This is a genomic window from Corynebacterium ammoniagenes DSM 20306, from assembly GCF_001941425.1.
GTDB classification, from domain to species: Bacteria; Actinomycetota; Actinomycetes; order Mycobacteriales; family Mycobacteriaceae; genus Corynebacterium; species Corynebacterium ammoniagenes.
On sequence record NZ_CP009244.1, the window covers coordinates 510,984 to 741,669 of the forward strand.

General features: G+C 55.8%; 202 protein-coding genes, 3 pseudogenes and 1 riboswitch (2 of these 206 only partly in view). Of the genes and pseudogenes, 121 read left to right on the plus strand and 84 right to left on the minus strand.

The features are described 5' to 3' along the window. From secY to erm, 5 genes are all read left to right on the plus strand, one after another. Positions 1-92 carry the final stretch of a preprotein translocase subunit SecY gene (secY, locus tag CAMM_RS02515; protein WP_075761511.1) on the plus strand. It extends 1,237 nt beyond the left edge of the window, so only the last 92 of its 1,329 coding nucleotides appear in the window; its start codon lies beyond the left edge, outside the window; the stop codon is at positions 90-92. Beyond that, positions 92-637 (plus strand): adenylate kinase, encoded by a 546-nt coding sequence (locus CAMM_RS02520; protein ID WP_003848305.1) that lies wholly within the window; start codon positions 92-94, stop codon positions 635-637. Before secY ends, CAMM_RS02520 begins: the two co-directional genes overlap by 1 nt. Then, positions 638-1,438: a type I methionyl aminopeptidase gene (gene map, locus CAMM_RS02525; RefSeq protein WP_003848304.1), complete on the plus strand. Its 801-nt coding sequence runs from the start codon at positions 638-640 to the stop codon at positions 1,436-1,438. A gap of 39 nt (positions 1,439-1,477) precedes the next feature. Continuing rightward, entirely contained in the window at positions 1,478-2,275 is a 798-nt protein-coding gene (locus CAMM_RS02530; protein WP_040355941.1) for a L,D-transpeptidase, read from the plus strand. Positions 2,276-2,590: 315 nt separating this feature from the next. After that, positions 2,591-3,385: a 23S ribosomal RNA methyltransferase Erm gene (erm, locus tag CAMM_RS02535; RefSeq protein WP_003848300.1), complete on the plus strand. Its 795-nt coding sequence runs from the start codon at positions 2,591-2,593 to the stop codon at positions 3,383-3,385. Positions 3,386-3,462: 77 nt separating this feature from the next. Here the strand turns inward: erm and CAMM_RS02540 are convergent, their stop codons facing one another. The 8 genes from CAMM_RS02540 to CAMM_RS02575 form a co-directional block, all read right to left on the minus strand. Further along, positions 3,463-4,314 carry an alpha/beta fold hydrolase gene (locus tag CAMM_RS02540; RefSeq protein ID WP_003848299.1) on the minus strand — a complete coding sequence of 284 codons (852 nt, stop codon included), beginning with the start codon at positions 4,312-4,314 and terminating at the stop codon, positions 3,463-3,465. A 23-nt stretch (positions 4,315-4,337) separates the two neighbouring features. Next, on the minus strand, positions 4,338-5,351 hold the full coding sequence (gene dmpG / locus CAMM_RS02545) for a 4-hydroxy-2-oxovalerate aldolase (protein ID WP_003848296.1): 1,014 nt from the start codon (positions 5,349-5,351) through the stop codon (positions 4,338-4,340). Between the two features lie 9 nt (positions 5,352-5,360). Next, positions 5,361-6,302: an acetaldehyde dehydrogenase (acetylating) gene (locus CAMM_RS02550; RefSeq protein ID WP_003848294.1), complete on the minus strand. Its 942-nt coding sequence runs from the start codon at positions 6,300-6,302 to the stop codon at positions 5,361-5,363. Between the two features lie 29 nt (positions 6,303-6,331). Next, complete coding sequence (locus tag CAMM_RS02555) at positions 6,332-7,114, minus strand: 2-keto-4-pentenoate hydratase (protein WP_003848292.1); 783 nt, start codon at positions 7,112-7,114, stop codon at positions 6,332-6,334. Between the two features lie 24 nt (positions 7,115-7,138). Beyond that, a complete protein-coding gene (locus CAMM_RS02560) occupies positions 7,139-8,077 on the minus strand; it encodes a 3-carboxyethylcatechol 2,3-dioxygenase (protein WP_003848290.1) in 939 nt (312 codons plus the stop codon). Between the two features lie 83 nt (positions 8,078-8,160). Next, positions 8,161-9,906, minus strand: a complete 1,746-nt coding sequence (mhpA, locus tag CAMM_RS02565; protein ID WP_003848289.1) for a bifunctional 3-(3-hydroxy-phenyl)propionate/3-hydroxycinnamic acid hydroxylase MhpA — start codon at positions 9,904-9,906, stop codon at positions 8,161-8,163. A gap of 32 nt (positions 9,907-9,938) precedes the next feature. Next, the gene (locus CAMM_RS02570) at positions 9,939-11,345 is read right to left on the minus strand and encodes an MFS transporter (RefSeq protein WP_003848288.1); all 1,407 of its coding nucleotides are present in this window, start codon (positions 11,343-11,345) and stop codon (positions 9,939-9,941) included. 144 nt (positions 11,346-11,489) lie between these two features. After that, a complete protein-coding gene (locus tag CAMM_RS02575; protein WP_003848286.1) occupies positions 11,490-12,296 on the minus strand; it encodes an IclR family transcriptional regulator in 807 nt (268 codons plus the stop codon). A gap of 290 nt (positions 12,297-12,586) precedes the next feature. Here CAMM_RS02575 and infA point away from each other — a divergent pair, with 290 nt between their 5' ends. The 8 genes from infA to eccB all read left to right on the plus strand — a co-directional run bounded on the left by infA (position 12,587) and on the right by eccB (position 18,443). Continuing rightward, positions 12,587-12,805 carry a translation initiation factor IF-1 gene (gene infA, locus CAMM_RS02580; protein ID WP_003854422.1) on the plus strand — a complete coding sequence of 73 codons (219 nt, stop codon included), beginning with the start codon at positions 12,587-12,589 and terminating at the stop codon, positions 12,803-12,805. A gap of 184 nt (positions 12,806-12,989) precedes the next feature. Continuing rightward, positions 12,990-13,358, plus strand: coding sequence for a 30S ribosomal protein S13 (gene rpsM / locus CAMM_RS02585; RefSeq protein ID WP_003848284.1), 369 nt, complete (start codon positions 12,990-12,992; stop codon positions 13,356-13,358). A gap of 3 nt (positions 13,359-13,361) precedes the next feature. Then, positions 13,362-13,766, plus strand: coding sequence for a 30S ribosomal protein S11 (gene rpsK / locus CAMM_RS02590; RefSeq protein ID WP_003848283.1), 405 nt, complete (start codon positions 13,362-13,364; stop codon positions 13,764-13,766). A 22-nt stretch (positions 13,767-13,788) separates the two neighbouring features. Next, on the plus strand, positions 13,789-14,394 hold the full coding sequence (gene rpsD, locus CAMM_RS02595) for a 30S ribosomal protein S4 (RefSeq protein ID WP_040355928.1): 606 nt from the start codon (positions 13,789-13,791) through the stop codon (positions 14,392-14,394). 123 nt (positions 14,395-14,517) lie between these two features. Beyond that, positions 14,518-15,525: a DNA-directed RNA polymerase subunit alpha gene (locus CAMM_RS02600; RefSeq protein WP_003848281.1), complete on the plus strand. Its 1,008-nt coding sequence runs from the start codon at positions 14,518-14,520 to the stop codon at positions 15,523-15,525. A gap of 71 nt (positions 15,526-15,596) precedes the next feature. Further along, positions 15,597-16,112, plus strand: coding sequence for a 50S ribosomal protein L17 (gene rplQ / locus CAMM_RS02605; RefSeq protein WP_003848280.1), 516 nt, complete (start codon positions 15,597-15,599; stop codon positions 16,110-16,112). Positions 16,113-16,206: 94 nt separating this feature from the next. Beyond that, positions 16,207-17,079 (plus strand): tRNA pseudouridine(38-40) synthase TruA, encoded by an 873-nt coding sequence (gene truA / locus CAMM_RS02610; RefSeq protein WP_040355926.1) that lies wholly within the window; start codon positions 16,207-16,209, stop codon positions 17,077-17,079. 74 nt (positions 17,080-17,153) lie between these two features. Next, positions 17,154-18,443: a type VII secretion protein EccB gene (eccB, locus tag CAMM_RS02615; protein WP_040355925.1), complete on the plus strand. Its 1,290-nt coding sequence runs from the start codon at positions 17,154-17,156 to the stop codon at positions 18,441-18,443. A gap of 193 nt (positions 18,444-18,636) precedes the next feature. On the opposite strand, the pseudogene CAMM_RS13045 reads toward eccB, so the two are convergent. Further along, positions 18,637-19,593 (minus strand): annotated as a pseudogene (locus tag CAMM_RS13045) (S8 family serine peptidase); the annotation flags it as partial. Continuing rightward, a complete protein-coding gene (gene eccD / locus CAMM_RS02625; RefSeq protein ID WP_003848272.1) occupies positions 19,593-20,978 on the minus strand; it encodes a type VII secretion integral membrane protein EccD in 1,386 nt (461 codons plus the stop codon). The pseudogene CAMM_RS13045 and the gene eccD, both read right to left, overlap by 1 nt. A gap of 76 nt (positions 20,979-21,054) precedes the next feature. On the opposite strand from eccD, the gene CAMM_RS02630 reads away from it, so the two are divergent. Further along, positions 21,055-22,359 carry a hypothetical protein gene (locus CAMM_RS02630; protein ID WP_003848271.1) on the plus strand — a complete coding sequence of 435 codons (1,305 nt, stop codon included), beginning with the start codon at positions 21,055-21,057 and terminating at the stop codon, positions 22,357-22,359. Positions 22,360-22,376: 17 nt separating this feature from the next. Beyond that, entirely contained in the window at positions 22,377-23,840 is a 1,464-nt protein-coding gene (locus CAMM_RS02635) for a recombinase family protein (RefSeq protein ID WP_003848269.1), read from the plus strand. A gap of 79 nt (positions 23,841-23,919) precedes the next feature. On the opposite strand, the gene CAMM_RS02640 is transcribed toward CAMM_RS02635, so the two are convergent. Next, on the minus strand, positions 23,920-24,591 hold the full coding sequence (locus CAMM_RS02640) for a ParA family protein (RefSeq protein ID WP_003848267.1): 672 nt from the start codon (positions 24,589-24,591) through the stop codon (positions 23,920-23,922). 275 nt (positions 24,592-24,866) lie between these two features. Between CAMM_RS02640 and CAMM_RS02645 the strand changes: the two genes are divergently transcribed. Genes CAMM_RS02645 through CAMM_RS02660 form a run of 4 tightly spaced genes read left to right on the plus strand, consistent with a single transcriptional unit; the run spans position 24,867 to position 30,299 of the window. After that, positions 24,867-26,786: a DNA methyltransferase gene (locus CAMM_RS02645; protein ID WP_003848266.1), complete on the plus strand. Its 1,920-nt coding sequence runs from the start codon at positions 24,867-24,869 to the stop codon at positions 26,784-26,786. Between the two features lie 2 nt (positions 26,787-26,788). Continuing rightward, positions 26,789-29,458 carry a DEAD/DEAH box helicase family protein gene (locus CAMM_RS02650; RefSeq protein ID WP_003848263.1) on the plus strand — a complete coding sequence of 890 codons (2,670 nt, stop codon included), beginning with the start codon at positions 26,789-26,791 and terminating at the stop codon, positions 29,456-29,458. 3 nt (positions 29,459-29,461) lie between these two features. Further along, entirely contained in the window at positions 29,462-30,034 is a 573-nt protein-coding gene (locus CAMM_RS02655; protein WP_003848262.1) for a recombinase family protein, read from the plus strand. Next, entirely contained in the window at positions 30,027-30,299 is a 273-nt protein-coding gene (locus tag CAMM_RS02660; RefSeq protein ID WP_003848260.1) for a hypothetical protein, read from the plus strand. The genes CAMM_RS02655 and CAMM_RS02660 overlap by 8 nt, the downstream gene beginning before the upstream one ends. 289 nt (positions 30,300-30,588) lie before the next feature. Here CAMM_RS02660 and CAMM_RS12910 read toward each other — a convergent pair whose 3' ends face one another. The 7 genes from CAMM_RS12910 to CAMM_RS02695 all read right to left on the minus strand — a co-directional run bounded on the left by CAMM_RS12910 (position 30,589) and on the right by CAMM_RS02695 (position 38,390). Continuing rightward, entirely contained in the window at positions 30,589-30,906 is a 318-nt protein-coding gene (locus CAMM_RS12910; RefSeq protein ID WP_075761512.1) for a hypothetical protein, read from the minus strand. Positions 30,907-31,027: 121 nt separating this feature from the next. Further along, entirely contained in the window at positions 31,028-32,395 is a 1,368-nt protein-coding gene (locus CAMM_RS02670; protein ID WP_332068158.1) for a relaxase/mobilization nuclease domain-containing protein, read from the minus strand. A 112-nt stretch (positions 32,396-32,507) separates the two neighbouring features. Next, on the minus strand, positions 32,508-32,879 hold the full coding sequence (gene mobC / locus CAMM_RS13215; RefSeq protein WP_003848257.1) for a plasmid mobilization relaxosome protein MobC: 372 nt from the start codon (positions 32,877-32,879) through the stop codon (positions 32,508-32,510). A gap of 260 nt (positions 32,880-33,139) precedes the next feature. Further along, on the minus strand, positions 33,140-33,463 hold the full coding sequence (locus tag CAMM_RS02680; protein ID WP_003848255.1) for a hypothetical protein: 324 nt from the start codon (positions 33,461-33,463) through the stop codon (positions 33,140-33,142). Between the two features lie 3 nt (positions 33,464-33,466). Then, entirely contained in the window at positions 33,467-33,805 is a 339-nt protein-coding gene (locus tag CAMM_RS02685) for a hypothetical protein (protein ID WP_003848254.1), read from the minus strand. Positions 33,806-33,918: 113 nt separating this feature from the next. After that, positions 33,919-38,085 carry a DNA polymerase gene (locus CAMM_RS02690; RefSeq protein WP_003848251.1) on the minus strand — a complete coding sequence of 1,389 codons (4,167 nt, stop codon included), beginning with the start codon at positions 38,083-38,085 and terminating at the stop codon, positions 33,919-33,921. Then, the gene (locus CAMM_RS02695) at positions 38,085-38,390 is read right to left on the minus strand and encodes a helix-turn-helix domain-containing protein (protein WP_040355920.1); all 306 of its coding nucleotides are present in this window, start codon (positions 38,388-38,390) and stop codon (positions 38,085-38,087) included. The genes CAMM_RS02690 and CAMM_RS02695 overlap by 1 nt, the downstream gene beginning before the upstream one ends. 955 nt (positions 38,391-39,345) lie before the next feature. Here CAMM_RS02695 and CAMM_RS02705 point away from each other — a divergent pair. Next, on the plus strand, positions 39,346-39,963 hold the full coding sequence (locus CAMM_RS02705; RefSeq protein ID WP_003848243.1) for a recombinase family protein: 618 nt from the start codon (positions 39,346-39,348) through the stop codon (positions 39,961-39,963). 430 nt (positions 39,964-40,393) lie between these two features. Here CAMM_RS02705 and CAMM_RS02710 read toward each other — a convergent pair whose 3' ends face one another. Beyond that, complete coding sequence (locus CAMM_RS02710) at positions 40,394-41,953, minus strand: SulP family inorganic anion transporter (protein ID WP_003848241.1); 1,560 nt, start codon at positions 41,951-41,953, stop codon at positions 40,394-40,396. 169 nt (positions 41,954-42,122) lie between these two features. Here CAMM_RS02710 and CAMM_RS02715 point away from each other — a divergent pair, with 169 nt between their 5' ends. Continuing rightward, positions 42,123-42,527 carry a MerR family transcriptional regulator gene (locus CAMM_RS02715; protein ID WP_003848239.1) on the plus strand — a complete coding sequence of 135 codons (405 nt, stop codon included), beginning with the start codon at positions 42,123-42,125 and terminating at the stop codon, positions 42,525-42,527. A gap of 293 nt (positions 42,528-42,820) precedes the next feature. On the opposite strand, the pseudogene CAMM_RS12845 reads toward CAMM_RS02715, so the two are convergent. Then, a pseudogene (locus tag CAMM_RS12845) lies at positions 42,821-42,898 on the minus strand (IS6 family transposase); the annotation flags it as partial. A gap of 220 nt (positions 42,899-43,118) precedes the next feature. Between CAMM_RS12845 and CAMM_RS13050 the strand changes: the two are divergent. Further along, positions 43,119-43,550 carry an ArsR/SmtB family transcription factor gene (locus CAMM_RS13050; protein WP_269472889.1) on the plus strand — a complete coding sequence of 144 codons (432 nt, stop codon included), beginning with the start codon at positions 43,119-43,121 and terminating at the stop codon, positions 43,548-43,550. Here the strand turns inward: CAMM_RS13050 and CAMM_RS13220 are convergent. After that, entirely contained in the window at positions 43,468-43,638 is a 171-nt protein-coding gene (locus CAMM_RS13220; protein ID WP_003848234.1) for a hypothetical protein, read from the minus strand. The genes CAMM_RS13050 and CAMM_RS13220 overlap by 83 nt on opposite strands. 370 nt (positions 43,639-44,008) lie before the next feature. Then, complete coding sequence (locus CAMM_RS02740; RefSeq protein ID WP_003848233.1) at positions 44,009-44,686, minus strand: COG1361 family protein; 678 nt, start codon at positions 44,684-44,686, stop codon at positions 44,009-44,011. A 111-nt stretch (positions 44,687-44,797) separates the two neighbouring features. On the opposite strand from CAMM_RS02740, the pseudogene eccCb reads away from it, so the two are divergent. The 10 genes and pseudogenes from eccCb to CAMM_RS02790 form a co-directional block, all read left to right on the plus strand. After that, a pseudogene (gene eccCb / locus CAMM_RS02745) lies at positions 44,798-47,146 on the plus strand (type VII secretion protein EccCb); the annotation flags it as partial. A gap of 3 nt (positions 47,147-47,149) precedes the next feature. Next, entirely contained in the window at positions 47,150-48,166 is a 1,017-nt protein-coding gene (locus tag CAMM_RS02750; protein ID WP_003848229.1) for a type VII secretion-associated protein, read from the plus strand. A 127-nt stretch (positions 48,167-48,293) separates the two neighbouring features. After that, complete coding sequence (locus CAMM_RS02755; RefSeq protein WP_003848226.1) at positions 48,294-48,608, plus strand: WXG100 family type VII secretion target; 315 nt, start codon at positions 48,294-48,296, stop codon at positions 48,606-48,608. Between the two features lie 33 nt (positions 48,609-48,641). After that, the gene (locus CAMM_RS02760) at positions 48,642-48,929 is read left to right on the plus strand and encodes a WXG100 family type VII secretion target (protein ID WP_003848225.1); all 288 of its coding nucleotides are present in this window, start codon (positions 48,642-48,644) and stop codon (positions 48,927-48,929) included. A gap of 282 nt (positions 48,930-49,211) precedes the next feature. Next, positions 49,212-49,655, plus strand: a complete 444-nt coding sequence (rplM, locus tag CAMM_RS02765; protein WP_040355917.1) for a 50S ribosomal protein L13 — start codon at positions 49,212-49,214, stop codon at positions 49,653-49,655. Further along, positions 49,655-50,197, plus strand: coding sequence for a 30S ribosomal protein S9 (gene rpsI / locus CAMM_RS02770; protein ID WP_003848220.1), 543 nt, complete (start codon positions 49,655-49,657; stop codon positions 50,195-50,197). Before rplM ends, rpsI begins: the two co-directional genes overlap by 1 nt. A gap of 134 nt (positions 50,198-50,331) precedes the next feature. Next, on the plus strand, positions 50,332-51,675 hold the full coding sequence (gene glmM, locus CAMM_RS02775; RefSeq protein WP_003848218.1) for a phosphoglucosamine mutase: 1,344 nt from the start codon (positions 50,332-50,334) through the stop codon (positions 51,673-51,675). 120 nt (positions 51,676-51,795) lie between these two features. Then, a complete protein-coding gene (locus tag CAMM_RS02780; protein WP_003848217.1) occupies positions 51,796-52,110 on the plus strand; it encodes a hypothetical protein in 315 nt (104 codons plus the stop codon). Then, on the plus strand, positions 52,107-53,606 hold the full coding sequence (locus CAMM_RS12855) for a hypothetical protein (protein WP_003848216.1): 1,500 nt from the start codon (positions 52,107-52,109) through the stop codon (positions 53,604-53,606). Before CAMM_RS02780 ends, CAMM_RS12855 begins: the two co-directional genes overlap by 4 nt. Continuing rightward, the gene (locus CAMM_RS02790) at positions 53,606-53,935 is read left to right on the plus strand and encodes a hypothetical protein (RefSeq protein ID WP_003848215.1); all 330 of its coding nucleotides are present in this window, start codon (positions 53,606-53,608) and stop codon (positions 53,933-53,935) included. Before CAMM_RS12855 ends, CAMM_RS02790 begins: the two co-directional genes overlap by 1 nt. On the opposite strand, the gene CAMM_RS02795 is transcribed toward CAMM_RS02790, so the two are convergent. Further along, entirely contained in the window at positions 53,936-54,796 is an 861-nt protein-coding gene (locus CAMM_RS02795) for a dienelactone hydrolase family protein (RefSeq protein WP_040355915.1), read from the minus strand. Positions 54,797-55,003: 207 nt separating this feature from the next. Between CAMM_RS02795 and glmS the strand changes: the two genes are divergently transcribed. The 11 genes from glmS (at position 55,004) to CAMM_RS02850 (ending at position 66,580) form a co-directional block, all read left to right on the plus strand. After that, positions 55,004-56,869, plus strand: a complete 1,866-nt coding sequence (glmS, locus tag CAMM_RS02800; protein WP_003848211.1) for a glutamine--fructose-6-phosphate transaminase (isomerizing) — start codon at positions 55,004-55,006, stop codon at positions 56,867-56,869. Between the two features lie 18 nt (positions 56,870-56,887). Then, positions 56,888-57,988 carry an alanine racemase gene (gene alr / locus CAMM_RS02805; protein ID WP_003848209.1) on the plus strand — a complete coding sequence of 367 codons (1,101 nt, stop codon included), beginning with the start codon at positions 56,888-56,890 and terminating at the stop codon, positions 57,986-57,988. Then, on the plus strand, positions 57,985-58,476 hold the full coding sequence (gene tsaE, locus CAMM_RS02810; RefSeq protein WP_003848207.1) for a tRNA (adenosine(37)-N6)-threonylcarbamoyltransferase complex ATPase subunit type 1 TsaE: 492 nt from the start codon (positions 57,985-57,987) through the stop codon (positions 58,474-58,476). The genes alr and tsaE overlap by 4 nt, the downstream gene beginning before the upstream one ends. 136 nt (positions 58,477-58,612) lie before the next feature. Continuing rightward, the gene (locus CAMM_RS02815; RefSeq protein ID WP_003848206.1) at positions 58,613-59,086 is read left to right on the plus strand and encodes a hypothetical protein; all 474 of its coding nucleotides are present in this window, start codon (positions 58,613-58,615) and stop codon (positions 59,084-59,086) included. After that, complete coding sequence (gene tsaB, locus CAMM_RS02820) at positions 59,086-59,781, plus strand: tRNA (adenosine(37)-N6)-threonylcarbamoyltransferase complex dimerization subunit type 1 TsaB (protein ID WP_003848204.1); 696 nt, start codon at positions 59,086-59,088, stop codon at positions 59,779-59,781. The genes CAMM_RS02815 and tsaB overlap by 1 nt, the downstream gene beginning before the upstream one ends. Continuing rightward, positions 59,782-60,270 carry a ribosomal protein S18-alanine N-acetyltransferase gene (rimI, locus tag CAMM_RS02825; RefSeq protein ID WP_003848203.1) on the plus strand — a complete coding sequence of 163 codons (489 nt, stop codon included), beginning with the start codon at positions 59,782-59,784 and terminating at the stop codon, positions 60,268-60,270. It abuts the gene before it with no gap. After that, positions 60,267-61,319, plus strand: coding sequence for a tRNA (adenosine(37)-N6)-threonylcarbamoyltransferase complex transferase subunit TsaD (gene tsaD, locus CAMM_RS02830; RefSeq protein ID WP_003848202.1), 1,053 nt, complete (start codon positions 60,267-60,269; stop codon positions 61,317-61,319). The genes rimI and tsaD overlap by 4 nt, the downstream gene beginning before the upstream one ends. A 128-nt stretch (positions 61,320-61,447) precedes the next feature. Further along, a complete protein-coding gene (locus CAMM_RS02835; protein ID WP_003848201.1) occupies positions 61,448-61,909 on the plus strand; it encodes a hypothetical protein in 462 nt (153 codons plus the stop codon). Positions 61,910-62,191: 282 nt separating this feature from the next. Continuing rightward, positions 62,192-62,485, plus strand: a complete 294-nt coding sequence (gene groES, locus CAMM_RS02840) for a co-chaperone GroES (RefSeq protein ID WP_003848200.1) — start codon at positions 62,192-62,194, stop codon at positions 62,483-62,485. Between the two features lie 20 nt (positions 62,486-62,505). Next, the gene (gene groL, locus CAMM_RS02845; RefSeq protein ID WP_003848199.1) at positions 62,506-64,125 is read left to right on the plus strand and encodes a chaperonin GroEL; all 1,620 of its coding nucleotides are present in this window, start codon (positions 62,506-62,508) and stop codon (positions 64,123-64,125) included. Positions 64,126-64,240: 115 nt separating this feature from the next. Then, positions 64,241-66,580 (plus strand): ATP-binding cassette domain-containing protein, encoded by a 2,340-nt coding sequence (locus tag CAMM_RS02850; RefSeq protein WP_171974901.1) that lies wholly within the window; start codon positions 64,241-64,243, stop codon positions 66,578-66,580. Here the strand turns inward: CAMM_RS02850 and vdh are convergent. Together vdh and CAMM_RS02860 are read right to left on the minus strand one after the other, a co-directional pair. Beyond that, positions 66,567-68,018 (minus strand): vanillin dehydrogenase, encoded by a 1,452-nt coding sequence (gene vdh, locus CAMM_RS02855; RefSeq protein WP_003848197.1) that lies wholly within the window; start codon positions 68,016-68,018, stop codon positions 66,567-66,569. The genes CAMM_RS02850 and vdh overlap by 14 nt on opposite strands. A 128-nt stretch (positions 68,019-68,146) precedes the next feature. After that, positions 68,147-68,443, minus strand: a complete 297-nt coding sequence (locus CAMM_RS02860; protein ID WP_040355898.1) for a WhiB family transcriptional regulator — start codon at positions 68,441-68,443, stop codon at positions 68,147-68,149. A 461-nt stretch (positions 68,444-68,904) separates the two neighbouring features. Between CAMM_RS02860 and CAMM_RS02865 the strand changes: the two genes are divergently transcribed. Both CAMM_RS02865 and CAMM_RS02870 read left to right on the plus strand, forming a co-directional pair. Then, positions 68,905-69,471, plus strand: a complete 567-nt coding sequence (locus CAMM_RS02865; RefSeq protein WP_040355946.1) for a sigma-70 family RNA polymerase sigma factor — start codon at positions 68,905-68,907, stop codon at positions 69,469-69,471. 89 nt (positions 69,472-69,560) lie between these two features. Next, positions 69,561-70,406, plus strand: a complete 846-nt coding sequence (locus tag CAMM_RS02870; RefSeq protein ID WP_003848190.1) for a hypothetical protein — start codon at positions 69,561-69,563, stop codon at positions 70,404-70,406. An 82-nt stretch (positions 70,407-70,488) separates the two neighbouring features. Here the strand turns inward: CAMM_RS02870 and CAMM_RS02875 are convergent, their stop codons facing one another. Beyond that, positions 70,489-70,878 (minus strand): DUF5319 domain-containing protein, encoded by a 390-nt coding sequence (locus CAMM_RS02875; RefSeq protein ID WP_040355894.1) that lies wholly within the window; start codon positions 70,876-70,878, stop codon positions 70,489-70,491. Positions 70,879-71,033: 155 nt separating this feature from the next. On the opposite strand from CAMM_RS02875, the gene guaB reads away from it, so the two are divergent. Both guaB and CAMM_RS02885 read left to right on the plus strand, forming a co-directional pair. Beyond that, positions 71,034-72,554, plus strand: a complete 1,521-nt coding sequence (gene guaB, locus CAMM_RS02880) for an IMP dehydrogenase (RefSeq protein WP_003848186.1) — start codon at positions 71,034-71,036, stop codon at positions 72,552-72,554. Between the two features lie 16 nt (positions 72,555-72,570). Further along, the gene (locus CAMM_RS02885) at positions 72,571-73,701 is read left to right on the plus strand and encodes a GuaB3 family IMP dehydrogenase-related protein (protein ID WP_003848184.1); all 1,131 of its coding nucleotides are present in this window, start codon (positions 72,571-72,573) and stop codon (positions 73,699-73,701) included. Here the strand turns inward: CAMM_RS02885 and CAMM_RS02890 are convergent. Further along, entirely contained in the window at positions 73,698-74,573 is an 876-nt protein-coding gene (locus CAMM_RS02890) for an EamA family transporter (RefSeq protein ID WP_003848182.1), read from the minus strand. The two genes, CAMM_RS02885 and CAMM_RS02890, sit on opposite strands and share 4 nt — an antisense overlap. 87 nt (positions 74,574-74,660) lie before the next feature. On the opposite strand from CAMM_RS02890, the gene CAMM_RS02895 reads away from it, so the two are divergent. The 3 genes from CAMM_RS02895 to guaA are packed head-to-tail and all read left to right on the plus strand — an operon-like array spanning position 74,661 to position 77,662. Then, positions 74,661-75,590: a LysR family transcriptional regulator gene (locus CAMM_RS02895; protein ID WP_003848180.1), complete on the plus strand. Its 930-nt coding sequence runs from the start codon at positions 74,661-74,663 to the stop codon at positions 75,588-75,590. Then, positions 75,580-76,077, plus strand: coding sequence for a phosphatase PAP2 family protein (locus CAMM_RS02900; RefSeq protein WP_003848179.1), 498 nt, complete (start codon positions 75,580-75,582; stop codon positions 76,075-76,077). The genes CAMM_RS02895 and CAMM_RS02900 overlap by 11 nt, the downstream gene beginning before the upstream one ends. Before the next feature lie 10 nt (positions 76,078-76,087). Beyond that, a complete protein-coding gene (gene guaA / locus CAMM_RS02905) occupies positions 76,088-77,662 on the plus strand; it encodes a glutamine-hydrolyzing GMP synthase (RefSeq protein ID WP_040355890.1) in 1,575 nt (524 codons plus the stop codon). A 105-nt stretch (positions 77,663-77,767) separates the two neighbouring features. Here guaA and CAMM_RS02910 read toward each other — a convergent pair whose 3' ends face one another. Then, positions 77,768-78,859, minus strand: a complete 1,092-nt coding sequence (locus tag CAMM_RS02910) for an HNH endonuclease signature motif containing protein (RefSeq protein WP_075761513.1) — start codon at positions 78,857-78,859, stop codon at positions 77,768-77,770. Positions 78,860-78,996: 137 nt separating this feature from the next. Then, the gene (locus CAMM_RS02915) at positions 78,997-80,373 is read right to left on the minus strand and encodes a PspC domain-containing protein (RefSeq protein WP_050759909.1); all 1,377 of its coding nucleotides are present in this window, start codon (positions 80,371-80,373) and stop codon (positions 78,997-78,999) included. A 112-nt stretch (positions 80,374-80,485) separates the two neighbouring features. Between CAMM_RS02915 and CAMM_RS02920 the strand changes: the two genes are divergently transcribed. The 4 genes from CAMM_RS02920 (at position 80,486) to CAMM_RS02935 (ending at position 84,954) form a co-directional block, all read left to right on the plus strand. Further along, positions 80,486-81,676: an ATP-binding protein gene (locus tag CAMM_RS02920; protein ID WP_050759908.1), complete on the plus strand. Its 1,191-nt coding sequence runs from the start codon at positions 80,486-80,488 to the stop codon at positions 81,674-81,676. Positions 81,677-81,732: 56 nt separating this feature from the next. Then, entirely contained in the window at positions 81,733-82,419 is a 687-nt protein-coding gene (locus tag CAMM_RS02925; protein ID WP_003849736.1) for a response regulator, read from the plus strand. A gap of 196 nt (positions 82,420-82,615) precedes the next feature. Next, the gene (locus CAMM_RS02930) at positions 82,616-83,341 is read left to right on the plus strand and encodes a hypothetical protein (protein WP_040356389.1); all 726 of its coding nucleotides are present in this window, start codon (positions 82,616-82,618) and stop codon (positions 83,339-83,341) included. Beyond that, positions 83,338-84,954: a DNA polymerase Y family protein gene (locus tag CAMM_RS02935; RefSeq protein WP_003849734.1), complete on the plus strand. Its 1,617-nt coding sequence runs from the start codon at positions 83,338-83,340 to the stop codon at positions 84,952-84,954. Before CAMM_RS02930 ends, CAMM_RS02935 begins: the two co-directional genes overlap by 4 nt. Before the next feature lie 9 nt (positions 84,955-84,963). Here CAMM_RS02935 and CAMM_RS02940 read toward each other — a convergent pair whose 3' ends face one another. Continuing rightward, entirely contained in the window at positions 84,964-85,524 is a 561-nt protein-coding gene (locus tag CAMM_RS02940; RefSeq protein ID WP_003849733.1) for an AMIN-like domain-containing (lipo)protein, read from the minus strand. A gap of 91 nt (positions 85,525-85,615) precedes the next feature. Between CAMM_RS02940 and CAMM_RS02945 the strand changes: the two genes are divergently transcribed. Then, positions 85,616-86,515, plus strand: coding sequence for a sucrase ferredoxin (locus tag CAMM_RS02945; protein WP_003849732.1), 900 nt, complete (start codon positions 85,616-85,618; stop codon positions 86,513-86,515). Between the two features lie 63 nt (positions 86,516-86,578). On the opposite strand, the gene CAMM_RS02950 is transcribed toward CAMM_RS02945, so the two are convergent. The 3 genes from CAMM_RS02950 to CAMM_RS02960 all read right to left on the minus strand — a co-directional run bounded on the left by CAMM_RS02950 (position 86,579) and on the right by CAMM_RS02960 (position 89,250). After that, positions 86,579-87,259, minus strand: a complete 681-nt coding sequence (locus tag CAMM_RS02950; RefSeq protein ID WP_003849731.1) for a methionine ABC transporter permease — start codon at positions 87,257-87,259, stop codon at positions 86,579-86,581. Beyond that, a complete protein-coding gene (locus CAMM_RS02955; RefSeq protein WP_168939066.1) occupies positions 87,256-88,284 on the minus strand; it encodes a methionine ABC transporter ATP-binding protein in 1,029 nt (342 codons plus the stop codon). Before CAMM_RS02955 ends, CAMM_RS02950 begins: the two co-directional genes overlap by 4 nt. 75 nt (positions 88,285-88,359) lie before the next feature. Continuing rightward, positions 88,360-89,250 carry a MetQ/NlpA family ABC transporter substrate-binding protein gene (locus tag CAMM_RS02960; protein WP_003849729.1) on the minus strand — a complete coding sequence of 297 codons (891 nt, stop codon included), beginning with the start codon at positions 89,248-89,250 and terminating at the stop codon, positions 88,360-88,362. A 297-nt stretch (positions 89,251-89,547) separates the two neighbouring features. On the opposite strand from CAMM_RS02960, the gene CAMM_RS02965 reads away from it, so the two are divergent. The 3 genes from CAMM_RS02965 to CAMM_RS02975 all read left to right on the plus strand — a co-directional run bounded on the left by CAMM_RS02965 (position 89,548) and on the right by CAMM_RS02975 (position 94,671). Then, positions 89,548-92,706 carry an error-prone DNA polymerase gene (locus tag CAMM_RS02965; RefSeq protein ID WP_075761514.1) on the plus strand — a complete coding sequence of 1,053 codons (3,159 nt, stop codon included), beginning with the start codon at positions 89,548-89,550 and terminating at the stop codon, positions 92,704-92,706. A gap of 41 nt (positions 92,707-92,747) precedes the next feature. Next, positions 92,748-93,197: a PH domain-containing protein gene (locus tag CAMM_RS02970; RefSeq protein ID WP_003849727.1), complete on the plus strand. Its 450-nt coding sequence runs from the start codon at positions 92,748-92,750 to the stop codon at positions 93,195-93,197. Between the two features lie 127 nt (positions 93,198-93,324). Beyond that, positions 93,325-94,671, plus strand: coding sequence for a PH domain-containing protein (locus CAMM_RS02975; protein WP_003849726.1), 1,347 nt, complete (start codon positions 93,325-93,327; stop codon positions 94,669-94,671). Here the strand turns inward: CAMM_RS02975 and CAMM_RS02980 are convergent. Beyond that, positions 94,668-95,135 carry a tRNA (cytidine(34)-2'-O)-methyltransferase gene (locus tag CAMM_RS02980; protein ID WP_003849725.1) on the minus strand — a complete coding sequence of 156 codons (468 nt, stop codon included), beginning with the start codon at positions 95,133-95,135 and terminating at the stop codon, positions 94,668-94,670. The two genes, CAMM_RS02975 and CAMM_RS02980, sit on opposite strands and share 4 nt — an antisense overlap. A 24-nt stretch (positions 95,136-95,159) precedes the next feature. Between CAMM_RS02980 and CAMM_RS02985 the strand changes: the two genes are divergently transcribed. Beyond that, entirely contained in the window at positions 95,160-96,005 is an 846-nt protein-coding gene (locus CAMM_RS02985; protein ID WP_040356386.1) for a bifunctional methylenetetrahydrofolate dehydrogenase/methenyltetrahydrofolate cyclohydrolase, read from the plus strand. Positions 96,006-96,022: 17 nt separating this feature from the next. After that, entirely contained in the window at positions 96,023-96,340 is a 318-nt protein-coding gene (locus CAMM_RS02990) for a DUF3017 domain-containing protein (protein WP_003849723.1), read from the plus strand. A gap of 18 nt (positions 96,341-96,358) precedes the next feature. Here the strand turns inward: CAMM_RS02990 and metX are convergent, their stop codons facing one another. The 4 genes from metX to CAMM_RS03010 all read right to left on the minus strand — a co-directional run bounded on the left by metX (position 96,359) and on the right by CAMM_RS03010 (position 100,762). Beyond that, positions 96,359-97,501 carry a homoserine O-acetyltransferase MetX gene (metX, locus tag CAMM_RS02995; protein ID WP_003849722.1) on the minus strand — a complete coding sequence of 381 codons (1,143 nt, stop codon included), beginning with the start codon at positions 97,499-97,501 and terminating at the stop codon, positions 96,359-96,361. Then, positions 97,501-98,814 (minus strand): O-acetylhomoserine/O-acetylserine sulfhydrylase, encoded by a 1,314-nt coding sequence (locus CAMM_RS03000; protein ID WP_003849721.1) that lies wholly within the window; start codon positions 98,812-98,814, stop codon positions 97,501-97,503. Before CAMM_RS03000 ends, metX begins: the two co-directional genes overlap by 1 nt. Before the next feature lie 110 nt (positions 98,815-98,924). Further along, on the minus strand, positions 98,925-100,133 hold the full coding sequence (locus tag CAMM_RS03005; RefSeq protein WP_232051026.1) for a saccharopine dehydrogenase family protein: 1,209 nt from the start codon (positions 100,131-100,133) through the stop codon (positions 98,925-98,927). 5 nt (positions 100,134-100,138) lie between these two features. Then, complete coding sequence (locus CAMM_RS03010) at positions 100,139-100,762, minus strand: MBL fold metallo-hydrolase (RefSeq protein WP_003849719.1); 624 nt, start codon at positions 100,760-100,762, stop codon at positions 100,139-100,141. Positions 100,763-100,898: 136 nt separating this feature from the next. Between CAMM_RS03010 and dps the strand changes: the two genes are divergently transcribed. Continuing rightward, positions 100,899-101,378, plus strand: a complete 480-nt coding sequence (dps, locus tag CAMM_RS03015) for a DNA starvation/stationary phase protection protein Dps (protein ID WP_003849718.1) — start codon at positions 100,899-100,901, stop codon at positions 101,376-101,378. A 69-nt stretch (positions 101,379-101,447) separates the two neighbouring features. Here dps and CAMM_RS03020 read toward each other — a convergent pair whose 3' ends face one another. The 7 genes from CAMM_RS03020 to CAMM_RS03050 all read right to left on the minus strand — a co-directional run bounded on the left by CAMM_RS03020 (position 101,448) and on the right by CAMM_RS03050 (position 111,181). Beyond that, the gene (locus CAMM_RS03020) at positions 101,448-103,541 is read right to left on the minus strand and encodes a M3 family metallopeptidase (protein ID WP_040356383.1); all 2,094 of its coding nucleotides are present in this window, start codon (positions 103,539-103,541) and stop codon (positions 101,448-101,450) included. 140 nt (positions 103,542-103,681) lie between these two features. After that, entirely contained in the window at positions 103,682-105,856 is a 2,175-nt protein-coding gene (locus CAMM_RS03025) for an NADP-dependent isocitrate dehydrogenase (protein WP_040356380.1), read from the minus strand. 146 nt (positions 105,857-106,002) lie between these two features. Continuing rightward, positions 106,003-106,965 carry a siderophore-interacting protein gene (locus tag CAMM_RS03030; protein WP_003849715.1) on the minus strand — a complete coding sequence of 321 codons (963 nt, stop codon included), beginning with the start codon at positions 106,963-106,965 and terminating at the stop codon, positions 106,003-106,005. An 11-nt stretch (positions 106,966-106,976) separates the two neighbouring features. Next, positions 106,977-107,798, minus strand: coding sequence for an ABC transporter ATP-binding protein (locus CAMM_RS03035; RefSeq protein ID WP_003849714.1), 822 nt, complete (start codon positions 107,796-107,798; stop codon positions 106,977-106,979). 9 nt (positions 107,799-107,807) lie between these two features. Then, complete coding sequence (locus tag CAMM_RS03040; protein WP_050759907.1) at positions 107,808-108,905, minus strand: FecCD family ABC transporter permease; 1,098 nt, start codon at positions 108,903-108,905, stop codon at positions 107,808-107,810. Further along, positions 108,905-110,029 carry a FecCD family ABC transporter permease gene (locus tag CAMM_RS03045; protein WP_269472885.1) on the minus strand — a complete coding sequence of 375 codons (1,125 nt, stop codon included), beginning with the start codon at positions 110,027-110,029 and terminating at the stop codon, positions 108,905-108,907. Before CAMM_RS03045 ends, CAMM_RS03040 begins: the two co-directional genes overlap by 1 nt. Before the next feature lie 54 nt (positions 110,030-110,083). Further along, positions 110,084-111,181: an iron-siderophore ABC transporter substrate-binding protein gene (locus CAMM_RS03050; RefSeq protein ID WP_040356378.1), complete on the minus strand. Its 1,098-nt coding sequence runs from the start codon at positions 111,179-111,181 to the stop codon at positions 110,084-110,086. Positions 111,182-111,531: 350 nt separating this feature from the next. On the opposite strand from CAMM_RS03050, the gene CAMM_RS03055 reads away from it, so the two are divergent. The 6 genes from CAMM_RS03055 to CAMM_RS03080 all read left to right on the plus strand — a co-directional run bounded on the left by CAMM_RS03055 (position 111,532) and on the right by CAMM_RS03080 (position 117,602). After that, complete coding sequence (locus tag CAMM_RS03055) at positions 111,532-112,761, plus strand: MFS transporter (protein WP_040356478.1); 1,230 nt, start codon at positions 111,532-111,534, stop codon at positions 112,759-112,761. 102 nt (positions 112,762-112,863) lie between these two features. Then, complete coding sequence (locus CAMM_RS03060) at positions 112,864-113,772, plus strand: exodeoxyribonuclease III (RefSeq protein ID WP_003849708.1); 909 nt, start codon at positions 112,864-112,866, stop codon at positions 113,770-113,772. A gap of 154 nt (positions 113,773-113,926) precedes the next feature. After that, entirely contained in the window at positions 113,927-114,118 is a 192-nt protein-coding gene (locus tag CAMM_RS03065) for a membrane protein (RefSeq protein WP_003849707.1), read from the plus strand. A 194-nt stretch (positions 114,119-114,312) separates the two neighbouring features. Further along, positions 114,313-115,365: a tryptophan--tRNA ligase gene (trpS, locus tag CAMM_RS03070; protein ID WP_003849705.1), complete on the plus strand. Its 1,053-nt coding sequence runs from the start codon at positions 114,313-114,315 to the stop codon at positions 115,363-115,365. 55 nt (positions 115,366-115,420) lie between these two features. Further along, a complete protein-coding gene (locus tag CAMM_RS03075) occupies positions 115,421-116,500 on the plus strand; it encodes a YhjD/YihY/BrkB family envelope integrity protein (protein WP_003849704.1) in 1,080 nt (359 codons plus the stop codon). A 151-nt stretch (positions 116,501-116,651) separates the two neighbouring features. Further along, positions 116,652-117,602, plus strand: a complete 951-nt coding sequence (locus CAMM_RS03080) for an RDD family protein (RefSeq protein ID WP_003849702.1) — start codon at positions 116,652-116,654, stop codon at positions 117,600-117,602. Here CAMM_RS03080 and CAMM_RS03085 read toward each other — a convergent pair. Then, positions 117,541-118,983, minus strand: coding sequence for a D-alanyl-D-alanine carboxypeptidase family protein (locus CAMM_RS03085; RefSeq protein WP_003849701.1), 1,443 nt, complete (start codon positions 118,981-118,983; stop codon positions 117,541-117,543). The two genes, CAMM_RS03080 and CAMM_RS03085, sit on opposite strands and share 62 nt — an antisense overlap. A 39-nt stretch (positions 118,984-119,022) precedes the next feature. Here CAMM_RS03085 and CAMM_RS03090 point away from each other — a divergent pair, with 39 nt between their 5' ends. Together CAMM_RS03090 and CAMM_RS03095 are read left to right on the plus strand one after the other, a co-directional pair. Beyond that, positions 119,023-119,955: an amidohydrolase family protein gene (locus CAMM_RS03090; RefSeq protein ID WP_147581029.1), complete on the plus strand. Its 933-nt coding sequence runs from the start codon at positions 119,023-119,025 to the stop codon at positions 119,953-119,955. Further along, positions 119,888-121,045 carry an alpha/beta hydrolase gene (locus CAMM_RS03095; RefSeq protein WP_232051027.1) on the plus strand — a complete coding sequence of 386 codons (1,158 nt, stop codon included), beginning with the start codon at positions 119,888-119,890 and terminating at the stop codon, positions 121,043-121,045. Before CAMM_RS03090 ends, CAMM_RS03095 begins: the two co-directional genes overlap by 68 nt. On the opposite strand, the gene CAMM_RS03100 is transcribed toward CAMM_RS03095, so the two are convergent. From CAMM_RS03100 to CAMM_RS03110, 3 genes are read right to left on the minus strand one after another with little or no spacing between them, the layout of a single operon-like run. Further along, positions 121,042-122,280, minus strand: coding sequence for a hypothetical protein (locus CAMM_RS03100; protein WP_003849695.1), 1,239 nt, complete (start codon positions 122,278-122,280; stop codon positions 121,042-121,044). The genes CAMM_RS03095 and CAMM_RS03100 overlap by 4 nt on opposite strands. A 22-nt stretch (positions 122,281-122,302) precedes the next feature. After that, the gene (locus CAMM_RS03105) at positions 122,303-123,280 is read right to left on the minus strand and encodes a C40 family peptidase (RefSeq protein WP_003849693.1); all 978 of its coding nucleotides are present in this window, start codon (positions 123,278-123,280) and stop codon (positions 122,303-122,305) included. Between the two features lie 2 nt (positions 123,281-123,282). Then, the gene (locus CAMM_RS03110) at positions 123,283-123,576 is read right to left on the minus strand and encodes a hypothetical protein (RefSeq protein ID WP_003849692.1); all 294 of its coding nucleotides are present in this window, start codon (positions 123,574-123,576) and stop codon (positions 123,283-123,285) included. Positions 123,577-123,635: 59 nt separating this feature from the next. On the opposite strand from CAMM_RS03110, the gene upp reads away from it, so the two are divergent. From upp to CAMM_RS03130, 4 genes are all read left to right on the plus strand, one after another. Further along, positions 123,636-124,271 (plus strand): uracil phosphoribosyltransferase, encoded by a 636-nt coding sequence (gene upp, locus CAMM_RS03115; protein WP_040356374.1) that lies wholly within the window; start codon positions 123,636-123,638, stop codon positions 124,269-124,271. Positions 124,272-124,464: 193 nt separating this feature from the next. Continuing rightward, complete coding sequence (locus tag CAMM_RS03120; RefSeq protein ID WP_003849686.1) at positions 124,465-125,013, plus strand: helix-turn-helix domain-containing protein; 549 nt, start codon at positions 124,465-124,467, stop codon at positions 125,011-125,013. Positions 125,014-125,188: 175 nt separating this feature from the next. After that, on the plus strand, positions 125,189-126,394 hold the full coding sequence (locus CAMM_RS03125) for a M20 family metallopeptidase (RefSeq protein ID WP_003849683.1): 1,206 nt from the start codon (positions 125,189-125,191) through the stop codon (positions 126,392-126,394). Between the two features lie 125 nt (positions 126,395-126,519). Then, positions 126,520-127,947 (plus strand): NAD(P)H-quinone dehydrogenase, encoded by a 1,428-nt coding sequence (locus tag CAMM_RS03130; protein WP_003849681.1) that lies wholly within the window; start codon positions 126,520-126,522, stop codon positions 127,945-127,947. 94 nt (positions 127,948-128,041) lie between these two features. On the opposite strand, the gene CAMM_RS03135 is transcribed toward CAMM_RS03130, so the two are convergent. From CAMM_RS03135 to CAMM_RS03145, 3 genes are all read right to left on the minus strand, one after another. Continuing rightward, positions 128,042-128,800 (minus strand): Ltp family lipoprotein, encoded by a 759-nt coding sequence (locus CAMM_RS03135; RefSeq protein ID WP_040356370.1) that lies wholly within the window; start codon positions 128,798-128,800, stop codon positions 128,042-128,044. Positions 128,801-129,034: 234 nt separating this feature from the next. After that, positions 129,035-129,823: an Ltp family lipoprotein gene (locus CAMM_RS03140; RefSeq protein WP_003849676.1), complete on the minus strand. Its 789-nt coding sequence runs from the start codon at positions 129,821-129,823 to the stop codon at positions 129,035-129,037. Between the two features lie 75 nt (positions 129,824-129,898). Then, a complete protein-coding gene (locus CAMM_RS03145; protein WP_003849674.1) occupies positions 129,899-131,221 on the minus strand; it encodes a short-chain fatty acyl-CoA regulator family protein in 1,323 nt (440 codons plus the stop codon). A 181-nt stretch (positions 131,222-131,402) separates the two neighbouring features. Here CAMM_RS03145 and prpD point away from each other — a divergent pair, with 181 nt between their 5' ends. From prpD to CAMM_RS03165, 4 genes are all read left to right on the plus strand, one after another. Beyond that, positions 131,403-132,914, plus strand: coding sequence for a 2-methylcitrate dehydratase PrpD (gene prpD / locus CAMM_RS03150; protein ID WP_040356368.1), 1,512 nt, complete (start codon positions 131,403-131,405; stop codon positions 132,912-132,914). Next, positions 132,915-133,844 (plus strand): methylisocitrate lyase, encoded by a 930-nt coding sequence (gene prpB / locus CAMM_RS03155; protein WP_003849669.1) that lies wholly within the window; start codon positions 132,915-132,917, stop codon positions 133,842-133,844. An 11-nt stretch (positions 133,845-133,855) separates the two neighbouring features. Beyond that, positions 133,856-135,004, plus strand: coding sequence for a bifunctional 2-methylcitrate synthase/citrate synthase (locus tag CAMM_RS03160; protein ID WP_003849666.1), 1,149 nt, complete (start codon positions 133,856-133,858; stop codon positions 135,002-135,004). 420 nt (positions 135,005-135,424) lie between these two features. Further along, positions 135,425-138,856: a pyruvate carboxylase gene (locus tag CAMM_RS03165; protein ID WP_003849661.1), complete on the plus strand. Its 3,432-nt coding sequence runs from the start codon at positions 135,425-135,427 to the stop codon at positions 138,854-138,856. A 126-nt stretch (positions 138,857-138,982) separates the two neighbouring features. Here the strand turns inward: CAMM_RS03165 and CAMM_RS03170 are convergent, their stop codons facing one another. The 3 genes from CAMM_RS03170 to CAMM_RS03180 form a co-directional block, all read right to left on the minus strand. Then, positions 138,983-139,552, minus strand: a complete 570-nt coding sequence (locus CAMM_RS03170; protein ID WP_040356475.1) for a GNAT family N-acetyltransferase — start codon at positions 139,550-139,552, stop codon at positions 138,983-138,985. Between the two features lie 184 nt (positions 139,553-139,736). Continuing rightward, positions 139,737-141,512: an acetyl-CoA carboxylase biotin carboxylase subunit gene (locus tag CAMM_RS03175; protein WP_003849657.1), complete on the minus strand. Its 1,776-nt coding sequence runs from the start codon at positions 141,510-141,512 to the stop codon at positions 139,737-139,739. Between the two features lie 202 nt (positions 141,513-141,714). Then, a complete protein-coding gene (locus CAMM_RS03180) occupies positions 141,715-142,593 on the minus strand; it encodes a sulfurtransferase (RefSeq protein WP_003849656.1) in 879 nt (292 codons plus the stop codon). Between the two features lie 362 nt (positions 142,594-142,955). Between CAMM_RS03180 and CAMM_RS03185 the strand changes: the two genes are divergently transcribed. Then, positions 142,956-144,041 (plus strand): Cj0069 family protein, encoded by a 1,086-nt coding sequence (locus tag CAMM_RS03185; protein ID WP_003849654.1) that lies wholly within the window; start codon positions 142,956-142,958, stop codon positions 144,039-144,041. 51 nt (positions 144,042-144,092) lie between these two features. On the opposite strand, the gene CAMM_RS03190 is transcribed toward CAMM_RS03185, so the two are convergent. From CAMM_RS03190 to CAMM_RS03205, 4 genes are all read right to left on the minus strand, one after another. Further along, positions 144,093-145,649 (minus strand): GMC family oxidoreductase, encoded by a 1,557-nt coding sequence (locus CAMM_RS03190; RefSeq protein ID WP_003849653.1) that lies wholly within the window; start codon positions 145,647-145,649, stop codon positions 144,093-144,095. Positions 145,650-145,683: 34 nt separating this feature from the next. Continuing rightward, the gene (locus CAMM_RS03195) at positions 145,684-147,171 is read right to left on the minus strand and encodes an aldehyde dehydrogenase family protein (protein ID WP_003849652.1); all 1,488 of its coding nucleotides are present in this window, start codon (positions 147,169-147,171) and stop codon (positions 145,684-145,686) included. Between the two features lie 17 nt (positions 147,172-147,188). Further along, positions 147,189-149,375, minus strand: coding sequence for a choline BCCT transporter BetT (gene betT / locus CAMM_RS03200; RefSeq protein ID WP_147581030.1), 2,187 nt, complete (start codon positions 149,373-149,375; stop codon positions 147,189-147,191). Positions 149,376-149,632: 257 nt separating this feature from the next. Continuing rightward, positions 149,633-150,595 (minus strand): GlxA family transcriptional regulator, encoded by a 963-nt coding sequence (locus tag CAMM_RS03205; protein ID WP_147581031.1) that lies wholly within the window; start codon positions 150,593-150,595, stop codon positions 149,633-149,635. A gap of 172 nt (positions 150,596-150,767) precedes the next feature. Here CAMM_RS03205 and CAMM_RS03210 point away from each other — a divergent pair, with 172 nt between their 5' ends. Continuing rightward, positions 150,768-151,406 carry an HD domain-containing protein gene (locus tag CAMM_RS03210; protein ID WP_003849647.1) on the plus strand — a complete coding sequence of 213 codons (639 nt, stop codon included), beginning with the start codon at positions 150,768-150,770 and terminating at the stop codon, positions 151,404-151,406. Between the two features lie 83 nt (positions 151,407-151,489). On the opposite strand, the gene CAMM_RS03215 is transcribed toward CAMM_RS03210, so the two are convergent. From CAMM_RS03215 to CAMM_RS03260, 10 genes are all read right to left on the minus strand, one after another. Continuing rightward, positions 151,490-152,314 (minus strand): aldo/keto reductase, encoded by an 825-nt coding sequence (locus CAMM_RS03215; protein ID WP_003849645.1) that lies wholly within the window; start codon positions 152,312-152,314, stop codon positions 151,490-151,492. 75 nt (positions 152,315-152,389) lie between these two features. Then, a complete protein-coding gene (locus CAMM_RS03220) occupies positions 152,390-152,830 on the minus strand; it encodes a DUF3151 domain-containing protein (RefSeq protein WP_003849643.1) in 441 nt (146 codons plus the stop codon). Between the two features lie 40 nt (positions 152,831-152,870). Next, positions 152,871-153,512, minus strand: coding sequence for a Maf family protein (locus CAMM_RS03225; protein ID WP_003849640.1), 642 nt, complete (start codon positions 153,510-153,512; stop codon positions 152,871-152,873). A 143-nt stretch (positions 153,513-153,655) separates the two neighbouring features. Continuing rightward, complete coding sequence (locus CAMM_RS03230; protein WP_003849639.1) at positions 153,656-153,919, minus strand: acyl-CoA carboxylase subunit epsilon; 264 nt, start codon at positions 153,917-153,919, stop codon at positions 153,656-153,658. 79 nt (positions 153,920-153,998) lie between these two features. Continuing rightward, positions 153,999-155,558 carry an acyl-CoA carboxylase subunit beta gene (locus tag CAMM_RS03235; protein ID WP_003849637.1) on the minus strand — a complete coding sequence of 520 codons (1,560 nt, stop codon included), beginning with the start codon at positions 155,556-155,558 and terminating at the stop codon, positions 153,999-154,001. Positions 155,559-155,677: 119 nt separating this feature from the next. After that, positions 155,678-157,294 (minus strand): acyl-CoA carboxylase subunit beta, encoded by a 1,617-nt coding sequence (locus tag CAMM_RS03240; protein WP_003849636.1) that lies wholly within the window; start codon positions 157,292-157,294, stop codon positions 155,678-155,680. 215 nt (positions 157,295-157,509) lie between these two features. Continuing rightward, positions 157,510-159,183, minus strand: coding sequence for an alpha-amylase family protein (locus CAMM_RS03245; protein WP_003849634.1), 1,674 nt, complete (start codon positions 159,181-159,183; stop codon positions 157,510-157,512). Next, complete coding sequence (locus CAMM_RS03250; RefSeq protein WP_003849632.1) at positions 159,180-159,416, minus strand: hypothetical protein; 237 nt, start codon at positions 159,414-159,416, stop codon at positions 159,180-159,182. Before CAMM_RS03250 ends, CAMM_RS03245 begins: the two co-directional genes overlap by 4 nt. Before the next feature lie 15 nt (positions 159,417-159,431). Next, entirely contained in the window at positions 159,432-160,268 is an 837-nt protein-coding gene (locus CAMM_RS03255; protein WP_003849630.1) for a carbohydrate ABC transporter permease, read from the minus strand. Continuing rightward, on the minus strand, positions 160,268-161,341 hold the full coding sequence (locus CAMM_RS03260; protein WP_003849628.1) for a carbohydrate ABC transporter permease: 1,074 nt from the start codon (positions 161,339-161,341) through the stop codon (positions 160,268-160,270). The genes CAMM_RS03255 and CAMM_RS03260 overlap by 1 nt, the downstream gene beginning before the upstream one ends. Positions 161,342-161,728: 387 nt before the next feature. Between CAMM_RS03260 and CAMM_RS03265 the strand changes: the two genes are divergently transcribed. Continuing rightward, complete coding sequence (locus CAMM_RS03265; RefSeq protein ID WP_040356364.1) at positions 161,729-162,985, plus strand: NAD(P)/FAD-dependent oxidoreductase; 1,257 nt, start codon at positions 161,729-161,731, stop codon at positions 162,983-162,985. A 192-nt stretch (positions 162,986-163,177) separates the two neighbouring features. On the opposite strand, the gene CAMM_RS03270 is transcribed toward CAMM_RS03265, so the two are convergent. Further along, the gene (locus CAMM_RS03270) at positions 163,178-164,488 is read right to left on the minus strand and encodes an ABC transporter substrate-binding protein (RefSeq protein WP_003849624.1); all 1,311 of its coding nucleotides are present in this window, start codon (positions 164,486-164,488) and stop codon (positions 163,178-163,180) included. A 161-nt stretch (positions 164,489-164,649) separates the two neighbouring features. Between CAMM_RS03270 and CAMM_RS03275 the strand changes: the two genes are divergently transcribed. The 10 genes from CAMM_RS03275 (at position 164,650) to CAMM_RS03320 (ending at position 175,516) form a co-directional block, all read left to right on the plus strand. After that, on the plus strand, positions 164,650-165,474 hold the full coding sequence (locus CAMM_RS03275) for a biotin--[acetyl-CoA-carboxylase] ligase (protein WP_075761515.1): 825 nt from the start codon (positions 164,650-164,652) through the stop codon (positions 165,472-165,474). 18 nt (positions 165,475-165,492) lie between these two features. After that, complete coding sequence (locus CAMM_RS03280; protein WP_003849619.1) at positions 165,493-165,975, plus strand: hypothetical protein; 483 nt, start codon at positions 165,493-165,495, stop codon at positions 165,973-165,975. A gap of 91 nt (positions 165,976-166,066) precedes the next feature. Then, the gene (locus tag CAMM_RS03285; RefSeq protein ID WP_075761516.1) at positions 166,067-167,290 is read left to right on the plus strand and encodes a 5-(carboxyamino)imidazole ribonucleotide synthase; all 1,224 of its coding nucleotides are present in this window, start codon (positions 166,067-166,069) and stop codon (positions 167,288-167,290) included. 9 nt (positions 167,291-167,299) lie between these two features. Next, a complete protein-coding gene (gene purE, locus CAMM_RS03290; RefSeq protein ID WP_003849616.1) occupies positions 167,300-167,803 on the plus strand; it encodes a 5-(carboxyamino)imidazole ribonucleotide mutase in 504 nt (167 codons plus the stop codon). Between the two features lie 12 nt (positions 167,804-167,815). Next, positions 167,816-168,283 carry a YdcF family protein gene (locus CAMM_RS03295; RefSeq protein WP_003849614.1) on the plus strand — a complete coding sequence of 156 codons (468 nt, stop codon included), beginning with the start codon at positions 167,816-167,818 and terminating at the stop codon, positions 168,281-168,283. A gap of 295 nt (positions 168,284-168,578) precedes the next feature. After that, a complete protein-coding gene (locus tag CAMM_RS03300) occupies positions 168,579-169,613 on the plus strand; it encodes a bile acid:sodium symporter family protein (RefSeq protein ID WP_147581106.1) in 1,035 nt (344 codons plus the stop codon). A gap of 379 nt (positions 169,614-169,992) precedes the next feature. Further along, positions 169,993-171,648: an ABC transporter substrate-binding protein gene (locus tag CAMM_RS03305; RefSeq protein WP_040356358.1), complete on the plus strand. Its 1,656-nt coding sequence runs from the start codon at positions 169,993-169,995 to the stop codon at positions 171,646-171,648. A gap of 52 nt (positions 171,649-171,700) precedes the next feature. Next, a complete protein-coding gene (locus CAMM_RS03310; protein WP_003849609.1) occupies positions 171,701-172,780 on the plus strand; it encodes an ABC transporter permease in 1,080 nt (359 codons plus the stop codon). 5 nt (positions 172,781-172,785) lie between these two features. Next, positions 172,786-173,790 carry an ABC transporter permease gene (locus tag CAMM_RS03315; protein WP_003849607.1) on the plus strand — a complete coding sequence of 335 codons (1,005 nt, stop codon included), beginning with the start codon at positions 172,786-172,788 and terminating at the stop codon, positions 173,788-173,790. Beyond that, a complete protein-coding gene (locus tag CAMM_RS03320) occupies positions 173,783-175,516 on the plus strand; it encodes a dipeptide ABC transporter ATP-binding protein (protein ID WP_003849605.1) in 1,734 nt (577 codons plus the stop codon). The genes CAMM_RS03315 and CAMM_RS03320 overlap by 8 nt, the downstream gene beginning before the upstream one ends. A gap of 12 nt (positions 175,517-175,528) precedes the next feature. On the opposite strand, the gene CAMM_RS03325 is transcribed toward CAMM_RS03320, so the two are convergent. Next, positions 175,529-176,656, minus strand: coding sequence for an RNase H family protein (locus CAMM_RS03325; RefSeq protein ID WP_003849603.1), 1,128 nt, complete (start codon positions 176,654-176,656; stop codon positions 175,529-175,531). Positions 176,657-177,056: 400 nt separating this feature from the next. On the opposite strand from CAMM_RS03325, the gene pcaH reads away from it, so the two are divergent. The 14 genes from pcaH to CAMM_RS03395 all read left to right on the plus strand — a co-directional run bounded on the left by pcaH (position 177,057) and on the right by CAMM_RS03395 (position 192,135). Then, the gene (gene pcaH, locus CAMM_RS03330; protein ID WP_003849601.1) at positions 177,057-177,752 is read left to right on the plus strand and encodes a protocatechuate 3,4-dioxygenase subunit beta; all 696 of its coding nucleotides are present in this window, start codon (positions 177,057-177,059) and stop codon (positions 177,750-177,752) included. Positions 177,753-177,781: 29 nt separating this feature from the next. Then, a complete protein-coding gene (gene pcaG / locus CAMM_RS03335; RefSeq protein WP_003849599.1) occupies positions 177,782-178,444 on the plus strand; it encodes a protocatechuate 3,4-dioxygenase subunit alpha in 663 nt (220 codons plus the stop codon). A gap of 20 nt (positions 178,445-178,464) precedes the next feature. After that, on the plus strand, positions 178,465-179,619 hold the full coding sequence (locus CAMM_RS03340) for a lyase family protein (protein WP_003849596.1): 1,155 nt from the start codon (positions 178,465-178,467) through the stop codon (positions 179,617-179,619). A 60-nt stretch (positions 179,620-179,679) separates the two neighbouring features. Next, positions 179,680-180,093 carry a 4-carboxymuconolactone decarboxylase gene (pcaC, locus tag CAMM_RS03345; RefSeq protein WP_003849592.1) on the plus strand — a complete coding sequence of 138 codons (414 nt, stop codon included), beginning with the start codon at positions 179,680-179,682 and terminating at the stop codon, positions 180,091-180,093. A gap of 6 nt (positions 180,094-180,099) precedes the next feature. Beyond that, positions 180,100-181,962, plus strand: a complete 1,863-nt coding sequence (locus CAMM_RS03350; RefSeq protein ID WP_003849589.1) for a sugar phosphate isomerase/epimerase and 4-hydroxyphenylpyruvate domain-containing protein — start codon at positions 180,100-180,102, stop codon at positions 181,960-181,962. Between the two features lie 63 nt (positions 181,963-182,025). Beyond that, the gene (locus CAMM_RS03355) at positions 182,026-182,895 is read left to right on the plus strand and encodes a shikimate dehydrogenase (protein ID WP_003849588.1); all 870 of its coding nucleotides are present in this window, start codon (positions 182,026-182,028) and stop codon (positions 182,893-182,895) included. 45 nt (positions 182,896-182,940) lie between these two features. Continuing rightward, positions 182,941-183,732 carry an IclR family transcriptional regulator gene (locus tag CAMM_RS03360; protein ID WP_003849586.1) on the plus strand — a complete coding sequence of 264 codons (792 nt, stop codon included), beginning with the start codon at positions 182,941-182,943 and terminating at the stop codon, positions 183,730-183,732. A 284-nt stretch (positions 183,733-184,016) separates the two neighbouring features. Further along, positions 184,017-185,360, plus strand: a complete 1,344-nt coding sequence (locus CAMM_RS03365; protein ID WP_003849585.1) for an MFS transporter — start codon at positions 184,017-184,019, stop codon at positions 185,358-185,360. Between the two features lie 25 nt (positions 185,361-185,385). Next, complete coding sequence (locus CAMM_RS03370) at positions 185,386-186,489, plus strand: Gfo/Idh/MocA family protein (RefSeq protein ID WP_003849583.1); 1,104 nt, start codon at positions 185,386-185,388, stop codon at positions 186,487-186,489. 12 nt (positions 186,490-186,501) lie between these two features. Further along, positions 186,502-187,308 carry a sugar phosphate isomerase/epimerase family protein gene (locus CAMM_RS03375; RefSeq protein ID WP_003849581.1) on the plus strand — a complete coding sequence of 269 codons (807 nt, stop codon included), beginning with the start codon at positions 186,502-186,504 and terminating at the stop codon, positions 187,306-187,308. Positions 187,309-187,361: 53 nt separating this feature from the next. Then, a complete protein-coding gene (locus tag CAMM_RS03380; protein WP_003849579.1) occupies positions 187,362-189,155 on the plus strand; it encodes an FAD-dependent oxidoreductase in 1,794 nt (597 codons plus the stop codon). 59 nt (positions 189,156-189,214) lie between these two features. Next, entirely contained in the window at positions 189,215-189,814 is a 600-nt protein-coding gene (locus CAMM_RS03385) for a TRAP transporter small permease (protein ID WP_147581033.1), read from the plus strand. Next, complete coding sequence (locus CAMM_RS03390; RefSeq protein ID WP_003849576.1) at positions 189,814-191,091, plus strand: TRAP transporter large permease; 1,278 nt, start codon at positions 189,814-189,816, stop codon at positions 191,089-191,091. The genes CAMM_RS03385 and CAMM_RS03390 overlap by 1 nt, the downstream gene beginning before the upstream one ends. A 12-nt stretch (positions 191,092-191,103) precedes the next feature. Continuing rightward, positions 191,104-192,135 carry a DctP family TRAP transporter solute-binding subunit gene (locus CAMM_RS03395; RefSeq protein ID WP_003849575.1) on the plus strand — a complete coding sequence of 344 codons (1,032 nt, stop codon included), beginning with the start codon at positions 191,104-191,106 and terminating at the stop codon, positions 192,133-192,135. Between the two features lie 2 nt (positions 192,136-192,137). On the opposite strand, the gene CAMM_RS03400 is transcribed toward CAMM_RS03395, so the two are convergent. Next, positions 192,138-193,406, minus strand: coding sequence for an aminotransferase-like domain-containing protein (locus tag CAMM_RS03400; RefSeq protein WP_003849572.1), 1,269 nt, complete (start codon positions 193,404-193,406; stop codon positions 192,138-192,140). Between the two features lie 455 nt (positions 193,407-193,861). Here CAMM_RS03400 and CAMM_RS03405 point away from each other — a divergent pair, with 455 nt between their 5' ends. Then, positions 193,862-195,721: a BCCT family transporter gene (locus CAMM_RS03405; protein WP_003849570.1), complete on the plus strand. Its 1,860-nt coding sequence runs from the start codon at positions 193,862-193,864 to the stop codon at positions 195,719-195,721. Between the two features lie 84 nt (positions 195,722-195,805). Here CAMM_RS03405 and CAMM_RS03410 read toward each other — a convergent pair whose 3' ends face one another. The 3 genes from CAMM_RS03410 to CAMM_RS03420 all read right to left on the minus strand — a co-directional run bounded on the left by CAMM_RS03410 (position 195,806) and on the right by CAMM_RS03420 (position 199,619). Next, positions 195,806-196,879, minus strand: a complete 1,074-nt coding sequence (locus tag CAMM_RS03410) for a maleylacetate reductase (RefSeq protein WP_003849569.1) — start codon at positions 196,877-196,879, stop codon at positions 195,806-195,808. 135 nt (positions 196,880-197,014) lie between these two features. Continuing rightward, entirely contained in the window at positions 197,015-197,563 is a 549-nt protein-coding gene (locus tag CAMM_RS03415) for an OsmC family protein (RefSeq protein WP_040356356.1), read from the minus strand. A gap of 58 nt (positions 197,564-197,621) precedes the next feature. Continuing rightward, entirely contained in the window at positions 197,622-199,619 is a 1,998-nt protein-coding gene (locus CAMM_RS03420; protein WP_040356470.1) for an FAD/NAD(P)-binding protein, read from the minus strand. Between the two features lie 368 nt (positions 199,620-199,987). Then, positions 199,988-200,098: riboswitch (TPP riboswitch) on the plus strand. Between CAMM_RS03420 and thiC the strand changes: the two genes are divergently transcribed. Next, positions 200,095-201,909 (plus strand): phosphomethylpyrimidine synthase ThiC, encoded by a 1,815-nt coding sequence (thiC, locus tag CAMM_RS03425; protein WP_040356353.1) that lies wholly within the window; start codon positions 200,095-200,097, stop codon positions 201,907-201,909. Its footprint overlaps the riboswitch before it by 4 nt. Before the next feature lie 165 nt (positions 201,910-202,074). Beyond that, positions 202,075-202,833: a sulfite exporter TauE/SafE family protein gene (locus tag CAMM_RS03430; protein ID WP_003849561.1), complete on the plus strand. Its 759-nt coding sequence runs from the start codon at positions 202,075-202,077 to the stop codon at positions 202,831-202,833. Here CAMM_RS03430 and CAMM_RS03435 read toward each other — a convergent pair. After that, a complete protein-coding gene (locus tag CAMM_RS03435) occupies positions 202,817-203,674 on the minus strand; it encodes an EamA family transporter (protein WP_003849560.1) in 858 nt (285 codons plus the stop codon). The two genes, CAMM_RS03430 and CAMM_RS03435, sit on opposite strands and share 17 nt — an antisense overlap. 42 nt (positions 203,675-203,716) lie before the next feature. Continuing rightward, the gene (locus tag CAMM_RS03440; RefSeq protein WP_003849558.1) at positions 203,717-204,718 is read right to left on the minus strand and encodes an Ldh family oxidoreductase; all 1,002 of its coding nucleotides are present in this window, start codon (positions 204,716-204,718) and stop codon (positions 203,717-203,719) included. A 233-nt stretch (positions 204,719-204,951) separates the two neighbouring features. Here CAMM_RS03440 and CAMM_RS03445 point away from each other — a divergent pair, with 233 nt between their 5' ends. Next, positions 204,952-206,433, plus strand: coding sequence for an aminobutyraldehyde dehydrogenase (locus CAMM_RS03445; protein ID WP_003849557.1), 1,482 nt, complete (start codon positions 204,952-204,954; stop codon positions 206,431-206,433). 86 nt (positions 206,434-206,519) lie between these two features. Here the strand turns inward: CAMM_RS03445 and CAMM_RS03450 are convergent, their stop codons facing one another. Continuing rightward, entirely contained in the window at positions 206,520-207,281 is a 762-nt protein-coding gene (locus CAMM_RS03450) for a GntR family transcriptional regulator (RefSeq protein ID WP_003849554.1), read from the minus strand. Between the two features lie 464 nt (positions 207,282-207,745). Between CAMM_RS03450 and iolC the strand changes: the two genes are divergently transcribed. The 10 genes from iolC (at position 207,746) to CAMM_RS03500 (ending at position 219,609) form a co-directional block, all read left to right on the plus strand. After that, positions 207,746-208,702: a 5-dehydro-2-deoxygluconokinase gene (gene iolC, locus CAMM_RS03455; RefSeq protein ID WP_003849551.1), complete on the plus strand. Its 957-nt coding sequence runs from the start codon at positions 207,746-207,748 to the stop codon at positions 208,700-208,702. Between the two features lie 2 nt (positions 208,703-208,704). Next, positions 208,705-209,601 carry a class I fructose-bisphosphate aldolase gene (locus CAMM_RS03460; protein WP_003849549.1) on the plus strand — a complete coding sequence of 299 codons (897 nt, stop codon included), beginning with the start codon at positions 208,705-208,707 and terminating at the stop codon, positions 209,599-209,601. A 33-nt stretch (positions 209,602-209,634) separates the two neighbouring features. Continuing rightward, on the plus strand, positions 209,635-211,146 hold the full coding sequence (locus CAMM_RS03465) for a CoA-acylating methylmalonate-semialdehyde dehydrogenase (protein WP_075761517.1): 1,512 nt from the start codon (positions 209,635-209,637) through the stop codon (positions 211,144-211,146). A 42-nt stretch (positions 211,147-211,188) separates the two neighbouring features. Further along, entirely contained in the window at positions 211,189-212,100 is a 912-nt protein-coding gene (iolB, locus tag CAMM_RS03470) for a 5-deoxy-glucuronate isomerase (protein WP_003849545.1), read from the plus strand. A gap of 4 nt (positions 212,101-212,104) precedes the next feature. Continuing rightward, positions 212,105-214,018, plus strand: a complete 1,914-nt coding sequence (gene iolD, locus CAMM_RS03475) for a 3D-(3,5/4)-trihydroxycyclohexane-1,2-dione acylhydrolase (decyclizing) (protein ID WP_040356351.1) — start codon at positions 212,105-212,107, stop codon at positions 214,016-214,018. A gap of 60 nt (positions 214,019-214,078) precedes the next feature. Continuing rightward, positions 214,079-215,035, plus strand: coding sequence for a sugar phosphate isomerase/epimerase family protein (locus CAMM_RS03480; RefSeq protein ID WP_003849540.1), 957 nt, complete (start codon positions 214,079-214,081; stop codon positions 215,033-215,035). Positions 215,036-215,087: 52 nt separating this feature from the next. Further along, positions 215,088-216,104, plus strand: a complete 1,017-nt coding sequence (locus CAMM_RS03485; RefSeq protein ID WP_003849539.1) for a Gfo/Idh/MocA family protein — start codon at positions 215,088-215,090, stop codon at positions 216,102-216,104. Between the two features lie 60 nt (positions 216,105-216,164). Continuing rightward, positions 216,165-217,037, plus strand: coding sequence for a sugar phosphate isomerase/epimerase family protein (locus CAMM_RS03490; RefSeq protein WP_003849537.1), 873 nt, complete (start codon positions 216,165-216,167; stop codon positions 217,035-217,037). Between the two features lie 126 nt (positions 217,038-217,163). Further along, a complete protein-coding gene (locus tag CAMM_RS03495) occupies positions 217,164-218,576 on the plus strand; it encodes an MFS transporter (RefSeq protein WP_050759906.1) in 1,413 nt (470 codons plus the stop codon). Positions 218,577-218,586: 10 nt separating this feature from the next. Beyond that, positions 218,587-219,609, plus strand: coding sequence for a Gfo/Idh/MocA family oxidoreductase (locus tag CAMM_RS03500; protein WP_003849533.1), 1,023 nt, complete (start codon positions 218,587-218,589; stop codon positions 219,607-219,609). Here the strand turns inward: CAMM_RS03500 and CAMM_RS03505 are convergent. Further along, entirely contained in the window at positions 219,606-220,622 is a 1,017-nt protein-coding gene (locus CAMM_RS03505) for a LacI family DNA-binding transcriptional regulator (RefSeq protein WP_003849531.1), read from the minus strand. The genes CAMM_RS03500 and CAMM_RS03505 overlap by 4 nt on opposite strands. 134 nt (positions 220,623-220,756) lie before the next feature. Here CAMM_RS03505 and CAMM_RS03510 point away from each other — a divergent pair, with 134 nt between their 5' ends. From CAMM_RS03510 to CAMM_RS03520, 3 genes are all read left to right on the plus strand, one after another. Continuing rightward, the gene (locus tag CAMM_RS03510) at positions 220,757-222,016 is read left to right on the plus strand and encodes a Gfo/Idh/MocA family protein (protein ID WP_003849529.1); all 1,260 of its coding nucleotides are present in this window, start codon (positions 220,757-220,759) and stop codon (positions 222,014-222,016) included. 18 nt (positions 222,017-222,034) lie between these two features. Next, positions 222,035-223,042, plus strand: coding sequence for a sugar phosphate isomerase/epimerase family protein (locus CAMM_RS03515; RefSeq protein ID WP_003849527.1), 1,008 nt, complete (start codon positions 222,035-222,037; stop codon positions 223,040-223,042). Between the two features lie 83 nt (positions 223,043-223,125). Further along, positions 223,126-224,319, plus strand: a complete 1,194-nt coding sequence (locus CAMM_RS03520) for a Gfo/Idh/MocA family protein (protein ID WP_003849526.1) — start codon at positions 223,126-223,128, stop codon at positions 224,317-224,319. Positions 224,320-224,501: 182 nt separating this feature from the next. Here the strand turns inward: CAMM_RS03520 and CAMM_RS03525 are convergent, their stop codons facing one another. From CAMM_RS03525 to CAMM_RS03545, 5 genes are all read right to left on the minus strand, one after another. Next, entirely contained in the window at positions 224,502-225,983 is a 1,482-nt protein-coding gene (locus tag CAMM_RS03525; RefSeq protein ID WP_003849524.1) for a sugar porter family MFS transporter, read from the minus strand. Between the two features lie 588 nt (positions 225,984-226,571). Beyond that, the gene (locus CAMM_RS03530; protein ID WP_003849522.1) at positions 226,572-227,150 is read right to left on the minus strand and encodes a cysteine hydrolase family protein; all 579 of its coding nucleotides are present in this window, start codon (positions 227,148-227,150) and stop codon (positions 226,572-226,574) included. Continuing rightward, entirely contained in the window at positions 227,150-228,694 is a 1,545-nt protein-coding gene (locus tag CAMM_RS03535; RefSeq protein WP_003849521.1) for a purine-cytosine permease family protein, read from the minus strand. The genes CAMM_RS03530 and CAMM_RS03535 overlap by 1 nt, the downstream gene beginning before the upstream one ends. Before the next feature lie 214 nt (positions 228,695-228,908). Then, complete coding sequence (locus CAMM_RS03540) at positions 228,909-229,823, minus strand: ornithine cyclodeaminase family protein (protein ID WP_040356346.1); 915 nt, start codon at positions 229,821-229,823, stop codon at positions 228,909-228,911. A gap of 67 nt (positions 229,824-229,890) precedes the next feature. Beyond that, a protein-coding gene (locus CAMM_RS03545; protein WP_003849519.1) for a GntR family transcriptional regulator crosses the window boundary here: on the minus strand, positions 229,891-230,686 show its 3' portion. Its footprint extends 8 nt past the window's final position; the window shows 796 of its 804 coding nt (coding positions 9-804); its start codon lies beyond the right edge, outside the window — the gene reads right to left on this strand; its stop codon occupies positions 229,891-229,893.

Here is a 230,686-nt window from a genome sequence, read left to right on the forward strand (position 1 = left end):
CTATTCTGATTCTTGTGTCCGTGGCACTGACCACGGTCAAGCAAATCGAATCCCAACTACTCCAATCCAACTACGAAGGACTTCTTAAGTAATGCGACTCGTTCTCCTCGGCCCTCCCGGTGCTGGCAAAGGTACTCAGGCAGCAATCCTCAGCGAAAAGCTGAACGTTCCCCACATCTCCACCGGAGACCTCTTCCGCGCGAACATTGGCGAAGGCACCCCGCTGGGAGTAGAAGCTAAAAGCTACATGGACGCCGGAAAGCTCGTGCCTACCGACGTCACCGCGCGCATGGTCGAAGATCGCCTGTCGCAGGACGATGCCGCCAACGGCTTCCTGCTCGATGGCTTCCCTCGCACGGTGGAGCAGGCCGAGATCCTCAACGACCTGTTGGCCAAGAACAACCAGAGCCTGGATGGCGTGCTCAACTTCCAGGTCTCCGATGACGTCGTCGTCGAGCGCATGCTGGCTCGTGGCCGCGCCGATGACAACGAGGAAACCATCCGCACCCGCATGTCCGTCTACCGCGACGAGACCATGCCACTGATCGACCACTACGGCGATCAGATCATCGACATCAAGGCCGAAGGCACCGTCGACGAGATCAATGACGCCGCGATGAAAGCCATCGGCAAGTAAATGGGACGACGCAGCCGCAAGAACCTAATTCCAGCGCGCACGCCAGGTGAGCTGGATGCCATGCAAGCCGCCGGTGAGATTGTCGGCCGCACCCTGCAGGCGGTGCGTGCGGCTGCCAAACCCGGGGTGTCGACGATGGAGCTTGACGCCCTAGCGGAACAAACCATCCGCGACGCCGGAGCCGTCCCCACCTTTTTAGGCTACGGCGGCTTTACCGGAAGTATCTGCACCTCCGTCAATGACGTGATTGTCCACGGCATTCCCAATGATCAGCACATCCTCAAAGATGGCGACTTGGTCTCCATTGACTGCGGCGCGACCTTAGACGGTTGGGTAGGGGACTCCGCCTGGACCTTCGGCATTGGGGAGCTCGCAGAAAACGCACAAAAGCTTAACGATGCCACCGCGTGGATCCTTGACCAAGGCATTCAAGCCATGCAGCCGGGCAACCGCTTGACCGATATCTCCCACGCGATCGAGGTTGCCACCGCGGCGGCCGAAGAGAAGTGGGATGTTGACCTCTTTATCGTCGATGGCTTTGGCGGCCACGGCATTGGCCGGACGATGCACGAAGATCCTTTCCTTCCCAACGAAGGTAAAGCCAACCGGGGCCCGCTGATCCAAGAAGGTTCCACGCTCGCTATTGAGCCGCTGATTACCTTGGGCACCGAAGACAACTTCGTTGATGCTGATGATGAGTGGACTGTCTACACCGAGGACGGCTCTTGGGCTGCGCACTGGGAACACACGGTGGCCGCAACGGCGAATGGCCCGAGAATTTTGACGCCACGCTCCTCATAAACTATGCGAAAGTTGGCAGCAAGGTCTATACTTCTTGCCATGTTGAATTCCAGCTTTGCCGGTGTCCGCCGCGGGATCGTAGCTTTGGCTGCGTCTGTCGCCACTGGGGTAGCGCTTCTCGGCGCCTCCCCAGCGGCCCAGGCTCAGCCCGCAGTGCCTGAACTGCCTGATTTCGCCCAGAGTTCTACCGATATCACCTTTGATGACGTCTTAAACCAGACCCGCGAAAATGCGTGGGATTCCCGTAACGCCTTTTTGAGCCAGGTCAGCGATTTCGACCCGAACGCTGCCCGTCAAATCAAGCCAGTGCTCGATAGCGCCATTGACGTCACCTTCCCGGGACTGCGCGCTCAGAAAGAACGTGAAGAAGTCCAGCGTCTCGCAGCTATCCGCGAATCTCGTGAGGCCGAGGTAGCAGCCGAGAGGGCACGCGCCGAAGAAGCAGCACGCCAAGCTGAGGCAGAGCGCCAGCGCCAAGAGTTCAACGTTGGTCCCTGTCCTGCTGATGCCGATGTTTGCGTCGACATCGACGGCCGCCGCACCTGGTTGCAAAACAACGGTGAAATCTCCTACGTCGCGCCGTCGATGGCTCCAGGCAAGCCTGGCGAAGACACCCCACGCGGTACTTTCTACGTCAACCGCAAGGTCAAAGACGAGATCTCTTACGAGTTCAACAACGCTCCGATGCCGTACGCGATCTACTTCACCAACAACGGCCACGCTTTCCACATGGGCAACCCAGCCTATGACTCCGCAGGCTGTGTCCGCTTGCCAGAGCAAGCAGCGCTGACCTTCTGGAATGACCTGCAAATCGGCGACAAGGTCTTCATCTACTAATTCGGACCCTATAAATTCCGCCAAAGCTGTATCGGCGCGAACTTCCTGCACATTGGGAAGTTCGCGCCATTTTTATGCCGTTCCCCGTGTGGGCACCACCCGACGAAATACAGCCGCTCGCCGACAATTGTCCGTGTGCTCATCGTGGGTGTTAAACTGCCTGCCATGTGTTGTGCAAGCATTGCAGTAGTGGAGAACAACCGTCGATAACGGCGGTACCCACTGTTAATTAATGAGTTCCGCCGTTCTACCGGTCCTGCCGGGCGGCGTCTTTTCGCATGCCCGGTTCCGTCTACGGATTCGCGGAGCTATCTCTTGCCAATTTATACACGTGGCCGTCACGAGCACGGCCAGAATTTTCTGAACGATAAAACTATTCAAAAGGCGGTCATTGACCGCGTTAAAGCGACCGCTGGTCCCATCATCGAGATTGGGCCTGGGGCTGGGGCGCTTACTAATCATCTGAGCACGCTGGACAGACCGCTGACTGCGGTCGAAATCGATGGCAGTCTGGTCCACCATTTGAAACAACACCTGCACCCGGGCGCGGAGATTGTGCACGGCGACTTCCTCCACTACCGACTACCTGAAACTCCATTTGTGATTGTAGGCAACCTGCCTTTTCACCAGATTACAGCGATGCTTCGCCATATTCTCCACGCTCCGAGGTGGACGCACGCAGTCCTCATTGTTCAGTGGGAAGTAGCCAGTCGCCGAGCAAGCATCGGGGGAGCGACAATGATGACCGCCCAATGGTGGCCTTGGTTCGACTTTGAATTGGGACAACGCGTACCCGCGCATTCCTTCACGCCAGCGCCGAGCGTTGATGGTGGGCTATTGACAATTGCCCGTCGCACAAGGCCTTTACTACCTCGGCAGGAACGCAAGGCGTTTCAATCCATGGTGCATAAGGTGTTTACGGGACGTGGTCGCGGCATTGTGCAAATTGCTTCCCGTATGAAGCTGTTCAACGACGCCCGCCAGGCGCGCAAGTGGGCGCTTGATTCGGGCCTGAAACACACCGCGTTGCCAAAAGATCTCTCAGCTCACCACTGGGTCGATCTCTACCGGGTCAGCGGCAGCGCCCCGCCCAAACGTCGGCGCAATTAGGCGTCTGCATTGCATAGAAAAGGCGCGGGCATCTCTGTGGTGAGATGCCCGCGCCTAGATTTCGATATGCGGCAAGATTAGATGCGGCGGCTGATGTAGGAGCCGACGACTTCGTTGAATTCTTCTGCGCGTTCTACTTGAGACCAGTGCCCACACTGGGAGAAGATATGCGCATCAGCATGTGGAACGGTGTTTAAGATATCCCAGGTACGTGATACAGGGATTACATGGTCTTGCATGCCATGAATGAGTAGTACTGGAATGTCGAGTTTGGCGAGCCGTTCGAAATCTAACGGGACCTCATTACGGTCTCGATCTCGGGCAGCGACAACTTCCTTCAGACGGTCGGAAGCGGTGTCGTTCAGAGCTGACTGATAACGAAGTTTTACTAGTTCGTCAGTGACGAGTTCCTTGTTGACCACAAAAAGCTCTAGGGTCTCACGGATACCTTCTTCGGAAAGGTTTGGGTTAGAGTGCCCCTTCAAAGCCTTGGTGAGCTGGGCACCTCCGGTGCCCATAGACACGATGCCCAAAAGACGTTCGGGGTAGTCAAGGGCGAACTGGAATGCCAGCCAGCCGCCCAAGGAGTTACCCACAATCCAGGTCTTTTCGATACCAAGCGCGTCGAGCACGCGTACAGCGTGGCGGACCCATTCTTTGATTCCGTATTGAACATCATCGGCCGCGATGCTTTGGCCGTAGCCAATGGAGTCAATGGCAATGCAGCGTCCATATTCACTCAGCTGTGGCAGGTTCAGCCACCAGTTAGCAGCAGCGGTTACTCCGGTGCCTGAGCCATGGAGGAACAAAATTGGAGTTCCTTCACCAAGCTCGTGGTAGTGGGTGAGTTCTCCTTCGGCAGTCTCGATCCATTTGTCCTCGAGACCGAAGAATTTGTCGGTAGTGTACTTCGGGATTTCAACAGTCATGTGTATGTTCCTTTCGTGTTTTATTAAACAGTGGCCGTGGATTTCTTGAGGTCGAGTGCGACCTCAATGATCATGTCTTCTTGGCCGCCGACATATCCGCGGCGTCCGACTTCCGCCAAAATCTCCGGGGCAGGGATGTCATAGCGCTCGGCGGCGCGTTCGGCGTGGAGCAGGAAGGAGTTGTATACGCCCATTTGACCTTGCACGATTGAACCGCGATCCATTGATGGCAGACGGTTAACCATTCCTTTTAGTAGGTCAGCCGCGTCAAGGATTTTCTTCGTATCTACTCCAGTCTCGATGCCCAAGCGCTCAAAAGCGATAGCAGCGACCTCGGTTGGGGTATTGCCGGCACCTGCGCCCAGTCCGGCAAGTGAACCGTCAATTTGAGAAGCACCAGCTTCTACTGCCAATACGGAATTCGCGACGCCAAATGACATATTTTGATGGCCATGAAAGCCCACTTGTGCGCGGTCACCGATGGCATCGTAAAGCGCGGCAACGCGGTCTTTGGCTTCATTCATGATCAATGCGCCCGCGGAGTCGACCACAGATACGCACTGGCACCCAGCATCTACCATGATGCTCGCCTGTTGCGCTAGTTCGGCCGGGCTACTTCGGTGCGAGAGCATCAAAAATCCGGCGGTTTCCATGCCAAGTTCACGGGCTGCCTGAAAGTGCTGGATAGAAACATCTGCCTCAGTACAGTGCGTTGCAATACGCACCATCTTGGCACCTCGGGCATGTGCTTCTTTAAGGTCGTGAATTGTGCCCAACCCCGGCAAGAGCAGTGCGGCAATTTTAGCGTTCTTCGCTTCATCCGCTGCGGATTCAATTAAATCTAGGTCGGATACCTGAGAGAAACCGTAATTAAAAGACGAGCCACCAAGACCGTCACCATGGGTGACTTCAATCATCTCGATGTTGGCATCGTCAAGCGCTCGCACCACCTGGCGAACTTGTTGCTCAGTATATTGATGGCGAACGGAGTGCGAACCGTCGCGCAGCGTGGTGTCATTCAAACGGATTTTAGTCATGATATTTCCTTATGCGGTGGTCGATGCTGCAACTTGCTTATTGCGAAGCAAGTCAACATAGCGGTCAGCGGTAGCAACAGCAGCCGAAGTAATGATGTCCAAGTTTCCGGCATAATCCGGCAGATGGTCGCCGGCCCCGGTGACTTCGATGAGGACGGTCAGCCGACCCCAGCCATTCCAAGCATCGGAAGCTTCGTCGAATTGAGGCGCTGCGGTGAGGCGATAGCCGTCGACGTAGCTTTGCACGGTTTCGACCATTGCCTGGATGGATGCACGAATCTCATCCTGTAATTCGCCGGGCACAGCAGCCTCTGGTGGGAGTGAACAGTACACCGTGTTGCGCATCTTCATAGGTGGTTCCACTGGGTTGAGGATGATGATGGCCTTGCCTTTTTTGGCACCACCGACGACCTCTAGGGCTTTAGCGGTAGTTTCGGTGAACTCATCAACGTTTGCGCGAGTACCCGGACCGGCAGAGCGCGAAGAAATTGATGCGACGATTTCAGCATATTCCACAGGTACGATGCGGCTGACTGCTGAAACGATTGGTGTTGTTGCTTGCCCTCCGCAGGTAATTAGGTTGACGTTATCAACGGCTTCAAGTTCATCTAGGTTTACCGATGGGCAGCAGTATGGCCCGACTGCGGCAGGGGTCAGGTCGATAGCGTGGATGCCTGCCTCGCGGTAGCGAGGGGCATTCGCTTGGTGTGCGCTTGCCGATGTCGCCTCGAAGACGATATCGGGAAGAACCTTTTGGGACAGGAGCCAATCGACGCCTTCAGCGGATGCAGTGATACCGAGTTCTTCGGCACGCTTGAGACCGGAAGAATCTGGATCCACACCGATCATGTAGATGGGCTCGATGTTTCTTGACTTGCGGAGCAGTTTTTTGAGCAAATCGGTGCCGATATTTCCGGGACCAACGACTGCTGCGGTTAATTTCTTTGTCATGATTGTCCTTAAATGAGACGAGGGGGAAACTAGCTGAAAGTAAGGGAAAGTGATCCATGGGTGCCGTAGTCGACATCCAGTTTGTCGCCGGGGGCAAAGGCAACAGCGCCACAGAAGCTTCCGGTCAAGACAATGGATCCTGCCTTGATGAGGGTGCCTTGCTCTCCGAGAGTTTGAGCTAGCCACTGCAGTGGGATGAGGGGATCACCCATGACATCGGATCCTTTTCCGGAGCCAGCTGCTTCGTTGTTGAGTGTCATTGTTGCTTCCACGCCGGCGAGTTCTCCAAGCTCCACGTCAATGGCATCACCGAGCACAATCGCGCCGCATGAGGCATTATCAGCGACGGTGTCGACCAATCGGATGTCCCAATTTGCGATACGGGAGTCGATGATCTCGACGGCGAGGTGCACGGTGTCGATGGCCTCCTGCACTTGGGCGAGGGAGGCATCGGCAGGCAAATCTGCATTGAGAGTAAAAGCCAATTCAGGCTCGACTTTTGGCGCGATAAAGCTTGCCGTCGGGATGGGCTGGCCAGCATCGAAGCGCATGCGGTCGGTGAAGAAACCGAAATCCGGACTGGCGACGCCAAGTTGCTGCTGCATCGCTAGCGAAGTCAGCCCAATTTTATGACCGATAACGGTGTGCCCTTGGTCTTCAAAAGCACGTTGTTGCCAGCGCTGAATACGGTAGGCGCCGGCAATGTCTAACTTGTCGATGGTCTCCCGCGGCGGCACAACAGTTTTATGCGAGGTATATGCGTCAAATAGTTGAGAAGCGACCTCATCATGGAGTTGAGCGATTTGTGACATGTGATGACTTTCGTTGGTAGTGGGCTACTGCGCAGTGAGAATGCCAAATCCGGCGATGAACTCTGGGATCGGGCGATAGTAATCGACACCGATCTGATAGTCAGGGTTGACGGCATGCAGCGCGGAAAATGCAGCGATCCACGTGCGAACCTCATGGCTGGAGTGACCAGCTACCGCCTCCATATCCTTGTAGTTATAGGCGTCGAAACGGCTCGGATCGCCAGATTTGCAATCTTCCATGAACTGCTTGTCCCACTCGGGAGCAATATCCATGATGTCGGCTTCGCCGCGAGCAAATTTCTTGCCGGTTTCAATGACTCGGGATTCGCGCAGCGCGCGGGACTCCGGAGTACGAGAATCACGGTTGAGCAACATTGCTCGTTGTTCAGGGGTGGCTTCGTCCCAGCGCGGCAACGGTGGATCGTGGGAAAGTCCGCCGGAAGCTACGAACAGTACCTTTTTGTCAGAGTCACGGAAGTAGCTGCCGACGGCCGCGCCCATCGCGCGAATGCGAGAGACCGGCGTGAAAGGACGGGCGACACCGTTGGTGTAGATAGGAATTAACGGTTTGACGTTGGGGTTGCCGTCGAAAACGATTTCTAGCGGCTGGACGGCTCCGTGGTCGACTTCCATCTTGCGGGAAATGGCAATATCGACGTCTTGCTCAAGCACAAACTGTGCCAGGTCTTCAGCGGTTTTGGTATCGACGTTGAGGTCTCCATCAAAGCTGTCGTAGTCACCGGTGCCGAAAGCTTCGAAACCGATGCAAAACGGAGGCATGAGCTCGTAGAAAAAGCCGTTGAAATGGTCCGGCCAGAAGACCACGATCCGATCAGGGTCGTAGTCATGAACGAACTTCTTAATCTCGTCGAACTTTTGGTCAAGCTCCGCCTGGACTTCCTCCGCTGGAGGATTGTGGTGGAGCAGTGGGCTATGGGACATAGCAAGCAATGCGGCAGGCATGTTATTCCTTTCTCTTTAAGTGCGAGCTTAAGACTCGCGTCACATGAAGTCGCGTGTCGTTCCATTGGGCAGAACGATGACGTCTAAACCGGTAGATCCGCCGTGGAGGGGGTCAGGTTTGTTGCTGTGACTAAAGAATTCCAGGCACGTTGTGCATCCCCATTGAGGCATACTGCAGCGGTAAAACGATCGGGGCGGATGAATACGGTGCCAACAGAGTGGCGGTCAAACCAGTGCTTCAAGTTGCCGTCAATATCTGAGACAACAGCAGATGCCACTGGACCAGAACCTTCGTCGCAGTGTTCGCGTGCCCATGAAACTTGCGTAGGGGAGACTGCACACACCAGCTGGATGTCGAGCCTTTCGAATTGCTGTAGCTGCTCGGTGTCAAATAGACGTGTCGGATCAATGCCCCAAGAAATAACGGAGAAACCGTGACCGAGAACATCGTCAAGCTTGGTCTCGGAACCTTCAAAGCCAACCGTTGGTTGGATAAACTGGGAGCCAACTGGTGACTGCTTCTGTAGTGCATTGCGCGTTGGAATGAGTTTTGGGATGCGGCTACGGCTGTTTCGCGTGTGCGAGTATCCCGGCTCTAAGCTTTCTTGGTCGACGACAGCGCCGCGACCATAACGCGGCATCGGCTTGAAGCGCATGTCTTCGAAGTAGGAACGAACTCGAGGAAGCGAATTAGCGATCTTGGCAGCGCGGTCTCGGAAGAAAGTAATACGGCGGTCGGTGGGCTTGATGATATTGCCCATCGCCATCGACAAGTCGATCATTGCCTTGGCATGGTCACGACGTTCAATCGAATAGGTATCCAGCAAGTCAGCACCGGCGTGGCCATTGATTACTGCCTCGAGTTTCCACGCCAAATTTGTTGCGTCGCGGTAGCCAGAGTTGAATCCTTGGCCCATCCAAACCGGCATAAGATGGGCAGCATCTCCGGCAATGAGTACGCGCTCTTTGCGGAAATCTTTAGCGATGCGGCCGTGGTGCGTAAACACACGGCGGCGAATGATATCGAGCTGGGTATTGGGAGGAAGGTGTTCGTGGAGGAGGCCTTCGACGAAAGCATCGTCTTCCACGCGCTCGCTTGGTTCGTCGTCGAAAAGCATGAATTCGAAGCGTCGAACGCCGTGCGGCAGGCCGATAGAAACGTAGGGACGGGCTGGGTCTGCTCCGAGATAGACATTCGGGAATCCAAGTGGGTCGTTATTGCAGTCGATGACCACCCAACGAGTTGACGGTGACTTGCCCTCAAATTCCACACCCATCCACTTGCGAGTGAACGAACGTCCGCCCTCACAACCGACTAGATACTGTGCGCGCAGAGTTTCAGTCTCGCCACTTGGTAGTTCACCGTCCTCACCAGAAACCCGTTCGATGGTGGCAGAAACACCGTCGGAATCTTGGTCGAGCCCGACCAATTTGGAACCAAAGCGAACGTCAACGTTCGGGAATCGGTCGAGGCCTTCGAATACTGCGCGGTCGACTAAAGGCTGGAGGAACCCAAATTTTCGTGGCCAGCCGAACGGCTCTCCTTTGGGGTTATTGGTCATGATGACATCACCCTGGCCATCTACAAGCCTCATGATGTGATGTGGAATTGTAAACGGCACTACTTCATCGATGAGATCCATAGCTTGGACGGTTCGGAAGGATTCATCGTCCATACCGACACCACGTGGATAGTCGATGAGGTTTTCTCGGGCTTCCACCAAGATGACATTGATTCCATTGATTCCGAGCAAGTTGGCTAGTGCTAGACCTGTGGGACCAGCGCCAGTAATAATTACGTCTGTGTCGAAAGTATGGGGCGAAGTCATGAAAAAGTGCCTTTCTATGTGGTGTTAATTTCTTAGTTTGAGGTTGGCGCGGGCTGTGGCTCGGCGGTCGTGACAGGGAGAACCACGTTGTTTTCTTTGCGTTCGACGAACCAGACAGAAATTGCAGCGACGATCATCAGGAAGATGAAGTAGATAGCAATGTTGGTGGAGCCCAAGTCATTGTCGAGTTCGACTAATGCAGTAGAAACCAATGGCGCGAGGCCTGCACCAAGGACAGACCCGAGCTGATACGAGACTGAGACTCCGGTATAGCGATCCTGCGGTGCGTACTTATCTGCCAAGAAAGCGCCTACTGGTCCGTACATGGAAGCTTGGATGATGGGATTACCGATGATGAAGCCGAGGGCGATGAGGAAAGCATTGCCGGAGTTGAAAGCAGCGAACATCGGGAAAATGAGGGCGATGGAGAGAAGAGCCGCGCTAATCATCGTCCGACGACGTCCGAAACGGTCTGAGAGCCATGCGAAAAACGGAATTGCAAAGATATGCAAGAACGCAGAGAAGGTGAGCAGCATTAAGGCAGGCTGTTGTTCCATGGCGCCCGTACTAACAACGTAGGGCACGATAAATACTGCCATTAGAGCTTGCATGAACAGTGGGCCAGTGATGGCCAACGAAGCCAGGATGGTTTGTTTCGGGTAATCGGTGAAGATTCGTTTGAGCGGAACGCCAGTTTTCACCTGACCAGAGTGGCGGGCAGCTTCGAATTCTGGCGATTCGGTGAGCGAGTATCGCATGTACAAGCCGATGACGACTAGCAGTGCGGACAAGAGAAATGGAACACGCCAGCCCCACGACATGAATTGCTCTTCGGGGAGTCCAGAGAAGATGGCCAAAACCAGTGTGGAAAGAACCGCACCGGCAGGTGCTCCTGAGACTGCAATCGAAGCCGCAAAACCTCGTGACTTTGCTTGCGCGTGCTCGGCTGCCATGAGCGTTGCGCCGGCCCACTCGCCGCCAACGGCGATACCTTGAATGACGCGAAGCAGTACCAAAATGACAGGGGCTGCGACACCAATAGTTGAGTACGTGGGTAGCAGGCCAATGGCGACGGAAACTAAGCCCATACCGATGAGTGTGATAAGCAGGATATTCTTGCGACCGTAACGGTCACCAAGGTGACCGAAGATTAAGCCACCGACGGGACGTGCCAAGTAGCCTGCGAACAAAATGGTGTACGACAAAATCATCCCGATAAAGGGACTCATCGATTCATCAAAGAAAAGATGTGGGAAGACTAATCCAGCAGCGGCTCCGTAGAGCAGGAAGTCGTAATATTCCACCATGGAGCCAAGGAAACTGGAAGCGAGGACTTTCCGACGCTGCTTATCAGTTGACTCACGAACAATTGGAGTGTTTGTGGCCTTGGGGGGTAGTGGATCGATCTGTCCTTGCCTACCGCTCGTCACTTCTGTCATCTCAAGCTCCTTAGCTATTTAAAGTAATGGCGATCACAATCGGTGATGTGCTCATTTCAAGCTTTGAGGCGACTAAAGGCAAAGGTTGTTCCGAAGGGTGGAACGCGGGGCGAAATTCCCGACATCGCCAGTGTGGCTTAGTGGTTACAGCATTTCCTTGGTCTTTTGGTGTTCCCTGACAGCTCGGCCCGCAGCGGCTGCGACTCGTTGAAGAGGCGGAATCAAAGCCTCCGGGGCAAAGCTTTCTGACGGAGACGAGATTGATAGTGCCGCGACCGCGCGTTGTTCAAGACCGAAAACGGGAGCCGCGACACACGACAGTCCTAGGGAAATTTCTTGCCGATCAAAGGCGATCCCGTCATTGCGAATGTTGAGCAGTTCAACGCGTAGTGCGTCGGGATCAGTGATGGTGTGTGGAGTCCACGGTGTGAGTTCACTGCTTAGAACTAACTCGGCTCGCGCAGAATCGTGCGCAAGAAGAACCTTGCCGACGCCTGTGCAGTAAGACGGTGCCCGTCCGCCGATGCGAGATGGCGAATTCAGACGCTTGGTGGAAAAGAGTTTGTTGGCATAGGCAACGTCTTTGCCCTCAAGGTAGGCGAGGTGCACAGTATGCCGAGTTTGCTCGAAGAGAGAGGCGAGAAATGGTGTGACAACTTCACTGATTAGGTTGGCGCGCACGGAGCTGCCGGTAGAGGATACGATGTCAAAAATTACCGGACCTAAACGAAAGACGTCGCCACTACGCTCAAGTGCACCGCGGGTGGTGAGAGTGTTGAGTAGTCGGTGGGAGGTGGTCTTTGGAAGGTTTGCAAGCCGGGCGACTTCGCTGACGCCGAGACCCGACGGGTGATCCTTAAAGACCGTGAGGATGTCAATGGCTTTCTCGACAGAGCCTCGCTGTCTAGAGGTTGGCGCTTCTAAAGACGGGGATTCGGGTGTGGTTGCCATAACAGCTCCTGTCGTATTTTATTAGGAAACACTAATTGCTTAAGGTTAGTCGTTTTAGTCATCGGCCAAACGGGAGCTGGGATGCCGAAATCAACTTGCGCTTCGGGCAGAAGTTATACGGGGACTGACCAGCGAGAAGCGTTGGGCACACATTTGGAAAACCAGCAGCTAACGCGTAAGCTATGACGATGGTGTATGCGCGCGCGGCAACGCGTGTTGGCTGCATCAGGTAGTAGACAGATAAAAATGCAGGTAGTCGTAATAAAATGGCTGCCAGAAAAGTAGAGGTTATGGCTAAGGAAGGCGCAATTGAGGTAGAGGGTCGCATTGTCGAGCCGCTGCCAAACGCAATGTTCCGTGTCGAGCTCGATAATGGGCACAAGGTTCTTGCTCACATTTCCGGCAAGATGCGTCAGCACTACATCCGTATTCTCCCAGAGGACCGTGTTGTAGTGGAGTTGTCTCCTTATGACCTGACCCGCGGACGCATCGTCTACCGCTACAAGTAAAAACCGAAAGCCTCCTTAATCAGGGGCGCTCGCAAGGTCGGGCGCCCTATTAATACCTCAGGCCACGGTGGCCCGAGCCTGTATCATAATGCCATCCAAAGTCCCGGTCGGACCGGGCGAAGCATGGCATGGTGCGGGGCGGTTAAGGAGAAAACCACCGTAACAACCCGAAAGGACAAGCCACATGGCACGTCTAGCTGGTGTTGATCTTCCACGCAACAAGCGCATGGAGATCGCGCTCACTTACATTTACGGAATCGGCCCAAGCCGTTCCAAGGAGCTGCTGGAAAAGACCGGCATTTCTCCTGACCTGCGCACCGATAACCTGGACGACGATCAGTTGTCGGCGCTGCGTGACGCAATTGAAGCTTCCTTCAAGGTAGAGGGTGACCTCCGCCGTCAGGTTCAGGCTGACATTCGTCGCAAGATTGAAATCGGTTGCTACCAGGGTCTGCGCCACCGTCGTGGTTTGCCAGTCCGTGGTCAGCGTACCAAGACCAATGCGCGTACGCGTAAGGGTCCGAAGAAGACGATCGCAGGAAAGAAGAAGTAATAAATGGCTCAGAAGACTCAATCCACGTCGCGCCGTTCCGGCCGTCGTGTAGTCAAGAAGAACGTGGCCCTCGGCCACGCTTACATTAAGTCAAACTTCAACAACACCATTGTTTCCATCACGGATCCATCCGGTGCTGTTATCTCTTGGTCCTCTTCCGGACAGGTTGGTTTCAAGGGTTCACGCAAGTCCACTCCATTCGCAGCGCAGATGGCAGCTGAGTCTGCAGCTCGCAAGGCGATGGAGCACGGCATGAAGAAGGTTGACGTATTCGTTAAGGGCCCAGGTTCGGGCCGCGAAACCGCAATCCGCTCACTACAGGCTGCCGGCTTGGAAGTTTCGTCTATCTCTGACGTCACTCCTCAGCCACACAATGGCTGCCGACCACCGAAGCGTCGCCACGTTTAAGGGAAGGAAGAGAAACTAAACTATGGCTCGTTATACCGGCCCCGCTACTCGTGTATCCCGCCGTCTTCGCGTCGACTTGGTCGGTGGCGATATGGCTTTCGAACGCCGCCCATACCCACCGGGACAGGCTGGCCGAAACCGCATCAAGGAATCTGAGTACCTGCTGCAGCTCCAGGAGAAGCAGAAGGCAAAGTACACCTACGGTGTTCTTGAACGTCAGTTCCGTCGCTACTACGTAGAGGCAAACCGTCAGCCAGGCAAGACCGGCGACAACTTGGTTGTCCTGCTGGAATCTCGCCTTGACAATGTTGTCTACCGCGCAGGTCTGGCACGTACTCGTCGTCAGGCACGTCAGCTTGTCTCCCACGGTCACTTCACCGTGAACGGCAAGAAGACCAACGTTCCTTCCTACCAGGTTTCGCAATACGACATCATCGATATTCGCGAGCGTTCCCAGAAGATGGAATGGTTCGAAGAGGCTCAGGACCGTCTCGGCGAAGCTGTTGTTCCAGCTTGGCTGCAGGTTGTTCCTGAAACCCTGCGCATCCTCGTGCACCAGCTGCCCGAGCGCGCTCAGATCGACGTTCCGCTGCAGGAGCAGCTCATCGTCGAGCTTTACTCGAAGTAAACTGTTTAACCGTACGGTGCCTTTGCGGCGCGGTGCGGTTATCACAGGAATCAGTCGGATTCCTTTTCATAATTTTCACCCTCTACCGGCGTCAAATAGCGGTCGTCGACAAGGAGAAGTTCCATGCTTATCTCACAGCGCCCACAGGTTACCGAGGAATACATCGATTCCTCCCGCTCCCGTTTCGTTTTCGAACCACTGGAGCCAGGTTTCGGTTACACCATCGGTAACTCCATGCGTCGCACCCTGCTGTCTTCCATTCCTGGTGCAGCAGTAACTTCCATCAAGATTGATGGTGTTCTCCACGAGTTCACCACCATCAGCGGTGTGAAGGAAGACGTTTCCGAGATCATCTTGAATGTCAAGAACTTGGTACTGTCCTCTGACTCTGATGAGCCAGTAGTGATGTACCTGAGCAAGGAAGGCCCTGGCGCAGTTACCGCTGGCGACATTCAGCCACCAGCTGGTGTGGAAATCCACAACCCAGAGCTGCACATTGCAACTTTGAATGATACTGCGAAGTTGGACATGGAACTCGTCGTTGAGCGTGGCCGTGGCTACGTTCCTGCAGCACCAACTTCTGGTGACATCGGACGCATTCCGATTGACCAGATTTACTCCCCGGTGCTGAAGGTCTCCTACAAGGTCGAAGCTACTCGTGTTGAGCAGCGCACCGACTTTGACAAGTTGATCATCGACGTGGAAACCAAGAACTCCATTTCTGCCCGCGACGCCCTGGCTTCGGCCGGTGGCACCTTGGTCGAGCTCTTCGGCCTGGCTCGCGAGCTGAATACCGCTGCTGAAGGCATCGAGATTGGACCATCCCCACAGGAGTCCGAGTACATCGCCGCTTACAGCATGCCTATTGAGGACTTGAACTTCTCCGTACGTTCGTACAACTGCCTGAAGCGTCAGGAAATCCACACCGTTGGTGAGCTCGCAGAGTGCACCGAGTCGGACCTGCTGGATATCCGCAACTTTGGACAGAAGTCCATCAACGAAGTGAAGATTAAGCTGGCTAACCTGAATCTGGCTCTCAAGGACACCCCTGAGGACTTTGATCCAACCCAGCTCGAAGGCTACGACGCAGAAACCGGTGACTTCAAGGATCCGGCTGCAGATTCCGAGTAAATAGCAATTGTGCTAGACCAAGAAATTCTTGGTCGCGCGCTTTACCTAATCCGCACACGAGGAGTACTTAAATGCCTACCCCTAAGAAGGGTGCCCGTCTCGGCGGCTCCGCTAAGCAGCAGTCACACATGCTGAGCAACTTGGCAGCTAGCCTGTTCGAGCACGGCGCAATCAAGACCACCGATGCGAAGGCCAAAATCCTTCGTCCATACGCTGAAAAGATCATCACCAAGGCTAAGGGTGGAACCCTGGCTGACCGTCGCGCAGTGTTGAAGCTCATCCCACACCAGGATGTAGTAGCTCACCTCTTCGACGATCTGGCGCCTCAGTTTGAAAGCCGTGCAGGTGGCTACACCCGCACGATCAAGCTGGACAACCGCTCCGGCGACAACGCTCCAATGTCCCAGATTTCTCTGGTTCTGGAAGAGACCGTGTCCGCTGAAGCAACCCGCGCAACCCGCGCAGCAGCTTCCAAGCAGGCTGAAGAAGAAGCCGTTGAAGAGACCGACGTAGAGGAAACCACCGCTGAGGAAACCCCAGCAGAGGAGACCCCTGCCGAGCAGGACGCTACCGAGGAAGAGAAGTAAAAATTCTCTAGCTCTGAGCAGCTTTGAAGGGCCGTGTATCCAACCCGCGTGGTTGGCGCGCGGCCCTTTTTCTATGCAGGTAGAATCCCAACCTATGACTGCTTCTGCTGACTTGGTTCGCCTGCGCTTTGACATCGCCTACGATGGCACCGATTTCCATGGGTGGGCTAGCCAAAAAGGTCAGCTTCGCACGGTGCAAGGGGTCTTGGAGCAGTGCTTGACGATGATCCTGCGCCACCCCATTGAACTGACCGTTGCGGGGCGCACCGATGCTGGCGTACATGCTGCCGGCCAAGTCGCCCATGCCGATGTACCCGTCGAAAGCCTGCAGCAGCGCAGCATTGACGGGGAGCCGGCGAAATTGGTGCGTCGTTTAGCAAAGCTTGTCGATGACGATATCCGCATCCACAGTGTCTCCTTCGCTCCAGAAGGATTTGACGCCCGTTTTTCTGCGCTGCGCCGGCATTATGTTTACCGAATTACCACCGAGGAGGCCGGCGCTTTGCCGACCCGCCTGCGTGATACCGCGACGTGGACTCGGCCCGTGGATATCGATCTGATGCAACAGGCCGCTACTACGTTGGTGGGGCTGCATGATTTCGCCGCTTTTTGTAAAGCCAAACCCCATGCCACGACGATTCGTGACTTACAAGAGTTCTACTGGGTCGATGCCTCCACACCGTCAGAGCCGAATCTTTATGAAGCGCATGTGAGCGCCGACGCTTTTTGCTGGTCGATGGTGCGCTCTTTAGTCGGCTGCTGCCTAGCGGTCGGGGAGGGCCGACGCGATATCAACTTTGTGGAAGCCATGTTGGGCGAATCTGAACGCTCGTCTTCGATTCCCGTCGCCGCTGCCAAAGGCTTGTCTTTAGTCGGCGTGGACTATCCCGCTGATGAAGACCTCGCCGCGCGCACGATGGTCACCCGCGATAAAAGAAGCGCTGCCAAGGACTTGCCCGCGGGATAGACTGACATGTGCAACGCGCGGTGTTTCGGGGGATTCGCCGCGCTGGAAACACGTCGATTCGGGGGAATGTCACGGTGTCGCAGATCGCGCCAACAACTAAAGCACAAGTATCAGGCCATAAGTTTCTCGTACGTCGCATGCAGCACGCGCTGGTGTTAGGCGATATCCGGATGATTCACGATCCGCTAGCCAGCCGGCGCCGCGCACTGATTTTTGGCCTGGTTGCCGTACTGCTTATCGCGCTGGGGTCCGGGCTTTTAGCCTGGCTGCGCCCCGACCCAGATCCGGGTGACGCCGCGCTTGTGCGCTCGGAGCAGTCCCAACTCTATGTGCGCGTCGACGAGACTCTACATCCCGTAGCCAACCTAGTGTCCGCGCGCCTTATTCTGGGCGAGGCCGCCGAGCCTGTCACTATCGGAACCACTGCTTTAGAAAACTCCGACTTAGGCACGCCCTTGGGGATTGTGGATGCACCGATTGCCTTGTCCACACCACCTGAGCTCGACCCTTTGGCCCCGCCACCGCCGAATACCTGGGCCGCATGTCTTGCCGAGCCCTCCATCCAGGAGCCACCCTTTATCACCAGCGCCACCCGCGATGCCGCAGAGACAGACCGCGAGATTGTCGTGACCGTGGGCCATGAACTACACAATCTTCCGCAACCAGCCGCAGCATATGTCACCTACCAAGACCGCGACTGGCTCATCGCGCAGCAAGGTCGCGCGCTTTTACCCGCCGCTGATAGCGACGAAGGCCGCATTATTCGCCGAGTTCTTAAACTCGAGCACGCCGTTGCTGTCCCACCGGAATTTCTCAACACCTTCGCCGAAACCCCGCCGATAAAAATCCCAGATGTCGACCTCCGACGCGCCGAGAACCAGATGTGGGCGCAGGGCGATGGCGGGATAGTTGAAATCACCGAGACCCAAGCAGAAATCCTGCGCGCGGCCGGCGCAGATATCACCAACATCAACCCAGACGAGCTCGCAGAGCTTGCCACCGTGACCAACACCGAGATTGATACGCTCCCAGCCACCGTGCCCAGCATGATCAGCGCCGAGGAGTGGCTGTGCGCCAATTCCGACGGCGAAGCAGCAACACTTGCTCCGGTGGAGGGACTAGTAGAGCTATCCGGTGATGGCCCGGCGCGCTATTTCACCGGGTTAACCGGTGGGGCAGTAGCGGTTGATACCGGGTTTGGTGTGCACGTTATCGAAGAAGCCGGCCGCCGCCACGAGTTGCCCGATGCTTCGCTTGTCGATGCCTTGGGCGTCGCCGTTCACGAAGCCGCCTGGCCGATTGTGCGCCTGTTGCCTGAGGCCTCGGCGTTGACGCCCGAGAACGCGCTAACTGCAAGTTACTAAGCACACCGGCGAGGATCATCGCTAATACCCCGCCACCGCCTGCTGCGGCGAGCACGATTTCGAGCCGTTGCGGTGCGCGAGATTGCGTGCTCGCAGCAGATTCAATCGCCACCGTGCGGGAGTCCACAGGACTAGTACCCTCCAGATATTCCACAGTGGCCAGCGGGTCGTGGACCCGGTTGGCAGACTGCGCCGAGCCATAGATAATCTCGCGGATCTGCTGAGGAGATAGTGCCGGATTGCGCTGCAATAACAATGCGACCGTGGCGCTGACCGTCGGGGTGGCATAGCTGGTGCCGCTAAAGCCACCTTCGCTGCCATTTTTAATCGCCCCGCGCATCCATCCGGCGCCCTGGGGATGAACCGCAATATTAACGGTGCCTGGCGCGCTGACCCAGTCCTCGGTGACCACGGGAAGCGAATACTCGGCTAACTCATATTCGCTGGATAACGCTGCAACGGGAATGACGGTATCTTCCACCGCCGGGTAGACCACCATGCCTGGTTGGCAGTCACCGTCGATATTGCCGGCAGACGCTACGACGACGGCGCCGTCGTGTTCGGCGCGTAGGAGGGCATCGCTAAGCTGCTGGGAATCTAAGCTCTCGGCCTGCGCACGTGTCATGCATGCCACCACCGATAAGCTGATAACGCGCGCACCGGCATCGAGGGCGGCATGAATTGATTGTGCCATCGTGGCCAAAGACCCAGCGCTTTCGGAATCCGGCGCATCGCGGTAATGCAGCGAAGATTGGCGAATCGCGACCAACGAGGCCTCCGGCGCAATACCCATCTCGCGTGCACCAATGACGCTGGCGACCACGGTGCCGTGAATATCGCAGTCATGAAACGGCGCGGGTTCATCTGGGGTGATGAAATCCGGCCCCGGCTCGAGCTGCGGAAATTGCTCGTGTTCGGCAATCCCCGTATCAATGATGGCGATTTTTACGCCTTGCCCCGTGGCCAACCCATGCAGGCGGGCGCGGTAGTCCTGCTGTTTCGGCGTAAAAGACGGACTCTGTGCAGTGCCAATTGCTACCGCGCATGCGGTATCTTGCGCCTGCGCAACTGGCTGTGCCAGCGGCAGAGCCACAGGCACAGCCACCACACCTGCTACCAAGGCGCCAAGGCCAATGAGCAGCCGGCGCATTAGCCTAGTCCTCGAATGAACTCGAAGAGTCCGGCGAGATGCGCGGCCATGGGCAGACACAACACGAGCGCGATGGCTTCGCAGCGCTCAGCCCACCGCAACGTGGTCGGCGAGGCCGAGTGAATGCGCGGCGCCCACCACGGTGATGTCACCGCAGCGAGAAGCGGAATGCTTGCCACGATCCATAAAATCACCGGCACCTGCCCGTGATAATCCGCCACGGCTACCGCCGCCGGCGCACACAGCGCAGCGGCTAAAGCCAGCACCATCAGCGACCACAACACCACCACCTGCCGGTGGCGCGCGGCATGCAAAAGCAACGACACACACAACATCAGTGCCAATAAAGTGCTGACTACCGGGGTGGTGGCACTGGTGATGGCGACGTGGGCAAGGGCGGGCAGGGTAAACATCGACAAGCCAAGGCACAGGCCTTCATAGATAAAGTGCGCGCGTTGCGAGCGCTGATCTACATTGTCAACGAGTGTATCTGAGACGGATAAATCTTGCCCAGCGGTTGGTAGCTGCGGCACCCGCAATCCCGCCACCGCAGTCGCAAGACCCGGCGCGCTAGCAAGCACAATCACCGCTGCGGCGATCACGGTCCCGGCGCTGCGTGGAACGCTAAGCCCGGCGATAACCAAGAACACAGCGCACAGTACCGCGGCACTGGTGGTGCGCACGTGTGCAATATTTAACACATGACACCCAAGTCCAACCAGCGCACACGTTAGTGCTGCTGCATACAACCCCAAGCTGAAATCGCGCACGGAGTCCATCGGCCAACCCGCCACGCCTATGCCCGCCGCGAGCGATGCAGCGATGATAATGAGCCAACCTAGCCGCAACCCGCGATGCCACACCGCAAGCACCGTCGCGGCCACCGCAATCGATGCTCCCGCCAACGCAATAGACCCGGCGAGATGCGTCGGGGTCAAAAATCCCACTACCGCACCTAGTGCTATCAGCGCGCCATTGATCCAGAGCTGCATAATCCCGCGCGCAGAGTGCTCACTGCCAGAGGCAATTAACGCCTCCGCCGAGTCACGAATAACCGGGGCTGGCAATTCTTCGGACGGGGATAAAAGCACCACGGAGCCATCGACAAGCTGTGTGGCCGATAGCGGTGCCGACGGATCCACCAACCGACCCCCAGCGGTAGATATCCGCCACGGCCGCGATACGGACGGTGCGCCGACCAAGTCCGTGACCTCAGTAATCATTTCATTAAACGACGATGACGCCGGCAACGCCAAGTCAGCTTCTTTGCGGAATTCTCCCACGTGACAACGCACAGTAACCCGCACACTTTGTGAAAAATTCACTATTTCCCCCGAAATAAGTATGTAGTTTGTGAGCTCCCCACCTTGCTCAACCGCCTCCATTGTGGCTTACTAGTGGTGGCGTGTCCACCGGTTATGTGGGCACACGTTTCTTCGGGGGAAGAAGGGGGATATAACTTTGGCGATCGTAGAACCGATCTCATTTGCGCTGCGCGATCCCGCGCCGCCAGTGCCGACCGGCAGTTTGGATGCCGAAGCCGTACCGCAAGCAACGCGCAGCCAGCCGCTGCCGCTGGTCCGCATCCTGATGCCGCTGGTGATGGTGGTGGTCATGCTGGCCATGGTCGCGATGATGGTGCTGTCGTCCAATGGCGCACCGAATCCGATGATGTTGATGTTTCCCATGATGATGCTGGCCAGCATGGCGATGATGTTTAACCCGCAAAGCGGCAATGACCCGGATGAAACCCGGCGCACCTACCTGCGACATTTAGCCTCCCTGCGCGCGGAAGCACTTGATAATGGCCAAGCTCAGCGCCGGCACGAGCTGCACCGACATCCCGCCCCGGCGGACCTGCAAGCTCTTATCGCAACGTCCCGGCTGTGGGAGCGCGCCGGGGAAGACGAGGATGCTTTTGAAATACGCATTGGCCTTGGCCCAGCGGCTTTGGCCACGCCGATTAATGTGGCCGAATCGGGCGCGGCAGAAGACCTGGACCCGGTGTGTGCGGTGAGTTTGCGGCACACCTTGGCCGCGGTAAGCACCGTTGCCGATATGCCCGTGGCGCTGCAGTTGCAGGCCTTTCGTTTCTTGGGGCTTGCCGGGGAAGCGGCGCGCGATCTCGCTCGCGCGATGGTGCTGCAGCTGGCAATATTCCACGGCCCGGAAACCGTGGGATTTCGCGTTATCGGCCCTGGTTGGGAGTGGTTGAAGTGGCTACCGCACACCCGCAACCCGGACGCCGCGCAGTTTGTCTGCTTGCTTGTCGATGACACCCCGACCACCGGGGTGGAGCCTTTTATTGATGATGCTGGCGTTGATTGCATCATCGATATTGCCTCCCGTCGCACCACGGCATTGGGCGTGCGCGCGGAAAACGAAGGTTTGCTTTTGCTTGTCGATGCCACCTTGCGCGTTGTCACCGCCGTCGGCGATGAAGAGCTAGGCGTACCCGATCTCGTCAGCGTTGAAGAAGCAACGACGTGTGCCAGGGCGATGGCGCAATTTAGCCGCCCTGAGGCATCCACGGCAGATACCCGCGTGGATCTATTGAGCTTGCTGGGGTTTGCGGATATTTCGGAGATGACCGGATCTGCGCTATGGCCGGGGCGGACCGGGGCGTCGCGGCTTGCGGTACCTATCGGGCTGTCACCGGCGCAGATACCGGTGATGCTGGATTTGAAGGAATCTGCCCAAGGCGGCATGGGCCCGCACGGGTTATGCATTGGGGCGACCGGCAGTGGTAATTCAGAACAAGGATAGTGAGTACGATATAGGCCATGACCCTTCGTGCTGCCATTTATGCCCGTATCTCGCTCGACCTTAAAGAAGAAGCCGGTGTGAAGCGACAAGTTTACTTGGCTACTAAGCAGGCTGAGGCCGACGAGGCGAGCCTAGTCGCCACCTACGTCGACAACAATATTTCGGCTTTCTCCGGTGAGTTCCGGCCGGAGTATGACAAGCTCATCAAGTCTATTGAGGCCGACGACCTGGACGTTGTCTACGTGTACGCATTGGATCGGCTCACCCGCCGAACCAAGGACACGTTGGCGCTGTTTGAGCTGTGCGAGCGATACAACGTTCGCGTGCGCGCGAACCGCGGATATGACATCGATCCCTCCGACCCTGCTTCGCGGCTTACCATCGTCATCCTGGGGCTGATCGCCGAGCAGGAGAGCATTGACCGTGCTGCCCGTATTCGTGCAGCCTACGAGGACCGAGCACGTACCGGCCGTCCCAAGACTGGTGGACGTCGGATGCTTGGCTACGGGGTGGACGGTATGACAGTCATCGACGACGAGGCCCAGGCTATCCGCGATGCTGCACAGATGGTTCTGGCTGGCAAGACACTGCGCGAAACTGTCCGTGAGATCTTCCACGCCCGCGACATCCAGTCCACTTCAGGCCGAGAGATGTCCCCGCAGACGCTGCGAGATATCTTGCTTAACCCTCGCGTACGGGGCATAAGCACCTTCAATCCCACCGACCCTGCGACTGGTTACCGCCTTATTAAGGACAGGCAGATCCTTGGGCCTGGTACGTGGCCGGCAATTATCGACGAGGCAACTGGCGAAAATCTCGATGTCGTGCTTCGTGATCCGGCGCGTCGAAGTAATCACTCCGGCAATGCACCGACGCGTTACCTTGCTTCCGTGCTGACTTGTACCTGCGGTGATCCGATGTATTCACGCAGTCGCGGGCGTAGAGATGGTTCCACGCAACGCTTCTACACGTGCAAACGCTCAAATCCTGGCGGTAAGCACGTCTCTATCGGCGCCGAAATTGACGAGTTCATCGAGCGTGTCATCTTAGCCCGCATGGCCGAGCCCGATGCCCTGAGGGTCATACAGCAAGCTCTTGCCCCGGCTGAGGACGATGCTGCCACTGACGAGCTTCAGCACTTACTTGCTGATCGGAATGCTCTCTTAGCGCGCCGCGAGAGCATCGAGGAGTCTGTGATCGCCGCTAATATTGACGTTGATACCTTTGGTCGGCTCGAGAATAAGATCGCTAGACAGGTGGCTACGATTGAGACTCGGCTCGCGGAGCTGACAGCCTTACATGATGCTGATCCGCTCGCTGCTGAACTGGCAGATGCTTCCAATTTTCCCGAGTGGTGGGAGGGAGCCTCGGTTCAGGATAAGCGGCGGTTCACCCGTCTACTCATGGAAATACATATCCTTCCTGGCAGGACGGGTGCCAAGCAGTTCGACCCGAACCGTGTCCAGGTAATCTGGAAATAATCCTGGTCAATCTGTGAATCACTGTTGACGGCCTCGGGGCAGGCTGATTCTCAAGGGTCCGACTGATTGGCGACCGTCATTAATTTGGGACCGCGGTGCTTTTAGGTTTGTACGTCGTTCCCCACGCTACGTTGATCTTACTTCGGAGCATTTCCTGAAGTTCTCCGGCGACCATTTCATAATCGTAGAGATTGTCTTTCATACGTCCTTCGAATGGTCCCCGGAGTGCCTTTATGTCCGGGATTGCCGTATCGAAAATATTGACGTTCTTTTTCTGGAGTTGGAGGAGGAACTCAGCCTCAAGGGTAACGGCGCGCCCTATGCGATTGAGTAGTACTGCACAGGGCCCTGCCACTGATTCTACGGTGGCCAGCGTTGGGTGGAAGTCCGCGCTGCTTGGGAATGCCGGTATCATCACGAAATCTGAGACAGGAGAGAGAATTCGAATGGCTGCGGGACTGTGCGACGGTGTGTCAATAATCGTCAAATCGTATTGGCTAGAAGGGTTCAGAATTCGATCGGTTAGCGGGTACGTCTCAGGATGCTTCTGGTAGATCGGAACGTGGTCAACGGGGAACGGTAGAGGACTACCCTCCTTGGTCGCGTATTTAGCGGTTGATGCGGCATGGCCTTGATAGACGGCATCTACCACCCGGACACTCGCTCCATGCTCACTGGCCACCTGCGCCAGCATCAGTGCTGTAGTAGTTCTGCCGGAACCACCTTTGAGATTGGCTACGGTTAGAATCATGATTGCCTTTTCTGGGGTGAATTTTCAGTGTGTGAGACTCGATCTTAGTGACATTAGCCCGAGTGGGGGAGGCCAGCCCCTGCTCGCGTCCTCGGCGTCGGACCGGCGTGTCCGCAATCCCTAATATCACCATTTTGGTAGGTTAGACTTAATGGACAGGGATCTCGGACACCCTGGTTGCAACTGTCAGAGTCTCACTGACCTTTGGTCGCGCTGTGTCCGATATCGACCGATTATGAACAGACACTCATTCGTCAGGCCCGTGGAGCACTAATATGAACTTCCTTGAAGAACTAGAAGAACTACTAAAGAGTGATCCGCGATTTGTGTCGCAGGATGGTCAACTCCTTAAACCTAACGTTCACGATGCCGTGCATAATCTCGACGCTGAGCTGCTGGACAAGCTCCTGACTTCGCCCAACATGAAGGATCACTTCTTCAAGAAGATCAATGGAGTTATGGTCTTTGATCAAGAAAAGTTCATGTGGGTGGTAAATTCCAAAGAGTTCTTGCCAGACAGCTACACGGGGTACCGCAATAGGATCGGACTGTCGGCAGGTGGCAATGCCTTGCTTGGTTCATCGAACGATGTCTCACTCGTTTGGCCTTATAAGGACTGTGTTCTCGAAGGTGGCCAAGATAAGGATGACGAGAAGCGCGACGAGATCTTCTACAACGAGACGTTGGCTCCTGACGAGATCGGACGGCTTCTCGCTCCCAAGGCCTTTAGGGACGTAGTTCGATATGACGCTTCCGGTTCTTCACAAGTGACTGAGTTGGCGGATGATGACAACCTCATCGTCAAAGGTAACAACCTCCTAGCGCTCAGTTCTTTGGTGGAGCGGTACGAAGGCAAGATCAAGTGTATTTATATTGACCCGCCGTACTTTTTCCAAAACCGTCGTGGTGAAGATACCTTCACCTACAACTCGGATTTCCACCTATCGACGTGGCTCACTTTCATGAAGACACGACTCGAATTTGCGAAGCGACTTCTGCATCGTGATGGAACGCTTTGGATAAGTATCGGTGAAGACGGCATGCACTACCTAAAAGTTATGGCCGATTCCGTGTTCGGTTCCGAAAACTTTATTGGAACGATTCCTCGGCGAACCCGCTCTGGCAAGACTGACGTGTCATTCAACCTCTCCCAGGATTTTGACTGGGTACTGCTCTACACAAACGCCGATAAGGGTAGCGCGCCGATTGGCCGTGAGATCCAGCGTAAATACTTCGAGTCAGATGATTATCCGGGACGTCCTTGGAGAACTGCTGATCTGACGAAGCAAACGACTGCGACCGAGCGTCCAAACTCCAATTTTACGTTGGTTGATCCAAAGAACGGTAAAGAATACCCCTCTAGGCCAAAGCGCACTTGGGCAATTACGCGTGAAACATTTCAGAAACATTATGACGAAGGCTATGTCATTTTTCCTGGGGATTATGATTTTCTAAATATAACGATGCCTGTAGCGCGGAAATTTAAGGATCAAGATGATTCTAAAGAGAAACTAGGTGCCGTTATTTCTGATTTCTTAATTTCCGATTTTTTGAAGTCTTTACTTTCGGGAAGCAAGAATGCAAAGGGCAATCAACAGATCGATGAGCTGTTCTCTCGCGATGAATTCAGCTACGCCAAACCCGAAGAACTTCTCGAAGCCATTCTTACAGTTTCCACACAGCCAGGTGATCTGGTTCTCGATTTCTTCTTGGGGTCTGGCACTACAGCTGCAGTTGCTCACAAGATGGGCCGCCGATACATCGGTGTCGAGCAAATGGATTACACCTCGACGGTGACTGTCCCCCGATTAGTCAAGGTTATCGAAGGTGAGCAGGGTGGCATTTCGAAGTCTCAAAGTTGGCAAGGTGGGGGGTCATTTGTTTATGCAGAACTCGCTGAACAGGGTGAGGCTCTGATGGGTGCACTTGAAGACGCACAATCTTTTCAAGACGTTGAGGCCGTGCTCAGTGATGCCACCAATCGCGGTCTCCTTCGTCCTTCAGTATTGCCCGACTCATTGTCGCAGTCCCGCGACGATTTCAAGGAACTCTCGATTAAAGAGCAGAAGCAGGTGGTTGCTGAGCTGATCGACAAGAACCGGTTGTACATCAATGCATCCGACGTAGAAGACTCTGAGCTCGGGCTTGCTCAGGCTGACGTCCGCTTTACAAAAAGCTTCTACGAGGTGGATTAGCAATGACTACGCCGACTACGCAGGACATGTTCCTTTTTCAGCAGCTTGATCTTTTCTATGATTTCGGTAGGCAACACCCACTGCCTTCGCATATCAAAAACAACCTGGGTGACCACATCGTGTTGCGCGAGTATCAGAAGCATGCGTTCTCAAACACGATTGAGTATTTGGGCAATCCGCAGTTTTCGAAGAACCGTCAGACACATTTGCTGTACCACATGGCCACCGGCTCCGGAAAGACCGTCATGATGGCCGGTTTGATCCTGCATTACTACAGCTTGGGTTACCGCAACTTCCTCTTCTTCGTTAACCAGACCAACATCATTGAGAAGACAAGAGCCAACTTCTTGGAAAGTGCGTCCAGCAAGTATCTGTTCGCCAGGACTATTGAAATTAATGGAGTGCGAGTTCGCATCAATGAGGTTGAAAACTTCTCAAGTGCCAATCCTGATGCGATCAATCTCTGTTTCTCGACGACTCAAAAGCTTCAATCAGATTTTTTTAATCCTAAAGAAAATTCCCTGACCATCGAAGACTTTGAAGATGTGCCAGTTATACTGATCTCCGACGAGTCTCACCATGTCAACACCCGTACGAAAAAAGCAAGCAAGGCCGAAGAGTCTGAAGACCGCTCTTGGGAGTACACGGTTAATACTGCGTTCTTGGGTAATCGGGACAACGTTCTCTTGGAATTTACTGCCACCGTTGATTTGCGTGACAAGAACATTCTCGCCAAGTACAAAGACAAGATCGTCTTTGACTACCCGCTAGCCAGATTCCGAGAATCGGGCTATACCAAGGACTTCCAGAACTTCCAATCCACGCTGGATCCTTGGGGCCGGACACTTCAGGCTCTTCTGATGTCTGAATACCGTCGCGGTCTTTTCGCCGATGCCGGAGTTGCTGTTAAACCTGTCGTTCTGCTGAAATCTCAGCGTGTCGATGATTCTCAAGCCTTTTACGACGATTTTTTCCCACGTTTACAGCGATTAACGCCGGACGATATCCTAAAACTTGGTGGCGATGGTCTCGTGCAAGAGGCAATCGAGTATTTCCAGGCTAAGGATCCGAGCTTGAGGTCACTGTGTCTGAGCATTCAGCAGGGTTTCAGCGAAGAAAACGCCATCATCATGAACCGCAAGACTGATAACTCCACCAAGAAGCAGATTGCGGTCAACTCCCTGGAAGATCCTAGCAATCCGTATCGCATCATCTTCACGGTTGACATGCTCAATGAGGGTTGGGATGTTCTCAATCTGTACGACATCGTGCGACTCTATGAGACTCGACAAGGCGGCAAGGCTGGCAAGCCAAGTGCATACACCATAAAGGAGGCACAGCTCATCGGGCGTGGTGCTCGTTACTTCCCCTTCCTTCTCGAGACCGAGGACATCGAACGAGAGCCAGAAGCAGCCTTTATTCGCAAATACGACAACGATCTCAACAGTCCTTACCGCCTGCTTGAAACGCTGCTTTACCACTCTAAGCAAGACTCCAAATACATCACTGAGCTACGTCTTGCACTCCGTGGTACGGGTCTGCTAGCAGAGGGAGCGACTAAGGTTACTTACGAGCTGAAGGACATCTTCAAGAAGACCGACTTCTTCCATAATGCCCAACTGTTCAGCAACCAACGCGTAGAAGTTTCTCGAAATACTGTCACGGAGCTCGATAACCGCATCAAGTCTGCACAATATCGAGTCGATGTCCGGCAAACACCGTCTCGGTTGCTCAGCCTCTTTGGCTCAGACGAGCCTGTTAAAGCGAGCGCAGGCGGTCGCATTAGCAGCAGCATTTGCCTTAAGATTCGAGATATTCCGAGCAACGTCGTGCTCGGAACGCTCGCAAGGTTTGATGCGTTACGCTTCAGCGTCCTGCACCACTACTTCCCTCAATTGAGTTCGATCAATGAGTTTGTCACTTCCGAAAGCTATCTTGGCAAGACAGAGATTGTTTTCCAGAGTGATCACAGTAACTTGAGCGCTACAGACCTCATTGTCGGGTTGAATAAGGTGTTCGAAGCAGTTGCAAACCATCTCCAAACCATCGAGATCGCCTATCGCGGCACGACAGAGTTCGAAGCCAAGCGAGTCAGCGAGATTCTTCGGGATAAGCGTCTCCAGATCACCCAGCCCGTCAAGGGGGGACTTGGCGACAGCCAAGCCAGCGACGCCTCCGATTCGAACTACTTGGAGCTAGCGGACGCGGACTGGTATGTCTTCAACGACAATTTCGGGACCAGCGAAGAGAAAGCGTTCGTCAAATACTTCTCCACAGTCGTCGAAGACCTCAAACGTGACTACGAGGATGTTTATCTCATTCGTAACGAACGTTTCGCGCCTCTCTCTATTTACTCTTTCGAGACGGGTGAACGGTTTGAGCCTGACTACATTCTTCTACTGCGAGAAAAGGATGAAAGCTTTTCACAACAGCAGATCTACATCGAGCCTAAGGGCAAACACCTCCTCGGTACCGACCAATGGAAGGAAGATTTCCTGCTTTCACTGGAAGCTAACGCGATTCCGCATAAGGTCTACGTCGACAACACAAACTACCGAATCGTTGGGCTGCCGTTCTTCAACGAAGAGAACCGTATGAACGAGTTCCGCGAGGCATTCGTTGATGCTGTGTCTCGTGACAACACACCTGAAGAAGACGAATTGGGTGAGTAACTCGTGCTCATTGGTTACGCCCGTGTCTCTACCGCTAGGCAGGGCCAGTCTCTCGATACCCAGCGTGAAGCGCTTGTGGCCGCCGGCTGTGACCCCGATTATCTTTACACTGACACGATCAGCGGAACCAAGTGGCAGCGCCCCGGCCTCGATGCCGCCCTGTCGTATATGCGTGCCGATGATACCCTGGTTGTTACCCGTCTGGACCGCTTGGGTCGCAACCTCGCGGAAACCGTCAACACAATCGCAAACCTTGCCGAGAGGGACATCAACGTTCGCGTTCTGGAGCCTGTTCTCGACACCTCCCGTCCAGCAGACAAAGTAGTTGTGAACGTCATGGCGAGCCTTGCCGAGTGGGAGCGTGAGCTACTGATCCAACGCACACGTGAGGGGGTGGCCCATGCACGGGCACAGGGGCGAGTGGGAGGCCCTAAGCCGAAACTGAACCTGGAGCAGAAAAAGCAGATTAACCAGCTGTTTCAGTCAGGCGAGAGCGTTTCTGCTCTTGCGAGGTCTTTCAACGTCTCACGGCAAACCGTCTATCGAGCACTGAAGGAGTTTGGCAGCGATGAATAAGGTCGAGAAAGAAATCCAAGCATGGGAGAAGTTGCAGCGCAAGCTCGTAAATGCTGAGCGAAAGCCGCGCCCACTCAAAGCCCGCGCTCGTGCAATCCGTGGATTCTGGTGCGCAATTTACGAGCTTAATGGTGTAGAAGTAGACGAGAAGGTCTCCCTGGACCAGGAGCCAGTGAATCCATACAGGGCTGACCCGCTGACTGGGGCGCTGCGCGGTATCGAGAGTCCCGAAGACGAACTGGAGAAGATTCTTTATCGAAAATAGATTGAGAAACCCTGACTTTAGCCGTGGAGAGGAGCATGTGGCTACACACCGCACCGGGTGGCGGGTACTGCTTGACACTTTCTTGGGCTGTGTCCCGACTGAGGCAACGAAGTCCGAATTCGTCCAGAGTGTCTCAGACCTGGAGGAACCGTTAGGGACATTGGATTATTGCCGATACATTGAAATTAGGAACCGCCGTATGCGATGGACCGCACGTACTGCGGTGTGAGAGGGCTGCCGGGAAGCCCGGCAGCCTACTTGATTCTCTTCCAGTTGCGCGGGGGTCTCGCTAGTCGTCGCCCGCTAGCTTCGATGCGACGTAGACCATGGGGCTGACTATCAGGCCGATAGTACCTAACGTGACCGCGAGCCAGCCGACCGTCGAGTACCAGGTCTCGGCCGCCGTGACGTGTCCCCAGAGCGTGCCCACACCGTCGGGTAGACCCAGGAACTGCATTACCCCCACGCCTAACGCCCCGATAGCTGTGAGTCCCGCTCCTACCAGCAGGGCCGCGATGATTACCCACAGCGCAAACCTCTTGGTATTCTCCATCCTTTCCGTGTCTTTCTGTATAGCTTCGGCTAGTTTCTGTCGCTCTGTGGTCACCTTTTCCAGCTCCTTCGACAGACGCGCACGCTCTCGTTCCAGCCGGTTCACGGCTGCGTTGACAGTGCTGTCTAAGCTGTCCTGGACGCTTTTGAAGGACTCGTTGACCAGTGGCCTCAGGTCAGAACTCAGGCTCGTAGTTAGCTGCCTGGTTAAGCCTCGCGAGACGCTCTTGGCGCTTTCGTCGCTGAGCTTCACCGGATGCTTCGCGACCTCCAGCGTTGCGCGGTACATCGCCGCGAGGTCGCCGAGTGTTTTCTGGATACTTTTCATCGATGGGGCCATGTCCGTCAGCATGTTTACCAGACTGCTGATGGTCTCTGCGACCGCCCGCTGCGCCTGGTCGTACTCCTTCGTCCCGACGGTGGTTTGAGCTAGACTTTTCAGCTGCTCGCCGAGCTTTTGTTGCTGCCCGGATAACCTCAGAAGTTCCTTCTCCGACGCTGCGATGGATTGGATCTTGGTTTCCAACTCGCTCACTGCTTTGAGCGCTGCTGCTGTCTTGGTTGAGTCCTTCGTACGTTGACTCTGCATCGTCTCCAAGGCTTCCAAGATGGGGTCTAGGCTTTCGTCGAGATATGTCTCTAGGGTTTGTTGCTGATGCCCGGTCATTGGTTGATTCACTGTCTTTTTCACTTTCTTTGTTGAGGTGTTTAATTCGGTCTATGCGTGTCTGTCGAGCAATGGCTGCCGCCAGCTGTGCTTGTGCTTCTGCAATACGGTCGCTCAGACCACTGGTGGTGTAGCCAGGGCCGAATTTCGAGCCCGCGTCTGCTGCTTTGCGCTTACGGCTCTTACCCTTCGGGGTGCGTGTTGTGTACGTCATGTCCTTGCCGTTGTCATCGACCAGTCCGATGCTGAGTTCGTCGTCCATCATCTTCAGCGACAGGTTGTAATCGACAGCCAGGTCGTGCGCTTTATCAAGCCCATCCGGGGCGTTGAGGACGCGGTCATCTGCGATTAGTTCATCGACGCGCTTGCGAAGATAATCAGCCCAGGTATCGCCCGTCAGGTCGTTGATTCCTAGGCCAGTCGAGTCAATGCTTTTACCGTCTCGGATCGCCATGCGTTCGGCACGCCGGAGCTTGACGAAGCCTTCTGGCTCCAATCTCCTCATACCCCAGTCGCGCATCACGTCATCGTTGACTACTTTGACTGCGTGCCAATTGCCGGCGCGTTTAGGCGCGGCCTTACCAGAACTTAGGTCGTGGTTAAGCAGAATTAGGTGGTTGTGCACACAACCGGATTTGCTGTCGGTATGGGTGGCAACGACGAAAGGTGTGTCGGGCGCCAGCCGCTGCGCTAAATCTGTACCCATCGCGTTGGCTTTCTCGACATGGGACGGATCATCTCGGTGCAGCTCGTCGCGCGACCAGGACTGAACTAGAGTAATGGCCCTATTACTGCGGTTGCTGTAATTATTTATGATGTCACGGCCAGATTCGACGAACTCGATTCCGGCCCAGCGGCCGTCGCTGTCGTTGTCCATTTCGCTGCCGCAAACGACTGTCAATGCCGTAGCGCGAACTTGACCGCTCTTTGCATTCGTACGGTTGCCATAGACCGCGTATACGACAGGCGAAGACAGACTTTTTGATCTATCAACGGTTGTAATTGACATAGCTACTCACCGTATTCTTGAGGTGATTAAAGTCTGCCTGAGCCTGGGATATGAGGGCTATCAACCCGTCGTCGCCAGAGGCGTGCGCCCGCCGTGTGAGCTGGTTGAGATTCACGCCGATACGATTGATCTCTTTCCACAATCGCCTCACGTTGTTCTGAAACTCTTGCGGTGGGTCATTGATCCGACGCTCCCACCCTCGCGGCAGTCGGTCAGCTAGGGTGTGGATAGCTCCCCGCATGACCTCTGCTGGGGACAGGTTGGCGCGCTTAGCGACTTCGCTAACGATATGCCACTGTTCGGCATTAAGTCGCAAAGTCAATCGCTTCTCGACAGGTCCGTCTAGTTTCATTTCATCGTATCTTTCTGTTCGTATATCTTTACGTTCTGTAAATCTCCCAACTCGCTTACACGAGCTGGGAGATAGCCCCTTCTTTCTCCCACGCTTCGAGCTACCTCCGTCTCACTGATTACTGCGTAATCCGTGAGCACTGGTGGTAGTCGAAGTCGGCTCCAAATAAGGGGCGGCCAGCATCACCCTGAGCACCTCCTGCGCTCACCCGACTGGCGCCGGGCAGGGGGCTGGCTGGCAAGGGGTCTTCCCCTTGACCCCTAATCTGGCCAGTCTGTTGACTGGCCAGAATCTCCAGCGGGCGGCTGCACGCCCGCTGGCTCCGACTCACCCCGAGGGGCTTCGGAGGTGGGTTTTCCAACCACCTCCAGCCCCAGTGCGGTGAGTAACTCCGCGACTGTGTGGTCGCGGTACTCCGCCCATTCGGAATCGGGCTTCGCGGCGGCATCGGAGAGCACACGGCCAAGCTCTTGGTTGAGCTTGTCTTGCTGCTCCTTCTCCCGCCGCTTGGCTTCCTCGCGAGCTCTTTTCTCAGACTCAATTCGCTCAAGCGCGATTTCGATTTTTGACTTCTTCGTAGCCATTTCTTAGAACTCCATCTCGATGTCGTTTTGGTCTTTTGACGTAGACCCCGCTGGGGTCATATTTCGGTTCACTGCAGGCTGCTGGCGGTGACGGTTCTTAGCATCACAGCGTTCACACTGCGAGATTTCGATGATGTCTTTGGCGGCGCCTCGCACGTCGTGATTGGTCGAGGTAGCGAGAGCCGTCTCTGCCACCTCGTGCATGTCTTTTTCTGCCTGTTTGGCTTGTGCAGCCAATTGCTGCCAGTCGATGCTGAGTACGCCAGCTGTTGTGGGCGCCACGGGCTCTTTATGTCGGATTCCGGTCACGCTCTCGGTCACCGTGGAAGTTATTTTGCCCATTACTTTTCTCCTTACTTTTGAGGCTTGTCTTATGGGGGAGGGCATCGGGTGGAGACTATGTCCACGCCGATCCCTTGTGGCGGGCCTCGTGGTTTCTGTAGCGTGCTCATTTGTCAATTGTCCTGGCACCCAGCCCAGGACTCCGCAGGGCCTGCTGAGTCAGATAGGACGGGCACGTCCACGCCACCCGTGTTGGGCAGCTCGACGGCCTGGAACGCACCCATTACTGTGTGCTTAATTTCTTCTGCTCGGTCGCGTGGGACTGAAAGCACGATCTCGTCGTGGACAAAGATTCTGACCATCTCAAGCACCTCTGCGGGGAGGTTCAAAACACCTTCAAGGAACACGTCGCGCGCTGTGCCTTGCCCATAGGCAGCAGGTCCTCGCGTGTAGGCTTTTGCACGGTCCACAGTCACACGGCGACCAAAGCCGGTGGGAATCCAGCCATGTGCTGCAGCGTGCTTGCGCAAGTGATCTTTGAACTTCTCGAGAGCAGGAAACTCGTAGTGCAGTCGCTCCAACTGCTTGGTTGCTTCGACCTCTGAGATGCCCGCATGCTGTGCAAAACTTTTCTGTCCCATGCCGTAGTTAGCAGCGTGTGCAAGTGCCTTGGCATCACTTCGTCGGCTGGCATCGCCAAAGACTCTGAGAGCCATCTCGGTATGTGCATCACGACCGGGTGTGAATAGTTGTGCGTAGTTCGCGTCACCGCTGCCCGCCGCCATACAGCGCGCGTCAATCTGAGATAAATCGACAGACACCAGCGCCTCATCGGTGCTGTCCGGCAGGATCATCTCACGCTGACGGATAAGCCACTCCCCACGAGAACCAAAGACCGTCATGCCGGGTTTGGTTGTGCTCAAGCGGCCCGTGGCTTGGATCGACTTAATCGAGGGATACACACGGTCTCCACGCAAATATCTATTAATCGTCGAGGCCGGGGTAGAAGCATGCAGCAGCGTTTCCATCTTCGCGGCTAACTCGACGACTTCCGGTACATCAGGGTGCTTTTCTGCAAGCTCATTTAGCGCCTTCGTGCTGGTGCTGATACTGCCCTTAGACGTGCGCGGTGCGGCTACGTTGAACTGGCTGAGATAATCAGCAATGACCTGCTTGCCAGCTGCTGAAGCCCATGGAGACTTCCCCTCGTCGGGGATGCCTACGGTGTCGATGAGCCAAGTGCGAATCTCGCCCTTCGTCTGTTCTTCTTCTGCGAGAAACTGGTCAACTTTAGAGGTGTCTACGCGGATACCACGAGCTTCGACAACGGCCAAGGCGTGCATCTTTGCGTGCTCGAGGCGTAGATAGTCTTGGTTGATCTCCTTACCGACAGAGGTGAGCAGCTTTTCGTAGACTGCAACATTGGCGCGTACATCTTGCAGGGCATATTCAACATAGTTGGGGTTATCTACTGGGATTTTATCGAAACCACCAAACTGCTTAGCAAGTGCTTTCAGTGCCGTTTCACCGTCGGCAAGCAGTTTGCCGTCCACGCCACACCGGGAAGCGACTTTATCGAGGTCGTACTTGAGGTTCTTATCTCCGCCAGCTCTAAGACGTGCCATCACTAGTGTGTCACGCACACGATCAGCCTTGATCAACGCTTTGACGTCCAGGCCGTAGAGGCGCTGTAAGGCTGGTAGATCATACTGCAGCACGTTATGGCCGACGATGGTGTCAGCCTTCTCCAACAGTGGAATCAGCTCGCCAGCAATGTCGGTCGTGGGAACCGGTTCGGCGCCGTTGACGGAGTACGTGGCGAGACGCACAAAACCAGGGACTTCTGTGACGTGAAGGTCGTCCGCGTCTCCAGTCTCAAGGTCAAATACGACGGTGGTTCCGGTGTCTTCTGTTAGTGGCGCAGGCGGCCGTGGCGGTGGCGTACCACCGCCGTTGCCACCGTCGTCACCATCATCAGGACCGACGTGCACAATATCGAAGAGGTTAGTGTGATTGAGCATCCTGACGACCTTCATGACATAACCACCGATCGTACGGTTCTGCATCTTTGTATAAAACCGGCCTAACCGCTGGGCGGTCGCTTCGGAAGGAGACTGGAGGTCAGATGGGAGAGGTACAAATTCGCCATTGATTTGAGACTCCTGAATTGCGTTCTGCGCGTCGAACGCACGGAACGGACTATCAAAGGTCCGATACAGCCAGTCGATGTGGGCGAGGTCTTCCTGATCACTCTCATTGCGCCTTTCCCGTTGCTCGCGCACTCCCTCCATAAGGTCGGCGCGTCCAGCGAACGCGAGAATCCCACCTACTGCCTCGTACCACTCGTTGAAGCTACCGGTGTCCTGCCCGGTGATAGGCCCAGGTTTACCTGCGACGATCCATGCGCGGATTAGCGTGAACGCGGCCTGCAGGAGAGCCTTTCGGTTCTCACGAACCCACGCCTTGAGGTCGGGGTGCTGGAAGTCGTCGCGTGCCTCAGGATTCGCCAAGGGCGTCTCCATCTCAACGATGATGCTGCGGCGTGCCAGGTCTTTTTTAACTGCGACATTGTTGCCAGCGGCAAAAACGCAAGCAGAATTTACCACCAGCTCGTGCTTTGACTCACCGAGGATACGTCCGCCGAAGTGCGTGCCTGTGAGCATAGAGGCCAGGGCCAGACTTTCTAGCCCTTCTCCGGCCTCGTCGAACATCAGCTGGGTGCGACCAGCCAAAAGCGCAGAGTAGAGTAGCTTCTCCATTTCCTCGTCGTGGAAGGGGAGCTTCTGTAGATGTGCGTCATGACCACTTGCGATAAGGCTCGTTATAGAGAGCAGTAGACCTTTACCCGTACCGCGATTATTTGCCGTGACGACGTGCATAGGCGCGGTAGGGCATGCAGGCCGCACGAGCAGGGTGAGCAGCATACCGAGCGCGCGTGTGCGGTCGGCTTCTTTCTTGAATGGGAAGTCGGCATAAGCCTCCTCCAGCAACTCGCGCGCAGCCTGGACGTCGCAGTGGGTGGGAGCCTCGGGCACGCTAAACCCTTCCAGGTTATCCGACAAATCCACGTAAAGACCTGTCTCAGGGTCGTACCCGGACTGGCAAACGATCGTTCCTTCCTTGGAAAGAACAGGGGTCTCGGTGATACCCCTGATGTTGGAGTATTTGGACGAGCGCGATTTGTTGAAGATGATCCCGGCCTCAGTGTTCGTGAGTGCACGAACCCGTGTCTTCTTCGTCATGGCCTGCTTTACACGGATGGCCTGAGCTGCCAGGTCGATGGCGTAAGGGATTTCCACGACATCCAACTGTTTGCGGTCATCACGTGTTTCCAAAGCGACGAGCTTGTCGCCGGACCTAAATAGCTTTGTGCCTGCATACTTGTTGTACACAGCCTGATCTACCGCGTCATGGAAGAACTCAGCGTCCAGATCAGAGTCCACAGACGGCTTCCTGCTTTCTGTCTGCATGGTAGAAGCAGTGTTCGTTTGCGTTTGCGCCGGACGCTTTTTGCAAGGTTTGTCGCCTGCTTGCTTGATCCACAACTCCAGCATGTCCTCCCGACGGTCGTCGGAGATAACGGCGAGCACGTCGTCGAGACCCTGCTTTCCGCCGCCGGGGACGTTGACGAAGCGGACGGGACTCGCGCCCCACTGACGGCAAAGGGTGCCTAGGTCTTCGGCGCCGTCGTAGACCATGCGGTTAGTCGCTGCATCGGCATCGGCGATGATGTAGGTGGGGAAGCCATCGACGAGCTGGAACGCAGGGCTTGGGCCATCCACACCGCCCCGCCAAGACGTAATACCTGTCAGCCCGTAGACGGCAGTGCCGGGGTCAGTCGCAGACAGCGCGGCCAGGGCCTGTTTCGTGCCTTCGACGAGCAACACACGGCGGGTTTTATCGTTTACTGCACGTCGCTCAACTAACGCGGGTGTGGGATAACCGGAGTTCTTGGCGGGACAGATGTATTTCGGAGTCCTGCCGTCTGCGAACTTTACGGCACTGGGCTGGGGCTTGACCTGCCAGGTTGTTCCTTTACCAGCTTCTTCGAGCGGGTAGACCAGCGCCGGAAGTGCATTCTCAAAGTTGGCGATCCACTTCAGTGGTTCTGGCAGATCGTCCTTTTCGTAGGCGGTGTACGCGCTACTACTGGCGATGACCTCATCTGAGACCGCTGAGCCACGCATCTCCGCGAGATGGTCGGCGGATAGCAAAGCACTGGAGTCTAAATCTTTACTAGAGGTTGTGCTATCGACGGTAGCTCTTGTAGTATCGGTGTCAGTTAATTGATTTTGAATGTCCTCGCTAGCGGTGGTGGGGACATTTTCTTTTGCGCTCATTAAGCAACTCCTCCTAGCACGGCTAGGAGCTGCTGACGCTGCTCTTCAGTGAAGAGCGGAGCGGAATCCACTATCTTGGCAACGACAGCATCGTCGGTGACAGGCCCATGGACGAAGCCCCCCGTGCTGGCGAGGTAAGCGTCTAGGTCGGTGCGACGGTAACGGACGGACCAGCCGTCCTTGATAAACGCTGGTGCTTGGCCGTTACTACGGCGCTTTTCCAGCGTGCGAGGGCTGCAGTGAAGATGCTGCGCCGCTTCCGCGGTAGTGAAAAATTCTTGATCGGGCGAAATTGTTGAAGGCACGACGAAATCCCTAAGTACGTAAGGATCCCGCACTTTTCGCCCGGTAGGTGCCCCTATTTCATCCGACAGCTATCCCGCTTTTCCGGGGTGGGGAATCACCCGCAGCAGCTGCACTTTTCCATCTCGTCTCTGGCGACTGCAGCTGGTCAGTCTCGGCGAGGTGTCGTGGACTATCTAAGCCTTGCCGGACACTCCACATCCGGAAGGTGGGATTGAACACTTTGTTCGCCATCTATTGTACGCGGCGTACAGCGTCAGGGCAAGTACTTTTCGATATTAGATATGGCAAGACGTTGAAGGCTTAGGGGGATTAGGGGGATACGGGGGCTACGGGGGATGTTTTCGGCCTTTAGCCAAAAAATCCAAAAAACGTATTAATTGGTAAAGACCCATTAACGTCTTTTTTGAAAAATCTAGGATTTGAGCATAAGTAGCCCCCGTATCCCCCTAATCCCCGTAGTTTTCCATCATGGTAGCCACAACCCGTGTTCGGGTAAAGCAGGGTTCTTGAGGCGGCCGCAACCGCGATGCGTCTTCTCGAGTCGTCCGACCTTATCGGACGGGGCCAGCAGGCCGCCTTGTTTCTTCCCGAACCCGATGTGGAGGTTCATCCCGGGCGCCCGCGATCAATGAGACCTTCCCCGGTAAGTGCGTGGGTGGAATTGTGGCCGGCACTTACCGACGCGATCGAGGAAGCCCAACGTGATCCGGAGATGGCCCGCCGTCTATTTAACTTCATCGTCGCTCTTCGCCGAAAAAATGAGAAGTATGTGCAAAGTGTCCGAGACAATTTTGGGGACCTAGGTATCCCAACCAAATTTTAGTCACTTTACTTATTTTTCATACCGTTCACGTAACGTAGAATAAATAACGCGTTAAGTGACAATTTTTGTGGACGTGGGCACATGCTAAAAAAGTGTCACGTAAACGTTCGTATAAGTGATGGGAAATAGCTATGGCTCTGATTGGTTACATGAGGGTTTCAAAAGCGGATGGGTCACAATCCACTGATTTACAGCGTGACGCCCTACTTGCCGCCGGCGTTGATCCCGAACACATCTATGAGGACAAGGCGTCCGGTAAAAAAGAGGACCGCCCGGAATTAGCGTCGTGTCTGAAAGCACTGCGTCCCGGCGATACCTTGCTGGTGTGGAAACTGGATCGGCTGGGCCGGAATCTACGCCACCTGGTCAACATTGTCCACGACCTCACCGCCCGCGGTGTCGGGCTGAAAGTGCTGACCGGTCAGGGCGCGGCGATCGATACGACCTCGGCTCAGGGCAAGCTTGTCTTCGGCATTTTCGCCGCACTCGCCGAGTTCGAGCGCGAACTGATCTCCGAGCGCACCAAGGCTGGCTTGGAATCGGCCCGGGCTCGCGGACGTAAGGGGGGACGTCCCCACAAGATGACCCCTGCGAAGGTGCGCCTGGCGATGGCGTCGATGGGGCAGCCCGAGACCAGCGTCGCAGCCCTCTGCAAAGAACTCGACATCACCCGCCAAACTCTCTACCGGCACGTTTCCCCCACTGGTGAACTGCGCGAGGATGGGCGGAAACTGCTCACCGGACGCTGACGTCCTACCGCAGCACAGCGACATGGCGGCATGTGCGGGACCGTCTTGAAGGGTCCCCGTATATAGAGGTATAACCGCGGAAAACTAAAAGAAGGAAACCAGGCGCTCACTGCCTGTCTTGTGACTGGTGTTCGACCCAGCTGTGGAGGAACGTACTGTCGGGTTGCGCCCGGATTCTGCCCGTGTCCTTGGCTGACTGCGACTACCTCTTCATTGCGGTGCTGTTCATCGGCGATGTACAGCATTGCAGGTCAGGTGGGGTTAAACTACGTTTTGAAGCGGCACTCGTGCCTAGACACGTGTGCCGCTTCGTTCTTACCTTCTCGTGCTGCGCAGTCTCACACTCACCCCACTAGGGGCACTTTGGTTACACATTGTCTCAATGCCCCAGAGCCGAGACACCTCATCTCTACGGTCGGTACGGGCTGGTCTAGTGGCCTTCGCCGAGGCGGCCGGAGAGCTGCTCCAGGCGCCGTTCACTCGGGCCGTCGAGGCCGATGATCTCTACGGTTTTACCCTTGGCCTGGAATTTCTGGGTGATCGAATCGAGGGTGGCCACCGTGGAGGCGTCCCAGATCTCGGCCATCATCATGTCGATGATGATGTGGTCGGCTTCATCGGTGTAGTCGAACTGGTAGACCAGGTCATTGCTTGATGCCCAGAACAGCTGTCCGGAGACCCGGTAGGTGCGAATATCGATCGTGCCGTCGCGGTCCACGTCGAGCTCGCGAACCATCTCGATCCGAACCAAGTGGGCCACCCGGCGGGCGAACATGATCATCGCGGTGACCACACCCAGGACCACACCAATCGCCAGGTTGTGGGTGGCTAGGGTGGCAATAATCGTCACGGCCATGACGATGGTTTCGCTCACCGGCATGAGTTTGAGTGTGCGTGGGTGCACGGAATGCCAGTTCACGGTGCCGACCGAGACCATGATCATGATCGCGACCAGGGCGGCCATGGGGATCATTCCGACGATATCGCCTAGTGCCAGGACGAGGATGAGCAGGAAGACACCCGAGAGCAGGGTGGATAGTCGGGTGCGTGCGCCGGATTCGCGGACGTTGATCATGGTCTGGCCGATCATCGCGCAGCCACCCATGCCGCCGAAGAAGCCGGAGGTGATGTTCGCGACACCCTGGCCCCAGCTTTCGCGGGTCTTATCGGAGTGGGTGTCGGTGATGTCGTCGACGAGCTTGGCGGTCATCAACGATTCCATGATGCCGACGATCGCCATGGCCAGGGCGTACGGGGCGATGATCTGGAGGGTTTCCAGCGTGAGGGGCACGTTCGGGATGAATAGTTCCGGCAGGGACTCAGGCATCTGGCCCATGTCCGAGACCGTCGGGACGGTGAAGCCGGCAACAATGGCCAGGCCGGTCACCACGATGATCGTGATCAGCGGGGCCGGGATCACCCCGGTGACCTTCGGCCAGAAGATCATGATCAACACGCCCAGGCCCACCAGGGGGTAGACCATCCAGGGCACGTCGATCAGGTGCTCGAGCTGGGCGGTGAAGATCATGATTCCCAGTGCGTTGACGAAGCCGAGCATCACCGACCTAGGGATAAACCGCTGGAGTTTCGCCACCCCCAGCAAAGCCATCACGATCTGGATGACGCCGGCCAGCAGGACGGTGGCGATGAAATAATCCATCCCGTAATCACGCGCCACAGGAGCAATGACTAGGGCGATCGCACCGGTAGCACCGGTGATCATCGCCGGGCGGCCACCGGTGAAGGCGATCGCGATCGACATGACCACCGAGGAGAACAAGCCGACGGCTGGGTCGACACCGGCGAGGATGGAAAAGGCGATCGCCTCAGGGATCAGCGCGAGTGCGACGGCTAGGCCGGCCAGGACCTCCTTGCGGAGGCGGGTGAGTGAGGAGAACGCGTAGCGGAAGGATGCGACGACTCCGTTGGGGGCGTCGGTGCCCTCCGGATCAGATTGGGGGCGCGGAGCCACCGTGCTAGTTTCAGTCATAGATGTCCAATCTTTGAGGGGATAGTTAACTGGGCGAACGCCCGAAAGGAATCCAACCCTCTAGTAGCTTTAGGGTTGGTGATGGTGGTTATGGTAGCGGGAGTTTTGCTCAACCGCCAACCCAGGCACAGGAACCCGTGGGCAACATCACCGTGAAGGAGAACAGGCAATGCAAAACAGTAATTTCAAGATCGGCGAGGTCGTTGACCAGACGGGGTTGTCGATTCCCACCTTGCGTCATTATGACAACGTCGGCCTGATTAGCCCATCGGGGCGTAGCCCTGGTGGGTTCAGGCTTTATAGTGAGGCTGATGTACGTCGTGTTTTGCTGGTGCGACGGATGAAACCGCTGGGGTTTACTCTGGATCAGATGCGGGAATTCCTGGAAGCTGCGGAGATTCTTCATAGTTCGGATGGCGTGCAGGACAGTGATCCCGCACAGCAGGCACGGAGTAATGCCAAGGCCACCCTTGCCGGCATTCGTGAGGAGACGCGCACCCGCTACGAAAAGCTACGCAAGCAAATTGCCTACGCTGAGGAATTCCTCGATCTGGTCAACACCCTGGCATCCTAAACTGCCCCCATCCTTCGCAGGGAGAAAAAGACCATCCTATTGGATGTGCTCTGTCGAGTCGCGTTCCAGATGAAGTGGACGAACGCCCGCGGCCTCTCCGGAGTGGATGGCGATAGTGCAGAGGACTTCTGAAATCCGTGCAGACGACTCCTCAAAACGACACAGTCATCCAAGGTCACAAAATCGAAAATTGTCACTTAACCCGTTATTTTACCTACGTGGTGCTGTTGCAAAGTTGGGCCAGGGTCGAAAAGCCCAACCTCAAGACATTAGTTGTCCTTGCTCCGGGGTGCTTAAGCTGTCTCGAATATCCGGCTGACGATCACCGCGTCTGGGTTCGGGTGCCCGTAGGTAAACATCGTGCCCTGGCCCAACTTTGCAACAGCACCTTTTCAATCCATTGTCATTGATGGTGTCCCACTTCCTTGAAAGTGAGGCGCTCGGGAAAGGCCGGAAGGGGCCTCTTTCCCGACGTTCAAACCATTGCTTGAAATGCAAGTACGCGCTTGTTGATATCGGAGTGTGCTTACAGAGATTTCCTTATCCATCCCCGCGTCGGATCTCAGTCCCGCCGAGCGGGCCCAGTTACTCGTGCCCACTCTGTCCGCACTGTCGGATGAAAACCGGTTGACGATCCTGCTCACCTTGGCGGAGACGTCGATGACCAACCGCCAGCTCCATGAGGCCACCGGGATGAGTCAGGCGTTGGTCAGCCATCATCTGGCTGGCAACCCCGAGGGGCACTCTGTCGTCAGCACAACGAGAGGAGTGGAGTTTCGATCGATGCAGGAAACACCGGCACCTCATCCTCCGGGGGCCGAAAAGTGTTCCACATCTTCCTGCCCGGCGGAGTTTGAATGTGATCTGATCCGGGAGCGGAGACACGCCGGTCTGGAGGCTGCCTGGGCTCGTGGCCGCACGGGAAGCCGGCCACCACTGCTCAGCGGGGACAAGCTGCGCACCGCGCGGGAAAATCCGCGAGCAGATCAGTTACTACCCCTGAACCCTCGCGGTGGCGTGTAAGAAGTCGGTATATCTGTCGCCGGGACATCCCCAGCTCTTCGGCGACCGCATCAGCAGTGCTTACTCCGACTTTCTCGTGCTCAGCCAACCTAGCGATTGCCCGTTCCTGTGCTCAGGCCTGTTCCCACTCAGCTTCTGACATTTTCAGCCTAGTGCATATGACTACTGACCGGATGGTGTTCAGAAGCCGTCGTCACATCCCTGGTCACCGGGGGTCATCTGTGCCAACGCCTTCTGACTCTGACAGTAATTCTAAAACTGCCCTATTGGGGTGTACTCTTTGGCCGCCTTATAGGGCGTAAACTTTGGCTTCGTCAATTACCTTGCTCCATTCAAATTTGAAAGCGGTTGTTTTAAATTTCGATGAGCAGTAATCGGCTCTGAGCGCGTTGCGGCTTAAATTTGTTCCTCCGAAAGAGGGGTGGTGGGATTTTGATGTGCGGAAACGCGGATGGTTCTCAGAGTTTCCGGGAAATCCTCCCAAGCATGCGATTGTTTTCTTGTATATCCTTGGAAAGCTGTTTCTCAAAGTTGAACTGGCCATTGGTTGAAGTGCTATTGGTCCGAAAATCCGAGCCAATTACGCTGCGAACATTCAGTTCAAAATGTTCTGAGTAGTGGTTGTTCAGCTCATCATCGTACTCCAGTAGGACGAACAGCTTTGCGGGCACGCCCTCGGCAGAATTCGAAATTAAATTGCCATCCAAGAGCTTTTCATCAGGTTGTAGCCAATATGCAACGTCTACTTGGTGGCCGGGAACCCAAGTGGAAAAGACTGTGTTGCTGAAAATCGATTTGGCGCGTCTTACTGGTGAGTAATGGAAACCTCCAACGGCGGCTCCATTCTGTTCGGTTGTGCTAGGAAGATCTGGTTCAAACGTAACCTTTACGTTCTTTGCCACAGACTTTCCTCTATTAGAAACCATTAGACGTAAAGTTTCTTTTGCATAATCTGGCATCAAGATTTGAGCCATCATCATTGGCCGATTGGCGTTAATGTTGATCTGCCTATTTAGACGTAACGAACGCCGTGCTACAAGGAGGGAAACGAGGGCGATTAGAGCGATAGATGCGTTGATTAAGACGCTAGTCCTTTCGGTTGTCCACCAGCCTGCAAAGTCTAGGAAATGTTCCATTCACCAATCGTATCTCTATTTCTCTAACACTTTCCGTGCTGTGGACACTGAGGATCTCTGCCCCCTAGGCGCAACCCCAGAGTCTACCCCTATTGTACTCACAACCCATGTTCGTTTAAATCCGAAGCCTTGCGCACGATCGTCTTAGCCCTGGCTGCCACGCATAGCCCGGAAGAACTGAATTATGTGCTCGTTGATTTCAAAGGTGGTGCGACTTTTTTGGGCTGCGACCTGCTTCCGCACACAGCAGCGGTCATTACCAACCTCGAAGACGAGTCCGCGCTGGTGGAGCGCATGTATGACGCGATTTCCGGGGAGATGAACCGCCGGCAAGAAATCTTGCGGGAGGCGGGCAACTTCGCCAATGTCACCGATTACACCACGGCGCGCTTGCACGGCCGCGAGGATTTAGACCCGCTGCCGGCTTTGGTTATCGTGGTCGATGAGTTTTCAGAATTGCTCATGCAACACCCAGATTTCGCGGAGCTTTTCGTGGCCGTCGGGCGCTTGGGCCGCTCCTTGCATGTGCACTTGCTCCTCGCCTCGCAGCGTTTAGAAGAAGGAAGACTGCGCGGGCTGGATTCGCACTTGTCTTATCGCTTGGGCCTAAAGACCTTCTCCGCTGTTGAATCACGCCAAGTGTTGGGCGTGCCGGATGCCTACCATCTGCCCAGTGAACCGGGTTCTGGGTATTTGAAAACAGATGCCGATGCGCTGGCCAGGTTCCAAGCCTTTTATGTCTCCGGCGGCATCGTCCGCGAATCCGCCAGCCTGGACCACGATGAAGACAATCGCCTCGGCATTAAGGAATTTACGGGGTGGGAGAGCGATATCCCCGCTGAGCGCACCGTCGATACGTATGTGGATAATTCCACGACCCTGCTGGATGAGGTAGTCACTGCCACCCGCACGGAAGCTTTAGCGCGCGGGCAAGCCGCGCACCAAGTGTGGCTGCCACCGTTACCGCCCGCTATTGAACTGTCCGCGGTCGCTGCGGACTTTGTCAGCGGCACTGAACACCGCATCCACGCGCCCATGGGTATTATCGACCGGCCCTATTACCAGCGCCAAGACCCGCTGCTGGTGGATTTAACCTCCGGTCACCTGGCACTGTGCGGCGGTCCGCAGTCTGGAAAGTCCATGGCATTGCGTACGATGGTCGCCGCTCTTGCCTCAGCGAATTCGCCAGATTTCCTGCGCTTTTATGTCATCGACCTTGGCGGCGGGCAACTAGGTGGCTTGGAACGCCTACCGCATGTCGCAGCCGTTGCTGGGCGCCACGAACCGGAGAAAGTCCGGCGCATCGTTGATGAAGTCACCGGAATCATCGAAACGCCAGAGACTCGGCATACCTTCTTAGTCATCGACGGCTGGCACGCAATTGGCACGGCCGGCGCTGATTTTGAAGATTTAAATGACGCCATCACCAGAATTGCCGCTGATGGCCCATCCGCGCAGGTGCATGTGCTTATCTCCACGCCGCGGTGGACCACCCTGCGCCCGGCAATCCGCGACCTGATTTCCGAACGCTTGGAGCTCAAACTCGGCGAGCCGATGGATTCGCTCCTCGATCGCAAAAAGCAACAAAAATTACCCTCCGCGCCGGGCCGGGGCATTACCCCAGAGGGTGAATTCTTCTTATTCGCCAGCACCTCGCGCCAAGATCTCGCGCACATTGAGCACATGTGGGCCGACGCCCAGCCAGTTCCCGCGCTGAAAATGCTGCCGCAACATTTGCCGGTGGAATCACTTCACCCAGGCACCGATGCGCATCTGATTCCGTGGGCTGTCGGAGGGCGCGATCTGGACACGCACTGGTGGGATACCCGCAGCAACTTCGTGGTGGTGGGCACCTCCGGTGTCGGCAAAACCACGGTGCTTGCCACTCTCTTACAGGCCATTGCGGCACAGGACCCAGCGGAGGCACGCATTGTGCTTATCGATGAACGCCGCAGCCACCTCGGCACCGTCGATGAGGCGATGATCGCCGCCTATGCTGCCACATCCGCCGCCACGGAGAAAGCACTGCGCGATTGCGCCACGACGTTAAAATCCCGCTTACCGGGGCCGGAGATTACCCCTGCGGAATTGGCAGCACGCAGCTGGTGGACAGGACCGGATATCTACGTGGTCATCGATGATCTCGACTTGATTAGCGAAATGGCCCTAGCGCCACTGGTGGAACTACTCCCGCACGCCCGAGATATCGGATTGCACCTCGTCGTCGCGCGCAAAGCCGGCGGCATGGGTCGCGCGCTTTTTGGGCAATTCTTATCGCAACTGCGTGATACCCAGCCGACGGTCTTTGTCATGGACTCGCCACGCGATGAAGGCACCATGTTCGGCATTAAACCTGCCGCCCAACCACCAGGCCGCGGGCAATTAGCCGTCGGCGGGGAAGTAGTAGGGCTGTGCCAAGCAGCGCTGCCGCGGGTGATGAGTGAAGAAGTGGAAGGATAAAAGATGTCACTGTATGAATCGACCACAGTTGATCTCACCATTACGGTCTTAGATACCGCCACCATATTTGAAGGTCCTGAAGCCATCTATCGCTACGACCTTCCCGGCACCGCCGTCGTCGAAGGCTGGGCGCTGTCCGGAGTGATGGATCAAGCCCAAAAGATGCTGCCCGCGCAGTGGCCCGAGGTCACCGTGGCCGTCGTGGCGGACTATTCCGGCGGGCCGATGTCGCACGAGGCCGTTAAAATTATTCGCCGACAACTACAAGTTCACAATGTCGTCATCGCCGAGCATGAACCCGCCGGCGCCCCGGCCCGCTATGAAGAACCCGCCGAACTGCCACGCCACTATGACACAGCCGTAGAACCGGAGCCTGACACCGCGGATATTATTCGCCCCTCCGACGAGGATGAATCCCTATTATCGCAGACTGCCCAGCGCAAAGGTCTCGTCGCGCTGCTAGCTCTGTTAGTCGTCATCATCGCAGTCATTATTTGGGCACTGTTTCGCAGCCCCTCCCAACCGGCCGAAGAAATAGCATCAGCAAGTTCTACATCCATCGCGGCAACTCCCACGGCACACGCCGCGAGCACACCATCGACCTCGACCTCGTCCGCTGCCGCACCCGTGCACCACACTATTGAAGCTGGCGGACTCCGCGTCGTACTTCCAGAAGGGTTTACCCATACCGAGGAAGACGGTTTAGTTACCGCCACCGGCCAAGATCCCAACTTGCGCATCATCATGGTCATGGATCCGCTCTACGCAGTGCCCGTCAACGCGTTATTTGCGGAGATTCGCGCGCAAATCGATACGGATGAAACCTTGTCCGACCCGCATGAAGCCAACGGGCGGCTGACCTATATCGAAAGGCCTGGCGATGATTCCGAGGTCAAGTGGACCACGTGGGTCGATGATGGACAACAAGTCTCATTAGGCTGCCACACCCGCACCGAGCCCAGCATGGCCCAGCGCGCAGCCTGCCGCATGGCGGCGGAGTCGATTGAAAAAGCGGCATAATTCGAGCCGGAACCTTCGGGGAAAAGTGCCAGTCCAATGTAGTTAAGGAAGCACGGTCACCGGATAGACGGCCGTTTCCGATGGACACTTTCATGCCGACTTAGTACCCACAGAAGGGGATAGACCCATGAGCCAAATGTTTAAAACCGAAGCAGAAGTAATGGTCGCGACCGCCGGGCGCGTCGACACCACCAATGATGAAGTCGCAGCGGAGCTAACCCGCTTGCAGGGCGTTGTTGACCAAGTGCGAGCCAGCTGGACCGGCTCGGCGCAGGTGTCCTTTGACAACCTGATGAATCGCTATGACGCATCCGCGCAGCAACTGCAAGAAGCATTGACCTCAATTAGCGAAAATATTCGCGCCAACGCCCGCAACTTCGACTCGGTGGAGGCCCAGAACCAGGATGCCTTCAACAACGTCGGCGGCGGACTCGCCCTTTAACCACCAAGACAACAACGAGAAGGAATCACCATCATGAGCGAAATCAAGTACCAATTCGGCGCTATCTCTAACGCTGCCGCAGACATCAACTCCACCTCGTCGCGCATCAACGGTCTGCTCGATGATCTCAAAGGTGTCATCGCACCCATGGCCGCAACGTGGGAGGGCGAATCCGCCGCCGCATACAATGAAGCGCAGGCAAAGTGGGATAACGCCGCAGCCGAGCTGAACACGGTCCTGGCTACCATCTCCAATACCGTGTCGCAGTCCAATGACCGCATGAGCGATGTCAACCGTCGCGCGGCAGCAAGCTGGGGATAAAGCCTCACCACATAAACCACAGTGTCCCAGGCGGGATAACACACCGGTTGCGCAGGGCACAGTGCGCTTGTCGATGCAGGGGCTTGGCATCGAAAAGCAATGCACTTCTGCGCGACTGGTGTGTTTTGGTTTTCTGGGTATCGGCGATTATGCTAGATCCCCTGTGTGCTTTGTCGGCTTGAGCCGACGCACGGTCTGCAGGTCTCCACCGGCCGCTGCGTGACTGTGTGTGAGCACGTAGCGCTGGCCGGCAGCCCCCAGAGACAACTCCAAGGAGTCATTTTGTCTACTTTCCACCCAAAGAGCGGTGACATTACCCGTAAGTGGTACGTCATCGACGCAACTGATGTGGTGCTGGGCAAGCTTGCTTCCACCGTGGCAGATATGCTGCGTGGCAAGCACAAGCCTCAGTACGCACCAAACGTTGACTGTGGTGACCACGTCATCATCATCAACGCTGAAAAGATTCACGTTTCTTCTAACAAGCGCGACCGTGAAAAGCGCTACCACCACTCCGGTTACCCGGGTGGTCTGCGCACCATGACCCTGGGCCAGTCCCTGGACGCAAACCCAGCGCGCGTAATCGAAGAAGCAATTGTTGGCATGATGCCACACAACAAGCTTTCCCGTTCCTCTGCTAAGAAGCTTCACGTCTTCAACGGTGCAGAGCACCCATACGCCGGTCAGAAGCCGGAGACCTTCGAGCTTAAGCAGGTGGCACAGTAATGGCTGAAAACGAGAACCTCGAGAACAACGTAGCTGACGCAGCGGACATCGCTGCTGCAGCTGCTGCAACCGAAGAGTTCACCAACACCATTGGTGATTCCATTGCTCCAGAGGCAACCGAAGCAGAGACCGAAGCTGACGCTCCTGTCCTGCACGAGGGCCCAATCCAGACCGTTGGTCGTCGTAAGCGCGCAATTGCTCGCGTACGCATGGTCGCTGGTTCCGGTGAAATCATCGTCAACGGCCGTAGCCTGGACGATTACTTCCCGAACAAGCTGCACCAGCAGGACGTCCTTCTGCCACTGACCTTGCTTGATCGCGAAGGCCAGTTCGACATGAAGGTTTCCGTCAACGGCGGTGGCCCAACCGGTCAGTCCGGCGCATTGCGTCTGGCTATTGCCCGTGCACTTAACGTCTACAACCCAGCTGACCGCACTGCCTTGAAGAAGGCTGGTCTGCTGACCCGTGACGCACGTGCAGTTGAGCGTAAGAAGGCTGGTCTGCACAAGGCACGTCGTGCTCCGCAGTACTCCAAGCGTTAATCTTTCGCTTTTCTTCTACATTCCCGTCGCACTTTCTTTCGAGAAAGTCGCGGCGGGTTTGTTTTTGCCCAAAACCCGCGCGTTGCCTGCGCCCCAACCGCGCCTTTGCAGCCGCGAGAGTGCATAATTGGTATATGACTCGACTTTTTGGAACCGACGGAGTTCGCGGCCTCGCAAATAAGAAACTCACGCCTATTTTGGCCTTGCGCCTGGGACAAGCAGCAGCGGAAGTGCTCACCGCTGACCGCGAATCCTATGAACTGCGTCCGACTGCGATTATCGGACGCGACCCCCGCGTATCCGGGGAGATGCTGGATGCGGCCATCGCTGCTGGCCTAGCCTCCCGCGGCGTCGACGTAGTGCGGGTCGGTGTGCTGCCGACTCCAGCCATCGCGTTTTTGACCGATGACTACGGCGCGGATTTGGGCGTGATGATTTCCGCCTCGCACAACCCCATGCCTGATAACGGCATCAAGTTCTTTGCCGCCGGTGGTCGCAAGCTGCCGGATGCCGTCGAAGACCAGATCCAAGCAACCATGGAGCGCTTGAGCGATGACGGCCCAACTGGCACCAAGCTCGGCCGCATCATCTCCGAGTCACCCGATGCCCGCGATCGCTACCGCAAGCATTTGCACCAGGCCGTACCGGTCGATCTTTCCGGGCTAAAAGTCGTGGTGGACGCAGCCAATGGCGCGGCATCGCGCGTAGCCATCGAAGCCTACCGCGAGGCGGGCGCCGAAGTCGTTCCGATTCACAACAAGCCCAATGCCTTCAACATCAATGATGATTGCGGCTCCACCCACATCGATAAGACCCAGGAAGCAGTGCTTGAGCACGGCGCTGATTTGGGCTTGGCGCACGATGGCGACGCAGACCGCTGCTTAGCTGTCGATGCCGAGGGCAACGTCGTCGATGGCGATCAGATCATGGCGATTTTGGCCGTCGGTATGAAAGAAGAAAACAGCCTGCGCTTTAACACCTTGGTTGCCACCGTGATGTCGAACCTGGGGCTCAAGCTCGCCATGAAGGAACAAGGCATTGAAGTACGCGAAACCCAGGTGGGCGATCGCTACGTCGTCGAAGAGCTGATGCGCGGGGATTATTCACTCGGCGGCGAACAATCCGGTCACATTGTGTTGCCGGAAGATTGCACCACCGGCGATGGCATTTTATCCGGTCTGTCCTTGATGGCGCGCATGGCAAAGACGGGGAAGTCATTGAAGGAATTAGCATCCGTGATGACAGTCTTGCCACAGACGCTGATTAACGTGCCTGTGTCAAATAAGGCCACCATCCTGGATTCTTCCGAGGTACTCGCCGCGATTGCGCAGGCAGAAGAAGAACTCGGTGAATCTGGCCGCGTCTTGCTGCGACCTTCTGGCACCGAGGAGCTTTTCCGCGTCATGGTCGAAGCCGCGGAAGCAGAACAAGCCCGCAAGGTCGCAGGTCGCCTAGCTGCAGTGGTAGCCGCCGCCTAGAGCCGACAGCAGCAACTTTTAGCCCTTCCCCGGAACTTTCAAGTTCAGGTTGCAGTCCAATATTGATAACGCACGAACTCGTGTGCATTTACGGACTTTACCAAGGGGGAGGGCTTTCGCATGTCAGATGTACATTTTGACCATTCCGAAGCCGTCGGGAAATTGCAAGAGCTTATCGATGACACCGTCGAGCGCCAAAACGCCTTAAACCAACAGGTACCGCGTTTCCCACAGGCAGCGGCTGGACGCGATTTCACCGGCTATGCCCGCAGCATCCAATCGACGCTTGCGCGAATTCATCAGCGCCGCAATAGCCAATTGCACAACATCGCTCGCTCTGCAGCGGTGGCCATTGCAGATTATGGCGTGGCGCGAACAACCGATGATGACTCGGCGGCAACGTTGAACCAATTTGATATTGGGGATGGCAAATGAGCGCATTATCGTCCATGGCAGCCGGAAAATTAGCGGACTACCACGCAGCAGTCGCGCAGTTTCAAGCAGCGTCGTTGGGAGCTTATTCTGGTCCGTCGACACCTTTTGAGCTGTTGCAACAAAAAATCGGCGCCGTGGATGGGCTTAACACCCAAGAATTAGTCGCAGGCACCGCCGCCGCTGTCGGCCCGACGTCTCGGGGTGTACGCGGTAAAAGACCACGTGGAGTCGGCGATTTCTTCCGCACGATGGTCACTAATGCACTGGGCTCTTTTGGCGGCGGGATGCTGGTGGACCATTTTGACAAGCTGGCCGCCGATGACGAAGAAGACGATGAGCAGTGCAGCGTACTGGTCAAAGATTCACAAAAGTGCGCGGAGACTATCGAAGACATTTGCACCACTTCAGATACCGCAATGTCAGAGATTTTAGAACCAGCCACGCATTTGATTTCTATTCTCACCCAGTTTCTTCGCCGCACCCCGATGGGTGCTTTGACCTCCACAGCCATCGGCGTTGCCGGCGGTCTCATTGAAGACACCAATGAACAAATCGTTGGTACCTGCCAAGACCGCGATGACAGCGTCGAGAAATGCTTTGAAGAATTTCTTCGTCGCTGCGATGACGTAGGCGATCGTCCACTGCCGTGTGAGCCTCCCGAGACCTCTGACTGCCCGCTGCCTGCAGCACCAGCTGGCGAACACACCTGTGAACCCCCACCCAAGCCGGTGGATCCATGCCCAGAAGAGACCAAACCGGTCGAGACTAAGCCAGTGGAGACTAAGACGGTAGAACCGAAACCGGTCGAGCCCAAACCAGCACCGACCAAGCCCGTCGAATCCGCACCTGCGCCGCCGCCAGCCCCAGCTCCAACTCCAGAGCCTGCAGCCTGCCCACCGCCAGAAAAGATCCAAGACACCCCTGACTGCGATAAACCAAAGCCGCAGCCGAAGCCAGTGCCGGTGGAAGCGTGTGAACCTGAACCCGCACCAGCAGAGGACTGCGTCGAGGAACCTAGCGAACCGGCCGAACCAGTCCAACCAGAGCAACCCTGTGAACCGGTTGCCGAATCCACGAGCTGCTGCGGAGTTTTGGGAGCGGTCGGCGTAGGCATTGCCATCTTGGGCCTCGGCGCGCTGATGATGGGTATTTCCGAATGCTTGGAGCACTTCGGTGAAACGCCGGAACCCGAACCCGAACCCGAGCCAGAACCGGAACCTGAACAGCCCAAGCCTGAAGTCACCCCGCTACCGGAGGATTTATCCAAAGTGCCCGAACCTACACCACCACCGAAAAAGCTCAGCGCAGTATCTGGAACAGGGGATGTCGTTGTAGAAGACAGTGGTGCACACCAGCCACAGAATCCGCCAGCTGCACCGGCACCTGCGGAACCTCCACCACCTAGCCCAGAACCCGGTCCCAACCCAAGCTCCGCTGATAGCGCAGCTGCACCAACAACTACTAACAGTCCGGCACGAAAGGCAGGCGCGTGGTAATGGATTTTGAAGAATTCGCGCAACAATTTCGCAAGCGCGCAGCGGCGCGGCTTACGGAGTTTGAAGCGACACTAGAAAAGGCACAACGCGATCTGGAAAAGTCGGCTGAGCGTGCAGCGGCCGAAGCGCGGCGCACCGCACCAAGCGGGGAAGTGGCGCAACCGGTAGCGCATAACCGCCCGCTCGATTACCGAACCCCGGAGATTCCACAGCCGACAGTCCAGCCGCAACCGCCGGTGAAACCGGCCGCCGCGGTGCCAGAAAAACAACAAACCCCGGCGCCGCGAAAGGCACCGGGGCAGGTGAAATCTGTCCTGCGAAGAATGTAGTTAGGACTCCTGGCGGACTGGAGCTAATTCACCAGCAGACGGTTCGCCGGCGCGGTCTGCAAGGCTATCGCCAAAGAAGCTTTCGATGCCTTTGGCGCTAGCGTCTGGTTCAGAGAAATCTGAGTACGTCTTATCGCCTTCGAGCTGGTGCTTTAAGAAACCAACCATGAGCCCGCGCGCAATTTCTGCTTGCGAGGCTTGGAACGCGCCGGAGCCGATGGCTAATTTGTAGAATAAATCTTCTGAAAAACCCTGCTGGGTGCCCTTGGTGATCTCACGGTAGGTAACGTCGCCGCCCCAGTTATAGGCAAGCTTCGCGGGGTTTCCGGAATTAAAAATATCGGAGCGGCCGGAGCCGATAATAAGGCCAGGGATTTCTAGGCTGCGCGCGGCGGCATCAGCAGACGGAGAAGACTGCGCAGGATAGTACGCGCCCACGGCCTTGACCTTCTCATTATCCACTGCAGCCAGCACAGCGGAGGCACCGCCCATGCCGTGCCCGATGAGCCCCAATTTGTGCGGGGAGACCGTAATATTGCCGTTGCCCAGCTTGACCCCGGCGGCCACCTGCAGGCTGGACTCTAAGTCCGCGGCTAAGTTGCGGTGGTTAGGGATAAGACCGGTTTCGGTATCCGGCGCAACGACCACAAAACCCCAGCTGGCCAAATGCCGCAGGGTCGCGTGGTAATCTTTGACGTTTTTGCGCCAGTCATGCCCGAACGCAACCGCGGCAAGCCCCTTGCCTTCCGCCGGGGCGTAAACCTTACCGGGCAGGCCGGCGTAATCCAGATCGCCGACGAGCACGCGGTGGCTTCCACGCTTGGACAAAGTTGCCAGGTGTTTCTTCAAATTCGCAGACACAGTACCCAGGATAGAACAAGTTAACTTTCCATGAAGCACTAACATCCCAGCGCAGGTGAATTCCGGCCAATTTGGCCAGGCAGGGGTGAAATCTTGCACACACTTCACCTCACTGCGCGCCGGTTTTTCCTGGTATCGGGAATTTGGCAAATCCAGGCCGATTCTTGTGATGAAAGGATCGGAAAACCTGTTGTAAAGTTTGTGCCTATGTGTGGAATCGTAGGATATGCCGGTCACTCTTCCGAGAACCGAAAGTACTTTGCCGAGGACGTTGTCCTCGAAGGACTTCGTCGTCTGGAATACCGCGGATATGACTCAGCAGGTCTTGCTGTGTACTCCGACGGTGAGCTCCAGTGGCGCAAAAAAGCAGGCAAGGTAGCAGCGTTGGAAGCAGAGATCGCCGCGCGCCCCTTGCCGGAATCGGTTTTGGGCATTGGGCACACACGCTGGGCAACCCACGGCGGTCCTAGCGATATCAACTCGCACCCACATGTCGTCGCCGGCGGCAAGATTGCGGTGGTACATAATGGCATCATCGAAAACTTCGCCGAGCTCAAAAAGGACATGCAAGACAATGGCTACTACTTTGTCTCCGAAACAGACACCGAAGTCGCCGCAACCGTCCTGGGGGATTTATTCCAGGAAACCGGTGACCTCACCTTAGCCATGCGCAAGGCTTGCCAGCTTTTCGATGGCGCCTTTACCCTGCTCGCCCTCCACGCCGACCAGCCGGATCGTATTGTCGCTGCACGTCGCGACTCACCACTCGTCATCGGCCTGGGCGAGGGCGAGAACTTCTTGGGCTCTGATGTCTCCGGCTTTATCGACTACACGAAAAAGGCCGTGGAGATGGACAACGATCACATCGTGACCGTCACCGCTGATGAAGTCATCATCACCGACTACGAAGGCAACCCCCAAGAAGGCAAGCGCTTCGACATCGAATGGGATGCCGCCGCAGCCGAAAAGGGCGGGTTTGCCTCCTTTATGGAAAAAGAAATCCACGATCAGCCAGCGGCAGTGCGCGATACCTTGATGGGCCGCGTCGACGAGAAGGGCAACCTTGCCATCGATGAGCTGCGCATTGATGAGTCCTTGCTGAAATCCATCGATAAGATCATCGTCATCGCCTGTGGCACCGCCGCCTATGCCGGCCATGTCGCGCGCTATGCCATTGAACATTGGTGCCGCATTCCCACCGAGGTCGAATTAGCGCACGAATTCCGCTACCGCGATCCCATCGTCAATGAAAAGACCCTGGTCGTCGCCCTGTCGCAATCAGGCGAGACCATGGATACCCTCATGGCCGTGCGCCACGCCCGCCAGCAGGGTGCGAAGGTCATCGCGATCTGCAATACCCAAGGTGCTTCCATCCCACGCGAAGCCGATGCCGCGCTGTATACCCACGCCGGCCCCGAAATCGCCGTGGCCTCCACCAAGGCCTTTTTGGCACAGATTACCGCCACCTACGTGTTGGGTCTTTACCTCGCGCAGCTGCGCGGGAATATGTTCGCCGATGAAGTCGAATCCATCTTGTCCGACCTGCGCGCAATGCCCGACAAGGTTCAAACCGTCATCGACGGCAAAGACACAGTCTCCGCGCTTGCCACCTCGCTTAACGATGCCACCTCCGTGCTCTTCCTAGGCCGCCATGTCGGCTTTCCCGTCGCACTCGAAGGCGCGCTCAAGCTCAAAGAAATTGCCTACCTGCACGCAGAGGGTTTTGCCGCCGGCGAGCTCAAGCACGGTCCAATCGCGCTGGTCGAAGAAGGCCAGCCAGTCTTTGTCATTGTGCCATCGCCACGCGGGCGAGATTCCTTGCACGCCAAGGTCGTCTCCAACATCCAAGAAGTACGCGCCCGCGGCGCGATCACCATCGTCATTGCCGAAGAAGGCGATGAAGCAGTCGAGGCCTACGCCAACCACATCATCCGCATCCCGCAGGCTCCGACGCTGATGCAGCCTTTGCTTGCTACCGTGCCTTTGCAAATCTTTGCTTGCAAAGTCGCCGAAGCCAAAGGCTATGACGTCGATCAGCCACGTAACCTGGCTAAATCGGTGACAGTGGAGTAGCCGACCTACAATAAACCCATGTCGCTACTTTCCACTCGAATCAACTTGGATGCCATCTCCCACAATGTGCACAAACTCAAGGAGTTAGTAGGCCCCGACGTTCGCCTGATGTGCGTGGTCAAGGCCGATGCCTACGGCCACGGCGTGGAGAAAGTCGCCCCGGTCATGCTCAAAGCCGGGGCAGACGTGCTGGGCTGCGCCACGGTGGATGAGGCAGTAGCGCTGCGCTCGATGGGCATCGACGCGCCGTTGGTGGCGTGGATGTGGGAGCCTGAGCAGGATTTATCGGATGCGCTCAGCTCCAATATCGTCATCGGCGTGCCGTCGCTGCAGCACGCACAGGTGCTCGTGGATATTGAAGTGCCCGTCAAAGTAGCCATCAAGGTTGAGACCGGGATGCATCGTAATGGGGTAGACCGCGCGCAGTGGGCTGAGGTTTTCGCATTGCTTAACGATGCCCCCCATATCGAAGTCACCGGCCTGATGTCCCACTTGGCGTGCGCCGATGAACCCGATAATCCGCATACGGATGTCCAGGCAGAAGAATTTCGCGCCGCTATTGCGCAGGCACGCGAGGCCGGTTTGGAATGCCCCATCAATCACTTGGCTAATTCCCCGGCGACGCTCACTCGTCCGGATCTGCACTTTGACCAGGTCCGGGTCGGGCTGGCCTGTTATGGCCTGGAGCCGGTGGCCGGACTCGACCACGAATTGCAGCCAGCGATGACCTGGGCGGCAAATATCATCAACGTCAAGCCCATTAAAAAGGGCGAATCCTCCTGCTACGGGCTGACCTGGACCGCACCCGCCGATGGATATTTAGCCGTACTTCCCGTCGGCTACGCCGATGGCTTGCCACGATCGATTCAAGGCTCTTTGCAGGTCACCATCGGCGGCAAGTCCTATCCACACGTTGGGCGCGTATCCATGGACCAGATTGTCATCGACTTAGGCGATAACCCCTTCGGGGTACGCGCGGATGATGAGGCCATCATCTTCGGCGAAGGCGGCCACAGCGCCACCGAGCTTGCCGATGCCGCCGGCACCATCAACTATGAAATCATCTGCCGTCCCACCGGGCGCACCAAACGAATCTACGAAGGCGGAATCGACCTATGAGTCTGTCCTCCCACGGTCGCGTGGAGTGCGCCACCGCGTCCGAGACTCAAGCTTTCGGCGAAGAACTCGGTCGCAGCCTCGCCTTTGGTGATGTAGTGATCCTCGATGGCCCGCTCGGGGCGGGCAAGACCACCTTGACCCAGGGCATCGCGCGCGGGATGCAGGTCAAAGGGCGCGTGACCTCGCCGACGTTTGTCATCGCGCGCGAGCATCGCTCGCTTGTCGATGGCCCCGCGCTCGTACACGTCGATGCCTACCGCCTACTCGGCGAAGGCACCGGTAACACCGCTGACCCTTTAGGCGAATTAGATGCCTTGGATTTAGATACGGACCTAGATAATGCCGTGGTCGTGGCCGAATGGGGCGGGGGATTGGTAGAGCAAATCACCGAACGTTATTTGCTGGTCACCTTAGACCGCGAGTCCGCGTTGGAAGACGACCCGGATTCTCACGCTCGGGTCATCACCTGGCGCTGGAGCTCCAGCTAAGCGGAGCTCCACTTAGGCTGGGTATCGCCTGAATTATTGCTGATTTCACTCCTCCGGTTTCAACCCCTTGCGCGAACACGCGTACTGTATAACGAGGAATATGCACCCCTATGCGTTTGTTTAAATAAGGAGTTCCATGCTGTCGGAAAAAACCAAGGCACTAGTAGGCGTTATTGTGGCCGGCTGGCTAGTCGTGCTCATGGGCCTGATCGCGTTTAACGCCACCCGTGCTGAGGCCGCTATCACCGGAGACTTAGAATCCAGCATCGAGCAAGTAGAAGAGATGGACTTGCACGGAACCTCCTTGGCGCCTTTGGATATCTGGGGTGAAAACATCAGCGCGGTCATGCCCGTGTGCCCAGGTGTTACCGAAGACAATATCGCGCAGCTCGGCGTAGACCCTGCGCTGTTTGCCTTTGAAAACGGCGCTATCCCAGAGCACTCCAACTACATGTTGGTGCTGCCTACCCAGGGTCAGCCGATTGCTGAGAAGTACTTCCGCAAGGACATTGACCTGTGCGGTCAGTTGCAGTCCGCGCAGCCGATTAACCCTGCCGCCTTGGTGACCTTTATCAAGGACCCGAATGATACCTGGCTCATGGTCGGCTAATGCGCGTTTTAGCTTTAGATACCGCTACTCCTGATTTAGTCACCGGCGTTGTCGATATAGCCTCCGGAGAGCTGACGGAAAAAGTCATCGAGGACACCCGGCTACTGAGCGAGCAGTTGATGCCGGCTGTGGAGGAAGTCATTGCTAAACAACAGCGTGGCTACGCAGCTATCGATGCCATTGCCGTCGGCGTGGGCCCCGGCCCCTTTACCGGCTTGCGCGTGGGCATGGCTACTGCATCCGCGCTGGGGCAGGCTTTGTCCATTCCCGTCCACGGTGTGTGCACCCATGACGCCATCGCCAATGAGCTGGCCCGTCGCTTTAACGGTCCTGCGACGGCGCTGGTAGCTACCGATGCACGCCGCAAAGAAATCTACTTCGCCTTCTACCACCTGGCTGATGGCCACGCTGAGCGCCTCGGTGATCCCGATGTTGTGCGCCCCGAGGAACTTCCGGCACGTGATGTTGATGTTGTCTCCATCCCGCAACACCTGCTGGAGCGGTTGCCGCAGGCTTTTCACTCCGCGCACATTGAGCATTTATCGCCGAGTGTTTACGGTCTAGCGCGCGCGGCCGAGACTTCTGGGCTGGAGAAAGAACCTGGGCCTTTGGTGCCGCTGTATCTGCGTCGTCCGGATGCCAAAGAACCGGCGGCGCGGCCGCGGTCGGCAGCGATTCCAGAAGTGGAGCTATAAATGTATTTGCGGGAGCTGGTTCGCGAAGATGCCGCACGCTGTGCGGAACTTGAGGAGCAGTTATTTTCCGGGGATACCCCGTGGTCGAAAGAAAACTTCGAGCTGGAATTCCAACAACCCTATAACTTCTACCTCGGCGTCGAAGAAGATGGTCTGCTGGTCGGATACGCCGGCATTGGCCTGCGCGGGCACGTCGATGACCCGGAATTTGAAATCTTGACCATCGGCACCGATCCGAAGTACCAACGCCGCGGCATTGGCCGGATGATGATGGACAATATTTGCTACATCGCTGACTTGAAAAAGGCGCCGCTGTTTTTGGAAGTCCGCGTGGGCAATGAGCCTGCAATTGAGATGTATAAGGCCTATGGTTTTAAACACCTCGGAATCCGCCGCAACTACTACCAACCCTCCGGCGCGGATGCGCACACCATGAAACGCGACAGCGTCACTGACACAAACTCGGATAAAACCCCGGAGCAACCATGATTGTCTTAGGCATTGAAACCTCCTGCGATGAAACCGGCGTGGGCATTATTAACTTGGCCGACAATGGCGATATGGACATCCTGGCCAACGCAGTGGCGTCCTCGATGGAACAGCATGCACGCTTTGGCGGCGTGGTCCCCGAAATCGCCTCGCGCGCGCACTTAGAGGCGATGCCGCAGGTAATGCAGGCGGCGTTGGATGAGGCGGGCATCGTTAAGCCAGATGCTGTGGCCGCGACCGTGGGGCCTGGTCTCGCTGGCGCGCTGTTGGTCGGAGCATCGGCAGCCAAGGCCTATGCCTCGGCGTGGGGCGTGCCTTTTTACGGCGTCAACCACCTGGGCGGACACGTTGCCGTGGCCAACCTAGAAGGCGAAGAACTGCCGCATGCGGTCGCGCTCTTAGTCTCCGGTGGGCACACGCAATTGCTGGAAGTCGATGCCGTGGGCAAGCCCATGAAAGAACTCGGCTCGACCTTAGATGACGCGGCCGGTGAAGCATATGACAAAGTCTCCCGGCTGTTGGGCTTGGGATATCCGGGCGGGCCGGTCATCGATAAGCTAGCTCGACGCGGCCAGCCCACCATCGACTTTCCGCGCGGGCTCAACCGCAAAGAAGACCTGCGCGGGGAACACCGCCACGACTTTTCTTTCTCCGGTGTCAAGACCGCCGTCGCGCGTTACGTAGAAAAAGCCGAGCGCGAAGACCGCGTGATTTCCGTGGAAGATGTGTGCGCGTCTTTTCAAGAAGCTGTCTGCGATGTGCTGACCGCCAAAGCGATTCGCGCGTGTGAAGACACCGGTGCGCGCGTTTTGCTGCTCGGCGGCGGGGTAGCGGCTAATTCGCGGCTTCGCGAGCTAGCTGCCCAACGCTGCGCGGCCGCAGGGGTGGAACTGCGCGTGCCACGTTTTGAACTGTGCACCGATAACGGCGTGATGATTGCGGCTTTGGCCGGCCAGGTCATTCACGAAGGCGCGGCGCCATCTGGGTTGGCTGTCGGCACCGATACCTCATTGGATGTCGAGGTCCCGTTGGTCGCTAGTGGGGCGTAGTTATAAGTTTGTTCATCGAAAGTTCGCTCAGCTAGGCAAGCGCGAGAATCGATATCAGGCTAGGTTTAGTACTGATTACTGCATTAATTTATTTACGCATCTGTGTTTAAGGAGCGTGGGCTTTTTCCATGATCACCGGATTCCTCGTCAACCCTGACCTCACTCGCCGCAAGATCGAGTTTGAATTGGAACATGCTAACCAATTTCTTGGCGGCGCTACTGAAGACCGCGTGGCCGTGGCATTCCAGGAAGACGGCTCACATTATGCGGCGTTATTTAATGCGGAAGCCAAAGCCGAAGGCGCTGAGCCCAACCCGGTGGCCTCCCTTGCTCGCAATACCGCTGACACCGGCAACCCGTCCTTTTTGCAGGACCCATTGCGCGCGATTTCTGGCGCGGTGATCTTCGTGGAATCCGAAGGCGGCGATGTTACCGATGACATTATTGAAGGCGTGGAAAACTCCGTGCGCGCCGTCGAGAACTACCGCGAAGATTATGAAGAAGAATACCGCCTGTGGCGCGCGGCCGTGATTAATTCTGGCCGCGCGGAAGCTGCCGCGAAGCGACAGGCCGAAGAAAGCGCTGACTAATCCTCGGAAATCTCTCGCGCAGCTTCTCCGCACTGCTTTCCCGTCACGGAAGGCAGTGCTTTATTTTCTTTCACTATGCTTGGCTAGCAGGCAAGAAGCGGCGTTCGCGCACAGCTAACCGCCGATGTGAAGGCTTTTGTTGAGAGCTGGCACTTGCGCGGGTAGAGTGCTAATCAAGGTTGTTTGACCCACAGTTGTTCACCCGCGACGACGGCTGTGCTGGACTAATGATGCAACCGGCACAAACGCAACTAAGAGATTTCACACGGAGGAATCATCACCATGGCAAACATTAAGCCACTTGAGGACAAGGTTCTTGTTCAGATTGTAGAAGCTGAAACCACCACCGCATCCGGTCTGGTTATCCCAGATTCTGCCAAGGAAAAGCCACAGGAAGCAACCGTTGTTGCAGTCGGCCCAGGCCGCGCAAACGACAAGGGTGAGCTGACCCCAGTCGGCGTCAACGAAGGCGACACCGTCATCTTCTCCAAGTACGGCGGAACTGAGCTCAAGTACGACGGCGAAGAGTTCTTGTTGCTGTCTGCTCGTGACCTGCTCGCTGTAATCGAGAAGTAAGTAAGGCGGTTTAGCCACACATGGCAAAGCTGATTGCATTTGATCAAGAAGCCCGCAAGGGCATCCAGCGCGGCGTAGATACTCTCGCCGACGCTGTGAAGGTCACGCTCGGCCCACGCGGCCGCAACGTGGTGCTGTCGAAGTCCTTCGGCGGCCCAACCGTGACCAATGATGGTGTGACCATCGCGCGTGATATTGACGTTGACGAACCTTTTGAAAACCTCGGCGCCCAGCTGGTGAAGTCGGTTGCAGTCAAGACCAATGACACCGCAGGCGACGGCACGACTACCGCAACGCTTCTAGCGCAGGCGCTCATCTATGAAGGTCTGCGTAACGTTGCTGCTGGTTCCAATCCGGTCGAGCTCAACCGCGGTATCGCGGCGGCAGCGGAAAAGGTCGTTGAAGAGCTCAAGGCTCGCGCGACCCAGGTCAACTCCGCGACCGAGATTGCGCAGATTGCGACCGTGTCTTCCCGCGATCCAGAGATCGGAGAGATGGTCGCCGGTGCCATGGACAAGGTAGGCAAAGACGGCGTGGTCACCGTCGAGGAATCCCAGTCGATTGAATCCAGCGTGGATATCACCGAGGGCATTTCCTTTGACAAGGGCTACCTGTCGCCATATTTCGCCACCGAGGAAGAAACCTCCCAGGCGGTTTTGGACGACGCGCAAATCCTGCTGGTACGCAACAAGATTTCCTCCCTGCCAGATTTCCTGCCACTGCTGGAAAAGATTGCCGAGTCCAATAAGCCAACCCTGATTGTCGCTGAAGACATTGAAGGCGAAGCTTTGCAGGCACTGGTTGTCAACGCTATTCGCAAGACCTTGAAGGTCGCGGCTGTGAAGTCGCCATACTTCGGTGAGCGTCGTTCGGCATTCATGGACGATCTCGCTGTGGTTACCAACGCCACCGTGATTGACCCAGAAGTCGGCGTCAACTTGAATGAGGCTGGTCTGGAAGTTCTCGGTCGCGCACGTCGCGTCACCGTGACCAAGGACGACACAGTGCTTGTCGATGGCGCTGGCACCGCCGAAGCCGTCGAAGAGCGCCGGGCGTTTATCCGTCGCGAAATCGAGCGCACCGATTCCACATGGGATAAGGAAAAGCTCGAAGAGCGTTTGGCGAAGCTTTCCGGTGGCGTCGCGGTTATCCGCGTCGGCGCTGCTACCGAAACTGAAGTCAACGAGCGCAAGCTGCGCGTCGAAGATGCCATCAACGCTGCGCGCGCAGCTGTTGAAGAAGGCGTCATCGCCGGCGGCGGTTCCGCGCTGGTACAAATTGCCAAGGGCTTGGATGAATTCGCCAACGAATTCGACAATGAGGCCAAGATTGGCGTTCAGTCAGTTGCTCGCGCGCTGACTCGTCCTGCGTACTGGATTGCTCACAACGCAGGCCTCGATGGTGCAGTTGTTGTCGCACGCATCGAAGAGCTGCCCAACGGTGAAGGCTTCAACGCCGCCACCTTGACCTACGACAATTTGATCACCAACGGTGTTATCGATCCAGTCAAGGTCACCCACTCCGCAGTTGTCAATGCCACCTCTGTGGCTCGCATGGTGTTGACCACCGAGGCATCGGTCGTGGAAAAGCCAGCTGAAGCCGCCGAGGCTGCCGCTGGTGGACACCACCATCACCACTAAAACCCACGCTGCTGGCATCGCTTCGGCACGCTAGCACGTCAACACAAACGCGCCCTGCACTCGCAGGGCGCGTTTGTGATCTGCGGGCGAAGATGAATGTAAAGTAGCTGAAGTGATTGGACAAGAATATATTCGCATTGTCGGTGCCAGCGACAATAACTTGAAAAACGTCAGCATCGATATCCCGAAGCGTCAACTGACGGTGTTTACCGGTGTGTCTGGTTCCGGCAAGTCCTCGCTGGTCTTTGACACCGTCGCCGCGGAATCCCAGCGGCTGATCAATGAAACCTACCCCGGCTTTGTGCAAGGCTTTATGCAATCGCTTGCCCGCCCCGACGTCGAGCACCTCGAAGGGCTCACCGCGGCGATCATCGTTGGCCAAGAGCCACTCGCAGCCAATACTCGTTCCACCTTCGGCACCGTTACCGATATCACCGGCATGTTGCGCGTGCTCTTTTCGCGCATCGCCGAGCCGCACGTCGGCGGACCGGGCGCGTATTCTTTCAACGTGCCATCGGTAAGCGCGCAAGGCGCGATGAGCGTCAACGACGGCAAGAAGACTGTAACCAAATTCGAGCGCACCGGCGGCATGTGCCCACATTGCGATGGCACCGGCCGCGTCTCTGACATCGATCTCTCCGCTGTGGTCGATGAAAACCTGTCCATCAATGATGGCGCTATTTTGCTGCCGGGGCTGAAAGTAGGCTCTTGGTCCTGGAAAGCCTACGCCGAATCCGGCTTTTACCCCGCGGATAAGCCCGTCAAAGACTTCACCGACGAAGAAAAGCACAAGCTGTACTACGTCGAAGATGAAAAGGTGAAAACCAACGGCATCAACGTCACCTACAACGGCCTAGTGCCGCGGATGAAGGGGTCGTTGCTGGCCAAAGACCCGGAGACTTTGCAAAAGAGCCTGCGCGAGTACGTCGAGCGCGCCGTAACTTTTATCGCCTGCCCCGAGTGCGGCGGCACGCGTTTGGCGGAGCATGCGCGCACGTCGCTGATTAATGGCCAATCCATCGCCGATATCTCCGATGTGGAATTGCCTGAGGTTCTTACGTGGTTAGACGAAGTTCACGATGAGCGCGTTGCTCCGCTTGTCGATGTTTTATCCTCCTCCCTCCACACCGCCATCGACATTGGACTGGGGTATTTGACCCTGTCGCGTCCGTCGGGCACGTTATCTGGAGGTGAAGCCCAACGCGCGCGCATGGTGCGGCATTTGGGCTCGGCGCTAACCGATGCCACCTATGTCTTCGATGAGCCCACGGCCGGGCTGCACCCGGCGGATATTGAAAGAATGAACCGCACGCTGCTCCAGCTGCGCGATAAAGGCAACACCGTGCTGGTGGTGGAACATAAACCAGAAACCATTGCGATTGCCGATCACATCATTGATCTCGGCCCGCGCGCCGGAACCCACGGTGGAGAAATTACTTTTACGGGTACTTTTGACGAGCTGAAAGCCTCCGATACCTTAACCGGCAAGCACTTGGGCGACCGCGTTCCCGTCAAAGACACCGTGCGCAAGGCCACGGGCGTGGTGGAAATTCGCGGCGCTGCGAAAAATAACCTGGATAATGTCGATGTTGATATCCCGCTGGGACAGCTCAGCGCCATTACCGGTGTGGCGGGTTCGGGCAAGTCCTCGCTGATGGCGTGCTTGCCGCAGGACTTGAGGGATTCTGGGCGCTTATTATTTGTCGATCAGACTGCCATTCGCGGCTCTCGGCGCTCTAACCCGGCAACCTATACCGGCGCGCTGGATTCCATCCGCAAGGCCTTTGCCAAAGCACACGGGGTAAAACCTGGGTTGTTCTCGGCGAATTCCGATGGCGCCTGCCCGCACTGCAATGGGGCCGGCGTTGTCTGGGTGGACTTAGGGCTGATGAGCGGTGCGGATGTGCCCTGTGAAGTCTGCGAGGGCCGTCGTTTTAACGATGAGGTCTTGGGCTACACGCTTGGTGGGAAAAATATTGCTGATGTACTCGAGCTTCCCGCGGAGCAAGCAGCCGAGTATTTCACAGCGAAAGAATCCAAAGTGGCCGCGGCCGCGAAGATTTGCGACACCCTAGTCAGCGTCGGTCTGGGATATATCACCTTGGGCCAAGCCTTGAACACCTTGTCGGGTGGTGAGCGCCAGCGTTTGAAGCTCGCGGTGCACCTAGGCTCGAAGGCGGCGGCAGATATTCTCATCCTGGATGAGCCGACCACCGGTTTGCATTTGGCCGATGTGGAAATGCTGCTGGGGTTATTAGACACCCTGGTGGAAGCCGGCAACACCGTAGTCTGCGTGGAGCACCACTTGGCTGTGGTTGCTCACGCCGACCACGTCATTGACCTTGGCCCGGGCGCCGGCTCCGAGGGCGGCACCGTCGTCTTTGCCGGTGCGCCCAAGGACCTAATGCACGCCGATGGGTCGCTGACCGGCAAATACTTGGCTAGCTACGCTTAACGCCAATCCAGCGGTCATCGGTAAACTCCTCGATGGCCCAGTCTCCATTGAAGCGGCCCAAGCCGGAGTTCTTTAATCCGCCGAACATCACGTGTGCTTCATCATTGACCGTGAGGTCATTGATGTGCACCATGCCGGATTCAATGCGCAACCCCACCTGCGATGCGTGATCGATATCGCGGGAGTACACCGCCGCGGAGAGCCCGAATTCCGGATCATTGGCCAGCTCGATGGCGTGGTCTTCATCATTGGCTTTCATCACGCCAATCAGGGGACCAAAGATTTCTTCGCGCGCGATTTCCATATCGCGGGTGACATCGGTAAATACGTGCGGGGAGACAAGCCGGCCATTGATTGGCCCTTCCAGCGCTACCGTCGCGCCCTCGTCTTTCGCCTGCGCGATTTTCTTCTTTAGCCCATCGAGCTGGCTGTCATTGATAATCGGGCCGACGACATTCTTGTCTTCTTCCGGATTGCCCACGGGAATAGCGCGGACCGCATCCAGGAATTTCTCCACGAATTCATCGTAGATAGAACCATCAACGATCACGCGGTTGACCGCCATGCAAATCTGGCCCTGGTGCAGGAAAGAGCCCATCGCGGCATCTTGTGCGGCTTTGTCGACGTCGGCATCGGCAAGCACAACCAGCGGGGCATTGCCGCCCAACTCCAGGGACACATTTTTCATTGGCCCGCCGTTGATGGCCAGCTCGCCGACGCGACGGCCCACCGGGGTAGAACCAGTAAAGGAGATGAGCTTTGGCACGGGGTGGGTGACAAAGTGGTCACCGATTTCCGAGCCCGCGCCGCTGAGGTTGCTGATAACCCCTGCCGGCACGCCGGCCTCTTCGAAAATACGCGCGGGGATCAGCCCACCGGTAATGGGCGTATCACTCGCGGCCTTGAGCACGACAGCATTGCCCAGCGCCAACGCCGGGGCGACCGAGCGAATGGATAAGTGCAGCGGGAAATTCCAGGGGCTGATGACGCCGACGACGCCCTTGGCCACGCGGTAGACGCGGTTTTCCTTGCCGGGGAAATTCGACGGTGAAATGCGCCCGTGCATGCGCGCCGGGAAGGACGCGGATTCGCGCGTGATATTGGCCGCGAGGGTGACTTCCAAATTGGCTTTGCCGCGCGTGGAGCCGGATTCGCGAATGAGCAGATCGACGATTTCCTCGCGCTTTTCTTCCAGCAGCTCCGCGGCCTTATAAATAATCGCCGAACGCTTCGCTGGAGCCATCTCCGCCCAAGCTGGTTGCGCCTTCTTCGCGGCCTCGTAGGTTTCATCGACATCGGCAGCAGAAGCCTGCTGAATTTCCGCGAGCACCGAATCATCATAAGGATTGCTGGTCTTTGCCACACGGTCCGAATTGCCGTCGCGCCAAGTGCCGGCGATGAGTTGTTGATTGAGTTCTATTCCAGAAAAGTTTGACATGTACGGTTCATCCTTGCCCGTGACGAGTAGTGTTTCTTACACCGCCCACCGTACTTGGATAAAAAGCACAAAGGGCGTGGTTTATCCACCACGCCCCGGACAGTACTGCCGTATTAGGCAGAGACCTTTTAGACAGAGACCTTCTTGCGGCGGTGTCCGCGCAGCGCGACGGAACGCTCAGACTCGCTCATGCCACCCCACACACCGTAGGGTTCTGCGGCCTGCAGCGCATGATCGCGGCACAGCTGCAGCACTGGGCACGCGGCACAAATAGCTTTCGCACGGTTTTCCCGCTGGGAGCGAGCGCGTCCCCGCTCGCCGTCGGGGTGGTAGAACACATCCGAATTTTCTCCACGGCAAGCGCCATGCAGCTGCCATTCCCAAAAATCAGCGTTGGGCCCTGGAAGCAGATGTGGCTGTGACACGGTTAAGACTCCTTATTTGCCATAAGAATGGAAAAGATAGCGAAAAATTCTGGCGCCGATGCACGACATTGGAAAAATGCCGCTCACATGGCCAAGACGTAGTGTTTCGCGAATTGATGAACAAAAAGTAGCCAATGGGTTGAATTTCCGTAGTCTGACCACAAGTCGCCGCAATTTTTAGCCGCTGACCTGCGCGCTTAACCAAGGTTAAAGGTAGGTGAACTCTTCTTTTTCCCGGGTTTTCTTTCCCGCGCGGGGGTAGCGACCTGCGGCGTCGGGGAGGGGCAACGGGGCATCGTTAAGCGAAAAATGCGTAACGATTTGGCATTCTGCAATACGGTGACTCACACTTAGTTCTCTGACAAAGTTCAGATGTCTTGTTAGGCTATTACAGTTTGTGCGGGGCGCAAGACGACTAAGATCTAAGACCTAACGGTTAAACAGTGAAGGGCATTGGAGACGTGAGCGATACCGAAAAGGAGTTAGCGGACCTGGTTCCGCTGGCTGTGGACGGCAATCGTCGTGCCGTGCAAGACATTTTGCGGATCATTTATCCGCAGGTCTTGCGCTATTGCCGTGCTCGCATCGGGGGCGGGCGACAACCCACGGCAGAAGATGTCACTCAAGAAATCTGCTTGGCCGTAGCAACCTCGATTGCTACCTACGTGGATAAAGGCCGTCCGTTTATGGCGTATGTCTACGGCATTGCCTTTAATAAAGTCACCGACGCCCACCGGGCGATGGGCCGGGACCGCACGCTGCCGACCGAAGAAGTGCCGGATTCTGTTGATAATAGCGATAATCCGGAAGAGTTTGCTTTGGTCAGCGATGGTAGTAACAGAGTGCGATCTTTGCTCGATACATTAAGTGACAAGGCCCGCAACATCGTCATTTTGAGAGTGTTTGTTGGGCTGTCTGCGGAAGAGACCGCGGAGGTTGTTGACTCCACGCCCGGCGCGGTGCGAGTTGCCCAGCACAGGGCGCTGGCACAGCTGCGAAAGGCAGTAGGCACAGCCAACGATGGCTGACGGAGACTTACAAGACTTTGGCAACGTTTCTTAATAAATCGATAGTGACACAATAAAATGACTAATCACCAGGGAAAGGGGGAGTAGGCATGGTTAAGAAAAATGATGGGCATGATTCGTCCACGCCCAATGCGGAGCAGCTGCAGCCGCTCATTGACGATGATGCTTTCCTGACCGAGCTTTCCTTAGGTAATGATCCTTCTGACGGTGCAGATGAGCTTGCCGCACTGTTTTTAGAGCTGCGCGAAGACGTGGAACGTCCTATGCCGGCTGCGCCAGTGGTTGAGGGCGCGGAATTAGAGCCGGAAATTATCTCGTTGTCCAACGCCCGCAAGCGCCGCCGGAAGGGCCGTCCACTGATGAACGGACTTATCGGTGCGGCTGCTGCCACGGTTCTGATCGCGGGATCTGGCGCGGCCATCTATAACGCGGGGCCTGGTTCGCCGCTGTATGGCATGAATCAGAGCCTGTTTAGCTCTTCTGATGACGCCTTTGTGGAACTAGCCAGCACGTTGGATGAAATGGACGCTGCTGCGGCCTCAGGCGATTTGGCAGGCACCCGCGCGCTGCTGGAAGAAGCACGGAATCTGGCCTCGCGCGCCCAGGGCGATAGGCAGGCAGCAGAAAGCGAAGCCAATAAGGCCTCGCGCGCCAACCGTGATTCTGCCGCGCGCACGACCACGGTGACCGAAACGGTGGAAGGCCCGGCACCTTCGCCGGAGACCAAGACCTTAGAGCCTAGCGAGTCTCCGGAACGCGAAACCGTGACCACTACGGTCGTGGAGCAGTATACGGACACGGTTGTGGAGACCACCACGGTCTATGACAGCTCCGTGCCGAATCCACTGCCACCGCCGACGCGTCCGACCGAGCCCACGGAAGACCCCGGCAACTCCAATGGCGACGGACTGACTCCGCCGCAGGTTAACTACTAATAGCCGCACACAACAAGAGCCTCTGAGATTTCCCCGCAACTAGCGGAGTATCTCAGAGGCTTTGTGCTTGCACTAACTGGTGCTACCCGAAGCGATGGGAATGCGTCCCATCAATAAAACCCACCGCGTATTCCCACGGGACATAACGATTGGGGTCTGGTTCGGCGCCGGGTTCGTGGACGGCCGAGAGTTCATCGTTAAGCATGCTTTTCATATTGGCTGCCATGATGTCCCACTCATAAAAGTGTGGTTCTTCGCAGTCCTCACAGAACATGAAGATGCCATCGATGCCGCGCGGGCTTAGGTGCGTGGCAAACTCTTGGACGAGCTCTAAGTCGCGGTTGAGAGCAAAACGCTCCTCAGCCGTCAGGGGCTCTACCTGCTCAGCGTGCTCATCATCCTCAATGAAAGATGCCGGATCATTGGGATCATCAGCAAAGGGATCTTTGGGCATATTGGCGAAAAAGTTCACGCCCCCGAGCCTAGGTAATCCCCGCAGATTAGGCAATTAATTATACCCCTGACAGGCGCTTGCAACTATTACCTAGCTAACAGGGATAGGAATATCCAGGGAGGAGGGATTAAGGTAGGGAAAAAGAAAAGCGTGTGCGAAGGAGAAGGCCCTTAATGTCCGTAAATCGTGTTTCTACCGGTGGAGATGACCCCAACAAAGTTGCGCTGCATGGCTTGACGTTTGATGATGTGCTGTTGCTGCCGGCTGAATCTAATGTAGTCCCGTCGGAAGTAGATACTTCGGCGCAGTTCACCCGCAATATTCGTTTGGGCATTCCGCTGGCATCCGCCGCGATGGATACCGTGACCGAAGCACGCATGGCCGTGGCGATGGCGCGCCAGGGTGGCATTGGCGTTTTGCACCGCAACCTGTCCTCGGAAGAGCAGGCCGAGCAGGTCGAAATCGTCAAACGTTCCGAGTCCGGCATGGTCACCGATCCCGTGACCGCGCACCCGGATATGTCCATCCAGGAAGTCGATGACCTGTGCGCCCGTTTCCGCATTTCGGGTTTGCCGGTCGTGGATGAAGACGGCACGCTGCTGGGCATTTGCACCAACCGCGATATGCGCTTTGAGCGCGACTACAGCCGCAAGGTTTCCGAGATCATGACCTCCATGCCGCTGGTTGTGGCCAAGGAAGGAGTGAGCAAGGACGAAGCTTTGGAGCTGTTGTCGGCGAATAAGGTAGAAAAGCTGCCGATTATCGATGACAACAACAAGCTCGTCGGGCTTATCACCGTTAAAGACTTTGTTAAGACCGAGCAGTTCCCGAATGCTTCGAAGGATGCTTCGGGTCGCTTGCTGGTTGCGGCAGGTATCGGCACCGGCGATGAATCATATGAGCGTGCAGGTTTGCTTGTCGATGCCGGCGTGGACGTCCTAGTAGTCGACTCCGCCCACGCGCACAATAATCGGGTGCTGGAAATGGTCTCCCAGGTCAAAAAGGACTTTGGCGCCCATGTGGATGTCGTCGGTGGCAACCTGGCGACCCGTTCGGCAGCGCAGGCGATGATTGATGCGGGCGCGGATGCCATCAAGGTTGGTATTGGCCCTGGTTCTATTTGCACCACGCGCGTGGTCGCTGGTGTGGGTGCGCCGCAGATTACCGCGATCATGGAAGCGGCCACCGTCGCATCCGCTGCCGGCGTGCCAATCATTGCTGATGGCGGCATGCAGTACTCCGGTGACGTGGCCAAGGCATTGGCAGCCGGTGCAGACTCGGTCATGTTGGGCTCGATGTTCGCGGGCACACTCGAGGCGCCAGGCGATATCGCCGTCGTTGGCGGCAAGCAGTACAAGCGCTACCGCGGCATGGGCTCGATGGGGGCTATGCAAGGCCGTGGCCTATCTGGCGAGAAGCGTTCTTACTCCAAGGACCGTTACTTCCAGGCAGATGTGCGCAGCGAAGACAAGCTGGTACCAGAAGGCGTGGAAGGCAAGGTTCCGTACCGCGGTGAAATCGGTCAGATTACTCACCAGATTGTGGGCGGCCTACGCGCGTCGATGGGCTACACTGGCTCCGCTACTATTGAGGAGTTAAAGACGAAGCAGTTCGTGCGCATTACCACTGCTGGGCTGGCTGAATCCCACCCGCACCACTTGCAGCAGACTGTGGAAGCTCCGAACTACCGTTAAGGATTAAGAACACTTCATGCGTGACTACGTTGAAATCGGTATTGGCCGCGAGGCGCGCCGGACCTATGACCTTGCTGATATCTCTTTGGTGTCCAACCGCCGTACTCGCTCATCTTCGGATGCGAGCACGCAGTGGCACATTGATGCCTATACCTTCGACATTCCCGTGGTCTCTCACGCAACGGATGCTCTAGCCTCCCCGGAATTTGTCATTGAAATGGGCAAACAGGGCGGGCTAGGCGTTATCAACGCGGAGGGCCTGTGGGGTCGCCATGAAGACCTCGACGCAGCTATCGCGAAGGTGTGCCAAAACGCAGGAGATCTTTCCGTGCTGCAGGAATTGCACGCAGCACCATTGCAGCCAGAGCTGTTATCGGAGCGCATCGCGCAGGTGCGTGATTCCGGCGTGACCGTGGCGGTGCGAGTATCTCCACAAAACGCGCGTGAGATTGCGCCGATTGTCATCGCCGCCGGTGCGGAGTTGCTGTTTATTCAAGGCACTCTGCTTTCTGCCGAGCACGTCTCCACCGGCGGTGAGCCGTTGAACTTGAAGGAGTTCATCGGCACGTTGGAAGTACCCGTCATTGCCGGCGGCGTGGTGGATTACACCACCGCGTTGCACTTGATGCGCACGGGCGCGGCTGGCGTCATTGTCGGCGGCGGCGTGAATACCAATGCGGAAACCGTGGGTATTGATGTGCCTTTGGCGACCGCTATCGCAGATGTCTCCGCCGCGCGCCGCGACTACCTGGATGAGACCGGTGGCCGCTACGTGCACATTCTGGCCGATGATGATCTGACCTCCTCGGCGGATATGGCCAAGGCCATTGCCTGTGGTGCCGATGCTGTCATCTTGGGCCCACTGCTGGCGCAAGCAGCCGAAGCCGGCGCGGGCGGGTTTTACTGGCCCGCCGCTGCCGGGCACCCACGCTTTCCGCGCGGCGTGGTGGAATATGTCAGCCCGTTGGACTTTGATGTCGATGGCATCGAAGAAAACAACCAGCCCAGCTTGGAAACCGTCCTGTACGGCCCGTCCAATGAGCCCTTTGGCCAGCTGAATCTCGTTGGCGGTTTGCGCCGCGCGATGGCCAAGTGCGGTTACACGGATTTGAAGTCCTTCCAAAAGGTCGGGCTGGCAGTACGTTAAGCCGCTTTGCTGCGCACTCGGCTGCGCGCAGCTGGGGCGCTGGCGGAAAGTGTTTGAAGAATAGAGGCCATCACCACGAGTACGATGGCCGAAATTTTGAGAACACTGAGGTTTTGCGCCAGCAAAATCCACCCAAAGAGCCCGGCGAAGACCGGCTCGAGGGAAATCAGGATGGAAAAGGCATTGGGCGCGAGCCGGCGCAGCGCCACCAGCTCTAAAGAGTAGGGAATCAGCGAGGCTAGGACCGCCGTGCCCACCGCGATGGCGACGAAATTCCAGGTGCTAAAAATCACCAAGGATTGAGTGCCCGATACGGGCAAGATGAGCAGCCCGCCGATAATAAGTGCTACAGCCAACCCACCCTGGCCGGGCACTAAAACGCCGACCTTTTTGGACGCGAGGATATAGCACACCCAAAACACCCCGGCGATGAGCGCAAAAGCCACGCCCAGTGGGGATAGCGCCTCGCCGGTCCAGGAATCAACGCCGAGCAGCACCATGCCGATTAAGGCGAGGGCGACGCAGGCGGCATCGCGAAGCGTGCGCGATAAGAAAGCCGCCAACGCCAAGGGGCCAAGGAACTCAATGGTCACCGCAGTTCCCAGCGGAATGTGGTTGATGGCGTTATAGAAAAAGCCATTCATCAAACCCCGCGAGGCGCCGAAAAGCGCGACGCCCAGCCATTGCTTGCGCGTCCACGTGTGAAATTTCGGGCGGGTAAGGACCAGCAAAATTAATCCGGCGAGAAGCAAACGCACCGCGGCGGTACCCCAGGCCCCGGCGACGGGGAAAAGTTGGATGGCTAACGCGGCTCCGAGCTGGAGCGAAATACACGAGCCAATGATGCACACAACTGCCAATGGGTGGGTCATGCCGCTATTGTGCGTGAGAATCTTTTGTTAGTCTATCTACATTAAATAGCGTTGATAGTTAAGAATTTCTAACAATAGCGAGAAGGCATGCTGGATTTGCATCGGTTGCGCATTGTGCGCGAGCTGCGCCGCTTGGGCACGGTCACCGCCGTAGCGGAGTTGTTAAATTACACGCACTCGGCGATTTCGCAGCAGCTTGCGCAGTGTGAAAAAGACGTGGGCGTGACATTATATGAACGCTCGGGCCGCCGGATTGTGCTCAATGAGCAAGGCGAGCTGTTGGCCGATTATGCCGATGAGCTTTTAGCGCTTGCCGATGCCGCCCAGTCCGCCGTTCTCGATTCCACCTCGCAAGTGCGCGGGCGCATTCGCGTGGCGAGTTTCCAAACGGTGCTGGCCTCCATTTTGCCGGAAGCGTTGGATAATTTAAGCCGGGACTATCCCGATTTAAAGGTCGAAATCACGCAGCTCGAGATCGAAAACGCCATTCCGGCGCTGGCCAATGGCACGGTGGACTTGGTCTTAGGCGAAGATTATCCGGGCGTGGTGCCATTGACGGATAACACAGTGCATCGGGAGCATTTATTAGATGATGAGCTGGTGCTCATTACCCCGGCGGATTCGACGTTGACATTCGGGGACATCGTCAAGCGTGGCAGCGGCCCGGAGGCGGTGGCGTTTGCCTTGGACTCCGTGGAATTTTCTTTAGGCAAGTTCTTCCACGCTTTTTGCCGCCAGCATGGCTTTGAAGCCAATGTACTTTTTGAAACCCCGGATCCTTTTTTGCAAACCTATCTCACGCGCACCGGTCATGCGTGCTCGGTGACCTCGGCATTTTTCGCGCCGCTGCAGCCCGGGGTGCGCTTTGTGCATCTGCCAGAGCGCCCGCACCGCACCTTGTACACCGCGGTGCGCGCCGGGCGTGAGCAGCATCCGGCGCTGCGCGCGTTTCGCCACGCGCTCACCCAGTCAGTACGCAGCACCGCCGCAGAAGCCGAGGCTCATCTTGGCAACTAGCGCGGCGCAGTGGGCTGCGGTCATCAGCACGGCGCTGAGCCCGCGGTATCTGGCCATCGTGGTTATCCTCGTTGCCGTTTATGCGCTATTTCGCAAGACCTCGCTGCGCATCGCAAGCTATGTGCCCGCAGCGTTTGTACTCGCGCAGGCTACAACCACGGTGTTAAAACACACCATCAACCGCGAGCGCCCACCCGTCGCCGCGCAGCTGGTAGAAACGCATGACCCGTCGTTTCCCTCTGGGCATTCTTCCGCGGCGTTTGCCATTGCCGCCGCGCTTGTCATCTTGTTGTGGACGAAGCAGTGGCAGCCCCGGCATCCAGGGATGGTGGGGGTCGGGGTGGTGGTAGTGGCATCGATAAGCGCTGCATTACGGCTTTATCTCAAAGTGCATTGGCTAAGCGATGTCCTTGCTGGATCCGCAATCGGGATAGCGGCGGCGATAATCGTGTGGATGGTTTACCGCGCAAGGCCGCGGGTGCGTTAAACTAACGGGCGTGACTCAACCTGCAACAACTCCGCGCCCAGTCCTCGTGGTGGATTTTGGCGCCCAGTACGCACAGCTGATTGCTCGTCGCGTACGTGAGGCGTCGATTTACTCCGAGGTAGTTCCACATTCTGCCAGCGTTGAAGAGATCAAGGCCAAAAACCCGGCGGCTTTGATTCTCTCCGGTGGCCCATCGTCGGTTTATGCCGACGGTGCGCCGCAGCTGAAGCCCGAGCTGCTGGAGCTGGGTGTTCCGGTCTTTGGTATTTGCTACGGCTTCCAGGCGATGAACCACGCTTTGGGCGGCCGCGTTGCGCAAACCGGCGACCGTGAATACGGCCGTACCGAAATTACCCACACCGGTGGTGTGTTGCATGAGGGCTTGGAAGAAAACCACAAGGTGTGGATGTCGCACGGTGACGCCGTGGCGGAGGCGCCTGCGGGCTTTACCGTGACTGCTTCCTCGGCCGGTGCCCCAGTTGCGGCGATGGAATGCGTGGACAAGCAGATGGCGGGCGTGCAGTATCACCCCGAGGTTATGCACTCTCCGCATGGCCAGGAAGTGCTCACGCGCTTTCTCACCGAGGTGGCAGGTTTGGAGCAAAGTTGGACATCGGCCAATATTGCCCAGCAGCTTATCGATGACGTCCGCGAGCAAATCGGCCCTGAAGGCCGCGCTATTTGTGGTCTGTCCGGCGGCGTGGACTCTGCGGTTGCTGCTGCGTTGGTGCAGCGCGCCATTGGTGACCGTTTGACCTGTGTTTTCGTCGACCATGGTCTGCTGCGTGCGGGTGAGCGCGAGCAGGTCGAAAAAGACTTTGTGGCCTCGACCGGTGCGAAGCTAATTACGGCGCATGAAGCGGATGCTTTCTTGGCCAAGCTGTCCGGCGTGATTGACCCGGAGGCTAAGCGCAAGGCGATTGGTGCGGAGTTCATCCGCTCTTTTGAGCGCGCTGTAGCGCAAGCTTTGGAAGAATCCCCTGAAGGTTCCACCGTTGATTTCTTGGTCCAGGGCACCTTGTACCCCGACGTGGTGGAATCCGGTGGCGGCGACGGCACCGCGAATATTAAATCCCACCACAATGTCGGCGGATTGCCTGATGATGTGGAATTTGAATTGGTCGAGCCACTGCGCTTGCTGTTTAAGGACGAAGTCCGCGCTGTCGGCCGCGAGCTGGGATTGCCAGAAGAAATTGTTGCTCGTCAGCCTTTCCCGGGCCCTGGTTTGGGTATTCGCATTATCGGTGAGGTCACCCAGGAACGCCTGGATACCTTGCGCGAAGCAGATTTGATTGCGCGCACGGAGCTCACCGCTGCTGGTTTAGACAACGAGATTTGGCAGTGCCCTGTTGTGCTGCTTGCCGATGTCCGCTCCGTCGGCGTCCAAGGCGACGGCCGCACCTACGGCCACCCAATCGTGCTGCGTCCGGTTTCTTCCGAAGACGCCATGACCGCCGACTGGACCCGCATTCCTTATGAGGTGCTGGAGAAAATTTCCACGCGTATTACCAACGAGGTCAACGATGTTAACCGAGTGGTTTTGGACGTGACGTCCAAGCCACCAGGAACCATCGAGTGGGAGTAGAACTCTAGAAGCTTCGCTTCTTTACGTGTTCTATTGCGCGAAAACGGCACAACGAAGCTCCAGCTCAGTTTTTAAACTGGCTGGGGCTTCTTGCGTAGGTGCAGCTTATTTGATGAGGTGCATTGCTCCCATGCTGCTGAGTTGGTGTGTGTTGCCCAGTAGTTTTCCGCCTGGGGTGATGAGGCGGACTTGGCCGCGGTGTCGTTGTATTCGTCCGCGTCTTCGTTTTGTCGGATCATCGTCGTTGACGCCATTGTGATAACGGCACAACATCGTCAGATTCGACGGTGAGGTGTGGCCGCCATTTTTGTGGGCGTCGATGTGGTGTACCTGGCACCTATCAGCAGGCACGTTGCAATCAGGCCACGGGCAGACCAGGTTTTCCGCGGTCGCCATAATCCGCTGTTTCAACGATGCAAACCGCGCCTCGTAGAGATTGACGGGGCCAGCAGTCGGGTGAAATAGTCCAGCGTAGAGGTTCTCACCCAGTGCTCCGGCAAGCGCGGCGTTGATAAGTTCTGCCCCGGTCATGGTGGTGCCATCAGAAAGTCCCACGATGACGTCGTCTCCAGAACCGCATGATACTTTCGCGAAATCATCCAGCCCAATAGCAATCACGGTGCGGTATTCGGGGCGTAGTACTCCGCCGCTGCCGTCGACTCGTTTCCAGAACGCTTCCAGCAGTGCCGTGGAGCGGGGTTGGTCAGAGGTGTCGGTGGCATCGAGGGTCTTTTCAAAATCCGTAATGCGCCGTTGGGTGTCGGTCACGCTGATGGTGCGCATGCCGCCTACCGCGCGGCCGATGCGCACCCCGGGTTCTTTTGGTGTCTCGCCGACTTCTTCTTTGACGCGTTGTGCGCCATAGGCATCGGCTTCTTCGAAGCTGCCTTGATGCGCGATGAGTTCGGCGCGCAGTTTCCACGCAGCACCACGCTTCTTCAGCTTCTTGGCGTGCTTGTTTACCATTAACAAATGCTCCACGCTTAATTCGCGCTGCTCGGCCAGGGCGACCGACTCGCGTTGCAGGCGTGGGGAGTCGGCGGGGCCGAAGAGGACATCGGCAAGCGCGGCGTACTGCTTGGCCGTCGAAAGCGCGATGCCGGAGCTGGCCACATCGTACGGCGAGCGCTCGGCGATGGCTCGCAGCAGCCCGATGCCGTGGCTGTTGAGGAGCACGAATGCTTGGAATATGTCCATGCCTTCGACGTTAAACGGCTAGGCACGACGGGCGCGAGGGAAGCATCGACAAGCTGTGGATAACCGTGCTGACACGTCACCGAATGCGGCAAGTTATCCACAGATCTGCCACCGAGAAAGAATGTTGAGCCTTGGGGTTAGTGGTCGGCGCCTGCGAGAGCTTTGTCCGCTTCTTGCTGCATGAAGCCGTAATCGATGGTGGTGGCGCCTATTCCGCTGTCGAGGTTAATGGTCAGCTTTGCGTCCTTATCGGTGATATCCACGCAGTTGCTTTGACCAATGCCGGAGTCACAGTGGAGGTTGACTGGGACATCGGTGGGCAAATCGAGATTGATTGTCCCGATACCGCCATCGATGGTGACAACGCGGTCTGTTTCAAGATTGTCTAGGCCCTGCGTGTTCGACAGGTCCAAGCTGAAGGTGCCAATGCCCCTGTCGTAGTAGTCGGGGATGTCTGCAGCATTCGCTGGAGCATTAGATACCGTGCCCCATTCGGAAGTCTCCCAGCTGGTGTTGCCTGCTACGGCTCCGAAGGCCAGCATGATGCCACCGATAATCAGCCCCCACACGGCGATAACTGAGACGATGATGCCCAGAACGCGGCCCCAGCGACGCTTTTTCTTTTCCTTTTTCGGCGGGGTGTCAGCGACAGGTTCTGGATCTGGCAGGTGCCAGGTATCGGGTGCCGCCGCCAATGGATCCCAGGAGGGTGGGGTGGTGCGGCCTTGGGGGAAGGGGTAGCCATCGACAGGCTCGAACATCGACAAGTCGATGTGCTCGTCCTCTGTGACTGGTTGCGGTGTGGCAAGCAAACCTGCGGGCGCGTTCGGACGGCGTTTGTGCAGTAGATACCACCCGCCGATGCCCACGATAATTGGCAAGAGCATGGTCAATGCGTTGGGGGAGAAGAGCATCGGGAGGAAAAACCCTACGATGAAAATGACAAAGAGCGTGATGCCTAAGCTTTTTTCTGAGGTGGACTTGCCTTCCGAATTTTTAGGCAGGTCCTTGTTCTCTCCGAAGGCGTCCTCAATGGGTGAGGTGGTTTTGGAATAGCGCGGCATGATCATCCAGGCCAAAAGGTACAGGGCGATGGAACCGCCCCAGCAAAAGGCGGTGACCACAAAGATGGTGCGAACCAAAATGGGATCAATTTGGTAGCGAACGGCGATGCCTTCGGCCACGCCGGCGATTTTGCCGCCACCACCTTGGTCGGAAGGCAAGCGTACTGGGCGGGATGCCCACATTTCTTTGAATTGCTGCTTGACATCGTCGAAGCTGGTCTTGGAACCATCGTGGTGCGACGATCCTTCGTGCTGTGGGCCGGCAGGTTTGGAAGTTTCTGAACGCATCTCCTTGAAAGCAGATGAGATGCTTTCTTTGGCTTCGGTAAAAGCGTTGGTGACTGAGTTGGAGTTATCAGAAAGACTGGATGGTTTCTTGTACGGATTGGATTGAGATGATGCTCCGTTGTTGGCATCTGGGCCGTATGGGGAAGGCTCGTGGGAAGTCATGACTTAATTATCGAAGCTCAAGCGGTAAATAACTATCGGGGACTGCCCTGATCTTTTAGTTTCAGGGTTGTCCCCGATACCCTCAGGGCTACCTGCGTGCCACAATAAGGCCATGACCACTCCCGCGCCCTATACAACCGCTGAGCGGCCTGAACCATATCCACGCATGAAACGTGCCTCGGAAGGCAGCGTGGTAGCAGGCGTTGCTTCTGGTGTCTCCGCACACCTGAATGTGGACGTGTTACTCGTCCGCGTGGTGTTTGCCGCCGCTTCGGTGGCCTCCGGAGTGGGGTTATTTGTTTATGCCAGCTTATGGATGCTGGTTAAGACGGGCGATGTTACCCCGGTTACCGGGAATTTCAGCGAGCGCTTTGCCGCCAAGCTTCCGCGCGGTACTAATGGCTTGATTATTGCTTTCGCCATTGTCGCGCCGATTTTGGTTGCGACCATGGGCGTCGGCTTATCCATTTTTGCGCTGCTGCCGTTGATTATTGTGGCCGTTGGTGCCTTTCTTGCGTGGCGCGCATATGACCGTGGTTTAAGTGGTACAACCGGAATTATCAGCGCAGTCTCCGGTGCCGTGCTGGTGTTTGCTGGCATCTTGTTTATGGCGCTGAGCTGGCAAGGCAATGACTCCTTTGGCGCAGCCCTCGTGGCGGTGCTGCTGACCTTGGTGGGAATTGGCGCGCTCGTAGTGCCCTTGGGCGTTCGCATGTGGAACCAGCTAACTGAGCAGCAAGCGGCTAAAGCGGTCTCTGATGAACGCGCGGAGATTGCCTCGCGCCTGCACGATTCGGTGTTGCAGACCCTCGCGCTGATACAAAAGCGTGCCGATGACCCCCAGGAAGTCGCACGCCTTGCCCGCGGCCAAGAACGTGAATTACGTGGCTGGCTGTTTGATTCTGAAGAAAAGACCGCGCAGACGGTCTTCGCAGCCCTTGAAAGTGCCTGCGGTGAGGTCGAAGATCTCTTTGGCATCACCATTCGTCCGGTCACGGTGGGTGAAGACATCGCTTTGACCGAAGATACGAAGTTGACGGTTATGGCTGCGCGCGAGGCGATGGTCAACGCCGGTAAACATGCAGGTGTTGACTCCGTGGATGTGTACGCAGAACATCTGGCGGGCGAGCTGTCCATCTTTGTTCGCGACCGCGGCGACGGCTTTGACTCCGACGCCATTCCCGAAGACCGCCATGGAATTAGAGACTCCATCGTGGAGCGCATGAGCCGCATCGGCGGTAGCGCCAAGATTAAATCCGCGCCCGGCGACGGCACTGAAGTTACGGTGACTATTGAGGGGTAGAAAAATGCATCGACAAGCAAGGCGTTACCTGCGTGGCGCCGTGTAACCTTGTGAACATGGTGAACGTCTTTTTGGTTGATGACCATTCCGTATTTCGTGCTGGTGTGCGCGCCGAATTAGGCAATGCCGAAGACATTTCTATCGTGGGGGATGCGGGCACCGTTGCGGAAGCAACCAGTGGAATTACAAAAACCAACCCAGACGTGGTGCTGTTGGATGTGCACATGCCGGATGGCGGGGGACTGGCGGTGCTCAAACACATTACTAATGCGAACCCCGGCGATGATGGCCCGAAGTTCTTGGCGCTGTCTGTCTCCGATGCGGCGGAAGACGTTATTGCGCTGATTCGTGCTGGTGCGCGCGGATACGTCACGAAGAATATTGCGGGTGCGGAATTAGCGGAAGCCGTTGCCCGCGTGCATAGCGGCGATGCTTATTTCTCCCCGCGCTTGGCGGGATTTGTGCTGGATGCTTTTGCCTCCGGTGAACCTGCACCGGATCCAGCGGGTGGACCGGACTCTGAACCGGAACCGATTTCAGACCCAGTGGTGGATGCGCTCACGCGTCGTGAATTGGAAGTGCTGCGGCTTTTGGCGCGTGGCTATACCTACCGTGAAATCGGCCAAGAGCTGTTTATTTCAATCAAGACGGTGGAAACGCACGCATCGAACATCTTGCGTAAGACGCAGCAGTCGAACCGTTATCAGCTCACGCGCTGGGCGGCGGATAGGGACTTGGATTAGCCTTTTAATAATTGTTAGATTTGGCATATAAAAAGTCCTGTGATCTGCCGTTATGGCAAATATGCTGAAAGTGTATGACCCAGTTTTCTTGCTGTTTTAGGGCTTTCCCCATTCCATCGAAAAGTGTTCGATAAGCCTACCAGCGTTTTCGAACATACAGTTGCAATCTGTCCGGCACGGATTGCATACTGTAACCGTGAATCAAACAAGTGTTCGTCACGGTGGGGTGGATGGATCTGCCGCCGTTGACCTAGAAGGCCTAAGCCGGAGTGGGCGCGTTGCGGCGCTGCGCTCCCGCATGGCGGCGCTTGGTTCGGAACAAACTCCGGAAGTAGCAACAACCCCAGGTGAAGACGCTGTGGAGGTGCCCTCTGAACTGTCCTCTGTGCTGCCCGGCGGCGGTCTCCCGCGCCGGCAAGTGATGTCTTTGTCTAATTCTCCCGCCTTGGCGGTGGAGATTATCTCGCATATTACCGCCGCCGGTGGCCATGTTGCAGTGGTGGGCTGGTCGGAATTACTGCTCGCACAGGTTAGCGAAAAAGGAGATCTCTCGCGCGTTGTTACCATCCCGGACCCAGGGGCGGATCCGTGGAGTATTACCGGCGTCTTGGTCGAAGGCATGGACGTGGTCTTTCACCATGGGCCACCGGTGGAACTGAGCCCCGCTCGCGCGCGGCCGATTCTGGCGCGGGTGCGCGCCGGGCAAGCAGCGCTGGTCACAGTAGATGCCCGCTTGCCGGGCACCGCGCTGAAAATGGATGCCCACGTGGTCCACTATCACGGCATCGGCCGCGGCACAGGGCGAATCCGCGGCGTTGATATCGCGGTGCGCACCGAAGCAAAAGGCTTGCGGCCGATGTCCACGACCATCACGTGCGGGCAGCGTGGGAAGAAGTCGCGTCCGAAGTTGCGGGCAGTATGAGTGGAAACGGTACTCGTATTGCCGCGCTGTGGTTTCCGGATTGGCCGATTCAAGCCGCGCACATTGAAAACCCGGAGCTGAAAGGTCCCATTATTTTAGCGCGGCACCACCGCGTAGAGGTGTGTAATCACAGCGCCCGGGCGGCGGGTGTCAAACGCGGCATGCGGCTGCGGCAAGCACAAGCTATTTGCAGCGAGGCCACAGTGGTAGAAGCTAATGAAGACCGTGATGGGGCATTGTTTGCGGCTATCGCGAGCTCTTTGGATGATGTTGTCTCCTCGGTGGAGGTGCTGCGCTCCGGCCTGGTCATCGTGGACGCTGGAGCAGCCCTGCGCTTTCACGGTGAAGGTGCGATGGAAATGCTCATTGACGCTGTCGCGCGCCGCGGCGTGGACTCCACCGTTGGGGTGGCGGATGAGATTGCCACGGCGATTATTGCAGCGCGTGACCAGGAAGCGGGTCACGTGGTCGCGCGCGGGGCGTCGCAAGATTTCTTAGCGATGCAACCTGTGTCTGTTCTTTCGGCGGAAACAGCATTGGGTATTCCGCACGAGTTGGTGCAGCAATTTCAGCAACTGGGGCTGCGGCGGTTGGGGGATCTGGCGAAGTTGCCGTTGAGACAGGTAGTCAACCGCTTTGGACCCGATGGGGCGCGCGTGCACGATATCGCTACTGCGCGGGCTGATAGAAAAGTAGCGCCAGAAGAAGCACGCAGCGATCTATCGGTGGCAGTTTTACCCACCGAACCGATTTCGCGCGTGGACTCCGCGGCCTTTGCCGCGCGTCAGTTGGCGGCGAAATTACATGACAAGCTCGCCGCGGCAGGCGTGGTGTGCTTGCGGTTGAAAATTCGTGCGGAGTTTAACCGCGGCCAAGCACTCGAGCGAGTGTGGCGCACACACGAGGCCTTGAGCGAAGACGCCACCGCAGACCGCGTGCGCTGGCAGCTGGACGGTTGGCTGACCACAGCGCGAGCCACAGACGCTGGAGGTGATGACTGGGAAGCAGAAAACGCAGGCATCATCGAGCTATCCCTGGAGCCTTTGGAGGTCAGCCAGCCGGATTTCATCGGCCAGCTCTGGGGCAGCGGCAGCTCCGATGAGCACGTGAAAAGAGCCATCTCCCGGGTGCAGTCCACACTCGGTACCGATAAGGTTCTACAGCCGTGGGCAGCGGGCGGCCGTGGCGTGTCAGAGCGCGTGGATTTTGTGCCTTATGGCGATGATATTCCGAAAGAGCCCGAAGGAGACTGGCCCGGGCGCATTCCGGCGCCGCTACCGGCACGTCGAGGGGCAGGACCGCAGCACCCAGCGGCACGCATTCGGCTTATCGATGCCGCGGCGAAAGACGTCCACGTCACCGCCGAGGCAGTGCTGTCATCGGTTCCTTATGCGGTGGGCTGGGGCAGAAACCACTACCGCGTCGTCGGTTGGGCTGGGCCTTGGCCAGTTGATACCTTGTGGTGGCAACCATCCCATAGTGAAGAACCGGAGAAACCGCGGCGCGTTGCGCGGCTGCAGTTGGTGGCTAAGGCCGACGATGAGCCTTATGAAAAAGCGTGGCTTTTGCAGTGGGTAGCAGGGCAGTGGCGCGTAGAAGCTACCTATAGCTAAAAACGGCAGTTAGCGGACGATGTCGATGACCACGCGCTTGGGGTTTTCTAGCACCTGCACCGAATAGGGGCGGGTTTCATCCAGGCCAATGAAAAATTGGGAGCGGCCTTCATAGGTACCAGCGCTGAGTACCTCTGTGACAAAGCCGCCTTGGCCGGGAACGGTTTTAATCTCGGGGTCGTCCATGTTGAGCTCGTGCGGATAGACCGTGCCATCAATATTGACGTTTAAGGCAACACGTCCGTTGTATTGAATCAAAGCGCCAGAGCCTTGCTGCATGGGTTTATCCGTGTAATCCACAAACCAGCCCGGATCGCCGTTTCCTTCCAAGTCAAAGACCACGCGCTCAAACCGGTCATGCACACCCAAACGCACATTGGTCACCAGCAGCTGCGCCGGCTTGTTAGGACGGGAGGTTTTCATGGCGGAGTTGGTTTCTCCCAGCGGAGAGATATCTGATTTGCTGGAGGCCGCCATGGTGACTTGGTTCGGATTTTGCGCACCGCAAGCACTAAGAGCCAGGGCTGTTGTGATTAGCAACGCCGGCACAGCGCAGCGGGATTTATTCATGTGAAATACGATAATAGGAATTGCAAAGGATTGCGAACTTTACGGTGGAGATTTTTCTCAAGCATTTTGCGGATCTAGGTAGAGTAAAGCCATGACGGTCTGTTCTGATATTCAAGTGGAGCCGCTGCCCGGCAGCGCCAAGCGCGGCAGCGTATTTGTTTTATTCGAATGGCCTGCAGGTTGGTCGCGGGATATCTTAGACGGAGATACTTTTTCACAGGATTTAACCTCGCGCATTAAGGCCACTCTCAAGCAGGCGGGCAAGGGCACCGAGCTGCAATTAATTCGCCGCCCCGGCCGCGAAGGCCGCGATGTCGGCCAGTTGCACCGGTGTTATTTGGTCTGGGCGGAGCAGGAAACAATGGAGCTTGTCTTATTGCGCGGCCCAGAAGATATCCCTGCGCTGGATTTATCTGGTCCAGGCAAAAACGGCGGGGAAGTGATCACGCAACCGTTGCTGTTGGTGTGTACCCACGGCAAGCGCGATGTCTGCTGCGCGCTGAAAGGCCGGCCCTTGGCGGCGGAGTTAAATGATCACTTTGGCAATTCTTTGGTGTGGGAATCCTCGCACATGAAAGGCCACCGCTTTGCGGCGGTGAGTTTGCTGATGCCCTGGGCCTATTCCTTTGGCCGGTTAAACGCCGAGGCCGGCAAGCAGTTGGTCAATGCAGCATTGACGGGGCAGTATTTCTTCCCGGGCAATCGCGGCAATGGCAAGCTGGCACCAGGGGAACAGGTCGCAGAGCTTGCGGTCGCGCAGCAGCTTATCGATGCCGGCGAGGACCTCCACTACGGCGCCCTATCAGTCGTAGATGCCGATCCGAAGGGCCAAGAACATCGCCCCGTGGCAGTTACCCATGAAGATGGCCGTACTTGGCACGTTGAGTTAAAGAAAAAGGAAGTCTCCGGTGTTATCTCCTCGTGTGGGGATAAACCAAAGACTTCCTCCGTCTGGGTAGCTTCGGAGATCAAGTCTCCTCAGCTACGGTGAAGTGGGACAGCTACGGTGAAGCAATGCAACGCCGTCTTGCCCGTCGATAACGCGCTTAACGCGTTATCGACGCATGATCTTGGCGGAGAGCCAGTTGCCGAAGAACTGCGCTGCCTGGACCAAGACGATGATAATCAGGGTTGCTACCAAAGTAACTTCCCATTCGAAGGCGCGGTAGCCGTAGACAATCGCGAAGTCACCCAGACCACCGCCGCCGACGTAGCCGGCCATCGCGGACATATCGACTACGCCGATAAACAAGAAGGTGTAGCCCAGCACCAGTGGTCCCAGGGCTTCGGGGATGATGACGGTGGTGATGATCTTCCATGGCCCTGCGCCCATCGCGCGGGCGGCTTCAATCACGCCGGGGTCAATGGCGACGAGGTTTTGCTCGACAATACGGGCAACCGCAAAGGTAGCGGCGATAGCCATGACGAACGTCGCCGGGTTGCGGCCAATGGAGGTGCCCATGACGGAAACGGTGATGGGCTGGACAAAGGCCAGCAAAATAATGAACGGAATGGGGCGAATGAAGTTCACCAGCACGTTCAAGATGGTATACACCACGCGGTTTTTCAAAATGCCTGACGGGCGCGTGGTATAGAGCAAGATGCCAATAAACAGCCCCAAGATGCCAGCCACCAGCATGGTGACGATGACCATGATGAGCGTGTCTTGGACCGCGGTAACCAGTGTGCTGCCGAGGCGATCCCAGTCTGCTTGTGCCACAAAGTTAGTGTTCATCGGGTGATCTCCTGGATATCGGTGGTGGCGTTCAGGGTGTCATAGAAATGCTGAATGGCAGCATCGGGGCCGTTGAGACGAACGGTCATCTTGCCAAAGGACTGCTTTTGCAATGTGGTCACGCCACCGTGGACGATGGAGATGCTCACGCCGGCTGCGCGGGCATCGGCAGCCGCGCCGAAAAAGCCGGAGTCTTCTGCCAATTCGACGGTAAACAGGCGGCCATCGTAAGCCAGCAGGTCATCGGCCTCGACTTGGTCGGGAGTATTGCGCAGCGCGGTGGCCACAAAGCTTTGCGCCACGGCGGTCTGCGGGTTCGAGAAGACCTCGTAGATAGAACCTTGCTCTACCACGACACCGTTTTCCATCACCGCAACTTTATCGGCGATGGTGCGAACCACTTCCATCTCGTGGGTAATGACCACAATCGTGATGCCGAATTCTTTATTCACCTCACGCAGCAGGTCGAGGACTTCCCTGGTGGTGGAGGGGTCGAGGGCGGAGGTGGCTTCATCGGCAAGCAAAAGCGTCGGGTTGGTTGCCAACGCACGCGCGATACCCACGCGCTGTTTTTGTCCACCCGAAAGCTGTTCGGGGTAGTTATTGCCGCGGTCGGCCAGACCGACGAATTCCAACAACTCCGCCACGCGCTTTTTACGCTCGGCTTTGCCCATGCCCTGGAGCTTGAGCGGGTATTCAATATTGCCCGCTGCGGTCCGGGAGGTAAAAAGATTGAACTGTTGGAAAATCATGCCGATATTTTTGCGAATCCCGCGCAGTTTCGACTCGGGCATCTTCGCAATATCGGTGCCGTCGAGCAGCACGCTGCCCGAGGTTGGCTGATCTAGTCCATTGATCATGCGCACCAGCGTGGACTTACCGGCGCCGGAGTAGCCGATAATGCCCATGATCTCACCGGGTTCGACGGTGAGGGAGACGTTGTTTAGTGCTTTAATCTCAGCTTTTTTCTGTTTGAAAATTTTTGTGAGATTGCGGAATTCTACCCGCGTTCCAACAGTGCTCATGGCCTTACTCATTTCAGTTGGAAACCCCGTCTAGCGTGATTCGCCGACGGGGTAACGATATGTACTTGGAAAATCTTAGCTGTTGCGCTCAGCTTCTTCGAGACGGTCCAAGATTTCTTGCAACTCTTCTGGCGTGCGCTCGACCTGAACGGACGTGCCCTTGGCATCTTCATCGACAGCAGCCTGTACCTCTGGGGTGTGCCACAACTCTGCCAACTGCTTGATGGTCTCATTGTCTGCGTCTTCAGAACGCACCACGAAAGCATTGATGTAGGGCTCAGCCTCAGGAGAGTTTGGGTCATCCTGGAAGACAGCCAAGTTTGGATCAATGCCCGCGCGGTCGAGGAAGGAGTTGTTGATAATTGCTGGGGTGCCCTCGCCGTATGCGGATGGGGTCTGCGCAGCATCAACTGGGGTGACCTCAACCTTGGACGCTTCAGTGTCAATATCAGCTGGGGTTGGGGTAATCAGCCCCTCTTCCTTCAAGGTAACCAAGTCAGCCTGGACCAAGACGTTGATGGCGCGGCCCTGGTTGGAAGGGTCGTTCGGGATGGCGATATTTTCGCCCTCAATGCCATCGAGGGAGTCGTGATCCTTCCAGAACAGTGCCAAAGGAATAATCTCTGTGGCCACGATTGGGGTGAGATCAGTGTCATTGCCCACGTTGTACTCGGCCAAGAACTTCAAGTGCTGGAAGTTATTGGTATCGAGCTGGCCCTGCTCCAGTGCTTGGTTCGGGGTGGAGTAGTCAGCGAAGTTCTCGATTTGGATATCCAGACCTGCTGCATCGGCCTGCTCTTCGAGCGCGGCCCACGCCTTCTTCGCGGCATCGGTGGTGCCCACGCGGATAGGGCCATCTTGTCCGGCGCCCTCGGCGTCGCCGGAAGAGTCAGAGGAGCATGCAACCAGGCCAGTGGCAGCGATAACGGCTGCCGAGGTTGCGGCTAGTACGCGACGAATCTGCATGTTTAAGACGTCTTTCTGTTAAAAAATGTGCGGGAAACAGGAATTTTTAGTTTATTGCTGGATTGAAAGTAACAACTGCCGAACCGCTTTGTCTATTCGGCCTTTTATTCAGTAGTCGATAAAAAGATGTTTGCCCTGCCCATAACCTGCTTATTTAAGAAATTTACACCTGTTGAATATTAATAGACCGCACTGTTTCTCGCGGCTTTTTGCTAATGGGTGCAGTGTATCTGCTGGAAGTGCTCGCACTTTCCAACGATTAGAACAGGAGTTCGCATTGGGTGTAGCATTTTATTTATGAGGTTCAACGGCGGAAGTCAATTGTCGTGGTCTCGGATTGAGAGGATTTTATCCGGTCGGCCGGGGCCGACGCCAGTGCCTGTCTATGATGCGCCGGAAAAGGTTTCCGAGGGTGTGCATCGACAAGCAAAGCGTCGTGCGCAAGTTCCTTTTGCGGAGCTGCATGCTACTTCTTGCTACTCTTTTCTCACCGGCGCATCGGAGCCGGAAGAAATCGTGGAAAGAGCCGTTGAGCTGGGTTTGGAAGCTGTTGCGATTGTAGACCGCGATGGTTTTTATGGCCTGATGAAATTTGCCGAAGCCGCAGCATTGCAGAACCTTCCAACGGTCTATGGCGTGGAGTTATCTTTAGGCGAAAAGCCGACGGGGCTGTTGGCTTTAGCGCGCGGTCCGGAAGGATACCGGCGCCTTTCGCGCCTGGTGGCGCAAGCGCGCATGGTGACGAAAGAAAAAGATGAAGTGCGCTATCCATCGCGTGCGGCAATAGCCGAACAATTAGGCGATGAGTGCGTTATTGTTGCCGGATATGAGTGGGCAGAGGAGATAGATGCGCTCGTAGCGGAGTTCGGTGCGCAAAATGTGGTGCTGGAATACGCAGCAACGTTATCTCCGGAAGATACGGACCATCATGAAATTTTAGATGAGATTCGTGCCCGCCACGGCCTGCGTGCGATTGCCACGGCGCTGCCAGCCGCAGCTAATCGCACCGATGCGCGCCTGGCCGCAGCTAAGCGTGCGCTGGCGCGGCGGGAATCGCTGGAAAAATCTGAACCTGCGCAACACCCCATGGGCGCGCAGTGGCTGCGCTCTGGCCAACAAATGCTCACTCTGATGCCCGACCGCGGTGAAGAAATCGCGTATACCGTCGAACTCGCCCACGAGTTGGCTTTTACCTGGGATGCCTTGGCACCAAACCTGCCGCATTGTGACGTGCCTGAAGGCTTTGATGAGATGAGCTGGTTGCGGGAATTAGTACGCCAGCGCGCCCCGGAGCGCTACCGCGCACACCCGCGGTCGTGGGAGAAGGCGCAGCAGCAGATTGAACATGAGCTCGCGGTGATTGAAAAGCTGGGGTTTCCAGGCTATTTCCTCATCGTTACCGATATCGTGGATTTTTGCGCGCGCAGCAATATCTTGTGCCAAGGGCGTGGTTCGGCAGCAAACTCCGTGGTGTGTTTTGTCTTAGGCATTACTAATGCAGAGCCCATCTCCGCGCAGTTACTCTTTGAGCGTTTCTTATCCCCAGACCGGGATGGCCCGCCGGATATTGACGTAGATATTGAATCGGGCCGGCGCGAAGAAGTCATTCAGTATGTCTATAGCTTCTATGGCCGCGACCGCGCAGCGCAGGTAGCTAACGTGATTACCTATCGCCGCAAGGGTGCGCTGCGCGATGCCGCACGTGCCTTGGGCTATCCCCAAGGTGCCGGGGATGCGTGGTCGAAAGGGATTGCCGAACCCCCAGAGGATGTCTCTGAGCTGGCAGAGAAATTTCGCGGGCAACCGCGGCATCTAGGCATTCACTCCGGCGGCATGGTTTTATGTGATCGCCCGATTGCGGATGTGGTGCCCATGGAGTGGGCACGCATGGAAGACCGCTCGGTGCTGCAGTGGGATAAAGATGATTGTGCCGCCGCTGGTTTGGTGAAGTTCGACCTTTTGGGCCTAGGCATGCTGGAAGCTATTCACCACATGGTGGATTTGGTCAAAGAAACCCGCGGCAAGACCATTAACCTGTGGGAATTAGATCTCGCGGACCCGGGAGTCTATGCCATGTTATCGCGCGCTGATGCCGTCGGCGTGTTCCAAGTCGAATCCCGCGCGCAGCTAGCCACGCTGCCTCGGCTCAAGCCGCGCCGCTTTTTCGACCTAGTGGTTGAAGTTGCCTTGATTCGCCCCGGACCTATCCAGGGCGGATCGGTGCACCCGTATTTGCGGCGGCGCAATGGGGAAGAAGAAATCACCTACGATCACCCGGTGTTGGAGAAGTCTTTGGGCAAGACTCTGGGGATTCCGCTGTTTCAGGAACAACTGATGCAAATTGCTGTCGATGCTGCGGGGTTTTCCGGGGCCGAAGCCGATGAGCTGCGCCGCGCGATGGGTTCGAAGCGCTCCCCGCAGCGCATGGAGGCACTACGCCAGCGCTTTTTTAACGGCTTGTGGGAGACCAACCAGATTGACGGGGAGGTCGCATTGACCTTGTGGAATAAGATTGTGGCTTTTGCCGCCTATGGCTTTCCGGAATCTCACGCGCAGTCTTTTGCGTCCCTGGTGTATTTCTCGGCGTGGTTTAAATGTTTCTACCCAGCGGAATTTTGCGTGGGCTTATTGCGCGCGCAGCCGATGGGCTTTTACTCCCCGCAGTCTTTAATCCAGGATGCCCGCCGGCACGGGGTGCGCATTTTGCCTGTCGATGTCAACGCCTCCGGCACCGAAGCCCGCATCGAAAAGCACTCTGGCAAAAACGGCGACGATGATTTCGCCATTAGAATCGGGCTGAACTTGGTGCAGGGACTGAGCAAAGTCACCGACCGGATTGAAGAAGATGCACCCTATAAGGATATGGCGGACTTGGCGCGCCGGGCAGATCTCACCACGGCGCACTTAGAAGCGCTGGCGAAGGCAGGGGCGTTGGATGGTTTTGGGCTGAGTCGTCGTCAAGCGTTGTGGAATGCGCGCGTGGCAGCGACGGAACGCGAAGGCATGCTGCCGGGGCTGACCATTACCGAAGCGCCAGCCTTGCCGGGCATGAGCTTGATGGAATTAGTCGCCACCGATATTTCTGCCACGGGGGTCACGCATAATCTGCAGCCGATGCAGCTGATTCGTCCCCCAGGTGTGCTGACCGCCGCGGAGTTAAAAACCGCGGAGGACGGATCACGTATCCGGGTGGCGGGCATCGTCACGCATCGACAGCGTCCCCAAACTGCCTCTGGCGTGACCTTTTTCGGCCTGGAAGATGAAACCGGACTGATCAACGTCATGGTCACCCCAGGGTTGTGGAAACGCAATAAGGTCGTCGCGCGCACGGCGAAGGCATTGATCATTCGCGGGATTGTCTCCAATGCCAATGGGGCAGCGACGGTGACGGCCGATAAATTAGAGGCACTGGATGTGGGCACTTTCATGTCACGGGGAAGCAGGGATTTCCAGTAGTGTAGGTTGCCATGAGTTCACGCGATGTTGTCCCCAAAGGAATGAACCCGGTCTCCCCGGACCTGACCAAAGCACGCTACATAGTCAGTCTTTCCTGGATGGTGGTTTTGGCTCTCGCAGCTGGCGTCGCGGGCTACTTTCTGCACTGGTCGCTGTATATTGCCGCCGGCGTCTGTGTCGCGGTGATTCTCTGGTTACTATGGCTTATCCCATCGCAGGTCAAACTCATGGGCTGGCAAGAAACCAATGATGAACTGCTGATTACCAAAGGTCGTTTGTGGCACCGGTTTACTGTGGTGCCTTATGGCCGTATCCAATTCGTGGATGTCTCATCCGGCCCGGTAACCCGCATGCTGGGGTTAAAAACCGTGAAACTGCACACGGCCTCTGCCGGCACGGATGCCACCATCAAAGGCTTAGAGGCTGATACCGCGGATGCCTTGCGCGCCCGCTTGGCCGATAAGGCACGGGAGAGGATGAGCGGGCTGTGAGCGACGAGAACCCGAAGACCACCCCGGCAGCTCAACCACCGGAAGGTGACGGCTTTCGCCGCGTGCACCGGCTGACCCCGCTGCTGCATTTTTGGTCGCTAATTTTGGCCATCCTGGCTGTTTTCTCGTGCAGGTCAATGTGGAATTGCTCGGCGATATCTACACCTTCTTTACCGATGGCCACCTGGGCCAGGCCCTGCGCGGTACGGCGATTGCGCTTGGCGGGTTCGTCGTGGTCTGCCTGGTTATTTGGCTAGCCTCTGGTATCTGGTGGCGGCGTTTGGGCTTTAAGCTTGACGATGAAGAAATCTCCCTGCGCCGCGGCGTACTATCCAAGTCTTTGCGTTCTGCGCGCTATGACCGCACCCAAGCGGTTGACGTGGTGGAAGATTTAATCGCGCGTATTTTTGGCCTCGCCTCCGTGCGCGTGGAAACCGCCGGCGGTACGTCTTCGGTCATTGAAATCGCGTACCTGAAAAAGGCTGAGGCAGAAAAGCTGCGGTTGGAAGTCCTCGCGCACGTCCACGGCGTGGTCGATGAACCAGGTGAACCCGAGGAAGCACTTGATGCAGAGCCTCATCGCATCGCTGCCGAGCACCCAGATATCATTCCGGAGATTCCCATTCGCCGCTCCCTGGCTGCGGCTGGGTTGCGGGTCATGACGATTTTGACGATTGCATTGGTTATCGTCATCATCGTCACGCCAGTGCCACTGAGTACCGTAATTCCTATTTTGGTCGGTCTCGTTCCCGGCGTGTGGGGCATCTTGGATTCCTCATGGCGGTTTAATGCGCAAGTCAATGAGGAAGAAAACACGCTCAACATTGCCTATGGCCTGGCCGATCGCCGCCGGCAGTCCATCCGCATCGAGCGCATCCACGGCGTGCGCGTGACCCAACCATTTCTGTGGCGCATGCTCGGTTGGTATGAAGTCAGCGTCTCCGTTGCCGGCTATGGCAGCGCCAGCGGTGGCTCCCAGTCAGGCTCCACGCGCATCTTGCCGGTGGGAAGCAGGGAATTGGCATTGACGCTTTTTGAGCGCGTGAGTGATTTAAGCGCTGAGCACATTGCCACCTACGCCCAACCGGAAGGTTATGAACAGGCCGAATTTACCTCGCCGGAGCGTGCGGTGTGGTCATCGCCGTTAGACCACAAACAGCAGGCAGTTACTTTGCTTGACGATGACACCATTGCCGTTACCCACGCCGGCCGCATCAACCGGCGCGTGACTGCGGTAAGCACGGCGCATATTCAGGAACTGACATTTAAAGCAGGACCCTTGCGCCAGATCTTGGGGCTGGGGACCGTCACCTTTGAAATGGTTGCGGGACCGGCAAAGCTTGCCGGCGAGGACCTGGAATATGCGCAGTGCGCTGAACTTATCAACCGGCTGCGAGCACGTGAGCTGCCCGCGATGAGCGCCAGCACTCAGCCCACCATCACCGAAGCCGAAACGGACGCTGAGAAGGATTAAACACCACCGGGGAAGCCGAGCTGGCGCCAAGCTTCATACACGGCGGTGGAAGCGGCATTGGATAGGTTCATCGAGCGGCGCGCAGGAACCATGGGGATGCGCACTTCTTGGGTGATGCGCGGATGCGCGAGGTGCTCCGCCGGCAGGCCGGTGGGTTCGGTGCCGAATAACAACACGTCACCATCGGTGTATTCCACATCGGTAAACCAGTCGGTGGCGTTGGTGGTAAACGCAAAGACGCGCGCGCCGGGCAGAGCGTCCATACAGGCGTCGAAGTCGGGGTGAATCTTTAAATCCGCCAGGTCATGGTAGTCCAGGCCGGCGCGTTTGAGGTGTTTATCATCGAAGTTAAAACCCAGCGGTTCCACCAGATGAAGCTTGGCACCAGTAACGGCGGCAGTGCGAATGGCATTGCCAGTATTGGTGGGAATGACAGGATTATCGAACACGATGTGTAACGGCATAGGGATAAGTTTAAGATGGGGTGCATGACTGCAACCACTTTGGATGGAAAACTGTACCGCGCCGAGCTCTTTGAAGACCTCAAAAAGCGGGTTGCCGCGCTGGATGAACAGCCAGGGCTCGCGACTGTTTTGGTAGGAGAAGATCCGGGATCTCACTCGTATGTGAAGATGAAACACCGCGATTGTGAAGAGTTGGGAATTGCCTCCATCCGCAAGGATCTGCCAGAAGATACCACGCAGGAAGAACTGGAAGCAGTCATCGCGGAGCTCAACGCCGATGACAAAGTCACCGGATACATCGTCCAGCTGCCGCTGCCGAAGCACCTCAATGAAAACCGCATCTTGGAACTGATTGACCCGGATAAAGATGCTGATGGCCTGCACCCGGTCAACCTGGGCAAGCTCGTGCTCAACGAAGAGGCACCGCTGCCTTGTACCCCGAATGGCTGCATTTCTTTGCTGCGCCGCTACAACGTCAATATCGATGGCGCCAAGGTGGTTGTCATCGGCCGCGGAGTAACCGTGGGCCGTCCCATTGGCTTGATGTTGACTCGTCGTAGCGAAAATGCCACCGTGACCTTGTGCCACACCGGAACGAAAGATCTTCAGGCAGAAACCCTGGCCGCAGATATCATCATCGCGGCCGCTGGCAAGCCGCACATGCTTACCGCGGATATGGTCAAAGAAGGCGCTGCCATCTTGGACGTGGGAGTATCGCGCGTAGACGGCAAGCTTGCCGGCGACGTGCACCCTGATGTGTGGGACAAGGCCGGATTTATTTCTCCGAACCCAGGCGGCGTTGGCCCGCTGACTCGTACCTTCTTGGTCTCCAACATCGTGGAGCGGGCAGAAAAGCTCGCGGCGAAGTAGGAAACACCATCGCCACCATGCTCTCTGTGTCGAATCCCCATGACGTCCACTTGCAGCCCTCGCCGCTTCCTGGCTGGCTGCAGTGGGTGTTCATCGCGCTTTTTGGCGTCGGGGTGGCAGCTTCCGGGGTGATGAGTCTAATGGAGCACTGGCGCCGCGCCACCTTCATCCTGGGCGCGGCCATGATCTGGCTAGCAGTCGTGCGCAGAACCTGTGATTCACACCGGGTCGGAGTCTTGGCCGTGCGCTCACGCCGATTTGATATGAGCTTTTCGGTCGCCATCGGCGCAGCCCTAGTGTGGCTCTCGGCCTCGGTTGATGCACTAGGAAGTTAATCCTGGCATCAGCCGAGGTTAGATGATGTATTCATCACCGATTCGAAACTCCACACCATCAATAGACTCCGCACCCTCGGGCAGGGTCTGCTTAATGAAATTGCGCAGAATGCGGTCCATCTGGCGGCCTTCGACCAAGAAAGCATCGTGGCCGACGGGGGAGGACAACTTGGCCATGGCCAGCAGGTTGCCCAAGTTGCGCGAGATATGTTCTTGCTGGTGATACGGGTACAAAATATCGGTATCTACGCCGACGACCATGGTGGGTACCTGCGACGAAGCCAAAGCTTTGTTGAGCCCGCCGCGGCCGCGGCCAATATCGTGCCGGTTAAGAGATTCGGTCAGCGTCACGTACGAGCCTGCATCGAAACGCTGCGTCAGCTTGGCTCCCTGGTAATCCAGATAGGAATTAACCGCAAAGCGCTGATCCTTTTTCCGGTACGCACCCAGGGGATTTTCCCCGGCCTGCGCAGACGTTCCAAAGCGCTCATCGATTTCCATTTCCCCGCGGTAGGTTAAATGCGCAATCCGGCGCGCGGCAGCCAAGCCCTCATCAGGGCTCTGGCCGGCGTAGTAGTCACCGCCTTGCCACAGCGGGTCGCGCTCAATCGCGGAAATCTGCGCGGACTGAATACCAATCTGCCACGCAGAAGCGCGCGCGGAGACCGCAATAACACACGCCGCCTGCATCATCTCGGGGTAGAGCAAGGTCCACTCCAACGTGCGCGCCCCACCCATAGAACCACCGATGATGGCATGGACTTCCGCAATGCCTAAGACATCGAGAAAACGCTTTTCGGCCTCGACTTGGTCGCGGATAGACACCGCAGGAAAGCGCGAGCCATACGGCGTGCCGTCAAAATCCGAGCTCGGCCCGGTTGAGCCATTGCATCCGCCGAGCACATTAGTGGCAATAACGCACCAAGTATCCGTATCTAGCGCCTTGCCCGGCCCCACCAAATCGCACCACCAGGTGGCCACATCAGAATCACCGGTTAAGGCATGTTCAATCAGCAGCACATTGGATCCGCGGTATTCGCCCCAGCGCTGATATGCAAGATCAACGGCAGGCAGTTGGGCACCGGCTTCGGTGGTAAAAGATCCGATGGCAACGGTGGCAAGGACGCCTTCATCGGCAAGCGAAACGTGCTGTGCAACCATTAGAGCGCGGCGAATCCCAGTTCAAGGTCAGCGATGATGTCGTCAATGTTTTCAATGCCGACGGACAGGCGGATGGTGGCCTGGGTAATACCAGCCACGCGCAAGCCTTCTTCATCAGACTGGGAGTGGGTCGTCGATGCAGGGTGGACTACCAGCGAGCGGGTATCGCCGATATTGGCCAGGTTGGAGTGCAGCTTGAGCGCATCAATAAAGGCCCAGGCCTCATCCTTGCTGCCATCAATTTCAAAGGACAGCACCGAACCGGTGGAGGTATAGCCCAAACGTTCCTTGACGTCCTTATAAGGGCTGGAATCTAGGCCCGCGTAGTTGACCTTGGTCACCTTGTCGTGTGCTTCGAGGTACTCGGCTACCTTTTGCGCGTTTTCGCCATGCTTATCGATGCGCAGCTGCAGCGTTTCCAGACCCGCCAGCGTTACCCAGGCGTTGAATGGGGACAGAGCAGCGCCGGTATCGCGCAGGATGCCCGCGCGTGCCTTGAGCGCGAATGCTGGCGCGCCCAAATCGGCGTACTTGAGACCGTGGTATGCGGCATCTGGGGTGACAAAGTAGGGAAACACTGGCTTGCCGTCGCGTTCGACGGTCCAGTCGAACTTGCCGCCGTCGACGATGACACCACCCATGGACGAGCCATTGCCTGAGTAGAACTTGGTGGTGGATGCGACGACGATGTCCGCGCCGAGTTCCAGCGGGCGGGCAACGGCTGCGGTAGCAATCGTGTTATCCACGATTAGGGGTACTTGATTATTGTGCGCGACCTCGGCAATAGCTGGAATATCGAGGATATCCGCAATCGGGTTGCCAAAAGTCTCAGCGTAGAGCGCACGGGTATTGGGCTGGACGGCATCAGCCCATGATTGTGGATCATCGGGGTCTTCGACCAGCGTTACCTCAATGCCTAAGCGCTGCAAGGTAATGGTGAACAAGGTTGTGGTGCCGCCGTACAGGCGTGGGGAGGAGACAATGTGATCGCCTGCCGAGGCCAGGTTAATAATGGCTGCGGTCTGCGCTGCCTGCCCGGACGCGAAAGCGACTGCGTCCACGCCGCCTTCCAAGCTCGCAATGCGTGCTTCTAAAGCGCCAGTGGTGGGGTTGGTCAGGCGGGTATAAATCGGGCCGGCATCCGAAAGGTTAAAGCGGTTTGCGGCGTGTTCTGCCGAGTCAAAGACGAAAGAAGTCGTCTGGTGGATGGGAACGTTGCGGGAGTTAGAAGATCCGTCCAAGTCTTGCCCCACGTGCAGAGCGCGGGTTTCTAGGGACCAGTTTTCGAAGTTGCTGTTGTCGTATTTTGTCATACCTGGCACGGTACCTGTGGGGCATGGCAGCTTTCACCTTTGGAATTGAACATGCAGGCAGTGCGAGAATATAAATAGACAAAGCGGTATTGTTTTGCGTAGTAAGCGGTCTAGGAAAACTTCATGCCATGCGCATGCAACGCATCCCGATATGGTGCGCCCAGCGCTGTTGCTGGGGTGAGTATCCCGCCGGAAACATCCGGTATCTCTTTCGGTGATGTCGCTAAGACCACAGCTGCTTCGGCGAGCATCATCGAGGTCACGCGATATCCCGGATCCCCGTGCGCGGTCACCGAGGAGGTATACAGCGCTCCCGTGGTGCTTAACCCGTAGTGGGTGATACGAAACCCGCCCTCATCTAGTTTCTTTGGGCCATCGCCAGGCTGCGGCAAAAAACGCGCGAGCCGCCTATTCATCACAACCGCGAACCCTAATGCGGTGATAGCAAATAGCGCTTGTGCTTTGATGCGGCCGGTTAGCCCCGTGCCGGTGGTCATGACTTCCCGGTAGCGCAGTTTGTCGCCGTAGGCATAACCCGACAGAGTATTGGAGCGGCGCACGATGCGCGTATTGAACATCGCCATGAAAAATGGCCCAGTCCACTGGCGCACAAGATCATCAAAGTAGACGTCCATGTCCTTTTGCTCGCCTACGTCCGGTTCCTGTTTATGATCCGGGGAGAGTGTATAAGGACTGTGCAAGATTGCCCCGCCCTTGTCCATCTGCTTGGCATCCGCACTGACCGCACGCATGGAATCGATGGTGCCACCAGATAGGCCGCCAGAAAGATACTCCACCGCCATGGTGACCTGGTCAAAATCGGTACCAGCGGTGTCGTGGAGGTGGAACATGCCCATATCGGAGGGCACGGAATCAAAACCACACGAGTGCACAATCTTGGCGCCGGTTGCCTGCGCTTTGTCTTGCCACCTATCGATATTGCGGCGGATAAATAAAGCCTCACCACATAGGTCGACATAATGAGTGCCGTTGTCCACGCATGCCTCGACGACCTTTTCGCCAAAGTAGGTATAAGGACCGACGGTGGAAATGAGCACGCGGGTGCGTGCCGCCAGCTGTTGTAAGGCATCGAGATCTGAAGCATCGGCGACGATGATGGGTATGGAAACGTCGAATTGTGCGACTTCGTTCCGCAACTTGGCTTCACTACGGCCTGCTAGCGCAAGCGATAGTTCCGGGTGAGTGCGTACCAGATACTCTGCAGTCAGCGAGCCAACAAAGCTGGTAGCGCCAAAGACGACGATGTCGAATTCTCGGCTGCTGTGGTGATCAGCGCCGTGGTTCATGCTCGGTGTCATCTGCCTTAGTTTTCCACATCCAGTGGTTGGGAAAGATCCAGTGGGGTTCCTTCTTCCAGGCGAGCATATCCCGGTACTTTCATCTTGGTCATGACATTGTCGTACAGCGTGCGGCCGAAGGTGCTGAGGACCCCGTCATGGATAGGGATGGTGCGCTTAGCGGAGATAGTGCGTGCATAAGCAGCCGCTTCGGAATTTTTCACCCACGGCGCAGAAATCGGAAGCAAGAGCACATCAACATTGTGAAGGCCTTTGATGTATTGATCACCTGGGTGCAAAACTCCATTGAAGTAATAGCCCAAATTCACCGGGCGAGGCATCCGCGGATGCACCTCGTGGTGAAGGCCGCCGACGGCGTGAATGGGGGTGCCGAGCAACTCAAAAGATTCGCCGGGACGTAAAACGGTGCCTTCGCCGATGAGCCCGACGGCATCTGCCGGTCCCCACACCGGAAGTCCGGAGGCTTTGACAGTCTCTGCATCGACGTGATCGGGATGCGAGTGGGTAAGTAAAACTGCATCCGCTGACGCCAGGATAGAAAGATTGGAAGCAGGCCCTGGGTCAATAACGAAGACGCCTTGGTCGGTGGAGACAGAAGCGCAGGAATGTCCGTGGAGTGTAAGTTTCATACGTCCCAGCCTAGATAATCTTTGCGCGCTTGTGGTGTGGCAGCTTTGTCTGCATTCCGTCAAACGTGAGTTATGACCTGCGCAAATGGGATAAAAACTTCATGCAGGAAAACTAGATTAGGGATATGATGGGGATATGACTCAATACACTGTTCCTGGTTTGTCCGATGTCGAATCTAAAAAGCTCTCTGAAGAATTGCAGGCGCGTTTAAATGATTACAACGACCTGCATTTGATTTTGAAGCACGCCCACTGGAACGTGGTGGGCCCGAACTTCATCGCGGTTCATGAGATGCTGGATCCGCAAATTGATCTCGTTCGCGGCTACGCCGATGAAGTTGCCGAACGTGTCTCCACCCTTGGCTTTGAGCCACTGGGTACTCCAAAAGCACAAGCAGAAGACCGTACTCCACTGAAGTACGAGCTCAACCGTGCCAATACCCAAGACCACCTCGCGGCGATCGATGAGCTGTACACCACCGTGATTGAAAAGGTTCGTGAGTCCATCAAGGTCTCCGGAGACATCGACCCGATTACTGAAGACCTGCTCATCGGCCAATCCGCGGAGCTAGAAAAGTTCCAGTGGTTCGTGCGCGCACACCTTGACAACGCATAAAACACAGTAAAAAGCGGAAGCCATCAGAAGAAGATGGCCTCCACTTAGTGCTTCCTACTAGGCGTCGAGTTAGCTTGCGCTTGGAGTATTGAGTCCGCGGCGAACTAGTAGTGGGGTGAGATCCTTGTCGCGGCCGCGAAGTTCGGAATAGACCTCGGAGAAATCACGCGATGCACCCGTGGACAAAATCAGGTCGCGGAATTTTTGGCCTGCGTGCCGGGCTGCGTCGTCGCTGACATCCGACGACGCAGAGTTGTCGGATGGGGTGGCAGCGTTTTCTTCGCGGAACCATTCGAAGCCATCAGCATCAAGGGCTTCGGCCCACAGGTATGAGTAGTAGCCTGCAGAATAACCGCCAGCGAAGATGTGCTGGAAGTATGTGGAGCGGTAGCGCGGCGCAATGCCATCGATGTCCATGCCTGCCGCGTTTAACGCAGACTGCTCGAAGTCAGCGATGGCTTCCGGGGTGGATTCCAACTGTGCTGCTTCTTCCGGAGTAAGCGAGTGCCAGGCGAGATCAATGATGGACGCGGCGACATACTCGGCTGTGGCAAAGCCTTGGCCAAACTGGGAAGCCTGGGACACGGCATCCAGCAGCTCATCGGAGATCACCTCACCGGTGTCAACGTGGCGGGCATAGTTTTTAACCAAGGCGGGATCAAGCGCCCAGTTTTCATTAATCTGCGAAGGGAATTCCACCCAGTCACGCGGCACATTGGTTCCGGAGAAGGTGGGGTAGCGGACATCGGAAAGCAGCCCGTGCAACGCGTGACCAAACTCGTGGAAGACCGTGTGCAATTCATCCAAGCTCAACAGCGGCGTGGAGCCATCCGCCGGGCAGGAGATTCCCATGACGTTGATGACCACGGGCTTGGTGCCTAATAGGTGGGACTGTTCCATAAACGCCGACATCCAGGCACCGCCGCGTTTGGTGGGACGACCGAAATAATCGGTGAGGAAAAGGCCAATGCCCGTGTTGAGCTCGTGTTCTTGACCCTCGTCGAAGACCTCCCACACGCGCACGCCCTCGGCATAGCCTTCTAAATCATCACGCGGGATAACCGTAATGCCGTAGAGGCGATGGGCGGCGGCGAAGACACCATCGACAAGCACTGCGTCCAACGGGAAGTATTTGCGCAGCTCATTTTCATCCACCGCGTAATCGCGCTGTCGAACCTTGGATTCCCAATAGGGCCAATCGGCGGGGCCGAACTTTTCCCCATTGATTTCAGCTTCTTCCGCCAAAATCTTCTGCTCACCGGCGGCGTTGGTATTAATAGCCGGCACCAGTCCGCGCAGCATGTTATTAACTGCCGATGCTTCCTTGGCGGTTTCTTCCGCAATCACGTAATCAGCGTGGGTGTCAAAGCCCAGCAAGCGTGCGCGTTCAGCACGCAATTGAGCCATTTCTACTAAGACCTCCGAGTTGGACTCGGTGCCGCGCAGACCGGCTGCTTCGTACAATGCCGCGCGGGCCTCAGGGCGTGCCAAACGCTGCTGCTCGGACTGCACCGAAGGCAGCTCTAGTGGGAAAATATAGCCTTCCTTGCCCAACTCCTGAGCGTATGATGCAGCGGCTTCAATGCGATCTTGGGGAAGACCCTGCAGCTCGTCTGCGCTACTAAACTGCACTGCGCGGGCGCGGGTATCTGCCATCAAGTTGCGGCCAAATGCTTCCGACAATGTGGATAGACGCTGGTTGATCTCGGATAAACGCTGCTTTTCATCTGCCGCAAGGTCTGCGCCCTTGCGCTTGAATGTGCGCAGCAGGTGTTCATGCAAACGCTGCGATTCCGTATCCTCCGGCGCCGTGACTGCCTGCAGGCGCTCATAGAGCTTGTCATTTTGATAGACCGTATCCGTGTGCGCGGAGAGCTGTGGGTAGACCTCCGCCGCAATCTCTTCCATCTCGTCGGTGATATCAGTGCCGGAGAGATTGCCAAACACTGCCATGACGCGTTCTAAATCCCGACCGGAGCGCTCGAGTACTTCGATCGTATTGGTCCACGTTGGAGCCTCAGGATTATCTGTAATCGCGGCAATTTCTGCGCGGTGGCGAGATAAGGCTTCAGTAAAAGCAGGTCGGTAGTGCTCAACGCGGATATCTGCGAACGGTGGAAGCTCATACGGCAGCTGGGATGGAATAAGAAGTGGGTTAGTCATAGCCTCCCAATCTACCCCGGAATGAAAACATGCCTCGTTAGCATTCATCGCAACTGGTTAAAGGCATAATGAACGCCCTTCCGATCATGAAGATCAGAAGGGCGTTGATGCTTAGGGCCGATCGGCCGACAGCGGAAGAATTACTTCTTCAGAGATTCCAGGATCTCGTTGTACTTGGAAGAAGGACGCATGACCTCGGTGGTCTTGTCCTCGTTTGGCCAGTAGTAGCCGCCCAAGTCGGTGGACTGACCCTGGATGTCAATGAGCTCCTGAGCGATAGCATCAAGGTTCTCATTGAGCTTCGCGGAGAATGCCTTGAAGCCTTCTGCCAACTCAGCGTCATCGGTCTGCTTTGCCAATTCCTCAGCCCAGAATGCTGCGAGGTACAGGTGGGAACCGCGGTTATCGATTTCCTTGACCTTGCGGGATGGGGAGTAGCCTTCGGTCAGCAAACGCTCGGTTGCATTGTCCAGTGCCGCGGCGAGAACGCCAGCGCGCTCATTGCCGTGGTTCTGCTGCTCGTGGCGGAAGGATTCAGCCAGTGCCAAGAACTCACCGAGGGAGTCCCAGCGCAGGTGGTTTTCTTCCTGTAGCTGCTCAACGTGCTTAGGGGCAGAGCCACCAGCACCGGTCTCAAACAGGCCGCCGCCTGCCATCAAAGGAACAACGGAGAGCATCTTTGCAGACGTGCCCAGCTCCAGAATTGGGAACAGGTCGGTGTTGTAGTCACGCAGAACGTTACCGGTTACGGAGATGGTGTCTTCGCCGCGACGGATGCGCTCAACGGTGACCTTGGTGGCCTCGATTGGAGAGAGGATCTCAATGTCCAAGCCCTCGGTGTCGTGGTCGCCCAGGTACTTGTTGACCAAGTCGATGAGATTGCTGTCGTGTGCACGCTCAGGATCCAGCCAGAAGATGGTCTTCATGCCGGACAGGCGTGCGCGGTTGACAGCAAGCTTGACCCAATCCTGGATTGGAGCATCCTTGGTCTGGCATGCGCGCCAGATGTCGTTTTCCTCAACGTTGTGGGAAATCAGAACATCGCCAGCGGAGTTAACAACCTGAACTTCGCCGTCAGCTGGGATCTTGAAGGTCTTGTTGTGGGAGCCGTACTCCTCAGCCTTCTGCGCCATCAGACCAACGTTCGGGGACGTACCCATGGTGGTTGGGTCATAAGCGCCGTTTTCACGGCAGTCATCAATAACTGCCTGGTAAACGCCAGCGTAAGAGGAGTCAGGGATGACTGCCAGAGCTTCTTGCTCTTCGTCATTCTTATTCCACATGTGGCCAGAGGTGCGAATCATCGCTGGCATGGATGCGTCAATGATGACATCCGATGGAACGTGCAGGTTGGTAATACCCTTGTTGGAGTTGACCATGGCCAAGTCTGGGCCGTTTTCCAAGGCTGCATCGAAAGCTGCCTTGATCTCAGCGCCATTGTCCAAGTCATCCAATGCGGAGTAGATGGCGCCAAGGCCATTTTCGCCGTTAAGACCAGCTGCGAGGAGCTGGTCACCGTACTTGTCGTAGACGTCGGAGAAGAAAGAGCGCACGACGTGGCCGAAGATAATTGGGTCGGAGACCTTCATCATGGTGGCCTTTAGGTGCGCGGAGAAGAGGATGCCCTCTTCCTTTGCGCGCGCTACCTGTGCCTTCAAGAATTCATCGAGAGCCTTGGCGGACATAAAGGTGCCGTCAATGACTTCCTTGTCCAAGACCTTAAGGCCGTCGAGCAGAACGGTTTCTGCGCCGTCAGTGCCGACCAACTTGATGGTCAAGGTGTCATCGCCATCGATGATGACGGACTTCTCATTGTGGCGGAAGTCATCAGCGTCCATGGTGGCAACGTTGGTCTTGGAATCCTTCGACCATGCGCCCATGCGGTGTGGGTTTGCCTTAGCAAAGTTCTTTACAGCCTGTGGAGCACGACGGTCGGAGTTACCTTCACGCAGAACCGGGTTAACAGCCGAGCCTTTTGCTACGTCGTATTTATCCTTCGCATCGTCATACTCTGGCAGATCAAATCCAGCAGCCTGCAGTTCTGCGATGGCCTTACGCAGCTGAACCTCAGAAGCAGAAATATTTGGAAGCTTAATAATATTTGCTTCCGGGGTCTTAGCCAGCTCACCAAGCTCAGCCAATGCGTCTGGAACCTTGGTCTCAGGGAACTGAGCCAAGATACGAGCAGCCAGTGAGATATCTGCGGTCTCTACTTCGATGCCAGCGACGGAAGCAAATGCCTCAACGATCGGCTTGAAAGAGTAGGACGCAAGCAATGGTGCTTCGTCAGTACGGGTCCAGATAATCTTTGCCATGCTTCTCCTATAAGTAATGTTTCGGAAAACGTTCAACATCCAAGAATACCGGTTTACCGTATCTTTTGGGAGTTTGAGCCCCCGATTGGCGAACAAGTGGCCAACTGAGGTTCCCAGAAGTACGGCAAAATGCTCACGCGGGGTGTTTAACCGAGTGCTGTAGCGCCCTTTTTCCAGTAGCCCATAAAGGACACGCGGTGACGGGGAATACCCGCGCCTTTGACAAGCATGCGCCGGATGGTGGTGACCATGGTTGCCTCGCCCGCAATCCAGAAATAAGTGTTGGCGAATCGTTCAGCCACGGTAGAAGACACAGGTGGGATATCTTCTTCCTCGTCGCGTACGGTGCTGTGCTGTGGGGTCTCCCAAATCAGCGGGGACGGCTCGGTATCCGACGGGGGTGTTGGTTCCGGCAGGCTAAATTCCCCGCGCGGGTTGTCGGCTTCGCACAGACGAGATGCCGATTCCACCAGCATGTCACCATAGGTGTGTTCCTGGCTGCGCGGTACCCAATTCACGGTGAGGTTGGGCGGGAGATCAAGGTGCTGTGCATCATCGATATCAACCAATTCGCAGTACATGGTGCCGCGCAAAGTCTTCGGCCATTCGTCGGCAATCCGCAGCATGGCCGGAAGCGCCGTTTCATCGCCCATGATGATGACTTCCTGTGCATCGCCCGGTTGGAATTCGATGCCAGGGCCGGACGGATCTTCTTTTTGTGGGGCAATGACATAGAGTTCATCGCCAGGTTGTGCTTCTACAGCCCAGGTAGCTGCCGGTCCACTTGCCGCGGTACCAATCCCGTGCAGAGCAAAGTCGATGTCGAGCTCCGCAGGGCCGTGTGCATGCGCATGACGTAGCTGCCGGATGGAGTAGGTGCGCATGTACCCACGCTTGTCCGGTTCGAGTGCTTTCCACTGTTCGTACCAATCACCATCTTGTGCAAACTGGGGTAGCCCGTGTTGTCCGGGGATAACTAACTTGATGCGCAAGTCCATAATCTGACCGGCAGGGCCCATATCATCCACGCCGGTGAAGGTAACGCGCTGGAAATTCGGAGAGATTCGGGTGGAGGATTTAACGGTGGCAGCAAACGGGACAAAAGCCATGGTGTATCTATTTATTCCTTTACATGGTGGCGGCCAATCGGCATGACAGCCGGGAGATTGGATACCGGATCGGTAATGATGATGGAGTCAATATCAAAGACATTGGCGATAGTTTCTTGAGTAATAACCTCATGCGGTTTGCCTTGCGCAACGACGTGGCCGCCAGAGACAGCCACCAGCTCATCGGAATAGCGTGCCGCTAGGTTGAGGTCGTGCAAAACCATCACGATGGTGGTGCCGCGGGTGTGGTTTAACTCGGTGAGCAGATCCAATACGTCGAGCTGGTGCTTGACGTCTAAGTACGTCGTTGGTTCATCTAGTAATAAGGTCTCGGTCCTTTGCGCAAGAGCCAAGGCAATCCACACACGCTGACGCTGACCGCCGGATAGTTCATCGATGGAGCGTTCTGCAAGGTCTGATATCCCGGTAGCTTCCAAAGATTCTGCGACGATCTCGTAATCTTGCCCGCTCCAGCGGCCCAAAAGTCCTTGATGTGGGGTGCGGCCGCGGCCAACCAGATCCGCTACCGTAATTCCATCCGGCGCGATGGGGGACTGAGGCAATAGGCCCAGCCAGGTAGCAAGCTTGCGGGTTGGCAGTTCAGAAATGGACTGTCCGTCTAAGACCACCTCGCCGTGAGAAGGGTTAAGAAGTCGCGACATGGTGCGCAACAGCGTGGATTTGCCGCAGCCGTTGGGGCCGACGATGGAAGTCACCGCGCCACGCTGGATATCCACGTTGAGGTCTTGTAATACGCTGCGTTCGCCGTAGTTGACCGACACCTTATCGACGCGCATAGCTGGGATATCGGAGTTTAATTGTGTTGCCGTCATGAAAAACCTCTATCGCGATGAACGAGTAAGTAGATAAATAAGAAATGGCGCACCAATGGCACCGGTGATAACTCCCACGGGATAGCGCGTGCCAAAAAGGTACTGGCCAGCAATATCTGCAACGAGAACCAATAAGGCGCCCAGCAATCCAGCCGGAAGAATCAGTGACGTGCCAGGTTTGAAGATGCGTGATGCAATGGGTCCTGCCATAAAAGCCACAAAGGCAATGGGGCCGGTAGCAGCGGTGGCGATTGCGATCAGCGTTACGGCGCCAACAAAAAGCACCACGCGCGTCAGCGTGAGCCGAAGGCCCAACCCGCGAGCTAAATCATCACCGAGACCAAGAACGGATAAAAAGTGGGAGCAGGCGACCAATAAAGGCGCGATGAGCAGCGTGACGATGATAACGGGCATGCCACGCTCCCACGTCATCGTGTTTAACGACCCGGTAATCCAGCGAGTAGCGGTTGGCAGATCCCACGCAGCGGCATGGGAGAGTACGTACGAGGTCCACGCCTGCATTAACGCGGCGCAGCCAATACCAATCAAAATCATGCGCGTGCCGGTAAAACCGGACTTAATGGACAGCAAGTAAATCACAACCGCCACGGTCAAAGACACCACGGTGGAGACGATGGATACGCTAGTTTGTCCCAAACCAAAGACGATAATGCCGGTGGCGCCGGCGGCAGAAGCACTAGCTGAAATGCCGATAATATCCGGCGACGCAAGCTGATTGCGCAGCATCGTTTGGAAAATTGTGCCGGCCATGCCAAACGCTAGCCCGACGGAAATAGCGACTGTCGCGCGCGGAAGGCGCAAGGTACCGACGGTGAAACTAGCTCCGGGAACGGTCTCACCCATGATGACCGCGACAACGTCGGAAGGAGAGTAAAAGGTCTCACCGATCATTAACGACACGAGCCACAAGGCTATGACCGCAACGGTCAAGATAATAAGGAGTGCGAAGTACTGACGCCGGCGCTTGTGCCGGGCGGCAGATAACGCATGTACCAAGCGTGATGTTGCCGTGGAATTCCCGGAATCCTCGGAATTCCGGGACGAGCCGGGGACGGTAGAAGGCAAAGATATGTTGGGCGTACTCATTAGGCAAGCTCCCGAACCTTGGTATTGCGGACAATCCAAATAAATAGGGGAGCGCCAATGAGCGGAACCAAAATACCGACGGCAAGTTCCGAAGGGCGTGCAACAACGCGACCGATGGTATCGGCAGCGACGAGCAAAACCCCGCCTGCCAGTCCGGTTAGTGGCAACAACCATCGATGATCTGTGCCGCAGATAAGACGCAGCAAGTGCGGAACAATCAGTCCCACAAAGGCAATGGGACCAGCAAGGGCGGTCGCGGTGCCGCACAGCATGACTGCACCTAGGGTTGCGACTAACCGCGTGGTCATCACTTTGATGCCTAGGCCGGTGGCAACATCATCGCCAAGCGCTAAAGCATTAAGCCCAGGTGCGCACGCCAGAACTATTAGTAAGCCAAGGCCTAAAAATGGCAGGGATAATTGCAACTGCTGCCATTCCGCACCACCGACTGAACCAATCTGCCAGAAGCGGAAGCGGTCCATGACATCAGCGCGCGGTAGCAAAATGGCAGAGACCAGGCTGGATGCGGCAGCGGCGGTGGCAGCACCGGATAACGCCAGCTTCAACGGCGTAGCGCCACCGCGGCCCAAGGAGCCGACGAAGTACACGAAGACAGCTGCCGCTAAGGAACCGACCATGGCAATAAGCATGGTGGGAACCGGGCGGGAGAGGCCGAAGAAAGCAATACCGGAGACCACCGCGAGCGACGCACCGGATAGAACACCGAAGATGCCGGGGTCTGCCAATGGATTGCGAGTTACTCCCTGCAAGGTGGTGCCGGACATCGCCAGCGCGGCCCCGACAAACAATGCCATGACGGTGCGTGGCAAACGGGTTGTTGCAGCTGCCTGCTCTGCGGTATCTGTGGCACCGCCGATTGCAGCCAGCGCATCTTCAATCGAGATGGACCGTACACCAAACATCACCGATAAAACCCCGGCGAACGCTAAGGCTACGAGCAAACCACACAACACGGCGACCCGTACTGCACCAAGACGACGTGTGCCAGTTGGTGATGCCACAGAAGTATCAGCGCCGTAGCTGCGCTGTACTGCTGCTCGCTCTGGTGCGGGCGATAACGAAGCTGTAGGCATTCGGTGGCGGTCAACGGACTGGATAGACATGGTGCGGGGTGCCCCTTGAAAAGTTTGTGGCTGACGGGATGTCGAAAGAGTTACTTATTCCGCATCGAAGGCGGTATTCAACGCGGCGAAGTACTCATCGATGCCCCATGGAATCGACAGCGGGGAAGGGTTCGCAGCTGCGCCCAAAGGTCCTTCTTCCAAAAAGACCACGTTGCCTTCTGCGATAGCCGGGATCTTTGACAGCAGTGGGTCTGCCTGCATGTCTTCTAAGGTTTTCTGATCGGCGGCCTCATCGCCGGAGGAGTAGGAGATGAAGAAATCAACATCATCGAATTGCTCGGGGTTTTCTGCGGAGACTTCCTCCCAGAAGGAATCAGATTTGCCGGTGTATTCCTCAACGATTTCTGGAGTTTCAAAGCCTGCCTCCTTCAAGAACCCAGCGCGGGGATCATCCAAGGTGTAAAAACCAATCATGGAATCACTCGACGCGCCACCGAAAGAGGTAAATAGCGGCTTTTTGCCTTGCAGCTCTGGGTATTTATCCATGGCTTCAGAAACCTGCTTTTTGAGGTCAGCATTGAGGTCTTCTGCCTCGGCAGATAAACCAAGTCCTGCGGCGTCCAAGGTGACCATGTCATAGGCAGAAGTCGTCCACGGCTTATCGGGGTAGGCGACAACCGGTGCGATTTGTGACAGCGTGTCATAGTCTTCCTGGCTTAGACCGGAGTAGGCGGCCAAGATGACATCAGGCTGGGTGTTGGCAATTTGCTCGAAGGGGATGCCATCGGTTTCATCGAAAAGCTCTGGCGTTTCCCCGCCCAGTTCTGCGAGCTTGTCCTCTGTCCACGGCATAATCCCATTGTCATTATCATCGCCCCACGTGGACTTGGACATACCTACTGGAGTGATGCCGAAGGCGAGTGGGACCTCGTGGTTTGCCCAACCAACAGTGGCAATACGTTCGGGCTTCGACTCAATGACTGTCTCGCCTAGGGCATGTTCCACGGTGACGGGGAATTGCGCAGCATCAGCGGGGTTGCTGGATTCCGGGCTGGAACCGTTAGCCGGCTCGGACGCGGCAGAGCCATTAGCGTCTGCGGAATCCGCGTCATCGCTAGTGGAGCACGCGGATAAGGACAGCGCGGCAATGACGGATGCGGCAGTAAGCCGAACCACGGTAGATTTGTGCACGGTGTGAGAACCTCCCAGGGCGAAGATAGGCGAGCCTACCTTAATTGATTTTAGGCTAGCCTATGTTAATCCGAGCTGGGAAGGTTTTGTCAATATCATTTGCCTAATCTGCGCAATAGTCAAGCCCTATTGCGCTCGGGCCTCTTTTGATGTGGTGTGATGCACGATGGTTGGTCACGGTGAGCATTAATCACTTGACGTGCAAGTTCTTCACGCAGTTGGGTAATGTTGCGCGGGTGAATGACATGCGGGGCAAAGCTGAAGAGAACGGAAAAGGTCGCCACAGTGATAATGATCACGTAGACGGGCGCCTAGGTGAGGTAGGTCAACCAACTTCTGATGGGGGTCAGATGACGGATTCGTCGCGTACCAACGAACCGCGCCGTCCACGGATTCAACGCCATCCGCGGCCGGTGCAAACCACAATCTCTAATACTCGCCGCATTATTGTGGTGATTGTTTTAGCCATGGGCGGATTCGGAATCGGCACAACAGAATTTGTGTCGATGGGTCTTTTGCCCATGATTTCTGGCGATCTCGGTATCTCCGAAGAACAAGCCAGCCATATTATTTCTGCTTACGCCCTGGGCGTCGTCGTCGGCGCGCCGATGATCACTGCTTTAACGGGCAAGATTCCCCGCCGGCGTCTGCTCATTATTTTGATGGTCGCTTTTATCATCGGCAATGGGCTGGGCATCTTCGCGGAGGATTACGCCGTGCTGATGGTCGCCCGCTTTATCGCCGGCTTGCCTCACGGTGCGTACTTCTCCGTGGCCGGTCTTTCCGCCGCGTCGATGGCACCCGCTGGCGCGCGCGGCAAAGCCGTGGCGATGGTGGGTATGGGACTATCTGTAGCCACGGTGTTGGGTGTTCCCGCAGCCCAAGCACTCGGCTCTGCGATGGGCTGGCAAGCCGCATACGCACTTGTCGTTATTGTCGGCGTCCTCACCTTGGCAGGGCTGTGGATCTTGATGCCACATATGACGCGCATGCCGCCAACCTCTGTGAAAACCGAGCTTGGCGCTTTTGCACGCCCACAAGTCTGGCTCTCACTGGCCATGGGCGCTGTCGGTTTCGGTGGCATGTTCGCCGTGTATACCTACATCACCTGGACAATGACCGAGCGCGCCGGGATGGCAGAAAGCCTCATGTGGCTGGTGCTCATGATCTACGGCATCGGCAACGTCGCCGGTAACTACTTCGGTGGTTGGTTAGCTGACCGCAGCCTGGAAAAGGGCATTCTTTTTTCCTTGGTCACCATCTGTCTAATCCTCGTGGCGTTTTTCTTTACCTCCCACAATCCAATTTTGGGCACCATCAACTTTGGCCTCATCGGGTTCTTCGGTGCTTCCTTGACCCCAAGCCTGCAGATTCGCCTCATGGATGTCGCCGGCGATGCCCAAACCCTGGCGGCTTCGTTGAACCACTCTGCCTTGAACCTGGCCAATGCCGCGGGTGCTGCCATAGGCGGCATCGTGGTCGGCGCAGGCATGGGCTATGCCTCCCCGGCCTTGGCTGGTGCTGCGTTGTCGGCCGCGGCCATCCTGATCTGGATTGGCGCGCAGTTCGTCAAAAAGTAGGGCGTGCATCATTGCATCGAGGTTTCGGTTGGAATCCTTGGTGAAAAGCCCTGGTGTGAGCTCATGGATCGAGCCTGGTGCGAAGGAAGTTAGACTATTGCCATGTCTTTAACTATCGCTTCGGTCAACGTCAACGGCATTCGCGCCGCCTGTAAGCAGCGCAATGAACTCAACCCAGGAATGAATGCATGGCTGGAAGAAACCAGCGCCGATATCGTGCTCATGCAGGAAGTGCGCGCTAATCCTGCGCAAACTGAGCTGGCTTTGAAACCATCCTTGGAGGCTGGTTGGCACTTGGCGATGGCCGATGCGCTCACCCCAGGCGCGAAAGGCCGCGCTGGCGTCGGTATTTTATCCCGGACCCCACTGACGGATGTCGAAATTGGTTTTGGTTCTTTCTTGGAGTCAGGCCGTTGGATTGAAGCTACTGCCGCTGGAGTGCGCGTGGCCTCGCTGTATCTGCCGTCCGGTGATGTGAATTCGCCCAAGTTGGATGAAAAGTACAACTTCTTGGATGAATTCGCTGGTGTTTTGGAAAAGCGGGCTGCTGAACACACCGACATGGTCATCGGAGGCGACTGGAATATCTGCCACCGTGCCCAGGACTTGAAAAACAACAAGCCGAATGAGAAAAAATCCGGTCACTTGCCCGAGGAGCGTGCCTTTATGGACCATGTCTTCGGTGCTTTCCCTGACGCGCACGCGCAGGAAAAGAAGGGTCTGGGGGACTGGCTGGGCATTGTGGACTATGAAACCAAGACCAACTGGCAGCCCACCGAAGATCCGAAATGGTTCGATGTGGCGCGCCGACTCGAGCCAGAGGCAGAAGGCCCGTACACGTGGTGGACGTACCGCGGGCAGGCGTTTAACAATGACGCGGGGTGGCGTATTGACTACCAGGCAGCAACTGATTCCATGCTGCAGCGCGCACAGCGCAGCTGGGTGGAAAAGGCACCAAGTGTTGAAGAGCGCTGGTCTGACCACTCTCCGCTGATGGTGGAGTACAACTAAGCAAAGATTGGGGGTAAGTTCACCGCTTTTTAATGCCCTCATTTCTTAACCTTTGTGTGCACGAGTGCTAAAGTAGCTGTGAACAATATTTGGTGAAGCTGGCTTTAACCTGATTTCACGTAGCTACCGTCATTACAGCAATGGAGTAGACCGTATGTCTCAAGCAATTCTTTACTACGTCCTCGGAGTCATTGGACTCGTCGTGGGTATCTGGTGGTGGACCGTTGTTGGTCCGTCCTTCGCTTTCCTTGCTCCGTTGATTGTCATGTCTGCTGGTGGCGCATTCCTCGTCGCTGGCTGGGCAACCACCCTTGACGTGTTCTCTCCAACGAGCCGCAAGATTTAAGAGCTTAATTTTAAACTTTTGCTTTCTTAATCTGCCCTGATGAGCGCCTTGGCCGGATAATCGCACTGTGTAGTGCGCCGGCCAAGGCGCTTTGCTTATGCCCAGCTAACTTTTAGCGCGAGGAATGGGGAAGTTAAGCAGGCTCGCAGCATGCGAGTGTCACCGAACTTTCACAAAATATTAAGGTATTAACTATGACTGAACCCACTTCGAAGCCAGCAGCCACCCCAACCCCACAACCTGGGGACCGTATTTTGTCTGGTATCCAGCCCACCGCTGACTCCTACCACCTGGGAAACTACCTCGGTGCGCTGAAGCAGTGGATTGATCTGCAAGATGGATTTGATGCTTTTTACTTCATCCCTGACTTGCATGCGATTACCGTGGATCAGGATCCGGCGGAATTGCGCGAGCGCACCATCGCCGGCGCAGCACAGCTGATTGCCTTAGGTATCGACCCGAAACGTTCTACGTTGTACGTGCAGTCGCAGGTGCCAGCGCACGCTGAGCTGACCTGGGTTCTCCAGTGCATGACCGGGTTCGGCGAGGCTTCGCGCATGACGCAGTTCAAGGACAAGTCCGCGCGCCACGGTCAAGACCGCACCTCAGTGGGTCTATTTACCTACCCAGTACTGATGGCAGCAGATATCTTGTTGTACTCGCCGGACTTTGTTCCCGTCGGCGAAGACCAGCGCCAGCATTTGGAGCTGACCCGCAATCTAGCGGAGCGCTTCAACTCTCGTTTCGGGGAGACTTTCCGCGTACCGGAAGCTTATATCCCACAAGGCTCCGCCAAGATTTATGACTTGCAAGACCCCACGGCGAAGATGTCTAAGTCCGGACCTAACCCGAAGGGCTTGATTAACTTGCTCGATGCACCGAAGACATCGGCAAAGCGCATTCGCTCCGCAGTGACCGATGATTTGGGCGTAGTGAACTTTGACCGCGATAACCAACCGGGTGTGTCTAACCTTTTGGCAATTCAGTCGGCGTTGACGGGGGAGGGCATCGACAAGCTAGTAGCCCGCTACGACGGCCTTGGCTATGGCCAATTGAAGGTCGATACCGCTGATGCCCTGGAAGCTTTTGTCACGCCACTGAAGGCTCGCTTTGATGAATTGATGGATGACCGCGGCGAAATTGAAAGCCTGCTGGCGGATGGTGCTGACAAAGCCACTGAAGTTGCTACGCCACTTCTTGAAAACGTTTATGACAAAGTGGGGTTTCTTCCTGCGCGCCGCCGCTAAATCCGGTCTACTGTAGATAAAAGCCCGCTGAACGTTTCTTAGAAAGGCCTTGACAATGGTTGCCAAAACTAAACCCAATGGCAAGAGAACCGATGACTCCGGCATTGAACGCTCCCGGCAAGACGAGCCAGGAGCAGTAGATAAAATTCGCGAACGTTCCGGCTTTGTCGATCACATCATGCGCATGCAAAACCGGTATGCCGCGCAAGGCGGCAACCAGTTTTCCGCCGGTGTTACCTATTACTCCGTGCTGGCGATTTTCCCGCTGTTTATGCTGATGGTTGCCGTGGTAGCCACGGTGCTGGCCAACCGCGAGGACCTGCTCCAACAAGTCCAAGACGCCATCACCGGTGCTGTCGAAGGCGATTTAGGCCAGACCATTAATGACTTGCTGGTCACCGCCATCGACCAGCGCGCCGCGATGTTTGGCGTTGCCGGTTTGACCACCTTGTGGTCCGGACTGGGTTGGATGAACAACCTGCGCATCGGCATTTCCGCGATGTGGGGCTTGGATGCCAACGAAGGTGGCAACTTCTTAAAAAAGAAGTTCAATGACTTGCTTGGCCTGATTGGCCTGCTCATTGCCTTCCTCGTAGCGTTTGGCGTTACGGCTGCTGGTACATCCGGCATCATTCCGCAGATCTTTGACTGGGTCGGCATTGATCACTTCCCCGGCATGGGTTGGGTGATTTTCGCTCTTGGTCTCGCTGTTGGTCTATTAGCCAACTTCCTGGTCATGTGGTGGATGATCGTGATCCTGCCGCGCACGAAAGTGCCACTTAAATCCGGCGTGAAAGGTGCGCTGTTGGGCGCGGTCGCACTCGAAGTAATCAAGCAGCTTTCCACCGTTATCATTTCTTCTGCCACCGGCAACCCAGCAGGTGCAGTCTTTGGCCCAGTAATTGTCCTGATGATCATGATGTATCTGATCTGGCGCGTGGTTATGTACATCAGCGCCTGGACTGCGACTACCGAGGAGTCTTTGGCCTTGGAAGAGCCCTCTGTTCCCGAACCAGCAGTGATCCGGGTGCGTCAAGAAATCTCTTCCGGCCCATCCGCCGGCACGACCTTCGGTGTGGGCGCTGCCATCGGCGCTATTGGCGCGGGTGCGGTAGCGCTGCTTCGCCGCAAGTAAAGGCTTGATGAGCGCTGCGAGTTTGATTCTCGCAGCAGTACCTTGGCCCAGTCTGTGATATCCGCCAGGGGTAGGGACTGGGGTCAGGGGAGTTACCTATGTGCGAAAACTTACCTGTTGGTTGTCGGGGTGACACGCTATAGTTGGGCGTATGAGTCACAGCTTTGCTCCCAACCTGTACAAGCACATGCAGCTTGATAGCGCCGATGAGCCCGCAGCGCTGGGCATTTTGCTGGCAGCGCGCGACGCGGAGCTAGAAGGACATGGTGTCACAGCCAATGATCCCCGGCGCAAGGAGATTCAGCTGTGTTACTCCATCTTGTCCAAGCCAGAAGTGCGCAAGCATTATGATGATGCGATTTCGGTGGGACGGAAAATTACTTGGCCGGAGATTGAGCACCTAGCCAATTTTGGTACGTGGCCGGATCCGGTCACGCGCATGAACGTTAGTGATAGCCCGCAGCAAACCCACGGGTGGTCGAGCCCGCAAGGGATGCCGCAGCACGGTCCGCAGCGCCAGCAACAACCACTGCCGCCGCAAACCCCACCGGCGGCGCCTTTTGCGGCAACTCAGCAGCCGAATTCCAGTCCTTATGCGCAGCCGTTTAATCCTTATCAACAGCCGAACTATCAGCACGCGCAGGTAGCGCCGCAGCAGGCACAAGCGATGTATCAGGCGCCGGTGGATCCGAATATTGCGGATCGTCCATCCTCCGGCACGCGCATTGGCATGGCCTTTTTGGACTGGGTCTTGTTATCTATCATCCCAGCGGCATTGGTGATCGGGGATTCAGTGATCGCCAGCATCGTGGCAGGTACCTTGCTGGCGGTACTTTTTGTGGGCACCGAGGTCGCTTTTGGCGGGTCACCTGCCAAATTGCTCTTTGGCTACCGCGTGCGCGATGTTAATACCAAAGAAAAGCTCAGCATTGAAAAATCCATTAAGCGTCAGTGGTTTAGAAGCATCCTGGTGGTTCCCGGGTTGGGCCAGACCGTGGGCTTTCTGGGCGCCTTAGGCACTGCGTTTACTATCAACCCTGCTAACGAGCTGCGTGGCGCCCACGACCGCTGGGCCGACGCAGAAGTAGTAAAGAAGAAATAATCGCAATAACAAGCACACCAACGCCAGCCACAATCAGCCACGGCCACCAGCCGGACTGGGTGTGGCTTTCTTCTGCAGCCACGACATCAGAGCCGGAGGCTTGCGCAGCCTGCGGAACTGCCGAGGAAGTCTCAGCTGGCATGCCCACCAACTTGATATCGTCGAGCGTGCTTACCCCGGCGCCGGCGGGGACGTCATAGGCTTCATCGAGAAGCATCTGTGCTTGCTCCCACGCGCGTGGTCCGTGGTCAATGGTGGTATCTAAAATAACCGCCATCAAGCGGCGGCCATCGCGGTCTAATGCGCCGACAAAGGTGTGGTTGGCGTCATCGGTGTAGCCGGTCTTGCCGCCAATTCCATCCGGGTCATTCATGAAAAGCCCGTTGTCATTTCCTAGTTCATAGCCTTCGAGATCGCCATAACCGGGAAATTCTGCCGTGTCAGTTCCTACCATTCGGGCAAAGGTTGGGTTTTTAAAGGCCTCGGTATACAGCAGCGCCATATCGGAAGCAGATGTGGACATGCCTGGGGCATCAAGGCCAGAGTAGCTAGCAGCAAAAGTCGAGCGTGCGCCTAAATCTTGGGCCAGCTGATTGATCTTGGTCAGCGTTTCTTCATCGCCGCCGAGCTGTTGCGCTAAGGCGTGGGCGGCGTCGTTGCCCGAGGCCATGAGCAGTCCTTGCAAAAGCTGCTCGACCGTATAGTGCCCACCCGGGCCGATACCCACCGCGGAGCCATCAATGGCTGCGTCCTCATCGGTACCGGTCACGACTTTTTTCAAGTCCAATTCATCGATCGCCACCATAGCCAGGAGCACTTTGAGAATGGATGCCGGGCGATAGCGACCATGCGGGTCTTTCATCGCCACGATCTCACCCGAATCCAAGTCGGAGACTATCCACGCTGAGGCACGCACATCATCATTGACGCGGAAACCCGACGGCGCCTGCACACCACAGTCGGATTCTTGCACTTCAGGCAGGGGAGCGGGGGATTGCTGCCCCGGCGCTACCGCTTCGGAGGTGGTAACTGGCTTCGGCGGAAGCAGTGCTTGCGGGCAGTTATCAGTATTGGGAGCTACTTCCCGGGTCGAGGATGCCGGTGCGTCCTCAGAAGTTTCGCCACCATCCGGGTTGTCGGAATCATTCAGTAGCCCATCAAAAACGTCAGCAAGACCTTGCTCAGGCCCCACACCTTGCTCTGCATTCATGCCTTGTTCCGTGGGCTCAAACTCTTGCGCACCGACCACCGGGGTCGACAAAGCCAAGGTTGCACCAGTCAACGTGGTGGCCACTAAAGCAGGCAGCAGACGACGCTGGCGGCCTGTCTTGCTTCGGCCGCCAGCGGGAGTAGAGAAGGTGAAATTGGGTGAGGCATTCATTGTATGAAATATCTTAGGCTCACGCTTAGTATGGCTTGCATGTATGACGCACCTTTAATTAGCCCTGAAAATAAGGACTCTTCCGCCGAAATCTTTGCTTCTCTGCCCAAAGTTGTGCTTTCAGCTGACGTTGTTGCAGGGCACAGTGTTTCTGAAGCCGTGAAAAATGTCTTGGACACGCTGCAGTCTAATAATGTGATTTATGCCGAGTTGCGCTTAAACCCTGCAGATTTCGCAGATTCGCTTAGCGATGCATCGCTTGCCGATGCCCTTCAGCAAGCCACCTCCGCCATCCACGGGCACGCCGTTGATGCACGCATTATTTTGACTGCCCAGTCCGATGCCGCACACGTGGCAGAAATTGCCGATGCCGCCATCGATCACGATGACGTCGCGGGCTTTGCCCTGGTTGGTGACAATATCGACGCACACGCCGGGGTTTTGAAAAAGCTGCAAGATAACTTCGTGCCTTTTGTCATCGACGGTGGCTTTGACGACATTGAAGCAGGCGTGAAAGCCGGTGCCACCCGCGTTGCTGTGGGCGTTGACATTATCGATGATTTCTCCGCGACCGTGGAAGGCATTGAGCCTGGCCAACTCACCAGCTGGATTCGTGACCGGCACATTGCAGTGGAGACCAACCCTGATGAAGATATCGCCCACGGCAATGTGGATTCTCTCGCGGATCACCCGCTGCCGCTTTTGCAACAGTTGGGCTTTACCTGCGCGGTGGGAACAACCGCGCTGACCCAGCAATTTGTCTCCTTAAATGAAGCACTCGGTTATGGGCTGGAGGAGTTCTTTGAGCTCACGGTCGCGGCTATGCAAAATAGCTTCAGCACGCAAGAACACCGCCAGCATCTGATCGAGACCGTGATTTTGCCAGCGTATGAGGAACTTTCCGATGCCGAATTCGCCGAAGATGCCGCAGCCCGCGAAGCAGAAGAAGCGGAAGAAGCAGACGACGAATAAACACCGACGCCGACTGGGTCGCCGAAAGCTCTACGCCGCAGCGGCGGTCACCGCAGCAGTTACCGCCGCGCTGGGAGTAGGGCTGCGGGCTTATCTCAAATCCCGTTCGCCCTATCTGGCGCAGGTTGCCCCGCAATTGCGCAGCTGGGCTTTGTATCTGCCCAACCACCTGATCCCACCCGCGCTGATGCTTTATATCATGGGGCTGGCTGCCAAAGTGGATCTGATTAGGGCATCTGACCGAGATGTCGTCATTCGGATCATCGAGGGCAAAAGCCCTGATGATGGCCATCCTTTTAGCGCGCGGCAACTAGTACCGCGAGCTCTTTTGCAGCGCGTACCAGATACACCACCGCGCCCGGCGATGATTTGGACCCACGGTGGTGGGCACGTGGTGGGCACCCCGGGATTTTATGATCCGCAAAACGCGCGTATTGCGGAAGAGTTGGGCATTTTTGTCTTTGCTCCGTCGTACCGGAAATCCCAGCAGGCGCCGTTTCCCGCCGACTTGGACGATTGCTATGCCGTGGTGCGGTGGGTGCAAGAAAATGCGGGAAGCCTTGGTATTGACCCACAACGTATCGCCGTGTGTGGTGACAGCGCGGGTGGTGGATTAGCCGCAGGAATTGTACAACGCGCTGAAGATGAGGGTCATCCGGTGGCTTTCCAAGGATTGGTCTATCCCATGTTGGATCATCGCTCCGCAACAGATCCCACTACTGCTGCTCAAGCAATGCCCTCATCGCGCGGGCAGTTTATTTGGACCGCGCGGTTAAACGCCGCTGCGTGGCAACACTATTTGGGCCCGAGCCATCTATCTCGCGAGCTTGCCCCCTATGCGTCCCCGCTATACCGGCAAGACCTATCGCAGTGTCCACCCACGTGGATTGGAATTGGGGATTTAGACCTGTTCTACCCAGAAGCGCATGCCTTCGCCCAGCGCTTGTCTAAGGCTGGTGTGCCCGTGACATTTGAAACCTATGAGGGCGCCTATCATGGCTTTGATCACATAGCGCCGCAGGCTGCGAAAACCAAAACACTTCACGCCGACCTTATTAAGGCCCTGCGTGAAGTGTTGTTGGAAGATTAGAACTTAGAAAAGCGCTTGGTCAGCATCTCTTCTAGTCCCTTCCACGCCTCAGCGTGGTCATTATATGGCTTCGACGGGACATAGCCTGCGGTTTCAGTGGATCCGAGCATATAGCCCAGGTAGTCCTGGAAACGTGGGTTTGCCAGCATGAAGGAGTTAATCGAGTCATCGCCAGCCCAATCAGCGGCATCAGCACAGACTTCGTAGCAGCGGCTCATTTGCTCCGTATCTACTGCTTCCGGCCCCTTGGTGATATCGCGCACGATGCCATTGAAGGAGTACTGGTTATCCGAGTGAACCATAAACTCTAGCTCCCCAGCATTAGCTGCGGTAACGAGGTCTTCCCACGTGGACACCTGTGCCAAATCATGGTCATCATTTTCCATAATCCAACGCATGAGCTGCTTGGACGAAGGGAAGGTAAAGATTTCTCCCCACTTGCCCAAAAAGACTGGGGATTGTCCCAGGTAGGTGCGCAGGGTGTAGACCGAGCGGGAATCAATAGTAATTTTGACCGGGTCAATACCTGCGGCGGCCCATGCGGATCCGTCATACGGATCAGCAGCTTCTTTTTGTGCTTTGCGCTTGTCTTCTAATTCCTTGCGCTTGTCCTCCGCGGCCTGCTTCGCAGTAGAGATCTTGGACGCTGCGGCGGTTACGGTCTCCTCATCAAATTCGCTCGAGGAGACAATCCGAACCTGGTCATCTAGGTCTTCGATAACCCCTTGCCAGTTGGTCAAGATGATGCGACCAATCGCAGTCCATTCCTGCATACCCTGCTCGCCGGCGAAGTGGTCTAAGCCGCGGGACGCATTGCGCAGCAGCGAGTGACTGGCGAAGAAGATGTTGGTGTGCTGCGCAGCCGTGACAGTTGCGATAACCTCAGCCATTTGAAAGTTGCGGGCAACGGCGGAGATATTTTCATGGCTTGGGCGGCCAGCTAAAAATTCTGGAGTACCGATAAGATCATAGACATCACGCTTGTCTGGGCTCACGCGGTTTGCTGGACCTTGATTAAACTCTTCCCACTGCGGATGGTCAGTAAGGTCATGAGGTTTCTCAGATTCAATAAAAGTTAAAAGCTCCGCCTCGGTGCGAAAACCCAAGATGGAATCATCATCACCAAGAAGGGCCTGCCACTCGGTGCCCTGCTGGCGCCATTTTGGCGCCCACAGAGTATAAAAGTCGCCTTCAGTTAAAGAAATTTGGATCGGAACAATCGCGCGTGAGCTCATGGGCGACAATTCTACCCAAAGCCTATCCGGTCGGACGCCAGAAGCCCTTAAATTCCATCCCGATATTGGAGGTTCGCAGCGGATTGACTTGGACAGGATCGCCTGCCTCCACGATTTGGCCATCGCCGGCATACATTGCCACGTGGCCATCCCACACGACTAGATCGCCTTTGACCAGCTCATCGGCCGAGACCTGGGTGCCTACGGTTTGTTCTTCCGCGAGGCGAGGTAATTCCACACCAGCTTCTCGGTAGGCGTATTGAGTAAGCCCCGAGCAATCGAATCCATTAGGCGATGTTCCACCCCACACATAAGGGGTTCCCACCATGGAAAGTGCAGTATCCACTGCCTTTTCACCAGCGGCAGAACCCTGTGATGAACCAGATGAAGATCCCGCACTGGATGCTGACCCTGCCGGATCATCCTCAGTCATCGGGGTGACCGTTGTATTAGTGGGCCCCGCAGCACTGTTTCCCGCCGGCAAAAATCCGGTGTTCCCGGAGACTGCCTCCAGCTCTTGCACGGCGGGCTTTCCGCCGTCTACTTGAGAAGAAATCGTGCGGGAGGCAATCTCTGCCAGGGGAGAGCTGATGGCAGCTAGTTCATTGACCAAGCTTCCGGTCCGCGCCGTGGCCCGGCCTAGATATTCCATCGCCAAAGCTTTCAATGCTGCCTCTGCTCCCATTCGTGCGGCGGGATGAGGAACTAATAGGCCCATGGCCAGTGGCATCGCGCGAGTGCCCAGTTCCATGGCTAAACCGAGGAGATCCTGCGCGCAGGAGCCAATAAGACCACTGGCCTGCGCAGCGACAGTGCGAATCGTGTCTTGATCCTTTTCTAAAATTCCCACCTCATCGAGGATCTTCGCAGGATTAGTCCCTGCAATCTGAGCCAGCGGAGCGACAGCGGAAATATCGGGAGCATTGACTAAAGATAGTTGCGGAAGTGACGGTGGCTTGAGCTCGGCGACTTTGGCGATGGTATCCACAATTACGTTCATGATTAACTCACTTGGAATCCTTGGAATGCCTGGCTAGCGGCATTATCTGTGGCTTCGGCAGCATCAGCTAAAGCAAAACCACTGCGGGCTATATGGGCGGTATCGGCGTGCAATTGCTCCGAGCGGGCAGTGAGATTGCTCAGCGCTTGGCTAAGGATGTCCACAAATCCTGCGACCATGGCATCATCAGGCAATGGTGTAGGCGATGGCGCGGCAAAGGTTGAGGCCACATCTAAATCCCGCGCGAGCGCGCGAGTATATTCCGCATCAATTTCAAAAGTATTAGGTGGGTTCATACTCAATTAAGACTGCGCGGATAACAGAATGGTTCCGCTAATGATTTACGATGTAGCTTATGGATATCCACGTAGTTGACCACCCACTTGCTTCTTCTCGTTTAACCCTGATGCGCGATAAGCGCAGCGACAATGCCGCATTCCGCGCCGCCTTGGCTGACCTTGGCGGAATGCTGGTTTATGAAGCTTCCCGAAATCTTCCGGTTGAGCACTTCGAATGCGAAACCCCTGTTGCCACCGCCGATGGCACCCGCTTGCTTGATCCACCGATTATCGTACCCATTATTCGTGCAGGCCTGGGCATGATTGACCCAGCTTTGTCGATGATCCCTGATGCCCAGGTGGGCTTTATCGGCATGGCGCGCAATGAAGAAACCCACGAGCCAGTGCCGTACCTGGAAGCCTTGCCAGAAGATTTGAGCGGGCGCACGGTGTTCTTGGTGGATCCGATGCTGGCAACCGGAGGTTCGTTGCTGCATTCTTTGAAGCTGCTCGTCGACCGCGGTGCCACCGATATCGTCGCCATTTGCCTTATCTCCGCACAACCTGGCGTGGACGCATTGGCGGAGTCTGGATATCCAGTTCGTCTGGTCACTGCATGCATCGACCCAGCACTGGATGAAAATGCGTACATCATCCCAGGCCTGGGCGATGCTGGTGACCGTTTGTACGGCCCACGCAATATTGATCTTTAAAAACCAAGGTCAAATACACCTCACCTAGCCTGTGCAGCAGGGTGAAAAATTAACGTGGAAAGATCACCAGCGCTAGGTTAAGCTCACAGATGTCAGTGACTCTTGAAGAATCTCGGGGGAGCTTTGGACAAAAGTCATTGGCATCTTTTTAATCTTGAAACGGTGTACAGGACAGACCTTGGGGGTGAGGTCCATGGCTGTAAGCGTTGATCGTTTGCTGTGGGCAAGTTACGGGTTTACATTTTCACAAAATTTAAGAAAGATTCGGCGAAGCCGTGGGGTTACGCAACAAGCACTAGCTGAGATCGCGGGGCTGTCGCGGACGCAGGTGTGCAATTTAGAGCGCAATGAAAACAACTCAGGCACCAGTGCTGATCCGGCGCTGTCAACGGTGTATAAATTGGCGCTAGCGCTCGAAGTACCGCCGGTGCTTTTGCTTCCACAATCAGCAGATATGGTCAATTCCGTCTGCGCGACGACCAGCACGCGGGCCGTGGCGCAGAAGATTCCTAGTGCCACAGTGGGGGCGTCAGACATGCGGAATACAAAATTTCGGCGTGGTACCCGCACTATTCCTGAACAACAAACGCTTCGAAAAGCCGGGAGTTTGGTGTCAGAAGATGACGGCAAGCTTGAAACCAGTATGGGGGAGGAATTGCGGCCATTTTCGCAGGAATACACCGCGCAAAAGCGCCGTCAAGCTACGGCGTATAAGACAAAGATGGTCAATCGTATGACTTGAGATATGCAATTAAAGGATACAAAGCCGTCTTAAATTCTTTGAAAAGTACTGGTTGGCGCACCCTTGCCTGGGTAGGATTTATGAACAGCACGGTCTAGTTGTAGACTCGTGCGAAGAAGAAAATCTTTTGCGCACCACAATCAGGGGCGCTGGGCGTATCAAGGAGAGTCTGAGTATGACGCAGCCGACCGTTTCGGAATTCGTCAATGACTGGTTTGATACTCACCGCGCGGAAATCATTGGGTGGCGCCGGCATATTCACAGCCATCCTGAGCCATCCAACCAAGAGTTTGAAACCACCAAGTATCTCGCGAAAGTCTTAGCTGAGTACGGATTGGACGTTCAGCGCTTTCCAGAAACTGGCCTGATGGTCGATATTGGACCTGATACTGAAGAAGGCCGTATCGCATTTCGCGCAGATATTGATGCCCTTCCGGTCCAAGAGGTCACGGGCTTGGAATTTAGCTCGCAAACTCCAGGCGTTTCCCATTCCTGTGGGCATGATGTGCACACCACCATTGCCCTGGGCTTAGCGTGTGCAGTAGCGGATTATCACCGCGAATTTCCTCTAAGTATCGGCGTGCGCGTTATTTTCCAGCCGGCAGAAGAAGTCTGGGTCGGCGGTGCCACCGACGTCATTGACTGGGGCGCACTCAATGGCGTGCACTCTATTTACGCCGTGCACGTGGAGCCGAAGCTGCGCGTTGGCCGCATCGGTTTGCGCGCCGGGGCTATTACCTCTGCCACCGACATCATTGAATTAGATATCAAAGGACCCGGCGGACATACCTCGCGCCCGCACCTGTCCGCAGATGTCATCTACGCAATGAGCAAAGTAGTCACTGATTTGCCGGCACTATTGTCGCGCCGAATTGATCCACGCACGGGTACCGTTTTGGTCTTTGGCACGATGAACTCCGGCTATGCGCCTAATGCGATTCCGCAAACGGGTTCCTTGTCCGGGACTTTGCGCACCGCAGACATTGGGATTTGGCGCGAAATCTCCGGCATTTTCCAGGAATTGGTCGAGCAGGTCTTAGCGCCGACAGGTGTTAAACACGAGCTGACCTACCATCGCGGGGTTCCGCCGGTACTTAACGATGATGTGGCGACCGCGCTGATTGCATCGGCAGCCAAGGCAATTGATCCACAATCTATCGTGCAAGCTCCACAGTCGTCCGGCGGTGAAGATTTTTCTTGGTATCTCGAACACGTGCCAGGCTCCATGGTGCGATTGGGCTGTTGGTCCGGCGATGGCGATATGCACGACCTGCACCAGGGGGACTTGGTTGTTGATGAGCGCGCAATTGGCGTGGGCGTCAAGCTCTTTGCATCTGTGATTAATCAATTCGCCACCGCGATTGAAGAGGAGTCGGCGTAACGCTGACGCGCGCTGCTTTTAAATAGGGGGCATCCCAACGGTTGACCTGGCTAAGAACTTTTAACCTTTAACAGTTAGACTCTAGGGGAATAAATCCCCATGACTTTTAAAGGAGTCGGTTAAACATGGCTGAGCACCAAAAGCGCATTGTTATCATCGGCGGTGGCCCCGGAGGTTACGAGGCCGCGCAGGCAGGCGCCAAGTATGGCGCAGACATTACTGTCGTTGAAGACCAGGGCATGGGTGGTGCCAGTATTTTGTTGGACTGCGTTCCTTCAAAATCCTTTATCGCAGGCGCAAATATTAAAACGGACCTTCGCCGTGCAGATGACATGGGCTTAAATGAAGGTATTGGCAAGACCGAGCTAGCGCTGCAGGCACTGAATGAACGTGTCACTGCCTTAGCTACCCGCCAGTCTGATGACGTTCGCGCGCGAACTGAAGAACTGGGTGTTCGCATTATTGATGGCCGCGGCTATTTTGATAAGGACCAGACCCCAGCCATCAGCGGCGGACACAAAGTATCTGTTACCCACAATGCTGATGGCCGCGTTGAAGTCTTGGATGCGGACCTAGTTCTTATTGCTACTGGTGCCACCCCACGCGTATTGCCGGGCGCAAAGCCCGATGGTGAGCGTATCTTGAACTGGCAGCAGGTCTACAACCTGTCTGAACTGCCAGAGCACCTGATTGTGGTCGGTTCTGGTGTCACCGGTGCGGAGTTCGTATCAGCGTTTGCTGAGCTGGGCGTCAAGGTCACCATGGTGGCCTCCCGCGATCGTATTTTGCCGCACGATGATGCGGATGCTGCGGACGTGCTGGAGCAGGTCTTGGCAGAACGTGGCGTGGAACTGGAAAAGAACTGCCGCGTTGATACCGTAACCCGTACCGATGATGGCGGCGTCGTGGTCAAGACCACCGATGGCCGAGAGATCTTTGGCTCCCATGCTTTGATGTCCATTGGTTCGGTTCCGTCGACTGCAGATCTTGGTTTGGATAATGTCGGTGTAGAAACCGCACCTTCTGGCCACATCATGGTCGACCGCGTATCGCGCACCAATATCCCCGGTATCTACGCTGCTGGTGACTGCTCGGACTTGTTCCCACTGGCTTCAGTGGCAGCAATGCAGGGCCGTATCGCGATGTACCACTCATTGGGCGAAGGTGTATCCCCACTGCGTTTGAAGACGGTTGCCACAGCAGTATTTACCCGCCCAGAGATTGCTGCGGTTGGTTTTACTCAGAAGGAGATTGAAGCCGGTGAGGTCGCAGCGCGCACCATTATGATGCCGCTATCGACGAACCCTCGTGCGAAGATGCGTTCCCTGCGCCACGGTTTCGTTAAGCTTTTCTGTCGCGCAACCTCTGGTCGCGTAATTGGTGGCGTCATCGTAGCGCCAACTGCATCGGAGCTAATTTTGCCTATCGCAGTGGCGGTGACCAACCAGCTCACCGTCAACCAGCTGGCAGATTCGATGGCTGTGTACCCATCCCTGTCCGGCACCATCACGGAGGCCGCTCGTCGTCTGGTTGCCCACGACGACCTCGAGTAGGCACTGAGCTCGACGCTAGATCAAGAAATGATGCCCCAGCGGAAGTGGCCGTATTCGGTACTTCTCGCTGGGGCATTGTGTTTATAAGATGAGGTTAGAGGCCTACCGCTGCTACTGCCTGCTGAGCTTGTTCTTGAGTAAAGCCTTCACCGTACTCAGAGGTCAACTGGTTGAGTAGTTCCGCGCCGGACATGGGCATGAGTTCCTGGTAGCTTTCGGCAGCTTCAACTGCTTCGGCGTTCCAGTCTGCGTCTACGGTATCGACTGCGTACTGCGCTTGCTCAGGGGTGAAATTTTCTCCATATTCGGAGGTGAGCTGCTTGTACAGGCCGTCGTACGAGAAGTGGCTGAATTCCAGGTAGTTCTCGGCTGACTCGAGTGCTTCTGCATTCCAATCCGCCTCGACTGTGTCCATGGCATATTGCGCTGCTTCTGCCGTATAGCCTTCGCCGTATTCGGATGTTAGCTGATCATAGAGGCCCTGGTAGGAAAAGGAACTGAAGTCCAGGTAGCGCTCAGCCGAGCGTAGGGCGTTGGAAAATTCAGTCGAGACGCCATCATCGGCAGGCGCTGCTTCTGCTGCCGGAGCTTCGGCTTCCGCAGCTGGTGCCTCTGCCTCAGCTTCCGCGACAAGGTCGACGCTGTTGGCAGATTCTGCGGTGGTCGTGCCATCATCGTCATTGTTGTTAGTGACGATGCTGAACAAGCCAACCACTGCGACCACACCGACGCCCCATTTGAGGAAGCCGCGCTTTTTCTTTTTCTGCGGTTCTTGGGCGATTGGAGCCTGCATCTGTGGGGAAGGGGAGCCCTGGGAAGGGTTGGCATAGGGGTTGGGCTGTGAGCCAGTCATGGGTATGTCCTTTGGAAGAAGTGATAGGGAAATCTCATACTCATGCGGCAGGGTGCTACGTGGTGGTCTGGGACCCACCTTCCGGCAAAGTGCCCTTGGAAAGAAGTAGGTGCCGCTTGGGTACGGCTCTTATAGTGTCAAAGGCACTGGACATAGGGGTGATACGTACTAGAATGCCTGTACTAATTATTCGAAAGTCTGCAGGTAGGAGTATCTAGCGGTGTTCTAATGTGACTAGGAAATTCCTAGTTCTGCCAGGGCATGATCCGCTTGGCTTTCAGTAAATCGCCCGACGGTATCGGAAATCAACAATGAGTGTAGGTCCTCGGGCGTGATGTCAATATTGGTATTGCTCCAATATGACTCAGCGGCCTCCACTGCTTCGGCATCCCAGTCGGCAACGACATGATCGACGGCATAGCGGGCTTGTTCATCGGAGAAATTGTCCGCAGAAGAAGAGCTCAGCTGGTGGTGGAGTCCTTCATAGGAATAATGGCTGTGCCGAATGTAGCTTTCCGCAGCTTCAAGTGCTTCAGCATTCCAATCGGCGTCGACATTATCGAGCGCATATTGCGCTGCATCTTCGGCAAATACTTCCCCATACGGGCTCGTTAAGTGTTCTTTGAGCTCGGATTCCGAAAAGTGGTTATTGGCAAGTTCCTCTTGCGCATAAATGAGTGCGGCCTCGCCATCAGTGGAGGCATTCATGGCATCAATCCGGTTAGTACCGTCATCGATGATGTCGGTAATTCCATCATTGATATTGTCCTCTAGCCCTGAATCTTTGGCAAGGCTAAACCCAACGGCGCCGGCGACAACAATCACCATGGCGGATATGGCGATGATCTTATTGCGGTGGGAGCCTTTGGTGCGAGCTTTTTTCTCAGGCTTCCGGTCGGAGGAAAAGACCGCATTGCGCTGCAAAGATTCCTGATACTCAGCGTAGCTTTGGGTGGAATAGTCACTCTGTGGTTGCTGCTCAGGAAATTGCCCAGGAGTAGATCCATGGTTGTGGCCGGACATCAGGTTCCTCCGGGGTTGATCAGTAGAAGCGACGGTAATTGCAGATTCTACTGCGCTGGTAAGGAAAATAAACCTTTAGGCCAAATCAAATGGGGTATCCGAGGTGGCGTTGAGGTTGATGGCGTGCTCGCGGCCTTGCTGTGGGAAAGCGCGTTGTGGGCAGGCTTCGCGCGGGCAAATCGTGCACCCTGGTCCAATGGGTGTAGCAGAAGCAGGAGAGAGGTTTAGTGCATCGGAATAGATGAGTTTATCGGCGTGCGAGATATTGCATCCTAATCCCACCGCAAATTCTTTGCGCGGAGTGCCGAAGGATTTCACCTGCCCCTGCACGTGGCGTGCAATCCACATATAGGTGTGGCCATCGGGCATGGTCGCGACCTGGCGGGTGATGCGGTTGGGCGTTTCAAATGCACGGTGGATGACCCACAACGGACAAGATCCGCCCGAGCGTGAGAAGTGGAACGAGGTCGCGGACTGGCGTTTGGAAATATTTCCGGCGCGATCGGTGCGGATAAAGACAAAGGGAACGCCGCGCGCACCGGGGCGCTGCAGCGTCGTTAAGCGCTGCGCGGTGGTTTCAAAGCCAGTGCCGAAGATAGAAGCCATGCGGTCGATGTCATAGCGGGTATTTTCTGCAGTTTCCAAAAATTCCGTATACGGCAGGGTCACCGCAGCGGCAAAGTATTGGGCAAGACCATAGCGTCCGGTTTGCCGCGCGAGTTCATCCGGTAATTCGTGTACGAGATTGTCTAAGACATCGGTGTAGGCGAGCAAGCAATATTGCATCGCTAGCTGGAAGGTCAGCTGTGCATCGGAAAGCCCTGCTCGTAATGAAAGCTCACGCGAGGACGGCTCATAAATCCGTCGTTCAATCTGCGCGGAGCGGCCAAAACGGGTGTGCACATCAAATTCGCGGTCCAGCAGATTAGCCAAGTGATTAAGCCGGAGAATTTTATCGCCCAACTTGGCGGCGAGCCCTTCGGCGAGAACGTCTAATTCATGAATGTAGTTGTGAGATTCAAAGAAGAACTTTTGCACCATCTCCAACGGGGAAGGAGTGGCTTCGACCGGGTCGCTTTGAGCAATGGCGACCAGCTTGGGCATCATCTCCGGAAAGCGGGAGGCTAAATCATGCAAGGTGTCTTCTTCTGTGGTGGGAAATAAAGACCGCAGCTCATTGACGACGCGAAGGTCTCTATCGGCAGAAAAATAGGTGCTATCGACATTGAAAGCCTCCGATAGCTGAATCAGCACTGTGACCGTGAGCGGGCGCTGGTCATTTTCTAATTGGTTGAGGTAGCTAGTAGACAGGTCGAGTTGCTTAGCCATCTCCACCTGCGTGAGCCCGTAGGTCTTTCGCAGCGCGTGGATCCTTGCCCCCGCGAAGTGTTTGCTCATGACGTGCCTTTCATTGAAACTGCTTCCTACCTGCAGATTATGCAGGGTTTGCAGATTTCACTATTTAACACCACATTATTACACAAAGTTCGACTATGGCATAGAGCATTGAACCATCTCTAGTGTGATGGGTAACGCATTTATCGGATTTGTGGACAGAAGAAGGACTTTCGAAAAGAACATGATCGAACATTCAGTACGTACCCATAAGTCAGCTGAAGACTTCCCCGTGGAAGAGCACCTGGCTTACAAAATCGCACAGGTCGCAGCAGATCCAGTCGAGGTTGGTCAAGAGACCAAAGACATGATCATCAACCGCATCATTGACAACGCTGCCGTCGCTGTTGCGTCCGTCGTCCGCCGCCCGGTCACCTCCGCCCGCGCCATCGCCGCCGGCCACAAAGTCGATGATGGGGGAGCGACCGTCTTTGGCGTAGACGGTACCTACTCGGCGGAATGGGCAGCATTGGCTAATGGCACTGCGGTACGCGAGTTAGATTTCCATGACACGTTCCTGGCGGCCGACTACTCGCACCCCGGCGATAATATCCCGCCGATTCTCGCCGTCGCGCAGCACAAGGGACTCGACGGCAAGGCTTTGCTGCGAGGCATTGCCACCGGCTATGAAATCCAAGTCAACCTGGTCAAAGGTATTTGCTTGCACGAGTGGAAGATTGACCACGTAGCGCACCTGGGTCCGTCCGTCGCAGCTGGGCTGGGCACCATGCTGGAGCTGGACACTGACACCATCTATCAAGCGATTGGCCAAGCCCTGCACACCACCACGGCCACCCGCCAGTCACGTAAGGGACTGATTTCCTCGTGGAAGGCTTATGCCCCAGCCTTTGCCGGCAAAATGGCCATTGAAGCCGTCGACCGCTCCATGCGCGGTGAGGGCGCACCGGCACCAATTTGGGAAGGTGAAGACGGCTTTATTGCTTGGATGCTGCACTCCCCAGAGCGCACCTACACCGTGCCGCTGCCAGAAGCAGGCGAAGAAAAGCGCGCCATCTTGGAGACCTACACCAAGGAACACTCCGCGGAATACCAGTCCCAAGCACCCATTGACTTGGCGCGACGGATGAAGGCCACCTTGGAAGACAAGGGGCTTGCCACAGCCGATGTGGAATCCATCGTGCTGCACACTTCGCACCACACTCACTACGTCATTGGTACCGGCGCGAATGACCCACAGAAGATGGATCCTAATGCCTCGCGTGAGACTTTGGATCACTCCATCATGTATATCTTTGCGGTCGCATTAGAAGACGGCGCGTGGCACCACGTGGACTCTTATGCCCCAGAGCGCGCGAACCGCCCAGAGACCATCGAGCTGTGGCACAAGGTATCCACCGTCGAAGACTCCGAGTGGACCCGCCGCTACCACTCGCATGACCCGAATGAAAAGGCATTCGGCGCCAAGGCAGTGATCACCTTTAAAGATGGCACCGTCATCGAAGATGAAATGGCTGTTGCTGACGCCCATCCTTTTGGTGCCCGTCCATTTGCGCGCGAACAGTACATCGAGAAATTCCGCACGCTCGCCGAAGGCTTGGTATCAGCAGAAGAACAAGACCGTTTCTTGGCAGCTGCGGAAAATGTCGAAAACCTCCAGGACTTACACGAACTGAACGTGCGCTTGACGCCAGAAGCACTGGCACAAGCGCCACAGACTCCAGAAGGGATTTTCTAAATGGCTGGACTTTTTGGCTCCACGAAAACCAACGCAGAAAAGCGAAAAGCTTTTCGCGAGTCGCTGGAAAGTGAGGAACTGACTAGGCTTCCGGGCGCTTTCAACCCCTTGACTGCCCGGTTGATTCAAGACATCGGCGGATTCGAAGGCGTGTATATCTCCGGTGCGGTATTGGCTAATGACCTAGGCCTTCCGGATATCGGGTTAACCACCTTGACGGAGGTGTCCCAGCGCGCCGGGCAAATTGCACGGGCTACTGATTTGCCAGTGCTTGTCGATGCCGACACCGGCTTCGGAGAACCCATGTCCGCCGCACGAACCATCGCGAGCTTGGAAGATGCCGGTCTTGCCGGCTGTCACTTAGAAGACCAAGTCAATCCCAAGCGCTGTGGCCACCTCGATGGTAAAGAAGTCGTGCCCACCGAATTGATGGTGCGTCGTATTACTGCCGCGGTCAATGAACGCCGCGATGAAAATTTCATCATCTGTGCGCGTACTGATGCCGCAGGCATCCACGGCATTGACGAAGCCATCGAACGTGCGAAAGCCTATGCGGATGCTGGTGCAGACATGATCTTCACCGAGGCTTTGTATAGCGAAGAAGATTTTGCACAATTTCGCGCCGCCGTCGATATTCCCTTGCTGGCGAATATGACGGAGTTTGGCAAGACGGAATTGATGTCGGCGCAAAAAATTCAAGACCTAGGGTATAACGCGGTGATCTGGCCGGTATCGACCTTCCGCGTGGCCATGGGTGCTACCGAAGAATTCCTGAGGGATATGAAAGACGATGGCCTGCAGTCCAAGGAATGGCTCGAGCGCATGCAGCACCGCTCCCGACTGTATGAGCTGGTTCGTTACAACGAATACAACGACTTCGATCAGTCCGTATTTACCTACTCCCAGGAAACCTATAAGCCCACCTTTTAAGGAGAAAGATCATGTCTGAAACCCCAGAAATCCGTAAAGGCCTCTACGGCGTTGTTGTTGATGAAACCGCGGTCTCCAAGGTTGTGCCAGAGACCAACTCACTGACCTACCGTGGCTACCCAGTCCAAGAACTGGCGCGCTACTGCAGCTTTGAAGAAGTAGCCTACTTGCTGTGGAATGGGCGTTTGCCAAAGCAAGAATCACTCATTCGCTTCTCGGCACGTGAAAAGGCTCTGCGTCATCTCGACCGCCACTTGATCGACTTGGTCATGTCCATGCCACTGTCGTGCCACCCCATGGACGTGCTGCGCACCGCCGTGTCATTTATTGGCGCCCAGGACCCAGATGCCTACACCCGCAATTCCGAGCATGTTCGTCACTCTGCTCTGGAGCTGATGGCAAAGCTGCCCACCATCGTCGCGCTGGATATTCGCCGTCGCCAGGGCAAGGGCTATATTGAGCCGTCGCGCAAGAAGGGCTTTGCAGAAAACTTCCTGTGGATGGTCTTTGGAGATGAAGAAGGTTCACCTGCCAACTCCCGCTCAGATATCGAAGCCTTCGACAAATCGCTGATTCTTTATGCAGAGCACTCTTTCAACGCCTCCACATTCACCGGCCGCGTGGTCACCTCCACGATGTCAGATACTTACTCCGCAGTAGTCGCAGCCATCGGTGCGCTCAAGGGCCCACTGCACGGTGGTGCCAATGAAGCGGTCATGCACAATATACTCGACATCGATGACCCATCCAAGGCCGAGGCTTGGGCGAAAGAAAAGCTGGCCAATAAAGACCTCGTCATGGGCTTTGGCCACCGCGTCTACAAAAAGGGTGACTCCCGCGTTCCCACCATGGAAGCTGCTTTCAAGGAGCTTGCAGAAGAGCACGGACAGACCAAGTGGGTAGAAATCTACGATATTTTGGCTAAGACGATGGAAGAAAATACCTCCATCCACATCAAGCCCAACCTCGACTTCCCAGCAGGTCCTGCGTACTACATCCTGGGCTTTCCCATCGAATTTTTCACCCCGATCTTCGTCATGGCCCGCATTACCGGCTGGACTGCCCACATCGTGGAGCAAAATGAGAATAACTCGCTCATCCGTCCACTGTCGGCCTACGTCGGCGAAGAGCAGCGCTCGGTGCCACCGCGCTCTTTTTAAGTTAAGCCAAACCAGTTTGTGAAGTTTGCAAAACAATAATTGCAAACCGCAACACGGCGGTTTCTGCCCAGAAAAGACACCTCCTAGGGGTGTCTTTTCCTTTCGGGTAGCCGATCCCCCTAATCAATGTCCTGTGTGTTTCCTGCTTGTGCGGAGATTTTGCAAGGTCACAGAACCGCGAGTGAAAAACTTGGGGGAGTTAAGAATACAGATCGGCCGAAATGTGTTGTGAAGTCACCAATAGACGTATAGTTATGGGCATCACCCTGAAAGCTGTCCGCTTTGAGGAGATGTTCGAATTCAGCCCAGCCAACAAGTTGGGCACACGTAACCAACACCCGGTTATTAATTGGCAGACACATCCACGCCAGTTAGACGTGTGCACCGCCGCTTGTTGTCTCCACGAAAGGACATGTAACCGTGGTCGAATCCGCGCTTCCATCGTTTAAGAAGATTCTGGTCGCAAACCGCGGCGAGATTGCAGTCCGTGCATTCCGCGCCGCTTATGAGACCGGAGCAAAGACTGTTGCAATTTACCCACGCGAAGACCGCAACTCCTTCCACCGCGCTTTTGCGGATGAAGCGGTTCGCATCGGTGTTGAAGGTCAACCCGTCAAGGCATATCTCAACATTGATGAGGTCATTCGTGCTGCAAAGAAGTCTGGCGCGGATGCTGTTTACCCCGGCTACGGATTTTTATCCGAGCGCGCGGAGCTAGCACGCGCGTGTGAAGCCGAGGGCATTAAGTTCATCGGACCTTCCGCAGAGACCTTGGATCTCACCGGTGACAAGGCAGCGGCTGTTGAAGCTGCTACGGCAGCGGGCCTGCCGACCCTGCACGACTCTAAGGCATCAACGGATGTCGAGGAACTGTACGAGGCATCCAAGGACTTTGAATACCCCATGTTTGCCAAGGCTTTGGCCGGTGGCGGCGGTCGCGGCATGCGCTTTATTGAAAATGGAAAAGAATTCAAAGAGCGCGTAGCTGAAGCATCCCGTGAGGCCGAAGCAGCCTTCGGTGATGGTCGCGTCTACCTAGAAACCGCTGTGATTAAGCCACAGCACATCGAGGTGCAGATCCTGGCGGATGGCAAAGGCAATGTCATGCACCTGTTTGAGCGCGACTGCTCCGTGCAGCGCCGTCACCAAAAGGTCGTCGAGATTGCTCCAGCTCCTTACCTAGATCCGGAGCTGCGCGATCGCATCTGCCAAGATGCCGTGAACTTCTGTAAGCACATCAAATACGAAGGTGCTGGCACCGTCGAGTTCTTGGTCGATGAACGCGGAAACCATGTGTTCATCGAAATGAACCCACGTGTGCAGGTCGAGCACACCGTGACCGAAGAGGTCACTGGTATTGACATCGTGAAATCGCAGATGCAGATTGCAGCTGGCGCATCCCTGGAAGATCTGGGACTGAGCCAGGAAGCGGTCAAACTCAATGGCTTTGCGTTGCAGTGCCGCATTACCACCGAAGACCCAAATAACGGCTTCCGCCCAGATACCGGTACGTTGACCGCCTACCGCTCACCAGGTGGCGCCGGCGTTCGTTTGGACGGTGCTACTTCTGTGGGCGCCGAAATCTCTCCAAACTTTGACTCCTTGCTGGTGAAGATGACCTGCCGCGGCAAAGACTTCCAGCAGGCAGTGCAGCGCTCTCGTCGTGCATTGAAGGAATTCAATATCGCAGGTGTTGCCACCAACATTGGCTTTTTGCGTGCACTGTTGCGCGAGCCAGATTTCGTTACCAAGCGCATTGACACCGGCTTTATCAATAACCACCCTGACCTGCTCAAGGCACCTCCGGCATCCAATGAGCAAGACCGCATCTTGGAATACCTGGCTGATGTCACAGTCAACCAGCCCAACGGCAAGCGCCCAACGGATATTCGTCCCTTCGATAAGCTGCCGAAGATTGACCGCCAAAACGATAATCTTCCACGTGGTTCACGCGATGACCTATTAGAACTTGGTCCCAAGGGATTCGCGGATAAGCTGCGTCAACAAGACGCGCTGGCGGTAACGGATACCACCTTCCGCGATGCCCACCAGTCACTGCTGGCAACCCGTGTGCGCGGTACAGCTTTGGTCACCGCAGCAGAACACGTTGCGCGCTTGACCCCTGAGCTGTACTCCGTGGAGGCGTGGGGTGGTGCTACCTATGACGTCGCGATGCGGTTCTTGTTTGAAGATCCATGGCAGCGTCTGGACTTACTGCGCGAAGCCATGCCGAATGTGAACATTCAGATGCTGCTGCGTGGACGCAACACCGTCGGCTACACGCCGTACCCAGATAGCGTGTGCCGCGCTTTCGTGCAGGAAGCTGCCAAGTCGGGCGTTGACGTATTCCGCATCTTCGACGCACTCAATGACGTCTCACAGATGCGCCCTGCGATTGAAGCCGTGCTGGAGACCAACACCACCGTGGCAGAGGTAGCCATGGCTTACTCCGGCAACTTGAGTGATCCTAATGAGAAGCTCTACACGTTGGATTACTACCTCAACCTGGCCGAAGAGATTGTTAAATCAGGCGCCCACGTACTAGCAATTAAGGATATGGCTGGTCTATTGCGACCTGATGCCGCATCCAAGCTGGTTACGGAGCTGCGCAAGAACTTTGACTTGCCAGTGCACGTGCACACCCACGACACCGCTGGTGGGCAGCTTGCTACCTACTACGCGGCAGCAATGGCTGGCGCAGATGCCGTCGATGGTGCCTCCGCACCGCTGGCGGGAACGACCTCCCAGCCGTCCATGTCGGCCATTATTGGTGCATTTGCGAATACCTCGCGCGATACCAAGATTGACTTGGAAGCAGTCTCCAACATGGAGCCATACTGGGAAGCTGTCCGTCAGCTCTACGCACCGTTCGAAAATGGTATTCCAGGGCCCACTGGTCGCGTGTACAAGCACGAGATTCCAGGTGGCCAGCTATCCAACCTGCGGGCTCAAGCAGACGCATTGGGCTTGGCTGATCGCTTCGAAATTATTGAAGACAACTACGCGGCGGTCAATGAGATGCTCGGTCGTCCAACCAAGGTGACCCCGTCGTCCAAGGTCGTTGGTGACTTGGCGCTGCACTTAGTCGGTGCAGGCGTGGACCCAGCAGACTTCGAGGAAAATCCGACCAAGTACGACATTCCGGATTCGGTCATTTCCTTCCTTCGCGGTGAGCTTGGTACCCCTCCAGGTGGTTGGCCACCGCTGCGCGATAAGATTTTGTCCTCGCGCAACGGTGAGCTGCAGCTTAGTGATGTCCCTGAGGAAGAAGCAGTACACCTGAACTCTGATGACTCGGGGGAGCGTCGTCCGGCGCTTAACCGTTTGCTCTTCCCGAAGCAGTGGGATGAGTTTAATGAATTCCGCCGTCACTACGGCAATACTGAGGCGCTTAATGACGCGGACTTCTTCTACGGGCTTACCGAAGGTGAAGAGCGCATCATTCACCTGTTCCCAGAAGGTTCTAATGACCGTGCAGATTTGAAGCAGATGGTCGTGCGTCTCGATGCCGTGGGCGCGGCGGATGAAAAGGGCTTGCGCTCTGTCATCCTCAACGTCAACGGTCAGATTCGCCCGCTTAAGGTGCGTGATAACTCGGTCGAGTCCGTCACTTCCACCGTAGAAAAGGCCGATCCGAAAAATGATGGGCACGTGGCTGCACCATTTTCCGGCGTGGTTAATCCAACCGTTCAGGTCGGTGATGAAGTCAAGACCGGCGATCAGATCGCTGTTATTGAAGCCATGAAGATGGAAGCGTCCATCTCCGCCACTAAGGACGGCAAGATTGAGCGCGTTGCTATCGCGCAAGCAACCAAGGTTGAAGGCGGCGACCTCATCGCAGTCATCAGCTAGGACGCTTCGCGCATTACTACTAAGCCGTTAGCTAAAACCAAAGCCCGCTATTGTCAGACAGTTGGCAATAACGGGCTTTGTGCTTCGGTAACAGGAGATAGGTAGCTCGGAAGCTAGGAAGTGTTTCTAGAAGTACTTGATCATCGCACCAGGTTCAGCATTCGGAATGGCGATGTCGGTAAACCCTGCCTTTTCGTATAGCTTTCGCGCACGTGGGTTGTCTGCATCCACCCACAGCGCAATCGCTGGGGCATCTTGCTCGCGGGCAAGGTCCACTACGTTATTGAGCAGAATCTCGCCCAAACCCTGGCCAGCATAGCGACGTTCCACCGCGATGCACAGCTCCGGGATGGATTCCGGGTCGAACTCCGTAGCCCACAGGCTTTCATCATGCGGGTCGGCACCAGGGGTTTGCGGCCCCATGTAGGCAGCGCCTTTATTGTCACCAGTGTAATAGCGCAGCCACGCGCCACCGGCCGGTACATGGAAATCTGACATGGCAATGACACCGCCATCGACCAGCGGGGACCAATCATCCACGTAACGCTCGACATCGGGAATATGCGAGTCCGGAAGCACTTGAGACTCATCTCCAAATACTGAGGTGAGATACAAAAGACGCAGCAGATAGGTGCGGTCTTCTTCTTGGGCAAGCCGGACACGAAGTTGTGTGTCATTTACTGAGCTAAGATCCATATCCCCGAGCATAATCACACTACTGAAATGTTTGCAGCCAACTATGCATGCGCGGGCATGATTTCCTGCTTGCAAGGGGAGAAGAGGTCAGTGGGCATCGGCAAGCATTGCTTGACGATGACAAAAGCTCCAGGCCACCGTTGTGGTGCCTGGAGCTTTGTTGTGTCCTGTTTAAACCGTAGAACTACTTGATCTCAAGGATTGGGTTGCCCTTGTTGATCTGGGAACCGGACTCTACAGCCAAGTCGGAGATGATGCCGGCCTTGTGTGCCTTGACGGGGTTTTCCATCTTCATGGCTTCGAGAACAACGATGACGTCGCCTTCTGCGACTTCCTGGCCGTTTTCGACGTTGACCTTGATGACGGTGCCCTGCATTGGTGCCACGACGGTGTCACCGGATACCGCAGCCTTAGCGCCGCCACCGCGACGCTTCTTGGACTTCTTGCGTGGTGCAGCGCCACCGCCGACTGCCAAGTTGCCAGGCAGCGCAACCTCTACGCGACGTCCGTCAACTTCCACGACGTACTTCTGCGCAGGCAGTTCATCAGAATCTTCGGCAGCTTCAGCTGGATCGACATAGGCAGGAACTTCATTGTTCCACTCTTCTTCAATCCACTTGGTGTAGATATCAAAGCTTTCTCCATCACCAATGAAGGCTGGATCTGCTGTGATTGCCTGGTGGAAGGGGATAACCGTAGGCAGACCTTCGACGTGGTACTCGGCCAATGCGCGGCGCGAACGAGCAAGAGCCTCGTCACGGTTTTCGCCCCAGACAATTAGCTTGCCCAACATGGAGTCGAACTGGCCGCCGATAACGGAGCCAACACGCATACCGGAATCCACGCGAACGCCAGGACCAGCTGGCTCATCGTAGCGGGTTACGGTACCAGGTGCTGGCATAAAGCCGGCAGCAGCATCTTCGCCGTTGATGCGGAATTCGAAGGCGTGACCGCGCGGAGTGGGGTCTTCCTTGATGCGCAGCTCTTGGCCTTCTGCGATGCGGAACTGCTCGCGAACCAGGTCCAGACCAGTGGTCTCTTCGGTAATCGGGTGCTCAACCTGCAGGCGGGTATTGACCTCGAGGAAGGAAATGAGGCCGTCTGCGCCGACCAAGTACTCGACGGTGCCGGCACCGTAGTAGCCAGCCTCGCGGCAAATGCGCTTGGCGGATTCGTGGATGGAAGCGCGCTGCTCATCAGTCAAGAATGGGGCAGGGGCTTCTTCCACGAGCTTCTGGAAGCGGCGCTGCAGGGAGCAGTCACGGGTGCCGACGACGATAACGTTGCCGTGCTGGTCCGCTAGGACCTGTGCTTCGACGTGGCGTGCCTTATCCAAGTAGCGCTCCACAAAGCACTCACCGCGACCGAAGGCGCTGACGGCCTCACGGGTAGCGGATTCAAAAAGCTCAGCAACCTCAGACTTATCGTACGCGACCTTCATACCGCGGCCACCGCCGCCGAAAGCAGCCTTGATGGCGATAGGCAGACCGTGCTCTTCGGCGAAAGCTTCGACCTCTGCCGCATCCGCAACAGGATCCTTGGTGCCAGGGGTCATCGGGGCATCGGCGCGCTCAGCGATGTGGCGAGCGGTGACCTTATCGCCCAAGTCTGCAATTGACTGTGGCGAAGGGCCGATCCAGATGAGGCCTGCGTCAATGACAGCTTGCGCAAACTCTGCGTTTTCTGCCAAGAAGCCATATCCCGGGTGGACGGCATTTGCTCCGGATTTCTTCGCGGCGTCTAAGACCTTGTCAATCGCAAGATAAGACTCTGCGGAAGTCTGACCGCCAAGGGCAAATGCTTCATCAGCCAATTCGACAAATGGTGCATTTGCATCTGGTTCTGCATACACAGCAACCGAAGTGATATTGGCATCACGGGCTGCGCGAATGATGCGGACCGCGATTTCGCCGCGGTTGGCGATCAGAACCTTGGTGATCTTTTTGGATTCAACTGCCACGGCTATTTGACCTTCCTAAAAATAAATACTTTGAACTCTAACTATTCTTACACACAGAAACATGAGAATACCGTCATATTTTGCTTTTTCGCAACAAACTATATTAAAAACGCCCGTACCAGCGCAAACGTTTGCGGATACGGGCGTGTCTTTGATTACATTTGCTGCAACGAAGCCTGTGGAGCAGAAAAGAAGTGTTGAATTACTTGGCGTCTTTTTCAATCGGCATGCGAACCATGTTGCCCCACTCGGCCCACGATCCGTCATAGTTGCGCACGTTGTCAAAGCCCAAGAGGAACTTCAGCACAAACCAGGTGTGCGCACTTTGTGCACCAACATGGGAGTACAAAATGACGTCGGATGCCGAACGGAGTTCGCCATAGGTTTTGTTCAACTCTTGGAACGGGCGGAAGGTGGCATTGGGGTAAGTAGCCGCGTCCCACTTGATGTGGGTGGCGCCAGGGATATGCCCGTGGCGGAACGTGGTGCCGTATTGCGAGTCACCATTGGCGGAATACGCCGTGGGCTCGCCCTTGAATTCTTCGGCGCTGCGGGCATCAATCAATGCACGCTGGGGATCCTTGTCCACTAATTCGGCAACAAATGCGCGGTGTGCATCATCATTGCGCGGGATTTCTGGATAGTCTGACTCTGGAAAATCCGGGACCATATAAGAGGTATCGCGCTCTTCTGCCATCCAAGAGTCACGGCCGCCATCAAGCAGGCGTACATCTTCGTGTCCGTAGAGCTCAAAGATCCACAGTGCAAAGGCTGCCCACCAGTTGGACTTATCACCATAGATGACGATGGTGTCATCGCGCTTAATGCCCTTCGCTCGCATCAACGCGGCAAAGCCCGCGGAGTCTACGACATCACGCGTGTTTTGATCCAAAAGCTCGGTATGGAAATTAATCCGCGTAGCGGTAGGAATATGCCCGATGTCGTAGAGCAGGGAGTCTTCATCGACCTCGATGACACGCAGACCCTTAATGCCTAGTCGTGCGGAAAGCCACGGCGCCGAAACCAGGCGGCCGGGGTGTGCGTAATCCTGAAAAGGTGGGTGCGGATCGAATTCGGTCACGTCGGCGGCCTTTCTTTCGTGCGGTTACTTTTTATGTGCTCTAATGCGTCGCCTCAATCTTACAGTGCTCGGCTTTGAATGGTCACTTGGGATGAGCAACTGTGGTATTGGCTACACAATGTTCTTGACGTAAGAAGCCGTATTGCCTATGGTTGGAAAGATTTCCCGCTGACCTTGCTATTTTCAATACCTATTGCCCGAAAGACAGTGGTTACCCCCATTAAATTAACCGCTTTCTCAAGTGCGCAGAATGGGCATCGATAAGCTATTTTTCATGTGGAGGGTGCGGCTGAATGTGATGAGCCTTGGCAGTGCCCGCTTATCATCACGAAAGTTTCCACTAGCCCGGGAAGGGATCTCCCATGCACCAAGCAATTGTTGTCTTTGAAGTCGAAGGCGGCTCGGATAAGTATTTCGACGGTCACCGCAAAGACACCATGCCGATCGTCGAAGCCATCCGTGCTGCCGGCTGGCATGCCGAAGTTGTCTACTTCCGGCCGGAATGGCGCGAAGATATTTTTACCTATGTCTCTGAAAATTTCGATGCCTATATCTCTCGCGTTAATCCCGGAAATATCCTCGGAGGCGAGAAAGGCTATTTTGAGTTGCTCACGCAGCTCAGCGATGCCGGCTTGGTAGGCATGTCAACCCCGGAAGAGATGATGGCCTACGGCGCGAAAGATGCTTTGGTCAAGCTCAAAGATACTGACCTCGTGCCGTCCGATACCGCTGCTTACTACGACGTGGAGAGCTTTCACCAGGCTTTTCCCACGTCCTTGTCCTATGGGGAACGGGTGCTTAAACAAAACCGTGGTTCTACCGGCTCAGGCATTTGGCGAGTACAGATTGAAGACAAAGAACTCGCAGCATCGATTACGCCAGGCACGCCGCTGCCGCTGGATACCGAGCTGAAGTGTACTGAGGCAGTGGACAATCACACCGAGATTCGCCAATTGGGCGAATTCATGGACTTTTGCGACCGCTACATTATCGGCGATAACGGCATGCTAGTGGATATGCGCTTTATACCCCGCATCATCGAAGGGGAAATTCGCATCCTCCTAGTGGGGCCCGAGCCAGTGTTTGTGGTGCATAAAAAGCCCGCTGAAGGTGCGGATAATTTCTCCGCGACCTTATTTTCAGGCGCGCATTACAGCTATGACACCCCGCAGGCTTGGCCCGAGCTGGTGGAGATGTTCGCCGCTGCACGCCCAGAGATTGCAGAAAAACTGGGCGGGGACAATATTCCGCTGGTGTGGACGGCAGATTTTATGCTTGCCGATGACGACGCAGGCAATGACACCTACGTCTTAGGCGAGATCAACTGCTCCTGCGTCGGCTTTACCTCCGAGCTCGACATGGGCATTCAGGAGAAGATTGCTGCCATTGCTATCTCGCGAGTAGAAGAAAAGCACGCTGCATTAGCTCTCGGAGATGTAGCTTCTTAAGAAAATCCAGCCCGCTCAAGCCACGATGACTTCAGCGGGCGGGGCGAGTGATTATCCTTCAGCGACCAGCTGGGCTGCGCGTTCACCGATCATCATGCAGGTGATATTCGGGTTGACCGCGGTCAGCTGTGGCATTACTGAGGCATCTGCCACGCGCAGGCGGTTGACGCCCTTGACGCGCAATTCGGGATCGAGCGGGGACATGTCATCGTCAGCGGATCCCATGCGGCATGAACCAGCTGGGTGGTAGACCGTGTTATGGGTCTTGGCGACGTAATCAGCGATTTCCTCATCAGTTTGGACCTCTGGGCCAGGGGAGAGCTCACGCTTGACGACATCGGCCAAAGCAGGCTGGGAAGCAATCTTGCGCGCTAGCTTGATGCCTGCGACCGCAATACGCATGTCGTAGCCTTCCTCGTCAGTAAAGTAGCGAGGATCCACGGCAGGCTTATCGCGGAAGTCATTGGAGCGAAGACGCACGGTACCGCGTGAGCGCGCGTGCGTGACATTCGGAGTTAACGCGAAAGAATTCTCTGCGGTTGGGTAGCCCTGACGCACGGTATGCATATCAAATGGCACTGAACCATAGTGCATCATCAAATCGGGCAAATCGGTGTTGTCATCGATTTGGGTAAAGATTCCGATTTCCCACCACTGCGTGGAGTCAGAAACCATATCAACCGTGGTTTCAAAGTTGATCACTGCTTCCGGGTGGTCCTGCAAGTTCGATCCAACACCAGGAGAGTCAACGCGTACATCGATGCCAACCTCTTTGAGGTGCTCCGCTGGGCCAATCCCTGAGAGCATGAGCAGCTGCGGAGTATTGATAGCACCTGCGGACAGGATCACTTCGCGCTTGGCGTTAAGTACCGCGCGGCGGCCGAAAACGTCACGCTGGTATTCAACGCCGGTCGCGTTGTTCTCATCGTCAAAGACAATGCGGGAGACCCACATATCGGTCAGGATATCGAGGTTTTCACGGCCTTCGATGGGATGCAGATAAGACACCGAGGACGAAGAACGGGTGCCGTCCTGCTTGGAGTTGATCTGGAAGAAGTTTGCGCCGTGTTTGACGGTTTCTCCCATATTGAAGTTCTTACGTGGAATTCCAACTTCTTCGCAGGCATCCAGCACAGCAACACCAACAGGGTCAGTTGCTGGAACCGTCATAATGTTGACCGGACCATCGTGACCATTCTGGTCACCTTCATGGTCATTGGTCTCCAGCTTCTTGATCAGGGGAAGGACGGTGTCGCGGTTCCACCCGGTTGCCCCAAGCTTCTCCCACAAATCGACATCTTCTGCCGGGGTGTGAAAAGCAATGCATGAGTTGTGCGAGGAACAGCCGCCGAGCACCTTGGCGCGGGAGTGGCGCATGAAAGAGTTGCCATTTTCCTGCTTTTCGATGGGGTAGTCCCAGTCGAGTCCAGATTCGAGCAATTCTGGCCAACGATTAAGCGTGAGTACTTCATCATGCTTGGAGTCATGCGGACCTGCCTCAATAAGGGCAACAGTCACATCTGGGTTCTCGCTTAGACGAGCAGCTAATGCAGAGCCACTGGATCCACCACCAACGATGATGTAGTCGTATTCCTTCTGATCAGCCATGAAGGCCTCCTTTTCTATTATTTTTTTAGCGCGGTTACTTGTTGGTGGTCTTATTAGGGAACCAACCAGTAACTGCTGGCTCAGTGTTTTGGTAGATGTGCTTGGCCTGCTGGTACTCCTCTAGACCCGATGGGCCGAGCTCGCGGCCGATGCCCGACATCTTGAATCCGCCCCATTCCGCCTGTGGGATGTAGGGGTGGTAGTCATTAATCCAAATGGTGCCGTGGCGCAGCTTGGACGAAACGCGGTGCGCCTTGCCCTGGTCAGAGGACCACACGCCACCCGCAAGACCGTATTCAGTGTCATTGCCCAAAGCGATGGCCTCAGCCTCGTCCTTAAAGGTTTCCACGGTAATGACTGGGCCGAACCCTTCTTCCTGCACTGCAGGGTTATCGGAGGAGACTTGGTCAATGACAGTCGGAGCGTAGAAGATTCCCTTGGCCAGGTCGCCTTCTCCCCAGTGGCCACCGCAACGAAGACGTCCGCCAGCTTCGATCCCGCGCTCAACATAAGAGGTGATCTTGTCGCGGTGCTCCTCGGAGATGAGAGGACCAGTCTCTGCAGCTTCATCAAATGGTCCACCCATGACGATGCCTTCGGCGCGACGAACGAGCTCATCGACGAAGTCTTCAGCGATTGTTTCTTCAACGATCAAGCGAGCACCCGCAGAGCAGACAAGGCCGGAGTCTAAGAAACCTGCGTTGAGCGCATTATCGACGGCTGCGTCGAAGTCAGCATCCGCGAAGACAATATTGGGATTCTTGCCGCCGAGTTCGAGAGCAACCTTCTTAACGCCCTTGGCTGCAGATTCTGCAATCTTTTGGCCGGTAGCCAAACCGCCGGTAAACGAAATCAGATCGATTTCTGGGTGGGAGGACAAGAGAGCGCCAACGTTGGCGCCGTCGCCCATGACGACGTTTGCGACACCTGCTGGCAATCCCAAAGAATCAAGGACATCAGCCAGAAGCAGGGTGGTAGAAGGCGTGAGCTCCGATGGCTTAATAACAAAAGAATTGCCTGTGGCAAGTGCTGGCGCAATCTTCCAGGAAGCCTGCAGCAGAGGGAAGTTCCACGGCGTGATCATGCCGCAGACACCCATTGGCTCATAGACGACGCGGGAGACCACGGCTGGGTCACCGGCATCGACCAAACGACCCGGGTTGGAATCAGCGATTTTTCCGTAGTAGCGGAAACAACCGGCAATATCGTCCATATCGCCTTCAGATTCAACCAGGCGCTTGCCGGTATCCAGCGACTCCGCGCGAGCGAACTCATCCTTTCGGCGCTCGATCTCTTCGGCAACTTTGATGAGGAAATCACCGCGTTGGGACGCAGGAACGCTGGACCAGACTCCAGATTCGAAGGCTTCGCGGGCAGCGAGGATCGCCTTTTCCGCATCCTCTTTGCCACCTTCGGCTACTTCCGCCACGACCTCACCGTTGGCAGGGCAGACGATGGTGCGCGTTGCTCCAGAGATGGAGTCAACCCATTCACCGTTGATGAAATGCTGAGTGTGAGCCATTTTAAGTACTCGCTTTCTTAGTTTGAGTTCGATTCACTGTCGGTTATATCGGTATCGACGCTACCGGTTCCATCCCACTCAGTGGGCGCGGTCGTTTCCACACCAGTAAAAGACGTTCCTGCAGTACCGCCCATTGCCATGTAGGTCAGGTGTGTCTCATAGGTGCTGACAACATCCTCGATAACTTGCTCCTTCGTCAGCCCCATCACGTTGATGCCGCGCGTGCCTCGCGCAGTAAAGACTTCAACCGTGTAGTAGTTCTCGTTGCCTTCAGTGCCTTCGTTATCCTTCGGCGCCCACGACGGAGTGGCGTGCATGACGGGGGAGAGTTGGTATTTGAATTCTTCTTGTTCAGGGAACTTAATCGTGGCATCAACAAACGGCATGCCGTCTTCGGCAGATTCACCTTGGGATAGGTAAACATCCGTTCCGAGTTCCCGAAGCTCAAAGGCAACGGTGGACACCGCAGGAATACCAACTTCTTCGACGAATTTCCGAGCCTGTTCTGGCCCCGGGAACGCCATGCGGCCAGCTAATCGTTCCTTCCACGGAGGCTGCCCGGAGCCGGTGGTCGTGCCACGCGATGCTCGGGCCACCGAGTAGAGCCTGGAGTCCAAACTGCGAGACTCGGCTCGAAGCGCCTTCAGGACACTCGCCATGAGCAGATACATCACGACCGAGAATGGCAGGCCGATCAATACCGCGGCCGCCTGGAGCGTGTACACGCCGTCGATAAAGAGCATGACCAGCGTCAACGCACCGGTGATAACAGCCCAGACAATGCGTAGCCACGGTGCACCATCAGAGTCATGTAGTGAGGCCTTGGAGGTCATATTCGCCATGACCAGGGAACCGGAGTCAGCGGAGGTGATGTAAAAGAGCATGCCCACAAATACTGCAACCGCAATGAGCACGGTGCCGCCGGGGTATTGCGAGAGCAGATTGAAAAATCCTGATTCAGGTAGCTCAACAGCTTCTTGGAGGAAGGCGTCATCGCCCGCGCGGAAGAAGGACAGCGCAGCATTGCCGAAGATGGACACGAACAGCAAGATGAATCCAAACGGAATGATCAGCACACCGAAGATAAATTCACGCAGGGTTCGTCCCCGAGAAATACGTGCGAGGAAGAGGCCCACAAAGGGAGCCCAGGCCATCCACCATGCCCAGAAGAACAGCGTCCAGTCACCCAACCACTGATCAGCGGGGTAGTCGGCGGCACCTTCGGTGTAGGCGAAGTTATTGAGCAGCATGCCAGGGAAGCGGCTAAAGAAGTCGCCAATATTTTGTACCAGTTGTCCGAGTAGTTCGGCGGTTTTCCCGGTGACCAAAATCCATAACAGCAGGCCGAGGGCGAGAAGTACGTTGAGCTCGGATAAACGCCGAATGCCCTTATCAACACCGGAGACCGTGGAGAAGATGGTGATTAATACTGACAGCGCGATCAGCGCGACCTGCACTGCCGCGTTGGTTGGAAGCCCGAACAGCTCCGAGAGTCCGTAGTTGAGGAATACAACACCGATACCGAGTGAGGTGGCGATGCCGAAAATCGTGCCCAACGTTGCGGTGATGTCGACGGCATTTCCAGCGCCTCCGTGGATGCGCTTGCCGAAGATGGGAGCTAGGGCTGAGCGAATACTCAGCGGTAAGTGGTAGCGGTACGCAAAAAGACCAAGGGCGGTGCCCATGAGTGCGTACATTGCCCAGCCTGGAATGCCGTAGTGGAACATGGTCCAAATTGGAGCCATGCGTGCGGCTTCGTCCGAAAGTGGGGTTCCTTCAGGCGGGGTGAGATAGTTTGTTGCTGGCCCAGCAATGGAGAAAAACATCAGGTCGACGCCAATGCCGGCGGCGAACAACATGGAAGCCCACGTAAACAACCGGTATTTCGGTCGAGAATGGTCCGGACCTAAACGGGTATTGCCTACTCGTGTCAGTGCGATAACGACGACGAAGAGAACGATAATCCCCGCGGTGAGAATGTAATACCAGCCGAGATTTGCGGCGATCCAATCCATGGACCCAAAAATGACGGTCTCGGCTTGTCCTGGTGCTATCCATGCCCAGAGGACGAAGGCGGTGATCAAACCAGCAGCAGTGAAAAAGACGGGCTTATTGACAGTGGAATGCTTGTGTTCATCTGAAGAGTCAGTGTCTTTCGGATCTTCAGAAGCATCTCTTATACGAGACTTGGCAATATTTGCCATAAAACCTCCGTTAACCTTGTGCATCGGAAATACCTGCGCAGGCACTCGTCCCAGGGTAGGCGATTAGAGATTTTGGGGCAAAAATAAGGACTATTTATATTTCCGGATACTTCTGTATGCTTCCGATTATAAATTCACTCATTGCTGCAGGCGGCGCGCGAAACCCGTGGTCAAATGTGGCTTTTGCAGGCCGTTCAACGTGGATTTGTAGTTTTCATAAATCCACATTGTGGTTACTGTCTAAGGACTAGTAGCTATTAGTTTTCGGGAAATGTGGTGCCAAACCGCGCGCGGTATTCCGTGGGTGACATGTGAATCCGGCGTTCAAAAGAACGGCGCAGATTTTCATCATTGCCGAATCCGGAATGCCGCGCTGCCGCGGTGATGCTGTAGCCCTCAAGGATCAGCTCTTGGGCCGTGTACAGACGCATCTTTTCAATCCATCGTCCGGGCGACATTCCCATCTCTTGCTGGAAGAGTCGGCCTAAATGCCGCGGGCTGACCGCGACGCTGTTAGCTAATGAGGCCAAAGAATGATGGCCCTGTGGATCGGCATTGAAGATGTCCATTGCTTTTCTGACAATCGAATTGTTCACTGTCGTCGGGATGTCGTGGCTGACAAATTGTGATTGCCCGCCGGGGCGCTGCATAAAGACCACCATGTCCTGCGCGATAGTGCGAGCGGTGGCAGCGCCGTGGTCTTCTTCGACCAGCGATAGCGCCAGGTCAATCCCCGCGGTAATGCCGGCGGAGGTGATAAAGCGGCCGTCGTGGACATGCAAAGTATCGTGGTCAACCTTAATCTTGGGATAACGCTTGGCCAGCTCCCGGGTATTGCGCCAATGGGTAGTCGCTTGCCTGCCGTCCAAAAGGCCCAGTTCAGCGAGAACAAAGGCGCCAGTGCACACACTGGCGATGCGGTGAGTGCCCGGCATATTCGATATTAAAAACTGCGCGGTATCTAGCAACCCATCGGGCCACGGCTGATCCGGTAGGAGATCGGCGCCGGGGATGATAAGCGTGTCGAGCGAAGCGGCATCGACAAGCGATGGCTGTGCGGTCTCGGCGATGGCAAACCCGCTGGATGTCTCGACCGTGCCACCTTGGGGCGAAAAGCGCACGATGTCATAGCCTGGTGCGCGGCTGAGCACTTCCGCTGGGCCGGATACATCCATCAAGGTAACGCCCGGGAAAATGAGGAAACCAACTTTTCTGGTCATCGCGCTATGCCATTTCTCCCACGGAGTTGACCGCATGAGCCTGCTGCCGTGTCCCATAATGTGGTTTATATGGCCTAAAAGACATGGCCTGAGTCTAGTGCACTTTGCGATAGTGGAGGGTGATCGTGAAATTCACTATCGATAGACCTCGAATTCATTCAAGGAGTAAGTCATGGCAGAAACAATCTCCGGAATTACCATCCCTGATTCCAAACTAGCGCAGGAAGCAACAGAACTTGTTCGCGAGTTCGCTTCTGAGCTCATTTATGATCACTCGCGTCGCGTCTATATCTTTGGTGCATTACGCGGGGAACAAGACGGCATTGCCTACGACCCTGAACTGTTGTACGTCGGTGCCATGTTCCATGACTTGGGACTGACCGATAAATACCGCCGCAAGGACCAGCGCTTTGAAATTGACGGTGCAGATGAAGCTCGCCGCTTCCTGCTCTCCCACGGGGTGACCGATGATGATGCTGAGACCGTGTGGAATGCCATTGCTTTGCACACCACCCCGGAAATCCCACTGCACATGGCAGCAGAAATCGCGCTGGTGACCCGTGGGGTTGAACATGATGTTCTGGGCATTGGGTATGACACCATCTCGGAGGAACAGCGCGCGGAAATTGTGAAGGCGCACCCACGCCCAGACTTTAAGAACCGGATCCTCGAAGCATTTACCAACGGCATTAAAGACCGTCCGGAAACAACCTTCGGCAATGTGAAAGCCGATGTTTTAGAGCACTTCGTGCCTGGTTTTGAACGTGGGGACTTCGTGGAAGTTATTCGCGAGAATAAGTGGCCGGAGTAAATAACTACAAGAACACATGGAAAAGTGGTGCCCGGCCGATGCGGTGGGGCACCACTTTTCATTATCTTAAGCGGTGTGAGGTTTTAAAATTCCTCGTAGACCGCTGGGTCTTGATCCTTGATGCGGCCATCGGGGCGGCCGAGATCATTAATCGCGCTAATTTCTTCCGCAGACAGCGTGAGCTTGACTGCCTCGAGGTTAGACTTTTGGCGCTGTGGGTTGGTGGAGCGTGGAATCGGAATGATGCCGCGCGAGTGGTGCCAGGCTAGGGCAACTTCGCCGGCGCCGACGCCGTGGTTGTTGCCGATATCCACTAGGACTTGTTCTTCTACCAAACCCCGGCCATTGCTCAGGGGGCTCCATGCCTCGGTCTTAATGCCGCGGGCATCGTGCCATTCGACCTTCTCTACCTGCGGGAAGTAGGGGTGAAGTTCAATTTGATTAACGACAGGCAGCTCGCCAGTTTCTTTTTCTAGGCGCTCGATGTGCTCGGGCAAGAAGTTGGACACACCAATGTGGCGCACCAAGCCGCGATCGCGGGCATCGATAAGTGCTTGCCAGGCCTCGACATACAAATCCTTGCTGGGGTTAGGCCAGTGAATCAGCAGCAGATCGAGGTAATCCACGCTCAAGCGGTAGAGGCTTTCTTCAATGCGTGGGCCGGCCTTGTCGAATTCGTGGAAGCGACCGGGCAGCTTGCTGGTGACGATGAGCTCCTCGCGCGGCACACCGGATTCACGCAGTGCAACGCCGACGGCGCCTTCATTTTCATAATTGTAGGCGGTATCAATTAACCGGTAACCGGTCTGAATGGCAGAGGTCATTGCCTCAACGCCGGCTGCACCATCTAAGTGCACGGTGCCAAAACCAATATCTGGGAGTGAAAGTGCGTTTTCTTGAGTAGCCATATGAGCCACACTAATGAAAAAGCCTGCACTTTACATGGCGAAAAGCTAAAAAGTGCAGGCTAGCAGGTAATTAAGCTACTTATCTTCTTTATCTAGAAGAGTGGCTACAGACTTCGGGTCGGCATCGGAAAGCATCTGTCGAAGACGGTCATATTCCTCGTCCTCTCCAATGGCCTGCGCTGCGTGGCCCAACGCGGCGATAGCACGCAGGACGCCTTGGTTTGGGTCATGGCTATAAGGAACCGGGCCCCAGCCCTTCCAACCGTTGCCACGCAGGCGATCCAAGCCACGGTGGTAGCCGGTACGCGCATAGGCATAAGCGGTAATAAAAGAAGCTGGCTCGGAACCAGGAGTTAGTGCCTGCTCGAGCTCTTCTTCAGCCAGCACAGCCCAAGCATATGGGCTAGCGGGGTATTTCGCTGCTAGTTCGCGCGGGGTGTAATCCTTGGCCTGCGTTTGAGCGGGATCCTCAGGAAGCTTTACGGGCGGTGGTGCAAGCATGTCATTAATTTCCATGCCCACCAATCTACCTGGGAGATCTAGTTCGTGGCAGGACTCATCTCACAGTCAGGGCTGCTGCGGTGTTTTCCTCTGCTGGAACGTCTGGCTTTTCCCAAAATTGGCTGACAGAAAGGCCAAAGGAATACAGCCCGCGACGGACAACCGGTAACGAAAGCCCAATGACGGAGGAGGGGTCGCCTTCGATGCGATCAATAAACCAGCCGCCGATTGCTTCTAAGGTAAAGGCACCGGCGCACGCCAAGGGCTCCCCGGTGTTGGCATAAGCGCGGATATCAGCCATGGTGGCTTGCGCGAAGCGCACGGTAGTCCGCGAGGTCTCTACATGCACCTGGTCACCCCAGATGACGCAATGTCCGGTGAGAAGCTCAGCCGTCTTGCCGGCTTGTTGCTCCCAGCGGTCAATGGTGGCTTCGACAGTATGTGGCTTGCCCTGCAGTGCGCCGTCTAAAAGCAGCATGGAATCGCCACCGATGACAACATCGTTGGGAAAATCTGGGGCAATCTTTTGTGCCTTGGCTACGGCAAGCTGGGACACGATCTCAGCTGGAGCGGCATCGCCGAGGGATTCGATGAGCGCTGCTTCATCAACGTGCGCGGGGCGCAGAATCGGCTCAACACCAGCGCCGCGCAGAATAGAAGCGCGCGAAGGTGATTGAGAAGCGAGAATAATTTGCATGCGGGGAATTCTAGATCACCTTGGAGCAGCAAGCATAAAAAGCAGCGGTGGTGCACACCGATGAGAGATCGTGTGCGCCACCGCATTGTCGGCCAAACTAGCTGCTCAGCACCGCTTTGCTGGTACCTGAAACAGGTAATGACCTAGTAAAAGCGTACGTTTTGGAATGCCGCAGGATTGAACTGCAACCGCGCGTTATAGCGGTCTTCGGGGCGTCCCCACAGATTGCGCTCACCGTGCTTGGACACACCAGCACCAGCAGCTTCGCGGCGTGCCTGGTTGGACAGTTGCGCAAAGACCGCGGTAAGAGCGGCGATTTCACTGGCGGAAGGGTTCCCCTTGACCACGCGAAACAGTGGTGCTGAGGTGGCCTTGTCGGCGGAGTCAGTAACAGTTGAAGTGGTCATGTCTTCTCTTCCTTTGGTGTAACTGGTGCGTCGGCGGCAACAAGCATCAAGCTTATCGATGCCGCTGGGTACGTGCGGGTTAGAACGTGATATTGCCGTGCTTTTTCATCGCTGCAGGAACAACCTTGCGTTCCAACAGGCGCAGTCCCTCAATGAGATGTCCGCGGGTGGTATCCGGGGAGATAACCGCATCCACCATGCCGCGTTCTGCCGCCTGGTAGGGACCCATGAACTTCTCTTCCAGCGCGTCCTTGTGCTCATCAGTAGCGTCCGCGCCGTAGATAGCCTCGGCAGCCTGCGAGGTCTGCGCAACGGCAATCTCCGCGGTAGGCCAGCCATACGCCAGATCTGCGCCTAAGTCTTTCGATCCCATGAAAACGTAAGCAGGACCCAAAGCCTTGCGGGTGATAACCGTAATCTTGCCGACGCTAGCTTCCGCGTAGGCATAAGCCAGTTTGGTTGCACGACGAACCAAGCCAGCCTTTTCTTCCTCTGGGGAAGGAATAAAACCGGGGGAGTCAACGAAAGTAACAACTGGCGTATTAAAGGCATCGCAGGTGCGGATGAAACGCGCGGCCTTTTCTGCGGCTGCCGAATCCAGCGCGCCGGCATTAGCCAAAGGTTGGTTAGCAACAATGCCCACGCTACGGCCTTCAATACGTGCAAAACCGGTAAGCACGTTGTCCGCAAAGCTGCCGTTGAGTTCAAAGAAGGTTTGAGCATCCACGACATTGTCTACAACATCGCGCATGTCATACGCTGCTGCCGCCTCATCCGGGATGACGCTCAGCAGTTTTTTATCCTCATCGTTAACATTTTCGGCAATGGAGCCAGCCATAATGTCGGCTTCGGTACGTGGTGCTTCCGCCCGGTTATTAACCGGCAGGTAGCTGAGCACATCGCGAGCAAGACCTAGGGCGACCTCGTCGCTTTCTGCGACAAGGTGCGTGGTGCCATTGTCAGAATGTACCTCCGCACCGCCGAGTTCCGCAGCGGTGGACTCCTCACCAAAGACCTGGCTAACAACACTGGGGCGTGCCTGGTGCAAAGCAGCCTGGGAGGTCATGACGATGATATCGGACCAGCCGGGCAAGAAGGAGGCCATGCCTTCGGTATCTCCAACGACAACGGAGACCTGTGGAATCAAGCCCGACGCCTGGGTGGCGCGAGCCATGATGCGGCCGTACATACCTAAGGTGACAATGCCTTCTTGAACGCGTGGCCCAGCGGAAGCATGAATGCCGACGATAGGAACGCCTGTCTTGAGCGCAAGATCGTAGATTTTGATGATCTTTTCGCCATAGACTTCCCCGAGGGTGCCCTCGAAGATAGATTCATCTTGGCTAAATACGCACACTTTGCGTCCGTCCACGGTGCCAAAACCGGTCACAACGCCATCGGTTAAAGGCTTATTGTGCTCACGGTCAAAGTCCACGGAGCGGTGGCGTGCTAAGGCGTCGGTTTCTACAAAGGAACCGGCATCGAGCAAAGCATCAATTCTTGTCCGGGCAGTCAGCTGGCCTGCGTCAGTACCTGCATCAACTGCGTCCCCACCCAATGGCTGCACCGATTCGGTGAGACGACGATCTAAGTCTTCGATCTTGCCGGCTGTCGTTTTCAGATCCGGTTTATTAGTCATAAACAGCTAGTTTACAACCCCGAACAGTCTTCGACATAGCCAGCCGCATTCAGCCATTGGCGTGACCATGTCGGTCAGTGGCGAAGCGGTGGATATAACGAGATTCGGGGTGCAACTTTCTACAGCGGGATGTTGCCGTGCTTGCGTGCTGGGCGTGCAACATTCTTATCTGCGTACAGGCGCAGGTTGCGTGCCACCATCTGACGGGTTTCAGAAGGCAAGATGACAGCGTCAATCAAGCCACGCTCAGCAGCCTTGTACGGGTTGAGCATGTGGTCTTCGTACTCGCGCTCGAAGGACTTCGCCAACTCGTTGACGTCCAAGCCCTTCTCGTGAGCCTGCTTGAGTTCCTTGCGGTAGATAAATCCAACCGCGCCGGAAGCACCCATGACAGCGATCTGAGCGGTAGGCCATGCCAAGTTCACATCAGCGCCAAGGCCCTTGGAGCCCATCACGCAGTATGCTCCGCCATAAGCCTTGCGCATGGTCACAGTGATCTTTGGAACGGTTGCTTCGCCGTAGGCGTAGAGCAGCTTCGCGCCGCGGCGCAGAATGCCGTTGTGCTCCTGGTCAATACCTGGCAGGAAGCCTGGTACGTCGACGAGCAGAACCAGTGGGATGTTGAAAGAGTCGCAGGTGCGGATGAAGCGTGCGGCCTTTTCAGAGGAGTCAATGTCCAAGCAGCCGGCAAAGACGGTGGGCTGGTTGGCGACAAAGCCGACGGTTTGGCCTTCGATGCGGCCAAAGGCAACGACGACGTTTTCTGCGCGCTCGGCCTGGATTTCCATGTACTCGCCGTCATCGGTCAAGGACTCGATAACTTCGCGTACATCATAAGGCTGGGTCGGAGAATCCGGAATGATCTCATCCAACTTGAGGTCATCAGCGGTGATCTCATCCTCGAAGTCGGTGTCTTCAATAGGTGCCTGGTGGCGGTTATTGGAAGGAAGGTAAGCGACCAAGTCGTGAACCCAGTCCAACGCCTCTTCATCGCTGGCTGCGGTGTAGTGGCTGTTGCCAGCATTGGTCATGTGGGCTGATGCGCCACCGAGTTGTTCCTGGGTGACTTCTTCGCCGGTGACGGTCTTGATGACGTCTGGGCCGGTGACGAACATCTTGGACTTTTCTTCCACCATGACAACGAAGTCGGTCAGGGCAGGGGAGTAAGCGTTACCACCTGCGCAGGCGCCCATGATGACAGAGATCTGTGGGACTACGCCGGAGGCCTTGATGTTTTGGTAGAAGGTTTGAGCGATCCAGTCCAGGGAGACGGAGCCTTCCTGGATGCGGGCGCCAGCGCCTTCATAAAGACCAATCAAAGGGCGGCCGGTGGTAACAGCCAGCTCCATAATCTTGATCATCTTTTCGCCGTAAACTTCACCCAGTGCGCCGCCGAAGACAGTGCCGTCCTGGGAGAAGATGCAGACTTCGCGTCCGTCGATGGTGCCCCAGCCGGTCACAATGCCGTCGGTGACAACCTTCTTTTTGGACATGCCAAAGTCGGTCGTGCGGTGCTTGGCTAGCATGTCGGTTTCCACGAAGGAACCTTCATCAAGCAAGTAGTCTAAGCGCTCGCGCGCGGTGAGTCGGTCTTGGGCGTGCACCTTCTCAACCGCAGTCTCACCCATGGGCAAGGTCGCTTCAGCGCGGCGACGCTTTAATTCGGCAAGTTTGCCTGCGGTGGTGTTGTCGTCTTCCAAGCTGTCTAGATCCGTGAAAGGTGAGGAAATGGTCATGTTTCGAAATCCTAGACTCTATTCCCGCTAACTTCCACCATTGAACCCCGGTGATTTCTATCACAAAACTAAAGTATGCAGGTCATGGTGTTGCTGTCGGCAGAAAAAAGATGAGAATTCCCTCGTGTTTTGTCGAGGATCACTCATATTTTCCTGCCCAAGACTAATGAAAGCTTGCGCATGTAAAGCGGGAATGAGAGTAAATAGTGGGCGGATTACGCAGAATATAAGGCAGAGAGCCACAGATAGCCGAAGGCCGGAATCGCATCCCCGGCACGAACTTCGGAAACCCCATGCTCAGATCCAATTTCTACGTGCCCCACGCCACCCAAAGGCGTCAGCGCCTGTTTCGGTATGTCAATGGGGTACGGCGCAAAGTTATACAAGCACACCAGGGGTGCAGAGCCTAGCGGGTCCGAGGCAATCACGCGGTCTTCTTCCTTGAGCGTGCGCAAAATAGCAAGCAAAGAAGGCTCGGTAACAGCAATAGATTCATAATTGCCGATGCCGATTTCCGGATGAGCCTTGCGCGCCGCAATCAGCGAACGCACAAATCGCAAAAGTGAATCAGGGTCGTGGCGCTGCTCTGCCACCGATAGCCCGAAGCCGCCGACAATCGGACGCTTGGGAGTTTCAGAGGTGGTAAATCCAGCACCGGGTCCGGGCTCCCATTGCATCGGGGTGCGCACCGCGTCGCGGTCCTGCAGCGACGGATCATCTTGCATGCCGATTTCTTCGCCGTAGTAGACAAAGGGTGCGCCGGGAAGCCCGAACATGAGGGCAAACATGAGCTCAATTTTGGCGCGGTCATTGTCCATCAACGGTGCCAAGCGCCTAGCGATGCCCAGGTGTGCGCGCATGGAATCATGGGGCAGGAACGCCGAATACAACAGGTCGCGTTCAAATTCCGAGACCATCTCCAAGGTCAGCTCATCATGGTTGCGCAGGAAATTGCCCCATTGCGTGCCAGGTGGCAGGTGCAGCAGCTCAGGCATGATCTCTTCGATGGGGCTGGCCTGGCTGGTAGCGATGGCTTGATATAACCGCGGCATCAGCGGGAAATTAAACACCATGTGCATACGGTTGCCGTCGCCAAAATACTCGCGCGTCTCCGCGGGCGGTTGATTGGCTTCGGCCACCATAAAGGCATCTGGGTAGTGCTCGTCCATGTACACACGCAGCTTTTCGATGAATTCGATAGTCTCCGGAATACTTTCTCCTCCGGTGTCATCACGCTCATATAAATAAGGAATGGCATCGAGGCGAAAGCCGTCTAAACCCTTGCCCATCCAAAAATCAACCAGGGAGAGGACTTCTTCGTGCACCGCCGGATTGTCATAGTTTAAATCTGGTTGTTCTTTGTAGAAGCGGTGGAAGTAGTACTGCCCGCGCACCTCATCAAAGCTCCAATTACTTGATTCCACATCGGTGAAGATGATGCGAATATCTGGATAGCGGTCTGGATCATCGCCCCACACGTAATAATCTCCGTAAGGACCTTCGGGATTTTTGCGAGATTCCTGGAACCAGTAATGATCCATGGAAGTGTGGTTTAAAGCGAGATCCGTAATGAGCTTCATGCCGCGCGCATGCACGGCAGCAATGAGATCTTCGAAGTCTTCCATGGTGCCGTATTCAGGGTGCACCGTTAGGTAGTCGGAGATATCGTAGCCATCATCGCGCAGCGGCGAGGCATAAAACGGCGAGAGCCACAAACAGTCGATGCCCAACCATTGCAAGTAATCGAGCTTTTCTTCCACGCCTTTTAAGGTGCCAATGCCTTCGCCCGCGGTGTCATTGAAGACCCCAACCAGGATTTGGTAGAACACAGCATTTTCATACCAGGGGCGCGGAACGTGACTTTGTGTAGAAAGTTCAGTGTGCGTCATAAGTTATCAGTATCTTCTGGGTAGTTGTGCTGAAAATATTTCTTCTTACCGCGATAGATCATCCACGTGCCAAAGACGAACCCGGCGGCCACAAAACCGGGCCAGATAGCGGGCTCTTCCGCAAAGACGTTCAAGATTGCCTGCAATAGGGCTAGAGCGGTGATGAAACCGACGAAGCCGAGGGCGGTATCCCATAAAAGGTTCGCCTGTTGTGGGTGGTACTTGCCAGACATTATTAGCTGCTACCTTTAGCCCTTTACGCCACCGGCAGTTAGCCCGGCAACAATGCGGTGCTGGAAGACCAGGACCATGATGATAAGCGGAATGGTCACCAACGCGCCAGCCGCCATGGTCGCGGCATAAGGGTATTCAAACGCAGAAGGGCCGGAAAAGCGTGCGATAGCGACAGTGACCGGTTCCGTATCCGTGGTGGAGAGCTGGCGGGCGAGCATGAACTCATTCCACGTGGTGATAAACGCAATAATCGCGGTGGTAAATAGCGCTGGCGCTGCCAGTGGCAACAAGATTAGACGGAAGGCCTGGGCTTTGGTCGCGCCGTCGACGCGGGCTGCTTCTTCTAATTCCCATGGAAGCTGTCTAAAAAAGCTCACCAGCGTGTAAATCGTCAAGGGCAGGGCGAAGGAAATATTAGGAATGATCATCGCGCGGTAGGTGCCAATCCAGCCTAAATCACCAAAGAGCTGGAAAAGTGGGGTGACCAGCGCGATGCCGGGGAACATGGAAGCTGCCAAGATGACGCCGGTGACGATACCTTTGCCCGGAAAATCCATGCGCGCTAGAACGTAGGCAGTAAATACGCCGATCGCAACCGCTAGTGCCGTGGTTAATAGCGAGATGAGAAGGGAGTTGCCAATCGCGCCGAGAAAATCATTGCCTTTATCTGTGGCCAGCGCGTCCTTGAAGTTATCTAAGGTGATATGCGTGGGCCACGGTGTGGTGTCAAAGGTGTGGTCGGAATCGCGCAGTGCGGTAACGACCATCCAATAAAACGGGGCGAGGCCCCAAAACATGATGAAGATGATGCCGGCGTAGTGGCCGATTTGTGAAATCTTGGATTGTTTCATCAGCGATCACTCTCCGCGCTAGGCTCCGTCGCTGCCGAGCCGTGTCCTACTGCGGCTGGAACCGGACTCGGCGATGGCTCAGTGGGTTGGTCACGGTCTGTGTCATGCTTTTTATGTCTTTTCGGTTTATCCATTCCTGTGCCGCCTGCGATATCGGCGCCGAGGAATTTAATGAGGATGAACGCGATTGCGAAAATAAGCAGGAAGATCAGCGTGGACATAGCCGAGGCAGAATTGAAGTTTCCTTGGCGCATATCTTCGACAACTAGCTGCGAGATCGTAGCGGTCGGAGAATTAGACGAGCTCGAAATCATAATCACCGGCAGGTCATACATGCGCAGTGCATCGAGCGTACGGAATAAGATAGCTACCATCAGCGCAGGCTTTACCAGCGGCAAGGTGATGTGGATAAAGGTCTGCCACCGCGAGGCGCCGTCGATGCGGGCAGCTTCGTAGACATCTTTCGGAATCATTTGCAGACCGGCCAAAATCAGCAGCGCCATAAACGGCGCGGTCTTCCAGACATCAGCGATGATCACGGCAAACCGCGCGGCCCACGGGTCAGTAGTCCAGGCAATTTGTTGGTTGAGTACTGAGTTGACGATGCCCTGCGGTGCGAACATGAATTGCCACAACTTGGCAGTCACGGCGGTGGGAATAGCCCAGGGGATAAGCACGGCAGCGCGTACGAGGCCGCGACCGCGGTAATCACCATTCATAATCAACGCCATCATGATGCCCAAGATGGTCTCTAAGAGCACGGTGGTTACGGCGAAGAATAGGGTGATTTTTACCGCTGGCCAAAAGTCAGTGGCAATCACACCTGGGGGACATACGGAAACCTCGCCTGTAGGAGACATGCAGCGGTTGGTGGTCCAGTACAGGTAGTTCTCGAGCCCCGCGAACCCACCTTCGACAAACGTGCCGGTCTCGGGGTCGAGGCGGCGGTTGCCCTGGAAAGACAGCATGATGGCGCGGATAACCGGGTAGCCAATAACGACGGCCAAGGTCAGTAGCGCAGGCGCAATTAATAACGCTGCGGGAAGGTACCGCTTGGCACGGGAATTTTTCACAGAAATAGTGTCATTCCTTTGTTGTCTCGTGCACTGGGTTGAATAAGCCGTGCTTAATGGCAGACACTGTGCTGGTGTTGCCCGTCACGCCATGCTCGCCTCAGCGCGTCTTGCCACTTGGTTGTGTAGTAAACGACACTATCACCCGCGCTGGGCAAAATTAGAGTAAAAGCATTTTGTTTGCCCACCTACATGAGGGTAAGTGGTTGGTCATAATGTGGTTGTTCGCCCTGCGACCAACCCCGAAAGAGCGCATTTTTAGCCAAATAGATCACCAGACTCGTCAACTGGTGACGTTAGATTGCATAATTGTTCAGTGAGTTACAATTCACATTTCTATTGGAGTATCGAAAAAGTATACTTCAGCGCATTTTCGAGGAGGATACGTTGGCACGTGCGATTATCGTGGGCGCAGGCATGGTTGGCCTGGCTACCGCTTGGCATTTGCAGGAACGTGGCTATGACGTCAAAGTTGTTGACCGCAAGGGCGTCGCGGCCGGTTCATCATGGGGCAATGCCGGCTGGCTAGCACCCGCTAAGACCATTCCACTGGCAGAAAGTGGCCTGTGGGGACAGGCTCCTTCTTTGTTGCTTGACCCAGATGCGGCATTATCGATGCCGTTTAAGGTCGATCTTCGACTGTGGTCATTTTTGGCACAGTTTATGGCTCATGCTTCTGATTCAGCATGGGACAAGACCATGGAAAAGCTCACCCCCATCGATAAGGTGGCGCTCGATGCTTTCGATGAACTAGAACTTGGCGGAGTAGACGCGAAGACCCACGAAGGGCCCTTCGTTATTGGTTTCCAGTCGGAGCCAGATTCCCGCGGCTTCTTTAAAGAAATCGCAGGCGCCATCCGTTATGGCCAAGAAGTAGAGATCAACCGCGTCGAGGACCCACAGTCCATGGTGCCGATCTTGTCTGATGAAATTCAGGCGGTTTACCGTTTGGAAGGCCAGCGCTTTATCGAGCCCGGCCCGTATGTCGAAGCGATTGCTAAGGCTGTCAAGGAGCGTGGCGGTGAAGTAGTTGAGGGCAAGACCGTCGAATCCGTTGAAGGCGGCGCCAAGGCGGCAGTTGTTTATGCTGATGGCAGCCGTGAGGAAGCGGATAAGGTAGTTGTTGCCTCCGGCGCGTGGCTCTCTGACCTGGTTCGCGACCACGGCGTGAAGGTTCCTGTTCAGGCTGGCCGCGGTTACTCCTTCTCGGTGGCTACTCCAGAGCCCATCAAGCACTCGGTCTACCTGCCGCAACAACGTATCGCCTGTACTCCTTACCAAGGTCGTTTCCGCATCGCCGGCACCATGGAATTCCGTGATCCAGACGATCCCTTGATCCCACGACGCATCGAATCCATCGTCAACAACTCCCGCGTTGCTTTCCGTGACGTGGACCTGGATGACCGCCAGGATGAGTGGGTGGGCTCACGTCCCGTAACGCCAGACGGACTATCTCTTATTGGTGAGACCAAGTCTCGCAACGTCTTCGTCGCTGGTGGCCACGGAATGTGGGGCGTTGTCCTAGGCCCTGCGACGGGTAAGTACCTGGCTGAACTCATTGATACCGGCGTGACCAACGACATCATCAAACCCATGGATCCGCTGCGCAAGAACCTGACTGCCGCGAACCCATTTAAGAAGTAAATCACGTATGGGTCAATGACCTTACCCGCCTGATTTTCACAATTTCAGCCGCGCCATCCACCACCCCGGGATGCCGCGGCTTTGTGGATCGCACAGTTAATACCTGTCTCCAACACAAAAATCTCCTCTCCCGAAACCAAGTCGCAATGACTGTGGTCGGGGAGAGGAGACTGTGTCCCTCACTATCTGGGATTAGGACGCAGAATCGATAGCTGCCTTCATATCAGCGGTTGCATCATCGACAGACTTGCCATCGGTAAGCGCCGCGTATGCGTTGTCCTGGATGGCCTTAGAGATAGCCGGGTAGAACGGGGACACTGGGCGTGGAGAAGCGTTCTCCAAAGATTCCTTCAGCGCAGGCAGGTATGGGAACTCTTCGACGAGGGACTCATCATCGTAGATGGATGCCAGAACCGGTGGGAAGGAAGCTTCCGCGAAGGACTTCTGGTTTTCTTCGTTGATGATGAACTCCATGAAATCACGCGCGGTGGCCTTGTTTTCGGAGTTCACGTTGATGCCGTTGTTGTATCCGCCCAAGGTGGACACGCCCACGCCATCTTTACCAACCAGTGGCTGTACTTCAACCTTGCCGGCGGTTGCTTCAGATTCCTCGGCATTGGTGTACATGTATGGCCAGTTGATCGCGAACGCGGAATCACCTTCGGTGAAGGTCAAGTTGGTCTCTTCCTCAGTCGCTGCAGTGGAATCACGAGAGATAGTGCCATCTTCGTAGGCATCAACCAAGGCCTGCAAGCCTTCCTTGGATTCCTCGGAATCAACGGTGATATTGCCGTCATCATCGAGAACCTCGCCGCCCCAACCTTCCATAAAGCCAATGGTGTTTACGGTCAGGCCTTCATATTGCTTCAGCTGCGTGGTCAAGCACGCGGTTCCATCTTCGAGTGCGTCACACGCCGACGCCAGTTCATCGAAGGTTGAAACTTCGTCTGGTGCCAACTCAGTGTTGCGGAAGAGCAGCTGACCGTTGGTGTTTTGCGGCAGTGCATAAAGCGTGTCGTTGTAGGTTGCGGACTCCACGGTGGCATCAAGCAACTCCGAGGTGTCTACTTCCAAATCGCCTTCCAAGGGCGCCAGCCACTGGTTCGCAGCAAAGTCAGCGGTCCAGATAACATCCAGCGCCATGACGTCGTAGTCAGCATTGCCGGCCTGCAAGGACTGCACCAAGGTCTCGCGCTGGGCATCGGCTTCGCCGGCCAGCTCAGACAGGGTTACTTCTTCATCAGGGTGTTCTTCATTCCACTTATCAATGATGGGAATGAGCTTGTCAGTGTCATTTTTGCCCATGGCAAAAGTAATCGGGCCACGGCCTTCCTCGGACTCACCATCACCAGTGGTGGCGTCGTCGGATGCTGAGGAATCTTCGCCATTGTCGGCGGCAGAATCTGTAGAAGAATCAGAGGAACATGCAGATAGTGCCAATGCTGCGACAGCAGTGGTCACTACAGCACCGGTGCGGGCTGAGCGGAAGATGGATTTCTTCATAGTGGTTGCTACCTTTTCTTTTACGGAACACCAATAAAATCACCCTAAGATACGGGCAGTGCCCAGCGATACGTTTTGGGAAATTTCCCCCGCCACGGGGGTAAGAATTGGGGAAAGTTTCTCGATCCGGATACCTGCGCGCCCCAAGTATGCTTAGACACATGGAGAAAACGCGCACCGCAGACGATTATGAACTCGACCTTCCACGAATCCGCCGGGAACTTGTAGATACCGGCTGGTACAGCGCGGTGGATCATGTCGTCCAAACTGGCTCTACTAACACGGACATGATGAATAAGGACTCCGTGAGCGATAGGCAAGTACTGCTTGCCGATGAGCAGGTATCAGGCAAAGGCCGGCTGGGACGAGTGTGGACCGCACCTGCACAAACCCAGATCATTCAGTCCGTGGCGTTCTTGCCGACAACGCTGGATTCCTTAGGGATTTTGCCGCTGGCTGCTGGCTTGGCGGTGACCGATATCGTCGACGGCGCGCAGCTGAAATGGCCCAATGATGTGCAAATACAGGGCAAAAAGCTCTGCGGAATCTTATGCGAAGCAGGACCCATCGGTGGCACATCGGGCGCAGCCCAAGGCAGTACTTTTGGCTCCACGAACGGCAGTGAACCCGCAGCACGGGTGATTTTGGGAATCGGGCTCAACGTATCGCTGACCGCGGAGCAGCTGCCAATTGATAACGCGACTTCCTTGGCGCTGGAAGGACAAGAAACCAACCGGACCGAACTGACCGTCGCCTTGCTGGGAGCACTGCATCATCGCCTCAACCAGTGGGAAAATCACGATCCCGAATTGATGAAGGATTACCGCAAGGTTTCATCATCAATCGGTATGAATGTTCGCCTCGAAGCACCAGCTGGGGACGTATACGGCGAAGTCTTAGGCATTGCCGACGATGGCCGCATTAACGTCGGCGGGGAGTACTTTTCTGCTGGCGATGTGATTCATCTTCGCCCTGATAACCGCTAACTAGTAAGATTAACGCCCATGAGCATAGTGAAGATGGGCCACGGTGAGGTCAAACATGTTGATGTCACCGCACCGTACCGCGCTTTGCTATGGCCAGTGATGGAATTAATCCTGATTACTGGCATTTCTTGGATTGCCATTGGTTGGTTGGACGTGCAAGTCAACAACCAAGGACTTGACGTCATGCTGCGCAATGCGGTGGTTGCTATCTGGGCTGGGCTTTCCCTGTGGCGCTTTGTTCTTCCCGTAACACGCCTGCGTCGCAAACGGTTTATCGTCACCAATCACCGCGTTATCGCGCGGGCACCTACCTTCCAAGGGCAGACCGATTCCATTCCGCTACGCGACATTGTGGGCGTACGTCGTCGCCGCGGCGGAATCTCCCTCGCTATCCGCGGCTACGATCGCGCGCTGCATTTTCCAGATGTGCCCAAGACCAAGCGCATCGAAAAGCTGCTTAATCAGCAACTGTCTGAACTGGCCTCGCCGATCTGGCGCTAGGCAACATCAAAATGTTGCCGAATCACGCTGTAGTCAAGTCAGGTTATGGCCGAGTAGGGACCTGTCTTTCATTGCCGCTAGTATTGAACGCGTGAGTGAACAAGCAGGAAATCCAGAAGGAAACCCACACGCGCATGTCGCTGGCATGCCCGTGATTGCGGTTATTGGTGATGGCCAATTGGCTCGCATGATGCAGACAGCTGCCATTGAATTAGGCCAATCGCTGCGGCTGCTCGCCGGAGCCCGTGATGCCTCGGCCGCACAAGTATGCGCCGACGTAGTACTCGGGGACTACACCAAGTACGAGGACTTGCTCAAAGCCGTCGAGGGATCCACGGCTGTTACCTTTGACCATGAGCACGTGCCGAATGAGCACCTCACCGCGCTTATCGATGCCGGCTATAACGTCCAACCACAGCCGTCTGCATTGATTAATGCGCAAGATAAGCTCGTGATGCGTGAACGCCTGAGCGAATTGGGCGCACCAGTTCCACGCTTTGCGCCGATTGAATCTGCCCAAGACGCCCACGAATTTTGGACGTTGACCAAGGGCCAGGTCTGCTTGAAAGCGCGCCGGGGCGGCTATGACGGTAAGGGCGTGTGGTTCCCGAATGATGAATCGGAACTAACCGCGCTGGTTTCTGATCTTATCCGTCGTGGCGTGCCATTGATGGCTGAAGAAAAAGTAGCGCTTACCCGTGAGCTTTCCGTTCTGGTAGCGCGCACGCCATCCGGCGAGGTTGCGTCGTGGCCTTTGACCGAATCCGTGCAGCGCAACGGTGTTTGTGCCGAGGCTGTCGCACCAGCGCCACATATTTCTGCTGAACTGAAACAGCGTGCTGAGGGACTCGGTGAAAAGATTGCCACCGAACTTGGCGTCACCGGTGTGCTCGCGGTGGAGCTTTTTGCCTTCAACAATGCCTCCGGGGAAGAAGATATTGCGGTCAATGAATTGGCCATGCGCCCGCACAACACCGGGCACTGGACTCAAGATGGTTCCGTGACTTCGCAATTTGAGCAGCATCTCCGTGCAGTGATGGATGAACCGCTAGGAGATACCTCCGTGTTAGCGCCCGTGACCGTGATGGCCAATGTCTTAGGTGCAGACGAAGATCCGTCCATGCCGATGGCGGAGCGTGCTCGGGAAGTTACCCGCCGTTTCCCACGGGCAAAGATTCATCTCTACGGCAAGGGCCATCGCCCAGGCCGTAAGATTGGCCACGTCAATCTCACTGGCGAGGATGTGGAAGCAACCCGTCGTGATGCGCGCTTGGCTGCTGGATTTTTGGTCAACGCACAATGGTCTGAACAATAAAGGAAAGAAATGACTGCACCACTAGTTGGGCTCATTATGGGCTCGGATTCTGATTGGCCAACCGTGGAACCAGCAGTTGAGGTGCTGGCAGAGTTTGGCGTTCCCTTCGAAGTGGGCGTGGTTTCTGCACACCGCACCCCCGAAAAGATGCTGGACTACGCCAAGCAGGCACACACTCGCGGTATTAAGACCATCATCGCCTGTGCAGGCGGAGCAGCGCACCTGCCCGGCATGGTTGCCGCAGCAACGCCGCTGCCAGTCATTGGTATTCCCCGCGCACTCAAAGACCTAGATGGTCTCGATTCCTTGCTGTCTATCGTGCAGATGCCCAGTGGTGTGCCCGTAGCGACCGTGTCCATTGGCGGTGCGAAAAACGCTGGCTTGCTAGCTATTCGTATCTTGGGCGCAGAGTATTCCGAACTGGTCGAGCGCATGGTGGACTACCAAGAAAATATGGCCAAAGAAGTTGAGCAAAAAGATGCCAACCTTCGCGCCAAGCTCATGGGGGAGTAGCCCCTGAGCGCCATGCACCGTGCCGATCCGATAGTGGTTTTAGGTTCCCGGGTAACCGATGGTCGCCCGGGTGCGCTGTTGTTATCTCGTTTAAACAAAGCGCTGAAACTGGCAAAACGCATGCCCGATGCGCCGGTGATTGTCACCGGCGATGGGGAAGCGGCAGTCATGGCTAGATATCTGACCGAGCGCGGAATCGACCCCGAACGCATCGTGGAAGAACCAGCGGCGACCAGCACCAATGAGAATCTGGAAAATTGCTTTGCCCTCGTCAACAATGCTCGTGTGTTGCACGTGGTGACGAATGAATTCCATAGCTTAAGGACCCGGCTGTGGGCTTGGCATTTGGGAATTCCCATCAAGCTGCATCTCACGCTGACTCCCCACAAGTACCGCCTGCGCAATTATTCGCGCGAAATACTGGCGACGCCGCATTCTGCCGCCCGGGTTGTGTGGCGGAAATTTCGTGCTCGCTTTTAGCCACCGGCAAAATTTCCCCTGCTCGCGTCGCGATCATCTGACCCCGGATTAGTGTGCTGAATCATAGCTTAATTTGTCTTCTTCGTAGCGCACACTACAATTCCTCTTAAGCCACAAGACGATAACCGCACCACCATGGCGGTTATCGCTGTACGATGCCCCCACCCAGAGGGCAGGAGCCACTTCCTGAAATGGCTTTGGTGAAATTTAAGAATCATATCTCCTGTGTCGCGACATGCCCACCGTGCATGTGCTGCTGGATGCAGGACTCTTTATTTATCTGGGAGCATTCACAATGTCTGATAAGGGCGATGTTTTACAAGCATCAATGACCACGAAAGAACGTGCGCGCGAGGACCGCTCTGCGGCAATTGCTGTGACTGCTTTCCCCGTGTTTATTTTGCTCGGCACCGCGCTGGCGTGGATTTTTCCAGCCCCGTTTTTGCCGCTGAGTGATTACATCAACCAATTCTTGATGGTGATCATGTTCGGTATGGGCTTAACTCTCACCATTCCGGACTTTAAAGAAATTGCGCGCCGTCCACTGCCAATTTTGATTGGTGTCATTGCGCAATTTGTCATCATGCCACTTGCGGCAGTCGCCGTAGCGAAGGTGTTGGGGCTCAATCCGATGCTGGCCATCGGCTTGCTCATGCTTGGTTCTGTTCCTGGTGGCACTTCTTCAAACGTTATTACCTACCTAGCCCGCGGCGACGTCGCCCTTTCGGTGGCAATGACCTCGGTATCAACCCTGGTTTCTCCCATCATGACGCCAATGCTCATGCTGTTGCTTGCTGGCGCAGAAACCGAAGTTGATGGCGCGGGCATGGCCTTGAGCCTGGTCCAAACCGTCTTGGTACCTGTCATTGGTGGTCTCGTATTGCGTTACTTACTCGACCGCTGGATTGGATATATTGCTCCAGTGCTGCCATGGGTTTCCATCGTGGGTATCGGTGGCGTGGTCTTTCCAACCGTGGCGACCAACGTTGACCTTTTGGTCCAGATGGGACTCATCGTCTTTGCTGCAGTCTTGCTGCACAACGTACTGGGATACATCTTGGGCTACCTCACTGGCAAGGCACTGAAGATGCCAGAGTCCTACAACCGCACCATGGCGGTGGAGATTGGCACGCAATCAGCCGGGCTTGCCTCCGGTATGTCGGCGAAGTTCTTTGCCCCAGAAGCGGCGCTACCAGGCGCGTGCGCTGCAGTATTGCACAACATCACCGGTGCCATCTTCTCGGCGGTGGCTCGTCGCTTCCCAACGGAGCAGCAAGCTACTCTCGAGACCGTAGAAAATATTGAGGCAACTGCATCGGTGAAAGCCTAACTATTCCTATCACTTACTGAAATAGGTGGTCATTACCCATCTAGCAACTCCAAGCCCCGCGGCGTCACTCTTGTGACCGCGGGGCTTGAGCTTTCTCCGAACAAAACCACGACCAGTAGAGACCCCGATGTGTGATGTGTATTCCCACACCCGCGCGGGGGTGTTCTGGTTCACAATATATGCCGGTTATTCTATGGTTAACACTGTGTGAATTTAAAGTTCGTGGACCTAAATAGTGCTTTTGATACACGATTGCTCACACATCGAGAGCATTCTGCTCAGGAATTTCATCAGAGTTTCTGAGGATAAACGGCATATTCATTCCGACGAAGAGCCCACAAGGTTTCTTATGTTGGACCCCTATCAAGGAGAAAACTCAATGACGGCTTCTCGTCGACGAGCACGCATTCTAGCTCCAGCTGTTGCGCTTATGACTGGCCTCGCGCTTACAGCATGCGCGACCACCGGTGAAGAGTCCGGCTCTGAAGGTGCAGGCGGTGATTCAAACGGTGAATCCTCGGCTGATGCCATCGTTGTTGGAACCACAGATAAGATCACTCGCCTGGATCCAGCCGCTTCCTATGACAACGGCACCTCCCAGGTAGCGCGTCAGGTTTACGGCTACTTGATGGAATCTGAACCCGGTGCGGAAGATCCCACGCCAGTTCCCTCACTCGCCGAGTCCGGAGAATTTACCTCTCCCAATGAATTCACCGTCAAGCTCAAAGAAGGGCTGACCTTTGCCAATGGCAATGAGCTGACCTCTTCCGACGTGAAGTTCTCCTTCGACCGGCAAACTGAAATCAATGACCCCAATGGACCCGCTTCACTGCTTGGCAACTTGGAATCTGTGGACACTCCTGACGACCTGACGGTGGTGTTCAACCTGAAGCAGCCCAATGACCAGACGTGGGTGGGGGTTCTTAACTCCCCGGCAGGTCCTATCGTTGATGAAGACGTATTTTCCGCGGACTCGGTGCTCGATAACCAAGAAGTTGTCGACGCGGAACCATTTGCTGGCCAGTACACCATTTCCAATTTCTCGGAAAATGAGCTGATTAGCTACAGTCCGGTAGATTCCTACCAGGGACTGTTGGGCGAAGCCCAAAATGATGGCATTGATGTTCGCTACTACGCGGATGCGTCGAATATGAAGCTTGATATTGAGCAAAACAACATTGATGCCGCGTATCGTTCACTCTCAGCCACCGATATCGAAGATCTGCGCAATGCAGATGGGGTGCAAGTTGTTGACGGGCCCGGTGGCGAGATTCGCTACATCGTCTTCAACTTCAATACCCAGCCGTTCGGTGCCGAAACCGAAGAAGCAGATGAAGAAAAGGCACGCGCAGTACGTCAGGCTGTAGCGGCATCGATTGACCGCGCAGCCATCGCTAAGGATATCTACCGCGATACCTTCGCACCGCTGTACTCTGCAATCCCGGATTCCATGATTGGCGCTACCGAGCCTGTTAAGGACATGTACCTGACCTCCGATGGAGGACCAGATGTAGACAAGGCCAAGCAGATCTTGGAAGACGCCGGGGTGACTGAGACCGTTAACCTAGCGCTGCAATACAACCCTGACCACTACGGTCCTTCTTCAGGCGATGAGTATGCAATGATTCGTTCCCAGCTCGAAGACACCGGACTATTCACGGTGGACTTGCAGTCCACGGAGTGGGTGCAATACCAAAAAGACCGCGTGGAAGATGTCTACCCGCTGTACCAGCTGGGCTGGTTCCCGGACTTCTCCGACCCTGATAACTTCTTGACCCCGTTCTTCACCACGGACAACTTCTTAGGTAACCACTTCGATAACGAAGAAGCAGATGCGTTGATTCGCAAGCAGTCCACCACAGAAGACCAAGCTGAGCGTGAAGAATTGCTGGGACAGGCGCAAGAGATGATGGCGGAAGAACTATCTACCGTTCCACTTCTGCAGGGCCGTCAGTTTGCATTCGCCGCTGAAGATGTAGAAGGCGTTACTCTTGACGCTTCCTACCTATTCCGCTATGGCTCCTTGTCCAAATAAGAGCTTTGACCTGTAAGGATCGAAACATAAAAAGCGAAAGATAAGTGCAGCTATGACAACCGCAGCCCCAGAAGCGGTTGTGGAAGAGCAAGAGACGGATAAGGAACGCGGCGGAGGCTTTTTACGCTACGTCCTTATCCGTTTCCTGTTGATCTTCCCAACCATTTTCATCCTCGTCACCACGGTGTTTTTCCTCATGCGCTCGACTGGTGACCCCATTACCGCAGCCCTTGGCGGAAGACTATCCGCCGAAGATCTCGAAAGACGCATTGCCGAAGCCGGCTATGATCGTCCCCTTCTGATTCAGTACTTTGAATACCTCGGCGATATTGTCCGCGGTGACTTCGGAACAACCTTCACCGATGGCCGCGAGGTCACCTCGATTTTGACCCAATATGGCGCAGCTACCTTTGAACTGGTGCTCTACGCCCTAGTTATTGCGCTAATCATCGGAATTCCACTGGGCATGATTGCCGCGCGCTTTCGCGATCGCTGGCCCGATGGGTTCCTGCGCATCTTTGCCATTTTGGCGTACGCCACTCCAGTATTCTTCGTCGGTTTGCTGCTCAAGCTCGTCTTCTCCGTGCAGCTGGGTTGGTTCCCAATTTCCGGAAGAGTATCCACCGCGGGTGCCAGTACCTTAAATCAAATCACTAATCCCACCCCGTTTTATTTGCTCGATGCCATTCGCCTTGGCGATGTCGATCTGATTATTGACTGCGTGCGCCATGCTGCGCTTCCGGCGATTGCTTTGGGATTGCTCATCGGAGGCGTCTTCTTACGCCTGGTGCGAACCAACCTAATTGGCACCCTAGAGCGTCAATACATTGAGTCAGCACGCTCGCGGGGCGTGAAAGAATCACGCCTGGTTACCACTCATGCTCTGCGTCCAGCGTTGATCCCGGTGATTACGGTCATGGGCATGCAGATTGCGCTGTCATTGGGCGGCGCAGTGTTAACAGAAACCACCTTCGAATGGAACGGGCTCGGTTTCGTCTTGGTTCAGTACATGCAAGCCCGTGACTTCGTAGCGGTGCAGGGAATCGTGATGCTCATGGCCGTTATTGTCGCCGTGACTAATTTCATCGTTGACATTATCGCGGCACTGATTGACCCGAGGGTGAGGTTTTAAAAATCATGGCTACAACACATATTTCCTCGGAACAACCGCGCTGGAAGCGCCTGCCCATTATCAAAGATGTCATTCGCTCCGCCGGGCTGCAGCGCGCGATGCTGATCGCAGGTCTGATTTTGACCATCGGGTTTATCATCACCGCCATCTTCGCGCCGTTGATCGCTCCGTATTCCTGGGCGCAAACCTCTGCTGAATTTGGCTCCTTTGGCACCCAACAGCCACCGTCCGATACCAATATTTGGGGCACGACAGTCTCCGGATTTGATGTCTTCTCCCGCGTAATTTGGGGCACGCGCACTGCAGTGGCCGTTATTATCGCTGCGGTGGCAGCATCCATGATCCTCGGTGTCTTGCTGGGACTTGTCTCTGGCTATATCGGTGGTTGGTTAGACCGCATTCTTGTCATGGTGGCGGATGCGGTCTATGCCTTCCCATCCTTGCTGTTGGCGATTGTCATGTCGATTGCCCTAACCGGTGGGCGCTCCAGCGCCATCGGCGGTATTGCTGCCGCAGCACTTTCGATCACCGTGGTGTTTATCCCGCAGTACTTCCGCGTGGTCCGCGCGGAAACTGCCCGGTTAAAAGCTGAGCCCTTCGTGGAATCAGCGATGGTGGTGGGAGCTTCGCACTGGCGGGTGATGAGCGTGCATATCTTCAAAAACGCCACGCGTACGTTGCCGTTGATTTTTACCCTCAATGCTGCAGAAGCTGTCCTCACGCTTGCGGGACTGGGGTTTATCGGCTTCGGTATTGAGCCAACATCTGCTGCGGAATGGGGCTATGACTTAAACCGCTCAATCTCCGATGTCACTTCTGGCATTTGGTGGACGTCGATCTTCCCGGGCGCAGCCATTGTCCTGGCGGTGCTCGGCGTGACTTTGGTGGGAGAGTCCCTCAATGACCTGAATGATCCGCGTCTGCGTATTCGTCGCAAGCGTAAAAAGACGCAGGGTTCGCGATTCGATAGCGTCGATGGCGATGCTGTAAATGAGGTAAAGAATGTCTAATTCGCAACAACCTGTTAGCAATTCAGCTGAAAACGCCTTCGAGGCAGACAGCACGATCAACCGCGTCAGCATTAACAGCCTCAACGTCGGATTCGATACTGACGGTGGATTTGTCCACGCCGTGCGTGGCGTCAACTTGGATGTCGGTCAAGGACAAATTGTTGCCTTGGTGGGAGAGTCCGGCTCGGGCAAGACAGTAACTGCCCGGTCAATTCTGGGATTAGTAGGCGATACCGCGCATTCCGAAGGCATTGTCTTAGTTGAAGGCTCCGATGTTTTAACCAAGTCAGGCCAAGACTTACGCAAGATGCGCGGTAGCGATGTCTCCATGATTTTCCAAGAGCCTTCGAGTTCCATGAATCCGGTCTTTCCCATTTGGTGGCAAATGGCGGAAGGACTGCGTGCCCACAATCCGAAGATTAAGCGCAAGGAAATTCGTGAGCGCTGTATTCGAGCGCTCGAGACGGTAGGTATCCCAGAACCAGAAAAGCGTATCGACCGCTATCCGCATGAATTTTCCGGCGGACAAAAACAACGCATCATGATTGCCATGGCGCTCGAACTCGGTGCGAAAACTATCGTTGCCGATGAACCAACGACGGCATTGGACGTTACGGTGCAAGCAGAAATCTTGCAGCTGTTGCGCAATCTCCGCGATGAATATGGCACCTCCATCGTGATTATTACTCACAACATGGGCGTGGTTGCTGACCTGGCAGATGAAGTCGCGGTGATGTATGAAGGGCGCATTATTGAACGCGCCCCGGTCGAAGAACTTTTCGCCCACCCGAAGGAAGCCTATACCCAGAAACTATTGGGCGCGGTTCCACACTTGGGCGAGAAGTCTTTAACCGGTACCTATACTGCCGAAGATTTCCACGAACTCGATTCCCGAGAAGTCTTAGTCGAGGCGCAAGGGTTGGAAATTACCTATCCCGGACGTTTGGGAGCCCCGGCGTTTAAGGCAGTCAAGGGGATAGATTTATCCATCCATAAAGGCGAAGTCTATGGCCTGGTCGGGGAGTCTGGTTCCGGTAAGACCACCATTGGCCGCGCCATGGTGGGGCTAGAAAAAGTCACCGGTGGCTCGTTGAATGTCTTAGGCCAAGAAATGCGTGGGGTGAAAGGAAAACAGCTGCGGAAGCTTCGGCAACGCGTGGGCTTTATCTTCCAGGATCCCGCCACGTCATTTAATCCCTATTTCACCATCGAGCAATGTATCGCCGAGCCGCTGTTGATAAACCGTCCGGATATTTCTGCATCCGAGAGGCGCAAGCGAGTAACAGAATTGCTAGAAGCGGTAGAACTGCCGGCAGCTTTTGCCGGACGTTACCCGCATGAGCTATCAGGCGGGCAACGCCAGCGCGTCTCTCTAGCGCGTGGGCTAGTGCTCAACCCAGAACTCGTCATTGCGGACGAACCAACCTCAGCTCTGGATGTTTCGGTGCAGGCAGTGGTGTTGGAGCTATTTCAGTCCTTGCAACAAGAGTTTGGATTCGCAGCGCTGTTTATCTCCCATGACCTGGCCGTTATCGATATGGTCTCGCATGCCGTCGGCGTGCTCTACCATGGTGAACTCGTGGAATCAGGCCGCGGTGCCCAGGTCATGCGTGATCCACAGCAGGACTACACACAAAAGCTGGTGGCCTCGTTGCCGGTGCCAGACCCGGTGGAGCAGAAGAAGCGGCGTGAACTGCTTACTTCCATGCGCGGGCAGGCTAGCTAGGTGATAATGCAATTAGGACTCGACGCTGTGCACGGCTAAGGCGGTTGCTTTTTTAATCGCCTTATTAATGCCGTGCTTGAGCGTTGGTCGTGCCTCTTTGAGTGGGTGGGCAATGGCGCGCAGGCCCATGTACGCAATCTGGTCGGCGGCTTGGTTGAGGGGATCTCCGGCATGGCCGAGCACGCGACGAATTTTTACCTCGCACTGACCGTTGAGGTCTCTCCACGCCTGATCGAAGCGTGAGCGCGACCCGGGACTAAGGCCACGCCAGGTTCGCCCACGGGGATTGCGCCGGCGGTTATTACGTCGCGGTTGTTCGCGATTGTTTCTGCTGCCACGGGATTTTTCCCCGGACAGGATGTAGTCCACGGCTTCGATGGCAGCGACAGAGTCTGATTCAATAACGGCGTGGCTAGCCCCGACTTTGCGCAGGTATTTCAGCGCCAAGGTCAAAGATTCCAGCTCTAATTCATCCGTAGATGCGGAGGTCTTTTTCGTTTGCAGTTGGTAATCGCCGTTGTCAGCGACAAAGCACATGGATCCTTTATAGACCGTATCCGAGGAAGCATCGGTAGCAATGCGAACCACATCGTCATGTGCAGGACGTGCCTTATCGGCAGCAAATTGCGGCCACCAGTGCGCTGGGGTGGTGGGCACGGGGGTGGTCTTGACCGTATCGGGTGCTTCACCAGTTCTTTTTGCTTCGCGCTGTGCCGCGTGATCATCTTTCTTCCGCTGCATGGACGCGCGCTTACCAGCCCGGTTTTTCTCCGAAAAGCTGCCAGTGACCAAATAGCCGCGCTTTTCCAAGGCGGTGCGCAAAGACGTCTGGCGGCGGCCGGTGACAATCCAGGCTTTACCCGGAAGGTTGTCCAGAGCATCGACAAGCTCAGCGATGGTTTGCTCCACCACATCGCCGTGCGTGGTGCGGCCGCGGCGAACAAACCGTGCGCGTTTGGAATCGACGGCGATGACCCAGCCTTCAATCTTTTGTCCCTGCGCGGATTTCCACGGCTGGTCCCACAAGGCAATGGCCACGTGGATGGGGCGTTGAACCATGTCTTCAGTGACTTGGCGCGTTTTATAGGTGCGCGATTGCGTACCAAGCAGCGCTTCTAAGTCAAGACGTGGTTCGGACATACCCACTAGTAAACCGCATCGGCGTGCGCTAAGCACATCGTGAACGCCATCTCACTGCTGTTAATACCATAAACCGGTGGCTATCGACTGATGTTGTGCCGCTTGCCAACTGTGTCCGCATGGTAGGAAACAGCAGGTACGCAACGGGCGCAGGGGCGAATATCAAAGGAAGAACTTGTGGATTCCCACCCCCTGAGTGACCACCCTTCCCATTCAATGGAAGTTGAAACTGGCAGGTAGTGCGGGTTTCGTTGAGGAACCAAGGTACGCCATGCGCACATGGGGGTTTGATTGCGAACAACCGACTATTGTGATCTGTATTAATTCCCGGTATATCGTGACGGTCACAACTCAGTTTGCGATGAGGTAGGGATAGGAAAATTCTGAGGAGGATTTTGCGATGTCAGAACCATTGACCAATGTTGGAGTCGGTGACGTGTGGGCACCCCGTGCATTCCCGGAGTACCGCACCACTATTAAGCGCAACCCAGGCAATGACCTCATTATGGTCAACGAACGCCTAGGTGAAATCACCGGCCCAGTCTTTGGTGAACAAGATCTTGGCGGGCTCGACAATGACATGACTTTGGTCAATGGCGGCGAAGCCATCGGCCAGCGCATTTTGGTGCACGGCAAGGTAACAGGCTGGGGTAATAAGCCCGTTGCCAATACCTTGATTGAGGTATGGCAGGCCAATGCTGCCGGACGCTACCGTCACAAAAATGACTCTTGGCCAGCCCCGCTGGATCCACACTTCAATGGTGTCGCGCGGTGTCTGACTGACGCGGAGGGAAAATACAGCTTCTACACCATCAAGCCTGGTGCATACCCGTGGGGCAACCACCACAATGCTTGGCGCCCAGCGCACATTCACTTCTCGCTATATGGCCGTCAATTCGGTGAGCGCCTGGTCACCCAGATGTATTTCCCAGATGACCCCATGTTCTTCCAGGACCCAATCTTCAACTCGGTTCCCAAGGGCGAGCGCGAACGCATGATTTCCGTCTTCGACTATGACCAGACCCGTGAAAACTGGTCGTTGGGTTATAAGTTCGACATCGTCCTGCGCGGCAAAAACTCCACCCCGTTTGAATAAGCCGGCCTAGATTTAAAAAGGAGCAGAAAATGCGTATTGATAAATCTCCGAACGGTGAGTTCCGTTACGGTGAACCAGTTGTTGGCGATCAGGATGAGACCGAATTCGGCATCATGCCATCGCAGACCGTCGGTCCTTATGTTCACATTGGCCTCGTCCGCGAGGGCTCAGAGATCATCGCCGAGGGTGAAGACGCTGTGGAAATTACGGTGACCACCATCGATGGTGACGGCAACCCGATTTCGGATTCCATGGTGGAATTTTGGCAGCCCGATAAGCAGGGCGTATTCAACTCCGAATATGACCCACGCCAAGACAATGTCACCGCTGACGGTTTCCGCGGTCTCGGCCGTGCGTTTGCCGATGAGACGGGAACCTCCACGCTGAAGACCATCATTCCTGGCCAAATTGACGCCATCGATGGCTTTTCCCCAGCGCAGCAGGTAGAAGCACCACACATCAAGGTCGGCGTGTTTGCCCGCGGCATGTTGGAGCGGTTGTACACGCGGTTGTATTTCCCAGAGTTTGCAGAAGCCAATGACAAAGATCCGGTGTTGCAGCTTGTCGATGAAAAGCGGCGTGACCTGCTGATCGCGCAGAAGACGGATAAGGGCTACCACTTTGATATCTATGTCCAGCACGTAGATCCAGAAAAGGAAACCCCCTTCTTTGACATCGTGGCCGATAACTAAGCCCGCATTACTGTAAGTTTATGACCTACCTGTATTCACGCAGTACCTACTCAGATCTTGCGGGCGGCAATACCGCCGTGCACCAGCAGCTCGGCGATGAGCAATTTCTCCGCGCAATCGTAGAATTTGAAGCTGCCTTGGCCGATGCCGCGCTTAGCTGCGAGGTGATCACGGAAGCAGAACACGGTGCAGCCAAGGCGGCGATTGACTCCTATGAGTTAGATATTGAGGAGATCTCCCAGCTGTCTGCGGCCGGGGCGAATCCGGCGATTCCCATCGTCAAGCAGCTCAAAGCTCGCGCTGGCGATGCTGGTGTCAAAGGCATTCATACCGGTGCTACCAGCCAGGACGCCATTGATACCGCGCTGGTCTTAGTGCTCAAGCGCGGTATTGCACAGCTTATCGATGCCGCCGCGAACACCATGGATGTGCTGGCTGCCTTTGCCAAAGATTATGCAGATACCCCGATTATCGGGCGTACGTTGGGCCAAGCTGCCCAACCGATGACTTTCGGGCTAATCGCCGCAAACTGGTTGGAAGTACTCGATGATGCTTGCGTCGAATTACAACGGGTGACTAACGCGCTGCCGGTGCAATACGGAGGTGCGAGCGGAACCTTGGCCGCGACGTATCCACATGGGCTCAAGATCCATGCGGCGCTGGCTAAGTCTTTGAACCTGGAAGCGACACCTCGGATCTGGCACACCAACCGCGTGCCATTTGTGAAGGTCGCTTCGGCGCTGGCGATTGTGGCAGGTGCTATCCGCAAAATCACCGGCGATATTGTTTTCATGTCGGCAACGGAAGTAGGGGAGTTGCAAGAAGCGACTCCCGGCGGATCCTCCTCGATGCCGCACAAAGCTAATCCAGCCGCAGCTATTGCAGCCGATGGATATGCACGCCGCGCACCAGGTCTTGCCAACACCATGCTGGAAGCAATGGATTCTCGCCTCCAGCGCGGCGTGGGCAGCTGGCACGCCGAATGGGCCACGCTGCGTGAGCTCGTAGCTGTCACCGCCTCGGCGCAGTCGCGGCTGCATGCCAGCATCGATGGCATCACCGTCAACACGGAGAATATGCAGCGCAACCTCATCGATACCGGCACCATCGCACATTCCCAAGACCTCATCGACACCATCCTGGACCGCGCGACATTTATCCAGCGCACCCGGTAGACACGCACGCGGTAAAACCGCAACCGGTAGAACCGCAACTAAAAGACAAAGGAAGATTCAATGACTCAGCAGAATCCCGGGCCTGATTATGACACCGGACGTCAAGCAGCCCACGAAGTCGGCATGGCTAATCGCCGTGCGGTCTTAGGCGATGCGCACGTTGATGCTTCCGTGGAGAAGATGACGCCGGTGACCGAAAAATTTCAAGACTTCATTACCCGTACCGCGTGGGGTGATATCTGGCAGCGCGATGGCCTGGATTTCACCGAGCGTCGTTTGCTCACCATCGCGATTTTGACCGCTGTGGGCAATGATGGCGAGCTGAATATGCACATTCGCGCGGCCTTGCGCGCAGGCGTAGATGCCGAAAAGATCGGCGAAGTCCTGCTGCACACCGCGGTCTATGCCGGTGTTCCCAATTCCAACCATGGCTTCGCGCTGCTTAATGCTGCGGTGGCCGAGCTCGAGGGTTAATAGTTAATGCACTCTTCAATTGCGACCGTTTGCCTGTCCGGCACGCTCGCGGAGAAGCTTCGTGCTGCCGCGGATGCCGGCTTTGAAGGCGTAGAAATCTTCGAGCAAGACCTGGTTGTCTCCCCACATTCTCCCGAGCAGATTCGGGATCGTGCGGCAGAGCTGGGGCTGAGCCTCGACCTCTACCAGCCATTTCGGGATCTCTTAAGCGTGGAAGAAGATGTCTTTCAAGACAACCTGCGCCGACTCGAATCCAAATTCCAGCTCATGCAACGTTTGGGCATGGACCAGATTTTGGTGTGCTCGAATGTTGCCACCGCAACCGTGGATGATGACGCCGTGCGCGTGGACCAATTGCGCAGCGCGGGTGAGCTGGCTGCCCGCTATGGCTGCTATATCTCCTATGAAGCGTTGGCCTGGGGCAAATACGTCAATACCTACCAGCACGCCTATGACATCGTGGTGCAAGTAGACCACCCGAATGTCGGTACCTGCTTGGATTCGTTCCACATCTTGTCGCGCGGGGATGACCCCACGGCGATTGCAGATATGGATCCGGACAAGATCTTCTTTTTGCAGCTTGCCGATGCTCCGGCGATGGAAATGGGAATTCTTCCTTGGTCACGCCACCACCGTGTCTTTCCCGGCGAGGGCGATTTTGACCTCAACTATTTCATGCAACAGGTGGCAAGATCAGGCTACGACGGACCGGTGTCATTGGAGATCTTCAACGACGAATTCCGCGAAGCCGACGTTGCCCGCACCGCGATTGATGGATTGCGTTCGTTGATTTGGTTGGCGGATAAGACCACGGGCAGAGTCCCGCAGTCGCCGCTGGTCTTGCCGAAGCTTGCCGATGCCCAAACGCCCCAAGGCTTTGATTTCGTGGAGCTGCGCACCGGACGTTTAGGTGAGGTAACCAAGGCACTGCACCAGTTGGGCTTTCGTCTTGGTGGCTACCACCAATCCAAACCGGAATTTCAGGCGTGGGTGCAAGGCGATGTTCGCATCATTGTCGAAGACGAAGGCTCAACCGGCGGTGCTACCTCATTGACCGGTTTGGGCGTCATTGTTGAAGACGCCACCGCGGCGGCCGAGCGCGCAATGTCTTTGCAAGCAACCGCCGTGCCCCGCATTACCGGGGAAGGCGAAGAAGACCTGCACCCGGTGTATACCCCAAGTGGCTCAGAGCTGTATTTCTGCGGGCCCGGTCATGAGGGCCGCGGCAGCACCTGGGTTCCTGAATTCGGCTTCGAGCCAGAAGAAATCAGTAGCACAGATTCCACCAGCGCTTTGATCAACTCGGTGCACCATATTGCCTTGGCACAGCCGCGGCATACGGCGGCAGAAACTCGACTGTTTTACTCATCCGTGCTGGGGCTTGAACCAGCGGCACCGGAATTTATCCCGTCGCCCGCAGGTCTCGTGCACAAGCAAGCCATTGAGGGGCAGAAGGTCCGCTTTACCGTCTCGGCTGCGCCCGAAGGTTCTGAGCAAGGTGGATTTTTCGCCGAGCATTACCCAGAGCACATCACCTTTGGCTGCGATGACGTGTTCGCCGTGGCTAAGCGCGCGGTCAAACGTGGGCTTAAAATGCTGCCGATTCCCGAGAACTACTATGACGACTTGGCAGCGCGCTTTGATTTAAAGCCCGCGTTTATTGCGCAGATCAAAGAGCTTAATATCTGCTATGACCGCAGCGAGCACGGCGAGTACCTGCACTTTTACACCGCACCTTTGGGTAATACCTTCTTCGAGGTCGCTCAAGTGCGCGGCGGTTACACAGGCTTTGGCTGGGCTGATGAGCCAATTCGCCTAGCCGCGCAGTATCGCGCGTTGCGCGATGATGTTCGCGGAATCCCACGTTAATTTCGCTCAGATTTCCACCAGTTTTCTCACTATATATTTCACAACCCGAGGATTTTCACCATAATGACAGACAAAACCTTGCTTCTTGGCCTGGTCGGCCACGGAATTGCCAAATCACGGACCCCAGGCATGCAGGAAGCAGAAGGACTCGCGCAGGGCATTCCCACTGTCTACCGGGTTATTGACACCGCCGAAGAGCCGGCAAGCTCGTGGGACCTTAAAGACATTCTGGATGCCACGCGCGTCTTAGGATTCAACGGGTTAAATATCACCCACCCGCACAAACAAGAAGTCATTCCGTATCTTGATGAGGTTGATGAGCGCGCCGCTAAGATTGGCGCGGTGAATACCGTGGTGATTCGGGATGGCAAGTTTTACGGCTACAACACCGATGTCACAGGATTTGGTCGCGGGCTCGAGCAGGGGCTTCCCGATGCCAAGTTGGATAACGTCGTGCAAGTTGGTGCGGGCGGCGCCGGCAATGCCGTGGCACATTCATTAATTGCTGCGGGTGTAAAGAATCTCTACGTTGCAGACTTGGATCCGGAACGCGCGCAGCAACTGGCAGAAAATGTCGCGGCATCGGCCATCGCAACGGCCGGTTCTTTCACCGTTACCGGCGTTGATATGGCGGACGTCGAAGGCTACATCACCGAAGCTGATGGCGTTGTGAATGCGACCCCAGTAGGTATGGCGCAACTGCCTGGTACCGCTTTTGATACCTCTATTTTGAAGCCCTCCCAGTGGGTCAGCGATGTTATTTACTTGCCTTTGGAAACGCAGCTCTTGCGTGAAGCTAAAGAAATTGGCTGTGCCGTCATCGATGGCTCCGGCATGGCGGTAGGCCAGGCGCTGGATGCTTTCAAGCACTTTACCGGCCGCGACGCTGATGCCGGACGCATGCGGGAGACCTTTATCGCGCAGGGGCAGTAAATAAAATAGCCGCCTGCGCCGCAGCACGGAACGTATAGTGTTTCTATGGCGAATTCTAAGTCGGGGGAGACGGTCCTGGAACGCTGCGTTCGCGTGCTCGAAGCATTTGATCTCACTCATTCGTCGTTGACGGTGAGTGAGATTTCGCGTCGTGCCAACCTACCGATGTCCACCGCGCATCGCCTTGTCGCAGAGCTCGTGGACATCGGTTTATTGGACCGGGGCGAGGATAAACGCTTGGTCATGGGGCAGCGGGCTTGGGAAATCTTTGCGCGCACCAACCCCGTAGAATCACTGCGTTTTCGTGCACGTCCCGTTTTGGAGGGTGTGCATTCCGCTGTGCAGCAATTTACCTCGCTTGCGGTCCCGCAATTTGATGATGATGAAGTGCTCTTTATTGAGCGCTATACCCAATTCGGCGATGCCGAGATCCGTGCGACCCAGGGTGGGCGCATGGACTTATTCGATAATTCCAATGGCATCATCTTTCTAGCCCACGCTCCCTTTGATGTATTAGAGCGCGTGTTTTCTAAACCCATGGTGTCTAAAACTGATGGCAAGACCTATGACGTTGCCGTGGTGCAAGAACAAGTAGAGTTTGCCCGGCGCATGGGATATGCCCGTGTGTCCAATGGCATGGTGCGCGAAAACGTGGCCTATGCCGTTCCTCTCATGGGCACCGATGGCCGTGTCGTCGCGGCCATCTCCGTGGTGGGACGTGCCGATGAATGTGATGATGATGTCATCTTGACCGTCCTGGCAGCCTCTGGAAACCAGCTCTCACATGGCGAAAACCCATTGATGCTCCCGCGCATTCCGCGGCATGGCCGGGCCTAACACCACCTATTCCAGCCATTTTTTCTAAGAAAAATGACGACTTTTCACGGTCCTTAGACCCCTAGTTCGGGATCTGAACAGCCGTACCGCAGGCGAATTACGGGTGATCACCCCCTGCTACCCCCGTTTGTGCAAGGGTGTCGTGTGAGCTGCGCGTTTTACGGGTTTCAGGTTCGTTATCCGCACCTAATGCCGATTATCCCATTCAATGGCAAATAATTGGTCATGTGTTGCTTCTCTCACTAAGTTACTCGTATCGATTCAAATCACGTTTAGTAGGGAGAATGGTCGTGACTAAACAAATTGTTGGCACATTGCCACAAACACACGCTGAAGATTCGGCGCATGCCCACCGCCAGAACCCGCGCAAAGCGGCACTAGCTTCTTTTCTCGGTTCGACGTTGGAGTACTACGACTACGTGCTGTACGGCACCGCATCGGCTTTGGTATTTAGCCGTTTGTTCTTTGACGCCAACAACCCAACCTTGGCCACCATCGGTGCCTTGATGACGTTCGGTGTTGCCTATATTGCACGCCCGTTGGGTGGACTGGTCATGGCGCACATCGGTGACCGCATCGGCCGCAAGACCGCGTTGATGATCACCTTGGTGGTCATGGGTATTTCTTCTATCTCCATTGGTCTTTTGCCCACTTTTGATCAGATCGGCATCACGGCAACCATCTTGTTGTTGGTCTGCCGCATCGCCCAGGGCTTTTCTGCCGGCGCAGAAGCAGCTGGTGCGTCGACGATGACGATGGAGCACTCGCCAGAAGGCAAGCGCGGCTTTTTCACCTCTTCGGTGATGCTCGGCTGTTCCGCCGGTAACGTCCTTGCTGCCCTAGTGATGGTTCCCATCATGATGATGCCCGAAGAAGCCATGTTGGCTTGGGGCTGGCGCATTCCCTTCCTGCTGTCCGCAGTAGTGCTTGGCGTTGCATACTTCGTGCGCACCCACCTGGAAGAAACCCCGGTCTTTGAAGACAACGAAGACGAGGTGGCTAAGCGCAAGGCTCCAGCCATTGAGGTATTGAAGAAGCAGCCGATGGATGTCGTCCGCGTCTTCTTCATCACCTTCTACTCGGTCGTGCAGTCCACCTTCATGGTCTACGCGCTAAGCTACGCCACCGAGCACACCAATATTGAGCGTTCCACCATGCTCATCGTTAACGCTGTGGCGATGACCGTGTCCATGGTCGCTATTCCATTGGCTGCCAAGCTGGGCGATCGAATTGGACGCAAGCCAACCTTGCTCATCGGCGCGGTCGGCTGCATCATCACCACTTACTTCTACTTCGATGCACTCACGAATGAAAATATCGTGCTCGTCTTTATCCTGTGCATCTTGAACCAAGGCTTGTTCTACTCCTGCTGGAATGGTGTCTGGTGCGTCTTCTTCCCAGAGATGTTCGCGCAAGAATACCGCTACACCGGTATGGCCATGGGCAACCAGCTGGGCCTGGTACTCACCGGCTTTGGCCCTGCAATCAGCGCCGCAATCTACGTCACCTTCGGATGGCACGGCGTGGTTACCTTCGTCGCAGGCTGCATCGCCATCGCAGGTGTATTTATTATCTCCGCCCGCGAGACCGCCTTTACCAAGCTCGAAGATCTCGGTAAGCGTCAGTAGCGCCAGGGATATAAGGAATACAACCATGACGGAGAAAAAGATTCGCGTCGGCATCATCGGCTGCGGTGTCATTGCGAAGAACCATCAGCAAGCTTTTCAAGCCCATCCCCACGCAGAGGTTGTCGGCGTAGTCGATGTCGATATCAGGCGCGCACAAGACTTTGCCGCGCAGTGGGATATCCCCAATGCTTACTCTGATGTTGCCGAGCTTTTAGCGTCAGGGATTGATGCGGTAGCAATTTGTACCCCGCACCCAACCCATGAGGCATTGGTTATTCAAGCCGCTGAAGCCGGCGTGCATGTCTTATGCGAAAAGCCACTGTCGACGGATTTCGCAGCCACCCAACGCATGATCACCGCGTGTGAGAATGCGGGAGTGCTACTCAGCGGCATGTTCCAGCGCCGCTGGTGGCCTGCTGCCCAAGAGATCAAAGCAGCCGTTGAACACAACCCAGCAATTATGGGGCATGTGCACCTGGCGTTGCACCGCGAGCATTCGTATTACACCCGCGATGCCTGGCGCGGCAGCTGGGACGCTGATGGCGGTGGGGTCATGATGAACCAAGCCGTGCACTACATTGACCTGCTTTTATGGTTTATGGGCGATGTCGTGGAAGTCAGCGGCCGGCTAAATAGCTTCAAGCACGCCGACAATATTGAGGTCGAAGACTCCGCCGTTGCCACCTTAACTTTCGCCTCCGGAGCCATGGCCACGTTAAATCTCACCACCTCGGCAACCCCGGCGTTTGGCGCCACTGTGCATGTCACCACCCGCGATGGCAGTTCCATGACCTTATTGGAAAGCCCGGAGGGCACGGAAGGTCGGTTGATCAATAACGGCCACGGTGACCACATTGACTCCACCGCGGCGTACCCAGAAGGCATTGTGCCCAACGTGGACCTGCGCACGATTAATGATCAGCTCATTCCTTTCCACACTTTGCAGGTAGCCAACTTCGTCGACGCACTACTGGGAACGCAGCAATTGCTTGTCGATGGCCCCGAGGCCACCAAAGCACTCCGCACGCTGTTGGCGGTCTATCAATCACACCGCACAGGCCAGCCGGTGCTAGTGGGCAATACACCTGCGCCAACAACAGTGCGCGTGCCAGAGGATATCGGAATTTAAAGGATTCATGCAGTGAGTACACGTGAGCTGGGAGTAGCGCCGCTGTCGGCGCTGAATACCTCCCCAGAGGATTTCATCTATCAGGCTCAGGAAGTAGGTTTTGATTTCGTCGGCCTGCGCGTTATCCCGGTTACCCCGCAGGAGCCGCAATACGATCTTTCTGAAGGCTCTGAGCTATTTAACAAGGTCATCAAGGCGCTGGACCGCACCGGGTTATATGTCAAAGATGCTGAGTTTATCCTGCTCGATGGCACTGACCAGCGTGATCAGTGGATGACCGCACTGGAGCGTGCAGCGCTATTTGGTGCGCGCACGCTGACGGTTGCCGTGGGCATGACGGATCTGGCCAAGACCAAAGATATCGTCACCGAGATGGTCGAAGCCGGCAAAGATTTCAATGTCACCCCGGCTATTGAACCCATTTCCTATCAGGGTGTACGTGATCTTGACGCAGTGGAGGAGATCGCAAAGACCGGCAGTTTCTTTTTGCCAGATACTTTGCACTTACACCGCTTTGGCGCAACACCGCAGCAGCTTGGTGCTGTCACCGCGCACATTCCCATGATCCAAATCTGCGGCGCGGAACCACAACGCCCGACTAACCGTGAGGGATTAGTGGAGGAGTCCCGGGGGCATCGACTAGCACCGAATGCTGGTGCGAGCGATGTCGTGGGCTACCTGCGTGCCGTGTCACCGGATATCCCTGTGAGCGTGGAAGCACCTAATGACATCTTCGTTGGCCAATACGGCTCGCGCGCGTGGCTAGAAAAGCTTCATCAAGCCGGCCGCGACGTCATTGCCTCAGCGGCTCACTCGTGAGCTCCTCGTGAGCCACTTTTGGGTCAGTTAAAAAATAAGGAGTAAAAACTTTCATGTCCATTTCTTCGTACGCGAACCCACCGACACAAGGACTTCCCACCGAAACTTTTGATGTCGTGGTGGTCGGCTCTGGTGCTGGCGGGCTTTCCGCAGCGGTCACGGCCGCCTACCACGGGCTATCTGTCTGCGTGGTGGAAAAAGCTGAGGTACTCGGCGGCGCTACCTCCTGGTCCGGCGGCTGGGCGTGGACCCCGGGCACGCACTATGCCAAAGAAGATGGGGTAGTGGAATCTAAGGAAGAATTCCAGACCTATTTGAAAAATGTCTTGGGCGAGCGCTACGACATCGAAGCCGATAATATCGACGCCTTCCTCGAAGCCGCGCCGCACATGGTGGAATTCTTCGCGAAGAAGACCTCGCTGGATTTCACTCCCGGCGCGAAAATCCGCGATATTTACGGCCAATTGCCATCCGCGGGTACCGGTCACCGCTCCGTGGGCCCGAAGCCCTTTAATCTGAAAAACGTCAAGCCTTCCCTGCGGAAGAAGCTACGCCACCAGCTGTATGAAACCTCTTTCTTAGGCATGGGCATTATGGCCGGACCAGACCTGACGAAGTTCTTATCCGCCTCGCAACTTGACCCTCGCGGTTGGATTCACGCCACGCGCCGGGTTATTACCCACATCTTTGATTTGCTGCTGCACGGTCGCACCATGCACTTGGTCAACGGCACTGCTTTGACCGCGCGTTTGGCCAAATCCGCTGATGACCTGGGCGTGCAATTGCGCACCAACACCACAGCACTGGAACTTATCCGAGATAATAAAGAAGATGGTGCTGGCACCCGGATTAGTGGAGTGAAGGTACAGGGGGCATCGGGAAGCTATGTGCTCGAAGCAAATAAAGGCGTTGTGCTCGCCACCGGTGGCTTCCCCAATAATGTGGAATTGCGCCGCGAGCTGTTCCCCAAGACCCCCACGGGACAAGAACACCACACCCTAGCGCCGCAGGAGACCACCGGCGATGGCCTGCGCATGGCCCAAGATGTTGGGGCGCATTTTGTCAACGATAATAATTCCCCGGCCGCCTGGTGCCCGGTGTCTTTGGTTCCGTACTTCAACGGCAAGACCGGCGTGTTCCCACACATCATGGATCGTGCAAAACCCGGCTCCATTGGCGTGATGAAAAACGGCAAGCGCTTTGTCAATGAAGCCAATGGCTACTTTAACTACGTCGACGGCATGATTAAGGCCACCAAGGACGGCGAGCCTGTGACCTCCTGGCAAATTGCCGATGCCAGCTTCGTGCGCAAATACCCCTTAGGAATGGCCAAGCCTTTCCCCATGCCGCTATTTCCATACCTGGCTTCGGGCTATTTGAAAAAGGGCAAGACCTTAGAAGAACTAGCCCGCAAGTGCGGCATTGACTCAGAGGGGCTCAAAACCACCGTCGAAGAATTCAACGCGGCTGCCCGCAACGGCCAAGACCCGGAATTCGGGCGAGGCGAGACCGAATTTAACCGCTATGGCGGCGACCAAAAAGTCGAGCCCAACCCGTCACTCGGGGCCTTGGAAAAGGGGCCATTCTATGCAGTTCAGGTCTACCCGGGCAGCTTCGGCACCTTCGCTGGCATCGCGGCGAATGGACAAGGCGCGGTGCTCAATGAACAAGGAGAGGTGATAGAAGGCCTGTTCACCGCAGGCAATGACCGCAATTCCATCATGGGTGGCTTCTACCCAGCCGGCGGCGTCAACCTGGGTCCTGCACTGGGCTTTGGCTACATCATCGGCCGTGCCTTGGCCGGCGCCGAAGAATATGAAGTTAGTGAAAACAAATCCACACTCTAAAATTAACTATCACTCGATAGTTCGAGGACAGCCCTCACCCTACGACAAGGACTACTGACATGTCTGAAATGCCAGCAACACCACCATGGATGGGGGCGCCTCACCGCCCAGCCATCTTAAAGTGGTTATCCAAACTCGAAGAAGTACTCGGCGCACTCTTAGTACTTCTGATCTTCATCCTCTTAACTATCCAAGTCTTCCAGCGCTACCTCCCAGTAGCCACGCAACCGTGGATCGGCGAAGTCTCCCGCTACGCCCTGATGTCGCTGGGCTTTATCCTCGTCGGCTCCCTGATGGGCCAAGGCCGCCACTTGAGCATCGAAGCCATCATGAACGTCGGCCGGCCTGCTTTCAAACGCTCCGTCGTAGTAATTTCCTCTATCATCAGCGCAGTCATCTGCGCTGTATTAGCCCAAGATTCCTGGGCCCTAATTTCCTCTGATACCGGCCAGACTCTGCAGGTGACCGGGTTTCCCATGTGGATCCTGTACGTCATTCCCTTTGTCGCCTTTGTCTCCGGCACCATTCAAGCCCTAGCCAATATCGTGTGGGCGCCGTCAGAAAACATTGAAACCCTTGAGGATGAAGCCTTGCGTGCTGCTTCCGATGCTTCCGCATACGCCTCCGCTGAGGCCTTGGACGAGGAGTCACAGAAATAATGACCATCGCAATCATGCTCATCGCCATCGGCATCTTGATGGCCATTCGCGTCCCCGTGGCGCTTTCCATTCTGGGGCCCAGCTTGGTCTACATGCTGGCCACCGGAAATAGCCCCGGCTTTGCCATGCGCATTGCCGCAGATGGCATCGCCAGCTTCCCGCTGCTCGCCGTACCGCTATTTATCCTGCTGGGTACCGTGGCCAACTACTCCGGCGTGGCTGACCGCCTCTTCGAATTCGCGGAATCCTTGCTGCACCGGGTTACCGGTAACCTCGGCTACGTCAACGTCATGGCCTCTATCGGCTTTGCCTGGATGTCCGGTTCCGCCCTCGCGGATGCTGCGGCCATGGGCAAGACCCTAGTTCCCGCCATGGAGCGCGCCGGGTTTAAGAAGTCCTTCGCCACTGGTCTCACGGCCTCGTCCTCGCTGATTTCACCGGTGATGCCACCTTCTATTCCTGCGGTTATTTATGCCTCCGTCGCCGCGGTATCGACCGGAGCACTCTTCGCCGCGTCTGTGCTGCCAGCACTGTTACTGGCTGCAGCACTGCTGGTTGTCGTCGCGCTTTATATTGCGCGGCACAAAGATGAACTCGTCGGTTCTGCAGAAAAGCCACGCCCCATCGGGCAAGCTACCGTGCGTGTTATCGGCGCCATGCTTACCCCGGTTATCATTTTGGGCGGTATCCTGGGCGGCTTTTTCACCCCGACCGAAGCGGCAGCTCTAGGCGCGCTCTACATCATCATCTTGGGCTTTGTGTACAAGAAGCTCACCCTGGCAACGCTGTGGAAAGCACTGCGTGAAACCGCCGTGACTACCGCATCCATCATGCTCATTATCGTGGCCGCCACCATCTTGGGCTGGATCCTCGCGCGTGAAGAAGTACCACAAGCACTGTCATCGTTTATGACCGGCAACCTGGATTCCTCCGTTGCCTTCCTGCTGGTGACCGCCGTACTGCTGTTGATTCTCGGCGCCTTTATTGATGCCACGGCACTGCTGCTGATTACGGTGCCCATCTTGCTGCCTGTTGCCGTCGAATTCGGCGTGGACCCCATCCACTTCGGCGTCGTGACCATTTTGGCGCTGATGATGGGCTTGCTCACCCCACCGGTGGGAACAGTGCTCTTTGTGATGAGTTCAGTGCTACGCATGCCCGTTGGGGAAGTATTCCGTGGCGTCCTGCCATTCTTGGTTCCCATCGGCGTCGTACTGCTATTGCTTATTTTCTTCCCCGCCATCGTCACCGTTGTGCCTAGCGCAATTGGAATGTAAGGAGAAATTCCGATGACAAAGAAATCCATTTCCGGCAAGAGTTGGGGCGCGTTAGCCACCGGCGCCGTGTTGGTCGCTGGTGCGCTATTTGGCACCAATATCTTGCACGAGCAAGCAGTGCGTGGTTCTGAGCAACTGACCTTTGCCAATAGCTATAACCTCAACCACCACCACAACGCCTGCGGCACCGCGCTGGTGCAACAGCACCTGGTCGCCAGTGACTCTGAGCTGCAGTTAACCGTCTTTCCGTCGAGTCAATTAGGTGGCGATGCCGAACGTGTTGCTTCCTTGCTCGATGGCGATATTGACCTGGATCTGCAGGGCTCATCGGCGCTGGCCTCGGTATATAAACCCATCGGCGTGATGGATATGGCCTACGTGTTTGATAACCCCGATCACCTCTTCGAATGGTTTGACTCTGATGCCTCGCAGCAGGTGAAGGATGATTTTGAGGAAGCCACCGGCGCGAAAATCCTCGGTGTCTGGTACTTAGGCGATAGAACTTTCTCCGCCAATGCACCAGTACGTACGCCGGAAGACCTTGAGGGCCTGCGCCTGCGCTATCCGGAAACCCCAGCGCACCTAGCGTCCGCCGCGGCAGTGGGTGCTGAGCCCGTCGCCGTCGCTTTCGAGGAAGTTTATCTTTCCTTGCAGCAAGGGCTTGTCGATGGCCAAGAGAACCCGATTTCTCTTACCGCCGAGAACTCATTGGATGAAGTCTTAGACTATGTCAGCCTGTCCCGACATGCCGTGGGCTCGCAGCTGATTATCGTCGCTCGTGATACCTGGGACCGTCTAACTGAGCAGGAACAAGATGACTTGCAGTCCGCACTGCAGGGAGTGCGCGAGCAAAACCGCCAGTGCGCCGATGAGGATGAGCAAGAGACCATGACGCGCTGGAAAGATCAGGGCTCACCCGTCATTGTTGAAGACGTCGATAGGGAAGCGTTTAAAGAACGTGCCCAGGCTTATTGGGAAGAGCACTTAAGCCCAGAGGAATTGGAAGTCTATAACTCCATTCGTTCCACTTCCACCGAATCCTAAACCTACTCGGTACCACCGTGTTCGGTGCCTTCTATCGCGCGCGTGAGGATGGCACCTAACCGGCGGGCGCCTTCGCGCAACCGGAGCTCATCGACCTGCGAATAAGCCAGGCGCAGGGCATTGCGTCCTCGACCATCGAGGAAGAACGCGGTGCCCGGGATATATAACACGCCTTCGGCCATTGCCTCATCCAGTAAATCGGATGAGGCATTAATATTTTCTGGCAGGTCTATCCACAGGAAGAATCCGCCCTCCGGTGTGCGCCACGTGCAGCCTGCGGGCAAAAACTCGCGCAAGGCGGCATCGAGAGCTTCTGCCCGGCGCTTGTACATGGTCACATTTGCTGCCACGACTGACTGCCAGTCCACCTCGCGCAGGTAGGCCGCCGCAATGGACTGGCTCAGCGGCGACGAGCACAGCGTTGATGCCTCAGCTGCTGGCACTAAGCTCGCGTGCACCTCAGCTGGGGCATCTGCCCAACCAATGCGAATACCGGGGGAGAAGGTCTTTGAGACCGAACCCAGGTAGATGACATTGTCGGGGTCGATGGTGCGCAGCGCAGGCGGGGCCTCAACACCCGGGGCATCCTCGCGGAAATCGATCAGCCCGTAGGGGTTGTCTTCAATGATGACAATGCGGTGCGCCCGGCACAGCGCGGCGACTTCCTTCCGGCGCTGCTTCGACATCACTACGCCGGAGGGATTAGCGAAGTTGGGAACCACGTAGAGAAGCTTGATATCTGATTGGGCTTCATCCGCGCGTTCTACCGCAGCTTCGATAGCAGCGATGGTGATTCCTTCTTCATCGCCTTCTAGTTGGTCCACGTGCGCTTCCATGCCGGCGAAGACATTGAGCGCACCAGAATAGGATGGTGCGGCGGCTAAGACTGTGTCCCCGGGGTTTAAAAAGAGCTTGGCCACAAGGTCCAAAGACATCTGTGAGCCCGCGGTGACGATGATGTTCTCAGGGTCGGTGTCAATGCCCTCTAAAGCCATGATTTTTTGGATTTCTGCCACCAATTCTGGCTGTCCCACGGTGGTTCCATACTGAAACGCCGATAAGCCGTCATTGGCCACCACGTCGTTGGTAATGCGTGTTAGCTCATCCCACGGCAGGTGTGAAAGCTCCGGGTTGCCACCGGCCAAAGAGATAACATCCGGATTCATTTCCAACTCAAAGACAGCACGGATGGGGGAGGGGGCAAAGTATTTCGCGCGCGATGCAAAACGTTCGTTGAGCCGAGGCGAGTAGGTGTGATCCAATGAAGACATCAGCGGTATTCCTTTTCTAGTTCCATCAACGCCGAGGGTGTGGCGATCGATAAAGCCGGCGTTATGTTTTAACGCCCAGTGCCTTCGATGTTAACGAATCCGCAGTGGCGACAAGCAGGGCTTTTAAAAGGATGAATATAATCCATTTGAGGGAAATGCATATTTTTTGGCGAATATGAGATCTTAAGGCAAACTACACCCACTGAGCGGTTGCTAACCTTCCGAATTTACTACCGTTGACCTGGTAATTTGCTGCCATCGGTGGGGTGACATGCGGGTTTGCGGACGGTGCAAATACCCAACGCAAGCTATTTTCTGCAGAAGCTAGGTACCCTCATATTCGGTGACTCCAGTTACATTGTGGGACGGTTTGGGCTAACGTGGCTCGTGTTCTAATCCCTAAATAGGAAGTAATCAACGTGACTACCCCTCAACCCCAATCGAATAGTGATTCGGTGGCTAAGCCATTGGAGTCGGAGGAGAAGACAGAGAAAAAGAACTTTCTGGGTTTAAAGTCTGACCCATTTATTTTCCTGGTTTCTGCTGGATTTATCGTCGCCTTCGTGACCTTAACTCTCGCCTTCGGTGAGAAAGCTCGAAATGTATACGGTGCTATATCCAACTGGCTGTTGGAAAACCTCGGTTGGATGTACGTCGGCGGATACTCGCTCATGTTCGTCTTCCTCATTGCTATCTTCGTTTCCAAGTACGGAAACCTGCGCCTAGGTGATGACGATGAAAAACCGGCATACTCTGTACCGGTCTGGTTCGCCATGCTCTTTGCCGCAGGCCTCGGCGCAACCTTGATGTTCTGGGGTGCTGCTGAACCGCTGCACCACAGCTTTAACCCGCCACGCGGTGATTTCCTGCCCATGAGCCAGGAAGCTATCGACCAGGCCTTTGAATTCACCTACTACCACTTTGCTGCGCACATGTGGGTGCCATTCGTGCTCCCAGGCTTGGCCTTGGGCTACTTCATCTATAAGCGCAAGATGCCAGCTCGTTTGTCCTCTGCATTCTCGCCGCTACTCGGTGGCCGGATTTATCAGTGGCCGGGCAAGCTTATCGATGCCCTGTCGATCATCGGTACCGTCTTCGGCCTCGCCGTATCCGTCGGCCTAGGCGTACTGCAGATTAACGCCGGCATGAACATCATGTGGGATGTTCCGTTGGTCTCCGGTGTGGAATTGGCCATTATTTTGGTCATCACCGTCGCAGCTTCCATCTCCGTGGCCTCTGGCCTGGACCGCGGCATTAAGATTTTGTCCAATATCAACATCGCCGCAGCGATCGTCTTGATGGTCTTTGTGTTGCTGATGGGCCCCACCCTGACGCTGCTGCGTCACACCGTGGAATCCTTTGGTAACTACGGCGCGGCACTGCCAGAAATGATGTTCTGGACCGACTCCTTTGCAGAAAACCCAGGCTGGCAGGGCACCTGGACCGTGTTCTACTGGGCATGGACCATTTGCTGGTCACCATTCGTTGGGATGTTCATCGCACGTATTTCGCGCGGACGTACCGTGCGTGAGTTCATCGGTGGCGTTCTGGCACTGCCAACAGTCTTCGTGCTGATCTGGTTCTCCATTTTCGGCCGCGCTGCCATTGAGATGGAACTGTCGGACCCAGGTGTTCTTACCGGACCAGTTGTCGAAGACGGCGATACGCCAGTCGCACTGTTCGCGCTGTTAGAGCAGTACCCGCTTTACGCCATCTCTGGTGCGCTTGCAGTCTTTGTCATCGTGATCTTCTTTGTCACCTCCATTGACTCCGCAGCGCTGGTGATGGACTCCTTTGCCACGGGCGAGGAAAATAAGTCACCTGTCTACTACCGCATCGGTTGGGCAGTAGCCGTTGGCGCAGTGACCGCAGCACTGCTGTTCATTAATGACACAGGCATTGAAGCCATCCAAGAAGTTGTCATTATCGTCGCTCTACCGTTCTTCCTCATGATGTTCTGCCTGATGTACTCACTACTTAAGGGCATGGGCGATGACTATGCCGCACAACGCCGCATTGCTACCCGTCAGTGGGAGAAGACCGATAGTCCAGAGAAGCTCGAAGAGCACGAGTCTCGACCTGCTCCAGGCTATGACGCCGATGGCAATGAGTTGGGCGTGCCAGAATTTGCCTACGACGAAGAAGGCCGATTCCATATCCCTGGCCACGTTGTAGTTGACGGCGATGTCTACCTTGGCGGCGACGTCGATAACGACTACGAGCCGGAAAATCCGCCGGAAGTACCGCGCCCGAATAAAGTGAAATTTGTTGAAGTCACCGATCCTGAAGAATCTGACAAGGATGACAAAAGCTAGGTAACCACAAGAATTCTGCTCTAAACGCAACAGAGGGCGTCTTACTTATCAAGAAGTAAGACGCACTCTATTTATATGTCAGCTCTACCAGTCCAGGGCAGCAGGATTGTCACCATGCAGCGCAGCGGTGAGCAGAGCTGTCATATTCGCTGCGGTGACATCGCGGGGATTATTGGCAGGTACCTTTTCTAAGATGACCTCGACTGCCTCCGGAATACCTTCGGAGGCAAATCCGTAATCGCTAAGCTTTTGAGGAGCATCAACCTGCTTGCGCAGGTTTTGGAGGCCTTCAAGAGCATTCTCTGCGCCGAAGGCCGCAGCCATGCGTGCTTCAGCGTCAGGGGCCTTAGGAGCATTAAACGCTAAGACATACGGCAACACCGTCGCGTGGGTTTGCGCGTGCGGGAGATCAAAGGTGCCGCCCAGTACGTGGCAAATCTTGTGGTGCAGCCCGGAGCCTGCTGAGGCAAAAGCTACCGCTGATAAATACGCGCCATAGAGCGCTTCATCCCGGCCAGTAATATCTCGGGGGTCCTCGGCAATCTTGGGCAATCCCGTATTGAGCGCGCGGATTCCTTCACCGGCCAGCGCCGCGTTAATGGGATCTGCCTGCGGAGCCCACAGCGAATCGACGCAGTGCGCCAAGGCGTTTAGCCCGGAAGCAACTGACATCGCCACGGGCAGCGACAACATCAGCTCGGAGTCATAGATGACTGTCTTCGGCAACACCTTATCGTCGATGCCCGTGGTTTTGCGCTTGTCCTCAGTAAGCCCCCACACGTTTGTAGCTTCCGAACCGGAGTAAGTGGTGGGGATGGCAATGATGGGGATGCCAGAGGCTAAAGCGATAGCTTTCGCCAACCCAGTCGCGGAGCCGCCGCCGACGCTCACGAGTAGGTCAATATTGTTATCCGCAGCCACCTGACGCGCCTTGTCCGCAGTCTCCTTAGGAACATGCATCACCACATCGGTGTGCCATGTGTGGACATTAATGTGGGCTGCTATTTTTTCAGCGTTTCTCACACCCGATTTACTCGAGATCATCATGATGCGCTGGGCACCCAAGCGCTCAACTTCTGCCGCGAGATTGTGCGCTGCTTGCCCTGCGCCGAATTTAACGCGTTGGCCTAAGGTGATGTGATCAAAACTTAATGCCATGAGGTGGCCCTTTCATCAGTCGCTTCGTAACTATCGACTGTAGCTGTGCTCGGCACCGCACGGCATGAAAAGCTCCCCTGCTGGTTGCTGATTTCTCAGCGCAACCAATCGGGGAGCGATTCTTAAAAAGCGGTACTAGACCAGCTTGTGGGTCAGCTTTGCTGGACGGGTGTAGGTGTTAACTACTGGGGACCATTCGATTGCGTCATCAACAATCTTTTGCAGAGTCTCGCGGTCTGCGTCGCCGTCGACGTCCACGTTGACCTGAACATCAGAAACGCCAGGGCGCTTGTCATCGCCTAGGTCGCCAACGCCCCAGACAGGAGAAACGTCGATCTTGGACTCGATATCGATGTCGATCTTGGTCAAGGTAACCCCGCGGTGGGTAGCGATAGCCTGAATGCCGACGGAGATACAAGCAGCAAGACCAGCCTGAGCGATCTCAGTTGGGTTTGGTGCAGAGTCATCACCCAGCAGTGCTGGTGGCTCAGCAACGAGAACTGGCTCCAAGTCGCGGATTTGGGTGTAGTTGCGGAAGTGACCATCAGCCTCGGTGTGAGTCTTGATGACCTTATTGCCGCCCTCAGGGTTGTCGATATTCTTCTGGCGCAGGGATGCCAGCTTGTCCTTATCGATGGCCTCGAGTGGTTCGCCAGCCTTGTGATTTGGGGTTAGATCAGACATGTACATTCTCCTTCTTTATTGGAATGATTCCCAGGCTACTCGTCATGAATGTAAATTGCTAGACTGCTTGGTTCATTTTATTCATACTAAGCGTTATATTAAACGCGCTGGTCGCGGCTTTGTCAGCTTCCTGGATAAACCACGAGTCGGTGCCCGGCAGCGGCGGGGAAATCGTGGTGTCGGGGTATTGCGCGTGCGCGGGGATTCCCACCATGTGCAAGCGTGGATCCTCCTGCCCTTCGGCGTCGAGGACGCGGCGCGATTGTGGATGCTGGGCAACAGACGCGGTCGGCAGCTCTGTACCGTCTTCCCACACATCGGTAAACGGCACGACACGTTCTTTGTCCACGAGGTCCTTCATCAAAGGATCTAATGGCGTCTTGCGAATATCCGGCTTGTGCACCCAGGCATCGAATAGCGTGGTGCCGCGATAGCGTACGCCGCCGGAGGACGGCGAACTCATGGTCCACTCGCCGGTATTGCGATCAGTATCGAGCAGGGGATAGCCACCTATGAATTTCACGACGCCTGCGTCAACTAATGCCATGAGCTGGCGCGTGCGGAAAATCGGAGGCCCAGAGCACGCCAGTTGTGCAAGGGCAATGGCCTTGTCGAACATGTGGTGGCGCGATTCGACCGTGTAGCGACCTTCGGCGCCGAGCACCTGGGTGGGCTTGCGGGAAAACCCGAGTGACCACAGTGCTGCGCGAACTGGACTGTCTTGGCCGGCTTCTGCGTCTTTGAGGTCTTCTTCCAGACGCTGCATCAAATACGCAGTGAGCTCTTCGGAGCTATCAAAGTTAGCAGGAAGCAAGTGCATCCAGCGCAACAGCGAAAAACGCTTCGTGGTGTATTGGGAGATGACATCATCCATGGCGCTGACACCATTGAAGACGACGCTGGCATCGACCTCCGCATCATCGATAGCCTGCACGACGGTATCAAGATCTGCCTTTAATGCGTCCGGCTCGACTCGCGCCAACGTCTTGACATAGGCGTGGTAGGCATCGCGAAGCACTGCGGGCCAGACCTCCACGTCGTAGTCGATGCTGCGGCGGCCTTCCCGATCGGAGAGCTCGGCCACGACCTTTTTGAGACGTGGAATCTCTGCTGCCGGTGGCAAACCGCCATCATCGGCTTGCGGCATGAAAGGATAACCGCGACGGGAGCTGGCAAAGTACGTTGGCTCTTTACCAGTGGCGATATAGCGCAGGCCGCCCGCGGCGTTGGAATCTTCCACGAATTGGCCGCCGCGTTCTTCGGTGGTCAAAATCAAAATATCGAAAAAGCCCATGCCTAGACCGCGCGACAGTACCTTTTCATTGTCCTTGATGGAGGAAACGTCCTGCTCAATAGGATTATTCGCGCGAATCCAATTAAGATCTGGGTGATCTTCTAAGGTCTGTGCAATCCACTTTTCCTGCTCAGCAAGACCCTGCTTTTGCCAGCCGGTAACAGCAATGGTGGCGGAGGCTTGGACGCTTTCGCCATTGTTTAATGCAATGACATCAAAGTCACCGTGGTCTTCAATCGACACTGCTCGTGCCTTGTGGCTGTGCACGCGCACCCACTCAGGGATGTCCTGCAGGACCGAGTTATAAAACCAGACGAGGTAATAGCCATAGAGCGCGCGCAGGGGATAAGACTCGGGCCGGATCTGCTCTAATTCTTCGGTGCTAAAGCGTTCCCAGAGGGCATCGTCAAGCGGATGCTTGTCGACGTATGCCCGCTTTTCCGCGGATACTTCTTCATTATGACCTAAGTGCAGGCGTACCCATTCATAAATCGTGGGACCTTCCACGACCGGCGCATCAACCGTGGAGCCCGGCTCGGAAAAGAGCGTCATGCCATGGGCGAAGGTATTCATGCACAGTGCTTTGGTTTGGGAAGTATTCCAAATGCGGCCGCTGCCGTGTTGAGCCTCATCGATTAAATGAAGGTGGAACTCCTGAGGAGGATTTTCCACGGCGTTGAGGTGGGCGACGAGGCGCTCCAGTGTTGAGACACCGCGCGGGCCGAGTCCGATTATCGCAATCGAAGGCGAAGTAGTTGGCATAGTATATTTCATCCCTAAAATTCTTAGACCATGAAGTCTGTTGATTTCTATTCAAGACTATACCAACCTGTCTATTAAAAGTAGTAAGAGTGGTTCAGGGTGTGAATGGTCCTTGAATCTAATTGCCTCGGAAGCGAGCTGTACTTACTGCGCGAATGATCAGTTAGCGCGTATTTGTAGATTCTTCGATAGGGAGAATAAAAATCAGCATCTGCAGAAAATTTGAATTTAATTGCTTAAAATTCAAGCTTCAGTTCATCGGCTGATTGGGTAGCTAAGGTGCTAGTTTGCCCTGAGCTTCAGGGCTCGAAGGGCGCCGTCGTACCTGAGGAAGCTATTGCCGTGGATGTTGGTCGGTGGTAGAAAAGGAATGTCCATGCGGGTGCTCCTTTGAGGAGCTGAGATCGGGCTAATGGAGTCCGAGACCGTTGAACCTGATCCGGTTAATACCGGCGTAGGAAAGTAGGAGACTTCAATGTCTGATCCAAAAATCAGTGGCACAGGTGTGTCTAAATCACTTAACGGTGCACACAGCTCAGGAAAAACCGAGCAGCATTCTTCCCACCACATCGGATGGATAAGTGACACTCACCATGGAATTCGTGTTCCAGTAACGGAAATCCACCAAAGTGATTCACCTGATGGAACCCCCAATGAGCCCTTGCAGGTCTATCGGACAATGGGACCAGGCAGTGTGCCAGAGGAAGGTTTGGAACCGTGGCGGGCGAAGTGGATTGCCGCACGCGGAGACACAGAAACCTACCAATCGCGTGGCGTGCGTCTGGAAGATGACGGTCCCACTGCCGTGCGACGCGGGGCGTCATCCCAGCAGTGGAAGGGCCGCACCCCAGTGCCAATTCGGGCGCGTGCCGGACGCACCGTGACGCAGATGCATTATGCACGGCAGGGAATCATCACACCTGAGATGCGTTACGTTGCCCTGCGTGAGAACTGCGATGTGGAGATGGTTCGACGCGAAGTCGCGCAAGGAACCGCCATAATTCCTGCGAATATCAATCATCCGGAGTCAGAGCCGATGATCATTGGGAAAAACTTCCTGGTGAAAGTCAATGCCAACATCGGAAACTCTGCGGTGACCAGTTCAATCGACGAGGAAGTCTCGAAGTTGGAGTGGGCAGCAAAGTGGGGCGCGGACACCTTGATGGACCTTTCCACCGGCAATGACATTCACACCACTCGTGAGTGGATTATGCGAAACGCGCCGATTCCAATCGGTACTGTGCCCATCTACCAGGCGCTGGAGAAAGTCAACGGCGACGCTAATGCTCTCACGTGGGAGATTTATCGGGATACAGTCATTGAGCAGTGTGAACAAGGCGTTGACTACATGACGGTACATGCCGGGGTGCTGCTGCGGTACGTGCCGTTGACGGCAGATAGAGTCACCGGGATTGTCTCTCGCGGCGGATCGATTATGGCCGGGTGGTGCTTGGCTCATCATCAAGAGAACTTTCTTTACACACATTTCGATGAGCTGTGTGAGATTTTCGCCGCCTATGACGTTGCTTTTTCGCTTGGCGATGGCCTCCGCCCCGGTTCAATCGCTGATGCTAATGATGCAGCACAATTCGCCGAACTAGACACCCTAGCTGAGCTGACCGAACGGGCTTGGGAATATGACGTGCAGGTCATGGTTGAAGGACCTGGCCACATCCCATTTCATAAGGTTCGTGAAAATGTCGAACGCCAACAAGAACTGTGCAAGGGTGCACCGTTTTATACCCTGGGACCATTGGTAACTGATATTGCTCCGGGCTATGACCACATCACCTCCGCCATTGGTGCGACGGAAATCGCCCGCTATGGCACAGCGATGCTGTGCTACGTCACGCCGAAAGAACACCTCGGCCTTCCCAACCGGGATGATGTTAAAACTGGTGTCATTACGTATAAGATTGCTGCACACGCGGCAGATATTGCGAAGAATCATCCCGGCGCAACCGCGCGCGATGATGCGCTGTCGAAGGCGAGGTTTGAGTTCCGCTGGAATGACCAGTTTGCTCTGGGCCTAGATCCCGTCACCGCGCAGGAATTTCACGATGAAACCTTGCCGGCAGAGCCCGCCAAGACGGCGCATTTCTGCTCAATGTGCGGGCCGAAGTTCTGCTCGATGAGAATATCGCAAGATATCCGCGATACCTATGGAAGCGCTGAAGCTCAGGCCGCCATCGCGGGCATGCAACAAAAGAGCCAAGAATTCCTCGCGGCAGGCGGGCAGGTGTATCTACCGGATCCGCTGGTGAAAAGCACCGGCGAGCGAACTAATTAGCACAACAACTATTGCGCGTTTCCACAATGCTTCAATGCGGATCCCGAGCCAGCCTGAGGTTTTGGAAACGGCCTCGGAAACGCTCCCGGGAACGGTGCCTGGATATGTAGCTGCATAGATATCGCGCTACCTTTTCAGCACAGCTAGTACCTCTGTATAGAGTGGTTGCTTGTGTTAACCATCGCCATCATCATCCTTGCAGCCGTCCTCATTGGTGCTTTCTTCCAGCGCATCACCGGAATGGGGGTCGGCCTGTTGGGCGGACCGGTTCTGTCCATCTTCTTGGGGCCGGTGCAAGGTGTCACCATGGTCAATGGCTTGTCCATTATCAATGCTGTTAACAATGCGTGGGCGGTGCGCAAGCGGACTGACTGGAAACGCTTTCGCATTATTTCGGCGGCGTTGATTCTGGGTTCGCTTCCCGCAGTGGCGGTGATTCATTTCCTTGATGGGCCAGTGCTTCTCATCGGCATTGGTGTATTTGTGCTGCTGGGCTTGGGAATCTCATTGTTCCCAGCGGAGAAGTTTAAGATTCCAGTGGAGGCCAAAGGCCCGCTCGTTGCTTTCGGTATGGCTGCTGGTTTCATGTCCACCATCGCTGGTATCGCGGGACCCTCACTGACAATCTATGCTCGATTGACTAACTGGGACTACCGCGAATTTGTGGCGACACTCCACCCGGTTCTGGTTGTAGCGAACACGGTGTCTTTCGTGCTCAAACTGGTCCTGCTGGGCGGCGTCGATTTCGGCGGTGCACCACTGTGGTTGTGGATTGTTGCCATCGCAATGCTGTTCGTCGGTGCTTGGCTTGGCGATAAAGTCAATGCCAAAGTCTCCACCCCTATGGCGCGGCAGCTGGCAACATTCCTGGCGGCTGCCGGCGCAATTGCGGTTTTAGTCCGCGGCATCACACAGTTAGTGTAGGCTCCAGCGTCTTGCGCGAGCGCCAGATTCCGTCGAATCCGAGAATCGCGAGCGCAAACCCTCGAAGTGAATACACCAGCGCATCGCTCATATCCAGGGACTCACCAAGCAAGAGTGCAGCAACAAAGAGCAAGATTGGCTCGCCATAGCTCAGTAACCCGAAGATGGGCATGCTCAGCAACACCGATGCGGCAAGATACAGTGCCATTGCCACGGCACCGGCAAGGCCTGCACAAATGACCATGATCATCATGTCCCTATCCAGGACATCTGGGATGGTAAACAGTAGGGCAATGGCAATGGGACTCAGCTCAATTGTTTCAGCGCCGTAGCAAAAGAAGCTATTAAAACCGGAGTAGCTACGCAGCGCAAAATACAATGCGTAGCCGACAGCGATGGCGAAAGTTACCCAAGACATTTGCGCGCTGATTATAAACTTTATTGCTACCGCGACAATCGCAATGCCGACGGCAATCCACTGCAAGCGGCTAACAATGCTGGAGAAGAAGAACCGTCCCACCACCACGAGGAAGATTGGCAGCAGCAAATACCCCAAGGAAGCGTCCAACGCATGGCCTTTGGGCGCCCAGGCGAAAAGCCATAGCTGCAATGCAATGAGCGCCACCAAAATCACAAAGTAGAAGACGTATAACGGGCCTTTTCGCAGTACTTCCCAAAAGGCCTTGAACGCCCGCCGGCCAGCGGGAAAGCTCAGCAGGAGTGCATAACAGCCAGCGGTGAGAAGTATCCGCCAGGCAACAAGAGTCGAAGCTTGAGCTTCGATGGCTCCGGAGACAAAAAAGATTGCTCCGAAAAGCACCGACGCCAGTACCGAAGTCACTACGCCAGTACCGAAGTCACTACGCCAGCCGAGGTCGTGCGATTAGTGGCCACCCATCACTCCTTGCTCTGGTACCAATTCGGTGTCCTGAGTACTAAAAAGCAGCCGATCATAAAGCGGCTCATCAACGTCGACATGGTCCTTGAATTCGCGCTGACGCCCTGGAATATAAACGCCGTGCTCGCGCTCAAGCACCTGGACATGGGAGTCGATGCGCTCAAGGTAATTCTCACCAAAGAATGCCGGATTCATCGCGATGATGAACACGCCAATGGAGGGGCTTTGCCCGCCTTTATCGAAGGACGGGGACTCCAAAGACCACAATCCGCCGGCAAGGCCCGCAAGGGATTCCACCATGATTCCGATATTGGCGAGCTTGTGCCCGGCTGGAAGCAGCACACCTTCGAGTGCTTCTACCGCATCAGTCGTTGCTTGACCGTCAATATTGAGCGCCCAGCCGTGGGGTAGAGGAGTGTTGTTCTTGGCAGCTTCTCGGATGGTCACAAACGCCGATGGGGTGATGGATTGGTCAATGACCAGGGGAGAGCCCCTAAGCGGAACCGCAAAAGAAAGGGGATTGGTGCCCAGTACTTTCTGCTGAGATTTACCAATTGATACCAGCGCCGAGGAATTTGCCGCGGCCAATCCCACAAGCCCGCGTGATGCCAGATCAGCGGTGTAATAACCCAGCTCACCTGCCGTAAAGGCATGAGAGATAGCCATGACTCCAATGCCGTATCGAGTCGCGGCCGTGGAAAGACGACCGACTGCTTGGTGGAATGCAACATGGGGAATATTGCGATGGGCATCAACACGTGTGACTGCGCCGTTGGTGGAAACACTCGGCTCAGCTCTTCCGTTGATAGCTCCGGTGCTGAGCCCGTGGAGGTAGTCAAAGAAGTGCGTCAATCCGACAGAAGATTTTCCTTGAGGTTCAGCGCGGGCAATTGCTTGGGCAAGCAGGGCGGCGGTCGATGCATCAGCGCCAGCTTGTTGGGCGGCATGGCGGCATAAAGCTTCGAGCTTGTCGATGCTAATTTGCACGTCAGTACCTCATTTCAGTAGGGAATCGAAAGGAAGCGAAGGGAATTTAAAGCGACCAAACAATCAATAATGTGATGTGGGATCACAAAAGTACATGGAAGCGACATGGCGCACAAGCCATACGGGCTGAATAAACCCCTTGTGTGATGTGTGATCACAGTTTATGGTGTTGTGGACAACAAGAATTCCGGTGTGGTTACCCACATCATGTCCACTAAAAGGCAAGGAGAACCATGTCTAGTACACGTGTTGACGTAGCCCCTTTGGTTGCCGAGCAAGAATTCCCACCCGTAAAGCACTTCATCAATGGAGAATTCGTTGAGTCCGTTGGAGAGTCCTTCTCCGAGGTAGTAAACCCAGCGAATGGCGAAGTGATCGCCCGCGTGCCGCGCGGAAGCGTGGCGGATGTTGACGTAGCTGTTGACGCAGCGCACGAAGCCTTTGCTACGTGGGGAGCGGTAACGCCGAAGGAGCGCTCCGAAGCCATGCTGGCGATCGCGCAAATCGTGGAAGAAAATGCCGACCTGTTGGCACGGTTGGAAGCACACAACGCCGGAAAGCCGCTAGAAGTAGCGCGTGATGATGTCGACGGTACCGTGGATATTTTCCGCTTTTCTGCGGGAGCGGCACGCTCTTTCACGGAGGCCGGCGCGGGCGACTTCGTGGAAGACCACACCTCGTTCATCGTGCGAGAACCGCTGGGAGTCATCGGCGCTATCGTGCCGTGGAACTACCCGCTGCTCATGGGTGCGTGGAAGATTGCACCAATTCTCGCCGCGGGCAACACATTGGTTCTCAAGCCTGCGGAGCAAACGCCGTTGTCCGTACTCAAACTTGCTGAGCTGATCGCGGGTGTCCTGCCACGCGGTGTATTCAATGTGGTCACAGGCCTGGGCCGAGAAGTTGGCGAGGCACTCTCGCACCATGAAAAAATTGCCATGGTGGCGATGACCGGCAGTGTCGGCAGTGGGCGTGCGGTCGCCTCAGCTGCGAGTGATTCGCTGAAGCGAGTGCACCTGGAACTTGGTGGCAAAGCACCAGTTGTTGTCTTTAAGGATGCCGATCTTGACGCGGTTGCAGAAGGCATTCGCGAGGCAGGGTTCTGGAACTCGGGCCAGGAGTGTGGCGCTGGTACCCGCATCTTGGTGGACAAGGAAGTAGAAACTGAACTGGTGGAAAAGCTGGTAGCGCAGATTGAAACGTTGCGCGTGGGCGACCCTTCCGAAGGTGACCACATCGAGCAAGGTCCGCTGGTATCCAAGCAACATTTCGAGCGAGTCCAGGGATTCTTGGAGCGAGCACAGCAAGAGGGTGCAGTGGCAGTACTCGGTGGCAAGGCCGCCGACCGCGAGGGCTTCTTTATCGAGCCGACCGTGCTGACCAACGTTCTGCCAGGCACCGAAGCCGCACAGGAAGAAATCTTTGGCCCGGTCATTACGGTGGAAACCTTCGAATCTGAAGACGAAGCCATCCGGCGTGCCAATGAAACTCCGTATGGTTTGAGCGCTTCCGTATGGACCACGGATGCAGCGCGATCCATCGACGTGCCCCGCAAGATTGACGCGGGAACCGTGTGGGTCAATTCCCACTTGGTGCTGGCTAATGAAGTGCCGTGGGGCGGCTTCAAGGGCTCTGGCTATGGACGGGATCTCTCGATCTACGCTCTGCAGGATTACTCGCGCACCAAGCATATTCAGATAAACCACGGTCGTTAAGCGTGGTGTAAAGCGAAACATAATATGAAAGGCGTGGCATCGGATCAATAATCCGATGCCACGCCTTTTCGTGTGCTGAGAGTGACTTAGCGTGCAACCAGTGTGGTTTCGAAGTTATGCATATCAGGCCGGTAGCAATGATTTCCTAGTTCTATTACTTGCCCGGAGTTATCCAAGGCCACGCGCTCAACTGTCAGCAAGGGTGCGCCGTCATCAACGCTGAGCAAGTGGCTTTCATCGCCCACGGCGCGCCGGGCACCGATTTTCTGGTTCGCGATCTTGAGGTTCACACCGCGCTCACGCAAGGCATCATAGAGCCCGCCCTCTTCGAGTTCTTCCTGGCTAATATCGCTAAACGCAGGAGGAATGTAGTTTTCTAAGACAGCAACGGGGGTATCCCCAGTGGAGCGCACACGGCGTATGTACAGAACCTCGTCACCAACGGGAATGCCGAGTTTTTCTGCGATGGAAGAGTTAGCTGCTAAAAGCCGATGCTCTAGTACCTGGGTTTGGGGATCCAGCTTGGCGTCTTTTAAGTCGTTATAAAAAGAAGTCAGCTCCACGGGACGGGTGACATGACTTTGTACGACCTGAGTGCCCACCCCGCGTCGGCGAACTAATAAGCCTTTATCAACGACTTCCTGAATCGCGCGTCGAACGGTGGGGCGGGAAACGCTCAGTCGTTTTGCTAAGGAGATCTCATTTTCTAGGCGCGCACCCGGGGGCAATGCGCCATCACGAATCCCGTCTTCTAAGCGTTGGGCCACCTGGAAATACAGGGGGATGGGACCGTTGCGGTCTAAGTCTTTAAAAAGATCGGCCGGCCAAACCGGGGCGCTGGATGTCATGAGGATTCCTTCACTACTCGTCTATCAATCCTTAGGCGATACGTTAGGACAATTGAACAATATTACTCAATGTGGGGTTTGTCCAGTGCGTTTCGATGGAAAGAACGGACAAGATTCGCTTCTTAGCTACTGTATCTTGCGGTTATATAGGTTTGACCTTATCACTCGGGGCTAATTTCGTGCAGTTTTTCGCCAGAGATTGTGAGATTGGGTGGGTGACAAGAGGGATTTGTCAGTCAATTCCGGGTGGCGCTCGCCGTGGGAAAATGCGCTTTAAATTCTTCGGCTCAGATTACGAAAGTTAGAAAATCGGCGCTGAACTGGCTGTTTATTGCCAAGTGTGTAAATTTGCCTCGTATTTTTAAAAACCTCTTGCCGTGACATTCAAATGTGCTATTGTCAGGACATGCGGCCGTGAGGGTCGCCACAATAAATCTAATTTGAGTGAGAGGTTGCACGGTCTAATGGCGAATTTGACTAGCGCTCATGAAGTTCTGTCCATCGGCAGACTAGGCGTGGATATCTACCCACATCAGTCCGGTGTTGGACTCGAAGACGTTTCAACTTTTGGTAAATACTTGGGCGGCTCGGCAGCGAATGTTTCCGTGGCGGCCGCACGGCACGGGCGCAATTCCGCTCTGCTATCCCGCGTGGGCAATGACCCACTGGGTAAATACCTCCTCCGTAAACTGGACCGCCTAGGAGTGGATAATCAGTATGTCGGTACTGACCCCACCTATAAGACTCCGTTGACGTTGTGTGAAATTTTTCCACCGGATGATTTCCCACTGTACTTTTACCGCGAGCCAAAAGCGCCGGATATGTGCATTGAATCTTCGGACGTCAACCTCGATGATGTCCGCGAGGCCGACATCTTGTGGTTTACACTCACCGGTCTCAGCGAAGAGCCCAGCCGCGGTGCACACCGGGAAATCCTCAATACCCGTGCACGGCGCAGCCACACGATTGTGGACTTGGATTACCGCGACATGTTCTGGAATACCAAACAAGAGGCCACCGAGCAGGCACAGTGGGCGTTGGATCACGCAACCGTTGCCGTGGGTAATAAAGAAGAGTGCGAAGTCGCAGTCGGTGAAACAGACCCAGTACGCGCTGGTAAGGCGCTGTTGGACCGGGGCGTGAAGCTGGCCATCGTCAAGCAAGGCCCCAAAGGCGTGCTTGGTATGACCGAAGATGAAACCGTCGAAGTCCCAGCCATCTGGGTCGATGTAGTCAATGGCTTAGGTGCCGGCGATGCGTTTGGCGGTGCCTTATGCCACGGCCTGTTATCTGGATGGCCGCTGGAGCAAATCCTGCGCTTTGCTAATGCCGCCGGGTCCGTTGTCTCCGGCCGCTTGGAATGCAGCACCGCCATGCCAACCACCGAAGAAGTTGATGCGGCCTTAGCCCAGAAAGTCTAATTATGACTGAAACACACATCTCCTCTGCGAAATTTGAAGACTTACGCAGAATCCGCGCTGAAGCACCAGCGACTGTCACCGAATTATTTCGTGACCGCAAAAGACGAGACCTACTCGGCGATGACGGCAAGCTCTTTATCGTTGCCGCTGACCACCCCGCCCGCGGTGCACTGGCGGTGGGCGATAATCCCACGGCGATGGCCAACCGCTATGAACTGCTTGAACGCATGGCAATCGCCTTGTCACGTCCGGGCGTTGATGGTGTGCTGGGCACCCCAGACATCATCGATGACTTGGCGGCGCTGGGGCTTCTCGATGACAAGATCGTCGTCGGCTCCATGAACCGCGGCGGTTTGCGCGGGGCATCTTTTGAAATGGATGACCGCTACACCGGCTATGACGTAACGTCCATGGTCGAGCGCGGCATCGATTTTGCTAAGACCCTCGTGCGCATCAACCTAGCGGATGCAGGTACGTCGCCCACGCTGGAAGCCACGGCGAATGCGGTCAATGAAGCAGCAGCGGCACAGCTGCCCATCATGTTAGAGCCGTTTATGAGCAATTGGGTCAACGGCAAAGTGGTCAATGACTTAAGCGCCGATGCCGTCATTCAATCCATTGGTATCGCCGCAGGGCTTGGCAATGACTCCTCCTATACCTGGATGAAACTGCCCGTGGTGGATGAGATGGAACGAGTCATGGAAGCCACCACCATGCCCACGCTGTTGCTAGGCGGCGACCCCGGCGGGGACCCTGATGCCACCTATGCCTCCTGGCAAAACGCTCTCGCACTACCTGGCGTGCGCGGGCTGACCGTCGGCCGTACCTTGCTGTATCCCCACGATGGTGATGTTGCCCAGGCTGTTGATACTGCCGCTGCCATGGTGCACAACCTCTAAACCAACTTTTTAAAAGACTAAGGAAACCCATTCATGTCTAATAACCTCATTAACCACTGGATCGATGGCCAAGAAGTACCATCCAAGTCCGGCAACACCGCCGATGTTTTCAACCCTGCCACCGGTGAAGTCACCGCTCAAGTGGGCATCGCCAACCAAGAAGAAATTGATGCCACCATCGCTTCCGCTACGAAGGCGGCAAAAGAGTGGGGCGCGTTGTCCATCGCTAAGCGACAAGCCGTGATCTTCAAGTTCCGTGAACTGCTCAACGAACGCCGCGGCGAACTCGCCGAAATTATCACCGCGGAACACGGCAAGGTTGTCTCCGACGCCTTGGGTGAAATCATGCGCGGCCAGGAAGTCGTGGAACTAGCCACCGGCTTCCCACACCTGACCAAGGGCGGCTTTAACGAAAACGCGTCCACCGGAATTGATGTCTACTCCATTAAGCAGCCACTGGGTGTGGTTGGCATCATCAGCCCCTTTAACTTCCCCGCGATGGTCCCGATGTGGTTTTTCCCCATCGCTGTTGCGGCCGGCAACGCCGTGATTTTGAAGCCTTCGGAAAAGGACCCCTCCGCAGCACTGTGGATGGCGCGCCTGTGGAAGGAAGCCGGCCTGCCTGATGGCGTCTTCAACGTGCTGCAAGGCGACAAGCTCGCCGTCGATGGCCTGCTGGAGCACCCTGAGGTATCCGCGATTTCCTTCGTTGGTTCCACCCCGATTGCCAAGTACATCTATGAAACCGCCGCGAAAAATGGAAAGCGCGTGCAGTCCCTCGGCGGTGCGAAGAACCACATGCTGGTGCTTCCCGATGCCGACCTGGACCTTGTTGCCGACCAAGCCATTAATGCAGGCTACGGCGCTGCAGGTGAACGCTGCATGGCGGTATCTGTCGTCTTGGCCATTGACTCTGTCGCTGATGAACTCATCGAGAAGATCAAAGAACGTATCGCCACGCTGCGCGTAGGCAACGGCGCAGGAGATGAAAACGGTGAGCCACACTTGGGACCACTCATTTCTGCAGCCCACCGCGAAAAGGTCTCCGGCTACGTGGACATCGCGGAAGCCGACGGCGCCAATATCGTGGTCGATGGCCGTGGCTTTACCGTTGATGGACACGAGGATGGCTTCTTCTTTGGCCCGACATTGATTGATGAAATTCCAACGGATTCACGCGCCTACACCGAAGAAATCTTTGGCCCAGTCTTGTCTGTTATCCGCGTCGAATCCTTTGATGAAGCAATTGAGCTGATCAACTCCGGCGAATTCGGCAACGGCACCGCGATCTTCACCAATGATGGTGGAGCAGCGCGTCGCTTCCAGCACGAAATTGAAGTCGGCATGATCGGCATCAACGTTCCTATCCCAGTGCCAGTGGCGTACCACTCCTTCGGCGGATTTAAGAACTCGCTGTTTGGTGACGCGAAGGCATATGGCACCCAAGGCTTTGATTTCTTCACCAAGGAAAAGGCCGTGACCAGCCGCTGGTTGGACCCGGCACTGCACGGCGGCATTAACCTGGGCTTCCCACACAACGACTAGCACCTGTCGCACCGAGATACAGCGATATAGCGAGGAGACACCATGAGTACTGAGAAGAGTTGGTTTCACAAAAAAGGGGAGTTGGCTCGTGACAAGTGGCAAAGCGTTGTCGATGCCACGACTCCAGGCTGGGAGTACACGGGCATTCGCATCGCAGAGCTTGTCGATGATGAGTCGGTGACCTTAGACGACCTTGGCGTGGAGAGGATCTTCATTCCTCTCGCGGGCAGTTTCACCGTTGCGCACAACGATGAAATAACCACCTTGCAAGGCCGCAAGTCTGTCTTTGATGGACCAACCGATGTGCTCTACTTGCCGACGAATACCGCAGCGACGCTCTCCGGCACTGGCCGTGTGGCCGTGGCCGAAGCTCCCACCACAGAGGTCAAAGAGTGGAAGTATATTCCACCCGCAGACACTCCGGTGGAGCTGCGCGGTGCTGGGCGCTCGAGCCGCCAGGTGCACAACTTCGGTACCCCAGAAGCACTGGATGCTGCACGTTTGATCGTGTGCGAGGTGATTACGCCAGGGGAGAACTGGAGTTCCTATCCACCGCACAAACACGATGAATACAAGCCAGGTCACGAGTCGAAGCTGGAAGAAATCTACTACTTCGAATCCGCGCTGACACGAGCAGAGCGGGCACGTTTCAGCGGGAGTGAGGATGCATCGGAAGGCGCCTTCGGCATGTTTTCTACCTACTCCTCACCAGCGGGCGATATTGATATCAACGCCATGGTCTACACCGGGGATATCGCGCTGGTTCCCTACGGCTACCACGGCCCCGCGGTGGCAGCACCCGGCTATGACTTGTACTACCTCAACGTCATGGCTGGTCCCGACCCAGAACGTATTTGGTTGATCAATGATGACCCAGCGCATGCGTGGGTACGCGAGACCTGGGACGGGCAAGAATTTGATACCCGTTTGCCCTATGAACAGCAGGAAGGCTAGGCACATGGCTGCAACGAAGAAGATGACGGTAAGCCAAGCGCTGGTGGAGTTTTTAGGCCACCAGTGGACCGTCGACGGTGAGCATCGTGAGCGCACCATTGCTGGCATGTTTGGAATTTTTGGGCATGGCAACGTGGCCGGTATCGGCCAAGCCCTGAAGCAATACAACGTGGACGAGCCGGAGCTCATGCCGTATTACCAGGCGCGTAATGAACAGGCCATGGTGCACCAATCCGTGGGCTATGCGCGGATGCATCGCCGCCGCGGGACCTTTGCCTCGGCCGCATCGGTCGGCCCGGGTGCTACCAACTTGCTCACCGGTGCGGCGTTGGCCACGACCAACCGTCTGCCCGCGTTATTGCTGCCCAGTGATACTTTTGCCACCCGCGTTGCCGACCCGGTTCTGCAGCAGCTGGAGCAGCCTTGGGATATTGGGCTCACGGTCAATGATGCCTTCCGTCCGGTCTCGAAATTCTTTGACCGCGTGCAACGCCCGGAGCAGCTATTTTCCATTGCGCTATCTGCCATGCGAGTCCTGACGGATCCGGCAGAGACCGGTGCTGTCACCATTGCCTTGCCGGAAGACGTCCAGGCTGAGACTTTCGATGTTCCTCTGGAATTTCTGCAAGACCGCGAGTGGCACATTCGTCGCCCGCGCCCGGAGCGCGATGCGTTGGCACGTGCCGTCGAGGTTATCCGTAATGCCAAGAATCCGATGATCATCGCCGGCGGCGGTGTTTTGTACTCCTTTGCAGAACAGCAACTGCAAGAGCTGGTGGAAAAGACTGGCATTCCGGTGGGTACCTCGCAGGCTGGCGGCGGTGTGCTGGATTGGGATCATGCACAAAACCTCGGCGGCGTGGGTGCCACTGGCACGCTCGCTGCCAACCGCATCGCTGGTGATGCCGATGTCATCATTGGTATTGGTACCCGTTATAGCGATTTCACGACCGCCTCGCGCACCGTGTTCCAACACTCTGACGTCAAGTTCGTCAACATCAACGTGGCTTCTTTTGATGCCTATAAGAATGGCTCGCAGTTGCCAGTCATCGCTGATGCCCGCGAAGCACTCAGTGAACTCAACGAGGCCTTGTCAGACTTCCGCGTTTCTGAGGATTACTCCCGCCGCATTGCTGAAGAAAAAGCGTCCTGGGATGCATCGGTCGATGAAGCCTTTGCTCCCTCGAAGCTGGAGTTGCCTGGTCAGCCCGAAATCATCGGCGCGGTCCAGGAATCGACAGACCCCGAAGACGTCATCGTCCAAGCAGCCGGATCCCTACCAGGTGATCTGCAGAAGCTCTGGCGCGTGCGCGACCCACTGGGGTATCACGTGGAATACGCCTTTTCCTGCATGGGCTATGAAATCGCCGGCGGCATCGGCGCCAAACGTGGGCTCGATGCCCAAGGTGATGACCGCGACGTGGTGATCATGGTAGGCGACGGTTCCTACCTCATGCTCAACACCGAACTTGTCACCGCCGTTGCCGAGGGCATCAAAGTCATCGTCGTGCTCATCCAAAACCACGGTTACGCCTCCATTGGCCACCTGTCCGAAACCGTTGGCTCGCAGCGCTTTGGTACCTGGTACCGCGAGTACGACGAAGAGCAGAAGAACTTCCAAGGCGAGCAGATTCTACCTGTTGACCTGGCGATGAATGCGCGCAGCTACGGCCTCGACGTCATTGAAGTTGACCCTGGTGAAAATGCCATCGACGACCTCAAAAAGGCCATGGCTACTGCCAAGGCTTCCGACAAGTCGACGTTTATTCACATTAACTCCGACCCGCTCATCTATGCCCCGGATGGCGCGGGGTGGTGGGACGTGCCAGTTTCTGAAACTGCCACGCTCGAGTCCACCAACACCGCGCGCGAAGAATACCTCCAACAACAAGCCTTCCAACGCCCGTTGCTCGGCTAAGCGGCGTTCGCTGCTCCGCCAAGCAACGCAAGAATGAATCCACACTCGATAGGAAAAACAATGACTACTTCTGTACCTTCCGGCACCAAAGCCGCCTCTGTCGCTGGCGACAACCCCGGCCTGCGCATCGGCACCGCACCTGACTCCTGGGGTGTGTGGTTCCCCGATGCCCCAAAGCAGGTTCCATGGGACCGTTTCTTGGATGAGGTGGTCAAAGCTGGCTACACCTGGATTGAACTCGGCCCGTATGGCTATCTCCCCACGGATCCTCAGCAGCTCGAAGATGAACTGGGCAAGCGCAACCTGAAACTATCTGCTGGCACCGTATTTACCGGTTTCCACAAGGGCGAAGAACAATGGCAGCGCGCCTGGGACCAAGCACTGGATGTCGCCGGCCTGGCGTCGAAACTCGGTGCTGAACACCTCGTGGTCATCCCAGACCTCTGGCGTTCTGATGCCAACAACGAGGTCCTTGAATCCCGCACCCTTGATGATGAAAAGTGGGCCAAGCTCGCCGCTGGACATGACCGCCTGGGCAAGGCGCTGCTGGAAGAATTTGGAATGAAACAACAATTCCACTCCCACGCTGACAGCCACATCGGTACCACCCGCGAAGTCTTGCGCTTCTTGGAAGAAACCGACCCACGCTACACCAACTTGTGCCTGGATACCGGCCACTTTGCCTATTATGGCGGTGACAACGTCAAGCTCATCGAAGACCATCCAGAGCGCATTGGCTACCTGCACCTTAAGCAAGTAGACCCCAGCCTGCTCTTTGATGTCCTCAAAAATGACGTGCCCTTCGCAGACGCAGTGGCCCAGGGCATCATGGTGGAGCCGCCACACGGTGTTCCAGACCTGGCACCGATCATTGAGGCCGTCTCCAAGATCGACTCGGGTATTTTCGCCATCGTGGAGCAGGACATGTACGGCTGCGATGTTGACTACCCATTCCCAATCGCCGAGCGCACCCGCAAGCACATTTTCGGCTGCACCCACTTCGCTCGGATCAAGTAAAACCAGTCATTCAACCAACCAACCTTCAAGGTTTAAAAGTTAAGGAATTCTCATGACTAAAAGTCTTCGCGTCGGCGTCGTTGGTGCCGGTGCCATGGGTGCTGACCATATCGATCGTATCAACAACCGCACCTCGGGCGCATTCGTTTCTGCAATCGTGGAACCGGATGCTGGACGTACTGCCAAAGCGGCGGAGAACGCACCGGGTGCACAAACCTTCGCCAAAATCGAAGATGCCATCGCTGCCGATGCCGTCGATGCCGTACTGATCGCTGTACCTGGCCAGTTCCACGAGCCAGTGCTGATTCCAGCACTAGAAGCAGGGCTTCCGATTCTGTGCGAAAAGCCGCTGACTCCTGATTCGGAATCCTCCTTGCGCATTGTGGAACTGGAACAAAAGCTGGACAAGCCACATATTCAGGTGGGCTTCATGCGTCGCTTTGACCCGGAATACAACGAACTACGCAAGCTGGTGGCGGCCAAAGATGCCGGTGAGCTTTTGATGCTGCACGCGGTACACCGCAACCCGACCGTGGGGGAGAACTACCACCAGTCCATGCTGATTACAGACTCCGTTGTCCATGAGTTTGACGTTATCCCATGGTTGGCCGAATCGCGCGTAGTCAATGTGGAAGTGCGATATCCCAAGACCAGTTCTTTGTCGCATTCTGGGTTGAAAGAACCCATCATCGTGCTCATGGAACTAGAAAACGGCGTTCTCGTGGATGTAGAGATGAACGTCAACGTGCAGTTTGGCTACCAGGTAACAACTGAGGCCGTCTTTGAACAAGGCCTAGCTCGCATTGGCCAGCCTGCCGGAATCCAGCGGTGGAGCGCCGGGCAGTTCTCCGTCAAAGACCATGAGGACTTTACTACTCGCTTCGCCACTGCCTATGACCGTCAGATCCAATCGTGGGTCAATGCTGTACATGATGGCACCTTGGTTGCTGGCCCGAATGCGTGGGATGGCTACCTCGTGGCATTGTCGTGCGAAGCCGGAGTCAAAGCTTTGGAAGAAGGGGGAATCATCCCAGTTGAGGCTGAGCCACGCCCGGACTTTTACGCCTAACGTTTCTTGGAAATTTCCTGCGGAAGTTTTCAACACCAACCTTTAATAAGGAGAGCCCCTATGGTTCGCATTGCTTTTGACCCCACGCCACTGCATCATGACCATGACTTACTGGACTTTCCAGATGTCACCGCGCGTTTGGGATATAAGTACATGCAGATCACCCCGCATGTGGACTTCGGTCCCTTCTTTCGCCACCCAAAAGCTGACGATGACTTAGTCCAAGCATTGAAGAAGCGCGCTAAGGACGCAGGCGTAGAAATTCCAGCGATTTTGCCGGTGCAGCGTTTATCTTGGCCGGATGAGGATCTACGGGTGGCTGCGATTCGCAATCTCAAGCGCATCATCCAGATTGCAGTTGACCTGGAAGTCGACACCATCAACACGGAATTCTCTGGCCGCCCAGAACGCCCTGAGGAATCCGAAGCTGGTTTCTACCGCTCCATGGAAGAGCTGCTGCCGATTCTGGAACGTGAGGGGATTAAGTTCAACATTGACCCGCACCCGGATGATTTCGTGGAAGATGGGGTAGAAGCATGGCGTGTGATCCGCGGCTTGAACTCCAAGCAAGTTGGGTTTGTCTACGTCGCTCCGCACAGCTTTCACATGGGCAATCAGGCCGAGGGGATTATTACTTCCCTCGGTGACCGCCTGGGTGCTGTGTACCTGTCGGATTCTTTTGACCATCACAAATCCCACGGCCTGCGTTATATCACCAACCCACCAGGTAATGCAGTGCGCGTGCACCAGCACTTGAAGATTGGTGACGGCGATGTGGACTTCGACGAGCTTTTCCGCCTGCTGCGTGACACTGGCTACCTCGAGCGCGAAGACGCCCTATTGGTGTCCAACGTGTTCGCAGAAGACGAAGACTATTCAGAAGTCTCGCGCTACCAGCTCAATAAGATCCAAGAACTGGTTGACAACGCGTAGCGTAGACAGAATTGAAGTGTTGAAAGTAGGGGAGCCCTCCGGACATAGTGGGGCTCCTCGATCTTTTTGTATGTCCCCACAATCGATGATCTCGTGACAGACTTTCCCCAAGAAAGGAACGTGCTCATGGCTCAAAGCAGGTCATTTAGCGTTCCCATCGCACTGCTCGCGGCCGGTGCGCTTTTCCTCGAAATCCTCGATGGAACAATTCTGACCACCGCTGTTCCCGCTATCGCAGCGGACTTCGGTGTCGGACCGGGGCAGGTTAGTTTCGTTCTGGTGTCCTATCTCGTGGCCGCAGCGGTAGGTATTCCTGCCACTGGTTGGCTCTCGGATCGTTTTGGGGTACGACCAGTGTTTCTAGTGGCTCTGGTGGTATTCACCGCAGCATCGCTATTGTGTGGGCTGGCACCGAATCTCTCGGTACTTATCGCCGCTCGAATCATTCAAGGTCTCGGTGGTGCGATAATTGTTCCCGTGGGCAGGCTAGCGGTGATCCGTGGAACCGACCCCAAAGACTATTTAGATGCCATTGCATTTTTGACCTGGCCTGCGCTGGTTGCTCCTGTCATCGCACCGGTGCTGGGCGGTGTCATCACAGACACCATGGGCTGGCGCTGGATTTTCTTCCTCAATGTACCGCTGGGAATCATCGCCGTCTTTGTCGGTCTTGCAGTACTGCCTAAAGACACAAAAGTGCCCACCGGACGATTCGACGTCGTGGGCTTTCTCGGCGTCGCCATCATCATGGTTGCGCTGACCGTTGGCGCGGAACTGCTCACGGCGGATGTAGAACACCGTGGATTAATCACGAGCATTTTGGTCGGCATCGCTGTCATTGTCACCGCGTTTATCATCCGGTGGCTGCGAACCCCAGGCAGAATTTTTGACCTCAGCGTGCTGCGTGTTCCAACGTTTCGCGTTGGCAATTCTTCCGGCAGTATCTATCGGCTGGTAATTACCGCGGTTCCATTCATGTTTACGCTGCTGTTCCAGGTCTCCTTCGGCTGGTCTGCCACCATGGCTGGCGCGATGGTCGTGGCCTTGTTCGCCGGCAATGTCGCGATTAAGCCATTTACTACGCCGCTCATTCGTAGATTTGCCTTTAAACCAGTGCTTATCTTCTCTAATGCCGCCGGCGCAGTCGTCTTGGCCTCTTTTCTCTTCATCACTGCCGATACCCCGTTGTTCATCATTGCGACGCTGCTCTTTATCTCTGGTGCGCTGCGTTCGCTCGGGTTTAGCGCCTATAACACCTTGCAGTTCGTTGATATTGGAAAAGAGCAAACTAATAACGCCAACGTTCTTTCTGCCACGCTGCACCAACTAGGAATGTCCATTGGCATCGCTGTGGCGGTTATTGCCATATCGCTAGCACCATCTTTTGCCTGGGCATTTCCCATGGCAGCAGCCCTATTTCTGATTCCTCTTATCGGTGCGGCAGCGTTGCCTGCCGGTGGCGGAGATAGTGCACTGGTAAAACCAGGAAAAGAACACCCAAAAGCTAGCTTGAAGACAAAAATAACGATGAGAAAGTAAGTGACAAATAATGAATATTCGCATTGGACTGGTTGGTTATGGAACCGGGGGACGCTATTTCCACGCGCCCTATATTGAAGCCTCCCCACACTGTGAGCTAGTCGGTGTTGTCGCGCGTTCGGAAAGTTCTAAAGCTAAAGTTGCCGAAGATTTCCCGGAGGTACCCGCAGTGGATTCGCTGTCAGATCTCATCGGATTAGGCGTAGATGCCGTGGTTATTTCCACCCCGCCTGACACGCGCCGCGAATTAGTTCTCGAAGCTATCGATGCAGGAGTAGCGGTGGTTGCTGATAAACCGTTTGCGCCCAATGCACAGGCAGCGCAGGAGTTGGTCGATGCAGCAGATAACGCCGGTGTGTTGTTGAATGTCTTCCACAATCGACGCTACGACACCGACTTTGTTACCGCGATGAAGGTCAAACAGCAGCTTGGCCAGTTACGCAGCTTGGATCTGCGCTTCGATTTGGACGAGCCGGAATCACTCGAGCCTGGTTTTCATGGCGGGTTGCTCAGGGACTTAGGCACACATGTGGTGGACCAGGCATTAACGCTGATGGGATCCGCATATGAAGTCACAGCGCATGTATGCCATATCGGATTGCCAGAAGGACGAACGGATAAGCGCTTTCGCATCATCATTGAGCACGGCTCGGCTGCGGTATCGATGATTTCTGCCAGCAAAGTGGACTGGCTCGTCTCCCGTGAGCTGCGCTTAGCCGGTGAGCGGGGTGCATATGTCTCCGATTACCGTGATGTTCAGGCAGAAGCGATCAAGAAGGGCCAACGCCCAGCAGGCAAGCGTGATGCCTGGGGTTATGAATCGCATGACCGCTGGGGACAATTGCGAACCCCCGAAGGCGTGGAGACCATACGTTCAGAGCAGGGAGATTACACAAACTTCTATGATGAGTTCGCCTTCGCCGTTGAAAATAAGACTGCTGGTCCCGTGCCTGCGTGGCAAGGAGTCGAAGTCTTGAAAGTCCTCGATGCCGTGGTTAAAAGTGCGGAAGAACGCCGAAGCATCCGACTTTAATCAGAGCGTGGTTTCGCACTAGTGCCACGAATGATGAGCTGCGGGACTAACGTGTGGTCGACATCGGCAAAGGTGTTATTCGCATCGAGTTTGTTCAGCAACAACAGTGCCGCATTGCGGCCGACCCCAATACTGTTGTCATCAATGGTGGTTAAATCAATGAGACGTGACTGCGCTAGGGGAGTGTTGTCATAGCCTACGACGGAAAGCTCGCGCGGCACGTGGAGTCCACGAGTGCGCGCCGCACCTAAAACACCAATGGCTGTGATGTCGTTGGAGGCGAAAATCGCCGTTATGCCCGGATTTTCTTCCAACAGCTCCATGGCTGTGTCGTAGCCAAAACGCTCGGTTGCTGGACCTGGTGTCTCATTGAGGATTGGCTGCAACCCATTGTCGCGCATGGTGGAGACATAGCTTGCCAAGCGCTTTTGGCCAGCGCCACTGTGGACGTTGATGTGCGCGATGTCTGTATGTCCTAGCGAGATGAGGTGCTCTGTCGCAATCTTTGCGCCCAGGAAGTCATCGTTGGAGACAGCACGTTTCGACGACGAACTTGCCGTGTCGACGGGTGTGAACCTCGTGCCGGCAACCACAAAAGGCGGCATGTTGTCCGGGAGGGATTTCTCGGCAATATCTTGAGCAATGATGATGCCATCGGGGCGCATCGTCAGCGCGTGCGTAATCGGGTCGGTATCGGAACCAGCGGTTAAAGAATCAATAACCGAAAGCCGGTATCCCTGTGGGGTGAGCACTTCACTGAGTGCTTGCAGCATGTCAATAAACCACGGGTTGGAATAGTCATCAATGAGTACCGCGATGAGATTGCGGTGCTTGGCTGCAAGATCGGAAGCAGCACGATTTGGCTGGTAGCCCAGCTTATTGATGGCGTCATTGACCGCTTTCGTGGAGCGTGCGCTCACGCTGGGGGAGTTGCGAAGAACCAAGGAAACAAGGGATTTAGAGACTCCTGCTTCTTTGGCAACGTCATAAATTGTGGGTCGTGCTCTGCTCATTTAAATAATTCTACCTTTGGCCTATTGACAGGACATAGTTTCAAATATAGTTTTATTGGAACGCTCCAAACATTGCTTCACATCACATTACAGGAGCTTCGTAAACCAGTACACACCTCTCGAGGGGAAGAAATATGACTGAGCAAGTCACTAATCAAACCAACGCTAATGAAATCCGCGTCGCTGTCATTGGCGCTGGCATGGCTGGCAAAGCCCACGCAGCGGGGTATTTGACCGCACCGGCCACCTACGACAGCACCTTGCCCAAAGTTCGCTTGGTATCTATTGCTGATGCCAACGAGGACTTGGCTAAGACCACCGCTGCTCGCTTTGGCTTTGAGCGCTACGACACCTCGTGGCAAGCAATCGTTGAAGCAGATGACATCGACGTGGTCAGCGTGGTTGTCGCGAATTTCCTGCACCGTGACATCGTCGAAGCACTGTTGGCATCTGGCAAGCATGTCCTGTGTGAAAAGCCGCTTTCGGACAATATTGAGGACGCACAAGCTATGATTCGCGCCGCAGAAGACGCCGAATCCAAAGGTCTTATCGCGCGCATTGGCTTGACGTATCGCCGTTCACCAGCGGTTGCGCACATTCGCGACCTCGTGCTCTCTGGAGAACTCGGCAAGGTCTTGCACTTCTCCGGGCACTACTGGACTGACTATGGCTCCAACCCACAAGCACCGATCAGCTGGCGCTACAAGGGGCCTAATGGTTCCGGCGCACTGGCGGATGTCGGCAGCCACCTGACCTACCTTGCGGAGTTTGTCGCCGGCTCGGATTTCTCTGAGGTCCGTGGTGGTCAGCTATCTACCGTTATCACCGAGCGTCCAAAGCCACTTGGCGCTGTCGTGGGCCACGAGGGAGGAGCGGTATCGGATGAATATGAGGCAGTTGAAAATGACGACGTAGCATCATTTTCCGGCAACTTCGCCGGCGGCGGCACCGCAACCATTCAGGTCACGCGCATCTCCCAGGGTCACCCCAATACGCTAGGCTTCGAACTATTTTGTGAGAAAGGCTCGGTACTTTTCGATTTCCGCAAACCCGGCGAATTCCACATCTTCACCCCATCGACCTCGACCGATACTTCCCAGGAAGCCGGCTACCGGACCATCACGCTCGGACCTAACCACCCATATTGGCGCGGTGGTCTTGCCATGGACGCGCCAGGCGTTGGCTTGGGCCAAAACGAAGGCTTCGTGTTCCAGGCTCGCGCATTCCTTGAAGAGGTCGCAGGGATTGCCGAAAAAGACAGCCTTCCTCGTTGCGCCACGTTGGCAGAGGGCCTGCACAACATGCAGCTTATCGATGCAGTCTCCCAGTCCGCCGCAGACAATGGAGCAACCGTCCCAGTTCCCGCCCAGAGCAACGCTCGCGTGAACGTCTAGGAAAGAAGGAAACGATTTATGAAACTTGGACTATATAATGCAATCTTCCACGATCGCAGCTTGCCTGAGGCACTCCAAGCAATCCAAGATGCTGGGCTAACGGGGATTGAGCTCAATACGGGTGGTTTCCTGCCGGCCAAGCACATCCCAACTTTCGACGACATTCTCGAAAGTGACGATGCACGCGACGAATTCCTCGGCCAGTTCGAAGGAACCGGCGTTGATATCTACGGGCTGAACTGCAACGGCAACCCATTGCACCCGAATAAAGCTATCAGGGACAAGCATGCTGAAGATGTTCGCCGTTCCATCCGTTTGGCAGAGCGCTTGGGGCAGACCCGCGTGGTGACCATGTCTGGGTTACCTGGCGGTGAGCCGGATACGCGGCGACCAAACTGGATTGTTAACGCCTGGAACTCTGCCGCTTTGGACGTGCTGGATTATCAGTGGGATATTGCCGCTGACTTCTGGCGGGAAACTGACCGGCTCGCAGCCGACCACGGCGTCAAAGTAGCGCTTGAGCTGCACCCGCAGAACCTAGTCTTCAATTCTGCTGATGTCCACAAGCTCATTGAGCTGACCGGTGCGACCAACGTGGGCGTGGAATTGGATGCGTCACACCTGTTTTGGCAGCAAATGGAACCCATCGCTGTCATTGACCACCTAGGCGAGCTGATTTTCCATGCCGCAGCGAAAGACGTGCGTATTAACAAGGAATGGGTCCAGCTCAACGGCGTGCTGGATAACAGTTTCCGTCGCCTGGATCCCTCCGAGGAACGCACAAACCTCGGCGGTGATGAATGGGCTAATGAGTGGCCACAGAACTCTGCTTGGGACTTCGTGGCATTGGGCAAGGGCCACGATCAGGCGTACTGGACGGAATTCCTTCGTGCCTTGCACCGCGTTGACCCAGAGATGCTCGTCAATATTGAGCACGAGGATGTTGAACTAGGAAGAGAAGAAGGAGTGAAGATCGCGGCGGATGTTCTCAACGCCGCCAATGACGCACTCGAGTCCTCCCTCTAAGGAGCAATCCCATACTTGGAAGCTGCCCGATCACTTAAGAAAGCTAAGCGGTCGGGCTCCTACGCATTAAAGAAGGAAATAATATGTCTGTTGAATCACGAACCTTGAATGCTGGCGTCATCTCCTTGGGCTGGATGGGCCGGTTGCATTCCCGCTCCTACCTGGCTGTCAAGCACCACTTTTCCGATTTGCCGGTAAATGTCGTTCTGCATACCGCCGCCGACCCTGATGAAGGCGGTCGCCGCCACGCCACGGAGGCGCTGGGATTTTTACATGCCGTCAGCGACTATAAAGAGCTACTTGCCAATCCAGACATCGATGTGGTGTCAATATGCTCACCGAACTTTCTCCACCACGAAATCGCTCTGGCCGCCATTGAAGCTGGCAAACCATTCTGGATTGAAAAGCCGATGGGCCGCAGTGCCACCGAGTCCAAGGAAATTGCTCAAGGGGCCAATGAAGCGGGTCTCGTGACGTCGGTCGGTTTCAACTACCGCCATGTCCCAGCCATTGCTGAGGCCCGCCGCCTGGTCCACGCCGGGGAGATTGGCACAATCACCAACGTACGGGTGAGCTTTAAAGCCGACTACTCAGCGGACCCACTTGGTGCATTGACGTGGCGCTTTAAAGCAGAGCTCGCAGGCTCGGGCGTGCTGGGAGACTTGATGTCTCACGGCTTCGATTTAGCTCAGTACATCGTGGGCAAGATTGATTCCGTCACAGCGACCAACGGCATCTTTATTCAACAACGACCCCTTCCCTCAGCAAAAGCAGCCAGCCACTTCTCCCAAGGCTCGGATGATGCTCCTAAAGGTGAAGTGGAAAACGAGGACTACACTGCAGTCCTTGGTCGCTTTGAATCTGGCGCGCTGGGTGTATTCGAATCGAGCCGTGTTGCCGTTGGTCCACGTGCTGAGTATATTGTCGAGGTCTACGGAACTAGAGGCTCACTGCGGTGGAATTTCCACCGCCTCAATGAGCTGGAGTTCGCAGACACTGCCGATGGTTATCGCACGATTATGTCTGGTCCCAACTTTGGAGATTTCTCGCGTTTCCAACCGGGTGCCGGCACAGGTATGGGCTTCGACAATCTCAAGGCAATTGAGGCTTACCTCTTCCTCAAATCAGTTGTAGAAAACAAGCAGTATGCCCCATCGGTTGGCGATGGCTGGGCAGCCGCTGAAGTTGCTGACGCAGCCCTTGAAAGCGCCGAATCTGGCCAGTGGGTGGATATCAAGCCCGTAGATGTACCGACGACGTATGGCCAGAAGCTGTAGCCGACTGTAACCCCATAATCAGTGGTGCCTGCATCGATGTCGATGCAGGCACCACTTTCCGGACTTAGTAGATTAAATCCTGTAGAACCAGCAACTGGTAAACGTAGCATAAGGCCCCTGGAAGATGAGTTCTTTTCCAGAGGCCTTACGCTGTGACTTTCGGTGGGGTTGAGGTTGAGTATTTAGTTGTTCTTCACCTTGCCTTTGCGGACGTTTTTGTCAAAGATGACACCGCTGGTGACGTCTTCATCAATTTCTTCCAGCGTACGTCCGCGGGTCTCCGGGACCATCGCGTAGATGAAGATGAGCGCGATGACTCCGACGCCTGCGAAGAGGAAGAAAGTACCAGTCAGGCCGACGAGTTCCATCAATGATGGGAAGAACAGGCCGAGGAATGCGTTGGTAATCCAGAGGAAGAATACAGAGATACCAATTGCTGCACCACGCATGGCCAGTGGGAAGAGCTCAGAGAGCATGACCCACGTTGCAACGTTCAAGAAGGTTTGCATGGAGCCTACAAAGATGACGACCAGGGTGAGGATGACGTAGGGGCGGAGTGGGTCGCCGACTGGGAACGCGAAGGACGCAATTCCGATGAGAACGTGGGAGATTGTGGTCAGTGTGTAGCCGGTAATGAGGGTGGTGCGGCGGTTGACGCGGTCCATCATCCATAGTGCGATGAATGCGCCGACGACGGCGATGACACCTGGAGCAATGTTTGCGATAAGAGCAGCGTTTTCAGAGAAGCCAGCCTCAACCAGAACAACTTGGCCGTAGTACATGATGGAGTTAATGCCGGTCAGCTGCTGGGCTACGCCTAGGCCAATACCAACGATGAGAATGCGTACGAACCACTTATTGGAAAGAATCTCTTTGAAGCTGATTGTCGATTTCTCAGCCTCTTTCTCTTCCTCAACTAGTTCCTGAACCTCGGCAATTTCTGCATTTGCGCGGTCGAGAGGGCGCACGGTTTTCAGAACTTCTCGTGCCTCTTCAATGCGACCTTGATCGACCAGCCAGCGCGGGGACTCTGGGACTCGGAGCATGCCGAAGAACAGACAGATTGCTGGAATGGCTGCGATAGCCAGCATGTAGCGCCACACGCCTTCGTGTTGACCCCAGATATTGCCGATGATGGCGTTAATGACGAATGCTGCCAGCTGGCCAACGACAATCATGAGCTCGTTACGGCCGGCGAGGGAGCCACGAATTTCAAATGGGGCAAGCTCTGCCAGGTAGACGGGAACAACGGTGGAAGCGCCACCCACTGCAAGACCTAGAATCACGCGTCCGAGAACCATGATTTCAAAGTTGGGGGTGAAGACGCAGACCAGCGCTCCGACGAAGAAAGCGACGGCCAGAAGAATGATTGTCTTGCGTCGTCCCCATTTATCAGAGACTCGGCCCAGAATCATTGCTCCGACTGCTGCACCGAAAAGAAGTGATGAGGTGACAACGCCTTCAGTGAATGCTGTGAGGCCTAGCTCGCGGGTCATTGGTGCAAGAGCACCATTGATAACCCCGGTGTCGTATCCGAAGAGTAGACCGCCGAATGTTGCAATCAGTGCTACGTAGAACAGTCTTTTGCGAAACGGTCCTTCTGTAAGAGGAGGAAGTTTCCTGCTCGTTTCAGGACCTTCTGTATCAGCGAACGCACTTACCATTTTCACTCCTAAGTGTTAGGTGGCCAGGTTAGCCAGGGAGGGAGCATGCACAGGATGTACAGGTAGTGACTCCCATCACCAATGAAAATGATTGTGTCAGTGCCAATATGTCCCGTCAATCGAACATGACATAGTTTTTCCAGATTCTTTTCTCGGCCGTCAAGATTTGCGCGCAATTTCGATGCGTATAGAATGTCAATTAAGAAACATATCGCGAGAGTAAAGTGTCTATAACCTGCGGTTTGGCGGAGATTTATTTCACCTGATGGGGTAGGACGATGTGATTGTCAAGAATTTTGAGTGACGAGCGCGGGGGTAGCGGGGGTAGTGGATTCGAGTCATTTGCCCTATTTGTTAGGTGACATTGTCAGGTCTAATTGTGGGCAAAGTTCCGAATGTTAAAACAAAGTCTGCGAGCAGGGGAGTCGCCCGTGTACAGGTGACTCCTGTTAGCGGAGGAACCCCTTGGGTGCCCCGAAAACTGTGGACTCGTAGCTACGCTGTTTAGCGGGTTAAGACGCTACTTTTCACTGATTATGCTGGGATTGGTTCTGGGACTCCGAAGCCGTGGTTAGAGATTTGAGAATTCTAAGAAGCTGCAGAAGGCTCTAAAATCTGTAGTACTTCGTCAGTGGTGGTAAGCCTCACCATGGGCGCCAAGAGGCTCAGCACACTTAGAGTCTGTTCTTGAGCTAAGTCGTTGACGGCACCGCAGGCATCCGTACAGACGATCACGGAGCGTCCATCATCGATCGCTGCCAAAGCGGTTGCTAGAACACAACAGTCTGTAGCCACTCCGCAGATGACTAGGGGTGTTCCGAGCGGGGCTAATTCCGCAAGTTCTGGGCCCCATTTGGAAAAGGTGGGTCGTGAAATAACAGTATGATTAGCGGCGGGAAGCAAGGTTAGATCCCACTGTCGAGAGTCTTCGTCAACTCGGAATGACGACCACCGGTCATAGTACTCAGACCATGCGCCTTCTTCTTCAGGTGCTCTCACGAACTTTGTCCAAACCACCTTGTCCTCAAACATATTGGCAAGTTTGGCTACGTTATTTTCCACTTCCGCGTAACGAGGTATCAGCCAATCACTTCCAGCTTCGCTAAAAGCTACCTGCATATCGATTATGGCGAGCACGGGGTGGGTGGGTTTTTCAGGCGTAGTCATTAATTTGTCTCTTTGTGGGATTTGGTCGTAGGTTCTGGAGAGTCGGTATCGGTTGAGCGTCGGTTTTTAAAACTCAATTTAATATTTGAATTCTTTCCGCGAGCAGCATGAATGGCGAGATAGACGAGAACTGATGTGGCAGCTCCAATGAAGTAAGTGACATCGCCAGCATCTTCGATGAGTGGCGCGAACGGGCCAGTTCCGAGTGGAGTTGTCCAAAAGAGGGCAGATACCAAGCAGCCCGCGATCCACGCGATTACACCCCAAGCAATGCCTCTATGAGACTGCTCGAGCTCTGCGATGGCTTCGGGCATGCGGTTACGAGTTCGGACAAAATAGTCGACCAAGAGCACCGTTGTGAATGGAACGACCAGGTACCCAAGTAGCGATAAGAAGTCGTAGAAGCTCCCATAAGGATCTCCCTGCATCAGTAGGGTTATTCCAAAACTTATGATGGCCGTAATAGCAACGCCTACGGATCGGCTGACCGGCACTCGAATAGTGAGTAACGAAAGTGCTCCGCCATAAAGGTTCATTGCACTGACTGGGATAGTTGAAATTACGACGGTCAGCATGGCGAGCCAAGCCCACGAGCCTGTCAGTTCTGCAACAGCCTCTACCGCACCGAGATCGCCAGCAAAACTCGAGACTAGGACACCGATGCTTCCCAACCAGAGCAGGGAGAGGAAGCCTCCGACTGCGGTATAAGCAACGATTTTCTTTTGTGAGGTGTTGCGTGGAAGATATCGCGAGAAATCTGAAGCAAAGGGAGTCCACGTCATGACGTAGATGAAGAAGAAACTGGAAAAGGTCACCCAGTCAGAGAATTCTCCACCTTGCGAGCCTTCGCTAGCAGCCCCGATTTCGACCTCAGTGAGTGCTAGGACGGTGATTACCGCGAAAAGCAAAGCGAGGACGACGGTCGCAATCTTATTCACGAGATGAATGAGATTATGGCCCCACACCGCGAACAGCGATTGAAGCACAAACAGGATTAGTGACCCAATCCAAAATGGGATAGCAAAGAGCTCTTGTAGCGCTAATACTGCGAATACCGTGTTGACTGCGACCCAACCAATGGCCGAAACGTTAGTCAGAAGCGCTACTGGTGCGAAATTGGCGAAATAGCCCATCGGGCCGCGCGCTTGTACCTGCTGTGGCACTCCGAATCGTGTGCCAATACTGGCGAGTAGTCCCATGACGAGACATCCCGCGAGGCTGCCGACCGCTACCGCAGTGAGGCCTTGAACGATTGATAGGCCAAGAGAGCTTGCAAAGAACCCTGAAACGAGAACTGCTAGCACCATATTTGCGGCAAACCACAACGTGAACTGAGAACGCGGGTGTCCATGGCGTTCTGCGTCAGGAATTGTTTCAGTACCGTAGGGCTCTGCTTTCGTGAGGGAGCTGCCGTAATTTACTGTTGGCGCCGGCACAGCCCCTTCGGTCGCTTGGCTTTGTGGGGGACGATTCGAGGTGGAGGTGGAATCGCTGTCCCCGCTTTCAGATCCTTCGATGGTTTCTCCATCTACTTGCGCGGTCATGCCTAATTCCCCTTACCGTAATTTACTTCATGGTTCTAACAACGTGTGAGGTGCTGAACGCTTGTAAGCACGGTATCATAGGCGGGATCTGGGTTTTGCCGAGAGCCCGAAGGAAAACATGGCGATGGGCATGTTGTCATCTGAGTATGCGCAGCTAGGCATTGTGTCTAAGTGTGAGTAACTGCTCGCGTCCCTTGGCAGACCAGACGTGGAGCTATGTTCTGGCGAGGATAGCTTCTGCCAACACCAAGTCTTCCCAAGGCATGCCAGTGAATTTGAAAACCACTGGCTTATCGCGGCCAACTGAGGCATCACCGCGAACTACATCGGCGAAGCTGACGAGGGAATCTTCGGCGAGGTTGCCTTCGTCGACCGCCATGACAATATCGCCGGCTTCGCGGAAAGCTGCACCTTCTTCTTCCATGATGACGTGGGCGCGTGCCATTAGCGCGCCGGGAAGCTCGCGTGCTTCAGGGGAGTGCGAGCCCACGGCGACGATGATGGCGTCGTCGCGCACGTCGGCATCGTCGAGCACTGGCTGCGGTGAAGTGGTGGTCGTTAAAATAAGCTCTGCATTTCGAGTTGCCTCACGAGCGCCATCGCTTCCCACGTGCTCCCAGTTGTCCAGGTCATCGGGCTGGGTGCGGCTGATAAAGGTAAAAGTAGTATCGCGAATTCCTACACAAACAGATTCCACGGTCTTTGCGTGTGCTCGGCCTTGGGAACCTACACCGAAGATGGCGACGTTGAGAGGTTCGGAAGAGTCAGTCAATAGGTGCGATATGCCCGCCAGAGAGACAGCTGGTGTGCGCAGGTTGGTCAGCGCGACACCGTCAATGGTGGCGGCAGGTTGCAGCGTCTGGCCATCGAAAAGCACATAAGTGCCGTTGACACTAGGCACGCTGGGGTCTGCTGTTTCGCCGGGAACGGCAATGAGCTTGATGCCAAAGGCGGTGGGGGAGTTCGACGGCATTAATAAGAAATCGCCGTTGGTGATTTCTGCTCTGCTTCGCGGCAAGTCAGTGGCAGGCTCAAACCCCTGCTTGAGGTAGTCACGCAGCGCCTCAACCGCATGCTTGGGGGTGAGCGCTTCTTTCACCTGTTGGGCATTAATATGAGTCAGCGTCATTGTGGCACCTTCCATCGTCGATTCTTGGAATCCACTCTAATTGGAAGCAGCGCCTGGCGCGGGGGTTTTAAGCAGAGTGCGCGTTAGGGGAATCCACAGGATGATCTTCTGCAGAATGATCTTCCGTGGAGGATGCCATCAGCGTTGCTGGTGCTGGATTGCCGCGGGTGGCGGTGATGGTGAAATTAGCAACGGTTCCGATGTAACGATCGTCGGAAGCCTCGATCGGCGTGCCATCGAGAGTAAAAGCCCGGCGACGAACCCGAAGCATAGGTGTACCTGGGGCAATGCCAAGGAGATCGGCATCATCTTTTTCTGCCGGGATGGCATCGATGGTGCGCGTGGCGTAGTTGATATCAACACCTGACTCCAACAGCCGTTGGTAGATAGAACCTGAATCAGGATCAAAGGTCAGGATGTGTTTGCCCACCTCCAGTGGGTAATTAAGGCGCTCGACCATGACAGGCTCGCCATCCATTAAGCGCAAGCGGTAGACCGAGACCACCGGCGTTCCGACGGGAAGTTCTAAATGCGCGGCCAGTTCGGCATCCGCTGGCCGGCGCATCACGTATTGCGTTTGCTGTCCTGGTTCCACGCCAGAAGAATGACACCATTGCGAAAAGGACAAGACGCCATCGAAGGATTGCGTGGGAACGGTATCTAATACGCGAGTGCGGCGACCTTGCCCCGAAGAGACTAGGCCTTCATTGCGCAGCGCGGTAATGGCCTGCCGGATGGTGCCCCGCGCGCAATCGAATTGGCGGCAAAGCTCTGCCTCAGAGGGAATTGCTGACCCGGGCGGCAACGTTCCGTTTTTAATCTGCTTGCGCAGGTGCGCTGCCACTATTTGGTATTGCTGTTTA

Excerpts from the sequence above, each read along its gene's own strand:
- CAMM_RS02520 (WP_003848305.1), top strand. The coding sequence starts at position 92 with ATGCGACTCGTTCTCCTCGGCCCTCCCGGTGCTGGCAAAGGTACTCAG.
- map (WP_003848304.1), top strand. The coding sequence starts at position 638 with ATGGGACGACGCAGCCGCAAGAACCTAATTCCAGCGCGCACGCCAGGT.
- CAMM_RS02530 (WP_040355941.1), top strand. The coding sequence starts at position 1,478 with ATGTTGAATTCCAGCTTTGCCGGTGTCCGCCGCGGGATCGTAGCTTTG.
- CAMM_RS02540 (WP_003848299.1), bottom strand. The coding sequence starts at position 4,314 with ATGACTGTTGAAATCCCGAAGTACACTACCGACAAATTCTTCGGTCTC.
- dmpG (WP_003848296.1), bottom strand. The coding sequence starts at position 5,351 with ATGACTAAAATCCGTTTGAATGACACCACGCTGCGCGACGGTTCGCAC.
- CAMM_RS02550 (WP_003848294.1), bottom strand. The coding sequence starts at position 6,302 with ATGACAAAGAAATTAACCGCAGCAGTCGTTGGTCCCGGAAATATCGGC.
- CAMM_RS02555 (WP_003848292.1), bottom strand. The coding sequence starts at position 7,114 with ATGTCACAAATCGCTCAACTCCATGATGAGGTCGCTTCTCAACTATTT.
- CAMM_RS02560 (WP_003848290.1), bottom strand. The coding sequence starts at position 8,077 with ATGCCTGCCGCATTGCTTGCTATGTCCCATAGCCCACTGCTCCACCAC.
- mhpA (WP_003848289.1), bottom strand. The coding sequence starts at position 9,906 with ATGACTTCGCCCCATACTTTCGACACAGACGTAATTATTACTGGCGCT.
- CAMM_RS02570 (WP_003848288.1), bottom strand. The coding sequence starts at position 11,345 with ATGACAGAAGTGACGAGCGGTAGGCAAGGACAGATCGATCCACTACCC.
- CAMM_RS02575 (WP_003848286.1), bottom strand. The coding sequence starts at position 12,296 with ATGGCAACCACACCCGAATCCCCGTCTTTAGAAGCGCCAACCTCTAGA.
- infA (WP_003854422.1), top strand. The coding sequence starts at position 12,587 with ATGGCTAAGGAAGGCGCAATTGAGGTAGAGGGTCGCATTGTCGAGCCG.
- rpsM (WP_003848284.1), top strand. The coding sequence starts at position 12,990 with ATGGCACGTCTAGCTGGTGTTGATCTTCCACGCAACAAGCGCATGGAG.
- rpsK (WP_003848283.1), top strand. The coding sequence starts at position 13,362 with ATGGCTCAGAAGACTCAATCCACGTCGCGCCGTTCCGGCCGTCGTGTA.
- rpsD (WP_040355928.1), top strand. The coding sequence starts at position 13,789 with ATGGCTCGTTATACCGGCCCCGCTACTCGTGTATCCCGCCGTCTTCGC.
- CAMM_RS02600 (WP_003848281.1), top strand. The coding sequence starts at position 14,518 with ATGCTTATCTCACAGCGCCCACAGGTTACCGAGGAATACATCGATTCC.
- rplQ (WP_003848280.1), top strand. The coding sequence starts at position 15,597 with ATGCCTACCCCTAAGAAGGGTGCCCGTCTCGGCGGCTCCGCTAAGCAG.
- truA (WP_040355926.1), top strand. The coding sequence starts at position 16,207 with ATGACTGCTTCTGCTGACTTGGTTCGCCTGCGCTTTGACATCGCCTAC.
- eccD (WP_003848272.1), bottom strand. The coding sequence starts at position 20,978 with ATGGAGGCGGTTGAGCAAGGTGGGGAGCTCACAAACTACATACTTATT.
- CAMM_RS02635 (WP_003848269.1), top strand. The coding sequence starts at position 22,377 with ATGACCCTTCGTGCTGCCATTTATGCCCGTATCTCGCTCGACCTTAAA.
- CAMM_RS02640 (WP_003848267.1), bottom strand. The coding sequence starts at position 24,591 with ATGATTCTAACCGTAGCCAATCTCAAAGGTGGTTCCGGCAGAACTACT.
- CAMM_RS02645 (WP_003848266.1), top strand. The coding sequence starts at position 24,867 with ATGAACTTCCTTGAAGAACTAGAAGAACTACTAAAGAGTGATCCGCGA.
- CAMM_RS02650 (WP_003848263.1), top strand. The coding sequence starts at position 26,789 with ATGACTACGCCGACTACGCAGGACATGTTCCTTTTTCAGCAGCTTGAT.
- CAMM_RS02660 (WP_003848260.1), top strand. The coding sequence starts at position 30,027 with ATGAATAAGGTCGAGAAAGAAATCCAAGCATGGGAGAAGTTGCAGCGC.
- CAMM_RS02670 (WP_332068158.1), bottom strand. The coding sequence starts at position 32,395 with ATGGACAACGACAGCGACGGCCGCTGGGCCGGAATCGAGTTCGTCGAA.
- mobC (WP_003848257.1), bottom strand. The coding sequence starts at position 32,879 with ATGAAACTAGACGGACCTGTCGAGAAGCGATTGACTTTGCGACTTAAT.
- CAMM_RS02680 (WP_003848255.1), bottom strand. The coding sequence starts at position 33,463 with ATGGCTACGAAGAAGTCAAAAATCGAAATCGCGCTTGAGCGAATTGAG.
- CAMM_RS02685 (WP_003848254.1), bottom strand. The coding sequence starts at position 33,805 with ATGGGCAAAATAACTTCCACGGTGACCGAGAGCGTGACCGGAATCCGA.
- CAMM_RS02690 (WP_003848251.1), bottom strand. The coding sequence starts at position 38,085 with ATGAGCGCAAAAGAAAATGTCCCCACCACCGCTAGCGAGGACATTCAA.
- CAMM_RS02705 (WP_003848243.1), top strand. The coding sequence starts at position 39,346 with ATGGCTCTGATTGGTTACATGAGGGTTTCAAAAGCGGATGGGTCACAA.
- CAMM_RS02710 (WP_003848241.1), bottom strand. The coding sequence starts at position 41,953 with ATGACTGAAACTAGCACGGTGGCTCCGCGCCCCCAATCTGATCCGGAG.
- CAMM_RS02715 (WP_003848239.1), top strand. The coding sequence starts at position 42,123 with ATGCAAAACAGTAATTTCAAGATCGGCGAGGTCGTTGACCAGACGGGG.
- CAMM_RS02740 (WP_003848233.1), bottom strand. The coding sequence starts at position 44,686 with ATGGAACATTTCCTAGACTTTGCAGGCTGGTGGACAACCGAAAGGACT.
- CAMM_RS02750 (WP_003848229.1), top strand. The coding sequence starts at position 47,150 with ATGTCACTGTATGAATCGACCACAGTTGATCTCACCATTACGGTCTTA.
- CAMM_RS02755 (WP_003848226.1), top strand. The coding sequence starts at position 48,294 with ATGAGCCAAATGTTTAAAACCGAAGCAGAAGTAATGGTCGCGACCGCC.
- CAMM_RS02760 (WP_003848225.1), top strand. The coding sequence starts at position 48,642 with ATGAGCGAAATCAAGTACCAATTCGGCGCTATCTCTAACGCTGCCGCA.
- rpsI (WP_003848220.1), top strand. The coding sequence starts at position 49,655 with ATGGCTGAAAACGAGAACCTCGAGAACAACGTAGCTGACGCAGCGGAC.
- glmM (WP_003848218.1), top strand. The coding sequence starts at position 50,332 with ATGACTCGACTTTTTGGAACCGACGGAGTTCGCGGCCTCGCAAATAAG.
- CAMM_RS02780 (WP_003848217.1), top strand. The coding sequence starts at position 51,796 with ATGTCAGATGTACATTTTGACCATTCCGAAGCCGTCGGGAAATTGCAA.
- CAMM_RS12855 (WP_003848216.1), top strand. The coding sequence starts at position 52,107 with ATGAGCGCATTATCGTCCATGGCAGCCGGAAAATTAGCGGACTACCAC.
- CAMM_RS02790 (WP_003848215.1), top strand. The coding sequence starts at position 53,606 with ATGGATTTTGAAGAATTCGCGCAACAATTTCGCAAGCGCGCAGCGGCG.
- glmS (WP_003848211.1), top strand. The coding sequence starts at position 55,004 with ATGTGTGGAATCGTAGGATATGCCGGTCACTCTTCCGAGAACCGAAAG.
- alr (WP_003848209.1), top strand. The coding sequence starts at position 56,888 with ATGTCGCTACTTTCCACTCGAATCAACTTGGATGCCATCTCCCACAAT.
- tsaE (WP_003848207.1), top strand. The coding sequence starts at position 57,985 with ATGAGTCTGTCCTCCCACGGTCGCGTGGAGTGCGCCACCGCGTCCGAG.
- CAMM_RS02815 (WP_003848206.1), top strand. The coding sequence starts at position 58,613 with ATGCTGTCGGAAAAAACCAAGGCACTAGTAGGCGTTATTGTGGCCGGC.
- tsaB (WP_003848204.1), top strand. The coding sequence starts at position 59,086 with ATGCGCGTTTTAGCTTTAGATACCGCTACTCCTGATTTAGTCACCGGC.
- rimI (WP_003848203.1), top strand. The coding sequence starts at position 59,782 with ATGTATTTGCGGGAGCTGGTTCGCGAAGATGCCGCACGCTGTGCGGAA.
- tsaD (WP_003848202.1), top strand. The coding sequence starts at position 60,267 with ATGATTGTCTTAGGCATTGAAACCTCCTGCGATGAAACCGGCGTGGGC.
- CAMM_RS02835 (WP_003848201.1), top strand. The coding sequence starts at position 61,448 with ATGATCACCGGATTCCTCGTCAACCCTGACCTCACTCGCCGCAAGATC.
- groES (WP_003848200.1), top strand. The coding sequence starts at position 62,192 with ATGGCAAACATTAAGCCACTTGAGGACAAGGTTCTTGTTCAGATTGTA.
- groL (WP_003848199.1), top strand. The coding sequence starts at position 62,506 with ATGGCAAAGCTGATTGCATTTGATCAAGAAGCCCGCAAGGGCATCCAG.
- vdh (WP_003848197.1), bottom strand. The coding sequence starts at position 68,018 with ATGTCAAACTTTTCTGGAATAGAACTCAATCAACAACTCATCGCCGGC.
- CAMM_RS02870 (WP_003848190.1), top strand. The coding sequence starts at position 69,561 with ATGGTTAAGAAAAATGATGGGCATGATTCGTCCACGCCCAATGCGGAG.
- guaB (WP_003848186.1), top strand. The coding sequence starts at position 71,034 with ATGTCCGTAAATCGTGTTTCTACCGGTGGAGATGACCCCAACAAAGTT.
- CAMM_RS02885 (WP_003848184.1), top strand. The coding sequence starts at position 72,571 with ATGCGTGACTACGTTGAAATCGGTATTGGCCGCGAGGCGCGCCGGACC.
- CAMM_RS02890 (WP_003848182.1), bottom strand. The coding sequence starts at position 74,573 with ATGACCCACCCATTGGCAGTTGTGTGCATCATTGGCTCGTGTATTTCG.
- CAMM_RS02895 (WP_003848180.1), top strand. The coding sequence starts at position 74,661 with ATGCTGGATTTGCATCGGTTGCGCATTGTGCGCGAGCTGCGCCGCTTG.
- CAMM_RS02910 (WP_075761513.1), bottom strand. The coding sequence starts at position 78,859 with ATGGACATATTCCAAGCATTCGTGCTCCTCAACAGCCACGGCATCGGG.
- CAMM_RS02915 (WP_050759909.1), bottom strand. The coding sequence starts at position 80,373 with ATGACTTCCCACGAGCCTTCCCCATACGGCCCAGATGCCAACAACGGA.
- CAMM_RS02920 (WP_050759908.1), top strand. The coding sequence starts at position 80,486 with ATGACCACTCCCGCGCCCTATACAACCGCTGAGCGGCCTGAACCATAT.
- CAMM_RS02925 (WP_003849736.1), top strand. The coding sequence starts at position 81,733 with ATGGTGAACGTCTTTTTGGTTGATGACCATTCCGTATTTCGTGCTGGT.
- CAMM_RS02935 (WP_003849734.1), top strand. The coding sequence starts at position 83,338 with ATGAGTGGAAACGGTACTCGTATTGCCGCGCTGTGGTTTCCGGATTGG.
- CAMM_RS02940 (WP_003849733.1), bottom strand. The coding sequence starts at position 85,524 with ATGAATAAATCCCGCTGCGCTGTGCCGGCGTTGCTAATCACAACAGCC.
- CAMM_RS02945 (WP_003849732.1), top strand. The coding sequence starts at position 85,616 with ATGACGGTCTGTTCTGATATTCAAGTGGAGCCGCTGCCCGGCAGCGCC.
- CAMM_RS02950 (WP_003849731.1), bottom strand. The coding sequence starts at position 87,259 with ATGAACACTAACTTTGTGGCACAAGCAGACTGGGATCGCCTCGGCAGC.
- CAMM_RS02955 (WP_168939066.1), bottom strand. The coding sequence starts at position 88,284 with ATGAGCACTGTTGGAACGCGGGTAGAATTCCGCAATCTCACAAAAATT.
- CAMM_RS02960 (WP_003849729.1), bottom strand. The coding sequence starts at position 89,250 with ATGCAGATTCGTCGCGTACTAGCCGCAACCTCGGCAGCCGTTATCGCT.
- CAMM_RS02965 (WP_075761514.1), top strand. The coding sequence starts at position 89,548 with ATGAGGTTCAACGGCGGAAGTCAATTGTCGTGGTCTCGGATTGAGAGG.
- CAMM_RS02970 (WP_003849727.1), top strand. The coding sequence starts at position 92,748 with ATGAACCCGGTCTCCCCGGACCTGACCAAAGCACGCTACATAGTCAGT.
- CAMM_RS02980 (WP_003849725.1), bottom strand. The coding sequence starts at position 95,135 with ATGCCGTTACACATCGTGTTCGATAATCCTGTCATTCCCACCAATACT.
- CAMM_RS02985 (WP_040356386.1), top strand. The coding sequence starts at position 95,160 with ATGACTGCAACCACTTTGGATGGAAAACTGTACCGCGCCGAGCTCTTT.
- CAMM_RS02990 (WP_003849723.1), top strand. The coding sequence starts at position 96,023 with ATGCTCTCTGTGTCGAATCCCCATGACGTCCACTTGCAGCCCTCGCCG.
- metX (WP_003849722.1), bottom strand. The coding sequence starts at position 97,501 with ATGGTTGCACAGCACGTTTCGCTTGCCGATGAAGGCGTCCTTGCCACC.
- CAMM_RS03000 (WP_003849721.1), bottom strand. The coding sequence starts at position 98,814 with ATGACAAAATACGACAACAGCAACTTCGAAAACTGGTCCCTAGAAACC.
- CAMM_RS03005 (WP_232051026.1), bottom strand. The coding sequence starts at position 100,133 with ATGACACCGAGCATGAACCACGGCGCTGATCACCACAGCAGCCGAGAA.
- CAMM_RS03010 (WP_003849719.1), bottom strand. The coding sequence starts at position 100,762 with ATGAAACTTACACTCCACGGACATTCCTGCGCTTCTGTCTCCACCGAC.
- dps (WP_003849718.1), top strand. The coding sequence starts at position 100,899 with ATGACTCAATACACTGTTCCTGGTTTGTCCGATGTCGAATCTAAAAAG.
- CAMM_RS03020 (WP_040356383.1), bottom strand. The coding sequence starts at position 103,541 with ATGACTAACCCACTTCTTATTCCATCCCAGCTGCCGTATGAGCTTCCA.
- CAMM_RS03025 (WP_040356380.1), bottom strand. The coding sequence starts at position 105,856 with ATGGCAAAGATTATCTGGACCCGTACTGACGAAGCACCATTGCTTGCG.
- CAMM_RS03030 (WP_003849715.1), bottom strand. The coding sequence starts at position 106,965 with ATGGCTTTTGTCCCGTTTGCTGCCACCGTTAAATCCTCCACCCGAATC.
- CAMM_RS03035 (WP_003849714.1), bottom strand. The coding sequence starts at position 107,798 with ATGACGGCAACACAATTAAACTCCGATATCCCAGCTATGCGCGTCGAT.
- CAMM_RS03040 (WP_050759907.1), bottom strand. The coding sequence starts at position 108,905 with ATGAGTACGCCCAACATATCTTTGCCTTCTACCGTCCCCGGCTCGTCC.
- CAMM_RS03045 (WP_269472885.1), bottom strand. The coding sequence starts at position 110,029 with ATGTCTATCCAGTCCGTTGACCGCCACCGAATGCCTACAGCTTCGTTA.
- CAMM_RS03055 (WP_040356478.1), top strand. The coding sequence starts at position 111,532 with ATGACGGATTCGTCGCGTACCAACGAACCGCGCCGTCCACGGATTCAA.
- CAMM_RS03060 (WP_003849708.1), top strand. The coding sequence starts at position 112,864 with ATGTCTTTAACTATCGCTTCGGTCAACGTCAACGGCATTCGCGCCGCC.
- CAMM_RS03065 (WP_003849707.1), top strand. The coding sequence starts at position 113,927 with ATGTCTCAAGCAATTCTTTACTACGTCCTCGGAGTCATTGGACTCGTC.
- trpS (WP_003849705.1), top strand. The coding sequence starts at position 114,313 with ATGACTGAACCCACTTCGAAGCCAGCAGCCACCCCAACCCCACAACCT.
- CAMM_RS03075 (WP_003849704.1), top strand. The coding sequence starts at position 115,421 with ATGGTTGCCAAAACTAAACCCAATGGCAAGAGAACCGATGACTCCGGC.
- CAMM_RS03080 (WP_003849702.1), top strand. The coding sequence starts at position 116,652 with ATGAGTCACAGCTTTGCTCCCAACCTGTACAAGCACATGCAGCTTGAT.
- CAMM_RS03085 (WP_003849701.1), bottom strand. The coding sequence starts at position 118,983 with ATGAATGCCTCACCCAATTTCACCTTCTCTACTCCCGCTGGCGGCCGA.
- CAMM_RS03090 (WP_147581029.1), top strand. The coding sequence starts at position 119,023 with ATGTATGACGCACCTTTAATTAGCCCTGAAAATAAGGACTCTTCCGCC.
- CAMM_RS03095 (WP_232051027.1), top strand. The coding sequence starts at position 119,888 with ATGCCGAATTCGCCGAAGATGCCGCAGCCCGCGAAGCAGAAGAAGCGG.
- CAMM_RS03100 (WP_003849695.1), bottom strand. The coding sequence starts at position 122,280 with ATGAGCTCACGCGCGATTGTTCCGATCCAAATTTCTTTAACTGAAGGC.
- CAMM_RS03105 (WP_003849693.1), bottom strand. The coding sequence starts at position 123,280 with ATGAACGTAATTGTGGATACCATCGCCAAAGTCGCCGAGCTCAAGCCA.
- CAMM_RS03110 (WP_003849692.1), bottom strand. The coding sequence starts at position 123,576 with ATGAACCCACCTAATACTTTTGAAATTGATGCGGAATATACTCGCGCG.
- upp (WP_040356374.1), top strand. The coding sequence starts at position 123,636 with ATGGATATCCACGTAGTTGACCACCCACTTGCTTCTTCTCGTTTAACC.
- CAMM_RS03120 (WP_003849686.1), top strand. The coding sequence starts at position 124,465 with ATGGCTGTAAGCGTTGATCGTTTGCTGTGGGCAAGTTACGGGTTTACA.
- CAMM_RS03125 (WP_003849683.1), top strand. The coding sequence starts at position 125,189 with ATGACGCAGCCGACCGTTTCGGAATTCGTCAATGACTGGTTTGATACT.
- CAMM_RS03130 (WP_003849681.1), top strand. The coding sequence starts at position 126,520 with ATGGCTGAGCACCAAAAGCGCATTGTTATCATCGGCGGTGGCCCCGGA.
- CAMM_RS03135 (WP_040356370.1), bottom strand. The coding sequence starts at position 128,800 with ATGACTGGCTCACAGCCCAACCCCTATGCCAACCCTTCCCAGGGCTCC.
- CAMM_RS03140 (WP_003849676.1), bottom strand. The coding sequence starts at position 129,823 with ATGTCCGGCCACAACCATGGATCTACTCCTGGGCAATTTCCTGAGCAG.
- CAMM_RS03145 (WP_003849674.1), bottom strand. The coding sequence starts at position 131,221 with ATGAGCAAACACTTCGCGGGGGCAAGGATCCACGCGCTGCGAAAGACC.
- prpD (WP_040356368.1), top strand. The coding sequence starts at position 131,403 with ATGATCGAACATTCAGTACGTACCCATAAGTCAGCTGAAGACTTCCCC.
- prpB (WP_003849669.1), top strand. The coding sequence starts at position 132,915 with ATGGCTGGACTTTTTGGCTCCACGAAAACCAACGCAGAAAAGCGAAAA.
- CAMM_RS03160 (WP_003849666.1), top strand. The coding sequence starts at position 133,856 with ATGTCTGAAACCCCAGAAATCCGTAAAGGCCTCTACGGCGTTGTTGTT.
- CAMM_RS03170 (WP_040356475.1), bottom strand. The coding sequence starts at position 139,552 with ATGGATCTTAGCTCAGTAAATGACACACAACTTCGTGTCCGGCTTGCC.
- CAMM_RS03185 (WP_003849654.1), top strand. The coding sequence starts at position 142,956 with ATGCACCAAGCAATTGTTGTCTTTGAAGTCGAAGGCGGCTCGGATAAG.
- CAMM_RS03190 (WP_003849653.1), bottom strand. The coding sequence starts at position 145,649 with ATGGCTGATCAGAAGGAATACGACTACATCATCGTTGGTGGTGGATCC.
- CAMM_RS03195 (WP_003849652.1), bottom strand. The coding sequence starts at position 147,171 with ATGGCTCACACTCAGCATTTCATCAACGGTGAATGGGTTGACTCCATC.
- betT (WP_147581030.1), bottom strand. The coding sequence starts at position 149,375 with ATGGCAAATATTGCCAAGTCTCGTATAAGAGATGCTTCTGAAGATCCG.
- CAMM_RS03205 (WP_147581031.1), bottom strand. The coding sequence starts at position 150,595 with ATGACCAGAAAAGTTGGTTTCCTCATTTTCCCGGGCGTTACCTTGATG.
- CAMM_RS03210 (WP_003849647.1), top strand. The coding sequence starts at position 150,768 with ATGGCAGAAACAATCTCCGGAATTACCATCCCTGATTCCAAACTAGCG.
- CAMM_RS03215 (WP_003849645.1), bottom strand. The coding sequence starts at position 152,314 with ATGGCTACTCAAGAAAACGCACTTTCACTCCCAGATATTGGTTTTGGC.
- CAMM_RS03220 (WP_003849643.1), bottom strand. The coding sequence starts at position 152,830 with ATGGAAATTAATGACATGCTTGCACCACCGCCCGTAAAGCTTCCTGAG.
- CAMM_RS03225 (WP_003849640.1), bottom strand. The coding sequence starts at position 153,512 with ATGCAAATTATTCTCGCTTCTCAATCACCTTCGCGCGCTTCTATTCTG.
- CAMM_RS03230 (WP_003849639.1), bottom strand. The coding sequence starts at position 153,919 with ATGACCACTTCAACTGTTACTGACTCCGCCGACAAGGCCACCTCAGCA.
- CAMM_RS03235 (WP_003849637.1), bottom strand. The coding sequence starts at position 155,558 with ATGACTAATAAACCGGATCTGAAAACGACAGCCGGCAAGATCGAAGAC.
- CAMM_RS03240 (WP_003849636.1), bottom strand. The coding sequence starts at position 157,294 with ATGACCATTTCCTCACCTTTCACGGATCTAGACAGCTTGGAAGACGAC.
- CAMM_RS03245 (WP_003849634.1), bottom strand. The coding sequence starts at position 159,183 with ATGACGCACACTGAACTTTCTACACAAAGTCACGTTCCGCGCCCCTGG.
- CAMM_RS03250 (WP_003849632.1), bottom strand. The coding sequence starts at position 159,416 with ATGTCTGGCAAGTACCACCCACAACAGGCGAACCTTTTATGGGATACC.
- CAMM_RS03255 (WP_003849630.1), bottom strand. The coding sequence starts at position 160,268 with ATGAAACAATCCAAGATTTCACAAATCGGCCACTACGCCGGCATCATC.
- CAMM_RS03270 (WP_003849624.1), bottom strand. The coding sequence starts at position 164,488 with ATGAAGAAATCCATCTTCCGCTCAGCCCGCACCGGTGCTGTAGTGACC.
- CAMM_RS03275 (WP_075761515.1), top strand. The coding sequence starts at position 164,650 with ATGGAGAAAACGCGCACCGCAGACGATTATGAACTCGACCTTCCACGA.
- CAMM_RS03280 (WP_003849619.1), top strand. The coding sequence starts at position 165,493 with ATGAGCATAGTGAAGATGGGCCACGGTGAGGTCAAACATGTTGATGTC.
- purE (WP_003849616.1), top strand. The coding sequence starts at position 167,300 with ATGACTGCACCACTAGTTGGGCTCATTATGGGCTCGGATTCTGATTGG.
- CAMM_RS03295 (WP_003849614.1), top strand. The coding sequence starts at position 167,816 with ATGCACCGTGCCGATCCGATAGTGGTTTTAGGTTCCCGGGTAACCGAT.
- CAMM_RS03300 (WP_147581106.1), top strand. The coding sequence starts at position 168,579 with ATGTCTGATAAGGGCGATGTTTTACAAGCATCAATGACCACGAAAGAA.
- CAMM_RS03305 (WP_040356358.1), top strand. The coding sequence starts at position 169,993 with ATGACGGCTTCTCGTCGACGAGCACGCATTCTAGCTCCAGCTGTTGCG.
- CAMM_RS03310 (WP_003849609.1), top strand. The coding sequence starts at position 171,701 with ATGACAACCGCAGCCCCAGAAGCGGTTGTGGAAGAGCAAGAGACGGAT.
- CAMM_RS03315 (WP_003849607.1), top strand. The coding sequence starts at position 172,786 with ATGGCTACAACACATATTTCCTCGGAACAACCGCGCTGGAAGCGCCTG.
- CAMM_RS03320 (WP_003849605.1), top strand. The coding sequence starts at position 173,783 with ATGTCTAATTCGCAACAACCTGTTAGCAATTCAGCTGAAAACGCCTTC.
- CAMM_RS03325 (WP_003849603.1), bottom strand. The coding sequence starts at position 176,656 with ATGTCCGAACCACGTCTTGACTTAGAAGCGCTGCTTGGTACGCAATCG.
- pcaH (WP_003849601.1), top strand. The coding sequence starts at position 177,057 with ATGTCAGAACCATTGACCAATGTTGGAGTCGGTGACGTGTGGGCACCC.
- pcaG (WP_003849599.1), top strand. The coding sequence starts at position 177,782 with ATGCGTATTGATAAATCTCCGAACGGTGAGTTCCGTTACGGTGAACCA.
- CAMM_RS03340 (WP_003849596.1), top strand. The coding sequence starts at position 178,465 with ATGACCTACCTGTATTCACGCAGTACCTACTCAGATCTTGCGGGCGGC.
- pcaC (WP_003849592.1), top strand. The coding sequence starts at position 179,680 with ATGACTCAGCAGAATCCCGGGCCTGATTATGACACCGGACGTCAAGCA.
- CAMM_RS03350 (WP_003849589.1), top strand. The coding sequence starts at position 180,100 with ATGCACTCTTCAATTGCGACCGTTTGCCTGTCCGGCACGCTCGCGGAG.
- CAMM_RS03355 (WP_003849588.1), top strand. The coding sequence starts at position 182,026 with ATGACAGACAAAACCTTGCTTCTTGGCCTGGTCGGCCACGGAATTGCC.
- CAMM_RS03360 (WP_003849586.1), top strand. The coding sequence starts at position 182,941 with ATGGCGAATTCTAAGTCGGGGGAGACGGTCCTGGAACGCTGCGTTCGC.
- CAMM_RS03365 (WP_003849585.1), top strand. The coding sequence starts at position 184,017 with ATGGTCGTGACTAAACAAATTGTTGGCACATTGCCACAAACACACGCT.
- CAMM_RS03370 (WP_003849583.1), top strand. The coding sequence starts at position 185,386 with ATGACGGAGAAAAAGATTCGCGTCGGCATCATCGGCTGCGGTGTCATT.
- CAMM_RS03380 (WP_003849579.1), top strand. The coding sequence starts at position 187,362 with ATGTCCATTTCTTCGTACGCGAACCCACCGACACAAGGACTTCCCACC.
- CAMM_RS03385 (WP_147581033.1), top strand. The coding sequence starts at position 189,215 with ATGTCTGAAATGCCAGCAACACCACCATGGATGGGGGCGCCTCACCGC.
- CAMM_RS03390 (WP_003849576.1), top strand. The coding sequence starts at position 189,814 with ATGACCATCGCAATCATGCTCATCGCCATCGGCATCTTGATGGCCATT.
- CAMM_RS03395 (WP_003849575.1), top strand. The coding sequence starts at position 191,104 with ATGACAAAGAAATCCATTTCCGGCAAGAGTTGGGGCGCGTTAGCCACC.
- CAMM_RS03400 (WP_003849572.1), bottom strand. The coding sequence starts at position 193,406 with ATGTCTTCATTGGATCACACCTACTCGCCTCGGCTCAACGAACGTTTT.
- CAMM_RS03410 (WP_003849569.1), bottom strand. The coding sequence starts at position 196,879 with ATGGCATTAAGTTTTGATCACATCACCTTAGGCCAACGCGTTAAATTC.
- CAMM_RS03415 (WP_040356356.1), bottom strand. The coding sequence starts at position 197,563 with ATGTCTGATCTAACCCCAAATCACAAGGCTGGCGAACCACTCGAGGCC.
- CAMM_RS03420 (WP_040356470.1), bottom strand. The coding sequence starts at position 199,619 with ATGCCAACTACTTCGCCTTCGATTGCGATAATCGGACTCGGCCCGCGC.
- thiC (WP_040356353.1), top strand. The coding sequence starts at position 200,095 with ATGTCTGATCCAAAAATCAGTGGCACAGGTGTGTCTAAATCACTTAAC.
- CAMM_RS03445 (WP_003849557.1), top strand. The coding sequence starts at position 204,952 with ATGTCTAGTACACGTGTTGACGTAGCCCCTTTGGTTGCCGAGCAAGAA.
- CAMM_RS03450 (WP_003849554.1), bottom strand. The coding sequence starts at position 207,281 with ATGACATCCAGCGCCCCGGTTTGGCCGGCCGATCTTTTTAAAGACTTA.
- iolC (WP_003849551.1), top strand. The coding sequence starts at position 207,746 with ATGGCGAATTTGACTAGCGCTCATGAAGTTCTGTCCATCGGCAGACTA.
- CAMM_RS03460 (WP_003849549.1), top strand. The coding sequence starts at position 208,705 with ATGACTGAAACACACATCTCCTCTGCGAAATTTGAAGACTTACGCAGA.
- CAMM_RS03465 (WP_075761517.1), top strand. The coding sequence starts at position 209,635 with ATGTCTAATAACCTCATTAACCACTGGATCGATGGCCAAGAAGTACCA.
- iolB (WP_003849545.1), top strand. The coding sequence starts at position 211,189 with ATGAGTACTGAGAAGAGTTGGTTTCACAAAAAAGGGGAGTTGGCTCGT.
- iolD (WP_040356351.1), top strand. The coding sequence starts at position 212,105 with ATGGCTGCAACGAAGAAGATGACGGTAAGCCAAGCGCTGGTGGAGTTT.
- CAMM_RS03480 (WP_003849540.1), top strand. The coding sequence starts at position 214,079 with ATGACTACTTCTGTACCTTCCGGCACCAAAGCCGCCTCTGTCGCTGGC.
- CAMM_RS03485 (WP_003849539.1), top strand. The coding sequence starts at position 215,088 with ATGACTAAAAGTCTTCGCGTCGGCGTCGTTGGTGCCGGTGCCATGGGT.
- CAMM_RS03490 (WP_003849537.1), top strand. The coding sequence starts at position 216,165 with ATGGTTCGCATTGCTTTTGACCCCACGCCACTGCATCATGACCATGAC.
- CAMM_RS03495 (WP_050759906.1), top strand. The coding sequence starts at position 217,164 with ATGGCTCAAAGCAGGTCATTTAGCGTTCCCATCGCACTGCTCGCGGCC.
- CAMM_RS03500 (WP_003849533.1), top strand. The coding sequence starts at position 218,587 with ATGAATATTCGCATTGGACTGGTTGGTTATGGAACCGGGGGACGCTAT.
- CAMM_RS03505 (WP_003849531.1), bottom strand. The coding sequence starts at position 220,622 with ATGAGCAGAGCACGACCCACAATTTATGACGTTGCCAAAGAAGCAGGA.
- CAMM_RS03510 (WP_003849529.1), top strand. The coding sequence starts at position 220,757 with ATGACTGAGCAAGTCACTAATCAAACCAACGCTAATGAAATCCGCGTC.
- CAMM_RS03515 (WP_003849527.1), top strand. The coding sequence starts at position 222,035 with ATGAAACTTGGACTATATAATGCAATCTTCCACGATCGCAGCTTGCCT.
- CAMM_RS03520 (WP_003849526.1), top strand. The coding sequence starts at position 223,126 with ATGTCTGTTGAATCACGAACCTTGAATGCTGGCGTCATCTCCTTGGGC.
- CAMM_RS03525 (WP_003849524.1), bottom strand. The coding sequence starts at position 225,983 with ATGGTAAGTGCGTTCGCTGATACAGAAGGTCCTGAAACGAGCAGGAAA.
- CAMM_RS03530 (WP_003849522.1), bottom strand. The coding sequence starts at position 227,150 with ATGACTACGCCTGAAAAACCCACCCACCCCGTGCTCGCCATAATCGAT.
- CAMM_RS03535 (WP_003849521.1), bottom strand. The coding sequence starts at position 228,694 with ATGACCGCGCAAGTAGATGGAGAAACCATCGAAGGATCTGAAAGCGGG.
- CAMM_RS03540 (WP_040356346.1), bottom strand. The coding sequence starts at position 229,823 with ATGACGCTGACTCATATTAATGCCCAACAGGTGAAAGAAGCGCTCACC.